The organism is Streptomyces aurantiaciflavus (assembly GCF_049808595.1).
Lineage (GTDB): Bacteria > Actinomycetota > Actinomycetes > Streptomycetales > Streptomycetaceae > Streptomyces.
This window is the reverse complement of sequence record NZ_JBNCAQ010000016.1, coordinates 1-194911: the sequence shown is the minus strand read 5'-3', so window position 1 is coordinate 194911 and position 194911 is coordinate 1. Positions and strand designations below refer to the sequence as shown.

The 194911-nt window shown below is 72.4% G+C and carries 159 protein-coding genes and 2 pseudogenes; 70 read left to right on the top strand and 91 right to left on the bottom strand.

The window, feature by feature from the left end; all coding sequences use genetic code 11:
* Positions 1 to 41: 41 nt before the first annotated feature.
* Entirely contained in the window at positions 42 to 2078 is a 2037-nt protein-coding gene (locus ACPT94_RS21150) for a VWA domain-containing protein (protein ID WP_425246538.1), read from the bottom strand.
* A 348-nt stretch (positions 2079 to 2426) separates the two neighbouring features.
* On the opposite strand from ACPT94_RS21150, the gene ACPT94_RS21145 reads away from it, so the two are divergent.
* A complete protein-coding gene (locus tag ACPT94_RS21145) occupies positions 2427 to 4511 on the top strand; it encodes a PhoX family protein (RefSeq protein WP_425246537.1) in 2085 nt (694 codons plus the stop codon).
* A gap of 124 nt (positions 4512 to 4635) precedes the next feature.
* Here the strand turns inward: ACPT94_RS21145 and ACPT94_RS21140 are convergent, their stop codons facing one another.
* From ACPT94_RS21140 to ACPT94_RS21120, 5 genes are all read right to left on the bottom strand, one after another.
* The gene (locus tag ACPT94_RS21140) at positions 4636 to 5667 is read right to left on the bottom strand and encodes an endonuclease/exonuclease/phosphatase family protein (protein ID WP_425246536.1); all 1032 of its coding nucleotides are present in this window, start codon (positions 5665 to 5667) and stop codon (positions 4636 to 4638) included.
* Entirely contained in the window at positions 5612 to 5956 is a 345-nt protein-coding gene (locus tag ACPT94_RS21135) for a hypothetical protein (RefSeq protein WP_360351462.1), read from the bottom strand. Before ACPT94_RS21135 ends, ACPT94_RS21140 begins: the two co-directional genes overlap by 56 nt.
* Before the next feature lie 164 nt (positions 5957 to 6120).
* Positions 6121 to 6933 carry an ABC transporter permease gene (locus tag ACPT94_RS21130; protein WP_360351464.1) on the bottom strand — a complete coding sequence of 271 codons (813 nt, stop codon included), beginning with the start codon at positions 6931 to 6933 and terminating at the stop codon, positions 6121 to 6123.
* Positions 6930 to 7886, bottom strand: a complete 957-nt coding sequence (locus ACPT94_RS21125; RefSeq protein WP_425246535.1) for an ATP-binding cassette domain-containing protein — start codon at positions 7884 to 7886, stop codon at positions 6930 to 6932. Before ACPT94_RS21125 ends, ACPT94_RS21130 begins: the two co-directional genes overlap by 4 nt.
* A gap of 30 nt (positions 7887 to 7916) precedes the next feature.
* Positions 7917 to 8582, bottom strand: coding sequence for a DUF4097 family beta strand repeat-containing protein (locus tag ACPT94_RS21120; RefSeq protein WP_360351470.1), 666 nt, complete (start codon positions 8580 to 8582; stop codon positions 7917 to 7919).
* Positions 8583 to 8807: 225 nt separating this feature from the next.
* Here ACPT94_RS21120 and ACPT94_RS21115 point away from each other — a divergent pair, with 225 nt between their 5' ends.
* The gene (locus ACPT94_RS21115) at positions 8808 to 9533 is read left to right on the top strand and encodes a helix-turn-helix domain-containing protein (protein WP_360351473.1); all 726 of its coding nucleotides are present in this window, start codon (positions 8808 to 8810) and stop codon (positions 9531 to 9533) included.
* A 61-nt stretch (positions 9534 to 9594) separates the two neighbouring features.
* Here ACPT94_RS21115 and ACPT94_RS21110 read toward each other — a convergent pair whose 3' ends face one another.
* Positions 9595 to 10401 (bottom strand): alpha/beta fold hydrolase, encoded by an 807-nt coding sequence (locus ACPT94_RS21110; protein WP_425246534.1) that lies wholly within the window; start codon positions 10399 to 10401, stop codon positions 9595 to 9597.
* A gap of 78 nt (positions 10402 to 10479) precedes the next feature.
* Between ACPT94_RS21110 and ACPT94_RS21105 the strand changes: the two genes are divergently transcribed.
* Positions 10480 to 11811, top strand: a complete 1332-nt coding sequence (locus tag ACPT94_RS21105; protein WP_360351479.1) for an aminotransferase-like domain-containing protein — start codon at positions 10480 to 10482, stop codon at positions 11809 to 11811.
* A gap of 378 nt (positions 11812 to 12189) precedes the next feature.
* On the opposite strand, the gene ACPT94_RS21100 is transcribed toward ACPT94_RS21105, so the two are convergent.
* Positions 12190 to 13194, bottom strand: a complete 1005-nt coding sequence (locus tag ACPT94_RS21100; RefSeq protein WP_425246533.1) for a hypothetical protein — start codon at positions 13192 to 13194, stop codon at positions 12190 to 12192.
* A 155-nt stretch (positions 13195 to 13349) separates the two neighbouring features.
* Between ACPT94_RS21100 and ACPT94_RS21095 the strand changes: the two genes are divergently transcribed.
* Complete coding sequence (locus ACPT94_RS21095; RefSeq protein WP_360351484.1) at positions 13350 to 13697, top strand: hypothetical protein; 348 nt, start codon at positions 13350 to 13352, stop codon at positions 13695 to 13697.
* A 98-nt stretch (positions 13698 to 13795) separates the two neighbouring features.
* On the opposite strand, the gene ACPT94_RS21090 is transcribed toward ACPT94_RS21095, so the two are convergent.
* Positions 13796 to 14236, bottom strand: a complete 441-nt coding sequence (locus ACPT94_RS21090; RefSeq protein WP_360351487.1) for a hypothetical protein — start codon at positions 14234 to 14236, stop codon at positions 13796 to 13798.
* Between the two features lie 115 nt (positions 14237 to 14351).
* On the opposite strand from ACPT94_RS21090, the gene ACPT94_RS21085 reads away from it, so the two are divergent.
* A complete protein-coding gene (locus ACPT94_RS21085; protein ID WP_360351490.1) occupies positions 14352 to 15566 on the top strand; it encodes a PP2C family protein-serine/threonine phosphatase in 1215 nt (404 codons plus the stop codon).
* A 63-nt stretch (positions 15567 to 15629) separates the two neighbouring features.
* The gene (locus tag ACPT94_RS21080) at positions 15630 to 16892 is read left to right on the top strand and encodes a hypothetical protein (RefSeq protein ID WP_425246532.1); all 1263 of its coding nucleotides are present in this window, start codon (positions 15630 to 15632) and stop codon (positions 16890 to 16892) included.
* Positions 16893 to 17251: 359 nt separating this feature from the next.
* Here the strand turns inward: ACPT94_RS21080 and ACPT94_RS21075 are convergent, their stop codons facing one another.
* The gene (locus tag ACPT94_RS21075; RefSeq protein ID WP_360351496.1) at positions 17252 to 18088 is read right to left on the bottom strand and encodes an NPP1 family protein; all 837 of its coding nucleotides are present in this window, start codon (positions 18086 to 18088) and stop codon (positions 17252 to 17254) included.
* 233 nt (positions 18089 to 18321) lie between these two features.
* Here ACPT94_RS21075 and ACPT94_RS21070 point away from each other — a divergent pair, with 233 nt between their 5' ends.
* From ACPT94_RS21070 to ACPT94_RS21055, 4 genes are all read left to right on the top strand, one after another.
* The gene (locus tag ACPT94_RS21070; protein ID WP_425246531.1) at positions 18322 to 22056 is read left to right on the top strand and encodes an nSTAND1 domain-containing NTPase; all 3735 of its coding nucleotides are present in this window, start codon (positions 18322 to 18324) and stop codon (positions 22054 to 22056) included.
* A 113-nt stretch (positions 22057 to 22169) separates the two neighbouring features.
* Positions 22170 to 22826 (top strand): Uma2 family endonuclease, encoded by a 657-nt coding sequence (locus ACPT94_RS21065; protein WP_360351501.1) that lies wholly within the window; start codon positions 22170 to 22172, stop codon positions 22824 to 22826.
* A gap of 338 nt (positions 22827 to 23164) precedes the next feature.
* Positions 23165 to 24508 carry a helix-turn-helix domain-containing protein gene (locus tag ACPT94_RS21060; protein ID WP_425246530.1) on the top strand — a complete coding sequence of 448 codons (1344 nt, stop codon included), beginning with the start codon at positions 23165 to 23167 and terminating at the stop codon, positions 24506 to 24508.
* 581 nt (positions 24509 to 25089) lie between these two features.
* On the top strand, positions 25090 to 25806 hold the full coding sequence (locus ACPT94_RS21055; RefSeq protein ID WP_360350948.1) for a GAF and ANTAR domain-containing protein: 717 nt from the start codon (positions 25090 to 25092) through the stop codon (positions 25804 to 25806).
* 117 nt (positions 25807 to 25923) lie between these two features.
* Here ACPT94_RS21055 and ACPT94_RS21050 read toward each other — a convergent pair whose 3' ends face one another.
* Positions 25924 to 26691: a hypothetical protein gene (locus ACPT94_RS21050; RefSeq protein WP_360350945.1), complete on the bottom strand. Its 768-nt coding sequence runs from the start codon at positions 26689 to 26691 to the stop codon at positions 25924 to 25926.
* A 453-nt stretch (positions 26692 to 27144) separates the two neighbouring features.
* Here ACPT94_RS21050 and thrS point away from each other — a divergent pair, with 453 nt between their 5' ends.
* Together thrS and ACPT94_RS21040 are read left to right on the top strand one after the other, a co-directional pair.
* Positions 27145 to 28377, top strand: coding sequence for a threonine--tRNA ligase (gene thrS / locus ACPT94_RS21045; RefSeq protein WP_425246529.1), 1233 nt, complete (start codon positions 27145 to 27147; stop codon positions 28375 to 28377).
* Positions 28378 to 28482: 105 nt separating this feature from the next.
* Positions 28483 to 29445, top strand: a complete 963-nt coding sequence (locus ACPT94_RS21040; protein ID WP_425246528.1) for a nucleoside hydrolase — start codon at positions 28483 to 28485, stop codon at positions 29443 to 29445.
* 108 nt (positions 29446 to 29553) lie between these two features.
* On the opposite strand, the gene ACPT94_RS21035 is transcribed toward ACPT94_RS21040, so the two are convergent.
* A complete protein-coding gene (locus ACPT94_RS21035) occupies positions 29554 to 30501 on the bottom strand; it encodes an LAETG motif-containing sortase-dependent surface protein (protein WP_360350936.1) in 948 nt (315 codons plus the stop codon).
* Positions 30502 to 30868: 367 nt separating this feature from the next.
* On the opposite strand from ACPT94_RS21035, the gene ACPT94_RS21030 reads away from it, so the two are divergent.
* Positions 30869 to 32551 carry a glycoside hydrolase family 13 protein gene (locus ACPT94_RS21030; protein WP_425246542.1) on the top strand — a complete coding sequence of 561 codons (1683 nt, stop codon included), beginning with the start codon at positions 30869 to 30871 and terminating at the stop codon, positions 32549 to 32551.
* A gap of 69 nt (positions 32552 to 32620) precedes the next feature.
* Here ACPT94_RS21030 and ACPT94_RS21025 read toward each other — a convergent pair whose 3' ends face one another.
* Complete coding sequence (locus ACPT94_RS21025) at positions 32621 to 33373, bottom strand: DUF4142 domain-containing protein (RefSeq protein ID WP_360350953.1); 753 nt, start codon at positions 33371 to 33373, stop codon at positions 32621 to 32623.
* Between the two features lie 230 nt (positions 33374 to 33603).
* On the opposite strand from ACPT94_RS21025, the gene ACPT94_RS21020 reads away from it, so the two are divergent.
* The gene (locus ACPT94_RS21020) at positions 33604 to 34275 is read left to right on the top strand and encodes an O-methyltransferase (protein WP_360350933.1); all 672 of its coding nucleotides are present in this window, start codon (positions 33604 to 33606) and stop codon (positions 34273 to 34275) included.
* Positions 34276 to 34286: 11 nt separating this feature from the next.
* Entirely contained in the window at positions 34287 to 35090 is an 804-nt protein-coding gene (locus ACPT94_RS21015) for an MOSC domain-containing protein (RefSeq protein ID WP_360350930.1), read from the top strand.
* A gap of 24 nt (positions 35091 to 35114) precedes the next feature.
* Here ACPT94_RS21015 and ACPT94_RS21010 read toward each other — a convergent pair whose 3' ends face one another.
* From ACPT94_RS21010 to ACPT94_RS20995, 4 genes and pseudogenes are all read right to left on the bottom strand, one after another.
* Positions 35115 to 35432, bottom strand: a complete 318-nt coding sequence (locus tag ACPT94_RS21010; protein WP_425246527.1) for a hypothetical protein — start codon at positions 35430 to 35432, stop codon at positions 35115 to 35117.
* A gap of 8 nt (positions 35433 to 35440) precedes the next feature.
* Positions 35441 to 35878, bottom strand: coding sequence for a hypothetical protein (locus tag ACPT94_RS21005; protein WP_425246526.1), 438 nt, complete (start codon positions 35876 to 35878; stop codon positions 35441 to 35443).
* Positions 35875 to 35982 (bottom strand): annotated as a pseudogene (locus ACPT94_RS21000) (transcriptional regulator); the annotation flags it as partial. The pseudogene ACPT94_RS21000 and the gene ACPT94_RS21005, both read right to left, overlap by 4 nt.
* 100 nt (positions 35983 to 36082) lie before the next feature.
* A complete protein-coding gene (locus ACPT94_RS20995) occupies positions 36083 to 36934 on the bottom strand; it encodes a hypothetical protein (protein ID WP_360350922.1) in 852 nt (283 codons plus the stop codon).
* A 266-nt stretch (positions 36935 to 37200) separates the two neighbouring features.
* Here ACPT94_RS20995 and ACPT94_RS20990 point away from each other — a divergent pair, with 266 nt between their 5' ends.
* The 3 genes from ACPT94_RS20990 to ACPT94_RS20980 all read left to right on the top strand — a co-directional run bounded on the left by ACPT94_RS20990 (position 37201) and on the right by ACPT94_RS20980 (position 39638).
* Positions 37201 to 38187, top strand: a complete 987-nt coding sequence (locus tag ACPT94_RS20990; protein ID WP_360350919.1) for a glycoside hydrolase family 26 protein — start codon at positions 37201 to 37203, stop codon at positions 38185 to 38187.
* Between the two features lie 100 nt (positions 38188 to 38287).
* Positions 38288 to 39379 (top strand): M23 family metallopeptidase, encoded by a 1092-nt coding sequence (locus ACPT94_RS20985; protein WP_425246525.1) that lies wholly within the window; start codon positions 38288 to 38290, stop codon positions 39377 to 39379.
* 70 nt (positions 39380 to 39449) lie between these two features.
* Complete coding sequence (locus ACPT94_RS20980; protein WP_360350913.1) at positions 39450 to 39638, top strand: hypothetical protein; 189 nt, start codon at positions 39450 to 39452, stop codon at positions 39636 to 39638.
* Between the two features lie 16 nt (positions 39639 to 39654).
* On the opposite strand, the gene ACPT94_RS20975 is transcribed toward ACPT94_RS20980, so the two are convergent.
* Complete coding sequence (locus ACPT94_RS20975; RefSeq protein ID WP_360350910.1) at positions 39655 to 40167, bottom strand: DUF7144 family membrane protein; 513 nt, start codon at positions 40165 to 40167, stop codon at positions 39655 to 39657.
* 183 nt (positions 40168 to 40350) lie between these two features.
* On the opposite strand from ACPT94_RS20975, the gene ACPT94_RS20970 reads away from it, so the two are divergent.
* Both ACPT94_RS20970 and ACPT94_RS20965 read left to right on the top strand, forming a co-directional pair.
* Positions 40351 to 40836 carry an FxLYD domain-containing protein gene (locus tag ACPT94_RS20970; RefSeq protein ID WP_425246524.1) on the top strand — a complete coding sequence of 162 codons (486 nt, stop codon included), beginning with the start codon at positions 40351 to 40353 and terminating at the stop codon, positions 40834 to 40836.
* A gap of 81 nt (positions 40837 to 40917) precedes the next feature.
* Positions 40918 to 41472 (top strand): precorrin-3B C(17)-methyltransferase, encoded by a 555-nt coding sequence (locus tag ACPT94_RS20965; protein WP_360350904.1) that lies wholly within the window; start codon positions 40918 to 40920, stop codon positions 41470 to 41472.
* A gap of 159 nt (positions 41473 to 41631) precedes the next feature.
* On the opposite strand, the gene pip is transcribed toward ACPT94_RS20965, so the two are convergent.
* Complete coding sequence (gene pip, locus ACPT94_RS20960) at positions 41632 to 42591, bottom strand: prolyl aminopeptidase (protein WP_360350901.1); 960 nt, start codon at positions 42589 to 42591, stop codon at positions 41632 to 41634.
* A 230-nt stretch (positions 42592 to 42821) separates the two neighbouring features.
* On the opposite strand from pip, the gene ACPT94_RS20955 reads away from it, so the two are divergent.
* From ACPT94_RS20955 to ACPT94_RS20935, 5 genes are all read left to right on the top strand, one after another.
* Positions 42822 to 44525 (top strand): lysyl oxidase family protein, encoded by a 1704-nt coding sequence (locus ACPT94_RS20955; RefSeq protein WP_360350898.1) that lies wholly within the window; start codon positions 42822 to 42824, stop codon positions 44523 to 44525.
* An 81-nt stretch (positions 44526 to 44606) separates the two neighbouring features.
* A complete protein-coding gene (locus ACPT94_RS20950) occupies positions 44607 to 45701 on the top strand; it encodes a hypothetical protein (RefSeq protein WP_425246523.1) in 1095 nt (364 codons plus the stop codon).
* Positions 45702 to 45935: 234 nt separating this feature from the next.
* Complete coding sequence (locus tag ACPT94_RS20945; RefSeq protein ID WP_360350892.1) at positions 45936 to 46637, top strand: 2-phosphosulfolactate phosphatase; 702 nt, start codon at positions 45936 to 45938, stop codon at positions 46635 to 46637.
* Between the two features lie 219 nt (positions 46638 to 46856).
* The gene (locus ACPT94_RS20940) at positions 46857 to 48260 is read left to right on the top strand and encodes an LCP family protein (protein ID WP_489686587.1); all 1404 of its coding nucleotides are present in this window, start codon (positions 46857 to 46859) and stop codon (positions 48258 to 48260) included.
* 372 nt (positions 48261 to 48632) lie between these two features.
* Positions 48633 to 49526 carry a GNAT family N-acetyltransferase gene (locus ACPT94_RS20935; RefSeq protein ID WP_360350889.1) on the top strand — a complete coding sequence of 298 codons (894 nt, stop codon included), beginning with the start codon at positions 48633 to 48635 and terminating at the stop codon, positions 49524 to 49526.
* A 166-nt stretch (positions 49527 to 49692) separates the two neighbouring features.
* Here the strand turns inward: ACPT94_RS20935 and ACPT94_RS20930 are convergent, their stop codons facing one another.
* The gene (locus tag ACPT94_RS20930) at positions 49693 to 49833 is read right to left on the bottom strand and encodes a hypothetical protein (protein ID WP_360350886.1); all 141 of its coding nucleotides are present in this window, start codon (positions 49831 to 49833) and stop codon (positions 49693 to 49695) included.
* Between the two features lie 129 nt (positions 49834 to 49962).
* Here ACPT94_RS20930 and ACPT94_RS20925 point away from each other — a divergent pair, with 129 nt between their 5' ends.
* Together ACPT94_RS20925 and ACPT94_RS20920 are read left to right on the top strand one after the other, a co-directional pair.
* Positions 49963 to 50367 carry a hypothetical protein gene (locus ACPT94_RS20925; protein ID WP_360350883.1) on the top strand — a complete coding sequence of 135 codons (405 nt, stop codon included), beginning with the start codon at positions 49963 to 49965 and terminating at the stop codon, positions 50365 to 50367.
* 59 nt (positions 50368 to 50426) lie between these two features.
* Positions 50427 to 50795 (top strand): DUF952 domain-containing protein, encoded by a 369-nt coding sequence (locus ACPT94_RS20920; protein ID WP_360350881.1) that lies wholly within the window; start codon positions 50427 to 50429, stop codon positions 50793 to 50795.
* Positions 50796 to 50938: 143 nt separating this feature from the next.
* Here ACPT94_RS20920 and ACPT94_RS20915 read toward each other — a convergent pair whose 3' ends face one another.
* From ACPT94_RS20915 to ACPT94_RS20905, 3 genes are all read right to left on the bottom strand, one after another.
* The gene (locus ACPT94_RS20915) at positions 50939 to 51334 is read right to left on the bottom strand and encodes a luciferase domain-containing protein (RefSeq protein WP_360350878.1); all 396 of its coding nucleotides are present in this window, start codon (positions 51332 to 51334) and stop codon (positions 50939 to 50941) included.
* Between the two features lie 135 nt (positions 51335 to 51469).
* Positions 51470 to 51799: an antibiotic biosynthesis monooxygenase family protein gene (locus ACPT94_RS20910; protein ID WP_360350876.1), complete on the bottom strand. Its 330-nt coding sequence runs from the start codon at positions 51797 to 51799 to the stop codon at positions 51470 to 51472.
* A 60-nt stretch (positions 51800 to 51859) separates the two neighbouring features.
* Positions 51860 to 53140 (bottom strand): hypothetical protein, encoded by a 1281-nt coding sequence (locus tag ACPT94_RS20905; protein ID WP_360350873.1) that lies wholly within the window; start codon positions 53138 to 53140, stop codon positions 51860 to 51862.
* 234 nt (positions 53141 to 53374) lie between these two features.
* Between ACPT94_RS20905 and ACPT94_RS20900 the strand changes: the two genes are divergently transcribed.
* From ACPT94_RS20900 to ACPT94_RS20890, 3 genes are all read left to right on the top strand, one after another.
* The gene (locus ACPT94_RS20900) at positions 53375 to 54511 is read left to right on the top strand and encodes a sugar ABC transporter substrate-binding protein (RefSeq protein WP_360350871.1); all 1137 of its coding nucleotides are present in this window, start codon (positions 53375 to 53377) and stop codon (positions 54509 to 54511) included.
* Positions 54512 to 54768: 257 nt separating this feature from the next.
* The gene (locus tag ACPT94_RS20895) at positions 54769 to 54981 is read left to right on the top strand and encodes a DUF4287 domain-containing protein (RefSeq protein WP_360350868.1); all 213 of its coding nucleotides are present in this window, start codon (positions 54769 to 54771) and stop codon (positions 54979 to 54981) included.
* Between the two features lie 68 nt (positions 54982 to 55049).
* The gene (locus ACPT94_RS20890; RefSeq protein WP_360350865.1) at positions 55050 to 56144 is read left to right on the top strand and encodes a YihY/virulence factor BrkB family protein; all 1095 of its coding nucleotides are present in this window, start codon (positions 55050 to 55052) and stop codon (positions 56142 to 56144) included.
* Here the strand turns inward: ACPT94_RS20890 and ACPT94_RS20885 are convergent.
* Both ACPT94_RS20885 and ACPT94_RS20880 read right to left on the bottom strand, forming a co-directional pair.
* Positions 56135 to 56551: a hypothetical protein gene (locus ACPT94_RS20885; protein WP_425246522.1), complete on the bottom strand. Its 417-nt coding sequence runs from the start codon at positions 56549 to 56551 to the stop codon at positions 56135 to 56137. The two genes, ACPT94_RS20890 and ACPT94_RS20885, sit on opposite strands and share 10 nt — an antisense overlap.
* Before the next feature lie 160 nt (positions 56552 to 56711).
* Positions 56712 to 58715 carry a glycoside hydrolase family 97 protein gene (locus ACPT94_RS20880; RefSeq protein ID WP_425246521.1) on the bottom strand — a complete coding sequence of 668 codons (2004 nt, stop codon included), beginning with the start codon at positions 58713 to 58715 and terminating at the stop codon, positions 56712 to 56714.
* Between the two features lie 260 nt (positions 58716 to 58975).
* Between ACPT94_RS20880 and ACPT94_RS20875 the strand changes: the two genes are divergently transcribed.
* The 3 genes from ACPT94_RS20875 (at position 58976) to ACPT94_RS20865 (ending at position 61019) form a co-directional block, all read left to right on the top strand.
* On the top strand, positions 58976 to 59821 hold the full coding sequence (locus ACPT94_RS20875) for an Fpg/Nei family DNA glycosylase (protein WP_360345909.1): 846 nt from the start codon (positions 58976 to 58978) through the stop codon (positions 59819 to 59821).
* 232 nt (positions 59822 to 60053) lie between these two features.
* The gene (locus ACPT94_RS20870) at positions 60054 to 60200 is read left to right on the top strand and encodes a hypothetical protein (RefSeq protein ID WP_360345911.1); all 147 of its coding nucleotides are present in this window, start codon (positions 60054 to 60056) and stop codon (positions 60198 to 60200) included.
* A gap of 15 nt (positions 60201 to 60215) precedes the next feature.
* Positions 60216 to 61019: a DUF2637 domain-containing protein gene (locus tag ACPT94_RS20865; protein ID WP_360345913.1), complete on the top strand. Its 804-nt coding sequence runs from the start codon at positions 60216 to 60218 to the stop codon at positions 61017 to 61019.
* Positions 61020 to 61170: 151 nt separating this feature from the next.
* On the opposite strand, the gene ACPT94_RS20860 is transcribed toward ACPT94_RS20865, so the two are convergent.
* Complete coding sequence (locus tag ACPT94_RS20860; protein ID WP_425246520.1) at positions 61171 to 62604, bottom strand: PepSY-associated TM helix domain-containing protein; 1434 nt, start codon at positions 62602 to 62604, stop codon at positions 61171 to 61173.
* A gap of 149 nt (positions 62605 to 62753) precedes the next feature.
* Here ACPT94_RS20860 and ACPT94_RS20855 point away from each other — a divergent pair, with 149 nt between their 5' ends.
* Complete coding sequence (locus ACPT94_RS20855) at positions 62754 to 63398, top strand: peptide deformylase (protein ID WP_360337135.1); 645 nt, start codon at positions 62754 to 62756, stop codon at positions 63396 to 63398.
* Positions 63399 to 63451: 53 nt separating this feature from the next.
* Here ACPT94_RS20855 and ACPT94_RS20850 read toward each other — a convergent pair whose 3' ends face one another.
* On the bottom strand, positions 63452 to 64870 hold the full coding sequence (locus ACPT94_RS20850; protein WP_425246519.1) for a dihydrolipoyl dehydrogenase family protein: 1419 nt from the start codon (positions 64868 to 64870) through the stop codon (positions 63452 to 63454).
* A 143-nt stretch (positions 64871 to 65013) separates the two neighbouring features.
* Between ACPT94_RS20850 and trxA the strand changes: the two genes are divergently transcribed.
* Positions 65014 to 65400, top strand: a complete 387-nt coding sequence (gene trxA / locus ACPT94_RS20845; RefSeq protein ID WP_360337139.1) for a thioredoxin — start codon at positions 65014 to 65016, stop codon at positions 65398 to 65400.
* A 3-nt stretch (positions 65401 to 65403) separates the two neighbouring features.
* Here trxA and ACPT94_RS20840 read toward each other — a convergent pair whose 3' ends face one another.
* From ACPT94_RS20840 to ACPT94_RS20825, 4 genes are all read right to left on the bottom strand, one after another.
* Positions 65404 to 66840, bottom strand: a complete 1437-nt coding sequence (locus ACPT94_RS20840; protein ID WP_425246518.1) for an aldehyde dehydrogenase family protein — start codon at positions 66838 to 66840, stop codon at positions 65404 to 65406.
* Positions 66841 to 67010: 170 nt separating this feature from the next.
* Positions 67011 to 67223 (bottom strand): FAD-dependent monooxygenase, encoded by a 213-nt coding sequence (locus ACPT94_RS20835; RefSeq protein ID WP_425246541.1) that lies wholly within the window; start codon positions 67221 to 67223, stop codon positions 67011 to 67013.
* A gap of 316 nt (positions 67224 to 67539) precedes the next feature.
* Entirely contained in the window at positions 67540 to 68589 is a 1050-nt protein-coding gene (locus tag ACPT94_RS20830; RefSeq protein ID WP_425246517.1) for a LacI family DNA-binding transcriptional regulator, read from the bottom strand.
* Between the two features lie 88 nt (positions 68590 to 68677).
* Positions 68678 to 69328: a TetR/AcrR family transcriptional regulator gene (locus tag ACPT94_RS20825; protein WP_360337146.1), complete on the bottom strand. Its 651-nt coding sequence runs from the start codon at positions 69326 to 69328 to the stop codon at positions 68678 to 68680.
* A gap of 117 nt (positions 69329 to 69445) precedes the next feature.
* Between ACPT94_RS20825 and ACPT94_RS20820 the strand changes: the two genes are divergently transcribed.
* A complete protein-coding gene (locus tag ACPT94_RS20820; protein ID WP_425246516.1) occupies positions 69446 to 70009 on the top strand; it encodes an NADPH-dependent FMN reductase in 564 nt (187 codons plus the stop codon).
* 57 nt (positions 70010 to 70066) lie between these two features.
* Here ACPT94_RS20820 and ACPT94_RS20815 read toward each other — a convergent pair whose 3' ends face one another.
* Entirely contained in the window at positions 70067 to 70948 is an 882-nt protein-coding gene (locus tag ACPT94_RS20815; protein ID WP_425246514.1) for an LLM class F420-dependent oxidoreductase, read from the bottom strand.
* Positions 70949 to 71156: 208 nt separating this feature from the next.
* Here ACPT94_RS20815 and ACPT94_RS20810 point away from each other — a divergent pair, with 208 nt between their 5' ends.
* Positions 71157 to 72107: an FkbM family methyltransferase gene (locus ACPT94_RS20810; protein WP_425246513.1), complete on the top strand. Its 951-nt coding sequence runs from the start codon at positions 71157 to 71159 to the stop codon at positions 72105 to 72107.
* Positions 72108 to 72117: 10 nt separating this feature from the next.
* On the opposite strand, the gene ACPT94_RS20805 is transcribed toward ACPT94_RS20810, so the two are convergent.
* Positions 72118 to 73107 (bottom strand): TerC family protein, encoded by a 990-nt coding sequence (locus ACPT94_RS20805; RefSeq protein ID WP_425246512.1) that lies wholly within the window; start codon positions 73105 to 73107, stop codon positions 72118 to 72120.
* A gap of 244 nt (positions 73108 to 73351) precedes the next feature.
* Here ACPT94_RS20805 and ACPT94_RS20800 point away from each other — a divergent pair, with 244 nt between their 5' ends.
* Together ACPT94_RS20800 and ACPT94_RS20795 are read left to right on the top strand one after the other, a co-directional pair.
* The gene (locus ACPT94_RS20800; protein WP_425246511.1) at positions 73352 to 74326 is read left to right on the top strand and encodes an alpha/beta hydrolase; all 975 of its coding nucleotides are present in this window, start codon (positions 73352 to 73354) and stop codon (positions 74324 to 74326) included.
* Positions 74327 to 74792: 466 nt separating this feature from the next.
* Positions 74793 to 75782 (top strand): helix-turn-helix domain-containing protein, encoded by a 990-nt coding sequence (locus ACPT94_RS20795; protein WP_425246510.1) that lies wholly within the window; start codon positions 74793 to 74795, stop codon positions 75780 to 75782.
* A 38-nt stretch (positions 75783 to 75820) separates the two neighbouring features.
* On the opposite strand, the gene ACPT94_RS20790 is transcribed toward ACPT94_RS20795, so the two are convergent.
* The 7 genes from ACPT94_RS20790 to ACPT94_RS20760 form a co-directional block, all read right to left on the bottom strand.
* On the bottom strand, positions 75821 to 76495 hold the full coding sequence (locus ACPT94_RS20790; protein WP_425246509.1) for a formylglycine-generating enzyme family protein: 675 nt from the start codon (positions 76493 to 76495) through the stop codon (positions 75821 to 75823).
* Between the two features lie 25 nt (positions 76496 to 76520).
* Positions 76521 to 77375, bottom strand: coding sequence for an SAM-dependent methyltransferase (locus ACPT94_RS20785; RefSeq protein WP_425246508.1), 855 nt, complete (start codon positions 77373 to 77375; stop codon positions 76521 to 76523).
* A gap of 170 nt (positions 77376 to 77545) precedes the next feature.
* Complete coding sequence (locus ACPT94_RS20780; RefSeq protein ID WP_360337164.1) at positions 77546 to 80026, bottom strand: CBM35 domain-containing protein; 2481 nt, start codon at positions 80024 to 80026, stop codon at positions 77546 to 77548.
* 130 nt (positions 80027 to 80156) lie between these two features.
* Positions 80157 to 80990 (bottom strand): carbohydrate ABC transporter permease, encoded by an 834-nt coding sequence (locus ACPT94_RS20775; protein ID WP_425246507.1) that lies wholly within the window; start codon positions 80988 to 80990, stop codon positions 80157 to 80159.
* Entirely contained in the window at positions 80987 to 81925 is a 939-nt protein-coding gene (locus ACPT94_RS20770) for a carbohydrate ABC transporter permease (protein WP_360337168.1), read from the bottom strand. Before ACPT94_RS20770 ends, ACPT94_RS20775 begins: the two co-directional genes overlap by 4 nt.
* Positions 81926 to 81960: 35 nt before the next feature.
* Positions 81961 to 83283, bottom strand: a complete 1323-nt coding sequence (locus ACPT94_RS20765; protein WP_425246506.1) for an ABC transporter substrate-binding protein — start codon at positions 83281 to 83283, stop codon at positions 81961 to 81963.
* A 71-nt stretch (positions 83284 to 83354) separates the two neighbouring features.
* On the bottom strand, positions 83355 to 84392 hold the full coding sequence (locus ACPT94_RS20760) for a LacI family DNA-binding transcriptional regulator (protein WP_360337172.1): 1038 nt from the start codon (positions 84390 to 84392) through the stop codon (positions 83355 to 83357).
* Between the two features lie 107 nt (positions 84393 to 84499).
* Here ACPT94_RS20760 and ACPT94_RS20755 point away from each other — a divergent pair, with 107 nt between their 5' ends.
* Positions 84500 to 86632: a glycoside hydrolase family 36 protein gene (locus ACPT94_RS20755; RefSeq protein WP_360337174.1), complete on the top strand. Its 2133-nt coding sequence runs from the start codon at positions 84500 to 84502 to the stop codon at positions 86630 to 86632.
* 558 nt (positions 86633 to 87190) lie between these two features.
* Here the strand turns inward: ACPT94_RS20755 and ACPT94_RS20750 are convergent.
* From ACPT94_RS20750 to ACPT94_RS20720, 7 genes are all read right to left on the bottom strand, one after another.
* Positions 87191 to 88381 carry a cytochrome P450 gene (locus ACPT94_RS20750; protein ID WP_360337176.1) on the bottom strand — a complete coding sequence of 397 codons (1191 nt, stop codon included), beginning with the start codon at positions 88379 to 88381 and terminating at the stop codon, positions 87191 to 87193.
* A gap of 19 nt (positions 88382 to 88400) precedes the next feature.
* Positions 88401 to 89780: an alkaline phosphatase family protein gene (locus tag ACPT94_RS20745; RefSeq protein ID WP_360337178.1), complete on the bottom strand. Its 1380-nt coding sequence runs from the start codon at positions 89778 to 89780 to the stop codon at positions 88401 to 88403.
* The gene (eboE, locus tag ACPT94_RS20740) at positions 89777 to 91045 is read right to left on the bottom strand and encodes a metabolite traffic protein EboE (protein ID WP_360337180.1); all 1269 of its coding nucleotides are present in this window, start codon (positions 91043 to 91045) and stop codon (positions 89777 to 89779) included. The genes ACPT94_RS20745 and eboE overlap by 4 nt, the downstream gene beginning before the upstream one ends.
* Before the next feature lie 6 nt (positions 91046 to 91051).
* Entirely contained in the window at positions 91052 to 91906 is an 855-nt protein-coding gene (locus ACPT94_RS20735) for a TatD family hydrolase (RefSeq protein ID WP_360337332.1), read from the bottom strand.
* Positions 91906 to 92640, bottom strand: a complete 735-nt coding sequence (locus ACPT94_RS20730) for an EboA domain-containing protein (protein ID WP_425246505.1) — start codon at positions 92638 to 92640, stop codon at positions 91906 to 91908. Before ACPT94_RS20730 ends, ACPT94_RS20735 begins: the two co-directional genes overlap by 1 nt.
* Positions 92641 to 92736: 96 nt before the next feature.
* Positions 92737 to 93597 (bottom strand): sugar phosphate isomerase/epimerase family protein, encoded by an 861-nt coding sequence (locus ACPT94_RS20725; protein WP_425246504.1) that lies wholly within the window; start codon positions 93595 to 93597, stop codon positions 92737 to 92739.
* Positions 93594 to 94493 carry an SCO3242 family prenyltransferase gene (locus tag ACPT94_RS20720; RefSeq protein ID WP_360337186.1) on the bottom strand — a complete coding sequence of 300 codons (900 nt, stop codon included), beginning with the start codon at positions 94491 to 94493 and terminating at the stop codon, positions 93594 to 93596. The genes ACPT94_RS20725 and ACPT94_RS20720 overlap by 4 nt, the downstream gene beginning before the upstream one ends.
* A 497-nt stretch (positions 94494 to 94990) precedes the next feature.
* Here ACPT94_RS20720 and ACPT94_RS20715 point away from each other — a divergent pair, with 497 nt between their 5' ends.
* A complete protein-coding gene (locus ACPT94_RS20715; RefSeq protein WP_425246503.1) occupies positions 94991 to 95884 on the top strand; it encodes a hypothetical protein in 894 nt (297 codons plus the stop codon).
* 222 nt (positions 95885 to 96106) lie between these two features.
* Positions 96107 to 97351, top strand: a complete 1245-nt coding sequence (locus tag ACPT94_RS20710; RefSeq protein WP_425246502.1) for a bifunctional class I SAM-dependent methyltransferase/NUDIX hydrolase — start codon at positions 96107 to 96109, stop codon at positions 97349 to 97351.
* A gap of 42 nt (positions 97352 to 97393) precedes the next feature.
* Here the strand turns inward: ACPT94_RS20710 and ACPT94_RS20705 are convergent, their stop codons facing one another.
* From ACPT94_RS20705 to ACPT94_RS20610, 20 genes are all read right to left on the bottom strand, one after another.
* Complete coding sequence (locus ACPT94_RS20705; RefSeq protein ID WP_360337192.1) at positions 97394 to 97852, bottom strand: HIT family protein; 459 nt, start codon at positions 97850 to 97852, stop codon at positions 97394 to 97396.
* A gap of 67 nt (positions 97853 to 97919) precedes the next feature.
* Positions 97920 to 98357 carry a hypothetical protein gene (locus ACPT94_RS20700; RefSeq protein ID WP_360337194.1) on the bottom strand — a complete coding sequence of 146 codons (438 nt, stop codon included), beginning with the start codon at positions 98355 to 98357 and terminating at the stop codon, positions 97920 to 97922.
* Positions 98358 to 98375: 18 nt separating this feature from the next.
* A complete protein-coding gene (locus ACPT94_RS20695; RefSeq protein ID WP_425246501.1) occupies positions 98376 to 101819 on the bottom strand; it encodes a hypothetical protein in 3444 nt (1147 codons plus the stop codon).
* On the bottom strand, positions 101816 to 103177 hold the full coding sequence (locus ACPT94_RS20690) for a hypothetical protein (protein ID WP_425246500.1): 1362 nt from the start codon (positions 103175 to 103177) through the stop codon (positions 101816 to 101818). The genes ACPT94_RS20695 and ACPT94_RS20690 overlap by 4 nt, the downstream gene beginning before the upstream one ends.
* The gene (locus tag ACPT94_RS20685; protein ID WP_425246499.1) at positions 103174 to 104169 is read right to left on the bottom strand and encodes an AAA family ATPase; all 996 of its coding nucleotides are present in this window, start codon (positions 104167 to 104169) and stop codon (positions 103174 to 103176) included. Before ACPT94_RS20685 ends, ACPT94_RS20690 begins: the two co-directional genes overlap by 4 nt.
* Positions 104160 to 105476 (bottom strand): toll/interleukin-1 receptor domain-containing protein, encoded by a 1317-nt coding sequence (locus ACPT94_RS20680; protein WP_360337202.1) that lies wholly within the window; start codon positions 105474 to 105476, stop codon positions 104160 to 104162. The genes ACPT94_RS20685 and ACPT94_RS20680 overlap by 10 nt, the downstream gene beginning before the upstream one ends.
* Positions 105477 to 105585: 109 nt before the next feature.
* A complete protein-coding gene (locus ACPT94_RS20675) occupies positions 105586 to 107808 on the bottom strand; it encodes a hypothetical protein (RefSeq protein WP_425246498.1) in 2223 nt (740 codons plus the stop codon).
* 6 nt (positions 107809 to 107814) lie between these two features.
* Entirely contained in the window at positions 107815 to 108909 is a 1095-nt protein-coding gene (locus tag ACPT94_RS20670) for an AAA family ATPase (RefSeq protein ID WP_425246497.1), read from the bottom strand.
* On the bottom strand, positions 108906 to 110057 hold the full coding sequence (locus ACPT94_RS20665; protein WP_425246496.1) for a protein kinase family protein: 1152 nt from the start codon (positions 110055 to 110057) through the stop codon (positions 108906 to 108908). Before ACPT94_RS20665 ends, ACPT94_RS20670 begins: the two co-directional genes overlap by 4 nt.
* Positions 110054 to 112738, bottom strand: a complete 2685-nt coding sequence (locus tag ACPT94_RS20660; RefSeq protein ID WP_425246495.1) for a hypothetical protein — start codon at positions 112736 to 112738, stop codon at positions 110054 to 110056. Before ACPT94_RS20660 ends, ACPT94_RS20665 begins: the two co-directional genes overlap by 4 nt.
* Entirely contained in the window at positions 112735 to 116613 is a 3879-nt protein-coding gene (locus ACPT94_RS20655; protein WP_425246494.1) for a tubulin-like doman-containing protein, read from the bottom strand. The genes ACPT94_RS20660 and ACPT94_RS20655 overlap by 4 nt, the downstream gene beginning before the upstream one ends.
* A gap of 135 nt (positions 116614 to 116748) precedes the next feature.
* Positions 116749 to 119124 carry a VWA domain-containing protein gene (locus tag ACPT94_RS20650; RefSeq protein ID WP_425246493.1) on the bottom strand — a complete coding sequence of 792 codons (2376 nt, stop codon included), beginning with the start codon at positions 119122 to 119124 and terminating at the stop codon, positions 116749 to 116751.
* A 334-nt stretch (positions 119125 to 119458) separates the two neighbouring features.
* Entirely contained in the window at positions 119459 to 120679 is a 1221-nt protein-coding gene (locus ACPT94_RS20645; RefSeq protein WP_425246492.1) for a hypothetical protein, read from the bottom strand.
* The gene (locus ACPT94_RS20640; RefSeq protein WP_425246491.1) at positions 120676 to 123663 is read right to left on the bottom strand and encodes a DEAD/DEAH box helicase; all 2988 of its coding nucleotides are present in this window, start codon (positions 123661 to 123663) and stop codon (positions 120676 to 120678) included. The genes ACPT94_RS20645 and ACPT94_RS20640 overlap by 4 nt, the downstream gene beginning before the upstream one ends.
* On the bottom strand, positions 123664 to 125409 hold the full coding sequence (locus ACPT94_RS20635; protein ID WP_360337220.1) for a phosphorylase family protein: 1746 nt from the start codon (positions 125407 to 125409) through the stop codon (positions 123664 to 123666).
* 328 nt (positions 125410 to 125737) lie between these two features.
* Complete coding sequence (locus ACPT94_RS20630; RefSeq protein WP_425246490.1) at positions 125738 to 127849, bottom strand: MMPL family transporter; 2112 nt, start codon at positions 127847 to 127849, stop codon at positions 125738 to 125740.
* 16 nt (positions 127850 to 127865) lie between these two features.
* Positions 127866 to 128849, bottom strand: coding sequence for an RNA polymerase sigma factor SigJ (gene sigJ / locus ACPT94_RS20625; protein ID WP_425246489.1), 984 nt, complete (start codon positions 128847 to 128849; stop codon positions 127866 to 127868).
* A gap of 208 nt (positions 128850 to 129057) precedes the next feature.
* The gene (locus ACPT94_RS20620) at positions 129058 to 129522 is read right to left on the bottom strand and encodes a helix-turn-helix transcriptional regulator (protein ID WP_360337226.1); all 465 of its coding nucleotides are present in this window, start codon (positions 129520 to 129522) and stop codon (positions 129058 to 129060) included.
* 225 nt (positions 129523 to 129747) lie between these two features.
* On the bottom strand, positions 129748 to 130158 hold the full coding sequence (locus tag ACPT94_RS20615) for a VOC family protein (protein ID WP_360337228.1): 411 nt from the start codon (positions 130156 to 130158) through the stop codon (positions 129748 to 129750).
* Between the two features lie 93 nt (positions 130159 to 130251).
* Positions 130252 to 131031: a YqjF family protein gene (locus ACPT94_RS20610; RefSeq protein ID WP_360337230.1), complete on the bottom strand. Its 780-nt coding sequence runs from the start codon at positions 131029 to 131031 to the stop codon at positions 130252 to 130254.
* A 335-nt stretch (positions 131032 to 131366) separates the two neighbouring features.
* Between ACPT94_RS20610 and ACPT94_RS20605 the strand changes: the two genes are divergently transcribed.
* Positions 131367 to 132200, top strand: coding sequence for an LLM class flavin-dependent oxidoreductase (locus tag ACPT94_RS20605; protein WP_425246488.1), 834 nt, complete (start codon positions 131367 to 131369; stop codon positions 132198 to 132200).
* Between the two features lie 71 nt (positions 132201 to 132271).
* Here the strand turns inward: ACPT94_RS20605 and ACPT94_RS20600 are convergent, their stop codons facing one another.
* From ACPT94_RS20600 to ACPT94_RS20580, 5 genes are all read right to left on the bottom strand, one after another.
* Complete coding sequence (locus ACPT94_RS20600; RefSeq protein WP_360337234.1) at positions 132272 to 134557, bottom strand: peptidoglycan recognition protein family protein; 2286 nt, start codon at positions 134555 to 134557, stop codon at positions 132272 to 132274.
* 522 nt (positions 134558 to 135079) lie between these two features.
* Positions 135080 to 135991 carry a YceI family protein gene (locus tag ACPT94_RS20595; protein ID WP_360337236.1) on the bottom strand — a complete coding sequence of 304 codons (912 nt, stop codon included), beginning with the start codon at positions 135989 to 135991 and terminating at the stop codon, positions 135080 to 135082.
* Between the two features lie 67 nt (positions 135992 to 136058).
* The gene (locus ACPT94_RS20590) at positions 136059 to 137129 is read right to left on the bottom strand and encodes a maleylacetate reductase (RefSeq protein WP_425246487.1); all 1071 of its coding nucleotides are present in this window, start codon (positions 137127 to 137129) and stop codon (positions 136059 to 136061) included.
* Positions 137126 to 137995: an intradiol ring-cleavage dioxygenase gene (locus ACPT94_RS20585; RefSeq protein ID WP_360337240.1), complete on the bottom strand. Its 870-nt coding sequence runs from the start codon at positions 137993 to 137995 to the stop codon at positions 137126 to 137128. Before ACPT94_RS20585 ends, ACPT94_RS20590 begins: the two co-directional genes overlap by 4 nt.
* An 18-nt stretch (positions 137996 to 138013) precedes the next feature.
* Complete coding sequence (locus ACPT94_RS20580; protein ID WP_425246486.1) at positions 138014 to 139780, bottom strand: FAD-dependent oxidoreductase; 1767 nt, start codon at positions 139778 to 139780, stop codon at positions 138014 to 138016.
* 178 nt (positions 139781 to 139958) lie between these two features.
* Between ACPT94_RS20580 and ACPT94_RS20575 the strand changes: the two genes are divergently transcribed.
* Complete coding sequence (locus tag ACPT94_RS20575; RefSeq protein WP_425246485.1) at positions 139959 to 141722, top strand: helix-turn-helix domain-containing protein; 1764 nt, start codon at positions 139959 to 139961, stop codon at positions 141720 to 141722.
* A gap of 66 nt (positions 141723 to 141788) precedes the next feature.
* On the opposite strand, the gene ACPT94_RS20570 is transcribed toward ACPT94_RS20575, so the two are convergent.
* Complete coding sequence (locus tag ACPT94_RS20570) at positions 141789 to 142577, bottom strand: sugar isomerase domain-containing protein (RefSeq protein WP_360337246.1); 789 nt, start codon at positions 142575 to 142577, stop codon at positions 141789 to 141791.
* A 171-nt stretch (positions 142578 to 142748) separates the two neighbouring features.
* Between ACPT94_RS20570 and ACPT94_RS20565 the strand changes: the two genes are divergently transcribed.
* From ACPT94_RS20565 to ACPT94_RS20540, 6 genes are all read left to right on the top strand, one after another.
* Complete coding sequence (locus tag ACPT94_RS20565) at positions 142749 to 143633, top strand: MurR/RpiR family transcriptional regulator (RefSeq protein WP_360337248.1); 885 nt, start codon at positions 142749 to 142751, stop codon at positions 143631 to 143633.
* 106 nt (positions 143634 to 143739) lie between these two features.
* Complete coding sequence (locus tag ACPT94_RS20560) at positions 143740 to 148011, top strand: glycoside hydrolase family 38 N-terminal domain-containing protein (protein ID WP_425246484.1); 4272 nt, start codon at positions 143740 to 143742, stop codon at positions 148009 to 148011.
* A gap of 176 nt (positions 148012 to 148187) precedes the next feature.
* Positions 148188 to 148850, top strand: a complete 663-nt coding sequence (locus tag ACPT94_RS20555) for a peptidyl-prolyl cis-trans isomerase (RefSeq protein WP_425246540.1) — start codon at positions 148188 to 148190, stop codon at positions 148848 to 148850.
* A 136-nt stretch (positions 148851 to 148986) separates the two neighbouring features.
* Entirely contained in the window at positions 148987 to 150357 is a 1371-nt protein-coding gene (locus ACPT94_RS20550; RefSeq protein WP_425246483.1) for an extracellular solute-binding protein, read from the top strand.
* Positions 150357 to 151379 (top strand): carbohydrate ABC transporter permease, encoded by a 1023-nt coding sequence (locus tag ACPT94_RS20545; RefSeq protein WP_360337256.1) that lies wholly within the window; start codon positions 150357 to 150359, stop codon positions 151377 to 151379. Before ACPT94_RS20550 ends, ACPT94_RS20545 begins: the two co-directional genes overlap by 1 nt.
* Positions 151376 to 152254, top strand: a complete 879-nt coding sequence (locus ACPT94_RS20540) for a carbohydrate ABC transporter permease (protein WP_360337258.1) — start codon at positions 151376 to 151378, stop codon at positions 152252 to 152254. Before ACPT94_RS20545 ends, ACPT94_RS20540 begins: the two co-directional genes overlap by 4 nt.
* Here the strand turns inward: ACPT94_RS20540 and ACPT94_RS20535 are convergent.
* Entirely contained in the window at positions 152218 to 154428 is a 2211-nt protein-coding gene (locus ACPT94_RS20535; RefSeq protein ID WP_360337334.1) for a glycoside hydrolase family 3 N-terminal domain-containing protein, read from the bottom strand. The two genes, ACPT94_RS20540 and ACPT94_RS20535, sit on opposite strands and share 37 nt — an antisense overlap.
* Before the next feature lie 153 nt (positions 154429 to 154581).
* Positions 154582 to 155613, bottom strand: coding sequence for a BadF/BadG/BcrA/BcrD ATPase family protein (locus ACPT94_RS20530; protein ID WP_360337260.1), 1032 nt, complete (start codon positions 155611 to 155613; stop codon positions 154582 to 154584).
* Positions 155614 to 155621: 8 nt separating this feature from the next.
* Between ACPT94_RS20530 and ACPT94_RS20525 the strand changes: the two genes are divergently transcribed.
* Positions 155622 to 156935, top strand: a complete 1314-nt coding sequence (locus tag ACPT94_RS20525; RefSeq protein ID WP_425246482.1) for a glycoside hydrolase 5 family protein — start codon at positions 155622 to 155624, stop codon at positions 156933 to 156935.
* A gap of 19 nt (positions 156936 to 156954) precedes the next feature.
* On the opposite strand, the gene ACPT94_RS20520 is transcribed toward ACPT94_RS20525, so the two are convergent.
* A complete protein-coding gene (locus tag ACPT94_RS20520; RefSeq protein ID WP_425246481.1) occupies positions 156955 to 158448 on the bottom strand; it encodes a glycoside hydrolase family 3 N-terminal domain-containing protein in 1494 nt (497 codons plus the stop codon).
* Between the two features lie 214 nt (positions 158449 to 158662).
* Between ACPT94_RS20520 and ACPT94_RS20515 the strand changes: the two genes are divergently transcribed.
* From ACPT94_RS20515 to ACPT94_RS20500, 4 genes are all read left to right on the top strand, one after another.
* Positions 158663 to 159286 (top strand): hypothetical protein, encoded by a 624-nt coding sequence (locus ACPT94_RS20515; protein ID WP_360337266.1) that lies wholly within the window; start codon positions 158663 to 158665, stop codon positions 159284 to 159286.
* A gap of 111 nt (positions 159287 to 159397) precedes the next feature.
* A complete protein-coding gene (locus tag ACPT94_RS20510) occupies positions 159398 to 159622 on the top strand; it encodes a ferredoxin (RefSeq protein ID WP_360337336.1) in 225 nt (74 codons plus the stop codon).
* Complete coding sequence (locus tag ACPT94_RS20505) at positions 159612 to 161003, top strand: NAD(P)/FAD-dependent oxidoreductase (protein ID WP_360337268.1); 1392 nt, start codon at positions 159612 to 159614, stop codon at positions 161001 to 161003. Before ACPT94_RS20510 ends, ACPT94_RS20505 begins: the two co-directional genes overlap by 11 nt.
* Positions 161004 to 161027: 24 nt before the next feature.
* Positions 161028 to 162266, top strand: coding sequence for a cytochrome P450 (locus ACPT94_RS20500; protein WP_360337270.1), 1239 nt, complete (start codon positions 161028 to 161030; stop codon positions 162264 to 162266).
* 62 nt (positions 162267 to 162328) lie between these two features.
* On the opposite strand, the gene ACPT94_RS20495 is transcribed toward ACPT94_RS20500, so the two are convergent.
* The 10 genes from ACPT94_RS20495 to ACPT94_RS20450 form a co-directional block, all read right to left on the bottom strand.
* Positions 162329 to 163051, bottom strand: coding sequence for a gamma-glutamyl-gamma-aminobutyrate hydrolase family protein (locus ACPT94_RS20495; RefSeq protein WP_425246480.1), 723 nt, complete (start codon positions 163049 to 163051; stop codon positions 162329 to 162331).
* Complete coding sequence (locus tag ACPT94_RS20490) at positions 163048 to 164538, bottom strand: aldehyde dehydrogenase (protein ID WP_425246479.1); 1491 nt, start codon at positions 164536 to 164538, stop codon at positions 163048 to 163050. Before ACPT94_RS20490 ends, ACPT94_RS20495 begins: the two co-directional genes overlap by 4 nt.
* Positions 164539 to 164643: 105 nt before the next feature.
* The gene (locus tag ACPT94_RS20485) at positions 164644 to 166101 is read right to left on the bottom strand and encodes an APC family permease (protein ID WP_425246478.1); all 1458 of its coding nucleotides are present in this window, start codon (positions 166099 to 166101) and stop codon (positions 164644 to 164646) included.
* 169 nt (positions 166102 to 166270) lie between these two features.
* Positions 166271 to 166891, bottom strand: coding sequence for a TetR/AcrR family transcriptional regulator (locus ACPT94_RS20480; protein WP_360337278.1), 621 nt, complete (start codon positions 166889 to 166891; stop codon positions 166271 to 166273).
* A gap of 24 nt (positions 166892 to 166915) precedes the next feature.
* On the bottom strand, positions 166916 to 167761 hold the full coding sequence (locus tag ACPT94_RS20475) for a fumarylacetoacetate hydrolase family protein (protein ID WP_360337280.1): 846 nt from the start codon (positions 167759 to 167761) through the stop codon (positions 166916 to 166918).
* 14 nt (positions 167762 to 167775) lie between these two features.
* Entirely contained in the window at positions 167776 to 168720 is a 945-nt protein-coding gene (locus ACPT94_RS20470; protein WP_360337282.1) for a 3,4-dihydroxyphenylacetate 2,3-dioxygenase, read from the bottom strand.
* A complete protein-coding gene (locus tag ACPT94_RS20465; protein ID WP_360337284.1) occupies positions 168713 to 170176 on the bottom strand; it encodes an aldehyde dehydrogenase in 1464 nt (487 codons plus the stop codon). The genes ACPT94_RS20470 and ACPT94_RS20465 overlap by 8 nt, the downstream gene beginning before the upstream one ends.
* A 34-nt stretch (positions 170177 to 170210) precedes the next feature.
* Positions 170211 to 171017 carry an acetoacetate decarboxylase family protein gene (locus ACPT94_RS20460; protein WP_425246477.1) on the bottom strand — a complete coding sequence of 269 codons (807 nt, stop codon included), beginning with the start codon at positions 171015 to 171017 and terminating at the stop codon, positions 170211 to 170213.
* A 30-nt stretch (positions 171018 to 171047) separates the two neighbouring features.
* A complete protein-coding gene (locus tag ACPT94_RS20455) occupies positions 171048 to 172256 on the bottom strand; it encodes an NAD(P)/FAD-dependent oxidoreductase (RefSeq protein ID WP_360337288.1) in 1209 nt (402 codons plus the stop codon).
* 5 nt (positions 172257 to 172261) lie between these two features.
* Complete coding sequence (locus ACPT94_RS20450) at positions 172262 to 172450, bottom strand: ferredoxin (RefSeq protein WP_360337290.1); 189 nt, start codon at positions 172448 to 172450, stop codon at positions 172262 to 172264.
* Between the two features lie 345 nt (positions 172451 to 172795).
* Between ACPT94_RS20450 and ACPT94_RS20445 the strand changes: the two genes are divergently transcribed.
* Positions 172796 to 174151, top strand: a complete 1356-nt coding sequence (locus tag ACPT94_RS20445) for a glutamine synthetase family protein (RefSeq protein WP_360337292.1) — start codon at positions 172796 to 172798, stop codon at positions 174149 to 174151.
* A 35-nt stretch (positions 174152 to 174186) separates the two neighbouring features.
* Positions 174187 to 175506, top strand: coding sequence for a cytochrome P450 (locus ACPT94_RS20440; RefSeq protein ID WP_360337294.1), 1320 nt, complete (start codon positions 174187 to 174189; stop codon positions 175504 to 175506).
* 72 nt (positions 175507 to 175578) lie between these two features.
* Here the strand turns inward: ACPT94_RS20440 and ACPT94_RS20435 are convergent, their stop codons facing one another.
* Positions 175579 to 176175 (bottom strand): rhodanese-like domain-containing protein, encoded by a 597-nt coding sequence (locus ACPT94_RS20435; RefSeq protein WP_360337296.1) that lies wholly within the window; start codon positions 176173 to 176175, stop codon positions 175579 to 175581.
* Between the two features lie 83 nt (positions 176176 to 176258).
* Here ACPT94_RS20435 and ACPT94_RS20430 point away from each other — a divergent pair, with 83 nt between their 5' ends.
* Positions 176259 to 176546: a metal-sensitive transcriptional regulator gene (locus tag ACPT94_RS20430; protein WP_360337298.1), complete on the top strand. Its 288-nt coding sequence runs from the start codon at positions 176259 to 176261 to the stop codon at positions 176544 to 176546.
* 41 nt (positions 176547 to 176587) lie between these two features.
* Here the strand turns inward: ACPT94_RS20430 and ACPT94_RS20425 are convergent, their stop codons facing one another.
* The 4 genes and pseudogenes from ACPT94_RS20425 to ACPT94_RS20410 all read right to left on the bottom strand — a co-directional run bounded on the left by ACPT94_RS20425 (position 176588) and on the right by ACPT94_RS20410 (position 180730).
* Positions 176588 to 177334, bottom strand: coding sequence for a sulfite exporter TauE/SafE family protein (locus ACPT94_RS20425; protein WP_360337300.1), 747 nt, complete (start codon positions 177332 to 177334; stop codon positions 176588 to 176590).
* A pseudogene (locus tag ACPT94_RS20420) lies at positions 177331 to 177627 on the bottom strand (rhodanese-like domain-containing protein); the annotation flags it as partial. The pseudogene ACPT94_RS20420 and the gene ACPT94_RS20425, both read right to left, overlap by 4 nt.
* A gap of 320 nt (positions 177628 to 177947) precedes the next feature.
* Positions 177948 to 179315 carry an MBL fold metallo-hydrolase gene (locus ACPT94_RS20415; protein WP_425246475.1) on the bottom strand — a complete coding sequence of 456 codons (1368 nt, stop codon included), beginning with the start codon at positions 179313 to 179315 and terminating at the stop codon, positions 177948 to 177950.
* Between the two features lie 386 nt (positions 179316 to 179701).
* Complete coding sequence (locus ACPT94_RS20410; protein WP_425246539.1) at positions 179702 to 180730, bottom strand: LacI family DNA-binding transcriptional regulator; 1029 nt, start codon at positions 180728 to 180730, stop codon at positions 179702 to 179704.
* A gap of 214 nt (positions 180731 to 180944) precedes the next feature.
* Between ACPT94_RS20410 and iolC the strand changes: the two genes are divergently transcribed.
* The 12 genes from iolC to ACPT94_RS20350 all read left to right on the top strand — a co-directional run.
* Positions 180945 to 181913 carry a 5-dehydro-2-deoxygluconokinase gene (gene iolC, locus ACPT94_RS20405; protein WP_425246474.1) on the top strand — a complete coding sequence of 323 codons (969 nt, stop codon included), beginning with the start codon at positions 180945 to 180947 and terminating at the stop codon, positions 181911 to 181913.
* Complete coding sequence (locus ACPT94_RS20400; protein WP_425246473.1) at positions 181900 to 182790, top strand: Cgl0159 family (beta/alpha)8-fold protein; 891 nt, start codon at positions 181900 to 181902, stop codon at positions 182788 to 182790. The genes iolC and ACPT94_RS20400 overlap by 14 nt, the downstream gene beginning before the upstream one ends.
* Entirely contained in the window at positions 182787 to 183674 is an 888-nt protein-coding gene (iolB, locus tag ACPT94_RS20395; RefSeq protein WP_425246472.1) for a 5-deoxy-glucuronate isomerase, read from the top strand. The genes ACPT94_RS20400 and iolB overlap by 4 nt, the downstream gene beginning before the upstream one ends.
* Positions 183674 to 185557, top strand: coding sequence for a 3D-(3,5/4)-trihydroxycyclohexane-1,2-dione acylhydrolase (decyclizing) (gene iolD, locus ACPT94_RS20390; protein ID WP_425246471.1), 1884 nt, complete (start codon positions 183674 to 183676; stop codon positions 185555 to 185557). The genes iolB and iolD overlap by 1 nt, the downstream gene beginning before the upstream one ends.
* 28 nt (positions 185558 to 185585) lie before the next feature.
* Complete coding sequence (locus ACPT94_RS20385; RefSeq protein ID WP_360337312.1) at positions 185586 to 187088, top strand: CoA-acylating methylmalonate-semialdehyde dehydrogenase; 1503 nt, start codon at positions 185586 to 185588, stop codon at positions 187086 to 187088.
* A 71-nt stretch (positions 187089 to 187159) separates the two neighbouring features.
* The gene (locus ACPT94_RS20380) at positions 187160 to 188110 is read left to right on the top strand and encodes a TIM barrel protein (RefSeq protein ID WP_360337314.1); all 951 of its coding nucleotides are present in this window, start codon (positions 187160 to 187162) and stop codon (positions 188108 to 188110) included.
* An 8-nt stretch (positions 188111 to 188118) separates the two neighbouring features.
* A complete protein-coding gene (locus ACPT94_RS20375) occupies positions 188119 to 189540 on the top strand; it encodes a sugar porter family MFS transporter (RefSeq protein ID WP_360337316.1) in 1422 nt (473 codons plus the stop codon).
* Between the two features lie 23 nt (positions 189541 to 189563).
* Positions 189564 to 190583: a Gfo/Idh/MocA family protein gene (locus tag ACPT94_RS20370; protein ID WP_360337318.1), complete on the top strand. Its 1020-nt coding sequence runs from the start codon at positions 189564 to 189566 to the stop codon at positions 190581 to 190583.
* On the top strand, positions 190580 to 191446 hold the full coding sequence (locus ACPT94_RS20365; protein WP_360337320.1) for a sugar phosphate isomerase/epimerase family protein: 867 nt from the start codon (positions 190580 to 190582) through the stop codon (positions 191444 to 191446). Before ACPT94_RS20370 ends, ACPT94_RS20365 begins: the two co-directional genes overlap by 4 nt.
* 581 nt (positions 191447 to 192027) lie before the next feature.
* Positions 192028 to 193032, top strand: a complete 1005-nt coding sequence (locus ACPT94_RS20360; protein WP_360337322.1) for a sugar ABC transporter substrate-binding protein — start codon at positions 192028 to 192030, stop codon at positions 193030 to 193032.
* Positions 193032 to 194108, top strand: coding sequence for an ABC transporter permease (locus tag ACPT94_RS20355; RefSeq protein ID WP_425246470.1), 1077 nt, complete (start codon positions 193032 to 193034; stop codon positions 194106 to 194108). Before ACPT94_RS20360 ends, ACPT94_RS20355 begins: the two co-directional genes overlap by 1 nt.
* Positions 194109 to 194116: 8 nt before the next feature.
* On the top strand, positions 194117 to 194911 hold a 795-nt coding region (locus ACPT94_RS20350; RefSeq protein WP_425246469.1), incomplete at its 3' end, for an ATP-binding cassette domain-containing protein.

Sequence of the window (194911 nt, the reverse complement as noted above, 5' to 3'; positions counted from 1 at the left end):
GCCGGTCCCGTCCACCCCCCGTCGGGGTGCCCTGCGGGTGGTTACGGGCGCCAGGCCGCCAGTACGCCCTCGTAGAGCTCCTGGTCGGTGAGTTCGCGGGGGGTGGGGCCCGCGTGGAAGAAGGCCGTGTTGTCGGTCTTCAGTTTGCGGAGGTAGTCGAAGGCCTTGTTGTCGTGCTCACCGAAGGCGACGAAGGAGAAGAACAGGGTGGGGTGGTTCTTCGCGGCGTCGGTGAGGGACTGGGTGGCGGGGGTCTTGGCGTCCGGGGCGCCGTCCGTCTGGAAGATCACGAGCGCGGGGGACCGGTCCGAGTCCCGGTGCTTCTCGTGGTGGCTCACGACGGCCTCGACGGCGGCGTGGTAGCTGGTACGGCCCATGCGGCCGAGCCCCGCGTGCAGGTCGTCGATCTTGTCCTCGGGGTCGGCGAGGGTGAGGTCGGCGGTGCCGTCGACCTCCGTGGAGAAGAAGACGACGTGGACCTTGGGCTCCGGGGCCAGGTGAGCGGCGAGGGCCAGGGTCTGGTCGGCGAGGGCCTGGACGGAGCCGTCCTTGTAGTACGGGCGCATGGACGCGGAGCGGTCGAGCACGAGGTACACGCTCGCGCCGGCGTCCGTGAGGTTCAGCTTGGTGAGGGTGGAGGCGGCTGCCTTGTAGGCGGTGGCCAGGTGGGCCGGGGTCGCGGGGCTCTGCGAGGGCTGGGCGTCGCCGCCGCCCCCGCTGCCGGCCTCGGCTTCGCCTTCGGCCGGATCGTCCCCACCCGCACCGCCCGTGCGGGTTTCGTTGTCGGGTGCGGGTGGCCCCTGCGGGGCGTCCTCGCCATCGGCGACCGCGGGCTCGCTCGGCTCCGCCGTGACCGTCGGCTCCGCCGTGGCGGCCGGTTCTGCCGGGGCGGCGGGGGCGGCAGCGTCCGCCGGCTCCTCGGCGTCCGCCGTGTCGGTGGGCTGCGCGGACTCCTCGGCGTCCGCCGGCTCCTCGGGCTGCGCCGGCTCCTCGGGCTGCGTCGGCTCCTCCGGCTGCGGCTCCTCCGCGGGCTCCTGTGCCGCTGCGGTGGGCTCGGGCTCCGCGTCCGGCACGGAGTCGGCCTCCGGTGCCGACTCCTCCGCGACGGGCTCAGCCTCGGGCTGGGGCTCGGAGGCCGGTGCCTCGGCGACCGGCTCGGCCTCGGCGGCCGTTTCTTCGGCGGTCGGCTCCACCTCGGGCTCGGCGTCCGCCGTGGTCTCTTCGGTGGACGGCTCGACGTCGGACTCCGGGGCCGCCTCTTCGGCCGACTTGGTCTCGGACTCGGCTTCCGGCGCGGGCACTTCAGCGACCGGCTGCTCCGCCTCGGGGGCTGCCTCTTCGGCGGCCGGCTTCGTCTCGGCCTCGGTCTCCGCAGTGGCCTCCTCGGTCACCGCCTCCGCCTTGGCCTCCGGCTCCTCGGCGGCCACCTCGGTCTCGGGCTCGGACTCCGTGGCGGGCGTGGTCTCCTCAGCCACCGTCTCCGCCTCGGGCTCGGCGTCGGCCGAGGTTTCCCCGGTCACCGTCTCCGCCTCGGCCTCAGGCTCGGAGGCCGGCTCCTCGGCGGTCACCTCGGGCTCGGCGGCGGGCGCGGCTTCCTCGGTCACCGCCTCCGCCTCGGGCTCCGTGGCGGGCGTCTCCTCAGCCTTCGCCTCGGGCTCCGTGGCGGGCGTGGTCTCCTCGGCCACCGTCTCCGCCACAGGCTCGGACTCCGGCGCCGCTTCCGCAGTCACCGACTCCACCTTGGCCTCGGCTTCCGGCGCGGCTTCCTCGGCCATCGACTCCACCTGAGGCTCGGCCTCCGCCTCCGGCGTGGCCGACTCCGTCGGCTTCGTCGGCTTCGGGACTGTCACGTTGTTGAAGGCTGCTGCGACCAGTTCGTGTTCGCTGGGGGAGGTGCGGGGCTCGGGGACCTGGGCCGTGGGCTCGGGCTTGGGCTCCGGGGTCGTCGGCGTGGGCGTCGGTGCGGGTGCCTCGGTCGTGCCCTCTGCCTGCGAAGGAACCCGTTCCGCACCCTCTGCCTCGGTGCGCCCCTTGCGTGAGCGGCCGAACGCGTTCCGCAGGAGAGTGAGAATGCCCATGTGCGCAACCCTTCACGTGAGGTGATGCCCGTCAATCCCTGGCCAGGACGGACACGTAAGGTTAGCGGCCCCAAGTGGTGATCTTGGGGAGGGGTGAGTGGGGGGAAGGCCGGTGTGTCAACACCGCCTCGTTCCCGTCGCCGGCCCCGTCTCGGCCGATCGCCGGCCCCGTCGTCGGTCCCGTCACCGGCCCGATCATGGATCCCGTCGGCAGTCCGGGCAACAGTTTCCTCAACAGCCTTGTGGCTTCCGGGGATTCACCTGCCGTTCATCCACCGTCAGCGCACCCGCACTCACGTCCCCCTACCGTCACGCTCATACCAAGGGCACGCAAGGGGAGAACAAAAGGTGCGTAAGCTGCTGCCGCTGATCGGGACGCCGTCCCCGTCGCATCCCGGCGGACGATCCGCCATGACCTGCCGCTTCCGGTGTGGTGACGCCTGCTTCCACGAGGTGCCCAACACCAGCGACAACGAGTACGTGGGTGACGTCATCGCGGGGGCCCTGAGCCGCCGCTCGATGATGCGCGCCGCCGCCGTCGTCACCGTCGCGGGCGCCGCCGGTGCGGCGAACGTCGCCGGGGCGCGTCCGGCCGCCGCGGCGACCCCGGAGGCGTCCGCGGCGTCGTACGGGAAACCGTCGGCCCCGAGCCGGGGCGCGCGGGGACTGCGCTACAGCTCCGTCGCTCCGAACACCACCGACGCCGTGACCGTCCCGGACGGCTACGGGCAGAACGTCGTCATCCGCTGGGGTGAGCCCATCCTGCGCGGTGCGCCGGCCTTCGACCCGGAGAACCAGACCCCGGCCGCCCAGGCGGGCCAGTTCGGGTACAACAACGACTTCCTCGCGCTGCTGCCCCTCCCGGGGGAGCGCGACCGGCAGCTGCTCGTCGCCAACCACGAGTACACCGACGAGATCCTCATGTTCCGCGGCTACGACGCCGCCAACCCCACCCGGCAGCAGGTCGAGGTCGCCTGGGCCGCGCACGGGCTGTCCGCCGTCGTCGTGGAGGGGGACCGCAGGACGGGCAAGCTCGTCGCCGTGCCGCGGCACCCGCTGAACCGGCGTGTCACCGCCACCACCGAGTTCCGGCTCACCGGCCCCGCCGCCGGCTCCGCGCTCCTGAAGACCTCTGCCGACCCGACGGGGACCAGGGTCCTGGGCACGCTGAACAACTGCTCGGGCGGTACGACCCCGTGGGGCACCACCCTCCACGGCGAGGAGAACTTCAACCAGTACTTCGCCAACAGCAGCCGCGCCACCGACAAGCGGTACGGCATCGGCACCGGCGCCACCGAGCGCAAGTGGGAACGCTTCGACAAGCGGTTCGACGTCGCCCAGGAGCCGAACGAGGTGCACCGCTTCGGGTACGTCGTCGAGTTCGACCCGTACGACCCGACCTCCACGCCCCGCAAGCACACCGCGCTCGGCCGGTTCAAGCACGAGGCCGCGACCGTCCGGCTCACGTGCGACGGGCGTCCCGTCGTCTACTCCGGCGACGACGAGCGCTTCGACTACTTCTACAAGTTCGTCGGCAGCAAGCGGATGAAGCACGGCGCCGGCCGCGCGGTCCGCGAGCACAACCTCTCCCTGCTCGACGAGGGCACCCTGTACGTCGCCAAGTTGACCGGCGACTCCCCGGCCATCGAGATCGACGGCACCGGCAAGCTGCCGAACGACGGCGAGTTCGACGGCAGCGGCGAGTGGATCCCGCTGGCCACCGCCACCGCCAAGGGCGCCGTCTCGCACGTCGAGGGCATGACCGCGGAGGAGGTGTTCGTCTTCACGCGTCTGGCCGGTGACAAGGTCGGCGCGACGAAGATGGACCGCCCCGAGGACATCGAGCCCAGCCCGGTCACCGGCAAGGTCTACGTCGCCCTCACCAACAACTCCAACCGCGGTGTCGGCACGAACGCCAAGGCGGACGAGGCCAACCCGCGCAACGCCAACAAGCACGGCCACGTCCTGGAGCTGACCGAGCGCTGGAACCGGCCGGAGAGCACGGAGTTCGCCTGGTCGCTGTTCCTGGTCGCCGGCGACCCCGACGACCCGGCCACTTACTTCGCGGGCTTCCCGAAGGACAAGGTCAGCCCCATCTCCTGCCCGGACAACGTGGCCTTCGACCCGTACGGCAACCTGTGGATCTCCACCGACGGCGCCCAGCTCGGCTCGCACGACGGCCTCTTCGGGGTCGCCACGCGCGGTGAGCGGCGCGGTGAGCTGAAGCAGTTCCTGACCGTCCCGAAGGGTGCCGAGACCTGCGGTCCGCTCATCCAGGAGCGGCGGGTGCTCGTCGCCGTGCAGCACCCGGGTGAGATCGACGGCGCGACGGTGGAGAAGCCGGCGAGCACCTGGCCCGACGGACCGGGCCGGATCGTCCGCCCGGCGGTCGTGGCCGTGTGGCGCCAGAACGGCGACGACATCGGCGTCTGACCGTCGACCACTGTCGATCACCGTCGACACCTGTCGATCACTGCCGACACCGGCCGACGGGCGGCGGCGAGGACGATGACCGTCCTCGCCGCCGCCCGTCCGTCATCCGCCGCGTGACGTCCTGTCACCTTCCCTTGTCGTCCCGCTGGTGCAGCGTGACGTCCACGACCAGGGAGCGGTGGTCGGTGTCCGGCAGGTCGAGGAAGCGGGCCCGGCTCGCCGAGAACTCCTCCGAGACCAGGACATGGTCGATCTGGGCGCCCAGCGTCGGCGCCGTCCGCGCCGGCCAGCTCGGCCGGCGGTGTTCGCCGGCGAGGCGGGCGGCGTCGTGCAGCCCGGTGTCGAGGATGCGGCGGAAGGCCGCGTGGTCCTGGGAGGCGTTGAAGTCGCCGGCGAGGATCAGCGGTCCGTCGTCGCGGTGAGCGGCGGCGAAGTCGCGCAGCCGGCCCAGTTCCCGCTTCCACAGGGCCACCTGGCGCGGCAACGGCGGCATGGGGTGCGCGAGCTGGAGCCGTACGGCATGACCGTCGACGTCGGCGACGGCCCCGGGCATGCCCATGTGGCCGGGGACGGCGGGGGCGGGCGTGAGCGGAAAGCGGCTGAGGACGACGGACCCGACGGAGGTGCCTCCCGCCACGGCCCGCCGATGCGGATAGGTCTGCCCGAGCTCCCGGGTGACCGCCGCCTGACAGCCGTACTCGCACTCCTCCACGAACACGAGGTCCGGCTTCTCGCGGCGGACGGCGGCGATGAGCGCGTCGGTGGCCTGCCCGAACTCGACGTTCGAGGTCAGCACCCGCAGCCGTGCGACCGCCGCCCCCTCGGGGCGACTGCTCTTCCCGTACGGCTCGATGAACCAGGCGAGCAGCCCGAGCAGCACGACCCCCCACACCAGCCCGGGCAACCAGCGGCCCAGCAGGGACGACAGCAGCCCGATCCCCGTCGGCACGAGCAGCCACGGCAGAAAGGCGAGGAGCTGCGGTACGGGCGTGAAGGCGTCGGTGTCACCGGCCCGGCACCCCACGACCACGCTCACCCCGGTGAACAGCAGCCCGGCGCACCAGGCGGCCGGCCGTCGTCCGCGGCGCCTCACGGGTGCCTCAGCGGAACTCCCGGACGACCTCGATGCGCCCGACGATGTGCGCGTTGAACTCATCCAACTCCTCCGCCGGCACCCACAGCTCCAGGATGGTCTCTCCGCCGGCCCGGCGCACCGGATACCGCTCGAGGAACTCGCTCTCGACCTCGAACCGCGTGACGTATCCGACCCCGGACGCGGGCACGTTCCAGTCCCGCGCGATCCGGATCGCGTAGTCCTCGTTCAGGACGGGGTAGAAGATCGGCTGCTCGGGCAGCCGCGGCGGCCAGGCGGTCCACCCGGACGCCTCGACGAGGGCCAGCTCCTCGGGGCCGGTGGGGCGCCAGAGGGTCGTTGTGCGGGTCATGGGGTGCGACGGTAGTCGCGGGGACGCCGACCCCGCCAAGGGATTGAAGCGGCAAGGGGATCAGCCTCCTCGCACACGAACGGGCGGCGTACGCCGACGCGCTGTCGGTGTACGCCGCCCTGGGGTGAGACGGGGTGCGGGGGCGGCCCGCGGTGTCATGGCGGTTATTTCGGGTCGTTGTCGAACTTCGAGGTCGACCAGCGGTAGCCGAGCACCGCGAGGCCCAGGCACCAGGCGACGGCGAGCCATCCGTTGTGGCCGATCTCGGTGCCGAGCAGCAGGCCGCGCAGGGTCTCGATGGCGGGCGTGAACGGCTGGTACTCGGCGATCGGCTGGAACCAGCCGGGCATGGAGTCGACCGGGACGAAGGCGCTGGAGATGAGCGGGAGGAAGATCAGCGGCATCGCGTTGTTGCTGGCGGCCTCGGCGTTGGGGCTGACCAGGCCCATGCCGACGGCGATCCAGGTGAGTGCCAGGGCGAAGAGCGCGAGCAGTCCGAACGCCGCCAGCCACTCCAGGGCGGTGGCGTCGGTGGACCGGAAGCCGATGGCGACGCCGACGGCGCCCACGAGGAGCACGCTGGCGATCGACTGCAGCACGCTGCCGACGACGTGCCCGACGAGCACGGACCCACGGTGGATGGCCATGGTGCGGAAGCGGGCGATGATCCCCTCGGACATGTCGTTGGAGATGGACACGGCGGTGCCGATGGTGGTGGAGCCGATGGTCATCAGCAGCAGGCCCGGGACGATGTAGGCGATGTAGTCGGAGCGGTCCCCGCCGCCGATGCCCCCGCTCATCGCGTTCCCGAAGACGTAGACGAAGAGCAGCAGCAGCATGATCGGGGTGAGCAGCAGGTTCAGGGTGAGGGAGGGGTAGCGCCGGGCGTGCAGGAGGTTGCGGCGCAGCATCGTGGAGCAGTCGCGCACGGCGAGGGAGATCCGGGCCGGGCGGGCGGGAGCCAGGGGGGTGCTCATCGGGCGGTCTCCTTGGGCTGGTCGGGGATGCCGGCGCCGCCGGTCAGGGCGAAGAACACGTCGTCGAGGTCGGGGGTGTGCACGGTCAGCTCGTCCGCCTCGATGCCGGCCGAGTCCAGCCGGTCGAGGACGGAGCGCAGCTCGCGCTGGCTGCCGCCGCTGGGGATCTGCAGCGCGAGGGACTCGTCGTCCCGGGCGGCCTCGCCCAGTGCGGAGGCGGCGCTCCGGTACGCGGCCGGGTCGGTGAAGCGGACCCGGACGTGTCCGCCCGGGACGATCCGCTTCAGCTCCTCGGCGGTGCCCTGGGCGGCGATCCTGCCGTCGTTGAGCACGGCGATACGGTCGGCGAGCTCGTCGGCCTCCTCCAGGTACTGGGTGGTGAGGAAGACGGTGACGCCGTCGGAGACGAGCTCGCGGATGATCTGCCACATGTTGTGCCGGGAGCGCGGGTCGAGGCCGGTCGTCGGCTCGTCGAGGAAGATGATCCGCGGGTCGCCGACCAGGGTCATGGCGATGTCGAGGCGGCGCTTCATGCCGCCGGAGTAGGTGGAGGCGGGCTTCTTCGCGGCCTCGGTGAGGTCGAAGCGCTCCAGCAGTTCGGCGGTGACCTGCCGTCCCTCGCGCTTGGAGAGGTGGTGCAGGTCCGCCATGAGGAGCATGTTCTCCTCGCCGGTGATCAGGCCGTCGACGGCGGAGAACTGCCCGGTGACGCCGATCGCGGCGCGGACCGCCTGCGGGTCGGTGGCGAGGTCGTGGCCGCCGACGTGCACCGTGCCGGCGTCGGCGCCGATGAGGGTGGAGAGGATCTTGACGGCGGTGGTCTTGCCGGCGCCGTTCGGGCCGAGCAGGGAGAAGATCGTCCCTTCCGGGACGGCCAGGTCGACGCCGTCGAGGACGGTCTTGTCGCCGTAGGACTTGCGCAGCCCGTTCGCCGCGATGGCCAGGTCGGTCATGAGAGGTGCCCCCTGTTGCTGACTGCGGGTTTACAGGCTGCGGGCGGTGATGTCGCCCTGGGAGGTGGTGGCGCGGATGTCGAGTTCGGCGGTGCCGTCGTTCTTGAGGGCGTTGTCGATCCGGCCGTAGCCGGTGCCGGCGTCCAGGGAGGCGGAGACTCCGCGGGCGGCGACGACCGAGATGTCGCCGGACTCGGTGCGCAGGACGACCGTGCCGCGCCCGGCCTCGGCGATGCGGATGTCGCCCCGTGCGGTGCTGATCTGCGAGGAGCCGCCCAGCCGGCCGATCTCGACGTCGCCGTCGACCGCGTTGAGGCGGACGCTCGCCGCTTCGTCGATCTTGATCTGGCGGTAGGCGCCGTCGAAGGTGACGTCGCCGAGGCGGCCGACGCCGCGGAGTTCGGCGCTGCCCGCCTTCGCCTCGACGCGGGAGCCGGCGGGCAGTTGGACGGTCACCTCGACGGACCCGGAGGGGCCGAAGAGCTGGTTCTTCGCCTCGGGGGCCGTGACCCGCAGGACACCGTCGCCGTACGCGACCTCGATCTGCTCCGCCGCCTTCACGTCGCGGCTCTTGGCGGCGTTGGCGGGCCGGACGTCGACCGTGGTGTCGGCGCGGTCGGCGGCGATGAACTGGATGCGTCCCGCGGGGATGTCGAGGACGGCGGAGACCGGGGCGGGGGTGTCGAACTTCTGCATGGTGTGCTCCTGAGCTCGTCGCTGTTTCTGACACCGGAAACGCTACGTTGCGTTCATGGTTCCGGCAATAAGCTCGTTGCACGAGAAAGGCATAACTGCAGGTGAAGGACGAGATATTGTTGCAATGATCCTGCCGTCTAACGCAACAACCCTGCCCGGTCGCGTAGCAATGGACTGAAGGTGAACGCTATATTGGGCGCACTACGCACCACGAAGGAGGCCGCGATGCCGGGAGGCAGGCTCACTCAGCAGGAACGCCAGCAGATCGCGCTGGGACTGGCCGACGGCCTCGCCTACGCGGAGATCGCCAGACGTCTCGACCGCCCGACCTCGACCATCACCCGCGAGGTCATGCGCAACGGCGGTCCCACCGCCTACCGCGCCGACCTCGCCCACCGCGCCACCGAACGCCGCGCCCACCGCCGCAGGCAGGCCGCACCTCGGGGGGCGGAGGCGCCGCCCCAGGCCCACGGACGCGACGCCGAGGCTGTGCGCGAGTTCGAGGAGACGTTGACCACCGTCTTCATGCAGTCGGGCATGACCAAGATGACGGCCCGGGTGATGGCCTGCCTCACCATCAGTGACGCGGGCAGTCTCACCGCGTCCGAACTCGTCCAGCGCCTCCAGGTCAGCCCGGCGTCCGTCTCCAAGGCGGTCGCGTTCCTCGAAAGCCAGGAGTTCGTCCGCCGGGAACGCGACGAACGCCGCCGCGAGCGCTACTTCCTCGACGACGACATCATGTACGACTCGATGATGGCCAGCGTCCGGTCCACCGCCCAGGTCGCCGAGACCGCACGGCAGGGCGTCGGCGTCCTCGGCTCCGACACCCCGGCCGGCGTACGCCTCGAGAACACCGCCCGCTTCCTCGACTTCGTCTCCGAGAGCATGGCCCGCGCCGCGAACCAGGCCCGCGAGATCCTCCACACGAAGCCCGCGGCGACCTCGGACTGAGCGGCCGGTGCCGGACAGGCCGCCGTGCCGCGGTGATCAGCTGCTGTGATCACCGCGGCGATCAGCCGTGCCGGCGACCGTGTCCACGACTGTCGACACGGTTCAGGAACTCCTCCAGCGCCCCGTTGAACTCTCCCGCCCGCTCCAGGTTCGGCATGTGCGCGGACCCCTCGATCACCTTCAGCACCGAGTCCGGGAGGAGGGCGTGCATGTCCTCGGCGTCGGACACCGGGGTGAACTCGTCGTCCTCGCCGACGACGATCAGGGTGGGGACGGTGACGCGGGTGAGGAGCGGGCGGTAGTCGGGGCGTTCGGCGCGGCCGCGGAGGGCCGCGGCGGCGCCCTCGGGCGGGGTGGCGGTCATCATGCGGTGGACGTGCGCCTTGATCTCGGCGTCGGCGTAGGGGGCGACCATCTTCTCCAGGACCTCGTCGGCGTAGCCGCGCATGCCCTCGCGCAGCAGACGGTCGGCCATCCCGTTGCGGGCCGTCCTGCCGGCGGGTGTCTCCGGGGTCGCGAAGGTGTCGGCGAGGACGAGGCCGCTGATGCGGTCGCCGAAGCGGTCGTAGCACTCCATCGCGATCTGGCCGCCCATCGACAGACCGGCCAGGACGCAGGTGTCCACCTTCAGGTCGTCCAGGAGCTCCTCGATGTCCTGGGCGAAGCGGGAGAGGGGGGTGATGCCGGGGGTGACGGGGGAGGCGCCGTAACCGCGCAGGTCGGGGGCGATGACGCGGCGGCCGGGAGCGAAGGCCGCCACCTGGGGAGCCCACATGGTGAGGTCGAAGGGATGGCCGTGGATGAGGACGAGGGGAGCCAGGGAGGAGATATCCATCCCTTTGTCCTCGTATGCGAGGAAGGGTGCCATGGCGTCGACCCTAGGGTCGGACAACTCCTCGGTGCAATAAGATCTTTGCCCTCGGTGCAATGCCATGAGGGGGACCCTGTGGACGACTACCGGCGCATCGCCGACCGCATAGCCGACGACATCGCCGCCGGGCGGCTCGTCCCCGGTCAACAGCTCCCGCCACAGCGGCGGTTCGCACGACGACACCGCATCGCCGCCTCGACGGCCGGGCGGGTGTACGGCGAACTCGTGCGGCGCGGGCTGGTGGTGGGCGAGGTCGGCCGCGGAACCTTCGTGCGCGCCACGCCGGTGGCCGAGCAGGGGCGGGCGCTGATCGAGACGGCCACGGCCGCTCCGGTGAACCTGGAGCTCAACTACCCTTCCGCGCCGGGCCAGTCCGAGCTGCTGACGTCCGCCCTCGCCTCTCTGCTCAGGCCGGACGTGCTGAGTGAGGCGATGCGTCCGGCCGCCGCAGACGGCACCGCCCCGGCCCGCACGGCCGCGGCCGACCTGCTCGGCCTCCCCGGCTGGCGCCCCGACCCCGGCCGGTTCCTCTTCACGGGCAACGCCCGCCAGGCCATCGCCGCAGCCCTCGCCTCCCTGGTCCGGCCGGGCGGCCGGGTCGGGGTCGAGGAACTGACGTATCCGCTGGTCAAGAAGGTCGCGGCCCGGTTGGGGATCGTGCTGGTGCCGATCGCCGGTGACGGGGAGGGCCTACGGCCGGACGCCCTGGCCGCCGCCCACCGCACCGCTCCCCTCTCCGCCCTCTACCTCCAGCCCGCCCTGCACAACCCGACGTCGCTGAGGACGAGCGAAGAGCGGCTGCGGCAACTCGCGGGCGCGCTACGGGACATGGGCATCCCGGCTGTCGAGGACCGCATCTGGTCCTTCCTCCAGCCGGACGCGGTCCCGCTCGCCGCTCACGCGCCCGAGCTGACGCATGTCGTCGACGGGCTGTCCAAGCGGGTCGCGCCGGGACTGACCGTCGGCTTCCTCGTCGTGCCTGAGCACCGGGTCGAGGCCGTGGCCGGCGCGGTGCGGTCCGGGGGGTGGAGTGCGGGGCGGTTCGCCTTGGAGGCGGCGGTGCGGTGGGTCGGCGACGGGACCGTGGCGCGTCTGGTGGCGGCGAAGCGGGCGGATGCGGCGCGCCGTCAGCGGCTGCTGGCGGCCCACCTGGACGGCTTCGGCGTCCGCACCGCCCCGCACGCCTACTTCGCCTGGTGGGAACTCCCCGCCCCCTGGCGAGCGGACACCTTCACCGCGGCAGCCGCCACCCACGGCATCGCCATCACCCCCGGCACCGCCTTCACCGTCGACCCCCACCGCACCCCGAACGCGGTGAGGCTGGGCCTCGCGTCAGCGGAGGAGGGGGAGTTGGAGCGGGCGTTGGGGGTGCTTGCGGGGGTGGCGCGGGGGGTGGGGCTTGGGTGAGCTGGTGTGGGGAGGAGGGGGCGGAGGGGCGGAGGTCGGGGGCAGGGGCAAAGCTGTTACGGGGAGGGGTAGGTGTGGGGTGCGGGGCGGTGTCGGTGGGGGTGCCGGAGGCGAAGTCCCTGCGAGGAGGCGGAGTTTGGGGTGTGAGGGGCCGGCGCCGGTAGGGGATCGGCAGGCAAAGCCCTTGCCGGAAGGCGGAGTTGTGGGGTGTAAGGGGCGGTGTCGGTGGGGGTGCGGGGAGGGCGGAGCCCCGCCGGGGTCTGGGGTGGAGCCCCGGGGAAGGTTGACTTGTGCCCGACCGAGTCGGGTGGGTGGGCGAGCCCTCTCGGGGTGTGGGGTGGAGCCCCGCCGGGGTCTGGGGCGGAGCCCCGGGAAGGTTCACTTGTGCCCGACCGAGTCGGGTGGGTGGGTGGGCGAGTGCCTGGGGGGCCGGGGCGGAGCCCCGGGTGGGGGCGGGCCTCTTCGACCGACCGAGTCGGGCGGGTGGGTGGGCAGAGGCCGGCGGCATCGGCGGAGCTCGGCAGGCGGAGCCCGCCGTACATGGACGTACCGGATGCCCCACACCCCGCCCGCCACCGCCAGCCCCAGCACCAACAGCAGCCAGGACGCCGTACGCAATGTCGCCGTGAGGGCGTCGTAGACGGCCGCCGCGGCCGGGCGGTACCGGCGGTCGGGGAGGTCCGCGAGCGTCAGGCGGCGCCCGACGGCCACCGCCAGGCCGAGGAACGCGCCGCCCAGCGCCGTACCGAGGGCTGTCGCGGTGAGCGCGCGGCGGCGGCAGGCCGCGACGGCGATGCCGGTGACGGCGAGGGCGACGGCCGTGAGGGGGAGCCAGAAACCGGCGACGTCGAGCACGCGGTAGCCCTTCCGGAGCGCGGCCAGGTCCCGCGCGGGGAGGACGGTGACGCGGGCGTGCGTGGCCGGGACGTGTTCCGCGAACGGCAGCCGGTCGGCGGCGAGTCGGTGTTGGACGCGGGCGGCCACCGGCGTCAGGTCCACGGTGACGTCGTCGGCGCGGTCGTCGCGCAGAGCGGCCATGACCGACTGGTGCGTGGCCTCGTTGGCCGCGTCCCATCCGGCGTGGAAGGCCGGGGTGCGGGTGAAGGAGAGCACCGCGTCGTGCACGAAGGGGGCGACCTCGGCGGGTGGCTGGAGCCCGTCGCGGGCCGCCTCGCGCAGGATGCCCTCACCCACCGTGTCCGCGACGGCGTCCCGTACGGCGGGGTCGGAGGCGAGCGGCGCCATCGTGGTGACGTAGCGTCCGGTGTCCGTCAGCCCGTACGCCGCCCAGGCCGCCAGTGTGCCGAAGGGCAGCAGGAGGCAGGCGAGGGCGATGAGGACGGCCGAGACGGCGGTCCGTGGGCTTCGCGGGCGTCGGGACACGCCTCCAGGCAACGCGGTGCGGGGGAGGCCGCGCGAGCGGGACTCCGCCAGTGGAGTGGCGCCCGACGCCCCCTCGCGGAACTGGGGACTCCGCTCTCCGGTGGAGGGTTCACCCGAACGGGTGTCTCATGGATCTGGGGAGAAGGAGGCCGATCATGCGCACCACTCCAGCCCTGCGGACTCTGGCCGCGGTCCTGCTCACCGGTGGCACCCTCGCCGTCGCGGCGGCGGGCACCACGGCGGCGGCAGCTCCGCCGACCTCTGCCGAAGGACGAGGGAGCGGCATGCAGGACCTGCGCCTGCGACCGTCAGCCGATCCGCTGCCACAGCGGGCTTCGTCGCCGCAGTGGAGCGACGCGGCCTGGACCGACCGGGCGGACCCGGTCGGGAACGACTCCTGGAGCGTCTCGGTATCCGCCGCGTTCAGCTTCTCGGTCTCCTTGAGCGTCGGTACTTCCGGAACCTCGTCGAGCGGGTGGGAGTGGATCCCGCTCGCGCGGTGAGTGGAGGGATGAGGGAAGCGTGGGCCCCGGCGAGAAACCGCCGGGGCCCACGCACACGTACGCCTGGCGCACGCATGCCTGGCGCACGTACCGTCAGGTCAGCCGATGCGGTGTCCCTCCGCGTCCTCGTGCGTGTAGTACCGATAGAAGAGCACCACGAAGAACCCCGCCGCGATCGCCACCGCGACGCCCGCGGAGTACAGGACACTCGACCCGGCCTGGTTGATCAGGAACCCGAACGCGCAGCCGGCGAACGCCGACCACAGCAGGGCGTGCTGCTCCCGCTTCATCCGCGGTGCCACGGCGCGTACGCCGACGTACAGCACGGTGAACACGAGCGCCGTGACGAAGCCGAACAGGACGTTCCAGCCGGTGACGGGCCCGCCGCCGCGCTGGTTGGCCGCGGCCCAGTAGCCGTAGACGAGCCCCATCACCACGGGCAGCGTCCATTTCGCGATGAGATGGGTCCGTTCGTCGAAGACATCGGGTGTCGTCGTGGGACGGGTCCCCACTCCCAGCGCGGGTGCCGGATGAGCCATGAGAGCACTCCTCTCTCCTCGCCCCGGCTTCCAGGGCACACCCGCGCGGGGGCCGGTGGCAAGTCGGCGTCGCGGCCGGGGTGCGACCTGGGGCGCCGCGTGCTTCGCTGACCTCATGAAGCGGGGCCGGCGGTTGCTCGACCGCTACCCGCGGGCCCGGCGCCGGGACGTGCTGCAACGCCACCAGCTGCTGCAGATCCGCGGCCGTAGCGTGACCTGGCTGGTGCCGCTGCTGACGCTCGTCGCCATCGCGGTCGTCGACTACAACACCAGCGGCGACTTCCGGATCGTCGCCTGGTGTGTGTTCGCCGCCGCCCTCGCGGCCGCGCTGTGCGGGGTGTGGACGACGGCGCTCTTCGCGGTGCTCGCCCTCATCACGTACGTCGGGGCGGACTCCGCCTGGCCCGAGGAGTACCGTGCGGGCCCCGCCGACTTCGTCCTCGTCCTGGTCGGTGGGGTGCTCTCCGTCTTCGCCGCCGACATGCGGGTGCGGGTGGAGCGGCGGATGCTGCACATGCGGCACATCGCCGAGACCACCCGCCGTACCGTGCTGCGCCCGCTGCCGGCCGGCTGGGGCGGCCTGGACCACGCGGCGGTGTACCTCGCCGCGGACGCCGAAGCCCGGATGGGCGGCGACTTCTACGACATCCAGCCCGGCCCGCACGGCACCCGCGTCCTCCTCGGTGACGTGCAGGGAAAGGGGCTGGGGGCGGTGGAGGCGGCGGCCGCGCTCCTCGGCACGTTCCGCGAGGCCGCCTACCACGAGGCGGACCTCGCGACCGTCGCCGAACGCCTGGAGACCCGGATGCGCCGCCACCGCGTGCACACCGTCGCCCTCGGCCGCGAGGACGGCGACCGCTTCGCCACCGCCGCACTCCTCGACTTCCCCGTGGGCGAGACCGGGGTGGTCGGGTTCGTCGGCTTCGGCCACGAGCCGCCGCTCGCGCTCGGTCCGGCGGGGGTACGGGAGCTGCCGTGCGGCGACGGGCTCCCGCTCGGCCTCGGTGACCTCACCTCCGGCGGTTTCCCGCCCGTCCTGCGGGTCCCCTTCGCCACCGAGGAGACGTTGCTGCTGGTCACCGACGGTGTCACCGAGGCCCGTGACGGCAGCGGCGCGTTCTACCCGCTCGCCGCCGACCTCGCCGAGGCCCTCAGCCGCGACCCCCGCACCGCCGACCCCGACCGCCTCGTCGCCCACGTCCGCGACCGCACGCTGCGCCACTGCCGCGGGCGTCTCGACGACGACACGACGATCTTCGCGGTGCGCAGGAAGGGGGCCGGGAGCGCGGAGGGCGACGAAGGCCCCGTACGGGGACGTTTGCAGTCCTGAGGTCCACCTTTGCAGCAGCAGCGGTTACGGTGCTGACGTACGTGATCGACAGGGGGAGGGACGATGCCCGGAACCGTGCTGCTGCTCGCGGCCTCACCCGTGGGCAAGGGGTGCCTGGTGGACGCGGCGTCCGTGCTTCCCGTGCTCGCGGCCGTACCGCCCGCCGTGCTGGCCGGGACCGACACCGCGAACGTCGTCGAGCTCGCCGACCCGCTGGAGCCGCAGGCGGTGCTGACCCGGCTGCGGGCCGCGGCGGCGGCGACCGGGCCGCTGACGGTCTTCGTCACCGGGCAGCTCCAGCTCGACCGGCGTCAGCGGCTGCCCCATCTGGCGCTGGCCCGTACGACGCCGGCGACCGTCCGGTACACCGCCTTTCCCTGGCACTGGTTCCGGGAGGAGCTGCGATTGCGGCCGGCGGGGTCGACGACGTTGCTGCTCGACCTGCACGCGGACGCGGAGACGTGGTCGTGGTTGCGGCAGCACGCCCTGGACTGTGGGCCCGGCGTCGCCGTGCACGGCCGTATCGCGCCGCCGGCCGGGCGGCGCAGGGTGGCCACGCCGACGTACATGAAGGCGGTCGCGACGATACTGCGGAGCGGGGGGCGACCGGCGGCGGAGCAGCTGCATCAGATGGCGCTGGCCCGGGTGGCCGGGGAGGGCGAGGTGGGGGACCTCGTGCTGTCCGGGGTCGGGGTCGGCGTCGGTGGCACCGGGTGGGTTTTCGCCCCCGCCGCCTCTGTCCTTCCCGTTCCCGGGGGCCACCGACCCCAGCCCCCCGCATCGCCCCTCGACGGACCGCGTCCTCAGACTCCCCCACTCCCGGCCTCGCCCGACCGGACGGCCCCCCACGACGGCCCGGCACTCCCCGTCCCGCCGACGAGACAGCCCACCTTCCGACCCGCCCCCGACCCCCACGCCGCCATCACCACCGCCGTCCAGTCCGGGAACCACGCGGACGCCGACGCCCTCGCCGCCCGCTGCGAGCAGGCCGCGGTGGCCGCGCACGGGCCGGGGTCGGAGGAGGCGTTGCACTGGGCCGAGGTACGGGCCGACCTGGCGATGTTCGCGGGGGACGCCGAGCGCAGTTGCCGTACGTGGATGGCGGTGGCCGCCGCCCGCCTGTCCGCGGGCCAGCCGGCCGACGCGCCGCCGGTGGAGGCGGCCGTGGACCGCGCCCACCACCAGTGGGGCCGTATCACCGACGCCCCCCGCGCCCGCGAACTCGGCCCCGCCCTGGCCGACCTCCGCAGCCGGGTCCCGGGCCGCCGCGAGGGCGCACTGGCTCACGTCCGCAGACAACTTCACCACCTGCAGACCCAGAGCTGACCGCCCCGAGCCCTCGGCTCCCGCGACGCCCACACAGGTGAACGCCCCAACGGCCCACCCACCCGCGGACGTCCCCCCGTCCCCACTTGACCGCCCGGAGCCTTCGGCTCCGTCGACGCCCGCACACGTGAACGGCCCAACGGCCCACCCACCTGCGGACGTCCCCCGTCCCCACCGTCCCGGCCTCGGGCCCACCGGCCACCCCCGCCCTCGCCTTTGCTCACGCGAGCCGGGCCTCCTGGCTCACCGGGGCAGAGCCGTCCGGGTGGCCGGGTGTGACCCCGCGCGGCTCCGCGCAGCGGTGTGCGGCCACCGGCGGGGGCGGGGGAGGGGGCGCCGGTGGCCGCGGTCGGGGAGGCTCAGCTCCAGGCGTTGAACTGGATGTCGGACGGCTTGGCCTCGTTCAGGGTGTTGCGGAAGCGGTCGCCCTTGTCCTGGAGCGGGAAGTTGGCCTGGCCCCACTCGGAGTTCGCCAGCGCGTTGAAGGCGGTGCGGTTTTCGCTCCACAGGGTGTCGTAGGGCACCAGGGCAGGACGGTCCCAGCCTCCGTCGCCCCACGCCTCCGCCCGCTCGCCGACCTTGGCGAAGCGGAAGGCGTGGGTGCCGAACTCGCCGTCCTTGTGGTAGACGACCTTGAAGCGCTTGCCCTCCCGCTCCACGTCGTTGAACCGCTTGGTGGTGTAGTCGCCGTGGGCCGAGGTGGACACGTAGCTGGGCCACTGGTCACCGTTGCGGTACCAGACCACGGCGGCCTCCCAGTCGTGCCGGTGCCCGATGTCGAGGACCACGTTGCCCTGGTCCTTCTCGAAGTACAGGGTGTAGACGACGCCGCACCAGCCGGTCCCCTTGTCGCACTTGGCCCGCGAGTAGGTGTTGGCCTTGCCGAGGTGGTCGCGTCCGCAGCTGCCGTTGAGCGCTCCGGAGGGGTTGAGGCCGCCGTTGAGCCGGCCGCTGGAGTCGACGGCGGCCGCCGGGTAGCAGCCGTCCGAGTCGTAGTCGAAGAAGGGCTGGAACATCTCCTGCACCGGGGCGCCCTGGCCCATGTACGGGAAGGGGTTCAGCAGGGCGGCGTTGGCGCTGCCCGTCAGACCGATGGTCAGCGCAGCGGCGCTGCCCACGACGACGGCGGCCCTGCCGAGGCGGGACGTGCGCTTGCTCTTGGCCGCCTCGGATCTGCTCTTGACTGCCTGGGACATGCGGGTTTCTCCACGTGCTCTTTGTGCGGGTCGCCCGGCTGGTAGGGCCGGGAGTACCGGGCCTGACATCGGCCGGCGCAACTGACGCTCACAGCCGCGGAGTTGATTGGCACTCCCTCTCACAGGGCAATCAATGCAGAAAGCGCTCTCTTAATTGTTCGGACATGCTTCACTCACCTGTCATCAACACCTCGTACGAAAGCGGTCGGTGCAGCGCGGAAGCAGGTGAACGCATGGGGCGTCCCGAGAGACCCGTCGACCCCGAGGCCGGTCCCGTCCAGCGACTCGCGCACGAGCTGCGGGAGCTGCGCCGGGCGGCCGGCGGCCCGGCGTACCGGACGATGGCCCGCGCGGCCGGCTTCTCGGCGACCACGCTGTCGCAGGCGGCGGCCGGCGAGCGGCTGCCGTCGCTCGCCGTCCTCCAGGGATACGTACGGGCCTGCGGCGGCGACCCGCAGGAGTGGGAGCCGCGGTGGAAGGAGGCGGAGGCGGCCGCCGCGGGTGAGGAGGGGGACGGCGCGGCACCCTATCGGGGGCTGGCCCGCTTCGAGACCGACGACCGGCACCTCTTCTTCGGCCGGGACCGCATGGTCGAGGAGCTGAACCGGCTGGTGTCCGACCACCGGCTGGCGGTGCTGTTCGGGCCCTCCGGCAGCGGCAAGTCCTCGCTGCTGCGGGCGGGACTCCTGCCCCGCCTCCGCGAGGAGATCGCCCGGCGCGGCGGTACGGCCGTACTACGGGTGCTCACGCCGGGGGCGCGGCCCGCGCAGACGTACGGACATCTGCTGCGGCCCGCCGCGGACGCGCCGGTGAGCTGGGTGGTGGTCGACCAGTTCGAGGAGGTCTTCACCCTCTGCCGGGACCGCGCCGAACGCACCCGCTTCATCGACCTACTGCTCGCCGCCCGCGCCCCCGCGAGCCGGCTGCGTGTCCTGCTCACCGTCCGCGCCGACTTCTACGCCCGCTGCGCCGAGCACCGCGGTCTCGCCGACGCCCTCTCCGGCGCCGGGCTGCTGCTCGGCCCGATGACCGCGGACGAGCTGCGGGAGGCGGTGGTGCGCCCGGCGCAGGCGGCCGGGCTGCTCGTAGAACGCGAGCTGACCGCGCGCATCGTCGACGAGGTCCTCGACCAGCCCGGCGGACTGCCGATGCTCTCGCACGCCCTGCTGGAGACCTGGCGCCGCCGCAGGGGCCGCATGCTCACCCTCGCCGCGTACGAGGCGGCGGGCGGGGTGCGCGGAGCGATCGCCGCGACCGCCGAGAAGGTGTACGGCGAGCTGTCGCCGCCGCAGGCGACGACGGCCCGGCACCTGCTGCTGCGGCTCGTCGCGCCCGGCCAGGAGGGCACCCCGGACACCCGCCGCCCCCTCACCCGCGCCGAACTCGACGCCTGGGCGGACCCGTCGGTGCCCCTGGTGGTGGAGCGGCTGGCCAGTGCCCGGCTGCTCACCGCCGCCGAGGACGGCGTCCAGCTCGCCCACGAGGCCCTGCTCACCTGCTGGCCCCGGCTGCACGGCTGGCTGCAGGAGGACCGCGAACGGCTGCGCCACCACCGGCGCCTGACCGACGCGGCCCGTGTCTGGCTGGAGCACGACCGCGACCCGGGCACCCTGTACCGGGGCAGCCGGCTCGCGCGCCTGGAGGAGTTGTTCCCCGACCACGCCCGCGACAGCGCGCTCACCGCGCCCGAGCGCGCCTTCGTGCGGGCCTCGCTCACCGCCCGCGCGGTGGAGCGGCGCACGGCGGCCCGTTCCGCGCGCCGGTCCCGGACGCTGGTGGCCGCGCTGTCCGCCGTGCTCGCGGTGGCGCTGCTCGCCGGCGTGACCGCGTGCAACCAGGCCCGCGAGAACGCGCGCCAGCGCACCGACACGGCCGCCCGTCGTATCGCGGCCGTCGCCGACGGTCTGCGCACCACCGACCCGCGCGCGGCGATGCTGCTCGGCGTGGCCGCCTGGCGGGTCTCGCCGCTGCCGGAGTCCCGGCGGGCGCTGCTCGGCGCGCTCGCCCAGCCGGAACAGGACACCTTCACCGACCCGGCCCCCGGCGACGGCCCCGGCCGCTTCCTCGCCGACTCCGGCCGCACCCTGCTCAGCGTGGCCGACGGCCGCTGGACGGCCTGGGACGTGACCACTCACCGCCGTACCCGCTCCGGCCGGCTCCCGGACGGCACGGACACGGTCCAGGCGGTGTCCCCGGACGCCCGCCTCCTCGCCGTGTCCACGGCCGACGGCCCGCGCCTGTGGGACACCCGGACCGCCCGCTGGGCGGCCGGCCCGCGCCGCCCGCCCTCCGGCTGGTACGACCTCGGCTTCAACCCCGGCGGCGACACCTACCTCCTCAGCGGCATCGACGACGACTGGGTGCAGCTCCGCTCCACCGCCGACGGCCGCCTGCTGTCCGCCACACGGGGAACGGCGGGCAGCGCGAACGTGGCGGTCGCCCCGGACGGCGACGCCGTGATGACCTGCCCGGTCGGCGCGGCGCCCACGGTCCGCAGGGCGGGCCGCACCGTCCCCGGCGCCTGGCAGCGGGCGAGCGGAGTCTGCACGGACACCTCCGCCCTCGTCCCCGCCCCGCCCGGCACCGCCCGCTTCGCCGCCCTCACCGACACCGGTGTCGAGGTCTGGGACACGAGGACCGGCCGTGCGCTCGCCACCCTCCCCTCCCCCGCCGCCTACGCGACCTTCAGTCCCGACGGCTCCTTCCTCGCGACCGCCGACCGCAGCGAGGTCCGCGTCTGGCGCCTGAGCTCCCCCGCGACCCCCGTCTTCCGCCGCGCCCTGAACAACCAGCACCTCTACGGCGGCCTGGCCTGGGACCCGGCCCACCCGGTCCTGCGCTACCTGGAGGGCGGCACGGTCCACTCCCTGGACGTGACGGCCCCGACGACCAAGTCCTGGCGCGCCCGCCCCCTGGCCGACACCCTCCTGAGCCCCGACGGCCGCACCCTCGCCACGGCGGAACGCACCGGCACCCACTACACCTTCCGCCTCCTGCCCACGAACGGCACCGGCACCCCGCGCACCCTCCCCGCCCCACCCCTGCCCGTCTCCCGCGACCGCGCCCTGCCGGTTGTCCTGGCGGACACCCTCCCCCTGATGACCTTCAGCCCGGACGGCTCGACCCTCGCGTACGGCGTCGCGGCCCCCGGCAGGGAGGCGGCCCCGCAGCGGATCACGGTATGGGACGTGCGCGGGGACCACGCCACCACCAGCCTGGACCTGGCGCCGTCGGCGACGGACCCGGCGGGCGCGGTGCTGTCGCTGGCCCTCTCCCCGGACGCCCGCACCCTCTACGCGGCCCGCACGGAACGGGTGGGCACGGTGGTCGACGAGGCGTGGAACGTCCCCGACGGCCGCAGAACGCCCCTGCCGCGCGGCCTGACCGGCATCCACCTCGCCGTCCGCCCCGACGGCGGCCTCCTCCTCTCCGACACCAGCACGGTCCCCCTCCCCTCGGGCCGTTCGCTGCGGCGCGACCTGGTCCAGGGCGAGCAGATCGGCGCCCTCGCCTTCGACGCGGACGGCTCCCTGCTGGCGGCCGGCGACATGACGGGCCGGGTGGCCCTCTGGGACGGCGCACTCCGCCGCCGCTCGGGAGTCCTGCGCAACGTCTTCCCGGCCCCCCTCGGCGACACCCCCGAGGCCGTCGCCGCCCTGGCGCTCAGCCCCGACGGCCGCACCCTCGCGGTCGGCGGCGAAGCGGGCGCCCTGCACCTCTGGGACATCGCCACCCAGCAACCGCTCGGCGACCCGGTCCCCACGGCGGGCGAGGCCATCGAGTCCCTCTCCTTCAGCCCCGACAGCACCACCCTGTACGCCTCCGGCACCCATGTCCCCCTCCAGCGGTACGTGATCGACCCGGCCCGGGTGGTGGCACAGGTGTGCGCGAGAGCGGGGGCGGGCCTGACGAAGGAGCAGTGGAGGACGTACGTGCCGGACGCGGGGTACCGGAGGACGTGCGACTAGGGCAGGCCGTGCCGAAACGTACCAGCACACTCGTTCGAGTGAACGGCTCCGGATTCCCTCTTCGGGCTCCCCGTCTACCCTGGGAGGGTCGCGCTGAGCGAAGGAGGTCTGTCATGGCGACGGCGGAGCCGATCATCATGCCGGGGTACCAGGGCGAGGCCATCCACGGCCCCTATGACGACCCTGACGACGACAGCGACGCGGACAGCGGCGTGCCCAGCCACGAGGGCGCGAGCGTCGAGCAGGTCTTCCAGCTCATCAGTGCGACGGCTCCCAAGGGCTGGCGCGTGGAGCTGATCGAAGGGGAGATCTGCGTGACGCCTCCGGCAAACGGGGAGCACGAGGAGATCGTGTCGGAGCTGACGGAGCAGGTCATCGACCGCCGACGAGACCGGTCCCTGCGCAATTACACAGGCATCGGCCTGAACCTCCCCGGCGCCTCCGTGACCGGTCACGTCGTCCCCGACCTCGCCGTCGCCCCCAAGGGCACCTTCGACGACAAGGAAGAATGGCACGACCCCTCCGCCGTCCTCCTCGTCGCCGAGGTCACCTCGACCAGCACCGCCGACCGGGACCGTGAGAAGAAGATCCTCGGCTATGCCCGCGCCGGCATCCCCGTCTACCTCCTGATCGACCGCGAGGCGGGTGAGGTGACGGTCCACTCCGAGCCGTCCGGCGACCAGTACGCCAAGGCGTCGAAGTGCAAGCTCGGCCTCACCGTGCCGCTGCCCGCCCCTCTCGGGTTCGACCTGGACACGGCGGAATTCTGACCTACCCGCGCTGCGCCTGGTCCTGCGCCGCGGACGAGGCCGGCCGGCTGTCCGTAGCGTGGGCCGGGACCGCCTTGGCCGCGATGACGAGGGCCGCCACGGCGAGGACGGCCGCCGCGACGGCTCTGGCGTACCGATGCGAAGAACGTCCGTAGGGTGCGGATGTGCGTCCGTGCACGGCAACCTCGCAGCGTCGGCGACTACGGCGGACAAAAAGCGACTTCTGGCACGGCTGTTGGCGTCAACCGTGTATTAAGCATGCTTAAGTCGCCGTTTAACCTAGGGGCTGTGCCGATCGAACGGCAAGAGGCCCAAGGGGAGTTGGGGGGAGTCGGGGCGTGGGGACGCGGGACGAACCGGAGGTCATCGGGCGCCGGGTGCAGCGACTTCGGATCGAACGCGGCCTGACACAACGGCAGTTGGCCGAGCCGACCTACACCCCTGCCTACGTCTCGACGCTGGAGGCGGGCCGGGTACGCCCCTCCGACGACGCGCTCAAACACATCGCCGCCCGGCTGGGCGTGGACTTCGAGGAACTCGCCACCGGCCGCTCCCCCCGCCTGGTCACCGACCTCCGCCTGCGCCTCACCGAGGCCCAGCGCGCCCTGGCCACCGGGGAGGCGGAGGAGGCGGCGGCCCAGTACACCACGCTGCTGGCGGAGTCCGAGGAGTACGGCCTCGTAGCGGAGCAGGCCACCGCCCTGCTGGGCCTCGGGGAGTGCGCCCTGGCCACCGGCGACCTGGAACGGGGCCGGGAGCACTTCGAACGGGCGGAGGCCTGCCTGGACCGGTCCCCGCTCCCCGTACGGGTACCGGCGCTCCGGGGCCGGGCGGTGGCCCACTATCTGGCAGGCGAACTCCGCTACGCGGTCTACCTGCTGGAATCCACCCTCGACGAACTCAACAGGTCCGGACTGCAGGACCCCGACGCCTTACTCCTCCTCTACGCCTCCATCATCGGCCCCTACATGGACATGGGCGCCCACGCCCGCGCCGCCCAGGCCGCCGAGTTCGCCCTCGCCCTCGCACCCCAGGTCGGCGACCCCGCCCTCGTCGCCCACATGCACCGCTCCGTCGCCCGCACCCTCCTCGCCGAGGGCCGCCTGGCCGAGGCCGACACCTCCCTCGCCAAGGCCGCCGAGCTCTACCGCCAGCTCCAGCTCCGTACCGAACTCGCCAACTGCCACTGGATGCGCGGCTACGTCTACGCCCAGAACAACCAACTGGAGCGAGCCGAGGACGAGTTGAAGCAGGCCCACACCATGCTCGCCGCCCAGCACGCGGCCCTCTACAGCAGCCAGGTCGCCGTGGAACTGGCCGACGTACTGCACCGCAGGGGCAAGTCCGAGGAGGCCGCCGAACTCCTGCACGGCGTCCTCGGCGACCTCTCCCCCGAACGCGGAGCCGTCCACTCCGCCGGCGCCCACCGCCTCCTCGGCATCATCGCCGAGGACGCCCGCGACACGGAGGCCGCCGAGGAGCACTACGTCCGAGCCCTGAGCCTCCTGGAACGCGCCGGCGCCGCCGGAGACCTGGCCGACCTCTGCCGCCTCCTGGGCGACCTGCTACGCCGCACGGGAAGAGTGGAAGCAGCCCTGGACGCCTACCGCACAGGCCTGGGCCACCGCACAGCCCCCGGAACAACAACCCTGGGCCCGGCCCCGGCCCAGCCCCCGCTGTAGCCCACACCCGCAAGACGGCGGGCCCGATTCCCGACGGCACGACCAGCCCCGCCGCTCCCGCACCCGCGAGACGGCGGGAGCGGTTCGTGGCGGCAAGGCGCAGCCCCGACGCTCCCGCAGCCGCCATCGCACGCGAGCGAGCCGTGTCCGCTGCGGCGCAGCCCCGCCGCTCCCGCACCCGCGAGACGGCGGGCCCGGTTCGTGGCGGCCCGGCGCAGCCGCATCGCTCCCGCGGCCGCCATGGCACGGGAGTGGGTCGTGGCGGTGCGGCAGGAGCCCGTCGCTCAGCTCGTCACAGCCAAGTCCAGCCATGGCAGCAGGCAGCCGTACGCCCAACACGCGACGGGCTCGCCGCACCGCCACGACCCCGACCCACCCACCGGCATCAGGCGCCCCCGGCAGCAACACCCCGCACCGCGACAAGGCCTGGTCGCCGGTCCTCGGCGTGGCCACGGTGACGCAGGTGAAACAGCCGGCGGACCCCTACGAGAAGCCGTGGCCGCATCGGTTTCCCCGGCGGGCGGGGGGTACCCGGCCGACGACGGAGCGGGGTGCGGCAGCCGTGGGCGGAGGTGGTCGCCATGCCCGACCGGAGCCGGGAACGGATTGCCGACGTGATCGCCCAGGAGGTGCGGGGCGCGGAGCCCGGCGAGGTGCCGGAGCGGTTGTGCGCCGCTGCGGTGCGGCTGCTGCCGGTGAGCGGCGCGAGCGTGTCGCTGCGAGGCGAGGGGATGCCCGTACCGCTGAGCGCGAGCAGTGAGCGGGCCGCGCATCTGATGGAGGTGCAGGCCACGCTGGGGGACGGCCCCTGCCTGCGGGCGGCGGAGACCGGTACGCCCGTCTTCGCCTCCGACCTCACGGCCGGCCGGGACGCCTCCCGCTGGCCGGTGTTCGCCCAGCAGGCGGCGGCGGCCGGGGTGCGCGCGGTGTACGCGCTGCCCCTGGGCGACCGGGCGGTGTGCGTGGGCACCCTCGACCTCTACCGGGACGTCCCCGGCGAGCTGGCCGACGACGAAATCCGCACGGCGCGGCTCGTGGCGGACGTCCTGACGGTGGCGCTGATGGCGCTGCCGCGCGGCGAGGAGGCCGGCCGGCAGGGCGACGGGCTCTGGCTGAGCCCGCTGGCCACCGACCACGACGAGGTCTACCAGGCCGTCGGCATGGTCATGGCCCAGCGCGGCGTCGCCTCCGACGAGGCCCTGTCCCTGCTGCGCGCCCACGCCTTCGCGGAGGGCCGCACGGTCCTGGACGTGGCGCACGAGGTGGTGGTGAGGGAGACACGCTTCGACACGGACTGAGCCCCGGACCACGTCCCGAGCCCCGGTCGACCACGTCCCGAGCCCCGGTCGGCCACGCCCCGGTGGCTTCTGCCACCCGCCGATCACGCCCCCCGCCCCCCGGATCACTCCCCTCGCCTACACGTCCACCCGCCCCTGCTTCCTCACCTCCGTCAGCCGCTGCACCCCCAACTGCACGGCCGCCTGCGTGGCCTCGTTCGGTACGTCGTTCACACCGCCGTTGACGAGCGCGAACGTGTCCTGGCCGGCGCGGACGGCGGCCACGTCGAGGGTGAGGGAGAGCGGGTCGCCGTCGGTGTCCCAGTCGGTCAGGGTCACCCGCAGGCCCTGGCGGACGTCACCCACCTCCGGCAGGGGCAGCTCGGCGACGGTGGCCTCCAGCACGGTGTCGTTCGGCGCGTTCGCCGTGAACTGCGCGCACGTCTCCGGCAGCGTCTGCAGCCAGGCCATCGCGCGGTCGGCGTCCGCCGGGCGGAGGTCGGTGAGCTGGTAGCGCAGCTGGGCGTCGGTGTCGAGGTCGTCGAGGGCGACGACCGCGCGGGCCGGGCCGCCGAGCAGCTCGTCGGCGTAGAGGCCGTCGAGGAGCTTCTGGCAGTCGGCGGTCGGGGTGGTGGCCTTGAGCATGCCGTCCCGCCAGGTGGCGGCGCCGCGTGTCGGGCTCCAGGGCGCGCCGAGGTCGGTGTCGCTGATGAGGGCGGCGTGCGCCTGGGCGTCCGTGAGGACGGAGGAGGCGACCGGCGCGGACGGCGCGGCCGACGACCGCTGGACGGTCGGCGCGGCCGGTTCGGCGGTCGGCGGATGCTTCAGCCCGAGGGTGGCGCAGGCGGTGACGGTGAGAAGTCCGGCGACGGAGAGGGCGGAGGCGAGGAGGGTACGGCGGGTCATCGGGGGGGTGCCTCCTGGTGGACGGTGACGGTGCCTCCTCTCACGGCAACATCACGCCCGCGGGCCGACCAGCGCGGCGGTCCGTCCGGGTTACGGGGGTTGGTACGGGCGGGTGGCGGCCCCCGCTCCCGCCCCGGCCCCACCACCCACACCTGCCCCCCACCCGCCCCACCCGCGCGACCGCACCGCACCGGCCCCCGGCACCACCCGCACCGCACCGGCACCACCACCGACACCTGCCCCCCACCCGCCCCACCCCCCACCCGCAAAAACAGCTCGCGCCCCTCCCCCACCCCCTCGCTACACTCCCCCCATGCAGCGCGCCCACGTCTCCCTCACGACGACGCCGGAGAGTGTCCCGGCGCGCTGACCACTGGATGTCCGAAGCCCCGGGGCGAGTGCCCCGGGGCTTCGTCGTGCGGGTGCTCGCCTCTCTCCCGAGAGGAACCCACCGTGGAACCCACCCGGAACGACCACCGCCGCCTCGGCCGCGAGCTCGACCTCTTCGACACCGACCCCCTGATGGGCGCCGGTCTGCCCTACTGGCTCCCCGACGGGGCAGTCGTCCGCCACACCCTGGAGGAGTACGTCCGCGAGGTCGAGCGTGCCGCCGGCTACCGGCACGTGTACTCGCCCGTCCTCGGCAAACGCGACCTGTACGAGATCTCGGGCCACTGGGACCACTACCGCGACGACATGTTCCCGCCCATGGACCTGGGCGCGGAGCAGGTCGTCCTGCGCCCGAGCCTCTGCCCCCACCACGCCCTGATCTACCGCTCCCGCTCCCACAGCTACCGCGAACTACCCCTGCGCATCGCCGAGTTGGGTGGCATGTACCGCTCGGAGCTGTCCGGCGTCCTCGGCGGCCTGACCCGCGTCCGGGCCATCCACCTCAACGACGCGCACGTCTTCTGCACCCTCGACCAGGCCGTGGAGGAGGCCCGCGCGGCCCTCGCCCTGATCGCCCGCGCCTACGCCGACCTCGGCATCCGCGCCTCCCGGTACCGTCTCTCCCTCCCGGGCGAGGGCGGCAAGTACGTGGCCGACCCGGAGCTGTGGCGCAGGGCCACCGCGCTGCTCAGGGAAGTCCTGGACGGCTCGGGCATCGCGTACGAGGCGGCCGAGGGCGAAGCCGCCTTCTACGGCCCGAAGATCGACGTACAGATCACCGATCCCGTGGGCCGGGAGGCCACCCTCTCCACCGTCCAGATCGACTTCCACCAGCCCGAACGCTTCGACCTGCACTACGTCGGCGCCGACGGCGCGAAGCACCGTCCCGTCATGGTCCACCGCAGCGTCATCGGCAGCGTGGAACGAGCCGTCGCCCACCTGATCGAGCAGCACGGCGGCGCTTTCCCGGCCTGGCTCGCACCCGTGCAGCTGGCGGTGCTGCCGGTGGCGGAGGGGCAGGAGGAGCGGGCGCACGAGGTCGTACGGCAGGCGGTGGCGCGCGGGCTGCGGGCGGAGGTGCGCGGCCCCGGCGAGGGCACCCTCGGCGCCCGGATCCGGGCGGCGCGGCTCGTGCCGTACCAGGCGGTGATCGGGGAGCGGGAGGCCGACGGCGGGCTTGCGGCCGTACGGCTGCGGGACGGGCGGCGGCCGGGGGCGGTGCCCGTGGCGGAGCTGCTGGACCGGATCGCCGCCCGGGTCGCGGAACGGGGCACCGAACTGTGGCGCGCTGCGTAAGGTCGCTCTCGTACACATGGCTCACGTACACGCGTCTCGGTCCACGGAGACCCGTCCAGGGAGACCCGTCCACGGAGACCCGTCCAAGGAGAGAGGAGCGCCGCCGTGACCAGTCGGCCCATCCCGGTGATCATCGACTGCGACACGGGCGTCGACGACGCCCTGGCCCTGCTGTTCGCCGTACGGCACCCCGGTCTCGACGTGCGCGCGGTGACCTGCGTGGCCGGGAACACCGACGTGGACGGGGTGGTCCGCAACACCCTGACCGTGCTGGAGCAGGCCGGCGCCGGTGACATTCCGGTGGCCCGGGGCGCCGAGCGGCCGCTGATCGAGCCGGTGCGCGTGGCCCGGCACGTGCACGGTGAGGACGGGATGGGCGACCTGGGGCTGCCCGCGCCGACCCGCGTCCCGGTCGACGTGGACGCGGTGACGCTGCTGCGGCGCGAGATCCTCGCCTCGCCGCGCCCGGTCACCCTCATCCCGACGGCGCCCCTGACCAACATCGCCCTGCTGCTGCGTACGCACCCGGAGGTGGTGCGGAACATCGAGCGGATCGTGTTCATGGGCGGCGCGGTGGCGACGGGGAACGCCACGCCGGTCGCGGAGTTCAACGTGTGGCACGACCCGGAGGCGGCCGCGATCCTGCTGACCGCGGGGGTGCCGATCACGATGTACGGCCTGGACGTGTTCAAGCGGGTCATCGTCCCGGCGGCGGACGTCCAGCGGCTGCGTACGAGCTCCGAGCCCCGCCTCCGCCTGGCCGGCGAACTCCTCGCCCACCGCGACCCGGCCACCTCCGGCGACCCCACCCCCACGGGCGGGCTCGGTGACGCGGGCGCGGTCTGCGCGGTCGCCGACCCGGCGGGCCTGACGACGGAGCTGCTCCCGGTCGAGGTCGCGTTGGCCCCCGGCCCCGCCCGCGGTCAGACGATCGTCGACCGCCGCCCGCGCCCCGGCGAGTCCGAGATCCACGAGGGCGTCCGCGAACAGCCGCTGGTGGACGTGGCGTTGGGCGTCGATGTCGAGCGGTACGTGAATCTGTGGCTGACCACGGTGGAGAAGCCGTAGCAGTCGTAGCAGCCGTGGCAGCCGCAGCGCGCCCGGGGCCGGCGAACGACGCCGGCCGGTTTCTCACGGCCCGGCCGGCGTCGAGTCACTGGTCCCGTTGGACGCGTCCTAGCGCGTCGCCCTGCGCCGACGGGTCGCCACGACGATCGCCGCGCCGCCCGCCAGCAGGGCCGCGGCACCGCCGGCGATCACACCGGTGTTGCTGTTGGCGCCGGTCTCGGCGAGGTCGCCGCCACCGCCGTTGGGGGTGGGCGCCGGCGGGGTGCTGGACTCCGAGGCGCTGGGCGTCGGGGTGGACGTCGACGGGGACTCGGACGGGGTCTGCGACGGGCTCTCCGAGGCGGGCTCGGACGGCGTCTCCGAGGCCGGGGCCGACGGCGACTCCGTGTCGGCAGGCGGGGAGGTCGGCGGCTGCTCGGTCGGCGGCTTCTCGATGGACGTGCAGTCCTTCGAGCCGCCGTTCCAGGCCGCGATCAGCTTGTCCTTGATGACCGGGCGGTCCGGGCCCTTGGGCAGGTCCCCGTGTTCGAAGCCGTCCTTGGCGTCGAGCTTGCCGTCGAACCTGACCGCGCCCCGGTAGAGGTCGATCTGCGCGTAGCAGCCGGCGTCCGGGACGGCGATGTCGAGGGTGTCGGTCTTGCCGGGCTTGACCGTCACGGTGTCGAAGTCGACGAAGACCTGCTCGCCGGAGGTGCGGAAGTTCGGGCCGTGGGCCAGGTAGGAGGCCAGGGAGGCCGTGCAGGTGGTGGCGTTGTCGGCGGCCCGGACGGTGATGTGGACCTTGCCGTCGTCGGTCGGCTTCAGGTTCTGGTCGTCGACCTTGACCGAGTCGAAGAAGTTCTTGCCGTCGAGCGAGAACTGGCAGCGGTCGGTCTCCGTCTCGGTGCCCGCGCCGGTCCCCGGCTGGTACTGGCCGCCGGACTTCCAGCCGTCGCCGCCGGGCGTCTCGGAGGCCCAGGCCCCGGAGGCGGCGGCGACGGACGCGGTGCACAGGGCGAGCGATGCGGCGCCCGTCCCCAGCAGGCGGCGCACGGAAACACGTCTCGCTATGGACATGCGAATCCCATCTTGGCGAGGGCCCGTCACGGGACGGCGGAGGCCGGATCGGCGACGGCCGGGGCGACGGGGCAGTTCAGAAGAAACACTGGACCCATTGGTCACACGAGCCACAGCGTGGCCTCATCGTGGGCCTCACGACAGACCGCTGTCAACCTGGAGCTATGGAGGGGCAGTTCAAGGGTTCGCCACGATTTCCCCACGTGAGGAATGATCCGATCCGCATGGTGCGGACGTTGCCTTACCCGGCAAAGTGGACAGTCTCCTCTGCGTGACCGACTTCGCGCCCGACCACGAGACCGACGCCGTGACCGACCGCCAGACCGCTCCCGTGACCGCCCCCGCGACCGACGACCAGACCGCTCCCGTGACCGACCACCAGGGCGACGCCACGACCGCTCCCGCGCCCGACCTCTCCACCCGCAACCCCGACTGGTGGCGCCAGGCCGTCGTCTACCAGGTGTATCCGCGCAGCTTCGCCGACGCCGACGGCGACGGCCTCGGCGATCTGAGGGGCGTCACCGAGCGCCTGCCCCACCTCGCCGCCCTCGGTGCCGACGCACTCTGGCTCAGCCCGTTCTACCCGTCCGAACTGGCCGACGGCGGCTACGACGTCATCGACTACCGGGACGTCGATCCGCGCCTGGGCACCCTGGACGACTTCGACGCCCTGGTCGCCGAGGCCCACCGCCTCGGCCTGAAGGTGATCGTCGACCTCGTCCCCAACCACACCTCCCACCGGCACGTCTGGTTCCAGGAGGCCCTCGCCGCCGGCCCCGGCTCGCCCGCCCGCGACCGCTACGTCTTCCGCGACGGGCGCGGCACGCACGGCGAACTGCCGCCCACCGACTGGCAGTCCGTCTTCGGCGGCAGCGCCTGGCGGCGGGTCCCGGACGGCCAGTGGTACCTGCACCTCTTCGCCCCCGAGCAGCCCGACCTGAACTGGGACCACGAGGAGGTCCGCGAGGACTTCCGCACCACCCTGCGCTTCTGGTCCGACCGAGGAGTCGACGGCTTCCGCGTCGACGTGGCCCACGCCCTCGCCAAGGACCTGAGCGAGCCGCTCCGGGACCTCGACGCCCCGGAGCTGAGCGCCGAGGAGTCCCTGGCGGCCCTCGCCCCGGGCACCCATCCCTTCTACGACCGCGACGAGGTCCACGCGATCTACCGCGACTGGCGGCGCGTCCTGGACAGCTACTCCCCGCCCCGCACGGCGGTCGCCGAGGCCTGGGTCCCGGGCGCCCGCCGCGCCCTGTACGCCCGCCCCGACGAACTGAACCAGGCCTTCAACTTCGAGTACCTGCAGGCCCCTTGGGAGGCGGAGGCGATCCGTGAGGTCATCACGGCGTCGCTCGCCACCGCCCGTGCCGTGGGCGCCTCCGCGACCTGGGTCCTGTCCAACCACGACGTGGTCCGCCACGCCTCCCGGCTGACGCTCCCGCCCGGCACCGACGAGAACGCCTGGCTGCTGTCCGGCGGTCACGCCCCGCCCGTCGACGAGGAGGCCGGCCTGCGCCGGGCCCGCGCGGCCACCCTGCTGATGCTGGCGCTGCCGGGATCGTCGTACGTCTACCAGGGCGAGGAGCTGGGGCTGCCCGAGGTCGCCGACCTGCCGGTGGAGGTCCTCCAGGATCCGCTCTGGGAACAGACGGGACGGGTCCGCAAGGGCCGCGACGGCTGCCGGGTGCCGCTGCCGTGGACGACGACGGGACCGTCGTACGGCTTCGGCGCCGGCGGCGCGTGGCTGCCGCAGCCGTCGTCCTTCGCGCGGTACGCCGTCGAGGCGCAGGACGGCGTGGACGGCTCCACCCTGGAGCTGTACCGCACGGCCCTGCGCCTGCGCCGCAAGCTGCTGGAGGGCGAGGAGCTGACCTGGGCGCGGGAGACCCCGCCCGGTGTGCTGGCCTTCGCGCGCTCCGACGGCTGGCGGTGCGTGGCGAACCTGTCGGACACGTCGGTCCCGCTGCCGCCCGGGGAGGTGCTGCTGACGAGCGTCCCCCTGGACGGCGACGGCCGGATCGGCCCGGACACGACGGTCTGGCTGGCGTGAGAAGGGGACCTGCCCCGCCGTGACCCATCCCGCCGTGCGGCCTGCCCCGTCGTGGTCCCGCCGTGCGGCCTATCCCGCAGTGGGTGCGGGCGCCGGGGTCGCGCCGCCCACCACGGCCGCGCCGTCGATGTCCACCGGGGTGGACGTGGCGGTCGGCGGCGGCGTGAGGACGACCATCGGCTGACCGGCGGCCGGGGGCGGCGGGGTCAGGTCCGACTTGGGCAGCTTCGGCGGGGTGGTCTGGGTGAAGAGCGTCTGGTCGAAGTCGACCATGCCGGTCTTCTCCATCACCGTGATGTGGTCGAGAACGGTGTCGTTGGCCTGGTCGGCCAGGGCCCGCACGAGCGTGTTCTTCGTGGTGGACCGGATCTTGGCCACGGTGTTGAAGATGGAACCGTGCGTCATGCGCAGAATGTTGGCGAACTCGATGTCGAACTGCTGGCCCGTCTTCGAGCTCAGGGTGTTGACGAACCCGATCTGCTGCGGACTGGCCACGTTGGGCAGCGTGATGTTCAGCATCGGTGCGATCTTGCGGCAGGTGGTGTCCAGGGCCGCGTGCCCGTCGATCAGGTGCTCGCTGGCGGTCTTGACCGCGGGGCTCTGCCCCTTCTGCAGGCCGATGAACCCCACCGGGTACTCCCAGAGCCCGGCCGCCCGGACGGCCACGACGAAGGCCCGGTCGGACTCCGTCAGCGGCCCCCACTGTGTGTTGGCGATGATCCTGTCGCCTGACGTCGAGACCGTGTCCAGTCCCAGCATCGACGGATAGGCGAGGGCTGCGAGGGTCAAGCTCAGAGCGCCGCCCACGAAGGCAGTTCCCATCGCGTTCCGCGAAAAGGCCACCGTTCCTCCTTGCCCGGTAGGGGATGCCGCCTGTGCTCGCTGTACGGGCCGTACTCGTTGTGCTCGGCGGGGTCGGACGCACAGGAGTACGGACGGAAGGCCACGAGCATTCACAGGTTTCCGTAAAAACTTGCGCCACGAAGTCGGGCGGCAGGGTAAGTTCCCATACGGAACTCACTCGTTGCCGTGTACGGGGGAAAGGGGACCCGGTGTCGGAACACCACACCTGGACGGCTGTCGACCACTACTTCAACGACCTGCTCGTCGAGGAGGACGAGGCCCTGAAGGCGGCCGGTGACGGAAGCGAGGCCGCAGGCCTGCCACCCCACCAAGTCGCCCCCAACCAAGGAAAGCTGCTCCACCTCATCGCCCGGATCCAGGGCGCCCGCACGATCCTGGAGATCGGCACCCTCGGCGCCTACAGCACACTCTGGCTGGCCCGAGCCCTGCCGGAGGGCGGCCGGCTCGTGACGCTGGAGGCGGACCCGGGGCACGCGGAGGTGGCGGCGGCGAACATCGCGAGGGCGGGGCTGGAGGAAGTGGTGGACCTGAGGGTCGGCAAGGCCCTGGACACCCTCCCCGAGCTGGCGGACGACTCGGCGGCACCTTTCGACCTGGTCTTCATCGACGCGGACAAACCCTCGAACCCCGAGTACCTGGAGTGGGCCCTGCGCCTGACCCGCCCCGGCAGCGTCATCGTCGGCGACAACGTCGTCCGCGACGGCGAGGTGACGGACGCGGACAGCGAGGACCCGCGCGTGAAGGGCGTCCGCCGCTTCACCGAACTGGTCGCGCGGCACCCGAGGCTGACGGCGACGACGGTGCAGACGGTGGGGGAGAAGGGGTACGACGGTTTCCTGCTGGCGCTGGTGACGGACTGAGGGGGCGTCGCGTGGCGGCGAAGGTCAGCGAGCTGACGTACTACCCGGTGAAGGGCTGCGCCGGGATCGGGCTCACCGAGGCACGGATCACACCCGACGGCATCGCCCACGACCGCGACTACGTGATCGTCGACGAGAAGGGGGAGCTGCGCTGGCAGTGGGGCGACCCGAAGCTGGCCCTGATCACCCCGGAGCCGGCCCCGAACGGCGGCCCGCTCACTCTCCGCGCACCGGGCTGCGGCGAGCTGCGCCTGGACGGCTCCGGCGAGTCGGAGAAGGAGGTGGAGCTCCCCGGCCGGTCGTACGGGACCGTGGACCAGGGAGAGACGGCGGCGGAGTGGCTGAGCCAGGTCCTGGGCAGCCCGAGCAGACTGCTGCGCGTACGCCCGAGGAACGGCGGGGCGACCGCCAACCACAGCCGCCTGCACGTCGTGTCGAGGGCGAGCCTGGACCTCCTGAACGGCAGGCTCGTGGAACGCGGCGCCCCGCCCCTCCCGATGAACCGCTTCCGCCCGAACATGGTGGTCGACGGCTGGGACACGCCCCACACGGAGGACCGAGCCGCTCGTCTCCTGATCGCCGGCACGGAACTGACCTTCACCGAGCCGACGGTCCGCTGCGCCATCACGATGGTCGACCAGGAAACGGGCCACCGCGACGGCCCGGAGCCACTCCGCACACTGGCCGACTACCGGCGAGCTTCGGACGGGGTGGTCTTCGGGGCGTACTTCGCGGTGGCGCGGGCGGGAAAGGTGTCGGTGGGGGATGCGGTGGGGATTGTGGGGAAGTCACCGGACCGTCCGAGTGAAGCGTGAGCTCGGCCGGGCGGCCCTTCAGCGTTACTCGCCCCGGGCAGCGTCGAGTTCGGCCGCCAGCAGTGCCATCTCGTGCAGGTGCGTGAAGTACTCGAGCCCGTACGCGTCATCGCCAAGAGACGGAAGGACCTTGCCGAGGCTCGCGGTCAGCCTCAGCAGGACCTCGCGGCGCCAGTCGTCCAAGGGACCGTCCAAGGCCACGGAGATGCAGCCGGCGAGGTACGTGTCCAACGACACCATGCATATGCCTTCGGGCTCCCGCAGGTGGAAGTCGCGAGGAAACGGCATGCCCCTGAACTCGTCCCACAGGCGGGAGAGGTGGGCCGTCTTCGGTTCGCTCATGCCACTGATCATGCGCCGGCCCACTGATCCCGCACCTCGGGCGGGAGGAGGAAGAACCAGCCCGGTGTCACGTGATAGCCGGTCTCGCAACCGGTGAGGTCCGTGCCCGCGTCGCTCACCGCCGTGCGGTAGGCGATGCGGCTGCCCAGGGAGTCCAGCCCATCCGCTCCCACGACGAGCACAAGCACCCCGGCCAGGTACAGCACCGGACGCAGGGGCCGGCGGGACGGTCTTCCGACCGCGCGAACCGCTCCGACGACGGCCACGGCAGCGGCGGCGACGATGCACAGCACGGCGGTTGCCGATGCCGCCCGCAAGGATCCCGGGGTGCGGCACAGGATGTAGAACTGCGGCGACGGGACCGCGGCGGGCGAACGCTCGGAGAGCGCGAGCCAGACGGCCACCAGCCCCGAGGCGGGGACCGCGAACCACAGGCGCTGCCTCACGTCGGTTCCTTCGCCACCCGGTGGATGAAGTCACGCGACCGCTCCGGGTCGAGTGATGCCGCCTCCACCATACGAAGCAGGGTTCGCAATGCATCGAGTTGGGCCCCCACGGGTGACCGCACGGGCCCTCGGTCCGACGCAGGCCCGCTCCGCCGGGTGCCGCAGTCCCGGCACCCCGCGGAGACCGTGCTCAGAGGCCGGGCATCAGAGCCCGTACCGCCCCTTCAGATGCCGCCAGAAGTCACGGAACATCCACTTGTCGAACTCGGTGATCTGCGCCGCGCTGCCGGCCTTCATCAGGAAGCAGCACTGGCCGGTCGGGGTCCAGTCGTAGAAGTCGTCGAGGCCGAAGGTGTGGCCGACCTCGTGCAGATAGATGTGGATGTTCTGCTGGTCGAGGGCGGAGGTGAAGTACTCCTGGCCGACCCGCTGGCCCCAGTCGCCGCCGGCGCCGCCCTGGAAGCCCTTGGTCAGCCACAGGGACTGGTCGTAGTGGCGGGCGGTGCCGCCGGGGCACTTGGAGTAGTTGCCGTCCTGGTGGAAGAAGCGGCCGCAGTCGGGGGCGCACTGCGGGGCGCCGCCGCCGTCCAGGACGTTGGTGTAGATGTCGACGGAGTTGTCCGTCCACTGGAGGGTGGAGCGGTTCTTCACCGCCCAGCCGACGATGTTGACCGGGACGGTGGTGTACGGCCAGTTGTTGTAGCCCCGGCCGTTCTCCGTCTGGGCGGCCATCCACAGGGCGAACTGCCGCTTCAGCGCCGTGTGGATCCGGTCGCGCAGGGCGGCGCTGACCGGGGCGTCGGACTCCCAGCGGACGCAGTAGTTGATGCTGCCCTTGTTCGCCATGACCTGGTCCCAGCCGTAGTTGCGGAACCCGTAGAGGTCGGGGTAGGTCGTCGAGACGTGGTTCCAGACCTCGTTGAGCGGCTGCACGAGGTTCGACGGCGGGTTCCACTCGTTGGCGGCCTCGGCGCGGGGAGCCGCCGTTCCGGTCGCGTGGAGCAGGGCGGCCAGGGCCGCGAGCACGGTGAACAACCGTGCGAGATGCCTGCGCATGGGTGAACTCCTCGTGTGGGGAACGGGATTCACGGACATCTACCAGTCGCCGCCCGCGCCCTCGGGGTTGCCCCCCTCCCTCCCCGCCCTCGGGATCGCCCCTCCTCCCCGGGTTCCGGCCGGTTCCGACCGGTTCCGATCTCCTCGAACTGTCGTACGCCCACTGCTGCGACTGCGGTGGGAGCGGCCGGGGCGCTGTCCCCGGTCCGAGTGGTCTCCTGGCGAGTCCGGCGTGTGCAGGGGTGGGCGGTGGTCATCATGAGCCGGTGCGACAGCCTCCTCGTGTACTCGTCATCGCCCTCGCCGCGCTGGCCCTGCTGACCGGGCCGGCCTGTATCCGGCTCGGAGGAGGGTGGCCGGGAACCGCTCCGCCGCCCCGCCCCCAGCCCGCCTTCGGCGCCTACCTCGGGTACGACTCCGACGCCGTGCGGCGGCTCGCGGGGCTCGACGGATGGGTGGGGGCGGCCACGCCGCGCGTCGGGCGGGCGTTTCTGCCGGGCGACCGGTGGAGCCGTATCGAGGGGGAGCCCGGGCATCTGCAGCACTGGGCGAAGTGGCGCAAGGCCCGGCCGGATCGGATGTTCGTGCTCAACGTGCCGATGCTGGACCGGAGCGAGGCGCATCTGCCCGACGCCGTGGTGCGGAACGAGCTGAGGAAGGGCGCGGACGGGGCGTACGACGGGCATTTCCGGACGCTCGGGCGGCGGCTCGTCGCGCTCGGCCTCGCCGACACCGTGCTCGTCATGGGCTGGGAGATGAACGGGATCACCTACCAGCACCGGTGCGGGCCGGACCCGGGCGCCTGGAAGGAGTACTGGAAGCGCATCGTGCGGGCCGTGCGGGCCGTGCCCGGACAGCGGTTCCGGTTCGAGTTCACGCCCAACCGGGGGCGGGACGCCATCCCCTGGACCAAGTGCTACCCCGGTGACGCCTACGTCGACGTCATCGGCATGGACGCCTACGACCATCCCGAGGGCATGCCCTTCAAGGAGCAGGTCGCCGAGCCGTACGGACTGACGGCGCACGTACGGTTCGCCAAGCAGCACCGCAAGCCCATCTCGTATCCCGAGTGGGGGCTGTACCGGAACGGGGACAACCCGGCGTACGTACGCGGCATGCTCGACTGGTTCGTCCGGCACCCGCCGCTCTACCAGACCATCAGCGACTACTGCCCGCACGGGGTGTGGCTGTGCCGCAGCAACCCACGCTCCTCCGACGTGTACCGGAAGCTGGTGTCGCGGCCGATCGGCTGAACGCGCGGTGCGGCATCCGGTTCGCAAGCCGCACCGGTCCGATGATCCCAAGATGCGACGAGAACACCCCACGGGCTTTCCCCCCACGCGTCTCGGTGCCATGACCGGGACCACCCCCCTGGCGGTACTTCTGGCGGTACTCCTGGCCGTTGTCCTGGTCGCGCTCGCCCCGGTGCCCGCCGATGCCGGGAGCGGCGCCAGGAGCGGCGGTGTCCGCGAGGAGGCCGCCCGGGTCGTGCGGGCGCACGAGCAGGCCCGCGAAGAGGCCGACCGGCTCCGCGAGGCGGGCGCCGACGACAGGACGGTCGAGGCGGCCGAACAGCGCCGCAAGGCCATTCGCTCCCAACTGTGGGACATGCTGTGGGCGGTGGCCCAGAACACCGGCGATCCGGCCGCCGTGGACCCGTCGGGACGGGACGGACAGTGCTTCGCCCCCGAGGGCGGCCGGCCCCCCAACCCCGGCAAGCAACAGCCGAACGAGGACCGCAAGCAGCGACCCGAGGACCGCAAGCAACAGCCCAACGAGGACCGTAAGCAGCCGTCCGAGAACCGCGGCGACAGGCCTGAGGACCGCCGCGAGTCGTCCGGGGCCCGCGGCTACCAGCCCGTGCACCACGGCGACCGGTCCGTGCACCACGGCGACCGGTCCGTGCACCACGGCGACCGGTCCGTGCACCACGGCGACCGGCCCGAACACCACAACGAGCCGCCCAAGGACCGTACGCCGGCCTGGACCGCCCCCACCCGCGGCTACTGGCTCTCCGCCGGATACGCGGACAGCGGCCCCCGCTGGGCCCACCGCCACACCGGCCAGGACTTCGCCGTGCCCACCGGCACCCCGGTGTACGCCGTCGGCCCCGGCACCGTCCGCGTGACCACCTGCGGCGACGGCTTCGGCCACCAGGTCCTGATCCGGCACCCCTACGGCTACTTCACGCAGTACGCCCACCTCTCCCGCATCGACGTCCGCAAGGGCGAGCGGGTCACGGCGGGCCGGCGCCTCGGCCTCTCCGGCGCGACCGGCAACGTCACCGGCCCCCACCTCCACTTCGAGGTGCGCATCACGCCGTACATGGGGTCCGCGGTGCCGCCGTTGCCGTGGCTGCGGAGGAAGGGGGTCGAGGTGGTGCCGGACACCCCGGTGCGGCCGAGTCCGACCAGGCCCGACAGGGAAATGCCGCGCGAGGGGTGACGGCGGCCGGGCACACTGGGCGTTCGACGGCGCGGAGGGGGCCCTGGAGTGTGCGAGCGGTGAGCCGGCGGTGAGCAAGCGGCGTTACGTGGCCCGGGGGGTACCCGGCGGCTACCGCGTCTGGGACAACCGGGGGCGCCGTTACTGGGGAGACTTCTACGAGCTGTGCCCGGACGAGCTGTTGACCGAGCTGAACGGGCCGGCGGATCAGGCGCGGATCGTCGAACTGATGCGGAAGTACAAGAAGTTGAAGCGCTGAGGGACGGCCGTCCCACTCAGGTGATCGGCGGCCGGTACGTCGCCAGCGACCAGATCACGAAGACGTCGATGGCGATCAGGGTGATCGACCAGACGGGCGCGTACGGCAGGAACAGGAACTGCAGGACCAGGCTCAGCGAGGCCAGCAGGATGCCGGCGGTCCGGGCCCAGTCGGCCCCCTTGAGGATGCCCCACCCGGTGGCGGCGGCCACGACGCCCAGGATCAGCAGGATCCAGCCCCAGCCGGTGAGGCTGATCTCGTAGACGTAGTCGCCGAGGCGGGCGTACACGTCGTCCTCGGCGATCGCGGCGATGCCCTGGAGGGCGGTGAGGACGCCGTGCACCAGCATCAGCACCCCCGCGAAGACGACACCGCCGGCAGCCCAGCCGCTCTCCTCCACCGGACGGGAGCCCCACTCGGACGGGGCGCGGTCGGTGCCCTGGTGGGAGGGATCCCAGATGGGCGACTCCCGAGGGGTGACGGGGGGCTGCTGGGGCGGCTGGGAATGCGACGGCTGCTCGCTGCTCATGGCCGTACCCCGTTTCCGTGTGCTCCTGTGCCTGTGTCGGCCGTGCTCTGTCGACGATCTGTCCCGGCAGGGCCCGGCACCACGAGGAGTGGCCCGTCCGGGTGAGCCGGCATGCGGGCGCGGGCGGGCCGACCTTCACTGGAGGGGATGCGCAGAACGGCCGTACCGGACGCTGGAGGCGCCATGGCAGCTCACCGCACCCACTGGGCGACAACGGCCGCGCTGACGGCGACGGCGTGCGCGCTCCTGCTGTCCGGCTGCTCGGACGACACCGCCCCGTCGTCCGTGGCCAGCCGTGCCGCGTCCGCCGCGGAGTCGGTCGGCGAACGGGCCGCGGACGCGTTCGCCTCGGCGACCGCGGAGGTCGGCCGTCAACTGGACAGCATCAAGGGCGGCGTCGAAGCCAAGGACGACGTGAAACTCGGCAGCCCCTCCACGGACGCGGACGGCCGCGGCACCGTCGAGGTGACCGCCACGAACTCCGCCGACTCGACGAAGTCCTTCGCCGTCCAGGTCAACTTCCGTGATGCCAACGGCAATTGGCAGGACACGGTCCTCGTCACCGTCCCCGACGTCCCGGCCGGCAAGTCCAAGCCGGCCACGGCACGCAGCACCCGCAAGGTGTCGGGCGAGATACGGGCCGAGGTGGGGAGGGCGGTCCGGTACTGACCCGTTCCGGCCGATCACCCCGAGGTTCGCCTCCGGGAGCACCGGAGTCGCCCTGCGTGCTCTGTCTGCGAGGATGCAGCCATGGCAGGTACGCGCGTTCGGCTGATTGCCGTGCCCTCTCTGGTGCTGCTCGTCGCGCTGGCCGCCGGCTGTGCCCGGCCGGCGGACGACCCCCGTGCGGGTGGTCCGGGATCGGCGGCCTCCTCGGCCGCGGCGAAGGGGTACTGCCCGCTGCCGGAAGAGCGGCGGGCGACGCCGTCGCCGTGTATCACGTTCGACTGGAACCAGCGGGTGGCGGAGAACCACGCGTACCGCGAGCCGATGCCGATCACCGCCGAGCAGCGGGCCGAGGCCGAGCCGAGGGCGCGGGCGCTGGCCGCGGCCCTGCGGAAGCTCGTGGACTCCGGCACCACGGAAGCCGGTCTGCGTGCCGCGGCCGCCAGTGCCCTCGGGCTGCCGCCGGAGCAGATCGAGACGCGTGGAGACCGCTTCGCCCCCCTCCGCGATGCGCTGGTCGGTGGGGGCGAGGGCCGGGTGTGCGTCAACGGCACGGTCGACAGCACGGGCGAGGCCAGTGCGGAGGTCGTGGGCCGCACAGCCGACGGCGCCTGTCTGCCCGGGCTGGGCGGCCACTGACCCGGGCCGGTTCGCAGCGGGTGGGACCCGCGGTTCCGGCGCTGGACAGCGGGGGTGAGGGACCCGCGGCTCCGGAGCTGGACAGCGGGGGTGAGGGACCCGCGGCTGCGGCTGGTGGCCCGCGGCCGCCAGGACCTCGGCGCCGTCGCAGTGGGTGACTCAGATCGGCCGGAACCGGTCCGTGGCCGCCAGCAGGGCCTCCGTCGTGGCGTCACCCGACAGGCCGTGGCCCTCGTCGCCGATGAGGACGAGTTCCGCGTCCGGCCAGACCTGAGCCAGTCGCCACGCGACGTCCGGGGGGCTGCTGATGTCCACCCGGCCGTGGACCATCACGCCGGGGATGCCGGCGAGCTTCCCGGCGTCCCGCAGCAGTGCCCCGTCCTCCAGGAAGCCGGCGTGCCGCCAGTAGTGCGTGACGAGGCGGGCGAAGCGCAGCCGGAAGCGCGGGTCCTCGAAACGCGGGTCGGGCTTGTGCCCCCGGTGGGTGGACACGTGCACGTCCTCCCACCGGCACCACTCCCGCGCCGCCCGCTCCCGGACGGCCGGGTCGGGGTCGGCGAGCATGCGGGCGTAGGCATCCACCAGGCTGCCGTCACGCTCCCGCTCCGGTACGGCGTCGCGGAACCGCTCCCATTCCTCCGGGAAGATCCGCCCCATGTCCCGGGTGACCCACTCCACCTCGCGGCGGGTGGTGTTGGTGACGCTGAAGAGCACCAGCTCGGACACGCTTCCGGGGTGCCGCTCGGCGTAGGCCAGCGCGAGGGTCACGCCCCAGGAGCCGCCGAGGACCAGCCATTCCCCGATGCCGAGGTGCTGCCGCAGCAACTCGATGTCGGCGATCAGGTGCGGGGTGGTGTTGGTGGCGAGCGAGGTGTGCGGATCGGCGGCGTCGGGTGTGCTCCGGCCGCACCCGCGCTGGTCGAGGAGCACGATGCGGTACGCCGCGGGGTCGAACAGCCGGCGCCAGAACGGCCCCGCCCCGGATCCCGGCCCGCCGTGCAGGACGAGGGCGGGCTTGCCCGCGGGATTCCCGCAGGTCTCCCAGTACACGCGGTTTCCGTCGCCGACGTCGAGCATGCCGTGCTCGTACGGCTCGACGGGGGGATGGAGCTCGGCCATGGAGACGCACTCTCCTCGAGGCAGCTGCGGACGTGGGGGCGGTCGCCGCGAGACCGCGACGGCAGGTGAATTTCTTCCCCAACAGGCAACCAGGGCAACGGTTTTGTCTGTCTCACAGTTTGTTCACAGATGTGTGGCCGGGGCGCGTGGGGTGCGTCCGTACGAGAGGCCGCCTCCGTGGGCTGTCCAGTCCGATGCCACTGACCATGGCACTCGCAGACGAGGAACCGATGACCAGTCAGCCACATCGCAAGGGGTTCAAGCGCGCCGCGTTCGCCGCGGGCGCCGCGCTCACCGTCGTAGCCGTCGCCGGGGCCGCACCCGGCGCCGGAGCGGCCCCCAAGAGCAAGCCCGGGGTGCCGGAGCTCAAGCTGATCGCCGCGTCGAAGTCCGTGACGCTCGACCGGTGGCAGTGGGAGGGGGAGCCGCCCGGCGTCTTCCTCGACCTCGGCACCTACGTCTCGGTCGACAACGCGCCGCTGGAGTTCAAGGTGACGCGCAAGTCGTACAAGGACCCCGTCGTCGCGGAGCAGATCCTGCGCGACGGGACGAAGACGAAGACCAAGAAGCTGCCCGCCGGTCTGGTGAACGACTTCGCCGGGCTGCCCGACTTCCTGGAGGTGTCGGTCAAGGACGCGTCCGGCGCCGAGGTCGCCACCGCCAAGCAGACCTTCTGCCCCAACAACGCCTCCGGCCGGATCCGTCCGGACGCGCCGGCGACCTCGCACTATCCGCAGAGCTGCCCCACCAACCCGTTCACGCTGGGCTCGGTGTGGGGCGTCGAGAAGGGCTGGGCGGCCAACACCAACGCCCAGGACTACGACCAGCGCGTCGACCTGCCGGCGGGCGAGTACACGGCCACGGTGTCGGTGGCGAAGAAGTACCGGGACTTCTTCGGGATCCCCGACGAGCGGCCGACCGTCAAGGTGACGGTGCGTGAGCAGACCGACGAGGGCGGTGGCGTCGGCCTCCGGTCCTCCGCCGCCCACGGCGGCCACGGCGCGCACGGCGCCCACTCCGCGCAGGCCGCCGGCGAGCCGGCCGGCCATGGCAACCACCACTACGGCCCGCGCGGCGCCGACGCCCCCACCCCGCCCGCCCTCTCCCACGCCCTGGAGGACCGTGGCCTCGCCCACCACCTGGGCGACGGCAAGGGGCACACCGACGGCTCCCGCATCGCGCCCGCGCTGAAGGCCAACCCCAAGCGGCCCGCCGGCCGGGCGACCGTCCCGGCCGACGTGCCCAAGCCGGACCTGCGGTCCCTGCCGGCCTGGGGCTTCCAGATCACCGACGGCGAGGACGGCGACGTACCGGGCAAGGACTACCTCGCCTTCAGCGCCAACGTCTGGAACGCGGGCCCGGCCCCGCTCGTCGTCGACGGCTTCCGCAGCCCCGGCCAGGACCTGATGGACGCCTACCAGTACTTCTACGACGCGAACGGCAAGCAGGTCGGCTACACCCCCACCGGCACCATGGAGTGGGACCCGCGCGTCGGCCACGAGCACTGGCACTTCACCGACTTCGCCAGCTACCGCCTGCTGAGCGAGGACAAGACCAAGTCGGTGCGCAGCGGCAAGGAGGCGTTCTGCCTGGCCAACACCGACGCCGTCGACTACACGGTGAAGAACGCCAACTGGCACCCGTACAACACCGACCTGTCCACCGCCTGCGGTGAGCAGAACTCGATCTCCGTGCGCGAGGTCCTGGACGTCGGCTCCGGCGACACCTACACCCAGTACCGCCCGGGCCAGTCCTTCGACATCACGGACCTGCCCAACGGCACGTACTACGTCGAGGTCCTCGCCAACCCGGCCAAGCGCCTGAAGGAGACCAACCTCAACAACAACACCTCCCTGCGCAAGGTCGTCCTCGGCGGCACGCCGGGCGCCCGTACGGTGTCGGTTCCGCCGTACGACCTGATCAACGCGCCGTAACCGGTTGGGCGTTGGCGGCGGACATGCCAGGATGAGCGTGTTCTGGCCATGATCCGTCGACTCGGGGGAGCAAGCGACGTCATGAGCGCCGCCGCCGACGCCTACGACCGGCCGCCCTACCGCACGCCCGACGCCCCGGCCCGCGCGAGCGGGCCGGGTGCGTGGGCGCTCGACGTGCTGCTGCCGTGGCGGCTTGCCCGGCGCGTCTACGGCCCGTTCCACATCCTCCGCTTCAGCGCGTCCGACGCCGTCGGCCCCGTCGGGGAGGCGGCCGACCCGCTCATCGAACGGCTGCTGCTGCCCCGGGCGTTGCTGGGGCTGGGCGTCCTCTTCCTGCTCATCCGTCTGTTCACGGGCGCAGGCGTCGTCGAGCCCCTCGGCGAGGCCTTCAGCGACAGCGTCCTGATGCTGGCCACGGGCCCGGTGGCCCTCCTCCTGGCCTGTGCCCCGCTCATCGCCCTGGCCCGCCCCGGCACCCGCGGCACGGTGGCCCGCCTGTGCCTGCGCCCCCTGCTGACCGCCCTGCTCACGGCGGCCTTCTGCGGTCTGTTCGTGGCCTGGGCGCTCCACGGGTACGACTACGCACCCGACCAGACCGTCTGGCTGGTCCTGGCGGTGCTGTTCGGCCCCTGGCTCACGGTCTTCTTCGGCTCCGTCCTCTACCTGATCCACCGCAACGCCTTCAGCACGGGCGGACACCCCCTCGTCCGCCCCCTGGCGAGCGTCCCCCTGGTCTGGCTGACGGCGATCGCCCACTCGGTCCTCATCGACGCGGTCGAGGCCTACCCCGGCTCCCACCCCACACCGTCCTACTACGTGGCCCTCTTCGCCGGCCCGGTCGCCGTGACCGGCACCGCCGCGGCCGAGATCGTCCTCCTCCGCCGCCGCCACGGGGTCGGCTTCCGCGGCCCCTTGCCGGACTGGCGCCCCCCACAGCCCCGCCTGTCCCCCATCCCCGCCCCCCTCGTCGAACGCCTCCGCACCGACGTGGCCCACGGCCTGTCCCACCACTGGCCCCGCTACGTCGACCGCGACGGCGTGATCTGGGCCGTGACCCCCGCTGTACACGCCGGCCAACGGGTCGTGTGGCCGTACGTCCCCACCTTCACGGAGCGGACCCGGCCCGCGGTGTGGGCGGAGGTGGAGGCGGCGGCGGGGCCGTTGCGGCCGAGGTGAGGGGGGAACCGGGGGCGCAACGTTCCGCCGCAGTGGCCGGACTGGATTCCCGCCTGATCCGGCGGACGGCGGCAGCGAGATCGTGCGCGGGCCGGCCCGGCCCGGCACAGCCTGGGAGGCCCAGCTGTCCTCGGCTGTCCGCACAGTCCCGGCGGCGCCGACTCGCGAGACCGTCGATGTGATGCGGGTCACTCTCTGGGTGCTGCGGATCGGGCATGGGGAATCATGATCGGGATGGACGCTCGTTTCCTCGGCATCGCCGAGCTGGTCGAAGCCCCGTCCGTGGCGGTCGTGGTCGATGTCATGCGTGCTTTCACCGTGGCTGCCTGGGCCTTCGCTCAGGGGGCGGAAAAGATCGTTCTTGCCGAGTCGCTGGACGAAGCCCTGGTGCTCAGGGCTCGCCACCCGGATTGGGTGGCGCTCAAGGACGGTCCGCCCGCTCCCGGGTTCGACACCGTCAACTCGCCGGGCCTGCTGCGGTCCTTCGACCTTCGCGGCCGGACCGTGGTGCAGAAGACCACGGCGGGAACGGTCGGTGCCCTGGCGGCCAAGGAGGCGTCGCTGGTGCTGTGTGCCAGTTTCGTGGTGGCGGAGGCGACAGCCCGGCTCCTGCGGACGCGCGGGAGCGACAGTGTCACCTTCGTGATCACCGGCGAGGACGGGCAGGCCGACGAAGACCTGGCGTGTGCGCAGTACATCGCCCGAAGGGTCACGGAGGCCGGCGCGGACGCTGCTGAGTTCCTCCGCCGCGCTGCCGCGTCGCGCGCCGCCGCCGAGCTGGCGAACGGTGTGCGTCAAGGAGTCCATCCCGATGACGTCGCACTCTGTCTTGAGCTCGACCGGTTCCCCTTCGCCATGGTGGCGGTCTGGGAGAGTTCGCTCATGGTCCTGCGTCCGTGCGCCGTGCCTTCGCCGGCCGACGGCGCCGGGAGCTGATCGCCGGTGGCGAGGTCTGGTCTCCCCTCTCCCCGGCCCCCGCGACGCGGCGCGACGGAAGTGCCGGACGGGTGGAACGTCCGGGGCGGATGAGTCGTCTGTGTTTTCGGGACGTATTTCTACCTGCGTGTAGGGTTCCGTCGTTCGGCGGTGACCAACGCCGCACGATCCGAGCACGGTTCAACGGGGTGGCAGGCCGAGGCGGAGGGGCGAGCGCCGGTGAGCGGAACAGGAAGGCGTCGGCGTACTCAGCCGGGCAAGGCCGGTAGGGCGGGGAAGACCAGGCTGACGCGGCGGGGGCGGTTCGTCGCCTGGGGCGGGGGAGTGACCGCGGTGGTCGTCCTCGCGGTCGGCGGGGTCGGCGCCTGGATCTATCAGGACCTCAACAACAACATCAACTCCGCCGACGTGAACGACAAGCTGGGCGGCGACCGGCCGGAGAACCTCAGTCCGGGTTCGAAGAACATCCTGGTCGTCGGCTCGGACAGCCGTGAGGGCGCGAACGCCAAGTACGGCAACAAAAAAGAGCTGACCACCATGCAGTCGGACACGCTGATGGTGCTGCACATCCCCGCGGACCGGAAGTGGGCCGCGGTCGTGTCGTTCCCCCGCGACTCGTACGTGGAGATACCCGCCTGCGACATGGGCAACGGCAAGACGTCCTCCCCGCACAAGGGCAAGATCAACGAGGCGTTCGCGATCGGCGGCACCAGCGGCGAGGTCGCCGGGGCCGCCGCGTGCAGCATCAAGACCGTCGAGGCCCATACCGGCCTGCGCATCGACAACTTCATGTCCATCGACTTCTCCGGCTTCAAGGGCATGGTCGACGCCCTGGACGGCATAGAGGTCTGCCCCGAGCAGGCCATCAAGTCGGACAAGGCCCGCCTCGACATGAAGGCCGGCTGCCAGACCGTCGACGGCGAGACGGCCCTCGGCTACGTCCGGGTCCGCTACGGCGTCGGCGACAACTCCGACATCGGGCGCATCGGCCGCCAGCAGGAGTTCATGAACTCCCTGGTGAAGAAGGCCAAATCCAAGCTGACGAGCCCCGACGCCATGTACGGCTTCCTGCAGGCCGGCACCAAGTCCCTGACGACGGACCCGGATCTGGCGGGCATCCAGCCGATCTACGGCCTCGCCAACGAGCTCAAGGGCATCCCCAGCGACCGGCTGGCCTTCCTCACCGTGCCCAACTACCCACGCCAGGCCGACGTTCCGGCGGACCTGGCGAACGTCGTCTGGCAGTACCCGCAGGCCGCCAACCTGTTCACCTCCCTGGCCAACGACAAGGAGACGACCAAGGCGCAGTTGCAGGCGGCGGTGAAGGACCTCGTGTACGCCTCCTCCGTACAGGTCCGCGTCCTCAACGGCACCGGAGTCGCCGGACGCGCCGCGACCGTCGCCGAGAAGCTGAGGAAGGCCGGCTTCACCATCGCCGGTACGGGCAACGCGCCCCAGACGGTGAGCAGGACGGCCATCAGCTTCCCGGCGGGCCTGGAGAAGAAGGCGGCGGTCCTCTCCTCACGGCTGCCCAAGGCCCAGTCCTCCGCGTCCGCGGACGCCACCGCGGGGGTCGTCACCCTCGTCGTCGGCCCCGACCTGGATGTGAACGCGCTCGGCTGACGGTTGGTCGGGAGCACTCCCGGGATGCTGTAAGCTTGATCATGAGCTGGTCGCCACAACAGCGGTGAATCGGTTCTGCGTTGGTGGTCCAAGGAAAGACGCCCCGCTTCCTGCGGGGAGATGCAGGTGCAAGGCCTGCCCGGCGCTCTCACTGCGAGGCCCACCCCGTTCAGGCGGGGTGGGCCTCGTGCGTTGTGCGGTCGCCACTCGCTGCACCGCCGACCTCCTGACCCGTGCCGCGCGGCTCGGTCATCCACAGCTGTGGACAGACGAGGAGGCGCCGCTGCCGAACAGCGACGAGGGCTTCGTCGTCCCGCCCCGTCGCTGGAAAGCCGTGGATTCCCCGAGTCGAGTGCATGAGAATCACCAAGCATGCGCCCGGACGACTGGCACCTCACCGAAGACGTCGACGAATTCCTCGCCCGAGCCGGAGACTTCCTGCGCTCCCGGCCCGGACTGCACGTCATGCCGCTGACCTGGGCCGCGAGAGTGCGCGCGCGTGGGGTGGACGCGTTCGGCGCCGGAGCCCCCGTCTTCGGCGTGCTGGAGCACGCGGGCGAGGTCCGCGCCGCCTTCTTCCGCATCCCGCCCCGCGCCCTGGTCCTCACCCCGCTCACGCCCGAACAGGCCGACACCCTCGCCGCCCGCCTGGCCGCCCTCGGGCACTCCCTTCCCTCCGTCAGCGCGCCCCACAGCAGCGCCACCGCTTTCGCCGAGGCCTGGCAGCGGCACACCGGCGCGACGCCGAAGATCCGCGACACCCGGCTCCGTCTGTACGGCCTCGGCACGCTCACCCCGCCGGAGCCGCCGCCGGCGGGCCGGGGCCGCGTCCTGGGCGAGCAGGACCTCGACCAAGTCATGTACTGGTGCGGCGAGTTCGCCAAGGCCGTCGGGGAGGCCGTCACCATCGACGCCGACTCCTGGGCCGGCACGCGCTTCGCCGACAAGCGCTACACGCTCTGGGAGACCCCGGACGGCACTGCCGTCTCCGTCGCGGGCATGAACCCGCTGATCGGCGGCCAGATCCAGGTGGACATCGTCTACACCCCGGCCCATCTGCGCGGTCGCGGCTACGCGGGCGCGGTGACGGCCGAGGTGAGCCGGGCCGCGCTGGCCGCGGGCGCGAGGGACGTCGTCCTGTTCGCGGACCTGAACAACCCCACCAGCAACGCCCTCTACCAGCGCCTCGGCTACCGCACGCTCACCGACTGGGCGGCGTACGACTTCTCGTATGCCGCACCGGGCATCAGCAACCCAGGTAGGTGATCTGGACGACCGCAGCAGTGAGGGCGACTCCCGCGTCGAGACGGCCACCACCCCCGCCGCCCTCCACATCCGCGACTCCGAGCTCGACGCCGGTCCCCTCCTCACCCTCGCCCCCGGTCCCGGGCGGACTTCGACGCTTTCGCTGCCGCCCAGGACCAGGGACCGCTCACTTCCGGTCGCCCGCCTTGTCCACGACGGTCGCCGAGATGCGGGTGGACATGCCGACCTGCGTGCCCTTCTTCACGAACGGGCCGCCGGAGGCCTTGCCGCCGACGTCGTCGGCAGGTCTGCCGGGCGGGCCGTTCACTCGGTCTCCCGTGTCTGCCGGCGGGCGGTTACGGCCCTTGTTACCCGCAGCCGTGGATCGGGTTCACGGCCGGACACGACGACTGCGGCCAGGTCCCCGCGTTGCGTGAGGCGCGCTTAGGGTGGCGCAATGCCCACCGTCGAACCCGAACGCGAATCCGAACCCGACCCCTCCCCCGCGCCGCCTTCCACCCTCCGGCGGTACCTGGTGCCGCTGCTGGTGAACCTGCTGATCGGCATACCGACGATCGTCCTCGTCGCGTGCGCCCGCTGGTACGCCGCCCACGGCCACTGCCAGGGGATCGACGACATGGAGCGTCTGGAACTGGGCGGCTGCACCTACGACCAGATCGAGGACAGCTCCTTCGTCCTCATCGGCCTGATCACGACCGGCCTCGTCGTCCTGCCCCTGCTCCTGCTCTTCAACGTGCTGAGGCCGCTGGCACAGGACCGCCCCCTCAAGCCCCGTCTCCTGACCCTCCCCGCCGTCCTCCTGCCGTACGTCCTCCTCCTCGCCGCCGCGAAGAACGGGTGACCGCACCTCGCGGAGTGCGGGCAAGGAGAGGCAGGCGGACGGTGCTGTATAACCGGACGATGATCTACCACGTCGTACCGAAGGCCGAGTGGGACGCCCGACCCGACGAGCCCTACGCTCCCGCCTCCCTCGCCGAGGACGGCTTCGTCCACTGCTCCCCCGACGAGGCGACGACGCTGACCGTCGTCAACAACTTCTACCGCGACGCCCCGAGGCCGCTGCTCGCGCTGCTCCTCGACGAGGACCGCCTCACCGCCCGCTGCGAGTGGGAGGCGGCGGCCCCCGCCCCGCCGCCGGGAGTCCCCGACAGCACCCTGTTCCCGCACGTCTTCGGCCCCCTCGACCGGGGCGCGGTCACCCGTGTCCTGGAGGTCCGATGGGACGAGGAGGGACGGGCGACGGGCCTGACCGAGCCGGCGACCGGCTGATCGTCACCCCCGCTGCGGCGTCCCCGGGGGCCCACCCGCACCCACCCTTCGCCCCCGGTTCGCCACCCGTACGAACGGGCTTGCTCCATGGGCGGATGGACTCTGTGGGAGGCGGGCGAGGACGACACGACGCCCGTGGGTGATCAGAGCTCGTAGGGTTCGTCGCGCGGCACCAGCGTCACACGGTGGAAGTTGCACGAGGCGGGGGACGGTCCGGTGCCCGGCGCCTCCGCCAGGTGCGCCTTGAGGGCCATGCTGACGAGGCTCATCAGCAGGTCCACGTCCGCGTCGCAGTCGAGGTGGACGGTGACCCAGCGGGAGCCCGGCACCACCCGTACCGCCGTCGACTCCCGCAGGTCGCCGTGGATGCGTTCGATGGCCGGGACGGTGAGGTGCAGGTCCACGTCCCGGTCGGTGTGGAAGTGGAGTATCTCGCTGTGGACGGAGCGCAGCGCCCGCCCTGTGCCACAACTGGCCTGGCCTGTAAGGAGATCGGGCCAGCCTTCCAGTCGCGCCATGGCGCGCTCGGCCAGAGTCATGTGCCCATGGTCGCTGCCGCACCGCGCGGTTACCAGAGGTTGAGCGAAATGTAACCGGGGCGTGAGGTGACGCACGTGCCGTCCACGTCGGCCGTGATGCCTCCCCCGCGCCCCGGTGACAACCCGCTTCAGGCGTCAGCCCTGCTTCGGCGCCGCCTGCTGGACCACCTCGAAGGACCACAGCGTCGCGTCCGTCGCGGCGGGCTTGGGGCGCTCGCCGCCCTCCGCGGAGCCGCCGCCGTGCGCCGCCTGACCCCGGCCGGACATCCAGTTCTGGAAGTCCTCCTCGGTGCGCCAGCGCGTGTAGACGAGGTAGGTGTCGGTGCCCTCCACCGGTCGCAGCAGCTCGAACCACTCGAAGCCGTCCGAGCTCTCCACCGCGCCCGCCCGGGCCGCGAACCGCTTCTCCAGCGTCTCGCGCTGCTCTTCGGGGACCGTGAGTACGTTGATCTTGACGATGCTCATGTGCCCATTGTCCGGCAGACCACGGTCACGCGCCGTGGCGGGCAGACCGGCGGAACCCGGTCACGAGCCGTCCGCGCGGACCGCGTAGACGTACCGCTTGCCGGCGTACTCGCTGACGTTCCAGATCACCGACTCGCCGTACGCCCAGCCCGACGCCCCGCTGCTGTGGTAGCTGAGGTCCTCGCAGCCGACGGCCAGGTCGCAGACGGTGCTCGCGGTCGTGGCGCCGGAGGTGAAGGTGCGCAGGGCGCCGGTGCCGGAGGGGCCGTTGCTCACGGAGAGGTAGTGCCTGCCGCCCCGGGAGACGACGCCCTGGATCTTCTGCTGGGCGACCGTCACGGCCTCCGTCGCGGTGAGCGAGGCGGGGTGCCGGGTGGTGTAGTCGAGGTTCCAGCGGACCACCTTGGGCGTGGCGGTGCTGGGCTCGCCGGTGCCGTTGAAGGCGCCGTCGGTGTAGCTGACGGTGCCGGACGTCGAGTACTCGCTGACCACCAGGGAGTCGGGGGTGCTGGCGCGGTCGAGGCCGATCGTCGTGTAGCGCAGGTAGGCCCCGGCGTTGTCGTAGGCGTGGCTCTGCGGCAGGACGTACTGGTAGCCGTAGCCGTAGTACTGGCCGTCGGTGTGCAGACCGCACACGTTGCCTTCCGCGGTGGCCACCTTGAAGAGGGTGCGCAGGTCGAAGACGCGCAGCCCCTTGTAGGTGTCGACGACGTACAGCAGGTCGCCGTACCACATGACGCCGCCGGCGTGCTTGCGGACGGGGTTGAAGGAGTACGCGCCGGTGGTGGTCCTGACGGGTTCGACCAGCAGGACGTGCTGGTAGCGGGGCGCCGCCGGGTTGCCGTAGTCGACGAAGGTCAGCCGCATGCCCTTGTCGAGCGGGTACTCGTCGACGCCGTCGGCGTCCGGGTCGGTCTCGAAGAACCAGGAGACGAGCACGATCCTGTTGCTGCCGCCCGCCGGATAGAGCCCGTTGCCGAAGGCGTCGGCGCTGGTGGTGACGCCCTGCGGGATCCAGTAGGCGACGGCCTGGTCGGCGTCGTCCCAGGTGAACCCGGTCTGGAAGGCCTCCACCGTGCCGGGGGCGCCGGTGAGGGCCTTGGCAGCGCGGTTGGTGCCGGCGATGACCGTGGTCGCGTCGGCCTTCGTCAGCACGTTCCCCAGTCCGGCCGCCAGGTCGGCGAACTCCCCGTGCGTGTTGGAGGACCGGCTGGTGAGCCGGAACTGACCGGCGTCGATGGTGGCCGCGTGCGCGGTGGTGGGGGAGAGGAGGGTGCCGCCCACTCCGACGACGGGGGCGGCGGCCACGCCCTTGAGGATCGCTCTGCGCGTCATGGTCATGACGGGCAAACCTAGGCGGAGACGATCATGCGCCACAACTGCGTCGGCGATGCCCGGCGTCGGTGACGTCGCGCCCGCGCCGCGGGTTTCGTGAGCCAGCCGCGAAGCCTGGAACGAAGCCGTGAGAGGTGGGGAGATTCGGCGCACGCCGTGCCCGGGAGCGGTGTGTGCGCGAGACGCTCGGGTGCGATGGGGGCGCTGTTGCCCCGTCCGCACCTGGAAGGCACACCTGTAGTGAACGCTCGTACCCACCGTCGGACCGCCGCGCGCCGCTGCGCCGTGGCCCTGGCCGCCGCCACGTCGGCCCTCCTGCTCGCCGCCTGCGGAGTCGTCGAAGGCGTCGGCGGGAGTGAGGAGTCCGCGGTCCCGAAGAAGGGCAACGACATCACGGTGGGGCTGCTGCTGCCCGACAGGGCGACCTCGCGCTTCGAGAGGTTCGACCACCCGCTCATCGCGCAGCGGGTCGCCGCCCTCACCGAGGGCAAGGGCAAGGTCAGTTACGCCAACGCCGAGGCGAGCGCGAAGAAGCAGAGCGAGCAGCTCGAGAAGATGATCGCCGAGAAGGTGGACGTGCTGCTGGTGGACGCGGTGGACGCCAAGGCGATCGCGCCGGCCGTCGAGAAGGCCAAGAAGGCGGACATCCCCGTCATCGCGTACGACAGGCTCGCCCAGGGCCCGATCGACGCGTACGTCTCGCACGACAACGAGCTCGTCGGTGAGGTGCAGGGCCGCGCCATCATGGCAGAGCTCGGCGCCGCGGCCGCCACCAGCAAGATCGTCATGATGAACGGCTCACCCGCCGACCCGAACACGGCACGGCTCAAACAGGGCGCGCTCAGCGAGCTGAAGGACAGGGTGATCATCGCCAAGTCGTACGACACCCGGGAGTGGCTGCCCGAGGTCGCCGAGGCGAACATGCGCAAGGCGATCCAGTCCGTCGGCCTCGGCCACATCGCCGCCGTCTACTCGGCGAACGACGGCATGGCGGGCGCCGTCATCGACGCGCTGAAGAAGGCGGGCGCCACCGAGATCCCGCCGGTGACCGGGCAGGACGCGGACCTGGCGGCGATACGGCGGATCGTGGCCGGTGAGCAGTACATGACGGTGTACAAGTCGTTCCTGGAGGAGACCGACAAGGCCGCGGAGATGGCGGTGGCCAGGGCCCAGGGCCGCTCGCTGACGTTCGACTCGCTGACCCGTGACCGCGTCGACAGCCCGACGCAGAAGGACATCCCGTCGATGCTGGTGCCGGTGGTCGCCGTCACCAAGGACAACATCAAGGAGACGGTGGTCCGGGACGGCGTCTACACCGTCAAGGACATCTGCACCAAGGCCTACGCGGCGGACTGCGCGGCGATCGGCCTGAACTGAGGCGACCCGCCCCTCCCGCTCCGGCGCGGCCGGGGTCGAGAAGCGCGGGCGAGCCTGCGCCGGGGCACGCGGCCCGCGGCCGCGGGGAAGACGATCCGGGCGGAACCGGACGTGCGGTCGGGGGCGCCGGGGCGACAGCCGCCGGAAGAGTGACTCAGGTCACACTGATGGGCCGATTGCTTCTTCTCCCCCCGCCGGTCGTACACACCGACAGCAGCGAGCAGGCCTGACCGGCCGAGGGAAAGGACGCGACCGACATGACCGCACCTGAGAAGGGTCCCGCCAGCTACTTCCCTTCGATCGAGAAGAAGTACGGCCGTCCGATAGCGGAGTGGAAGGACCTGATCCGCGCCTCGCCGCTGACCAAGCACATGGAGCTCGTCTCCTGGCTCAAGGCCGAGCACGGCCTGGGCCACGGCCATGCCAACGCCCTCGTCACCCACACCCTGGCCGAGAACACCGACAGGTGAACGAGCGGATTGCCCCGGTCTGTCCCCTATGTAGGTATGGGTGACCCTCGGCCGGATACTCGTCCGCCATGACGCGGACCAGGAGAAGACCCGAAACGCACGGCAGGCACCGTCGGCACACCGAGCCCGTCGGGGCCGGGCCGGAGGCCGGGGCCGGGCGGGTGCCGGAGGCCGGGCCGGACGAACAGGTGGAGCGGCGGGCGCCGGACACCCCGACGGAGCTGCCGAGGCGCTCCTGGGCAGCGGCGCTGAAAGGCACCCTGAAGGAGTTCAGGAAGGACGAGCTGACCGACCGGGCCGCCGCTCTGACGTACTACGGGATCCTGGCGCTGTTCCCGGCGCTGCTGGCGCTGGTCTCCGTGCTGGGGATCGCCGGCCGGTCGGCGACGCAGGAGGCGCTGGACACCATCCAGAGGCTCGCGCCGGGCGCGGTGCAGGACCTGCTGGGCGACGCCGTGCGGCAGTTGCAGGGCCGCTCCGGGCTCGGCTCGCTCATGGCGGTCGTGGGTCTGCTCCTCGCGGTGTGGTCGGCGTCCGGCTATGTCGCGGCGTTCATCAGGAGCGCGAACGCGGTCTACGACCTTCCCGAGGGACGTCCGGTGTGGAAGGTGCTGTCGGTCCGGGTCGCGGTGACCATGGTGCTGCTGGTCATGGCCGTGGCCGGCGCGCTGATCGTCGTGTTCACCGGCGGTCTCGCACGGGAGGCCGGTGAGGCGCTCGGGGTCGGTGACACCGGGCTGACGGTGTGGTCGATCGCGAAGTGGCCGGTGCTGGTGCTCCTGGTCACGACCATGATCGCGACCCTGTACTGGGGGACCCCGAACGCGCGGGTCCGCGGCTTCCGCTGGATCACACCGGGCAGCTTCCTGGCGCTGCTGATCTGGATGATCGCCTCGGCCGGGTTCGCGTTCTACGCGGCGAACTTCGGCTCCTACAACAAGACCTACGGCACGCTCGCCGGCGTGATCGTCTTCCTGGTCTGGCTGTGGATCACGAACCTGGCGATCCTGTTCGGCCTGGAGTTCGATGCGGAGCTGGCCCGCCAGCGCGCCGTCGCGGGCGGTCACCCGGCCGACGAGGAGCCGTACGTCCAGCCGCGCGACACCCGGGCGTGGGACGAGGAGGACCGCCGGCGCCTCGAAGGGCCCTCGGATCAGCCGTAGGTGACGGCGGAGGCGCTGCAGCGGCAGTTCGTGCCGTCCGGGCCGCTGCCCAGGGCGATCGGCTCCGCGCCGCTGTTCGCCGGCGCCGGAGCCTGGCGGGCGCCGCCGCGCCGGCCGCCGCCCGCGCCGCGCTGGCCGGAGCCGGACTGCCGCTGCTGCGGCGGACGCCCGCCACCGCGCTGCGGCCGGCCCGCCCCTGCCCTGGAGCAGGGCGAGGGCGGCGCGGGTGCGTTCGCCCGGTGACACGGTCGCCGCCGCTGCTGTTGCCCCGGAAGCGCTCGCACACGGTGATGCCCCTGCCGCCGTCGCCCGAGATCGCCACCCGGGACGACGGCGGTGTCGCCGTAGTCGGCGTTGACGCCGACCAGGGTGCCGGACACCAGGGCGTCGGCGACGACCACGCCCACCACGCCACCACGGCCGGCACGGCGGCCGCTGCTGCGGGCAGGACCCGTCGGCGCCGGCCGGCCGTTGTGCCCCGCCGACGGCGCGGGGGCGCTGCTGTCTTGCTCACATCGTCACCTCGCGGGGAGAACCGGTCGCGGAACCGGTTTCCGTGCCCCGTGCTCAGGAGCCGTCCGGCTCCAGGACGATCGCCTGGCCGCCCGCGGTGGCCATGGCCACGCTCAGCGTGGTGGCCGAGGTGACGGTCTGGGTGCTGACCACGACCGGGGTCCGGAACGGGCTGGTGCCCGGCGTTCCGTCGGCGTAGACGGTCGCGGTGTAGGTGGTTTCCTCGTCCAGGAACGACAGCGGGAGCGCCAGCGTCCGGGCCGTCTCGTTCGTCATCGCCCCGAGGTACCAGGTGGAGCCGCTCCGGCGGGCGACGGCCACGTACTCGCCGATCGACCCGGCCAGGGTCCTGCTCTCGTCCCAGGTCGTGGGGATGGCGTTGAACCAGGGCAGCCCGGGCCAGTTCGCCGTGTTGGCGTACTTGGAGGGCTTGTCGTACCAGAACAGGAAGTTGAGCGGCTGGTAGTACACGGCGGCCATCGCCATCTGGTGGGCGTTGGTCGTCTTGTTGCGCGACTGGCCGTAGCAGATGGTGTAGTCCAGCGGGCCGCCGATGTTGCGGGCGAAGGGCAGCGTCACGTTGTGGGTGGCGGTCGGGAACTGCTCGTTGCCCCGGACGCCCTCCAGGCTGACGTAGTTCGGGTACGTCCGCTCGTAGCCGAACGGGCGGACGTCGTCGTGCATGTCGATCAGCAGCCGGTACTTGGCGGCCGTCCTGGCCCAGTCGGTGATCTGGTTGGTCATCGACTGGGTGCCGTCGTTGATGAAGCCGAGCTTGATGCCCGCGACGCCCCAGCTCTTGTAGAGGCCGAAGAGCGAGTCCGCGTCGGTCAGCGCGAGCCGGTTGACGTAGAGGAAGACGCCGACGCCCTTGCCGGTGGCGTACGAGATGACGGACGGCAGGTCGATGGCGGCGATGGGCTTCGTGGCGTCCACGGTGCTGAACTCGGGGCCGTACCAGCCGGCGTCGTACTCGATGTAGTCGATGCCGCGGGCCACGGCGAAGTCGACGCCCGCCAGGCCGGCGGCGGTGGTGAGCTCGCAGCGGAAGACCTTGCCCGGCTTGATCCACGAGGTGTCGGTGAGGGCGTTCTCCGGGGCCAGGTTGAGCACCAGCTCGGCGTTGTCGACCAGTTCGGCGTGCGTGGACCCGATGACGACCGCGCGCCAGGGTGTCGCGAACGGGGTGGTGACCGTGGTCGCGGTCTCGACCGGGCCGGTGCCGCGGGCGGTGTGCTCCATGAGGAAGGCGGCGAGGGTGCTGGGCTGCCCCGGGACCGAACCGAGCATCAGTCGGGGGAAGTCCAGCCGGGAGGACTCGCAGACGCAGGCGATGAGCCCGCCCGAGAGGTCGGCGGTCAGCGGCAGGTCGGTCAGCGGGCCCTGGTCGGTGCTCGACGTTCCGGTGACCGGGATCGAGCCGGGGGCGACCGGGTTGTAGGCGTCCTCGTCGCGGGCGCTGTAGACGGTGGTGTCGTCGGGGAAGACGAACGTCGTCAGTTCGTCGGTGACCGTGGCGGTGGTGGCGGTGCCCGTGCCGAGCAGGAGGTAGCGGAGGGCGACGCCGGTCCTGTAGGCACGGATCTGGACGCCGAAACGGGTACCGGAGGCGGTGTCCCGCAGCTCCCAGCACTGCTCCTGGTAGTGGTCGGTGACCTTCGCGTTGCGCCCGTACACCGGGGACCAGGTGTCGTGAACGGTGCGGTGCCGGCTCCGGGTCACCGTCACGTCGCCGCCGAGGACGGTTCCGTCGCTCAGCCGCAGGCCCAGGGCGGAAGTTCCGATCACCGTCCTGCCGTGGCGCCTGGCGGCCCACTGCAGCGCCCCGTTCACCACCGACATGGTGATGGACGTACCGCCCATCCGCGCGGTCGCGCTGACGGCGCCGCCCGTGCCGGCCGGGGCGTCGGCCGCGAGGGCCGGACGGGTGGCGCCGAGCCCCATCGCCGCCATTCCGGCGGTGACGGCCGCGCCCCTGAGCATGCCCCGGCGGGACAGCGTCCCCGCCCGGCCGCCGGTGTCCGTGGTGGGTTCTTCCTGGTCTCCTGCGGTTCTCATCGTGAAGGGACCTCTCCTCCGGGCGCGCAGAATTCTGGTAGTAACCGGTTACTGCGTGGGGAACGTACGCCCGGAGCAGGCGGGGGTCAAGATCTCGCCACCGCTGAAATCACCGGGACGCGCGCAGACGGCGGCCCGGAGCGAAGGGGCCGCGGGCCGTGATGCGCCGCGGCCCGCCCGGGAGCCACGATGGTGTGGGGGGGAGGCTGCGGCCCGCTCGCCGAGCGCGCGGTTCTTCGGGTGGAGAGAGGACGTGTCCCATGCCGGAGCTGCCGGACGTCGAGGGATTCCGGAAGGTGCTCGAGTCCTGTGCGAAGGGCCGGGTCATCCAGCGCGTCGACGTGCGCGACACGGGTGTCCTGCACGGCGTGAGCGCGCCGCGGCTGCGCTCCGCGCTGGAAGGCCGGCGTTTCACCGAGCCGGAGCGACGCGGAAAGTGGCTGCTCGCCCGCACCGGCGGCCCCACCCTCCTGCTGCACTTCGGCATGACCGGGCAACTGGTCTGCGGCGCTCCCGACGATGCGCTCGCACCCCATGACCGGGTCCTGTTCACCGTGGGCCGCGAGCGTCAGCTCCGCTACCGCGACCAGCGCAAACTCCAGGGCCTCTGGCTGGCCGACGACGACACCGAGGTCGCACGGCTGCTCGGCCGCCAGGGCCCCGACGCCCTGGCGGTGGACCGCGAGGAGTTCGAGGCCGCGCTCTCTTCCCGGCGGGGCAGTCTCAAGGCCGCCCTCACCGACCAGTCCGTCCTGGCCGGACTCGGCAATCTGCTGGCCGACGAGATCCTGTGGCGCGCGAGGCTGCGCCCCGGCGGCCGGACGAGCGAACTCACCGACGCCGACCGCCGACGCCTGTACACGCAGATGCGCCGCACCCTGCGCTCCGCGGTCACCGCCGGCTGCGTCCCCCCGCGCGACTCCTGGCTCACCGGCCACCGCGACGACCCCGACCCGGCCTGCCCGCGCTGCGGCAGCCCGCTGCGCCGGTCCCGCACGGCGGGTCGCGGCACGGTGTGGTGCCCGCGGTGCCAGGAGAACGGATCGCCCTCCCCCGCACCTCCCGGTCGGCCCACTGCCCGGCCCCGCACTGCGCGACCCGGGTGAAATTAATTAAAACGCTCTCATCAGCGTTATCGGGCGCCAGGGTCACTCATTTGCCGCGCATCCGGAGGAGAGCGAGCGGCGTTAGCGAGATATGACGAATGCAAGGCCTACTGGTTTGCCTCACCGCAGCAGTGCGAGGACGGATAATCTGCCTGCGGCCGGTGATGTGACAGTGGGGAAATGGCCTTACACGCCTGGTGCGGCATACTCGACCCTGGATCCCCGCGTCACCTTGTACGGGGACGGTGCGCGGGTCGAACCCCGGGTCACCGAACCTCTGCTCCGCGAGTTCCTCACCCTGCTGGAAGGCGTCCAGGAGGAACTCAACCAGCGGTGGAACGGCCAGGGGAAAGCCGGTTTCCACGCGGACCGCGCGTGACGGGGGTGGATTTCCATGAATCACGACTATGCGGAACCGTCCTTCGCGCGGCGTGAATGGTATTCCGACGCATATCCCTATGGGATGGGCAGCGGCCGGCCCGGCAGCCCGGTCGATTCCCTGCACGATTCCCTGCACTCGAAGGCCCCCCTGGTACCCCCCGACTCGAACTGGGACCCGGTCGAGGAACTCGCCTATCTCCTGCAGGAGGCCGTGCCGGGGGAGCAGGCGTCCAACGTGCCGCCGCCTCGTGGTGAGCCGGCATCCGGTGTCGACTTCACCGACCCGATGGAGAACCTGGCGCAGATCACCGCCCAGTTGCCGCCCATCCGGCGTTCCGCTGCCGGGCACCGGAAGATGCCGGTCCGAAAACTCCGGCTCAATTGGCTGCAGACCGGCAGTTTCGTCATCATCGCATTCGTCGCCGTCATCGTCGCGATGGTCAGTGTGTTCGGTGGAATGGTGGCCTACGCGCCGCTGCAGAACATCACGTCCGGCACGAAGGGCGGGGGGATTCCCTGGTGGCCTCTTCTCGTGTACGGACCCTGGATGGTGGCCTCTCTCTCCATCCTGCGCACCGCCCTGCACCAGCGCCGGGCTTTCCACTCGTGGTTCATCGTCCTGGTGTTCTCCTCCGTCGCGATGATGCTGTGCGTGGCGCAGGCCGAAAGGACGTTCACCGGTATCGCGGGAGCGGCCCTGCCGGCGCTCGCGTCCCTGGCGTGCTTCCAGCAACTCGTCCGGCAGATCACCCTGACCCTGCCGCCGCGACAGGGCACGCCCCGCCACCGGCAGCTGCGTCAGCATCCGCACGCCTGAGGACTCCTGCGCGGGGCGGGGGGGGGGGGCCCGGCCCCCCCCCCCCGCCCCCCCGGGGCCGGGGGGGGGGGGCCGCGCCGGGGGGCCCCGGGGGGGGGGGGGGGCGGGGGGGGGGGGGCCCCCCCCCCCGGCCCCGCCCCCGTCCGAGCACTCAGGCGGCCGCCCGCCGCCCCCGCCGGTGCGTGATCTCACCGAGGACGACGTCCACGACGAGGAACGCGGCGAGCGGGATGCCGAGCAGCGGGACGAAGTAGCCGAGGACGGCGATCACCGCCATCAGCGGGACCAGGACGTAGGGCGGGACCTGCGCCCACGCTCCGCGCGGGATCGGCCGGCCGAAGGCGTTGCCGCGGCCGCGCTGCCACCACATGCGGTAGCCCCACACGATCAGCAGGATCAGCGCGAGCGCGAGGAGCATCAGCAGGATCTGGTTGGCGAGCCCGAACAGGACGCCGGTGTGCAGGTCGATGCCCCAGCGGGTCAGCTTGGCGAGCACCGGGTAGTCCTCGAACCGCAGGACGTCGGTGACCTCGCCGGTGGACGGGTCGATCGCCACGGAGTCCTGCTTCTCGGGCCAGCTGCGCTGCACCTGCTTGACGACGTACGCCGACTCGGCGTCCGCGGGCGGCACGATCTCCACGGGGTCGCCCAGGCCCTCGGCGCGGGCGGCGGCCAGGACCTTGTCGAGGCCGACGCCGTGCTCGCCGTCGCCGCCGGAGCCGGAGGCCGCGTCATGACCGCCGTGTTCGCCGCCGGTCACCGCCGCCGAGATCGACGGGGTGGACCCGCCGAGCGAGGTGCGCAGTTCGTCGATGCTCGCGCCCGCGTACTGCGACCAGGTCAGACCGGTCGCGGACAGGAAGAGGAAACCGGCCGCGGCCCACACGCCGACCGTGCCGTGCAGACCGAGCGTGCGGCGCCGGCCGCTGGTGCCGCGGACCTTGCGCAGAGCGCGGCGGCGGGAGAACCACAGCGCCACCCCGCCGCCCGCGATCACCCACAGCCAGCTGGCGGCGAACTCGCTGTAGAGGCGGCCGTTCTCGCCGAGATGCAGGTCGCGGTGGAACTCGTCGATCCAGGTCCGCAGCGGCAGGGCGCCGGTCGCGCCGTACTGTTCCAGGGCGCCGCGCACCTCGGCGGTGTACGGGTCGACGAACACGGCGAGGGTGTGGGTCTCGTCGACGCCCTTCACGCCGGACAGCATCACCCGGGTCGTGGCGTCGTCGGCCGGGGAGGGCCGTACGGCCGCGACCGTGCCCTCGGGGTGCGCCTTGCGGGCGGCGGCCACCTGCTCGGAGATCGGCAGCTTGGTCTCGCCGACCGGCACGGTCATCTCGTGCGAGTAGACGAGCTTCTCGGCCTGGAACGCGCCCGCGTACAGGAAGCCGGTGACGGCGGCGACGAGCAGGAACGGGGCGACGAGCACGCCGGCGTAGAAGTGCAGGCGCAGCACCAGGGGCCGCAGCGGGGCCCACGGACCGCGGGCCGTCGGTGCGGGTGCCGCGGGTTGCGGGGCCTCGTCCGATGGGGGTCCCCCCGCTGGAGCGGAGCCGGAAGTGGGGGAGGGCGAGGGAACGGTGGACATCGGCGGGCTTCTCCGAGGGTCGTGGGGACGTGCTTCAGCCGTGACGGTCCAGTAGTCGGAGCGGAACCCCGCCGAGTTCCCGGCAATCCAAGTGACCTGCGCCACACAGTAGTCCGAGGGGTGTGCGGCCGTCGTGGCATCCTGGCCCGATGGCATCTCCCAGTCCCCGCGCGCCCCTTGCCGAGCGGATCGAGGAACTCCTCGCCCCCGGCGGCCCGTTGCCCGTCGTCGCGGCCGGCGATCCCGTCCTGCGCACCGGCACCGAGCGCTACGACGGTCAGCTCGGCCCGGCGCTTCTGGCCCGCTTCGTCGAGGCGCTGCGCGTCACCATGCACGCGGCGCCGGGTGTGGGGCTGGCCGCCCCTCAGGTCGGCGTGGAGCTGCGGATCGCGGTGATCGAGGATCCGGCGCCGGTGCCGGAGGCGGTGCGGGTGGCCCGGGGCCGGGTGCCGCAGCCGTTCCGGGTCCTGGTCAACCCGTCGTACGAGCCCGTCGGCGCCGCCCGAGCCGCGTTCTTCGAGGGCTGTCTGAGCGTGCCGGGGTGGCAGGCGGTGGTGGCCCGGCACGCCGAGGTGCGGCTGACGGGTGAGGACGAGCACGGCCGCCCGCTGGACGAGGTGTTCAGCGGGTGGCCGGCCCGGATCGTGCAGCACGAGACGGACCACCTGGACGGCCTGCTCTACCTGGACCGGGCCGAACTGCGCTCCCTCTCCTCCCACCAGGCGGTGGTGGAGCGCTGGGCACAGCCGACGCCGGAGACGGCCGCGCGGGCGCTGGGCTTCGAGCTGCCGTAGGGCCTGTCGCGCGATCCGCGGCGGACGCGGGACGGGACAGGCCCCGGGGGAGGTCAGTGGTCGCGGAACGCCTCCAGCAGTCGCAGCCAGACCTCGCTGATCGTCGGGTAGGACGGGACGGCGTGCCACAGGCGGGCGATCGGGACCTGGCCGGCGACCGCGACGGTCGCCGAGTGGATCAGCTCGCCCACGCCGGGGCCGACGAAGGTGACGCCGCGCAGGATCTCGTCCTCCAGGTCGACGACCATGCGGGCGCGGCCCTTGTATCCGTCGGCGTACAGGCCCGCCCCGGCCACCGAGGACAGGTCGACGTCGACGGCGCGGACGCGGTGACCGGCCTGTTCCGCCTCGGCGAGGGAGAGGCCGACCGCGGCGGCCTCGGGGTCGGTGAAGACGACCTGCGGGACGGCGTGGTGGTCGGCCGTGGCGGCGTGCGCGCCCCACGCGCCGGACTCCAGGTCCGCCACCCCCGAGGCGCGGGCGGCGATGGCGGCGCCCGCGATGCGGGCCTGGTACTTGCCCTGGTGGGTGAGGAGGGCGCGGTGGTTGACGTCGCCGACCGCGTAGAGCCACTCGTTGCCGGTGACGCGCAGGCTGTCGTCGACCGTGAGCCAGGAGCCCGGTTCCAGGCCGACGGTGTCGAGGCCGATGTCGTCGGTGCGCGGGGCGCGGCCGGTGGCGAAGAGGATCTCGTCGGCCTCGATGCGGTCGCCGGTGTCGGTGACGACCACGACCGTGCCGTTCTGTCGTGCGACCGACTCCACCGACGTGCCCGTGCGCACGTCCGCGCCGGCCTCGGTGAGCGCCTCGGCGACCATCTCGCCCGCGAAGGGCTCCATGCGGTTGAGCAGGCCCTTGCCGCGGACGAGAACGGTGACCTGAGCGCCGAGGGCCTGCCAGGCCGTGGCCATCTCGGTGGCGACGACTCCCCCGCCGACCACGACGAGCCGGCCGGGGACGGACTGGGCGCTCGTCGCCTCCCGGCTCGTCCACGGCTTGACCTCGTCGAGGCCGGGCAGGTCGGGCAGAACGGCCCGGCTGCCGGTGCAGACGGCGACGGCGTGCCGGGCGGTGAGGACCTTGTCGCCCACGGTCACGGTGCGCGGGCCCGCCAGACGGCCCGTGCCGCGGTAGAGGTCCGCGCCGATGCCGTCGAGCCAGCCGACCTGGCCGTCGTCCTTCCAGTCCGAGGTGTAGTAGTTGCGGTGGGCCAGGACCGCGGACGCGTCCAGGGGGCCCTGCACCGACTGGCGCAGGCCGGGCAGGCGGCGGGCGTCGGCCTGGGCGATGACCGGCCGCAGCAGGGCCTTGCTGGGCATGCAGGCCCAGTACGAGCATTCGCCGCCGACCAGCTCGTTCTCCACGACCGCGGTGGTGAGGCCGGCCGCGCGGGTGCGGTCGGCGACGTTCTCCCCCACGGGTCCGGCCCCGAGCACCACGACGTCGTACGCGATGTTTTCCGTTTCCGTCATGGGGTCAGTCTGGTGGGTGGTGTGCGGGGTGGCCACACGGGTAGGGGCGCGGAATACGCGGCCGGCCGCCCGCGTTGTGCGGACGGCTTCACCCCATGTCAGGAAGCACCTGGCAGGAAGCACCGGGAAGAAGGAATCACGCCATGAGCAGCACCGTGGAGCTCACCAAGGAGAACTTCGACCAGACGGTCACCGACAACGACTTCGTCCTGATCGACTTCTGGGCGTCCTGGTGCGGCCCGTGCCGTCAGTTCGCCCCGGTGTACGACAAGGCCGCCGAGGAGAACCCGGATCTGGTGTTCGGCAAGGTGGACACCGAGGCGCAGCCGGAGCTGGCCGCGGCCTTCGGCATCCAGTCCATCCCGACGCTGATGATCGTCCGTGACCGCGTCGCCGTGTTCGCGCAGCCGGGCGCCCTGCCCGAGGCCGCCCTGGCGGACGTCATCGGGCAGGCCCGCAAGCTCGACATGGACGAGGTCCGCAGGTCGATCGAGGAACAGCAGGCCACCGAGGGCTCCCAGGCCGAGTAACTCCTAGAAGGGGTACGGCGCCACGTCCCCGCGCACCGTCGTCCAGCGCACGTCCGTGAAGGCCTCCAGGTTGGCCTCGCCGCCGAAGCGGGCGCCGGTGCCGGAGGCGGCGATCCCGCCGAACGGCGCCACGGCCTCGTCGTTGACCGTCTGGTCGTTGATGTGGACGATGCCGGTCGGGATGCGTTCGGCGAGGTCGAGGCCGCGGGCGGCGTCACGGGTGACGATGCCCAGGGAGAGGCCGTAGGAGCTCTCGGCGGCCAGGGCGGCGGCCTCGTCCGGGGTGGAGAAGGCGCGCACCGGGGCCACGGGGCCGAAGACCTCCTCCGCGTACGCGGGCGTGTGGTCGTCGACGCCCGCGAGGACGGTGGGCCGGTAGAAGAGGTCCTCGTGCGTGCCGCCCGCCGCGAGTTTCGCGCCGGCGGCCGTGCTGGCCTCCACCAGGCCGTGCACCTTGGTGAGTTGGCCGGCGTCGATGAGCGGGCCGAGGTGGACCTGTGCCCGGTGGGGGTCGCCGACGGCGAGGGAGTCGGCCTTCGCCGCGAGCCGCTCGACGTACTCCTCGTAGAGGGAGGCGTGCACGAGGTGGCGGCCGGTGGTCATGCAGATCTGGCCCTGGTGGAAGAACGAGCCCCAGGCGGCCGTGGAGATCACCGCGTCGAGGTCGGCGTCCTCCAGTACGACGAGGGCGGAGTTGCCGCCGAGTTCCAGGTGGGCGCGCTTGAGGTGGCGTCCGGCGGCCTCGCCGACGGCCCGGCCGGCCGCGGTGGAACCGGTGAAGGAGATCACCGGCACGCGCGGGTCGGCGACCAGGGCCGCGCCGGTCTCGGGGCCGCCCGGCAGGACGTGCAGCAGGCCCTCGGGGAGACCGGCCTCGGCGAACACAGCGGCCAGGGAGAGCCCGCCGCACACCGCCGTACGCGGGTCCGGCTTCAGGACGACCGCGTTGCCGAGCGCGAGGGCGGGCGCGACGGAGCGGATGGACAGGATCAGCGGCGCGTTGAACGGGGCGATCACACCCACGACGCCGACGGGGACGCGCCGGGTGTATGACAGGCGGGGCGCCTCGCTGGGCAGGACCTGACCGGCCGGGCGGGAGGCGAGGGCGGCGGCCTCGTAGCACTCCTGGGCGGCGACGTGCAGTTCGAAGTCGGCCTTGCCGGGGATGGAGCCCGACTCACGCACCAGCCATTCCCGCAGCTCTTCGGCGTGCGCGGCGAACAGGTCGCCGGCCTTGCGCAGCACCCCCGCGCGGACGAAGTGCGGGACGCGGGCCCACTCGGCCTGGGCGGCGCGGGCCGCCTCGGCGGCCGGGGCGACGTCCTCGGCGGCGGCCAGGACGACCGTGCCGAGCGAGTCGCCGGTGGCGGGCTCGGTGACGGGGTGCTGGGGGCCCGACAGGGGGCGGGACTGCCAGGTCGTGGGGTCGAGCAACGGCATGACGGCTCTCCGATCAGTCACCCGCGGGACTCACGTGGGAAGCGCAGGTCCCGTGTAGTTCGCCGCCGGTTCGGCGGCCGCGTGGCGGGATGCGGTGATCCGGCGCAGCCGGGCGAGCTGCATCCGATGGTCGAACGCATCCCCATCTGGTTGAGCGTGCAACATCCTAGTCATGTCGTGGGAGAAACGGGCGGCCTGCCGCACCCGCTCCGGACACAGGCCCGAGTACCCGTCCAGGAGTCGGGTGGAGCCCGTGGCGTGCGGTTCCATGAACGCGTGGGCGAGCACGCGGACGTCCGAGACGCCGGGTCGAGCCCCTCGGCGCCGGTCGGCGGGACGATGTGGGCGGCGTTCCCGGCGAGCGGGAACCGGCCGTGGCGCATCGGCTCGTGGACCTGACTGCGCATCGGGTGACCCCCTTGGCGGTGATCGGGCCGCGGTTCAGGGTCTGGTCGCCGTCGATGCGGAAGCGGACGGCGAGTTCGTCCCGGATCCGGTCGTCGGGCCGTTCGTCGAGCGTGGTGCCGTCGGGGACTTGAAGGAAGAGGCGGGAGACCTGGGACGGGGGTGTCGTTCTGCGGCCCCTCGACCGCGAAGGCCTCCGTCTCGAACAACAGGGGCGGCCCGGCGGCGAGTTGAAGGGCGACGAGGTCCAAGTACGGCGAAGGGTCCGCCCGGAGTCGCCGTGTCACCCGTGCGTCAGGTGGAGTCTCGGTGCACCACCGTGGCCTCGAACATCTCGTGCGACTCGGGCTGGGCGCCGGGGTTGCGGACCGCCCGGTCGACGAGCCCGGCGAGGTCGCGGCCGGAGGGCAGCGCGATACGGACGGTGCTGAGCCGTGGGCGCAGCAGCCGGCCGAGCATCAGGTCGTCGGCGCCGATGACGGCCGCGTCCTCGGGGATGCGCACGCCCTCGTCCTGCAGGGCGCGCATCAGCAGCATGGCGTACTCGTCGTTGTAGGCGAAGACCGCGTCGAGGCCGAGGCCGGGCCAGCGGGCGGCGAGGGCGGCCGCGGACTCCTCGGTGTAGGCGAGGGGCAGCTCGGTGACGGTGGCGTCGGTGCCCTGCACGGCTCGGCGGGCGCCGGCGAGGCGGGGCGCGGAGAACATCTTCAGGCCGGGTTCCACGGGGACGACGACACCGATACGGCGGCGGCCACGGGCCATCAGGTGCGCGGCGGCGCTGCGGCCGACGCCGGCGTGGTCCAGGAGCAGGGCGTGGGCGCCCTCGACGGGCTCGGAGGCCAGGGTCACCACGGCGCGGGCGCCGGAGCGCTTGAGGACGGCGACGCCCTCGGGGCCGAGGCCGGGGCCCGGCACCAGGACGGCGACCGGCCGCAGTTCGGCCCAGGCGCGGGCGGCGTCGTCCCCGTGCAGTCCGCTGGCGCCGTACTGGACGACGATGTAGTCGAGGCGGCTGAGGGCGCCCTGGAAGTCGTGCACGAACTGGCTGTAGAGGGGCCCCGCGGGAACGGGCGGGGCGGGCATCAGGACCATCCGGCTGTGTCCGGCGCGCAGACTGCGGGCGGCCGCGTGCGGGACGTACCCGAGTTCCTTCGCGGCCTGGTGGACGCGGCGGCGCGTGGGCTCGCTGATCCGTACGGCGCTGGTGTTGTTCAGGACATAGGAGACGGTCGCGCGCGAGACGCCGGCCAGGCGGGCCACGTCGGCGCTCGTGGGCACGGAGCGCGGCGCCGACGACGGTGTCGGCGCGGGCGTGTTCGGTATCTGCACCATGACGTACGGCATCTTGGCAGACGCGGACGCGGCGGTTTCGGGCGGGGGAACACGAAGTGGCGCTCCACGGTCCGGAGTTGCCGTGGAACGCCGCGTTCCGTCACCCGCGGGTCACGCGGTCCACCAGGTCGTTCCAGGCGGTCTCCAGCCGCTCCAGCGGCATGCCGCACTGGCGGGTCAGGTGGTGGACGAGGACGGGGTTCAGGTAGCCCATCAGCGTGTGGGCGAGCAGGTCGCCGTCCGCGTCGGGCGCCGCCTGGCGCAGCAGCAGCGCGAGGTGTCCCTGGTGGAGACGGCGCACCGGGACGAGGAACCGGCGGTCCGCGCCGGGCTCGGCGGCCAGCTGCAGATCCAGTTCGTCGGCCGTGCGCCGCAGCGCCGCGAGGCCGAACGCCCGCAGCCGCTCCACGGGCGGCGCGCCGGGGCCGAGCGGCGGGGGGCCGCTGAGGAAGGCCGCCTGGAACTTCTTCTCGGAGTGGTCCAGCAGGGCCGTCAGCAGACCGGTGCGGTCACCGAACCGGCGGAAGACCGTGCCCTTGCCGACGTTGGCCGCGGCGGCCACCGCCTCCATCGTGACCGCCGCCGCGCCGTGCTCGGCGATCAGACGGGCGGCGGCGTCCAGCAGCCGGGCCCGGTTGCGGGCCGCGTCGGCGCGCAGGCAGGGCTCGTCCTCGGGCGGCCCGAGCTGCAGCAACTCGGGTTGGCCGACGGTCTCCTCGGGCTTCGGCAGGGGTGGCAGGGCGGCGGACATGAACACAGCGTAAAGCACCGGGAATGAAACTGGACCGTGGTCCGGTTAGAGTGGTACAACCTTAAGCGGACCCCGGTCCGGATTCTTACGGCACTGTTTCAGCCTCTGGGAGTACTCATGTCTGTTCGCATCCTCGCGCTCGTCGGCAGCCTCCGCGCCGGTTCGACCAACCGGCAGCTCGCCGAGGCGGCCGTCAAGCTCGCTCCCGAGGGCGCCGAGGTCAACCTCTTCGAGGGCCTGGCCGACATCCCCTTCTACAACGAGGACATCGACGTCGAGGGCAGCGTCCCGGCCGCGGCCGCCAAGCTGCGCGAGGCCGCCCAGGCCGCCGACGCCTTCCTGCTCTTCTCCCCCGAGTACAACGGCACCATCCCGGCCGTCCTGAAGAACGCCATCGACTGGCTGTCCCGCCCGTACGGCGCCGGCGCCTTCGGCGGCAAGCCCGTCGCCGTCGTCGGCACCGCCTTCGGCCAGTTCGGCGGCGTGTGGGCGCAGGACGAGGCCCGCAAGGCCGTGGGCATCGCCGGCGGCAAGGTGATCGAGGACCTCAAGCTCTCCATCCCCGGCTCCCTGACCCGCTTCGCCGAGACCCACCCGGTCGACGACGCCGAGGTCGCCGCGCAGCTGACCGAGGTCGTCGCGCGTCTGCACGGCCACGCGGGCGAGGTCGCGGCCGCCTGAGTGCCGTAGTCACGACGAAGGGGCCCGGAGGACGAACTCCGGGCCCTTCGTCGTGGCTCAGTCCAGCTCCGCGAGGCGCTCGACGGCGGGGGCCACGAACCGCTCGATCCACCCGGCCGTCTCCCCCAGTCGGGGCGCGAGGATCACGGTGTCGACGCCGAGTTTGGTGTAGCCGGTGACGTCACGCAGGAAGGCGTCGAGGTTCCCGTCGGTGGCCGGCTCGGCGCCATAGGTGAGGGTCTTCAGGATCGTGTCGTAGTCGCGGCCCTCGGTGTCGCAGTGGCCGCGCAGGACGTCGAGCTTGTGGCGGACCTCCTCCGGCGAGGAGGCGAACAGGTTGCAGGCGTCGCCGTAGCGGGCGACCAGCCGCAGCGTCTTGCGCTCGCCCCCGCCGCCGATCAGGATCTCGGGGTGCGGAGCGCTGACCGGCGCCGGGACGCACAGGGTTTCGGCCAGCCGGTAGTGGCGGCCCTCGAAGGGCCCGTTGTCGTCCGGGTCCCACATCCGCAGACAGATCCGCAGGGTCTCCTCCAGCCGCTCGAACCGCTCGGCGACCGGCGGGAACGGCACGCCCAGCCCCGCGTGCTCACGGTCGTACCAGGCCGCCCCGATGCCCAGCCAGGCCCGCCCGCCGGACACCACGTCGAGCGTGGTGGCGATCTTGGCGAGCAGCCCGGGGTGCCGGTAGGTCACGCCCGTGACCAGTGCGCCGAGCCGGACGGTGGAGGTGTGGGCCGCGAGGTAGGCCAGCGTGGTGTACGCCTCCAGCATGGGCTGCTCGGCGCCGCCGTTGAACTCCATCTGGAAGTAGTGGTCCATCACCGACAGCCGGCTCACGCCCGCCGCCTCCGCCGCCTCGCCGGCCGCGGCGAGTTCGGCGCCGAGCGCGGGCGCACCCCCGGAGTGACCGAACTGGTTGATGTGCACACCCACGCGCATGGCCGTCTCCGTTCACCGGGATCTCAGCGACCCTGGTGACGCTAGACCTTGGAGCACACTCGAAGTCAAGGCTCCCCCCCCCGCGGCCGGATCTTGAGCGAGAAGCCGGTCGCCGCAGGCCCGAAGATGAGAAACCGGCTGCCGCGTGGCCGAAAAATGTCGTCCAACCCGGCGACCGCGGCCCGTCCTGTCTGATAGGGGTGGCGGGATGCAGACCCTTTATCGACGACTTCTCCGGCTGATGCCCCGCCTCGGTGTGCGGGTGACCGACCTCGCCCCGGGGACGGCACTGGTCTCCCGCTCCGCCGCCCGTTACTCGGTCACCGGCGCGGACAACAGCACCTGGATCGTCCGGCGGACCAAGGACGGCACGGCGGACGACACCGGCGGCAGCGGCAGCGCGGTGCGGCTCGGCGAGAGCGGAGCGGTGCTCCTGATGAACGCGGCGGCCGGGCGGGACGAGCGCAAGCTGCAGCTGGCGGCCGCCGAGTACCTGTGCACCCAGCACGTGGCCGCCATGCTGGACCTGTACGGCGTGAACTGCGTCTTCGACGTCGGCGCCAACACCGGCCAGTACGCCCGGCGACTGCGCCGGCTCGGCTACCGCGGCCGGATCGTCTCCTTCGAACCCGCCCCCGACACGTTCGCCCGGCTGGAGCAGGCCGCCGCGAGCGACCCCGAATGGCGGGTCTATCCCTGCGCCCTGGGCCGCGAGGACACAGCCGCCGCCCTGCACACCGGCTGGAAGACGATGAACTCCCTGCTGGCCCCCAGCGACTACGGCAAGGGCCGGTACGCGCGCTTCGCCACGTCCGACACCGCCCAGATCCCGGTCCGCCGGCTGGACGGGATCCTGGACGAGGCCCTGGAGGGGCTGACCGGTCCGCGCCCGTTCCTGAAGATGGACACCCAGGGCTACGACCTGGAGGTGTTCGCCGGGGCCGGGGAGCGGATCGCGCAGTTCGTGGGCCTGCAGTCCGAGGTCGCCGTGCTGCGGCTGTACGAGGGCAGCCCGCCGATGGCCGAGGCGATCGCCGCGTACGAGGCGGGCGGGTTCGGCGTCACCGGGATGTACCCGGTGACGCGGGAGGCGACCACGGGGCGGGTGATCGAGTTCGACTGCGTGATGATGCGCGCGGACGCGGCGCCCACACCGTAGAGGCGCCCGGCTACACCGTAGAGGTCCCCTGCGCGGCGGACGCGTCCCGTGCGGCCTCCTCCTGCCGCTTCGCGGCACGCAGGCTGGTGACGGTCGTGACGGTGAGGACGAGCACGATGAAGCCGAGTGAGAAGGGGATGCCGATCTCCGGGACGTGGACCCCGGACTCGTGCAGCGCGTGCAGCAGCAGCTTCACGCCGATGAAACCCAGGATGATCGACAGGCCGTAGCTCAGGTGGACCAGCTTCTTCAGCAGGCCGCCGATGAGGAAGTACAGCTGCCTGAGGCCCATCAGGGCGAACGCGTTGGCCGTGAAGACGATGTACGGGTCCTCGGTCAGCCCGTAGATCGCGGGGATGGAATCGAGGGCGAACAGTACGTCCGTGGAGCCGATGGCGAGCATCACGACCAGCATCGGGGTCATGACCCGCTTGCCGTTCTGCTCGATCCACAGCTTGGTGCCGTGGTAGCGGTCGGCCACGCCGAAGCGCCGCTCCACCGCCTTGAGCAGCTTGTTCTCCTCGTACTCCTCGTCGTGGCCCTGCTGACGGGCGTCCTGGATCAGCTTCCAGGCGGTCCAGATCAGGAAGGCGCCGAAGAGGTAGAACACCCAGGAGAACGCGGAGATGATCGCCGCGCCCGCCGCGATGAACGCCGCGCGCAGCACCAGGGCCATCAGGACGCCCACCATCAGCACCCGCTGCTGGTACTGCGTGGGCACCGCGAACTTGCCCATGATGAGCACGAAGACGAAGAGGTTGTCGACGCTCAGCGACTTCTCGGTGATGTACCCGGCGAAGAACTCGCCGGTGGGCCCGCCTCCCCCGAAGACGAACAGGCCGAGGCCGAACAGACAGGCCAGGACGATCCATACGACGGTCCAGGTCCCGGCCTCCTTGACCGACACGTCGTGGGGCTGTCGTCCGATGACGAAGTCGACGGCGACGAGCGCGCACAGGGCCGCGACGGTGAGCAGCCAGACGGAGAGGGAGACGTTCACTGCCGGTACTCCTGGTGCCTGTGGGGGGGAGAGGACGGACATCGTTGTCCGCTCGGGGCCGCCCTGCCACCTTGTCCAGGTGAACAAAAGGTCATGTCCTGGCAAGGCGGGGGGCGGACACGTGGTCACCCGCCGGATGGCGGGCAGGTTCCGCCGGACGGCGGCCCTCTGCCGGGCGGCCCGTGCCCCGATGATGACCGCACGCGCCGCACGAGCCGTCGCGTTCCCGCGTGAGGAGAAGCCCATGAGCTCCGTTCCCCCGCCGTTCGACCCCGAGCTGGCCGCCGCCCTGGAACTGATCAAGGACATGATCCAGCCCGGCATGGCCCCGGAGGACATCGACGTCGTCCGCCAGGGTCCGGGCATCGCGCTGCTGGCCGACCTGGACCTGACGCAGGGCGGGGCCTTCGAGGTCGAGGACCGGGCGGTGCCGGGCCCGCAGGGCGCCCCCGAGATCTCGCTGCTGATCTGCCGGCCCACCTCGCCCGCACCCGACCGGCCGCGTCCCGTCGTCTACCACGTGCACGGCGGCGGCATGGTCATCGGCAACAACCGGGTCGGCGTGGAGGGGGCCCTGGACTGGGCGCGTGAGCTGGACATGATCGTGGTGTCCGTGGAGTACCGGCTGGCGCCCGAGCATCCGCATCCGGCGCCGGTCGAGGACGTGTACGCCGGTCTGCTGTGGACGGCGGAGCACGCCAAGGAACTGGGCGGGGACCCTGAGCGGATCGTGATCGCCGGGGCCAGCGCGGGGGGCGGCCTCAGCGCCGCGCTGGCGCTGCTGCTGCGCGACCGCGGCGGCCCGCGGCCGATCGGCCAGCTGCTGCTGTGCCCCATGCTGGACGACCGCAACGACACCCCCTCCTCCCACCAGATGGCGGGCCTCGGTGTCTGGGACCGCACCGCCAACGAGACGGGGTGGACGGCCCTGCTCGGCGAGCGGCGCGGTGGTCCCGACGTCTCTCCCTACGCGGCGCCCGCCCGCGCCGAGGACCTGTCCGGCCTGCCGCCGGCCTTCCTCGACGTCGGCTCCGCGGAGACGTTCCGGGACGAGGTCGTCGCCTACGCCTCCCGTATCTGGCAGGCCGGTGGGGTGGCCGAACTCCATGTATGGCCGGGCGGCTTCCACGGCTTCGACGGGTTCGCGCCCCAGGCCGCGCTCTCCAGGTCGGCCCGGGCGGCCCACCTGGACTGGCTGCGGAGGTTGCTGGCGGAGTAGGGGCTGATCGGGGGCGAAGCGGACCACTCCCCCGGTCAGCCGGGCAGGGCGCGGCCGACGCCGTACGGCGCTGAGGGTTGGCCCCGGCGGGCCCGACGCCGTACGACGCCCCGAGGCCGTACGACGCCGAGGGCCGGCCCCGGCGGGCCCGAGGGTTCCTCGCCCCCGCCGCCCCTGCCCTTCCCGCCCCCGGGGGCTGCCGCCCCCGGCCCCCGCTTCGGCCCTGCACGGGCCTCGTCCTCAGTCGCCGGACGGGCTGATGTGCCCTGACCGGCGCTCGAAAGCCGACGCCGGACGGGCTGGACCGGGTGACCCCTCCCCCAACCGAGTCGGGCGGTGGGTGGGCATGGGCCGGGGTCCAGGGGGCGGAGCCCCCTGGCGGGGTGGAAGGGGCGGAGCCCCTGGAGGACGGGAAGGGCAGGGGCGGCGGGGGCGAAACACGCTCCTGCTGACGCATCATGGCCGTATGAAAGAGCTGGCCGGGCGCCTCACCGCGCTGGATCCGGATGCCGGTGCCGCCGTGCAGGTCATCGCCTACTTCGACCGGCTGGCCGAGGCACGGGCCGGCGTGGAGGCGCTGGTGCGCGGAGCCGCCGTGCTCGCCGGAGTGCCCGCGCGGCTGGCCGACGCCGAGCGGCGGGTGCGGGTCCGGGTGGACTCCGACGGCGTCCGCCGGGACTCCGACCTGCCACCGGATCCGGCTTGGCCGTCGGCCGCGCTGACCCCGGGCGGAGCACCGGCGCTGTGGCTGGAGCGCAGCGACCCGGCGCCGAGCGTCGTCGACGCGGTGATCCTCGAACGGGCGGCGGGCGTCGTCCGGCGCGTCCTGGACCGGACGCGGGGCCGCGCTCCGCTCGACGACCCGGCACTCCTGGAGACCCTCTTGGACGCCACGGCCCCCGAGACCGCCCGGCTGCACGCGGCCCGCCGGCTCGGCCTCGACCCCGCCGTCCCGGCCCGTGCCCTGGCCACCCCGGACGGACGGCCCCGGGTCCGGTCCGCGAGCCGGGAGCCGGAGGCGTTCACGGACCGGACGGGTGTCGGCCCCGCCGTGCCCGTGCTCGACCTCCCCCGCTCCTGGACCGCCGCCCGCACCGCACTGCGGTTCACCGCCGACGGCACCGCCCACGACCCCGGCCCCGGTGTCGTGTACGCCGACGAGCTCGGCGGGCTCGCCCTGCTGGCCGACCTCGTCCTGCCCGGCGCCGAGCCCCCGCCCGACGTGCAGGCCGTGGAGGCGGCCGCCGCGGACGCACCCTGGCTGCTCGCCACCCTGCACGCCGTCACCGCCACGACGAGCCTGCGGGCGGCCGCCGCCGAGGTCACCGTGCACCACTCCACGCTCCAGGACCGCCTGGTGCACGCGGAGCACCTCCTCGGCTGGCCGGTGCGCACCCCCCAGGGCCGGCTGCGGCTGCACCTCGCGCTCACGATGCGGCGGCTGGCACGGCCGTAGCACCGGTGGGCGGGCGCGGTCGGGCAGTCGGGCGCGCTTCAGTGGCCCGCCGACCGCGCGACACGGAAGCCGACGTCGTCGACCCGGAACGTGGGGTGGCTGCGGCGTCGTACGGAGGCCCGGCAGCTCCAGTGGTCGTCGAACCAGCCGCCGCCGCGCAGGACCCGGTAGGTGCCGTAGACCTCGGGGTCGTAGAGGTCCCAGCACCACTCCCAGACGTTGCCGAGCATGTCGTGCAGGCCCCACGCGTTGGGCTGTCTGCCGCCGACCTCGTGGATCCGTTCGTCCGAGTTGCCGCGGTACCAGGCGATGGCGTCGAGGGCGCCGTAGCGCGGGCCGGTGGTGCCGGCCCGGCAGGCGTGTTCCCACTCCGCCTCGGTGGGCAGGCGGTAACCGCCGGCCGAGGGGTCCAGGACGGCGGTCTCGTCGTCCGGGTCGACGGCGTAGACGGGGGTGAGGCCGTCCCGCAGGGACAGGGCGTTGCAGAAACGGACCGCGTCCCACCAGGAGACGCTCTCGGCCGGCAGCCGCTCCCCGCCTTCGGTGGACGGCTGCCGGCCGGTGATCCGGGTGTACAGCTCCCGCGTGACCGGGTACGCCCCGATCCGGTAGGGGGCCAGCTCCACCGTCCAGGTCCGCCGCGTGCGCCGGTCGGACAGGGTGACCCGCCCGGCCCCGACGTCGATCATCCGGTGCTCCGCCCCCGTCGCCATGGACGGATGATCTCACCCCTGAGGACTACGGCTTGCGCCCCACCCCGCCGTAGGCGTCGACGGAGACGGCGGGATTGGCCGAATCATCGGGCTCCGGACGCCACTTGGTCACCTGGACGATGCCGGGGTCCACGAGTTCCAGCCCGTCGAAGAATCCGGTGATCTCCTCGACGCTGCGCACGTAGTACGGCACCGCGCCGCTCGCGTTGTACGCCTCCGACGCGGCGATCATGCCCTCGCTGGTGGCCGTGCTGTCGCTGATCACCAGGTGGCTTCCCGAGGGGAGGCCCGCCATGAGCCGGCGCACCAGGTCACGCGCCAGGGAGTGGTCGGCGACATGGCCCAGCGTGTTGAGGATCATCAGGGCGACCGGACGGGAGAGGTCGAGGGTGCCGGCGGCGGCTTCCAGGACGGCCTCGGGGTCGTACAGGTCGGCGTCCAGGTAGGCGGTCCTGCCCTCGGGTGTGCTGGTGAGCAGGGCGTTCGCGTGGGCCAGCACGATGGGGTCGTTGTCGACGTACACGACCCGGGAGTCCGGGGCCACGCGCTGGGCCACTTCGTGGGTGTTGTCGGCGGTCGGCAGGCCGGTGCCGACGTCCAGGAACTGCCGGATGCCCCGCTCACCGGCCAGGTGGCGGACGGCGCGCCCCAGGAACGCGCGGCTGGTGACCGCGACGTCGACCAGGCCGGGGAAGATCTCCTTGATGTGGTCCCCGATCTCCCGGTCGACCTCGTAGTTGTCCTTGCCGCCGACGAAGTAGTTCCAGAAGCGGGCCGAGTGCGGCTTGGACGTGTCGATCCGGCCGGGCGTCGCCCCGCTGTCGGTGGTGCGGGGGGTTAAGTCCGACACAGCAAAAGCCTCCTGCGCGTGCATGGTCATGATCAGATCCCCAACCTAGGCGAACTCGTGTCCGCCGCACGCGGGTTGGCGGCTCTCGCCGCTGGTCACCACGGGGTTTCGGCCATTCTCGGGCGGACCGGCGACCACGTCCGCGGCGTTCTGCGCCCGGGACCCGGCGACGACGTCGCGGGCCCCGGGCGCGGCCGGCCCTACCGGGCGGGTCCGCCGACGACGCGGCCGAGCTCGATGCGGTCGATGTTCGGGGCCCACGCGCCGGCGTTCGAGAACGTCACCTTGTTGGAGCCCTTCTCCAGGTCGACGGGGACGCCCACCGTCCAGTAGTCGTCCCAGCTCCAGGTGTTCTTGAAGGTGACCGTCCGCGGGGCGGCGGTGCCGACCGTGATGTCCGCCGTGCGGGACATGATGTCGGTGTTGTAGGCGTGGCCGTTGTCGCGCCGGTCGTTGTGCGCGTAGTGGACGACCAGCACGTAGCGGCCGGACCTGGGCGCGTCCACGGTGAACTCGGCGGTGCTGTCGGGACCGTTGCCGAGCCGGCCGATGTACGAACCGGCGGAGGCGTGGGGGGAGTCGACGAGCTTGGCGCCGCCGGCCAGGGTCGCCGAGGCACCCTCGTAGGAGAGCGTGCCCGAGGCAGATCCGTCACCCGAGACGTCCAGGGAGCGGACGGCCGCGTGCTGAGCGGTCATGGCGACGCGGTTGTTGCCCGCGACGAGGTACAGCCTGAGCGGCCGGCCGGGCGCCGCCGTCACGGTCTCCCCGTGCAGGGCCAGCTTCACCGTTGCCGTGGCCCGGGGCGCCACCGTGTAGTAGCCGTCGCGCGGGGCGTAGACGTCGAAGACCGCCTTGTCGCCGGAGCGCAGGACGAGCGCGCCCGTGCCGGTCCCGGCCGACGACGAGTAGTCGTACGACGGCTTGCCGCTGATGTCCGCGAGCGTGGCCTCGTAGGACGCGGACGGTACGCCGGTGCGGGCGGTCAGGTCGACGCGGTCGAGGGTGACCTCGGCGTCGCCCTTGGCGAGGGTCAGCACGTGCTGACCGGCCTTGAGCTGGACGGATACGTCCTTCTTGGCGCGGTAGGTCCAGTTCTCGGTGGACGGGTAGCCGACCGTGACCGGGTCGCCGCCGTCGACGGACAGCTTCTGGGTGGCGGGGGCGCCGGACTGGTTGCCGTAGAGGATGGCGAGGTCGTACGTCCCGTCCTTCGGGACGTTCACCGTGAAGTCGACCTTGCTGGTGGCGGTGTTGAGCGAGCCGACGTCCTTCGTCCCGGAGGCCGCGTAGCCGTTGGCGTTGCTGACCGTGCCCTGGGTGTAGACCTTGCCGTCGGTGATGGCCGCGTCCTCGGCCTCGTACGACGCCGACCAGGGGACGGAAGGCGCGGACGGGGTGCCGGAGCCGCCGGGGGTGAGGACGATCCGGTAGGCGGACATCTTGTGGGTGCCGCGCAGCGGGACGGTCACCGTGCCGTCCTCCGCGACCTTCACCTTCGTGCGGGCGAGGACGCGGGGCGTGGCGTGCTGTCCCTCGTAGCCGGACCAGGCGGCCTCGGCGACGGTCGCGGTGACCGTGCGGCCGAAGACGGACCGGGAGACGTTCTCGACGACGACGTCCGTGTCACCGGCCGAGCCGCCGAGCAGCACCTGGGCCTGGCGGCGCGAGGTGTCGAGGGAGGCGAGGCCCTGGAGGGTGTCGATGGTGTTGGCCTGTGGCGGGGTCACCTTGACGGTGTCGCCGGTGAGGCCCGCGTACCAGCGGAAGAACCACCAGCCGCCGTTGGGGATGTTGGAGCGGACGACGTTGCCGTCCATGTTGCCGGCGGCGTCCCAGTAGGCCTGGTTGGCGTACACCTTGTTCCGCTCGAACATCGAGACCCACTGCACGAGTTGCCCGGGCACGGACAGATCGCGGCGGTTGGCGTACTCGTCGATGTTGATCTTCAGCGGGGCGATGCCCGCCTCCCGCTCCAGGGAACGGTAGTTGTCGTAGTGCGCCTGGAAGTCCCTGAGGGAGCCGGAGCCCAGCTCGTGCCAGGTCATCACCTGGGGCAGGACGTTCTCGCGCTTGGCGAAGGCGAGGAAGTCCTTCAACAGCCGTGTGTGGTAACCGGCTTCGTTGGGGCCGGCGATCCTCGCGTCGGGGTCGATCGCGCGGATGCGCTGGTACACCGTCTTCCAGTCCTCGAAGAACCGGTCGCGGTTGGCCTCGTACTGGGCCTGGTCCTCGACGCCGAGCTTGTACCAGATCTGGTCGGGCTCGTTGAACGGGATGTAGACGAAGCGGTCGCTGTCGGGGTCGGCCGCGATCTCCTTGACGATCTTGTCGACCTTGGGGAGGTAGTCGTCGATGCCGAGGTCCTCGTACGGCCACTTGGCGTAGATGTCCTGCATCATCACGTTGATCTCGCCGCCGCCGTTGCGGAAGAACGACTTGGAGACGGTCAGCGCGTCACCGTTGGGGTGCTGGGCGCCGCCCTCCGGCTTCTGCGAGATGCTGGTGATCTTCAGGGGTTCCAGGGCGGCGTCACTGGGCACCCCGTCGTCGCTGAGCCCGTACAGCGCCCCGTTGGCGCCGAGCATCACCGGGCCCTCGGAGGCGGCGAGGTCGACGGTGAGGCGCTGGGGGCCGTCGGCTGCGGCCGCGGGACCGGCTGCGGGGAGGGTGCCTGACATTGCGGTGACTCCAAGTACGGCTGTGACCAAGGTGGTTCTGATACGGGTTCTCGTACGGGCTCGGTTGTGGGCTCGCGTGCGGGTGGGGGCGATCACGCTGCTGGACCTCCAGTCACTCCGGTCACTCCGGTCATTTGACGGCTCCACTGGTGATTCCGGACACGATCTTTCGCTGGCCGACGAGGAACACGGCGACCATGGGCAGGCTCATCACCACGACGTACGCGAAGACGAGGTGCCAGTTGTTGAGGTAGAGCTGGGCGCTGGCGACCTGGTAGAGGTTCAGCGGGAGGGTGGCCCGCTCGCCGCCGCCGAGCACGAAGAAGGCGTAGAAGATGTCGCTCCAGGCGTAGAGCATCACCATGATCGTGGCGGTGGCGATGACCGGCCTGAGCAGCGGCAGGACGATCCGTACGAAGATCCGTGACGGTTTCGCGCCGTCGATCCGCGCCGCTTCCTCCAGTTCCATCGGAATGGCGCGGATGAAGCCGGTCATGAAGAAGATCGACGTCGACAGATACATGCCGGTGTAGACGGCGATCATGCCGGGGCGCGTGTTCGCCAGCCCGAGCTGCCGCAGCTCCATCACGATGGTGATGACGGCGGGCGGCAGCAGCAGCCCGCTGATGCACAGCGCGTACGCGGCCGAGACCAGCTTCGACTTCCTGCGCGCGAAGACCCAGGCGGCGCCCGCGCCCAGGATCAGCACGAGGACCACCGAAGGCACCACGACGAGGAGCGAGTTGAGGAAGCCGCGCAGCATCTCGCCCTGGCTGACGGCGTCCTCGTAGTTGGAGCCGGGCTGCCACCGCCCCGGCAGGTCCAGGTTGGGCTTGACGGCCTCCGCCTGCGGCTTGGCCGAGGTGACGACGACCAGCCACAGGGGCACGCCGACGGCGAGACCGGCGAGCAGGAGGACGAGGGCGGGGCGGCCGTAGCGCCACACCGGGAAGGCCCGGTTCACAGCATCTGCTCCCTTCGCCGGAGCCCGACGACCAGCGGGATCGCCACGGCGACCACGACCAGGAAGAGGACGAGGCTCATCGCGGAGGCCTGGGCGTACAGGCCCTGTCCGAAGATCCGGAACATGTAGATGTTGAAGACCTCCGTGGAGGCCGCGGGGCCGCCGCCCGTGGTGGCCTGCACGATGTCGAAGGTGTTCATCGAGCCGATCAGAGCCGTGGTGACGTTGAAGGTGACGGCGGGCGCGAGCATGGGCCAGCGCACCGACCAGAAGGTCCGCCAGGGCCCGGCGCCGTCCATCCGCGCGGCTTCGAGCATGTCGCCGGGGATGCCCTTGAGCCCGGCGAGATAGATCAGCATGGACAGGCCCATCCACTTCCACCCGTGGATGAGGGTGACCACGACCAGAGTCCAGGTCGTCGAGCCCAGCCACGGAACGTCCGTGCCGAGGACGGAGTTGACGGCGCCGTCCTGGTCGAGCAGGGCCTGGAAGACGTAGCCGGTCGCGAGCGCCGAGATGAGCACGGGGAGGAAGAAGACGGTCCGGAAGAACCGGTTGAACCGGGTGTCGTCCTCCAGCAGCAGCGCCAGCACCAGCCCGAAGCCGTTCTGGAACAGTGCCGCCAGCAGGGCGTACAGCAGGGTCGTGCGGATCGCGCGCAGCAGCGAGCCGTCGCCGGCGATGGTCTTGAAGTTGTCGAGGCCCGTGAAGGCGATGTCCGGGTGGTACGAGGACCAGTTGGTGAACGGGTAGTAGAAGTTGAGCAGGTTGGGCACCAGGAAGAAGCCCGCGAAGACGACGATCGCGGGGAGCGCGAACCACCAGGGGTGGTGCACGGCGGCGCGCGGCAGCCGTCCCACGGCCTTCGGCGCGCCCTTCGCGGGTGCCGGTTTCTGCTTGCGCGTACGTCGCGTACGCATGGCTGTGTCCGCCATCGGATGTCCCGCCCTGGGTGTCCGGAAGTGGTCGTCTAGAAGCCCGGCGCGCCCTGGGCCTTGGCCACCTGCGCGAACTGGTCCTGGATCGCCTGCGCGACCTGCTGCGGGTTCTTCTTGCCGAAGATCATGTCGGCGAGGTACAGGTGGGTGTCGGGGGCGACGATCGCCTTGGCCTGGAAGACGCCGATGGCCTTGGGCAGGGCCGCGACCTGGTCCTCTGCCGTCTGCGGGAGGCCGTCGGGGGTGGGCACGGACGGCTGCACGGACGGGATCTTCATCGCCTTGATGTAGTCGGCGTAGTCGGGGCCGAGCCAGAAGGCGAGGAACTGCCGGGCCGCGTTCTGCCGCTTCTCGTCACCGGTCTTGAAGGCGACCACACCGTTGGTCTGGTCGGGCGAGTACAGGCCGGTGGCGGAGGAGTTGGCGACCGGGAACCAGCCGATCCTCTTGTCGATCTCGGCGGTGGAGTACTTGGCCTGCAACTGGCTCTGGAAGGAGGTGACGTTGAGGACCATGCCCACGTCGCCCTTCCACAGGGCGTCGGCCTGCCCGGTGAAGGTGCCCGTCCGGTAGTTCTTCTGGGCGAGCCCGGCGTCGAGGAGCTTGTCCTTGTACTTCTTGATCGCGGCGACGACGACCGGGTCGGTCCACTTCTCCTTGTTCTCGTTGAGGCCGGCCCACCACTGCTGGTCGAGGTCGGTGAGCTGGATCTGCATCTGCCACTGCAGGGGCCACTTGTCGCCGCCGGCCTCGTAGAAGGCGGCCGCGTCGGTCTTGTCGACGACCTTGTGGCCGAGGGCCAGCAGCTCGTCGTAGGACTTCGGGAAGTCCTTCTCAGTGAGCCCGGCGGCCTTGAAGACGTCCTTGTTGTAGTAGACGCCGAGCATGGCGGGGCTGGTGACGATGGCCGCGTACCGCTTGCCGTCGATGACGCCGAGGGACCTCTCGGTGTCGCCGAGCTTGGACACCCACGGCTCTCCGTCGAGGGTGAGGAGGTTCTGCTTCGGCTGGATGAAGGGCAGGGTGGAGATCGACGGCTGCCAGAACATCAGGTCGGGGCGGTCGCCGGAGGCCAGCTTGGTCGGCACGTTCTGTTCGTAGAGGTCCGGGACGGCCTGGGTCTCCACCTTCGCGCCGGTGGCCTTCTCGAAGGCGTCGATGACCTGTTTGGGGGCGTTGACCGTGTTCTGCGCGGTCCACATGGTCAGCTTCACACCGTCGAGGCGCGCGGTGGGGTTCACGGCCGACTGCTTGGTGTCCGAGGCGGAGTCGCCCGCGGTGGGGTCGCTGCACGCGGTGGCGGCCAGGCCGACGGCGCATATCAGGGCCAGGGTGGGAAGGGCTCTTGTCTTCATCGCGCGCCTTTCAAGAACAGGTGGTTCAGGGCAGGGCAGGATGCGGAACGGCTGTGCTCGTGCGGGGATGTTCAGGACCTGACCGGCGGCGGCCCCGAGCTCTCCCGCACCACCAGCTCCGGTACGGAGACGGGGTGCGGGGCGATCTGCGCGGACTTCTCCAGGACCCCGTGCAGCAGGGCGAAGGCGGCTCGCCCGAGGCCGGTGAAGTCCAGGCGTACGGTCGTCAGCGACGGGGTCAGATAGGCGGAGTGCGGGGCGTCGTCGAATCCGGCCACGCTGACCTCGCCGGGGACGGAGCGGCCGCACTCGTGCAGGGCGCGCAGCACGCCGAGCGCGAGGTCGTCGTTGCCGCACAGGATCGCGGTGACGGCCGGGTCCCGGGCGAGCCTCAGGCCGGCCGCGTGGCCACCGGCCGGACCCCAGCTCCCCTGCACCGGCCCGGGTTCCGGCGCGCCGGCCTCACGGAGCGCCTGCCGCCAGCCGGTGGTGCGGGCGCTGGTGCGCCGGGTGCTGGACGGGATGGCCACGTAGTGGACGGTCGGGTGGCCGAGGGCGAGCAGATGGCGGGTGGCCTGGTAGGCGGCCTCGCGGTCGTCGGTCCACACCCAGGGACGGTCGTCGGCCGGGGGGCGCGCGGGGGTCTCGACCACGCCGACGACCGGCAGTTCGGCGGGCACGGCGGCGAGCGCCCGGACACCGGCCGGATCGTAGGCGATCACGACGAGTCCGCCGCCCGTGTCCGCCGCCCGCTGCACCTCGGCGGCGACGGCGGTTTCCTCCGCCGACTCCAGGACGCCGATCCCCACCGCGTAGGACGCGGCGCGGGCGGCCTCCTCGATGCCCCGGAGGATGGAGGCGTAGCCGTAGTGGGTGGTGTTGGCGGTGAGCACGGTCACGGTCCTGGTGCGTCCGCTGGCCAGAGCGAGGGCGGTGGCGTTGCGGCGGAAGCCGAGCTCGTCGATGGCGGCGAGCACCCGTTCCCGGGTGGACGGCTTGACGCTGGGATGGCCGTTGATCACCCGGGAGACGGTCTGGTACGACACGCCCGCGGCGGTGGCGACGTCCCGGATGCTCGCCGGGCGTCTTGTGTGACCGGTCACATGCATGCCAGGATTGTGACCGGTCACACAGGGGCCGTCAAGAGAGCGTCACGAGGGATTCACGTGACTGAACGCGGACGGCCGCACGGCGCGGCCGGGAGGGGGGAAGTGCCTTGACCGGTACGGCGGAACCGGCGGAGACGGTCCGGAATCACCAGGGGGACGGCTTCAGTTGGGGGCATTCGGCGCTGTCGGTCGAGTTCGCCACCGCCGATGACGGGACCCTGCGGCTCGTCCGGCTGGCAGGTCCCGGTGAGGGGCGCACCGCCGACACCGCGTCCGCCCTCCCCCTCGTCGAGTTGACCGCTCTCGGTCACGGCAGCGGCTGGTCAGGGCCGCGCTTCACGGGCACGGCCTTCGGCACCCGCCTGCGGTACCGGGGCCACCGCGGCGGCAGCCGCGCCGGGTGGGAGTGGCTGACGGTCGAACTCCACGACGCCGTGACCGGTTTGACGGTGTTCGTCGAACTGTCCTCCCCGGACGGGATCGCCGTCCTGCGCTCCCGTGTGCGGCTGCGCAACGACGGTGGCGAGCCGCTCGTCGTCCAGTCGGTCAGCAGCCTGCTGCTCGGCGGACTCCCCTCGCCGGAGGCCCTCGACGTCCACCGGGCCCGCAACGACTGGCTCGCCGAGTGCCGTTGGTACACCGAACCGCTGCGTGCCGCCGTCGCCGACGTCAACATGGACGTCCACCAGCACGACAGCCGGGCCGCCCTGGTGGTGACCGGACGGGGCAGCTGGCCGACCGACGGCCGGCTGGCGATGGGCGCGCTGACCGAACGCGACGGCGGGCGGGCCTGGGTGTGGCAGGTCGAGTCGCCGGCCGGCTGGCGCTGGGACCTGGGCCGGCGGGCGGGCGGGACGTATCTGGCGCTGAACGGGCCCACGGACGCGGAGCACCAGTGGCGGGTACGGCTCGCGCCGGGCGAGGAGTTCACCACCGTGCCCGGGGCGCTGGCCCTCGGCCCGGGGTTCGACGAGGCGCTGGCCGCGCTGACGACGTACCGCCGCGCCCTGCGCCGCCCCCACCCGGACCACTCGACGCTCCCCGTGGTCTTCAACGACTACATGAACACGCTGATGGGCGACCCCACGACGGAGAAACTGCTGCCCCTGATCGACGCGGCCGCAGAGGCCGGAGCGGAGTACTTCTGCATCGACTCCGGCTGGTACGACGACGACACCGAGGGCTGGTGGGACAGCGTGGGCGAGTGGCTGCCCTCGGCGCGCCGCTTCCCCGACGGCGGTATCCAGGCGGTCCTGGACCGGATCCGGGAGCGCGGCATGGTGCCGGGGCTGTGGCTGGAGCCCGAGGTCGTCGGGGTGCGCAGCCCGGTCGCGTCCACGCTGCCGCCGGACGCCTTCTTCCAGCGGGACGGCGTGCGCCTCGCCGAGCAGGGCCGCCACCAGCTCGATCTGCGGCACCCGGCCGCCCGCGCCCACCTCGACCGGACCGTGGACCGGATCGTCGGCGACTGGGGCGTGGGCTACCTCAAGCTCGACTACAACATCGTGGTCGACCCGGGCACCTGCGCCCCCGGCGACCTCGCACCGGGCGCCGGGCTGCTCGGTCACGCCCGCGCCTACCTGGACTGGCTGTCCGGCGTCCTGGACCGCCACCCGGGGCTGGTCGTCGAGAACTGCGCCTCGGGCGGGATGCGGATGGACGGGGCCACGCTGTCCGTCACCCAGCTCCAGTCCACCAGCGACCAGCAGGACCCGCTGCGCTACCCGCCCATCGCCGCCTCCGCACCGACGGCGGTGCCGCCCGAGCAGGGCGCCGTGTGGGCCTACCCCCAGCCCGGCTTCGACGACGACCTGATCGCCTTCACCCTGGGCGGGGCACTGCTCGGGCGGATCCATCTGTCGGGCCATCTCGACCGGATGTCACCCGGTCAACTCGGGCTCGTCCGGGACGCCGTGGGCACGTACAAGTCGATCCGCGGCGACCTCGCGAGGGCGGTGCCCTTCTGGCCGCTCGGGTTGCCGGGGTGGACGGACGAGTGGCTGGCCCTGGGGATGCGCGTGCCGGGCGAGGGCACGTCGTACCTCTCGGTGTGGCGCCGCGGCGGGGAAGGCGAACTCCGCCTGCCCGTAGGGCACCTGGCGGGCCGGGAGGTCCGCGCGGAGATCCTGCACCCGTCCGCCGCGACCGTCGGCTCGGCCGCCTGGGACAAAGACGCGCTACGGGTGTCCCTGCCGCGCACGCCCACCGTCCTGCTGATCCGTCTCACGACGGGGGCGTAGAGCCGACCGTACGAGAGCCGACGGCTCCTCTGCCGCGGGTCGGCGCGCAGGGCAGGGCCTTCAATCGGCCTTGCCGCCGCCGGACTTGCTCCGGGACACCGAACGTGCCGGTGGGTGCGCGCCCCGGCGTGCGCCGGGGCCGTGCCCCGGTGGCCCACCGGGCACGGTACGCAGGCCGGCGGTACCCGGGGCCGCTCGCGGCTCGGCCGGTGACGACAGCGGGCCGCGAACGCGGGCGCCGTGCGGGCCCCTGCCGTACGACCGGACGGCCGTGCCCCGGGGTGAACCGCACGCCGACGTGCGGCCGGGGGACGGCACGGTCCGGTGCCGGCGGGCGCGGTGCGGGTCCGCCGCAGCAAAGGCACGGCACCGCGGCCCCGCCCGGGCCGCCGCCCCGGCGACCCGCCATGACCCCCGCAGCCTGCCGCTCGGCGCACACGAGCGCGCCGCGCTGCTGTCCCTCGGCGCACACGAGCGCGGTACGCGGGCCGGTCGCGGTGTTGCCGGGGAGGGCGGGGCACGGGCCGCCGGCGGTCGTGGCGGTCGGCCGCGGCTGGGTCACCAGGTCACGGGCAGCTCCCGTACTCCGTGCACGGCGCGGCCCTCGAACGCCAGGGTCTCGGCGGCGGGGCCGGTCAGGCGGAGCCCCGGGAATCTGTGGAACAGGGCGGGGAGCGCGATCTGGAGCTCGGCGCGGGCGAGGGACTGGCCGAGGCAGTGGTGGAGGCCGTGGCCGAAGGCGAGGTGCCGGCCGGCGTCCCGGGTGAGGTCCAGTTCGTCCGGGTGGTCGAAGACCTCCGGGTCGCGGTTGGCGGCCTGCAGGGCGATCACCACGCCCTCCCCGGCCCGGACGGTGACGCCGCCGACCTCGACGTCCTCGGTGGCGATACGGCGCAGGCCGATGTGGACGACGCTCAGATGGCGCAGCAGTTCCTCGACGGCGCCCGGCACCAGGGCGTCGTCGGCGCGCAGGGCGGCCAGTTGGTCCGGGTGCCGCAGCAGGGCGACGGTGCCCAGGGACAGCATGCTCGCCGTCGTCTCGTGCCCGGCGATCAGCAGTTGCACGAGCACTCCGGCCGCCTCCGCCGGATCGGCCTCCCCGGTGGCGACCCGTTCGGTCGCGAGCTTGCTCATCAGGTCGTCGCCGGGCTCGCGCGCCTTGGCGTCGAGCAGTTCCCGCAGGTAGCCGAAGAGCGCCGCCCAGCCGGCCCGCATCGCCTCCGGCCCCTTGGAGACAGTGGCGAAGGCCGCGGCCTGCTCGTGGATGAACTCCCGGTCCTCGTAGGGGACGCCGAGCAGTTCGCAGATGACCAGCAGGGGCAGCGGCAGGGTGAAGTGCTCGACCAGGTCGGCCGGCTGGGGCTGCACGGCGAGGTCGTCGAGCAGTTGCTCGGTGATCTTCCGGATGGCGGGCCGCAGTTGCTCGACCCGGCGGAAGGTGAACTCCGGGATGAGCATGCGGCGCAGCCGGGTGTGGTCGGGCGGGTCCATGGCGAACAGCTGGCCGGGGGTGCGCGGCGGGGTCGTCGGCTGGAGCCCGGGGAAGCCGGGCCGGAAGTTCTCCGAGCTGAAGCGGGGATCGCCGAGGACGAAGCGGGCGTCCTCGTGCCGGGTGACGAGCCAGGGCTGGTTGTCGCCCCACAGCGTGATCCGGGCGAGCGGCCCCTCCTCGCGCCAACGCGCGTACTCGGGGGGCAGGTTGAGCAGATCGGGGCGTCGCTGCGGGAGGGGTGGCGGCGTGGTGTGCATCGTCTTGGCTCCGGTCGGGTCAGGGGGTGGTGAGGCCGGCCAGGCCGAGGAGGAGGTCCTTGACCTCGGTGGCGTGGATCTCGTCGCGGGGCGCGGGAAGGGGCCGCGAGCACAGGAGTACGGGGCTGTCCTGCGGGTCGGCGGGCAGCCGGCCGTGGCTGCCGCGCACGCCGGAGGGGTCCAGCGGCACGGTCCGGATGCGGTACCGCATGCCGAGCTTCTTGCGGGCCACCTGGGCCGCGGCGCGTGCCTTGATGCGGGGCACGGCGGGGTCGTAGAGGAGTTCGGCGGGGTCGTAGCCGGGCTTGCGGTGGATCTCGACCTGGCGGGCGAAGTCCGGGGCGCGGTCGTCGTCCAGCCAGTAGTAGTACGTGAACCAGGCGTCGGGTGCGGCGACGGCGACCAGCTCTCCGGAGCGCTCGTGCGCGAGCCCGTGCTCGGCCTTGCCCAGGTCGTCGAGGACCTGGTCCACGCCGTCCAGGCCGGCGATCGCCTCGCGGGTCCTGTCGATGTCCGCCGGGTCGCGGACGTAGACGTGGGCGATCTGGTGGTCGGCGACCGCGAAGGCGCGGGAGGTCCAGGGGTCGAGGTACTCCATGCCGTCCTGGGTGTGGACCTCCAGGAGTCCGGCCCGGCGCAGGGCGCGGTTGATGTCGACCGGGCGGGAGGCGGGGGCGATGCCGTACTCGCTGAGGACGACGACCGTGGCGCCCTCGCGTTCGAAGTGGTCCAGCAGCGGGCGCAGCGCCTGGTCCAGCCGGCGTGCCTCGCGGGCCGTCTGCGGGGATGCGGGGCCGGAGCGCTGGGGTTCGTAGTCCAGGTGCGGGACGTAGACGAGGGTGAGGTCGGGGCGGTGTTCGTCGAAGACCTGGCGGGCGGCGCCCAGGATCCACTGGGTGGAGGGCAGGCCGGCGTTCGGTCCCCAGTAGGTGAAGAGGGGGAACGGGCCCAGTCTGCCGGTGAGTTCGTCGTGCAGGGCGGGCGGCCAGGTGTAGCAGTCGGGTTCCTTGCGGCCGTCGGAGTAGTAGACCGGGCGCGGGGTGACCGTCCAGTCGACGTCGGCGCCCATGGCGTACCACCAGCAGATGTTGGCGACCTTGTAGTCGGGCTGGGCGCGGCGGGCGGTGTGCCACAGTTTCTCGCCGCCGACGAGGGCGTTGTGCTGCCGCCAGAGGAGCACCTCGCCCAGGTCGCGGAAGTACCAGCCGTTGCCGACGACGCCGTGCTCGGAGGGCAGGGCGCCGGTGAGGAGGGTGGACTGCACGGAGCAGGTGACGGCGGGCAGGACGGTGCCGAGCCGGGCCTGGGAGCCGCGTTCGGCGAGCGCCGACACGGCGGGCATGTGGCGGAGCATGCGCGGGGTGAGACCGACAATGTCGAGGACGACCAGTCTGGTCATGCGACGCCCTCCTTTCGGGGGTGGTCCTGCGGTCGGGGATGGTCCTCGTGCCGGGGGTGGTCCTGCGGTGGAGGACCGTCCTGCTGCCGGTGCCGGGTCCTCGTCTCCGGTGTGAGGCCCAGTGCCTCGAACCGGTCGCGGGTCCAGGCCAGTTCGGCGGCGAGGCCCGCGACGAGACCCTCGCGGCCGCGCGGGCGGAGGTGTTCCGGCAGGACCGACCAGGTGTAGGTCTCGACCTCGACGTGATCGGTGAGGGCCTGCGGGCCGCCGAGCAGCGCGTCGAGGGCGGCGGCCAGTTCCGGGGCGGTGGTGCGCAGGGGCGGTTCGGCGGCCGCGTGCAGGGGGGCGTGGAAGTGCACACGCCAGGCGGAGTCGGGGGCGAGCCCGCCGGTCAGGGCGTCCGGGAGGTCGTCCACGCCGGTGACGGCGCCGCCGGGGGCCGTGCGGGTCTGGTGCAGGAAACGCGGCTCGGCGAACCGGGCGAGCGCCGCGCGGGCCTCCGGGTCGGCGGGGTCGTCCGCCTGGAGCGCGCAGGACGCCTGGACCTTGACGACGGGGACACCGGCGTCGGCGAGGCGGCGCAGGGCCTTGTCCGGCTCCTCGAACTGCACGGCGAGGTGGCAGGTGTCCAGGCAGACGCCCAGCCGTTCGGGGTGCAGTCCGCCGAGTTCCCTCGCCGCCTGCGCGGTGTTCTCGACGACGCACCCGGGCTCGGGCTCGAAGCCGACGCGGATCGTACGGCCCGTCTCGCGCTCGACGTCGGCCAGGCCCGCCGCGAGCTCGTCGAGGGCCCGGCGGGCGGTGTCGCGCGCGGCCGTCGGCCAGGGGGTGCGCCAGGCCAGGGGCAGGGTCGAGACGCTGCCGCGGCGTGCGTCGTCGGGGAGGAGCCCGGCGAGGACGCGGGCGCAGTCGAGGGTGTAGCGCAGCCGGGCGGGGTCGGTCCAGTCGGGCAGGTAGACGTCCTTCTTGACCACTTCGCGGTGGAAGCCGCCGTAGGGGAAGGCGTTCAGGGTGACGGTCTCCAGGCCGCGCGCCATGAGTTCGGCGCGCAGTCGGCGGATGCCGTCGGGCCGGGCGGAGAGTGCGGTGACGACGTCACGGGCCAGCCACAGGCCGATGCCGAGGAGGTCGGCGCCGAGGGCCGCGCGGACCGGCTCGGCGTAGGCCGTGAGCTGGTCGACCACACCGTCGACGTCCTCGGCCTGGTGGACGTTGCTGCAGTAGGCGAGGTGGACGGTCGTACCGTCCGCGTGCCGGAAGCGCATCCCGGGTCACTCTCCGCCGCGCTTGACGGAGTTGCCCTGGAACAGGGCGGTGTCGTCGGGCTTGATCTCGTCGAGGTCGAGGCGGCCGCTCTGCCCGTAGAAGGCCACCGGGTTGCGCCACATGACCTGGTCCACGGTGTCGTCGTCGAAGCCGGCGGCGAGCATCGCGTCGGCGGTTCTGCGGGTCTTCAGCGGGTCGCTGCGGCCCCAGTCGGCCGCGGAGTTGACGAGCATCCGCCCGGTGCCGTGCTCCTGGAGGATGCGCACCATGCGCTCCTCGCTCATCTTGGTGTCCGGGTAGACGGAGAAGCCCATCCAGCAGCCGCTGTCGGCGACCATGGCCACCGTGAGCTCGTTGAGGTGGTCGACGAGGACGTGCTCGGGCGGTATGCCGGACTCCCGCACCACGTCGAGGGTGCGGCGGGTGCCGACGGCCTTGTCCCGGTGCGGGGTGTGGACGAGGACCGGCAGGTCGTGCTCGACGGCGAGGGCGAGCTGACGGGCGAGGGCCTCGTCCTCCTCGGGGGTCATGGAGTCGTATCCGATCTCCCCGACGGCGACGACACCGTCCTTCGCGAGGTAGCGCGGCAGCACGTCCAGGACCTCGACGCAGCGCGGGTCGTTGGCCTCCTTCGGATTGAGGGCGATGGTGCAGCGGTGCTGGATGCCGAACTGCGCGGCGCGGAACGGCTCCCAGCCGAGCAGGGCGTCGAAGTAGTCGGTGAAGCTGCCCACGGAGGTGCGCGGCTGGCCGAGCCAGAAGGAGGGCTCCACCACCGCGCGGACGCCGGCCGCGTACATCGCCTCGTAGTCGTCGGTGGTGCGGGAGGTCATGTGGATGTGGGGGTCGAAGATGCGCATCATGCTGCTCCTGCGGCGGTGGGGGTGGCGTCGTACGCGGCGAGGGCGCGGAGGGCGGCGGCCCGGCGGTCGGGCACGGCCGAGCGGGCTTCCGCGGGCAGTCCGGAGGTCTCCAGGGTGCCGGGGTGGGAGCGGACGACCGGCCAGACGTCGTCCGGTACGTCGCGGCCGGCGGCGACCCGCTCATGGGCGAAGTCGACCAGCATGCGGGCGAGTTCAGGGTCCGCGCGGTCCTCGAGTCCCGCGACGCGGTCGAGCGGGATGCCGCAGAAGACGGACTTGAGGACGGCGTGCCGGTAGGCGTCGGCGGCGAGGTGGCGGGCGGCGTACGGGCCGAGGGCCGCCTCGATCAGATCCGTGTCGTTGCCGCGCAGCGCCTCCCGCACGAGCGGCAGTCCCAGGGCCCCGAACGACGGGTCGCCGTCCTCCAGCGCGGCCAGTGCCCGCAGCACCGCCCGCTGCTCGCCCGCGTCCCCGTAGCGGTGCAGTGCGGTGACCTCCTCGGCGAGCGCGGCGCCCCGCAGCGGCAGGGCGGTGAGCAGGCGGGCTCGTGCGGCGTCGGCGACGGTCCAGCCGGCGGTCAGCGGCCCGCGTCCGCAGCGCCGGCCCACGGCCGGGAAGGCGGTGCGCACGGTCACCGGGTCCTGGGCCGCGCGGGCGACGGCGTCGGTGAGCCACCGGTGGCCGTCGGGGGTCAGGGCCTGGTCCAGCAGGGACGACAGGGGTGAGTCCAAGACGCGTACCTCCTGTTTCGGACACGCACGCCCGAGGGCGTGCGGTGATGGGGGGGGTTGAGGTGTCGGACACGCGGCGGCCGGACCGCCGCGGTCTCAGGAGGGCTCCGCGCCTCTGAGGAACTCCAGGGACCGGCGGGCGACTTCGGGGGCGTCCAGCGAGGCGCCCTGGATCTCCACCGACACCGGCCCGCGGTAGCCGGCCGTCTTCAGCGCGGCCAGGACCGGCGGAAAGTCGATCTCGCCCGTCCCGAACTCCAGGTGCCGGTGCACGCCGCGCCGCATGTCCTCGATCTGCACGTTGAGCAGATGCGGCGCGGCCAGCCGGACGCAGTCCAGCAGCGGCCGGCTCTCGACGCAGTGGGCGTGGCCGATGTCGAGGGTGATGCCGAACGACTCGGGGCCACCGAGGCGGTGCCGCAGCTCCAGGAACCGGTCCACCGTGTCGACGAACATGTACGGCTCCGGCTCGAAGGCCAGGGCGACGCCGTGTTCGCCGGCGAGGTCCAGCACCTCCGCGCACCCGGCGGCGAGCCGCTTCCAGGCCTCCTCCTCGGGCACCCCCTCCGGCGCCGGGCCGCTGCACAGGTGGACGGCCGGCGCGCCCAGGTCCGCCGCGACCCGCACGGCACGCGCCAGCAGGTCGACGCGCCGCTCGGCGCCGGGCTCGGACATGAGGGTGGGGAGGTGTTTGTGCCAGGGATCCAGCAGGTACGGCGCGCCGGTCTCCACCATGACGGCGAGGCCCAACCGGTCGAGTTTCCCCGCCAGTCGGGCGGTCTCCCGGGGCAGGTCGGCGGCGTACGGGTCTAGGTGGCCGGGTTCGAGGGTGAGGCCCACCGAGTCGTAGCCCAGGTCGGCGAGGACGGTGAGGACGTCGTCGAGCCGGTGGTGGGCGAAGCCGTTGGTTCCGAAGCCGTACCGGAGCCGCGGTGCGGGCGCGGGCCGCGCGGTCACGTCGGCGACACCTTCCGGGCGAGCCGGCGGGCCAGGGGGTGCGCGGCGGCCAGCAGGCCGGCCAGGGCCGGCGCCCCGCCGCCCGCCGTCAGCGCCGCCTGCAGGGGCATCAGCGACATGATCCCGGTGCCGACGGCGCGGCGGACGTTCCCCGCGGACGGTTCCCGGGCGGCGCGCAGCTGCGCCGTGCCGTACGAGGCCAGGTACCCCAACGCCCCGGCGGCGGCGCCCAGTCGGGCCACCCGGCTCCCGGGTCTCGGCCGGGGCAGGGCTGCCGCGGCCAGGGCGGTGGCCGCGCTGCCGGCCAGGGTGGCGGCGGGCACCGTGCGCGGAGCGCCGGCCACCTCGTGGCGGCTCAGCGCGGTCACGGTGTAGGTGTGCGCGCCGACCAGCAGCGCGGTGGGCAGCGCGGCGGTCCGGTGCCCCGGCCGCGTGCCGGCCAGGACGTTGAGCGTCCGCGCCCCGGCCATGGCGGCGGGCCCGGCGGGGGTGTTCTTGAGGCGCAGGTCGTACGCCCACACCAGCCCGGTCAGCGGAAGCGCCACGCCGAGCGCCCGGCGGCCGCCGGACAGCGCGGCGAGACCGAGACCGGCCGCCGTCAGCGCGCAGGCCGTGGCCAGCGCGGTCCGGCGCGGCACCCGGCCGGAGGGTATGGGGCGCTCCGGGCGCTCGACCGCGTCGACGGCGGCGTCCGCGTAGTCGTTGAGGGCCATGCCCGCCCAGTAGAGGGCGACGGACGACGCGATCGTGCCGGCCGTCCGGAGCCGGGGCCGTCCGTCACCGGCGACGGCGCCGGCGAGGACGTCGCCGGGGACACTGAGCGCCGCGGGGAGGCGGACCAGCTCCGCGACGTCGGCGAGGCGTGGGCTGTGGCCGGGGCCTTGGGTGCCGTACATGATCAGAAGGTAAGAGTGCTGCTTCAAATTTCATACACTTCGCCGCTGCCACATACGTGAAGATCTTGTGCACGGTGTCGGTGGGCGGGCCGCCGCCTGGGGCGTCCGGGGCCTCCCGGTCGTCCGGGGCGTCCGGGCCGTCCGGGGCGTCCGGGCCGTCCGGGGTGTCCGGGCCGTCCGGGGTGTCCGGGCCGTCCGGGGTGTCCGGGCCGTCCGGGGTGTCCGGGCCCCCCGGATCATCCGGTCCCCTGGGTCGCCGGGTCGTCGAAGTAGCCCGCCCCCCGGACCATTGGGGCGTCCGGGGCGCCCGGCCCCCGGGGCCTCCGAGGCCCCCGGAGTGTCGGGGCCTCGGGGCGTCCGGGGCATCCGGGGCGTCCGGGGCATCCGGGGCATCCGGGGCGTCCGCCAGGGGATCGCGCGGGTGGCCGACCCCACGATCGCTCCCCCGCCGCGCGCCGCTGCGCCGCCCGCGGCACTCGCTGGACGACAGTGAGGGAGTGCATGTCGAACAGGTCGTCGATGAGATGTACTCGGTCCCACCGGCCGAGTTCGTCGCGGCGAGAGACGCCCGGGTCAGCGAGGCACGCCGGGCGAAGGACACGGCCGCCGCGAGGACGCTCGCCGGACTGCGCAGACCGACGCTCGCCGCCTGGGTGTCGAACCTGTTCGTCCGCGAGCGGCCGGAGGAGGTCGAGCGGCTGCTGGCCCTCGGTGAGACGCTTCGTGAGGCGCACCGGACGCTGGACGCGGCCACGCTGCGGGAGGCCGGCAGCCGGCAGCACAAAGTGATCGGCGCGCTGGCGCGGGAGGCCGCCGGGCTCGCGGAGCGGGCCGGTCACCCGGTGAGCGAGTCGGTCCGGCACGAGGTCGAGCAGATCTTCCACGCGGCCCTGGGCAGCCCGGACATGGCGGCGCAGTGGTCGGCGGGACGGCTGGACAAGGCTCCCCGGGCCACGGTCGGCTTCGGCACGATCGGCCCCGACGTCCTGCCCGACCGCCGGACCGCACCGGCCGGGGAGGCACCCCCGGACCTCGCCGAGAAGCGGCCGGGCGGAGCGGACAGGGAACGGCGTCAACGGCTGAGGCGCGCCCGGACCACGGCCGACGAGACCGCCGCGGAGGCCCGCCGCAGGGACGAGGAGCTCCGCAGCGCCGAGGAGGCGCACCACGCCGCCGTGGCCCGTGCCGGCGACGCCGACGAGCGCGTCGCCCAGGCGGAGGAGCGCCTGCACCAGGCCAGGCGGGAACAGCGGGACGCCCGGGCTGCGGCAGGGGAGGCCGAGACCGCGGTGAGGGCAGCCGACCGGGCGGCGCGAGACGCCCGCCGTGCCGCCGGCCGGGCCGCCCGCGCACTCTCGCGCCTGGCCGACCCGTCGGACGGCTCGACGTGACCGCTCACCCCCGCCGAGGCCCGCCGCGAACGCGGGTTCCCCAACCCTCGGGGGGAGAAGTCGTGGCTCCGTGCCTCGTCCCGGTGGCACGCCGCGTACGGCGGGAAGAACCGTGTCTCGTACCGTGACGAGTCCCCGATCGGCCCGGTTGACCGGTCGCACGTCCGCGACACCTCCCCCTGACCGACCCTCACCCCTACGACCACGCAAGGAGCCTTCACGGTGGGACACACCACGCCCGACGAGTGGGACGCGCACTACGCGAGCGGGCTGAGCTTCCGCCACCTCGGCGACGCCGAGCGCGAGCTGCTCGCCGTCCACGCCCCGGCGCCCGACGGCGGACTCGCCCTGGATGTCGGCTGCGGGCTGGGCGAACTCGCCCGCCATCTCGCCGACGCCGGTTACGAGGTCGACGCCGTCGACCACGCTCCGACCGCCCTCGCCCGGGCCGAGGCCGAGGAAACCGGCGCGAGGGCCGTGACCTACCGCCGGTTCGACATCGAGCGGGACAGCCTCGACGACCTGCCGCACTCCGCCTACGACCTCATCGCCTTCCGGCTCAGCTGGGCCTTCGTCCGCGACCGCACCCGTGTGCTGAACCGGCTGCGCGAGCGGCTGCGCCCGGGCGGCGCCCTCTGTGTCATCACTCCCGTCGCCACGGCCGTACCGGACGGCAAGCGGGGCATCGCGCTCGACGAGGACGAGATCGGCCTGCTGTGCGCGGGCTGGGCGGTCGCCGAACGCCATGACGCGGACGGCCTCGCCTTCGTGGTCCTGCGGGAACCCGCACCCGCCCGGGTCGAGTGCGCCGACAGGGGGCGCCCCTCGCCGCACGCCCTCACCGGCGCCGGCGTCGTCGTCACCGATGCCGTGGGGAGGGTTCTGCTGGGCTGGTCCGCGCGTGGGGTCTGGGAATTGCCCGGCGGCAAGAACGACGCCGACGAGGATTTCCTCGACGCGGCCGTGCGGGAGCTGGAGGAGGAGACCGGGCTGAAGGCCGACGCCGGCGACGCGCGGCTGCTGGCCCTGCTGATGGACTCCGTGCACGGCATCCCCCGTATGACGGCCGCCGTCCGCGTCACCGCCCACACCGGCGACCCGGTCGTCACCGAGCCGCATCTGATCCACCGCTGGGAGTGGCACGAGCCCGCCGATCTGCCCGCGCTCACCCAACCGCTGTTCACGCCGAGCGCGCAGGTCATCGACACCGTCTGGCCCGGCCTGCTGACCGGCCTGCCTCCCGTCCACCGCTACCCGGTCGCCCAGGCCGAGGCACCCGTGCCGGCCCAACAGGGCGCGGAAGCGGCCCGGTTGCGGAACGCGACGACCGACCGGCCGGCCGAGGACGGCCGGACGGGTTCGTCCCCGTCGCCGTCGCCCCCGGCCTCGACACCCGCGTCCTCACCCGTCCCGGCGGCCGGGGCGCCGCGCCCCTCGTCCGCGCCGGCTCCCTCGCCCGGCTCCTGACCCGCGAACTCCCCGCCGACGCGGCCTTCCGATGTCGGTGAGTCATCCGACGCGGCTGCGCGCCCGTGCGATGCCCTCCGTCAGCGATGCCGCCAGTTCGTCCAGTTCCTCGTCGTCCGACGCGCCACGTGGGGGCCACAGGGATCCCATGCTGTCGCTCGTCCACCTGGGGACGACGTGCATGTGCAGATGGAAGACCGTCTGGGAGGCAGCCGTACCGGCCGAGTTGATCAGGTTCAGCCCCTCCGGGGACAGCGCCGCCCTGATGCCCTGCGCGACCAGCAGCACGGAGTCCATCACGGTGTGCGCCGTCTCGGGCGTGAGGTGCCACAGGTCCTTGACGTGCTGCTTGGGCACCACGAGGGTGTGCCCGGGCGTGGCCGGGCTGAGCGGAAGGAAGGCCAGCGTGTGCGGTGTCTCGTGGACGATCCGTGCGGGAGCCCGGCCCGCGACGATCTCGCAGAAGGGACAGTCCTCGGCTTCTCCTCCGCCTGATGACATGAGGCGAACCGTATAGCACGCCGATCACGCGGTGGAAGATGCTCCGTGACGCGCCGGACGCCGAGGCTCACGGCACCGCGAGGACCGTTCCGGCGATGAAGGCCAGATCGATGGACGCGATGATCCCGTAGAAATTGACCATGGTGCGGGACAGGGCGACTCTGCGCCAGGAGACGCCCGCCAGATAGGGCTGGACGTTCATGGAGAACGGCGGAACTCCGGCCGTGCGTCCGCGCACTTCGTCGTACAGCTTCCGGAACAGGCGCTCCTGCCTGAGGTAGTAGGAGTCGAGCAACCAGAATCCGAGGACGGGGATCAGGCCCGCCGCCGCCAGTTTCCAGCTCAAGTGGTTCACCAGGACGCCGAAGAAGACTCCGCTGACCGTCACGGTCCACCCTTTGATCAGGAACGAACCGTTGCCCAGTCGGGCCACCACGGCCTGGACGAATTCCAAATGCTTGATCTCGTCGGGCGTGTACGAGATGACGACTTCGTCGGATGTCACGGGGAGCCTCCGGTCGGTCTATGTGGCGATGTGCACGAGGTGGTACGGCGGGCGGGAGTCCAGGCCCTGCTCATGGACGCCCGTGCTCGCCCGGTGCAGGGCGAAGGGGACCAGGTCGGGTCGAGGGCGCCTCCCGCCGTCCAGGAGCAGGTCGTAGAAACGGGTGACGATCGCGTCGATGCCGCGGGTGGGCGTGCCGGGCGGCGACAGGGAGGTGACGACGTGTCGGCACCCCGCTCCCAGGAGGCTGCCGGCCAGGGTGTCCCGGTCGGGTTCAGTGCCTCCGCCGGTGGATTCGCCGTAGCCGGAGAGGACCGTGAGGTGGGTGCGGGACAGGTCGGCGGCGGCGATGTCGGCGCCGGTGAGCAGTCCGTCCGCCAGAGCGATCGCCCAACCGCCGCCGTTGTGCGGCACCAGGCGGCTGACCAGGTGCACGACCTCGACGCTGGAGGCCGCTTCGAGAACCGCCAGCCGGGTCGCCTGGTCGTCGACGAGGAGGTCGAAGTCCATCCCCGTGCTTCTGATGGCCCGCACTTCGGCCGCGGCCCGCGCGGCCCAACCGGTGTCGCCCGCATCGGGCGAGACGACCACCACGGGTCGTGCGCCCGACGCGGAGACCGGACCGGTTCCGGCGTGACGGGATCCGAAGAACTCCGGCAGGGAGGAGACGTACGAGGGCGCGACGCGCGCGTCGTTCCCCTCCGAGGGCCAGGCCTCGTGGACGGGGAGACGGGACAGCGGCCCCGTCGGGCACCAGAACACCCGTGAGGGCCTGGACGCGTCCCCGCTCCGCGAGCCGCGTTCCAGCTCCCGTACCGCCGGCTGGAGCGCCTCGCGAAGGGCGGGGTCCCCCGGTGACCATCGCCGTGCGGCCGCGGCGGTGAGGGCGGGCAGGGGGACGGCGGTGACCGTCCCGCCGTCGAGAATCAGCGCGGCACCGCCCACGTCCGCCGCGACGAGCACGACCACGGGGCCCTCGCCGCTCACCAGGTGCGGCGCTTCCCAGGTCAGGTGGGCGGACAGCCGGGAGAGCGCACGCTGCAGCCGGGAACGCCGCCGCCACCTCGGCTGACAGGAACCGGCGTCGTGACCGTACAGCGACCGCCCCGCCAGGACGACTCGGTGGACGGCGAGGCCGCGCGCGAGGAGGCGCACGGCCTCGACGGGCGGCTCACCCGCCGCGAGCGCGCACGCGGCGGCGTTCTCCGCCGCCCCCGCGATCCCCTCCGTAATGGCGGCGAACGAAGCGCCTCCGACCCCGGTCCAGTCGGTCGTCTCCAGCAGTTCGAACCACCGGTGGTGCGCCCGCACCGCCAGCGGCATGCTGTCCGCCCGGATCGCGAGCCGGGCCGCGGTACGGGCAGCGGTGATCCGTTCCGTCGAGGATCCGGTGTCCGGTGCGCCTGCGGCTTCGAGGCTGAGCCGTGCCGTCGCCTCCGTCTCCTCGGGATGACGGCGCAGCCACGCCTCGCTCGCCATGACGGAGGCCAGACAAGCCGTCAGTTCACGGCGAGCGGAGTGCTGCCGCTCCATGTCGAGGACCTCACGGCCGACCAGCACCGCCTCATCGAGTCCGGCCGCCGCCCCGTCCGGCAGCACGGCGCCGGAGGTCAGCTCCAGGCAGACCGACCAGGCGCGCAGCAGTTCGTTCACGGCTCGCCCCAGCAGCCGTGTGCCCTTCTCCCCCGTCGTCTCGGCGGCCACCGGGGCCCGGGCCACGACGTGCCGCAGCAGCCGGACCGCCTCGTAGGCCTCGTCGGCGCTGTCGGTGAGCCGGGCGTGCTCACGCCGGGCCTGGGCCAGCAGGACGAACGCCGACACCGCCGACTCGTCGGCGGGCGCGGGGGCCTTCAGGTCGGGTGAGAAGAGCGCCACCGCCTGTTCGAGGAAGGCACGCTCGCCGCCGACGGAGTACCGGTGAAGGTGCTTGTCGAGAACCCGGGCGAGGAGCTGGTACCTCGTCGGGAAGGGGCGCGTGTCGTCCGGGTCGGCGGCCGTGCGGTTGCCGGCCGCACGGACGTGGCCCGCCACCTCCGCGGCGATCTCGCCGGCGTGACCGGCACTCCACGGGCGGTCCTTCCCCCACGTACGGACACTGATGTCCGTCACCCATCGGCACGCCTTGGCTCCCACCCGCAGCGTCAGCGTCTCCCTGGCCGCGGAGGGCAGGTCCCGCAGGGGCACCAGGAGCGGCTCGGGCGCCCCGCTCCTCGCCGACCAGGAGCAGAGGATCTCGACCTGATCGCGCACGACGGGTGAGGTGATCGACTCCGGGTCGAGCAGGAACACCACCGCGTCCATGCGCACGGGCCAGGTGGCCGTGGCGTCATCGGTCCGGTGGCGCGACGGCCACAGCGCCCCCAGATCGCGGACCTCGTATCCGGAGTCACCCAGCCGCATCCGCAATCCGTCGTGGACCTCCCGGGAGAAGGGGTCCAGAGGCACCGGGCCCAGGAACACGGTCGGGGGCGCGGCCGTCGGCGCGGTGTCCCCGCTCGACTGCGCGCGGAGCGCCTCCGCCAGGTCGTAGACACGGCCGTCGGCGGCCACCAGCCGGGCGGCGGGAGTGATCCCGGGCACCGCGAGGCCCGCACCCGCGCGGACGTGGAGCGCTCGCGGGTCGCCGCCCGCGCCGGGATCCAATTCCAGGACCACGGGATCGGTCGCGGGCACGCTGATGAGCAGGGTGTTCGGTTCGTCCTTCCCGCTCCCGCCCAGGTGGAGCACGTCACCGGCGGAGCGGACGGTGACGTGTGTGTCGGGGACCTCCCCCTCCCCCGACGCGGCCACCGCCTTCAGGACCAGCGCGACGTCCCGGCAGGTGACGTCGGCGGGCATGCCGACGTCGACGGCGGTCTCCGGCTCCAGGAACGACGCGATGGACCGGAACTGCCAGCCGGTGACCGTGTGCCGCAGCGGCTCGGGCAGACGCCGGCCCACGCTGACGATCCAGTCGCCGATCGCCGCACGCCCCGTGTCCTCGACAAGGGCCCGCAGCACCGAACGCAGTGCCGCCTCGGCCTGCCGCAGTCCGGCACCGGCGCCCTGCCGGCGCGACAGGAGCCACAGGACCTCCTCCTCGACCCGCATGAGGGGGGAGAGATGCCGATGACAGCTGGTGATCAGCTCGCGCAGGTGGTCCGCCGGAGCGATGCCGGGCGGTGAGGCGCACCGCGCGAGGACTTCGGGCAACCGTGGCCTCAGTTCACGCTGGACATCGGCCCGGAGCACCATGGCGCGGGGGTTGCGGGTCGCGACCCACTCGCTGAACCAGAGATCGGACTCCGCCGCGACGTCGGCCTGCGGCAGCAGCGCGACCCGCACGGCCCGTAACAGCTCCGGTTCGACCCGGACCGTGGTGCTGAGCAGCGTGGCCACGTCGACCGCGTCGGCCGGCGGGCCGGACGGGAGGATCCGCCGCTCCTCGTTCAGCTCGTTCAGCTCGTCGGACACGGAGCTCATGGCCGGCCCCCCTGACTCGTCGGCGGGATTCCGTGGGGGCCGCATCGCTCACGCCACGCGCTCACCCGGGCGGCCACCCGGCCGACGGTGATGCCACGGTCCCAGCACAGCACGGGCATGATCGTCGCGAGCCACCCCGGCACGCGCCGTTCCGGCACCGGGAGGAGGGCCAGCGGACGGGCACCGCCGTGCCTCACCGACTCGGCGAAGCGCCGCCACTCGGCCGGGGTGCTTCGGGCGTGGTCGCCGGGCGGGCCGATCGTTCCGCAGTCGCTGAGCAGGAGGACCGCGCTGCCCCTCGGGGGCGGGCGATAGGCATCCCAGGTCCACAGCGGTCCGGCGCCCGCGCCGCGCAGCGGGGAACGGGAGAAGTGGAGCTGCTCCGTCTTGTCCTTGCCGACCAGGGCCCGCACCCGCGCGCACAGCTCGGCCTGGTCACGGGCGAACAGTTCCATGGCGGGGCCGCGATCGACGAGGATCTGCACTCCGTGCCGCAGCGTCCGTCGCACGCGTCGGGGCAGGGCGGCCAGTGGCAGCCCTCGTGCGAGGAGTTCCACCGCGTCCTCGATCTCGACGTCGCCGTCCCGCACGGTTCCCGACAGCGCCGCCTCCAGCAGTGCCACCGTCGAACTGCGGGCCAACAGGGGCGTGTGAGGCGGCTCGAGGCGCATCAGTTCGGGGTCCGGCCGCGACAGTGCCTCCCGGGCCCACGTCTGCCGCCACTCGTGCGCGTGTTCCACAGGCGTCAGCGTGCGAGGCGGAGGGCGCTCGCCGCGGTGCGCGGTCACCGCCTCGTGGGCGCTGTCGGCGTCCCTCCGAGGCACGGGGTCCGGGATGTCCGCGCCCTGCGTGCCACGGTCGTCCGTCACCTCGGCGGAACCTCCGGAGCGGGGTGTGCCGTCCCCGTCCCGTGTGCCGGTCGGGGGATCGGGCCACGTGGGCACGGCGGGAGTCGCGCGCGGTGCCGGCTCACCGGGAGTCGTGCCCGGCGCCGGCGTACCGGAAGTCGCCACCGACGCCGACGTGCCGGAAGTCGCCACCGGTGCCGGCGTACCGGGAGTCGCGCCCGGTGCACTTGGCGCGGCGTCTGTCGACGAGGCGGTCGGCACCGGCTCGTCGGGAGGGGCCGGGTCGAGGCGGACCACCGTGTTGCGCGACGGCGGGGGCTGCGGGCCGAGTTCGTCCGCGCGCAGCTGTCGCCCCAGCCCCAGCAGCCGTGCGACGCGCCGGAAGCCCTCCTCGTCGACGGGGGCGATCTCCTCGACGGCCACGGCGAGATCCCCGAGCCATACGTCCGCGCGGCCGGGAACGCCTCGCCCACTCGGCTCCCGGCCCTGGCTCCAGTCCTTGTGTGTCACCCCGCCGGGCCGTCCCCGGGCTGCTGGTACTTGAGGAGAACGAGGTCGCGCAACCGCTGCCAGCGCCGGTCGTCGGGGCCGCGGATGCCGAGCGAGAGACAGGCGTACAGCGCATCGAGGTACTCGGCGGTGCTCGGTGCCCGTACGCCGTCCTTGCGCGCCTGCCGGCGAGCCTTGTCGACCTCGTCCGCGACGGTCTCGGCCAGGTCCGTCCAGTTCCCGGGTGGTTCCCTGTCCCTGAGGTGTTCGTGGGCGATCTCGACCAGCTGACGCCTGTCGGGGGCCGGAAGCGACGCGACGACGCACCGCCGCAGGAACGCCTGCGGAAGCTCACGCTCGTCATTGGTCGTGATCACCACGAGGTGGCGGGTGGGCGCGGGACCCGTTCCGGTCGCGCGCTGCAGCCGCACGACGTCGCCGGTCTCCGCCACCGTGAACTCGGCGGCGCCCAGCGGCACGAGCAGTCCGTTCGGCACGTCGGGGTCCGCCTTGTCGATCTCGTCGATGAGTACGACGGCGCCCTCCTCCTTCCGGCCGGCGTTCGTCTCGGACAGCGGCTCGGGACACACGTCCTCGTCCGGGAGGTCCGGGCCCTGGGGCAGCCCCCGGCGCAGCGCGGAGTCCCTCGCGTACGCCCACCACAGCGGTCCCGGCCGCACGTACTTGCGGTCGTTGAGCGTGCCGTCGCCGTCGCGTGCCTGCGCGTCCGCGAGGCGCCGCACCGTGTCGAAGGTCCACAGCAGGTCGGTGGCCTGGGTACGGTAGGTGACCACGTGCTCGTAGTACCGCCACTCGAGTTCCTGGGCGACGTACGCGGCGAGCGAGGACTTGCCGCAGCCCGGGCTGCCTCTGAGCAGGAGGGGGCGACCGGTGGCGAGCGCCACCTTCACGGCCAGCCGGCCCTCCTCGGGCATCAGGTAACGGGAGCCGTCCCCGCGGTCCGTGATGCCCCAGGTGCGGACGAGTCGGTACTCGCTCTGATTCACCGGCATGCCGTCCTCCAGGACTCGGGAAGCCTGTGCGTCACCTTGATGGCCTGGTACATCCGCTGGACCCGGACGTGCCCGTTGCGCTCCTCGTCGTGGTCCAGCGCGGGTCGCGCCACGACGGCGTCCTCGAGGCCCCAGCGTTTCGGCACGGTGTCGTCCTCCGGTGCGTCCTCCAGGAGGACGACGACATGGAGCCAGGGGGCCTTGTCCCGGATCTCCTTGACCACTTCCGCGAGCCTGCGCCTGGCAGCGCGCGACTCGACGGGGAGGATGACGTACACGTCCATGTCCGGGGGGTCGGGCCACTCGCCTTCACCGGATACCTCCACCCCCCACCCCTCCAGGGCGGCCGCCAGTTCGCCCATGACCACGGCCGTGGCCTCCCCCTCGTCCGGCTGCAGCAGGTTGAGCCCGGTGTCGAGGTACCGGGACGAATCCTGCCGCATCGCACGTCCGATGTGGTGCTCCGCGGTTCGCTGGATAGAGGCGTTCAGGAGGATGGTCCTGCCCTCCTCCGCCCCCTCGTCCGGGACGAAGGCACGCGCCGCTTCCTCCTTGACCCATGTCGGTTCCAGCTCCTCCGCGAGCTTGCGCGCCTGCCCTGCCAGCGCCGCGTCGAGGTAGGTCATGGCGCCGGGAACGGTGCGCCCGAGCTCGGCGTTCAGCAGCGTCCGGGCGAGGAAACGGGCGCCGTTGAAAACGCGCGCCCTGCGCGCCTCCCGCGGCTCGAGCCCGAGCTTCACCGCAGCCGCCTCGCGAACCCGTCCGTCCGTGTGCTCGAGCCTCAGGGAGATGCGCTCCACCCAGTCGCACAGGTGCGTGCCCTCGCAGGGGAGCGTGGGCAACGCGGCGAACTGCTTGACGACATCGTCGGCGATCGGCTTCGCCTCGGCCGCTGCGCCGTACTTCAGCGCCTGCTTGATGTTCAGCACGCCGAGGTCGGCTTCTTCCAGGTCCTCCGGCTCCACGTCGTCGAGCAGGACCACGAGGATGAAGATGCGTTCGATGTCGTGACGCTGGAGCAGTATCTCCGCCTCGCGCCGCACCCAGGGCCGGCTGAGAGCCCGACGGGCGAGGACGAACACGGCCGCGTCACAACCAGCCAGTGCCTTGCGTATCTGGCTGTTCCAGCCGTCATCCTGGTGCAGCGACGAGCGGTCCAAGAACACCTCGTACCCGGCGTGCGTCACCACCCGCTCGATCGCCTCACAGACCTCCCAGCTGAACGAACTCTCCTTCGACCCATGGCTGATGAAGACCCGCTGCTGTGCGCCGTCGCAGCCGTCCCCCGGGCCTTTCCTGCATCTCACGCGCGCCTTCCCTCCGCACGGAGCGCCGGGGCGTCGCCTCGCCGCGGTCCGTGTCCGTTCCTCTGGGTTCCGTTCGGTCGGTCACTGCCTGTCGTCGTCTCCGTCGGTGTCACCACCACGCGACGAGGATGAGCAGGAGCAACAGCAGCGCCGCGACGCAGGTCATCGCCAGGAAGAAGAACCGCCACCGGTCGTCCGACGGCACCGCCCGCTCCGCGTCTGCGCCCACCGGGTGGCGGTCGGCGCCGCGGCCGTGGAATGCGCGGAGTGTCTCCGGCAACGGCCCCGCGGACCCTCTCCTGACGTAGTGCACCAGTTCCCACCACGCCTCGGACGGCAGGTTCGGCACACCGTAGACGCGCACGAAGGCGACCAGGTTCAGGAAATGGCGCTCCACCGGTCTGTCCTGCGCGCAGGCGTCATGGAACAGACGCACCAGGATGCGCGAAAGCTGCGGGTGCCCGACATACGGCAGCACCGCCCAGTGCAGCAGCCAGAAAGCCGTCTCGGCGGCGCGACGCACATCGTGCCCGTCCCTGTCCCCCCTGCCCGTCCTTCGGCCGTGCCACAGATAGAGCCGTTGTTTCAGCACGCCACGACAGAGGTGGTGGGCCTGCCGAAGGGTGCGGTAGCGCGTGCCGTCGGCCAGTGCGTCGAGGAGCCGGTCGACCTCCCGCCGCGGCAGGTCCTTGTTGCGCAGTCGTGCGAGCAGTACCTCGTCGGGCATCTCGGCGTCGTCGCCCTCCCGTGCTCCGCGATCGTGTCCGCGCCGCGCGAAGGTGACCGCACGCGCCAAGCCGCGGGTGCGGGGCTGGGGCAGCGGCCGTAAGGGCGCGAGGGGCAGCCGCGGCGACGGGTCCTCGAACCGCCCGTCGCCGTCCGGGGGCGGCTCTCCCGGAAGGAGGCCGTGGACGTGCTGTGGGGGTGACGGGGGGCGTTGTGGCTCCGGGGGCCAAGTGGACCGCGGTTGCCGGAGGTGGGGGTCGGCCGATGTCCCGGCTTCCGCCGCCGGCGTCGCGTGGGCGGACACCTCCGGGTCGGGCGCGGCCTTCCCGGAGGACCCGGTCGCGGTCACCTCCCAGGAGAGCGTCGACTCGCGTGCCGGGTGCTGGTCCAGGTGCTGGTCCAGGTGCTGTTGGTGCGCACCACCTCGTACGGCGCTCTCGCTGTCGGTTCTCGCCTGCGCCGTCGGCGCGGGCGCGGACGGGGGCGGGTGCGCCCCCGGGAGGACGGACGGGTCCGGCAACAGAAGGTCCGGCTGTTCGTGGAACCGGTGTGCGGCCGGATCGCCTCCCCAGGTTCCCGCCGCGTCGGTCGCTTCCGGTTGCCCCGCGGCCGGAAGGGGCCGTGCTTCGTCGCCGGCCGGATGCGCCGTGTTCACCGGACGAACATCCGCCGCGCCCGTCCACGCCGCCGCCGCAGGACGATGCCTCTCCAGCAGCCTCGCCAGTGTGCGCACGCGGTCGTGCATCGGGAGTTTGGCCCCGGTGGGACACTGGTCCAGCACCAGACGGACCCCGGCCGCGTTGTTCGGCTCGGACAGGAAGCGCCGTACCAGTTCGCCCGCGATCTGCTGAGCCTCGTCGTTCGGCGCGCTGCCCAACGCGATCCGCTCCAGGCGTACGTCCTCGATGGCCGAGGTCCGCCAGCTCGGCACGCCCACGACGCGCAGTCCGTGGCTGTCGGAGGTGTCGTACGTCGCGTAGGTCCAGAAGTCCCGCCCGAGCCAGTTGCCGAAGATGCCGCACAACCCCCAGATCAGCAGCGGCGTGTCGTTGGTCCCCTCGCTCGAGAACTCCGGGATGCGTACCGACATCAGATGGTCCGGGGTGCGCAGCAGCTGGGCGGCCACGGCGGTGAGGGGTTCCCGCACCGTCGGCACCTGGGTCGTGAACTGCTGCCATCCCCGGTCGGCGGCGTTCTTCAGATCGTCGAGCCGTGCGGGCCGCAGACCGCCGGAGTCGGCCTCGGACGAACCCCCCGAAGGCAGAGGGGGAGGAAGGTGACCGAGCGTCAGACACATTCTGGCCTTCAGCACGTCCCGGTCTCCGACCAGGGCGTGCGACTCCGTACTGGGCCTGCCGTGGGCGTCCGGGCCCCGCCTGCGGTTGATGACGACGACTTCCCCGTTGTGCGGACGGACGTAGCGGACCTGGCTCGGTTGCTCGGTGCCCTGCGCCTGCAGCAGCGGCGCCAACTCCGCCCTCAGCTCCTCCGCGTACTCCTCCTCGCAGGAGTACGCCACAGCGGTGATGCCCGTGCCGGACCGGCCGCGGTTGCCCTCCCAGCGGAAGACGACCTGGTGCAGGCCCTGCTCAGGATGCTGGTTCACGACAGCTCACCTCCCCACGCCGGACGGCCGCTGCGGTGCGCTGTCGCCCAGGACGCCGCACATCGCGAGGATGGAGAGCAGCGGGCCCAGCACACGCCGGGAGCGCACCCCGTGCGGGAAGTAGCCGTTCGTCGGCTGGCCACCGGTCGCCGAGGCGAAGTGCAGGCTGCAGCGCAGAGCGCTGTCGAACGGGCGCAGCCAGGCCGGCGCGGCGTGGTGGCGCAGGAACGCGTACACGTCACGACTCTCCTCACGCATCCGGCGCGGGTCGAACGGGGCCGTCGTGGGCCGGCTGAGCCACCGGTCGACCGGAGGCTCGAAGCGCAGTAGATCCGCCTTGCCCACCACAAGCGCCGTGGCCACGTCGAGGTACGCCCCTGAGCGCGGCAACCTGTCCAGCACCGTCTCGAAGGCGGGGTCGCTCCTGCTGACGACGAGCCGGTACTGGTCGCGGGCTTCGTCGAGCTGCGGCAGGCCGCAGGCCAGAAGCGGATCCACGACGAACACCAGGGCGTCGACACCGAGCAGGAAACGCAGCAGCGCGTCCGTCCGGACCAGGTCCTCGCCACCGAGGTCGAAGAACGCCACGGGCCTGACGTGGCCGTCCGTCCCCGTCAGGAGCAGGGCCTCGACGAAGTCGGCGAAGGGGGTCTGCTCGGTGGACTCCAGCTGTTTACCCTCCCGCAGCACCGCCACCCGGTCCCTGATGAACTCCGAGTGATCGGCGGGGTTGACCGACTGCCAGCGCACTCCGTACGGCTCCAGGCCGCCGTCGGTGATCTCGGCGACCATCTGGGTCAGCAGATGGCTCTTGCCTGTGCCCGACGTGCCGACCATGGCGACGGTCAGCGGGCGGCCGTGGGTCAGATAGGGCACGGGGATGTAGTGCGCCGTGACCCCGTCGGTGTTGCCGCACAGCTGGAAGGCTCCGCGCAGGACGTCGGCGCGCCGCAGCGGGTTGGTGTGCTTGGCGAGGTGGAGCCGCTCGTACTGCATCTTCTCGTTGCGCACGTACAGGGCCCGTTCGTCGTAGACGACGATCTCGAGGCAGTACGGGCACATCACCTGCCCGGGTTCGAGCTGTGCCGAGGTGCCGCTCATCGCCGTCCCCTTCCGTTTCTGCCGCGGTCACGTTCGGCGGTCCCGCCCAGCCAGCCGCGTCTCCCGGCGCGTTCCTCGCCCGCCGCGCCCCGGCTCCGGCGTGATCGGCCGGCCGGGGACGCCCCGTCCGGGTCGGCCGCCTTCGCGTCCGCGTCGTCGAGGTGGCCCGGGACGCCGAATCCGTCGCCTCCGGCGGCGGCGCGCTTGCGTGCGAGGGCGGCGTCGAACTCCCTGCGGTGCGGTTCGAGGGGATCGGGGCGGGCGGTGACCATGGCCGCCGGGTCCGAGTCCGGCATGATCAGACCGAGGAGGTGGGCCGGTGTCGGACGGTTCTCGGCCCGGGGCGCGAAGGCTCCGCCGAGTGTCTGCACCAGCGAGCGGTACGCGTTCAGGTCCTCGGGAGGACCGTCGGGCCTGCCCTGGCGGCCGGCCACGAGCTGATACATCAGCTGGGCGGTGCTCCACAGCGCGTCCCGCGGGTCGACCTCGCCGACGCCGGCCCGCTGTTCGGGTGGCGCGTAGGGAGGGGTTCCCCACGGGGTTCGCGGGGTGCCGATCCGTGCGACGGCCCCCAGGTCCCAGAGCTGGGCCCGTTCTCCGTCCCACCGGACGGCCGCCGGCACGATGCCCCGGTGCACCAGTCCCAGGCTCTCCATCAGCCGTACCGCGAGCACGAGGTCGCGCTCGATGATCCGCTGGTCGCTGGTGGAGATGCCGTGTGCGAGGCCGGTGGCGGGTTCGCCGCGGGGTTCGGAGTAGATCAGGAAGGGTTCGGCGGCGTCCATGTCGTATCCGACCGGAACCGGGAACAGTCCCTGGTACGGGCCGCCGCCGAAGGCACGGTGGATCTCCAGGGCCGCGCCCACCTCGGTCTCCAGTGCCAGGTACTCCTGTTGGTCGGACGCGCCGACGGCGGAGAGCCGCACCTGCACGCCCTTCCAGGCGTCGCCGAGCACCACCTCACGGGCCAGCAGGGGCGGGCGGACGACGCGTTTCAGGTCGGGTCCGAAGCGGGTGGGAACACGGTGGCGTCTGCCACCAGGGGTGGTGAAGGCAAGGTCGGGAGGCATCTCGGCACTGCCCGTCGGCGGACGGAAGTCCTGGGCGGCGGTGCCGCGCCCCGCGGCCCCTGCGGTCCGCTCGCTCACACGCCCCCCTCGTACCAGGAGTGCTCCCCGGACGCCGGCCGCTCCTCGGCCCACTCCCGCAGCCGGACCGACGTCACGACTCCGAGCCGCAGGGGGACCAGTTTGAGCAGTCCGGCATAGCGGCCGGTGGGCGTCCACACGGACCGGCTGTGGACTCCCTCGGGCACGGTGACCGGGGCCTGCCGGGCCTCTCCGGTCTCGGCGCCCCCTCCACCGTGCGCGTCGGTGCCTTTCCACACGGCCTGCGGTGCGAACCTGATCCACTCCACCGTGGTGGGGTCCCGGCTGAGCAGGGGCACCTGGTCCTCCGAGGTCAGGTCCACCATCCTCCGTCCCTGGGGATCCGGCTCGATCGCGTCGGCCACCCGCTGGTGCCCGATGCCGAGCAGGCCCTCGGCGCTGCCGCGCCGGTCCGCGGAGCGTGCGTACGGCGGGGGCGAGACCACGCCCTGGGTGAACAGATGACGACGCGTCACCTCGAGCATCCGGGCGATCCGCTGCTCGACGTCGGTGAGCGCGCCGACCCCGGCCTGACCTCGGGCGACGACTCCCCAGTAGAGGCCGAGGGCATGGACGAGCGTGTCGGTGAGATCGTCCACGAGGGTGTCCACGAGCCGGGGACCGCCTTCTCCGGCCTCCCGGTCCAGCCACCGTGGGCCCGCGCCGCGCAGCGGATCGGCTCCCGGGTCCGCTCCGGCGCCCACGCCGACGGCGGTGTCCGTGCCTGCCGGGGCGGGCCCTCGGTCCGGCTGGCCGGCCGGGGCCGTCCGGCTGTAGGGGTCCGGCGCCGGCATCCAGTCGGGGCGCTCCTGAGAACCGGGGAAGTCCGCGGCGGGGCCGGGAACCGTGTCCTCCCGGTCGCGCTCCTCCCAGCCTCCGCCCGCTCCGGTGGTGGCGCGATCGGGATCCTCCTGCCGGCCGTCCAGTTCGTCGGCGCTCGTCGCGGCGCCACGCAGCACCCCGGCCACCATGCGGGCGGCGTCGGCGCAGTACAGGCGCTCTTCGGCGGCCCAGCGCTGGCGGAACACCGCCTCCGCGAGCAGCGCGTCCAGCGCGTCCAGGGCCCGCCGGGCGTCATCCGCGCCGGTCAGCTCCCACCAGGCGTCCACCGCGCGCCGCCAGCGGACCGCCACGAGGACGAGGGCGAGTCCCACCCCGCACAGGGCGCCGAGCAGACCCGCCCAGGACGGCACCATGACCACGCGGGTCAGGAAGTGGCCTCCTGCCGCGCCCGCCGCCGCTGCCACCACCTGCGCGGCGACTCCGGCCGACGCCGAGCCCGATGAGGCGTGTCCGGGTCGGTGGGACCGCGCGAGAAGGCTGCCGCCGACGAGGACCGTCAGGACGGCGAGGACGGTGAGCGTGCCGGGCCAGGCGCACAGCGTGGCGAGTCCGCAAGCGATCACCGCGCCCGCGAGCTGCCCGGGGGTGATCGCGGCGACGCCGAAGTGCTGCTCGGCCGAGACGCGTTGGGGCAGCTCCGGCGGGCAGCGACGGTCGGCCTCGGTGAGCAGCCCGGCGCTCGGTGCGGGCGCCACCTGCTCGGAGAGGGCGGCGAAGCGTTCGGCGACGCTGCGCAGTGCCAGCCGCTCCCCCAGCATGCGTTCGGCGAGACGTTGCAGTCCGTCCGCCACCGCTTCCCTGCTGCCCGAGTAGGAAGGAATCCGGACCCCGAGCTCGGTCAGCAGCAGCGTGGACTCCGGCGTCGAGGCCGAGGGTCCTGCCGCACCGTCCTGGAGGGCCTTGAGGACCAGGGTCCGGTAGCCGCTGAGCCCGTGGGAGGCGGCGTCGAGGGCGGCTTCGACACCGCGCCTGCCGGTCCCGAGGAGCAGCCCGCCGAATCCGCTGAGCTGTGCCCAGCCGGCGTAGGCCTCGTCGAGGGCGCTGGAGCAGCCCGTGTACGCACGGTCGGCGGCGCCGCCGGGGGTGCGGTGTCCCGGCACCGGGCCCGCCGGGCGCCCGGCGACGAGTTCGTCCACGGGCTTGGGGAGCTCGATGCGGGAGGCGTCGTCGTCCCCGGCGCGCTGAGCGCCCGTGTACCGCTCGCCGGCGAACCGGGTCAGCGCCTCTCGCCAGGCACGCGCCCGGGCCGCACCGGACAGATCGTGTTCCAGTACGTGGACCCCGGGCACGGCCACGGCCTCGGGGAATCGGGCGAGGGTCTCCAGGGTCTCGTCGAACAGCCCGCGCAGCAGGTCGACGAGAACGGCCAGCGCCTCCGGGTCGTCGGGGCGGACGGGATCGCCGGCGGTGCGGGCCGCGCGCAGGTCGCCCGCCCACAGCAGCCCGGAGTCCGGTCCGTGCAACGCGGCCGGCCGTACGAGGCGGCGCCGGTACGCGCCCGCGTCGTCGGGGTCGGTCGCCGGGCGGCCGCCGTTGCGGCCACCGCTCGGGGTACGGGCGTCCTCCGCGTCCGGCAGATCACCGATGACCAGGCCGAGCATCCATGCCTTGGTGCCGTAGCCGAGGATCTTCTCGTACAGGCTGTGGTGGTCCATCAGCCCGCGTGGGGTGTCGAGCAGCAGGAACCGGTAGTGCCCGTTGCCCGGTTCGGGCAGGCCCTCGTTGCGCAGCTGCTCCTGGACCGCCGCGCGCAGGGCTCCGGGTGTGGCCAGCCTGTGCGCGCCGGACCGCAGGTCCAGCACGATGACCGCGCGTCCCGCGTCGTTCAGCCGGCTCACTCGGGGTCACTCTCCCAGGGGTCACGGGTGGGGCGCCGCTCGGCCGCGGTGCCGATCGTCGTGTCCGGCGTGGACCGGTCCGGGTCGGGGGCATCGCTCGCGGTGGTCCAGGGGAAGTCGCTCTCCGGCCGGTCGGGCCAGCCGTCGCCGGCGTCGGTGGGGAAGGGCGGGTACTGCGCGAGGGGTGGTCCTGCGTCGGGTTCTCCGCCGGGTGCCGGCCGGCGTTCGCTGTCGCCGCGTCCCTCGTCGTGGTCCCAGGCGGACCGTGACGAGGTGCTGTGCGGGCCCGCCACGGAGGGGGCGGGCGCGTCGTCGGGGCCGGTGGTCTCCCAGGGGAAGTCGTCGCCGGTGCGGCTCGACTCGGCCGTGCGGTCCGGCGGTTGCGGGCTGATGCTCCGGCCCGTGGCACCGTCCGTGCCCCCGGCCGGCGTGCCGGTGGCAGGGGCGGAGAACGCACTCTCGTCGTCCGTCGCCGGATCCCCCGTCAACCGCTGCGGCCAGCGGGGCTTCTCGGGCCAGGCGTACAGATCGTCGCCGTCTTCGGCGGCGGGTCGCGCGGGCGGGGTGGACGGTGTCCGCACGGCTCCCGGCCCGCCGGCCGCGCCGGGAGCCACGGGGCGGTGACCGTCGGCGTCGTCGCGGTGGTCACGGTGCAGGGGAACGGTCCCCCAGTCGTCCTCGTGCGGCCGGCGTGTCCTGGGCGGCGCAGGCGGCGGACCCGGGTCCGCGGGGGACGGTGGTGTTCCGCGCAGGGTGGCTTCGAGGCTCCGCAGGGTCGGCTGGAGGGCCCGCTTCTCGGTGAAGCGGATGTCCAGGGCGCCCGGCAGGGTCTCGGCCCAGAACTGGCGCAGGGGCCGCACCCATTCGACCGACCACTGCCCGGTCTGCAGCTCCAGCTTCTCCAGGAGCTCCAGTTGGCGGCGCGCGATGTCGTTGACGAACCGCACATACAGCGGGTCCGGGTGGCTGCCGGCCAGGGAGAGTCCCTTCGGCTGGACCCTCATCAGCACGCTGCAGTAGTCCTCCACGATGCGTCCCTCGTCCAGCAGCGCCCATCTCTCGTAGGAGCGCAGCAGTCCGGCCCAGCCGGAGATCTCGCCCTGGTAGTCGTCGAGGCGCAGCGTCATGCCGGGAACGTCGGGTCCGTCCTCCTCGTACAGCCGGACGCGGACCCGGCGGGGCGAGTCGATGTCGCCCTCCACCACGGTGACCTGGCCGTTCCACATCGCGCACAGCAGGCGGTGCAGGATGTGCTGCCGGTCCTCCTCCGTGCTGGCCAGCCAGTCGTCGCGGTAACCGAGCCGCTGCCGCCAGCTCAGCACGTCCTCGCTCTGCTCGACGTCGCGGGCCCTCGCCCACCGGCGCAGCACGTTGCGCGCCTCGGGCACCTCGGTGAGGCTCATCTCGCTGCGGAAGAGCACCACCGTGATGGAGTCGGTCTCGACACCGCGGAACTCGATGGACCGTTTGCCGTCCCGCGGCAGCAGCAGGGACTTGCGCAGGTACTCCTCGACCGCGTCCTTGTTCTGGATCCTGGGGTAGACGATGAGGATCTTCAGCGGTCCCCCGCCCTCGGGCACGAACCCGTGCGGCAGCAGTCCCGCGATCTTGAACCGGAACTGTTCCAGCGCGCCCTTGCCGATGTCCTCGGCCGCGTCCCCGACGCCCGCCGCCGCGCTCAGCAGCATCGCCATCGACGGCAGCAGCGGGCGTTCGTCGGCCTGCATGCCGCTCTCCGCGAAGAGCGTCTTGATGCGCTGTTCGATCGCCGCCTTGACCGTGGCGACCGCCGCGGCGGGGTTGCGTCTGCCGGCCGCGTGCGCGCTCTGCCAGCAGTCGCCGTCGACGAGTTTCAGCAACAGGGCCGACTCGTCGTCGTTGTCGCGCAGGTTGACCCGCTTGACGAGCCGCTCCCTCAGGTCGTCGTAGAAGTCACGCAGGTTGCTCTGCGGGGGCAGCAGGTAGGAGACGCCGGTGCGGTCGTCGTACAGCTCCTGGACGTGCTCGTCGAACGCCCGGGGCTCTTCCTCCGTGTGTTTGCGGAAGGCCTCGACGAGCTGCGTCACCTCGCCGTTCAGTGCTGCGGCGGCCGGGCGCCAGCGCTGTTCCTGGCGCCGCCAGCCCTCGTGCCACACGGCGCGGCAGCGCCACTGGTACCAGCGGTCCTGTTGCTCCACGGCCGCCGCCACGTCCTCGTCGCCCCAGCGCGCCTTCGACAGACCGCCGATCCGGCCCCTGATCCGGGGAACCGCGGGGGGTTGCGCCTCCACGCCCGCGGGACGCGCGGGCTGCCTGCTGCGGTTCTCGAGCATCCCGAGGAACCCGAGTGCGGTCACCGGGTCCGGGTCGCCGGGAACTCCTTTGATGATCCGGTCCGCCTGGAAGAGGTCGACGGAGCGCAGCAGCCGCTCCAGAGCGGGGCGCGGCGCGAACTGTTCGGCCAGTGCGGGCGCGCGGCGGTCCACCTTGCGCCGCAGATCGTCGATCAGTCCCTGCATGTCGCTGATCCGGTCGCGGAGCGCCTGTTCGATGGCGGGTCCGCCACGGGGCAGCGGATCGGGCTCGGGCACCGGCAGCGCTTCACGGACCCACAGCTCCTCCAGCCCGGCGTCGGCGAACATCTTGCGGACGGTGCCCGCGTACTCATGGCTCGGTTTGGCCGCGGGCTCGGTGAGCCGGCGTACCGACATGGCCAGCATGCGGGAGGAGACCAGCTCGGCCAGTTCGTCGAGCGGCGCCGTCATCGAGGCCACCAGGCTGGTGGAGACGCCCCGGTGGCCGATGCCGGACGCGGCCCGCGCGGCTCGGTGCAGACCGCGGTTGATGAAGCTGGCGGCGAACGTCTGGTAGTCGTCGTCGGCACGGGGACGCGGCCCGCTGCCGTCGCCCAGCTCGGTGCCGACGAGCGACATGACCAGGGAGACGACCGAGCGCCGCAGGTCGTCGGGGCGGATCCCGGCGGTTCGGCTGAACAGGAAGGCGGTCGGCACCATGCCGGTGCGCAGCCGGATCGGGTGGACGCCCGGGTACCGGATGTGCATCGCCGATTCCAGGTCCGTGTCGCCGAGGTCGGACTCGGCGGTGGGGACGTTCTGTTCGTCCACCAGCCGGAAGAGGTCCACGATGGCGCGTGCGGCGTTGAGTTCCGCTTCCCGGCCGCCGCCGGCGGAGGTGGGGAAGGCGGAGGGCATGACGACGAGCGGGTAGATCCGGGCGCCGGTGAAGTTCTTGGCCCTGAACGCCTCGCCGATCAGGTGGAGGTAGTCGAGGAAGATCCCGGCACCGGTGCCACCGGCCACGGAGTGGGCCACGAACACGTCACAGCCGGACATGGGCCCGCCGCCGAGCTGGCTGAGTTCGCCTCCGGACCGGCTGATGGCGTCGATCGCCTGCATCAACGGCCCCATGACGGGATCCAGACCGTTGCGGAGCGTGCCGAACAGGGCCGCGCGACCGACCGTGGGCAGTTGGCCGGCCCCGTTGCGCAGGGGGGTGACCTTGGGCTCGCCCGCCCGTGGGGGAAGCCAGCCGCTCACCTCGTCCCGCATCACCGCGCGCAGTTCGCGGGTGACCTCGGGGGAGCTGTCGTGGTCGGGGAGCAGGTCGTGGGTGGCGCGGGCGGTCCGGCTGTACGCGGCGCGCAGGGAGGGGTCGGCGCTGAGATGCGGCAGCCTGGCGAGTTCGGACTCGCTGAAGTCCGCGTAGACGAACTGGAGGCATTCGGGGAGCTGGTAGCGCAGCGGGATGCCGAGTCTGTTCAGCGCCGTGCCGTCGGGGCCGCACAGTTCGGCGCGCAGCCGTCGCTCCAGCTCGGTTCCGACGAGTCCGCCTGTGCCACCCAGACCGACGAAGAGCATCGGCTGGAAGATCTTCATGATGTGGTCCTCCGCCGGAACGGCTGGCGTCCCGGTCGCTGGTGTGGAAGTGCGTACGAAAGGGGGCGGGGCCGCGGGCGCACGGGGCGGTCGACGGCCGGGGCCGCGATCGCGGTGTGACGTCCGGGCGGCGCCTCAGAGGTCGGGGTGATCCGTCGGGTCCGGGACACCCACGGGGTAGGCGCCGTTGTCGTAGGACTCCGTCGACGGGTCGGCCGTGGACCGGCGGGCGGTCCGGCGTTTCTCGGGTGACCTCGTCCGCGTGGCCCGGTTCTCGGAGGGTCGGCGCCCGTTGCTCTCGGCGACGTGCAGGGAGAGGGCGCCGGCCAGGGGCACCGCCTCCCCGAAGCGCAGTGTCCGTTCGCCCTGGCCGCTGATCCGCAGCACCACTCCCCCGTTGAGGCTGCGCCGCACCGCGTACGTCCCGCGGGGGCGCCGTTCGATGCGGGGGTTGTCGCCGGCGGTGTCGACGACGTCGAACTCGTACCAGTTGCCGCGTCCCGTCTTGGCCTTGCGGCTTCCGACCAGGGTGGCGTCGGCGTCCCGCAGTTCGAGGAGGAGCCCCGCCGGGGCGATCCGCAGCCGGTTGATGCGGCGGCGGGAGAGCAGCAGGGCGACGACGGCGGCGAGGGCGAACGCGGAAGGGATGATGACCTTCCACCAGCTGTCCCAGAACCGCTCGAGGTCGCTGGGCACGGTGCTGACGGTGATGGCGAGCGGCGCGTCGGCGAGTACGCGCCTGCCCTCGACCGCGATGACCTTTCCCCCGAGCTCGGTGCCGTCGTCGTCGACGGGTGCGCCGAGTCCGTCCTCCGCGGCGACCTCGACCGTGATGGGGACGGTGCGGGCGACGCCGGGCTCCACGACCACCCGGGCGGGGCCGACGCTGAGGCCGGTGCCTTCGGCGTCGGCGACGGAGAGCTGCACCGTGTGCGGTGTGTCGCCGCGGTTGCTGACCTTCAGCGTGCCCGGCACACGGCCGCCCGGGTGCACTCCGGCGGCGGGGATGTCGAGTACGGCGTCGAACGTGGTGTTCTCGGGGGAGACCAGGGTCGGGTAGGACCTGGTGTCGGGGCTGAGGCCCACCGATGCGACCGTGGTCGAGAAGAGCAGGGAGCCTGTGGCCCGGTCGGGCACGGTGACGGCCCCGGAGAAGACGCCGTCGGCGCTCCGTTCGTCCTGCCCCTTGCCGTCGTCGGCCAGGGAGATGGGGACCTTCTGGGAGAACCCGTCGCCGGTCAGCTGTCCTATGACGGAGATGCCGCGCAGATCGCGTTCGTCGAGCTTGACCTTGTCCCGGGTCAGCACCTCGACCTCCACGCGGGTGCGCTGCCCGGCCCTCGGTGAGGGCTTCTCCAGGCGGATGTCGGAGCGCACCGCGCCCCGCCAGAGGGCGCTGATGCTGGCGACGCGGTCGCGGTGGCCTTCGGGCGCGTCGAGGTGCACCCGCCAGTGGCCGGCGAGGGGCCGGGTGATGCGGAGGGATTCGACCGCCTTGCCGCGGCCGGTGAACTCGAAGGACGATCCCCCGTCGCCACCACCGGACTCGGTGATCTCGTGTCCGTCGGGATCGTAGTAGGTGGCTCGCACCGCCGGGTCGCCCTTGGCCACGACGATGGTGCCTTCGGTGGCCAGGGGGGAGACCCGTACCTGGAGGTCGCCGGGCGGCCGGCCCTGTGTGCCGCGCTCCCGGTAGAGGCACCGGGCGGCGGCGAACGCGGACTGCAGTGCCTGGCCGAGCTGTTCGGCTCCGGGGACCGTCTCGGCCTTGGGGCGGGTCTGCGGGAGGTTGCGGCATCCGGCGCCGTAGCCGGCCGCCGCCATGTCGGCGAGCCGTTCCTCGTCCACGTCGTCGCCGAAGCCCAGTGGCCAGATCTGCACGCGGGCGTCCTTCGCCTCCCGCAACGCCTGCGCGAGGTCCTCGGCCGCCTGGACGTCCCTGGTCTTCTCGTCGAGTTCCCGGTAGCGGTAGCTGTCCCTGACGTCGAGGTGTCCGTCGGTGAGCAGGAACAGCACCCTGGGCCGGCCGGGGTCCGAGGCCTCCTTCAGCCGTGTGACGCCCTGGCGTACGGCGGAGATGAAGTCGGTGCCCGACCCTTCCGCCTCGGTGCGCTCTCGCAGTGCGGCGGCGCACTGGCCGATCTGCTCACGGCCGACGGTGTCCAGTTGCCGCATCGGGCAGACCTCGTCGACGGGCGACTGGTCGGGCTTCGTGGCGTCGGCGAAGCCGAAGACCACCATCCGCGACCGTTCGGAGGGTTCGCCGAGGGCGATCGCCGAGACGGCCTCCTTCTCCCGGTCGAGGTCACCGGCCCCCAGACTCGCCGACTCGTCCACGGCGACTGCGTAGTCGACCGGGTCGTCGGCCCCTTTCGTGCCCCTCACGACGGCGTCGAGAGGACGGGCCGCTGCGAGCGGTCCCGCGTCCGGTGCGGCCGGCGCCCCTGCGGGCAGGGTCACCGCGGTGAGCGCCATCACGGCCAGGCCGTACGCCCCTTGCCGTGCCCGCATCCGTGCCCGCGGATCAATGAATCTGGAAAACGCATTCGCCTGCACGCTCGAGCACCCCCCTTGAATAGCTCACGCTGAACCCCCACGCATCCGAAGGCTCTGGAAGGCCTCCGAAGAAATCCCCGATTCTCGGCCGCTGCCGGAATGAAACCCCCTCCGGCGTCGCCTGCGCCGACAAGCTTAGACTCACCCGGCCCCGCCTTTGGCCGAAATCCTCTCTCTTTCTCCACCAAAGCGCGATCACCATAGGGAAGCGATCAGCCGAATATCGCGGCTGAGTATTCCTGCACGGGCAGTGAATTTGTTTGTTCGTTCCCTGTTCTTTTCTGACCGCCTATTCCCGCCGTGTCGCCTGTGCGTCGCGCAGTCGCCGGGCGAGGCCGTGCTTGCCCACCTGCTCCGCGGCCCGGACCAGGACGTCCAGGGAGACCGGTCCGAGTTCCAGTTGCCGGCTCAGGCAGTCGACCCGGGCCCGGACGCCGTCGGGTGCGTGACGCAGGCGAGCGGCCAGACAGGCGTCGAGGCGCTCGACGAGTGCCCAGGCGCGGGTGTCGCGATCGGCACACCACAGCTGGAAGAACGGGCCGCCCAGCAGCACGTACGAGCCGATGTCGGCCAGTGCGACCGTGTCGGCGCCCCGGAAGACGCCGGGCGGCAGCGTCACGCGCCAGGCACCGTGCCGGTGATCTCTCTCCGGCTCGTACTGGGCGAGCTCCCGTTTGCTGAGCCACTGACCGATCCGCTCCGCGACCCTGGCGGCCGCCTCGGTCTCCGCGCTCCACAGGGCGGTCACGAATTCAGGGGTCCGCTCGCAGGCTGCGGAGAGGTCGGGATCGTGCTCACCGTCGTGCGCCTGCGTGTAGACCAGGTGACGGACCCGGCCGTCGTCCTCCACGGCGCGCACGGCGTAGGCCGGCAGGTGCAGGCTTTCCGGTGCGCCGACGCATTCGGGATCCTCGACTCCCAGCGGAAGATTGAACCGCTCCCGGTCAGGATGCCGCGCGAGTTCCGCCACCGCCTCGGGACGGAACACGCGCGGCATCAGCCGGGGCACGGGCGCCCCGCGGTGCCTGCGCTCCGTCCCGTCCGAGGGAACGAACGTGACGGTGGCGCTGGTGTAGTGGGCCGCTGTCAGCGGACGCGACTGGAAACCGTCGAAATACAGTCGGCGGCGGTCGTCGCGGGTCACCGTGTAGCGCGTGCCGTCACGTGTCGATCGGTGGCCCAGTTCGGTGAGTTCGACGCGGCCTCCGACCTCGGTGACATGACCGATCGCGGTCAGGAAGGCCAGCGCCTGCCGCACCAGAACGGGATCGAGGGCCAGGAAGGAGGCCAGCTCCTCGGCCGAACCGAGCCCGCCCTCGGCGATGCCGCGCTCGACGAAACGGTCGATGAGCTCGTACGGCTGCCCCTCGGTGACCGTGGCCCGCACCTCCGCGCACCACACGGGCAGCAACACGGCCCGGACACTGGTCGGCACCAGACCCAGCACGAATGCGGCGTCCTCCAGCACGCGTTGCTCGGGGTAGGGCATCAGCCGGTCCCGCCTGCTCACGAACGGTCGCCTCCCGCGCCGATCCGTTCCACCAGGGCGCGCACGTCGTCGTACGCACGGATCTCCCCGCGTGCCGCGACGTGTTCCCGCAGCGAGCGCATCAGCTCGCGGAATCCGGAGTCCGTGGCCCGTGTCAGCGTGGCCAGGTCGCCCACGAGCACCAGTTGGCGTCGGGCCCTTGTGAACGCGACGTTCGTACGGCGCAGTTCGGCCAGAAAACCCACGCGTCCTGCCGGGTTGCTGCGCGTGAACCCGTAGAGGATCACGTCCCGCTCACCGCCCTGGAAGGAGTCGACCGTGCCGACGTTGAGCCGGACGTGACGCGGTCTGCCGGTGCGCAGCGTCAGGGCCTCCGTGATCAGCTCGGCCTGGGCGGCGTAGGGGACGATGACCGCCCACTGTTCGCCCCGCTCGTCGTAGTGGGCGGCCAGCAGGGTGAGCAGTTCGGCCTCGGCCGGGTTGACGTAGCCTGCGCGCTCCTGGCCGGCCGCGCTGACGGCCTCCTGCTCCGATCGTCCGCCGAGCGGTAGCCGCGAGGTGTCGACGAACGCCATCGGGGCGCCGAAGAGCCGGGAGTCGTGGGGACCGTCCGGGACGGGCGTGCGGAGCTGTCCCCCGTAGAACGCGGCGGAGACGAAGTCGGCTACGACGGACGGCATGCGCCGCTGGTTGGTCAGGGCCACCGTCCCCGCTTCGGGCAGTCGCGCACACAGCAGTTCCAGCACGCTGGTGGTCACCAGGTCGAGGAGGACCGGATCGCCGGTGTCCGCCGCCCACTCCCGGACCTCGGGGTCGAGATGGGGCGGCAGTTGTCTGTGGTCGCCGACGAGCACGGCGCGCCGGGCGCGCACGAGGGGGACGAGCGCGTCCGGGACGGCGATCTGCCCGGCCTCGTCGACGACGGCCAGGTCGAAGTCGAGGCCGGACAGCTCGGGACGTGAGGCCACGCCGATGCAGGTCGCCGCGACCACGTGCGCATAGCGGATCAGCTCGGTGTGCAGCTGCCCGGTGGCCGACGACACTTCGTCGTGCCACTCGGTGAGCAGGGCCCGTCGGGACGCGAGCAAGGGCAGCCGCTCCGTCAACCAGCCGTGGAGCGCGGCCAGTTCCCGGTCGACGGTGTCCGGTTCGGTCGTCTCCGGATCGCTGACGACCGGCGTCTCCTCGACGCCCGCCACCGCGGCCCGGCACCGTCCGGCGGCCGTGAACGCCGCGGTACGGCAGGCCGCGCCGCGGGCCCGGACGGCTTCCAACGCTGCACGGGCCTCCCGCACGGGCGGGATGTCACGGGTGGCGGCGTCGAGGGCGCGCTCGGCCTCCTGCAGCTGTGCCCGGTTGCGGGCGTAGTCGTGGTCGAGGGCGGTGGCGGCCGCGGCCGCCGCGGCGAGACGGCGCTCACCGCGCCGGGCGGAAGGCCGGAACACGATGCCGATGAATCGCCATCCGGCCCGCCGCAGGGCGGTCCGGCGGGCCCTGGTCAGCCGTTCGATCCTGTGCGCGGCACGGCTCTGCTCCCCCGCCAGACGCGAGCCTTCCGCGAGGAGCTCGGCCACCCGGTGCTGAGCCGCTCCCCCCACCGCGCGCCGGGCCTCGTCGAGGGACCGGCGTCCGGCCGACTCCTCGGCCTGCAGGGTCCGCAACCGGCCGAGGTGGAGGCCGAGTTCGTGGCACCACTTCTCGGCGGCCTCCCCCTCGAAGGGACGCGCCAGCGTGGTCTCCAGCCGGTCGAGGACGCCCCGCCGCAGTCCCGCGGCCTGCTCGTCCAGCAGATACGGCCTGCCCTCCGCGGTCACGGCGTTCTCGTTCCCGACCCGGACGACCACCAGGTCCTCGGGGAGCCGGCTGAGCACGTTGTCGACGGCGCGGTTGGTGTGCGAGGCGACCAGGACGCGGGCACCGGTGCGTGAGGCGGCGATCGTCCGGGCGATCTGGCTGATCGTCCTGGTCTTGCCGGTGCCGGGTGGGCCCAGGACGACCAGGAGGTCGTCGGTCGTCAGGGCTTTGCGGAAGGCCTCGGTCTGCTCGGGGTCGAGTTCCTCGTCGGGTTCCGCGGAGGCAGGCGTCAGGGGGCGCGTGCTGTGGTCCACGAGCACGTCGAGCAGGTGGGGGTTGTTCGATCTGCGGTCGCGCAGCGTCCGTACCGCTTCTCGCTGCCGGTCGTGGACGGCCCGACCGGCCGTGACCAGCAGAGCTCCCTGCTTGGGCACGCTGTCCCAGGAGACGGCCCGGTCGAAGGACACGGTGACCGACGTGCCGTGGGCAGGCGCTCGCACGACCCGGCCGCGCAGTCCCGGCTCCCCGCGGACGTCCACGAACGCGCCCTCGTCGGGCCTGCTGTCGCCGACGAGATGGAACACATGGACCGCTCGGGTGCCGTGGCGCCGCTCGCCGGTGGCCGAGACGTCCCGGTAGGGGAAGTCCTCGGCGGCACTGGCCCTGGCGACGGCGATGCGTTCGCCGGCGTCGATCACCTGCTCGACGCCGGTCAGGAAGTCGTCGTGCCGGGCCGCGAGTGCCGACGCACGGTTGCGGGCCGCCCTCTCGTCGACGAACCGCCGCCATTCGGCCTCCAGCAGGCCCCAGTGCGCCTCGCTGTTCGGGGGTGTCTCGCCGCGGAGATGGCAGGGCTGCCAGCGTACGGGCCGGACGAGGAGACAGCCCTGGGCGACGCCGTGATGACGCTCCAGGCCGAGCGGCTGGATGGAGCCCACCTCGTAGGCGTCCCGTTTCCGCCGGTTCAGGTACAGCCGTGCGACGTAGGTCCGGCCGTGGACGAGCAGGCACGGGTCCTTGGCGGCGTCGTCCCGGGGCTCCTCGATCGTCGCGGGTACCCCGCCCTCCCGGCTGTCGAGGTCCGTCGCCAGAGCGTGCACGTCGTCCGGCAGGTACGGATGGTCGGCCCGCAGCCCGCGCAGCTTGCTGTCCAGCGACGGACTGGGAAACAGGACCAGGGATCCCGGCACGTCGACCGTACGAAGATGCATTCAGGCGTCTCCGAGCAGGTCCTCGCGCGCCCGGCGCAGTGCGCCCGCCGCGTCCCGGGCACCGGGGCGCTCGGCCGCGTCCTGGGCCAGTGCGGTGCCCAGCGCACGCTCCAGACTGTCCGGCACGGCGCCGAGGTACGAGCGCAGCGGCAGCGGTCCTCGCGGGTCCGGGGGGTGGCCGGTGGCCAGGTGGTAGGCCAGGGCGGCCAGCTGGTACACGTCGGTGGGCGGCCCGATGTGGCCCGGCCGGTGCCCGAGCCACTGTTCGGGGGACCGGTAGGGAGCGGGCCCTTCGCCCGGGCGGGGATCGCGCCCTGCCAGCCCGAGGTCGCGCAGCACCAGGCGGCCGTCGTCGAGTTCGATGACACCGGAGGGGGTGAGGCACCGGTGAGCGGCACCCGACCGGTGCAGAACGTCGAGGCTGTCGTACAGCCCGGCCAGCCGGTGGAGCAGACCGACGAGGTGGGTCCCGGCGAGTGGCGGTACACGGCCTGTGCCCCAGGTGGTGTGCAGCGTCGGGCAGGGACCACCGGTGCGTGACATCGGCCAGGGCAGGGCCAGGACCGCCCTGCGATTGCCGATCCGTTCGTGCCGTCCGTGTGCGGGAAGCCCACGGGAGCGCCGGTGGAGCCGGCCGAGGAGGTCGTTCTCGCGGCGAAGCGCGGTGAGCGCTCCGAGGGCGTCCGGGGTGGGATGGCGTACCTCGGTCTGACGCAGCCAGACGAAGGGGGACGCGGACGCCTCGGGCTCCAGGCGACGGGCCAGTGTCGCGCGTTCGACCAGGGAGTGGTCCCCGGCGCCGCGTTCGTCGGTCTGCTCACCGTGCAGCAGATAGCGGCACTCGGGCGTGACGAACTCCTGTCCGCTCCCCCACGGCGCGAGGGGCTGCGGCGCTGCGGGAAGCGACCGGGCCGACGGGGTCTCGCTGCGGTGTCTCACGATCACCTGGGCGGGCAGCGCGGGTGCGGGCGGTTCGGTCGGCGTCTCGTCGTCGTGCAGCTCGCGGATGACGGAGAAGGCCATGGCTGCCGCGTTGCGGGCGGCGACGGCCTGCCAGTCGTCCTCGTCGCTGCGCCGCTTGCTGCCGTCCGCCCTGTCGCTGATACCGCGGACGACCAGTGTGGGCAGTCGGTTGTTGAGGTGGCCCGCGTGTGCCACACCCGCGCCTTCCATCTCGATGGCGGCGGCGTCCTGATAGTGCCGCCCCAGCAGTCGCCGCAACGCGGAGTTCTCGGCGTCGAGCAGTACCTCTCCGGCGGCGATGGGTTTGAAGTGCACGGCCGCCTGCCGGCCCTCGTCGCTCCGGGGCAGGTCCCGCGCCCACGCCCCGGAACGGCTGACGTACCTGGCCAGTTGCTCCAGCTCGTGCGCGGCCGGCCAGGAGACGGGCCGCGCGGCGAATCCCTCGTCGGTCTCCCGGCCCCCGTGGTAGGCGTACACCTTCGTCCCCACGACGACGTCACCCAGTTCGAGGTCCGGCTTGAGGCCGCCGGCGACACCCACCAGGAACAGCGCGTAGGGGTCGAACGCCTCGACGATCCGTTCGGCGAGCGCGGACGCGGCGTGGGTGCCCTCGCCGAGTTCGGCCAGCACGATCCTCCACGGCGTCCCGTTGAGCCAGCCGAGTTCGGTCACTGTGCCGCGCAGGCTCGGGCCCCTGCGCACCGAGACGAGCCCCGCTCGCACGGCCTCGTACTCCACGGACAGGGCGGTGAGAACCGCGATCGTCCGTGGCTCCGCCTCCATGCCGTTCACCCATTCCCCCGCTGCCGCGTTTCACCGCCGTAGTGGCCCACCGGCGCCCGGCGCCGACGTCCGGGCAGGCGACCTTACTCCTTGCGGCGTCTCTTTCAGCGACGTGCCGGGAATTGCTCAACCAAGGAAAAGGAACGGCAATTTCATAAAGGAAACGCACATCGTGACGATCACAAAAGCACTCCGGATCGACGCCGTGAGTCGGTGATCGAGCGCCCGTCGCGCAGCACACCGGCCGCGCGGCCCCACCGGGCCTCCCGCCGACGCCGGAAGGCCCCCGGCGGAAGGCCCGTGCGGAAGGCCCGTGGCGGGAAGGTCGTCACGTGCCCCTGAGAGCGGGTTCGAGGTCGGGTGTGCCGGCCGGCTCCTGCGGCGCGTCGTGCCGCCTGAACAGCCTGCTGGGCCACCACATCCATCGGCCCACGTCCAGGGTCAGCGCGGTGACCAGCACCGAGCGCACGATCAGGGTGTCCAGCAGCACGCCGAACGCCACCGCGAACCCGAGCTCGGCCGCGAACACCAGCGGCAGCGAGGCCATCGCCGCGAAGGTTCCGGCCAGCACCACACCCGCCGAGGTGATCACACCCCCGGTGGCGGACAGACCCGTCAGCGCGCCGCGCCGGGTGCCGTGCGGCAGTGCCTCTTCGCGCACCCGGGTGACCAGGAAGATGTTGTAGTCGATGCCCAGGGCGACCAGGAACACGAACGTCAGCAGCGGGAAGGAGGCTTCCGCCCCGGCGAAGCCGAACACGTGGTTGAACACCAGGCTGCTCACGCCGAGGGCCGCGCCGAACGACAGCACCACCGTCGCCATGAGCAGCAGTGGTGCGACGATCGCCCGCAGCAGCAGCGCGAGGATGAGCAGCACCACGACCAGCACGATGGGGATGATCACCTCGGAGTCCCGGGCGGCCGCTTCCTGCGTGTCGAGGGTGACCGCGGTGTTGCCGCCGACCTGGGCCTGAGCACCTTCGATCGCGTGGACCGCGGTGCGGGCCCGCTCGACGGTGCGCATCGCGGCCGTGCTGCTGGGATCGTCCTCGAGCTCCCCCAGCACCATGGCCTCACCGTCCTTGATCACCGGCGTCGAGACGTCGGCGATTCCCGGGACGCCGGACAGCACGGTCCTCACCCGCTCCGCCGAGGCGGCCTCGGCCACGACGTGGACGGGGTCGCCCGACCCGGCCGGGAAGTGCCTGGACTGGATCTCCTCGCCGACGGCCATCTGCGGCCTGTCGGTGAACTGGTCCTTGTTGGCGAGTCCGTCGGCCCTGAGCCCGAACATCCCGGTCGCCATGACGCCGAGGACGAGCGCGGTGCCGATCCACACGATCCGCGGCCGGCCCGCGACGGCGGCGCCGACCCGGGTCCAGATGCCCTCCTCAACCGCTTCGGCCGATCCGTACGACGGCTTCACCGGCCAGAAGATCCAGCGGCCGCAGACGACCAGCAGCGCCGGCATCAGGGTGACCATGGCGAGCAGACCGACGAGGACGCCGACGGCACAGGCCGGCCCGAGTCCCTGCGTGGAGTTGAGGGTGGCGAGCATCAGCAGCAGGAGGCTGACCGCGACGGTCGCGGCGCTGGCGATGATCGCGGGGCCGGCGCGGTGCAGGGCCTCCGCCATCGCCTCGTGCCGGTCCTCGTGCCGCTGCAACTCCTCCCGGTACCGGGAGATGAGCAGCAGCGCGTAGTCGGTGGCGGCGCCGAACACCAGCACGGTCAGGATGAAGCTGGTCTGTTTGTTGACGACGAGTCCGGCGTTCTTGGCCAGCAGGTAGATCACCGCTTCGGAAGTGACCAGGGCGCCGCCGACGGTCAGCAGGGGCAGCAGGGGCAGCAACGGGCTGCGGTAGGTGAGCAGCAGGATGACGACCACCACCAGCGCGGTGATCGTGGTGAGGCCGCCTCCTCCGCTGAAGGCCTTGATCGAGTCGGACGCGTAGCCGGCCGGCCCGGTGACGTGGAACCCGAGACCGTCCGCGTCCTTCTCGCCCACGGCGCTCATCGCGTCGACGACCTTGCCGATGCCTTCCCAGCCCGTCCTGTCCTTGCGCACCTGGACCACGGTCTGGACGGCCTTGCCGTCCTGGGCCTTCACCGGTCCCTGCGGCTGCCCGACGACGTTCTCGATGCCCTTGAAGGCCTCGGCGTCGGCTCGGGCCTTGGCCATGTCGGCGGAGGTGATGCCCGCGGGCCGGTCGTAGATCACGATCGCGGGCAGGGTGTCGGCGGGCTGGAACTTCTCGGCGCGTTCGACGACCTTGGTCGACTCCGCGTTGCCGGGCAGCCAGGCGGAGTTGTCGTTCTCCTCGACGTCGCCGAGCCGGCCGGCCAGCATGAGGGCCGGGACCAGCAGGGCCGTCCAGAGAGCGAGGACGACCCATTTCGCCACCCTGCCACTGGGCAGGGCCGCCATCTTTCGCAGCATGTGGATTCCTCGGTGTTCAGACGACGTGCGAGAGCTTGTCGGGATTGGCGACGGCGTAGATCCCGCACACCTGGTCGCCGTCCGCGGTGAGGTCGAGGACGAGGACGGCGTAGGGGGTGTCCCCGGCCAGCAGCAGCGCTGACGGGTCGCCGTTGACGCTGCGGTAGGCGACGTCGAGGCCCTTGCCGGAGCCGGGGGCGAGCGCGGCGAACAGGCGGGCGACCTTGTCCCGGCCGTGGAGCGGCCGCAGTGCCGCGGTCCGGGCCTTGCCTCCGCCGTCGCTCCAGAGGGTCACCTCCGGCGCCAGGATCCGCAGGAGGGCGTCCAGGTCACCGCCGAGCGCGGCGGCCAGGAACCGTTCGGTGACCTGCTGCCGGACGTGCGGCTCGGGTTCGTAGCGGGGGCGTCGGGCGTGGACGTGCTCGCGGGCGCGATGGGCGAGCTGGCGGATCGCCGCGGGGCTGCGGCCGAGGATGTCCGCGATCTCGGTGTGGGCGTAGCCGAACACCTCGTGCAGGACGAACACCCCGCGTTCCAGCGGGGTGAGGGTTTCCAGGACCACCAGCAGCGCCATCGACACCGACTCGGTGCGCACCGCCGCGTCAGCGGCGTCGTCGGGGGCGGGAGTGTCGGTCAGCGAGCTGACGAGCGGTTCCGGCAGCCATGGCCCGACGTAGGTCTCACGACGGCGGCTGAGGGTGGCCTGCTGGGCGAGGGCCCCGTTCACCGCGATCCGCACCAGGTAGGCGCGCGGGTTGTCGATCCGCTCTGCGCTCGCCGCCTGGTTCCTGGCCGTCCACGACAGCCAGGTCTCCTGCAGCACGTCCTCGGTGTCGGCGACGCTGCCGAGCATGTTGTAGACGATGGAGAACAGCAGCTCACGGTGGTCGTTGAACACCTGTGTCGCGGTGTTCGCCACCGGGTCCACCGGATCCGACGCCGCGTCCCGCGGGCTGCCTTCGGATGAGGTTGCCGGTGAGTCTGGCGGGGGGTGGTGCATCGTAGGGCCTCCCGTCGCGGATGCATTCCGAACTGAGAGGGAGCCGGGCGACCGGAGTGTGACATCCACCCCCGAAATGTGATCTACATCTCACCCATGGGCGTGGCTGTGGGCGTCGGCGACGTCGCCTCCCAGGCGGTGCGGAAGCGGTGGGCGGCCGTGGGGTCGGCCGCGTCGAGGGTGACGGATTCGATGGATGCCATGGCCGTCACGCTGTCTGGGGCTCGGCGACGGGCGCTTCCCGGTTCCTGACCGGCCGGGTCACCTGCTTCGCCACACACGGCGGCATCCCCGCCGTCGCGCGCGCCGCCTCGTGCCGGTAGACGCTGGGCGGCATGCCGACCAGTTCGGTGAAGCGGGTGCTGAAGGTGCCGAGCGAGGAGCAGCCGACCGCCAGGCAGACCTCGGTGACGCTGAGGTCGCCGCGGCGCAGCAGCGCCGTCGCGCGCTCGATGCGTCGTGTCATCAGGTACGCGTACGGCGACTCGCCGTAGGCCAGCCGGAACTGGCGGCTGAGGTGCCCGGCCGACATGTGCACGCCGCGGGCGAGTGCCTCGACGTCCAGCGGCTGCGCGTACTCCCGGTCGATCCGGTCGCGGACACGGCGCAGCCGCGCCAGGTCGCTCAGGCGCTGCGCCGCGGCGCGTGCGCGCCCCCATGAGGGGTGACACATGAGAGAACTCCTTTTCGTCGATGGACGCGAGTACCTGGGTTGCCCGCTCGGCGGGGATGTGGAGACCGCCTCGTGGGCGGCCGGCGTGCGCGCCTCGCTCTCGACGACGGCCGCCCCGGCCTCGGCGGCCGGCGTCGCGCGCACCGCTGCGAGGGTGCGGCCGCCGAGGGGCCGGCGAGGACGGCGGCCCGGAAGCGCCGGCCGCCGGATCGATGAGGGAACGGATCAGCGAAGTTCCTGGATGCGGACCAGGTTGCCCGCGGGATCGCGGAAGGCGCAGTCGCGGATGCCGTACGGCTGCTCGGTCGGCTCCTGGACGACCTCCGCGTCGCCGGCCTGCAGCTTCTCGAAGGTGTCGTCGAGGTCCCGGGTGGCCAGCAGGATCCAGCCGTAGGTGCCCTTGGCCATCATCTCGACGATGGTGCGGCGCTCGTCCTCGGTGACCCCGGGGTCGGCGGCCGGCGGCGCCAGGAGGATGGAGGTGTCGGGCTGGCCGGCGGGGCCGACCGTGATCCAGCGCATCTTGCCCTGTCCGACGTCGCTGCGGACCTCGAAGCCGAGGGCGTCACGGTAGAAGGCCAGCGAGGCGTCCGGGTCGTCGTGCGGGAGGAAGCTCGTGTGAATCGTGATGTCCATGACGATCAGGCTAGGTCGGCTCCCTGACCCGCGCTTCTCGATTCCTGATCGATCCGGCCGCCTGTTCCCACCGCCTTGACGCGCTTGTCGCGGTCAGGGAGTCGGAATGCCGGCCGGGCGGGCGGGACGGCCGAAGCGGGCCGGGACGCCCGGCGAGTACAGGACGCTCACCGGCTCACCCACCAGCTCCGGCAGTCCCGCCGCCACCACCAGATCCTCCGCGCACTCGACCAGTTCGGCTCGGTGCAGGGGCCAGCGCGGGTGGGCGTTGGGCAGGTACATCGGCCGGCCGAAGAAGACGCCGTGCATGCCCCAGCGTGCGGTCAGGAAGTGCTCCAGCCCGGTGGGCTCCTCGATCCGCTCGCCCACCCGCACGGTGATGCGGCTGCGGGCTCCGCGCGGGCCGGGCCAGCGGCGGGAGCTGATGTAGGTGACGGTGTCGCCGTCGGCGCGGATGGCCATGCGGGACCAGAGATAGGGCATCCGGAAGCCGATCCGGCCGACCACGACAGGCACCAGGCGGGAAGCGTCCAGTGACAGGAAGACCACGCCGCGGCGGCCGTGCGCGTCCACCGAGTAGAGGCGGACGTTGGTCTCCGGAAAGTTGCCGAAGTAGGGGACGCCCGGGAGGCGCAGCCAGCCGACGCGGTGCATCCGGAAGGCGACCAGGCCGACGTACGTGACACCGTCCAGGGTGTCCGGCACGGTTCCCGACGGCAGCAGACCAACCACGTCGGCCGGGTCCGCGGCCCAGTGCAGGAAGGTGAGGTCGAGCCAGGACTGGGTGAGCAGCGGGCGCGCTATCGCCTCCGGCGCGTCAGCCGTCACGGGGTGCGGAGGCATCGCGGGCTGTGGCTCCGGTGTCGGCGGCATCGCGTCAGTATCACAGGCGGGAGGACGGCCCGAGGGGGGCGGGGCGGGCGCTGCGGCAAGCGGCTGCCGCCGATGCGGGTCCGGTGGCGGCGCCCGGTTGTGGGGAGTCCAGGAGACCGCGCGAACCGCGAAGGCCCGGATCCGCCCACAGCTTCACGACGAGCGAGGTGCTGCGACGACCCCATCGGTACCCGGCTGCAGGCCCCGCGCACGGTGCGGCCCGTACTGTCCGGGGACCCAATTCACCGGCCCCGCGGTCGGCTCGCCAGACTGGCCGGGGTGGATCACTTCCCGTTCCTCCCCTGTCTCCGCAGCCGACCCGAGAGAAGGTCCCCGTGAACGACAGCCCCCGCTTCGGTGTCTACCTTCCGCCGTTCGGTCCGTTCGGCGATCCCCGTGTCCTCGTCGAGTTGGCGGTACGAGCGGAGGCCGCCGGGTGGGACGGTGTGTTCCTGTGGGATCACGTGGTCACCGACGCCATGCCGATCGCCGATTCCTGGACCGCCCTGGCCGCGATCGCGCAGGCCACCGAGAGGCTGCGGCTCGGCCCGACGGTCACCCCGCTGGCCCGGCGCCGGCCCTGGACGGTCGCCCGGCAGGCGTCCACGGTCAGCAGGCTCTCGGACGGACGCCTGATCGTCGGCACCGGAGTGGGCGTCGACGAGTCCGGTGACTTCAGCAGCTTCGGGGAAGCCGCGGACCTGGCCACCCGCTCGGCGATGCTCACCGAGGGACTCGGGTTGATGCGGTCCATGTGGGCCGGCAAGGCCATCCGGCACGACGGTCCGCACTATCGGGTGAGCCTCGCGGCGACCGAACCGGAACCGCACCCCATCCCGGTCTGGATGGCCAGCTCCACCCATCACCCGCGGGTGATCCGACGTGCCGCGGGCTGCGACGGGATCTTCCCCAACCCGGACGACCACGAACCGACGCCGGAGGAGATCGCCGACATCCGCCGGGAACTGCACCGCGCCGGTCTGCCGGCCGACCGGCCGTTCGACATCGCCGTGCGCGGCAACGCGAGTCCCGCGTGGCAGGAGGACAAGGACGTGGACCTCACGGGACTCGCCGAGGCCGGTATGACGTGGTGGCTGGAATCACTGATCCACTTCGACCCGCTGGACTTGTCGATGGCGGTCGTCGACGCCGGTCCGCCTCGGGGTTGAGGCACACCCCCGACACCCCAGGGGCCCGGTCGCGGGCGATCCGGGCCCCTGGGTGGTGTCGCGCGGTCGGGTCACTTCAGGTAGACGAGGCCGTCCGTGGTGATGGTCGGTCGGCCGGTGGTGCCGACCACCACGATCTTGACGGTGTGCTTGGCGCTGGTGGACCAGGACTTGGTCCAGATGGCGTCGCGGTACGCCGTCGTGGCGGAGCGCAGGTCGACGGTGGCGACCTTGGCGCCGTCGACGTAGACGTACGCCTGGCCGGAGGTGGTGGCACGGGAGACCACCCAGGCGGCGGAGCGGCCGGTGAACGTCCAGGTCAGGCTCGCTCCCTTGGAGCCGCTGGAGTAGGACTTGCCGCCGAGGTAGCTGGTGGAGGAGCGGGTGGTCCAGCTGCCGGCCCGGACGGCGGCGGTCTCCTGGAGGATGACCGGGGTGTAGACGGGCGAGGAGGCGCGGTAGTTGCCCGCGTAGTCGTAGGCGCGCATCGACCAGGTGGAGGCGGTCCCCGGCTTGGCGGTGAGGTTGGCGGTGGTGGTCGTGGGGCCGTATGTCGCCGTGGTCGGGGAGAGCAGCTTCACGTACTGGAGGGCCGCGTTGTCGGTGGCCTTCCAGGCGAGGCGGACCGGGGCGGCGGTGGTGTTGACGGTGCCGGTGCGCAGGGTCAGTTGCGGCGCGGTGGTGAAGGTCGGGGCGGTCGTCTCGGCGACGACGGTCGCGGCGGTGCTGGTCGCCGTCCTGCCGGACTGGTGGACGGCGCGTACGGCGACCTGGTGGGTGCCCACGGCGAGGGTGGCCGAGGCGGAGGTGGCGGTGCCGGGGGCGGTCGCGGCCACCTTGCCGTCGACGAGCAGTTCGAACTTCGAGATCAGCGAGGCCGGGGTCGTGGCGGACCAGTGCGCGGTGATGCCGGCCTTGGTGTAGTACGTCGAGCCGGAGAGGCCCGCGCCGGTGATCGAGGTGAGCTTCAGTCCGGCGACGGGGCCGGCGGCCCAGCTGCGGATGGTGGGCAGTTGGGCGTAGAGCGCGCTGCCCGGGCACTGGGTGTTGTAGCCGTCGCGGTGGCCGGAGATCCGGTTGAAGGTGTACTTGCCGCCCACGGTGTAGTTCGTGCCGAAGTAGTTCTTCTGGGTCGCCCCGGAGGTGAGTTGGGTGGTGCCGCTCGGGTCGGCGCCGTACTGGCCGAGCTTCCACGCGGCGAGGCGGGCGATCGAGGTCAGCGCGGCCTGGGAGGCGCCGGCGGACGTGTACTCACCGAGCACGGCGATGCCGGCGGACTCCCGGTTCCAGCCGTAGGTGTGGGCGCCGAGCACCGGCCTGTCGACACCGCCGGCCCGGCCTTCGAAGATGGTGCCGCACTTGTCGACGAGGAAGTTGTAGCCGATGTCGTTCCAGCCGTTGCTCTTGACGTGGTAGATGTAAATGCCACGTACGATCGAGGCGGAGTCGGCGCAGCTGTAGTCGTTGGTCCCGTCCGAGTGGTGGACGAAGACGGCCTTGACGTCCTGGTCGTACGTCGGGGGATCCTCCGGGGTGATGCCCGTGCTGTCGGCGCCCCACCCGGCGCGCGAGACGATCGGCGGTTGCGGCACGGTCGACGGCGGCCCGCTGGGGACGGAGGCGCTCGGCGCGGGCGACGTCGAGGCCGGGCCGCTCGGCGAGGCGGAGGGGGACGCGCCGGCGGACGACTCGCTCGGGGACGCGCTCGGCGACGCCGAGCCGGTGGCCGTGGTCGCCGTGTCGGTGGGCGTGGCGCCGGACGTCGCGGTCCCGGTGGACGTGTCGGTGGGCGTGTCGGTCACCGCCGGGCTGTCCGAGGGGGAAGGGCTGGCGCTGTCGACGGTGTACGCGGCCGGGGCGGGGTCGGCCGTGGCGGCCTTGCCGGGGTCCACGAGGTCGAGCCGCAGGCCCTTGGGCAGCGTGGCCGACGTCTTGTCGCCTGTCGTGACCCGCAGCTGCACACCGTTGGAGGGACCGACCCAGTAGGGCTCGGTGGCGCCGCGCTCGCTCTGGGCCGGGGCGTCGCCGAGGGCGTCGTTGTCCCCGATGGTGAACCACTGCGACCAGCTGCCGGACCTGGCTTCACGGGTGCGCGCCTCGACCTTGCCCGGGGCCGCGGCCGTCGGGTCGGTCCAGCTCACTCCCAACAGGCTGAACGGCTTGGTGGAGCGCTGACCGACCGTCACGTTCCCGTCCGCGCCGGGCTTCAGGGCGATGTCCTGAACGGAGGCCTTGACCGGCCCGGACTGCCGGCCGCCGCCACCTGCCGGGTCGTCGTCCAGTCCCTGGAAGGCCAGCACGCCTGTCACGCAGGCGGCCACCGCGGCGGCGGTCCCCCATATGCGTCGCGATCTCAACGTCTCTCCTCAACGCCCGGTTCCGGGCGGTCCGATGGTGTGCCCGGTGGGCGTGGCAGGTGTGTCCGATCACGTACGAAGCGGGAACGGCGGCGCCGGGCCCCCGAGCGGTGGCGGTGCGCCGTCAGCGGGGGCGGTGCGCCGTCAGCGGGGAGGCGCGGGTGGCTTTCCTGGCCGTGGACGCAGCGATGCTAGGCGTCAAGTGCGGACGCTGGAAAGGCGCGGTCGGCTCGCCCTCGACCGAGTCAGAATCAGCGGGGCGGGACAAATCTCGCAAATGCGCATGGTTGCTCTGATGGCGCGAGAATTTCACATGAGCAAGGTCACATTGCGGGCCGGATTCTGTGCGCGGAAGACGCACGCCCGGGCTTTACTCACTTGCGCGTACATTACACGGCCATGATGCGCCGATGACGGAATGTTTCTTGAACCCATACGAAGAAGAACCGCTCCGGGCCCGACGGGAGTTCTGTCGGACCCGGAGCGGTTCGTCACCGGGAGAACACCGGCGGAGGGCCGCCGCTACTCCGGCGGTGTCGGGGTGTCGTGCGTGCGGTACATCGCCTGGACGTCCAGTTCCAGCTGGACCGTCGGGCCGACCACCGCGATGCCGCGCGCCAGCATCGAGCGCCAGTTGAGGGTGTAGTCCTCGCGGTGCAGCTCCGCCTTGGCCAGGGCGGCGCAGCGCAGTTCCTCGCCGTAGCCGCCGTTGACCATGCCCAGGTAGGTCGTGTCCAGCGACACCGAGCGGCTCACCCCGTGCATGGTGAGGGTGCCCAGCAGTGCCCACTTGCTGCCGCCCCGGTAGGCGAAGCGGGTGCTCCTGAAATCGATGTACGGATAGGTGTCGACATCGAGGAAGTCGGCGGAACGCAGATGCGTGTCCCGGGTGTTGTTGCCCGTGTTGATGCTCGACGCGTCGATACGCACATGGACCCGGGACTCGGTGACCTCCCGCATGACCTGGATGCCGCCCTCGAAACGTTCGAAGCGGCCGTGCACATGGGCCATGCCGACGTGCTTGGCGATGAAACGGATCGCCGTGTGCGGGGGGTCGAAGAGCCAGGTGCCGGGGACCGGGAGTTCGGCCTGCCGGCCCGGCTGCAGCCAGACGCGCTGCGGTGACAGACCGGAGTCGGCGACCACTTCGACGGTCTCACGGTGCGGTTCCAGCCCCTGGGCGACGATCATCAGGCTGTAGCTGCCCGGCGGCAGGACCGCCAGGAACAAGCCGTACGGATCCGTGGTGCCGCGGGCCGCGACCTGGTGGCTGCGGAGTTCGGTGACGGTCACCTCGGCGGCGCCCATGGGCTGGTTGACCGGGTCCAGGACCTCACGGACGACGACACCCGCGCCGGCCGGGACGGGGAACGTGGGGCCCGCGGCGCCTCCGGAGGCACCCTTGAGTCGCCGCCGGAGCAGTCCGAGGGGCATGGTGTTCACCTTTCGGTTCTTCATCGGTTTTCGACGTCTCACATCGGTGCACGTCGGTCTGCGTCGATCAGGGCTTCGTGCGCGGCCGGTCGCCCGCGTACGCCGCTCTCAGGACGTCGAGGACGCCCGGCACGGTGACCGGCCGCGGGTTGGGGTACGTCTGGCCGGCCGCCGCCCGGGCCGCCACCGTCAAGTCGCCTTCCGTCAGGCCGAGTTCGGCGAGCGAGCGGGGTGCGCCGAGGCGGCCGGAGAGTTCCCGGAGGGCCTGCGGGGCGTCGTCGGTGTCCAGGGCCCGGGCGAGCGCCGTCATGGCCTCGGGCGCGGCGGGCGCGTTGTGGGCGAGGACGTACGGCAGGACCACGGTGTGGGTCTCGGCGTGCGGCAGGCCGAAGGTGCCGCCGAGGACGTGGCACAGCTTGTGGTGCAGGCCCATGGTGGTCGCGCCGAGGGCGGCACCGCAGAGCCAGGCTCCGTAGAGGGCACGGCCGCGGGCGTCCGAGTCCGCGGGGTCGGCCGCCACCCGGGGCAGGGCGCCCGTCATGGCCCGTACGCCCTCCTCGGCCATCAGCGACACCAGCGGCGAGCCGTCCGGCGCGTACAGGGCCTCGGCCGCGTGCGCCACGGCGTTGACGCCGCTGGTCACGGAGAGGGCCACCGGCAGCGTCAGGGTGAGTTCGGGGTCGTAGACGACGCTGCGGGGCAGTACCGACGGGTCGCGGCCGGTGCGCTTGGCGCCGTGCTCCGTCAGGCCCCAGACGGGGGTCATCTCGGAGCCGGAGTACGTCGACGGCACGGCGACCAGCGGCAGGCCGGTGCGCAGCGCGATCACCTTGCCGAGACCGATCGCGGAGCCGCCGCCGACGGCCACGCAGCCGTCGGCGCCGGCGGCGCGCGCCACCTCCACGGCACGGTCGGCGACCTCCGCGGGCACGTGCATGCGGGCCTCGGTGTGCAGCCCGGCGCACGCGTCGCCGAGCGCTTCCGCGACGGCCCGGGCCGTCCCCGCGCCCCGCGGCCCGCTGACCACCAACAGCCGTCGCAGTCCCAGTCGTTGGGCCTCGTCCGGGGTCGCGGTCACGGCGGCGCCGGGCCGCAGGACGACCCGCATGGGCTGAGCCTCGTAGGCGAACCCCTTCATGACCGGGCCGGCTCGAGTACGAGGTCGAAGCGCGCGTGCCGGAAGGGGTTCGGGATGCCGAACTCCCGCGCCAGGGCTGGATCGTCGGTCTCGGTGAAGTCCTGGACGAGGCTCTCCTTGACGGCGAACACGGCGTCCGAGTCGAGGTGGTCGCCGCCGGCCACGAAGATGTGCGTGGTGACCGGGGCATGGCCTTCGGCCGAGGCGATGAAGTGGATGTGGGCCGGGCGGTAGGGGTGCCGGCCCGTCGCCCGCAGGAGGTCCCCGACGGGTCCGTCCGTGGGGATCGGGTACGGGCTCGGCACGCAGGTGCGGAACCAGAAACGGCCCTCGGCGTCCGCCGTGAACAGCCCTCGTCCGTTGCCCGGCGGCTGGACCTGCGGCTGCTGGACGTCGTAGTAGCCCTCGGCGTTCGCCTGCCAGACGTCGAGGACCGCGCCAGGCAGCGGGATTCCGTCCCGGGAGAGCACGCGCCCGCTGACCACGCACGGCTCGCCGCCGCCGACCAGGTCGATGTCCGCGCCGAGTGCGCGGACCGGGGACTCGGTCATGTGGAAGGGGCCGAGCACGGTCGACTCCGTCACGTCCCCGCGGCCGTCGCTGTTGATCGTCTCGACGAGCATCGAGACACCGAGCACGTCCGACAGGAGGACGAACTCCTGCCGGGTGTCGGTGCAGGTCTGCCCGGTCGCCGTCAGGAAGTCGATCGCCTGCTCCCACTCCGCCATGGTCGGCCCGGTCTCGCGGACGAAGGCGTGCAGATGGCGGGTGAGGGAGGCGAGCAGTTCACGCAGCCGGGGGTCGGAGGCACCCTTGAGGCTGTCGACGACGGCGTCGGTGAGGTGAGTGGTGAATTCGCTGGTCATGTCCGGGTGTCCTTCCGGTCAGGCATGCCCGAGGATCCGCCGCACCGCCTCGGTCAGCAACCGCTCGGCCTCCTCGCCGGAAACGGCCGCCGTCGCGTGCCGGAAGGCGACGTATCCGTCCGGCCGTACGAGGAGCGCTCCCCCGTCGGCCACCTCGCTGAGCCTCGCCCAGTCCCCGTACGGGTCCTCGTACTGCTGACCGGGTCCGATGACGACGCCGGCGATCTCCAGGTCCTGGGCCTCGGCCGCCCGCAGCCAGTGCGCGCCGCCGATGCCGGTGATCAGGGTGAAGCGGCCCTGTCCGACGGTGTCGAGCGTGGACAGGGTGCGGGTGCCGGAGGTGATCCAGGCGTGCGGGAGCTTGGCGCCGGGGCGGGAGGTGGGCTGGTGGTACAGCTCGGGGTCGCGGTCGAAGCCGGGGTCGGGGGTGCCGTCGGGGACGACCGCAGTGGAGCTTTCGGCGGAGTAGCGCTGGTTGAGGTCGACGCCATGCGCGTTGAACTCGTACACCTTGAACGCGATCGCCTCGCGCAGCCTCGCCCGCTGCTTCTCGGCCGCCTCGGTGTCGTCCTTGCGGGCGGCGATGTTGGCCCACAGCTGCTCGGGCGTCTGCGGGGAGAGCCCGTCGAGCGCCTCGAAGATCGGGGCGGTCTCGCCGATGGACTTGTTGGCGCGGGTGACGATCTGCCTGCCGACCGGGGCGCGCTCGGCGGTGTAGGAGTCCAGCAGCTTCGGGGAGGCCGTGCCGTCGAGGACGAGCTTGAGCTTCCAGGCCAGGTTGTAGGAGTCCTGGATGGAGGTGTTGGAGCCGAGGCCGTTGGACGGCGGGTGGCGGTGCGTGGCGTCGCCGGCGCAGAAGACGCGGCCGTTGGAGTAGGTCTCCGCGTACATCTCGTTGACGGTCCAGGCCGAGGACGACCTGACGGTCACCGGGATCTCGTCGTCGCCGATCAGCTTGCGGACGACGGACTCGGCGTACTCGGTGGTCAGGTCGGGTGCGCCCGCGGTGACGTCGTACCCCCAGACGATCAGCCACTCGTCCCAGGGCCGCACGCAGCGCACCAGGCCCGCGCCGATGCCGCCGACGGTGGCGCCCGGGGCGAGCACCCAGTACAGGGTGGACGGCCGGTGGGCGGTGTACTTCGACAGGTCCGCGTCGAAGACGATGTTGATGCTGCCGGCCACCCCCATCTGGCCGCCCATCGGCAGCCCGGCGTCCTCGGCGACCTGTGAGCGGCCGCCGTCGGCGCCGACGAGGTACTTGGCGCGGATGGTGTACTCGTCGCCGCGCAGCCGGTCCTCGACGGTGACCGTCACCCCGTCCGCGTCCTGGACGAAGGACTTGTAGACGGTGCTGAAGCGCAGCTGTGTGCCGCGTGCGACCGCCGCGTCGACGAGCACGGGTTCCATGAGGTGCTGGGGCATGTCGCACATGCGGGTGGGGCTGGCGAGTTCGTGCGCGGCCTGGACGAGCGGGTCGTTGCCCCAGGAGCGGACCCTGCCGAGCTCCTCGCCGGCGAGGCTGGTGCAGAAGGTCGTGTCGCCCATCAGGTGCTGGGGTGTGGCCTTCGCGACGACCTCCTGCTCCACGCCGAGGTCGCGCAGCACCTCCATGGTGCGCTGGTTGGTGATGTGGGCCCGGGGGGTGTCGGCGAGGCTCGCGTAGCGGGTGACGACGATGTTCGGTACGCCGTAGGTGCTGAGGGCGAGCGCGGCGGAGGCGCCCGCGGGGCCACTGCCCACGATCAGTACGTCGGTCACGACATCGGGCTCGACGGTGTGCACGGGGGAACGCTCCAGGGATGAGAACGGGCGCCGACTGTTCAAGATCATGTAGGCGGTTCCGGGAGCGCGGGTGTCTCAATAAGAGACAGTGCGCGAAGAGGGGACCGTGCGTCGGGCGCGCCGCACGGGGAGGCGGGTGGTTGCGTGTTCAACGGCCCCCGGTAGGGTGACCGGTGCCGTGACCACCGCAGAGCGCCCCTCCGTCCGCCCTCCGCTCGCCGCACTGCGCAGGGCTCGCGAGCTGTTCCTGCAGGGGCGGCCGCTGCCGGACGGGATACCGGAAGACGTCGTCGCCGGCTGGAAGCGTGCCCGGTTCTTCGGTGTCCGGCACGACGTGCGGGACCCGGCGCCCGACGCCCGCCCGCCTTCCGCACCGCCGGACGGCTCCCCCCTGTCGGCCGCGGCCCGGCCCGTGCTCGAACGCATCGCCGCGGCCCTGGACACCGGGCAGACGGCGCTCCTGCTCACCGACGAGCGGCTGCGGGTCCTGTGGTTCACCGGATGCGTGCCGGATCACCCCCGCTCCGACCTCTCCGAGCACCTGGTCGGCCACAACAGCGCCGCCCTCGCCCGGCACACCGGCCGCCGCGCCGAGGTGCACGGCCCCGAGCACTTCCTCGACTCGTGGCAGGACCTCTCGGCGGTCAGCGTGCCGATACGGGCGCCGGAGACCGGACAGACGCTGGGCACGGTGACCGTGACCTCCCGGCTGTGCGCCGAGTGCGCACCGCATCCGGGTGCCCCGCTCGCCGAGGCCGCGGCGATGGCCGTCGAGGCGGAACTCCTCGCACGGTCACGAGCGGCGGAACGGGTCCTGCTGGACGCGTATCTACGGGCCGCGGGAGAGCGGGGACGCGCGGTGGTCGCCCTCGACGGACGCAACCGGCTCGTCAGCGAGGCGGCGGGACAGCTGCTGTCGCCGGAGGGGCTGGAGGCACTGGAGCGGAGCGCCCTTGCCCTGCTGCGGGGCCCGGCAGCCGGCCCCGCCGACGGGCCCGAAGCGGCGGCCGGTCCGGCGCCCGCGGCCTCGCACCGCGTCCGGCTCCCGGACGGCACGGGGTGTACCGCGACCGTCACCCCTGTCTCCCGTCGGGGCTCGGTGGTCGGCGCGGTCGCCGTGCTGGAGCAGGCGGGGCAGGCGGCCGTGACGCCGGCCGCGCGGGCCGACGTCGCACTGGCCGGTCGATCGGTGCCCTGGCGTCACGCGGTCGCCCGTGCGAGGGAGTTGGCCCGGTCGTGCGAGCCCCTGCTGCTGGTCGGCGAGCGCGGCACCGGGAAGACCTCACTCGCGCGCGAACTGGTGGCCGGTTCCCTCATTCTGGACGCGGCGGAAGGTCAACCTCCCGTCGACTTCGGCGCGTTGACCGACGGTCACCCGCTCCTCATCCGCCATGTCGAGCGTCTCGCGCAGCCCGGCACCGCGGCCCTCAACTCGCTGCTCACCTCGCATCCAGGCGTCCCCCTGCTGGTCACCTACACTCCCGGGGCGCCGCCGGGCCCCTGTCTCCAGCGGCTCCTGGACACCCTGGCAGCGCGCTCGGTCACCCTTCCCGCGCTGCGCGACCGGCCGGAGGACATCAGGGAGCTGCTCACGGCCCTCGCTCCCCGGCCCTCCGCAGGACAGCCCCCGCTCACCTGGACACTGGACGCGCTGCGCGCTCTGGAGCGGTACCCGTGGCCGGGCAACGTCACCGAACTCGCCCATCTGGTACGCGCGTTGGCCGAGCGCCGTCGCACGACAGGGCCCGTACGGCGCACCGAGCTCCCGGACCCCGTGCGTGAGGGACCCGCGCCCCGGCCGCTCAGCCCGATGGAGCACGCCGAGCGCGCCGCCATCCTGGAGGCCCTGCGTCGCCACGGCGGCAACAAGGCCCGCACGGCGGCGGCCCTGGGGATCGCCCGCGCCACGCTGTACCGGAAGCTGCGGGGCTACCGGGGCTGAGGACATCTCCCCGACGCCCGTCCGCCGGCGACTCCGCTCCTCCGTACCCGCGTGGCCCGCGGGCGTTCAGCCCGCGGTGCGCCGGATGCGTCCGGCGTACCGCTTCTCCAGTTCGAGGTTGCTCTCGAAGCCGCCGGGCACGTTGGCGGAGACGTAGACCGGAGGGCGGTCGCCGGAGGCGAGGAGCTGGGCGGCCGTCTCGGCGACCGTCATCTGCACCAGCAGGACGCCGGTCAGCGTGGACAGGGCGCAGACCGCGCCGCCGCCGGGGAGTTCGAGCAGGGCGTCGCCGCGCGGGGCCGCGTTGTCGAGGACGACGTCGGCGAGGTCGGCGAGCTTCTTGCCGCTGGGGTGGGCGGCCGGCACGGACCTGGTGTGGGTGAGGGAGGTGATGGCGAGGAGCCGATGGCCGCGGTCCTTGGCGTGCAGGGCCATCTCGACGACGACGTTGTTGACGCCGGAGTTGGAGATGACGACGAAGAGGTCCTGGGGGCGGGGGGCGGCGAGCTCGTAGAGGCGGCCGGCGATGCCGGGCTCGCGTTCGAGCAGCGGGTCGTCGAGGGCGCTGGGGTGGTCGCCGCCGTAGAGGACGAGGTCGGCCATCTGGAGGCGGTTGGTGGGCACCAGTCCGCCCGCGCGGCCGGCGAGTTCGAGGACGAGGGCCTGGGAGTGGCCGGTGCCGAAGGCCTGCACGACGCCGTCCTGGCGCAGGCAGTCGGCGATCAGTGCGGCGGCGGCGCCGACGTCGGCGCGGGCGGACTCGGTGAGGCGGTGCAGGACGTCCAGGCTCTCGCGGACGAAGCGGTCGGCGGTCACCGGTTCGGTCTGGGACTCGTTGGCGGATTCGACGGACACCTGGGACTCCCCACTGGTGGATTGAACCACCCCATACACGGCCATCGGTGAATCACTGAATCACACGGTCGGCGTCATGGGCAATGGGCCCAGTTCACCCGGCGATCGGGGAGAGGATTCCGGTCCTGGTATTCAGCGTCCCCGTCAGCGGGTGGCTGTTACCTTCTTTGCATGCCCTCGACCGATGTCACCACACTGATCCGCACCGAGCTGCCCCGGCTGGCCGGCTCCCTGCGCAAGGTCGGCGAGCTGATCCTGGAGGATCCGGCCGCCGTCACCCACTGCTCGGCCGCGGAACTGGGCCGCCGCACCGGTACCTCGCAGGCCACCGTCACCCGGTTCTGCCGGGCCATCGGTCTCGACTCCTACCAGCACCTGCTGATCGAGCTGGCCCACGAGCGCGGCCGGGGCGAGTCCTCGGAGTGGGGCAGCGCCGAGATCGGCCCGGACATCTCCCCCGACGACAGCCTGGAGCGGGTCGTCCAGGTCGTCGGCACGGCCGATCTGCGGGCCGTGCAGCAGACCATCGACCGGATCGACCTGGACGCGATCGAGCGCTCGGCCCAGGCGGTGGCCCGCGCCCGGCGCATCGACGTCTACGGCGTCGGCGGCAGCGGCGCGGTCGCCCAGGAGACGGAGACCCGGCTGTTCCGCATCGGCTGCGCGGTGCGCGGCTGGACCGAGGTGCACGCGGCCACCACCTCCGCCGCCCTGCTCACCCCGGCGGACGTCGCCATCGGCATCTCGCACTCCGGGGCCACCCGGGAGACCATCGAGCCCTTCGAACTGGCCAAGGAGCGGGGCGCGACCACCGTGGCGCTCACCTCCGACCCGCGCTCGCCGCTCGCCAAGGCCGCCGACATCCGGCTCATCTCGTCGTCCTCGGAGACCAGCTTCCGCACCGGCAGCATCGGCGGCCGGCACTCCGTGCTCGTCCTCATCGACTGCCTGTACGTCCGGGTCGCCCAGCTCTCCTACCAGCGCGCGAGCGCCTCCCTCGCGCTGACCGACCACATCACCCCGCAGCACGCCGTGAAGTCCCGGCGGAGCCGCTGAGCCAACCAGGGATGCATGGATGAATCAACCAAGATGACTGAAGATGGTTGATTGAATCATCCCGCGCTGCCAGGATGGGGCCCCGCCGAGCCCTCGTAGGAGCCCCATGCGCGTCATCTCTGTCGAGTCGACCGAGCTCTTCACCGGCACGGAGGACCAGCCGCGCCAGGTGGTCGCCGTCGACGTCGAGCACGCCCCCGGCCGGCCGGTCCACCTGAGCGTGACGGGCCCGGGTGTCCGCAGCGTCGGGACGACCGTCGTCACCGCCGGCGAGGACGGCACCGCGCACGCCGAGATCCCCGTGGCCGCCGACGGCCTCGCCCCCGGCGACCGCCGGCCGGTCACCGTCACCGCCGAGGACGCGGGCGCGGGCCGACTGGTCCGCCACGCCGCCGAGTTCACCGCCGCCGAACCCGGCTGGACCATGTTCATGGTCAGCCACTTCCACTACGACCCCGTCTGGTGGAACACCCAGGCCGCCTACACCGAGACCTGGGACGTCGCCGACGCCCCGGACGTCACCGGGCTGCCCGCCCGCACCTTCGACTCACGCGGCCAGAGCGGGATGAGCCTGGTCCGGGCCCACTGCGACCTGGCCCGGCGCGACCCGGCGTACACCTTCGTCCTCGCCGAGGTCGACTACCTCAAGCCCTACTGGGACGCCTTCCCCGAGGAGCGGGCGTTCCTGCGCCAGCTGATCCGCACCGGCCGGGTCGAGATCATGGGCGGCACCTACAACGAGCCCAACACCAACCTCACCGGCGCCGAGGCGACCGTACGCAACGCGCTGTACGGCGACGGCTTCCAGCGCGGGATCGTCGGGGCCGCGCCGCAGACCGCCTGGCAACTGGACGCGTTCGGGCACGACCCGCAGTTCCCGGGGCTGATGGCGGACGCGGGGATCTCCTCCAGCTCATGGGCGCGCGGGCCGTTCCACCAGTGGGGCCCCACCCTCTCGGTCTTCGGTGAGGAACCCCGCGACCCGCGACGCATGCAGTTCCCGGCCGAGTTCGAGTGGATCGCCCCCTCCGGACGCGGGCTGCTGACCGCCTACATGGTCAACCACTACGGCGCCGGCTGGGCCATCGACAACGCACCCACGCTCCCCGAGGCGGAGGCGGCGGCGCTCAGGCTCTTCCGGGGGCTGAAGAAGGTCGCGCTCACCCGCAACGTCCTGCTGCCCGTCGGCGGCGACTACGCCCCGCCGTGCCGCTGGGTGATGGCCATCCACCGCGACTGGAACGCCCGTTACGTCTGGCCCCGGTTCGTCAGCGGCATCCCCCGGGACTTCTTCGCCGCCGTACGGGCGGAGCTGGCCGCCGAGGGCCGCCGGGCCAGTCCGCAGACCCGGGACATGAACCCCGTCTACACCGGCAAGGACGTCTCCTACATCGACACCAAGCAGGCCCAGCGGTACGGCGAGACACTGCTCGCCGACGCCGAGGCCTGGGCGACGCTCGCCTCCCTCGTCGCCGGGCACCCCTACCCGGAGGCGGCCCTCGACAAGGCCTGGCGGCAGCTGATCTACGGCGCCCACCACGACGCGATCACCGGCTCGGAGTCGGACCAGGTCTACATCGACCTGCTCACCGGCTGGCGGGAGTTGTACGACCTCGCCGGGACCGTGCACGCCGACGCGACCGACGCGCTGGCCCGCAGGGTGGTCCCGCTGCCCGGCGACGCGCCCGACCTGGTCGTCTTCAACTCCGCGACCTGGCAGCGCCGGGACGTGCTGACCGTCGCCGACCCGGGACTGGTCCCGCTGGACCTCACCGGCCTGCCGCTGCCCGCGGTGCGCGAGGACGGCGAACTGCGGGTCGTCGTACCGGACGTGCCCGGCATGGGCCTCAAGGCGCTGCCGCTCGCGGACGGCCGCGTGCCCGGCTGGACACCGGGTGAGGGCGCGACGATCCGCAACGAGTTCTACGAGGTGACGGTCGACCCCGCGCGCGGCGGCGGGGTCAGCAGCCTGCGCTCACTCGCCGAGGGCGGCCGGGAGCTGCTGCGCCCCGGGAACGTCGGCAACGAGCTGGTCGTGCAGGAGGAGTACCCGAGACATCCGCGCTTCGGTGAGGGCCCCTGGCACCTCACCCCGACCGGCACCACGGCCGCCCGGAGCCGCGACGTGGCGGCTGACATCGATGTCGAGCACTCCCCGGCCGGCTCGCGCATCACCGTCCGCGCCGACCTGGGTCTGTTCCGGTACACCCAGCGCCTCACCCTGTGGGCGGGCGTCGACCGGCTGGACGTGACGACGACCGTCGACGGCTACGACGGCGCCGACCGGCTGATCCGGGTGCGCTGGCCCTCCGACGTGCGCGGCGGACTGCCGGTGCACGAGGTCGCGGACGCGGTGATCGGGCGCGGCTTCGGATTCGTGGAGGTGGACAGCGAACGGTTCCCGTGGACGCTGGACAACCCGGCCAACACCTGGTTCGGGCTCGGCTCCACGGCCCGCGTCGCCGTCCACGACGGCACCGGCGCGCTGCTCGGACACCGGTCCATCGGCGTCGCCGAGCTGGTGTTCACCGACTGGGACACCGCCGGCGAGCTGGGCGCCCCGCTCGCGGCGGCCCTGGTGCGGGCAGGTGTCACGGCCACCTCGACGATCGCGGGCGGGCCGCGCTACGGCGACCTGGAGGTCGATTCCAACCTGCCCGACGTCCGGATCGCCGTCGGCGGCCCGGACCGCAACCCCGTGGTCGCCGAGGCCCTCGGCTGGGACCCGGCGGCCGCCCGCGAGCTGCGCCGCCAGCTGGCCGAGGCCGGCCTGGCCGCGGTGTGGGTGGCGCCGCGCGCCTCGCTGCGCGAGGAGTGGGTGCCCGGCGCCGACCTGCGCGACCTGGAGCGGCTGCCGCTGCTCGTGGTGGCGGGCGCCCGCCCCGAGGACGACGCGAAGGCCGTCGACGCGCTGGTCGCCGACCTGGAGGACGCGACCGTACGGGCCACGGCGGCCGGCGGCGGCGAGGCGCTGCCGCCGGGCGACGCCTGGGACGGCCGGGGCTTCGCGCTGCTCAACCGGGGCACGCCGGGCTGTGTGGTCACCTCGTCCGGCGACCTCTGCATGTCCCTCATGCGCTCCTGCACCGGCTGGCCCTCCGGCATCTGGGTCGATCCGCCCCGGCGCACCGCTCCGGACGGCTCCGGCTTCCAGCTGCAACGCTGGTCGCACACCTTCGAGTACGCGGTCGTCGCGGGCGAGGGTGACTGGCGCGAGCTGGGCTGGCCACGCGCCGGACACGCCTTCAACCATCCGCTCACCGCCCGGCTGCGGGAGCCCACCGGGACACCGGCCGACCTGCCGAGAACCGCGGCGCTGCTGAAGCTGGAGCCCGAGGGCCGGGTGCTGCTGGACGCGCTGAAGCCGGCCGGCTCCCCGCTGGCCCGGGGCGGAACCACACCGTCGGATCCCGTGCGCGGGGTCGTCGTACGGGCGCACGAGGTGGACGGACGGCCGGTGCGGGCACGGCTGACGGGCCCCTCGCCCTGGGCGGAGGGCACCCGGGCGGACGTGCTGGAACGGCCCGGCGAGCCCCTGGATCCCGGCACGGACGGCGCGTTGGAGCTGGACCTGACGGGCTTCGAGGTCTCCACGGTGCTGGCCCTGCCGAGGGACGGCCGGCGTGCCCAGGGGCCCGGTGTCGCCGCGTTCGAGCCGGCGCAGCCCGTGCACACCCGCTACTGGCTGCACAACTGCGGTCCGGCGCCCCGGGGGAACATGCCCGTGGCCGTCCACCTCTCGCCGAGCCCGCTCACCGTGGACGGCCCGGTCACCGCGACGGTCCGCATCTCCTCCGAGCTGACCGACGCGCCGGTGTCGGGTGCGGTGGCGCTGGAGGTGCCGCCGGGCTGGACCGCCGAGCCCGCCGAACTGCCGTACGCGCTCGGGCCGGGAGGCTTCACGCTCGCCGAGGTCACCGTCGCTCCCCCGCCGGATCCCGTGCCCGGCCGATACCGGCTCGCCGCGCAGCTGGTGTACGGCGGGCAGACGTTCGAGGACGTCGTCGCCCTGGACGTGCGCGGCGGGGCCGCGGAGGGCGGGCCGGACGGGCGGACCGGGCCCGGTCTGGTGCTGGAGCTGGACGTGGACCGGGTCGAGGTGCGCCGGGCTGAGCGGGTGCGGGTGCCGGTGGGCGTGCGCAACACGACACGGGGGCCGGTGAACGGCACGCTGTGGGCGGTGTCGTCCTGGGGCACCTGGGCCGGAGTCGGGCCGGGCTGCCAGGGGTTCACCGTGGACGCCGGGGAGAGCGCGCGGTGCCTGCTCGAAGTGGACGGCTCAGCGGTGCCGCCGGGGTCGTACTGGCTGATGGCGAAGGCCGGCTGGCACGGCTGTGTGGCCTACACGGAGGCGGTGGTGCTGGAGGTGACGGCATGAGCGGGCGCCCGGCGGGGGTGGGAGACGACGCCGTGGCACGGCACACGGCGGTGACGGGAGACGACGCCGTGGCACGGCACACGGCGGTGACGGAAGGCGGCGCCGTGGCACGGCACACGGCAGTGACGGAAGGCGGCGCCGTGGCACGGCACACGGCAGTGACAGAAGGCGGCGCCGTGGCACGGCACACGGCAGTGACAGAAGACGGCCCCGCGAGGGCGCCCGCCGCCGTGGTGGGAGGCGAGGGCGTCGCCGTGGATCGGGTGGACGCGCTGCTGGCGGCCGTTCCGGCGCGCGACCGGGAGACCCGCCCGGAGGCCCTGGCGCGCGCCGAGCGGCAGCGCAGACGGTGGGCCACGCAGGTCGTGGTCACCGACGAACTCGCCCGAAGGGCCTGCGCGGAGCGCGGTCTGGCGCCGCCGGGCGAGGCGTCTCCGGCGCGGGGGCTCGCGGTGTCCGCGACCGATGTCGCCGACCTGGGCAGCATCGTCGCCGTGGCGCTCGCCCACTCCCCGGCCGCGCGCGCCCTGCTGGCCGCGCTGGAGGCCGAACAGACGGTCCCGGAGCAGGCCGTGCGTGACTACTACGACCGCAACCGCGACCGGTTCCTCACCCGGGAGGCACTGCGGCTCGGTGCCGACCCCTACGGCGACCTGGGGCCCGCCGACGTCCTGCCGTACGCGGAGGTCCGTGACGAGATCGCGCGGGAGGTGCGGCGGGCGGTGGCCCGGCAGGCCTTCTTCGACTGGCTGGACCGCGCCCGGGTCGGCGTGGAGTACGCGCCGGGGCACGAGCACCCGGGCGACCCGTCCCACCCCGATCACGAGCACCGGCACTGAACACCCCGGCGACGACCTCGAACCGAAAAGCAACACGGCAAGCCATTGACCTCCGATGAATTCTGGTCCACCTTTTCATCAATCGGAGTCCAAGTTGGTGATTTGAACCAGCAGCTGACGGATCGCAGGAGGCACCATGCGCGCGCGAAGACTGACCGGAACCGTGGCAGGCGTCATCGCCCTCGCCCTGACCGCCGCCGGCTGCGGCCTGTCGGGGGGCTCCGACGGCGGGGACGCCACGGCCGGCGGCTGCAAGGTCGACCAGGGCAACGTCGGCTCCGGGAAGCTCACCGGGGAGGTCAAGGGAAAGATCACCTTCCAGACGACCAACCTGAAGAAAGACTTCGGCGAGTTCTTCAACGGAGTGATCAAGTCCTTCGAGAAGGCCCACCCCGGCACCTCGGTCAAGTGGATCGACGACCCCGGTGACTCGACGTTCGGCCAGCGCACCGTCGCCGACGCCCAGGCCTGCACCCTGCCCGACGTGATCAACGTGGACTCCCCCACCGCGACCGCCCTCACCAAGGCCGGCTACCTGCTCGATCTGGGGGGCAAGGACCCCGACGCCGCCAAGCCCTTCGTCCCGGCCTTCTGGAAGTCCAGCACCATGAAGGACGCCTCCGGCGCGTCGGTGCACACGGTGCTGCCCTGGTACACCGGCGGCATCCTCCTCACCTACAACACCGACCTGCTGAAGAAGGCCGGGATCGACCCGGCGAAGCCGCCGACGACCGTCTTCGGGCTGTTCGCCGACTACGAGAAGGTCGCCAAGGCGGCCAAGGGCAAGTACTACGCCACGATGGCCAACCCGGTGTGGCGGATCCCGGCCGACTGGGACCAGATGAACATCAAAACGCTGTCCGCCGACGGCAGGTCCGCCGTCTTCGCCGACGACCCGCGCACCGTCCAGTGGGTCCAGTGGATGGTGAAGCTGTACCAGGAGGGCGCCATGCCGAAGGACTCGCTGTCCTCCAACAACGACCCCTCCACGCTCTACAGCCAGGGCAAGGTCGCCTACGGTTCGACCAACCCCAGCTTCGTGCGCTTCGTCAAGCAGAACAGCCCGTCGGTCTACGCCAGGACCGGCGTCGGTCAGCAGCCGTTCGACGCGCTCGGCCACACCACGGGCGCCCCGCAGTACATCACGGTCGCCGCGACGAGCAAGAACGCCCCCACGGCGCTGGCGTTCGCCGAGTTCCTCACCAACGCCGAGAACCAGACGGCCTGGTGCAAGGACCCCAACGTGGTGATCTTCCCGACGACCACGACCTCGCTGGACGACCCGTTCTTCCAGAAGGTCAGCGGTGACGACCCGTTCTCCGAGGCCCGCAAGCTGGTCGCCGAGCAGCTCAAGACGGCCACCGCCTACCAGACCAACCTCTCCACGGCCGTGCAGAACGCCGTCGTGGGCCAGGTGCAGCTGGCCATGCAGGGCAAGAAGAGCGCCGAACAGGCGGTGAAGGACGCCCAGGCCAAGGCGAACGAGCTGCTGAAGCAGAGCAGCTGATGGCGGCGACGCACACCACGAAACCGGTGTCCGTGCCCGGCACGGAGGCTGTGCGCTCCGTGCCGGGCACGGTCCCGTCCCGCCCTCGCCGACTCGCCCGGGCCGTGCTGCCCGGCCCCGTTCCCGGCGCCAACGGGGCGGCGATGTACCGCCGTTGGTGGCTGCCCTGGCTGTGGACCGCGCCCGCGATCGGGTGCGCGGTGGTCTTCGGGGTCTTCCCGTTCCTCAACACCGTCCTGCTGTCGTTCACCGACGCCAAGCCGCTGGGCGGCGCCGCGAGCTTCGTCGGCCTCGACAACTACACGCGGATGCTGGAAGACCCGGACTTCTGGCTGGCGACCCGCAACAGCATCCTGTACGCGCTGATCGTCGTACCGCTGATGGTGCTGCTGCCGCTGCTGCTGGCCGTCCTGGTGGAGAAGAACCTGCCGGGCATCGGGTTCTTCCGGTCGGCCTTCTACACGCCGGTGCTGGCCTCCAGCGTGGTCGTGGGGCTGAGCTGGCAGTGGCTGCTGGCCGACGACGGGCTGGTCAACACCTGGCTGGAGAAGGCCCACCTGATCAGGTCGGCCATCCCCTTCCTGTCCGACTCCTGGCTGATCCTGCTGTCCGCGATGGGCCTGACCCTGTGGAAGGGACTCGGCTGGTACATGGTGTTCTACCTGGCCGCGCTCGGGAACGTGCCCAGAGAGCTGCACGAGGCGGCGGCCATGGACGGCGCCGGCGCCGCCCGCCGCTTCTGGCACATCACCGTCCCCGGCGTACGGCAGGCCATGATGCTCGTCGGCACGCTCACCGGCATCGGCTCGCTGCGGGTGTTCACCGAGATCTACATGCTCGGCAGCTCCACCGGCGGCCCCGGCGGCGCCGACCGCACCCTGCCCTTCTACATCCGGGACGTCGGCCTGGACCCCATCACCGGCAACGCCGGTTACGGCTCGGCCGTCAGCGTGGCCCTGTTCCTGCTGACGCTGGGGCTGACCCTGCTGGCGCAGCGTCTGACGAGGGAGGACGAGACATGACGACCGCCGTCGAGAAGCGCCGGCGCCTGATGCCGCGCTGGCGGGACTACGGCCGCCCCCGCGAACTGGTCGTCCGCTATCTGCTGCTGTTCCTCGTGCTCGGTCTCACCGTCGGGCCGCTGCTCTGGCAGCTTCTGGCCTCCCTGAAGAGCACCGGTGAGGACGTCTTCGGCGCGAACGCCTCCCTGCTGCCCCACCACCCGACCCTGCGGGCCTACCGGACGGTCTTCGAACAGGTGCCGGTGGCCACGTACGTCAGGAACAGCCTGATCGTGGTCGTCCTGTCGATCACCAGCCAGCTGGTGTTCTCCACCACGGCGGGCTACATGCTCTCCAAGCCCGGCTGGAAGGGCCGCAAGGCGGTCTGGGTCGTGCTGGTCGCCTCCATGATGTTCCCCTTCGAGTCGATCATGGTGTCGCTGTTCCTGAGCATCCGTGACCTGGGCCTGGTCGACAGCCTGGTCGGCGTGTGGCTGCCCGGGTTCGTCGGCGCGATCAACGTCCTCCTCATGCGCGGCGCGTTCCTCGCGGTGCCGCGCGAGATCGAGGACTCGGCCATGCTCGACGGCGCGAACGAGTGGCAGCGCTTCCGGCACCTGTATCTGCCGTCGGCGTGGGGCGCGATCATGGTGGTCGTCATCAACACCTTCATCAGCGCCTGGGACGACTTCCTCTGGCCGCTGATCGTGCTGCGCTCAGAGGACCACATGACGCTGACGCTGGGTCTGTCACGGCTGCAGAGCTCGTCGTTCGGGTACGACCAGAGAATGGTCATGGCCGGGTCGGTGATCTCCGTGATCCCGGTACTGGTGCTGTTCGTGATCACGCAGCGGTGGTTCTACAAGGGCGTGTCGGCCGGGGCCGTCAAGCTCTGATCGAACACGAGCGGTACGGCGGTGAGCGCCTCGCGGGCGGACGCCGCGACCCGGATCTCCACCGCCTGCGACGGTACGACCGTCTCCAGGTCGGCGCCGACCAGCTCGAGTTGGTCGGCGCCGAGACGTATCGCGACCGTACGGCGCTCCCCCGGGGCGAGCCACACCGCCTCGAACGCCCGCAGTTCCAGCGCGCGCGGCCAGACGGGCGTGCGCAGCCGGCGGACGTAGAGCTGGACGACGCTGCGGCCGGGCCGGGTGCCGGTGTTGGTGACGTCGACCTCGACGGTGCGCCCGGTCAGCCGGGGCGGCCCGTGGTGGAACGTCGTGTACGACAGCCCGTGCCCGAAGGAGTGGAGCGGCCCGGCGTCGCCGTCGACGTAGGAGCCGTACTCGGTGTCCTTGTGGTTGTAGTGGACGGGGAGGCGGTCCGCCGAGCGCGGGACGGAGACGGGGAGGCGGCCGGCGGGTTCGGTGAGTCCGAGGAGCACCTCGGCGATCGCCTCGCCGCCCCACGGGCCCGGATACCAGGCGGTGAGCAGCGCGGCGGCCCGGTCCGCCGCCTCCGGGACGGCGTGCGGCCGGCCCTGGACGAGGACGACCACCGTGGGCGTGCCGGAGGCCGTGACCGCGTCCAGGAGCGCGTGCTGGGCCTCCCCCAGCCGCAGCCCGGCGAGGTCGACGCCCTCACCGCAGGTCATCTCGGACACGACCGTCCGCGCGGCCCCGTTGGCGTCGAACTCCGTGTCGGGCGTACGGGCGCTGCTGCCGCCGAGGACCAGGACGGCCAGGTCGGAGGCGGCGGCTGTCGCGACCGCCTCGGGGATGCCGCTGCGATCGTCACCGGTGAGGGCCGCACCCGGGGCATGCCGGATCTCCGTGCCGGGCGGGGCGAGGCGGCGCAGGGCGTCCAGGACGTTCGTGCCCGTGCCGGGGCGCTGCGGGGCGGTGTAGTCGCCGAGTTGGTGGGCGGTGGTGGCGGCGTGCGGGCCGAGGACCGCGATCCGGCGTACGGACGGGTGGGCGGGGAGGACTCCGGCGTTGTTGTGCAGGAGGGTGACGCAGGCGCGGGCGAGCGCGGTGCTCAGCTCGCGCCCGCCCTCGGGCATCGGCGCGCGCCGCGTGTACGGGTCCTCGAAGAGGCCGAGGCGGAACTTCAGGCGCAGGACGCGGGCGACGGCGGCGTCCAGGGCCGCCTCGCTCACCAGGCCCCGCTCGACGGCCTCCTCCAGGCGGGTGAAGCCCTCGTCCCAGAGGCTGAGGTCGACCCCGGCGTCGAGGGCGAGGGCGCCGGCGGACATCGTGTCGCCGGTGATGCGGGCCAGCCGGTCCACGGCGAGCCCGTCGGCCACGACCAGGCCCTCGAAACCCCAGCGGTCGCGGAGCAGCCCAGTCAGCAAGGCCCGGTTGCCGCAGCAGGGCAGGCCGTCGACCTCGTTGTACGCGGCCATCACGGCGGCGGCCCCGGCACGGACGCCCGCGTGGGCGGCCGGGAGGTGGATCTCGTGCAGTTCGCGCGGACCGAGTTCGGACTCGGCGGAGTTGCGGCCGCCGACCGTGGCGCCCTGGCCGGCGAAGTGCTTGAGGACGACGGGGGCCTTGTCGGGGGCGAAGAGTTCGCCCGTGCCCTGCATTCCGCGGACCAGTGCCTCGGTCAGCCGGGCCGCGAGGTAGGGGTCCTCGCCGAAGCACTCCTCGGTACGGCCCCAGCGCGGGTCCCTGGCGATGTCCAGCGCGGAGACCAGGGCCACATGGCCGCCCCGGGCGCGCAGTTCGGCGGCGGCGTGGGCGGCGGCCCGCTCGTACAGGGCGGGATCCCAGGTGGCGCCGACGGCCAGGTTGACGGGGAGGACCGTGCCGTCGAGGGCCATGTGGCCGTGCGGCACCTCCTCGACGAACAGGGCGGGGATGCGCAGGCGGCTGCGTTCCAGGACATGGCGCTGGACCAGGTCGGCGAGGTCGGCGCTGTCCTCGATGCCGGGTCCGTGGGTGTGGTCGACGCCGGACCAGGCGTCGGCGCGCATCAGCCCGTAGAGGGCGCCGAGCCCCGCGAAGCGGTCGGTCTCGGCGTCCAGGGCTTCGGTGAGCTCGAAGCCCCCGTCCGGCGTGCGGCGCCAGGCGTCCCAGCCGTACATCCGCTGGTTGAGCTGGCCGGCCTTCTCGCGCGGGGTCATGCGGGAGAGGAGGTCGGCCACGCGGGTGTCGAGCGGGGCTGCCGGGTCGAGGTGGGGCGGCCGCGCGGGGACGGCGGCGGGCGCGACCGCCCGGTCCTGAGGGAGCGTCTGGTCCTGAGGGGGCACGGGTCGTCCTTGTGGGTGGGGGCGGTGTCAGCGTCCGGTGCCGTGGGCGAGGCGGGCCAGGGCCACGGCGCCCGGCGAACCGTCCGACACCGCGGTGATGGTGAGCGCGAGGTGTGCCAGGCGTTCGGTCAGGGGGGTCAGCAGGGGGCCGTCCGGGGCGAGCAGGCCTCCCGTGAGGACCAGGGGTTCACCCGGGTGCGGCGCCAGTGCCGTGACGGTCTCGGCGAGATGGCGGGCGGCCTGCCGCAGGATCTCCCCGGCGACGGCGTCCTTCTCCTCGGCGGCCCGGACGACCAGCGGCGCGTGGTCGGCCAGCCGGACCGGCGGCCGCTCCATGACGGCGGGCAGCACGTGCGCGCGGTAGGCGGTGCGCTGGTCGTCGCTCCAGGGAACGGCGTCCGTGACGCCGTAGCCCTCGGGGGGCAGGATCCTCGGCGGCAGTCCGAGTTCCCGGCCGACGGCGTGGGCGAGGATGGTGGGCGCCCCGCGGCCGTCGGTCGCCCTCAGGGCCGCCCGTACGGCCGCGCGGCCGATCCAGAAGCCGCCGCCGTCGTCGCCGAGGAGCCAGCCGTCGCCGCCGGAGGTCGCGGTCGGCACCCGTGCGGCGATCCGGGCCGCGACCGCGCCGGTGCCCGCCACCAGGACCAGGCCGTCGGTGGGGTGGCCGGGGGCCGCGGCGAACGTGGTCTCGATGTCGCTGTGGACGCCGACCGTGGCCGCGGTGATGCCCAGCCGGTCGAGCGCGGCGGACAGGGCCGTGCGGGCCCGGACCCGGCCGGGTTCGTCGGCGCCCTGGCCCTGGTGGCCGGCGCCGGCGAACCCGCCCGCCACCGCGACCACCCGCCCGCGCAGCGGTGCGGGCACGGCTTCCGCGAGGGCCTCGGTGAGGTGGTCGGCGAGCTCCGGCCCGGGCACGGTGAGCGCGTTGCCCGGCCCGGCGCCGCCCTCGCCCCGGGCGGGACCGTCGTGGAGCTCCGCCAGGACGGCACGGGTCCGGGTGCCGCCGGCGTCGAGCCCGACCACGAAAGCCGCAACGTCTTGGTTCAAATCACTATTCATTGTCTCCCATGGTGGTTGATACATTCGCCGCGGACAAGGTCCGTCTGCGGACGAGGTCCGGCCGCAGACAACGTCCGTCTCTTGAGGAGGCCGCCATCGACACGCCCGCGCTCCGCTTCGGTGTCAACTACACCCCACGCCGGGGCTGGTTCCACGCGTGGCACGACTTCGATCCCGGACTCGCCCGCGAGGACCTGGCGCAGATCGCCGGGCTGGGACTGGACCACGTCCGGGTCTTCCACCTGTGGCCCCTGCTCCAGCCCAACCGCACCCTGGTGCGCACCTCGGCCGTGGACCAGCTCGTCCGTCTGGTGGACCTGGCGGCCGAGTGCGGCCTGGACGTCCTCGTGGACGGCGTCCAGGGCCATCTGTCGAGCTTCGACTTCTACCCGGAGTGGACGCGCGGCTGGCACCACCGCAACGTGTTCACCGACCCGGAGGCGGTCGAGGCCCAGGCGGTGCTGCTGCGCACGCTGGGCCGCGCGCTGTCCGGGCACCCCGCTCTCCTCGGCCTCCAGCTCGGCAACGAGCTCAACAACCTGGTCGAGCACAACCCGGTGTCGGTGGCCGAGGTGGACCACTACCTGGACACGCTGCTGGCCGCGGCGCGGGACGGGCTGGGCGAGGGCGGCGGCCTGGTCACGCACTCGGCGTACGACGCCGCCTGGTACGGCGACGACCACCCCTTCACCCCGCAGGCCTCGGCCCGCAAGGGCGACCTGACCACCGTCCACCCCTGGGTGTTCTCCGCCGACTGCGCCCGCCGCCACGGCCCGCGCTCACCGCAGGTGCACCACCTCGCGGAGTACGGCACGGAGCTGGCGGCGGCCTACGCCACCGACCCGGACCGCCCGGTCTGGGTCCAGGAGACCGGGGCGCCCGAGCCGCACATCCCGGCGGCCGACGCGCCCGGCTTCGCCCGCGCGACGCTGCGCAACGCGGCCGGCTGCGCACGGCTGTGGGGCGTCACCTGGTGGTGCTCCCACGACGTCGACCGCTCCCTGGCCGACTTCCCGGAACTGGAGTACACCCTGGGCCTGTTCGACTCCACGGGCCGCCCCAAGCCGATCGCGGACGCCCTGTCCGCCACGGTGGCCGAACTCCGCGCCGTTCCCGCCCCGCCACCGCCCCGCACCACGGCCCTGGTCCTGGACTGCACACCGTCCACCCGCTCGGTCTCCGGCCCGGGCGGCAGGTTCTTCGACGCCTGGATGCGCCTGCGCCAGGAGGGGGTCCGCCCGGCGGTGGTCCTGGCGGAGCGGGCGCAGGACACGGCGTACCTGGCCGCGCGGGGGATCACGGAACTGATCGACGAAGGGTGATCGCGGGGGCGGAGACCCGTCAGGCCGTCCGCCCCGCCAGCACTTCCGCCACCGCGCGCAGATTGGCCCGTCCTCGCCCGTATGCGCTCAGCGCGCTGCCCGGCTCCGGCAACCCGGTGGACACCGGCAGCGCGTCCGGCCGTGCGGTCAGCAGCGCGTCCCGCAGCCGCCCCTGCCAGGGATGCAGCCCGGCGTCGCACACGGCGACGACCAGCGGCCGCCCGTCCGCGGCCCGCAGCGCCTCCCCCACGACGGCCGCGGCGTCGCCCGGCTCCCCGGCGACCGCCGTCCCCGTGGCCGTCGGGTCGACGGCACGCAACTCGGTCAGGAGGTCCTCACCGCCCCAGTTGAGGGCGGGATGCGGGCGCGGGAAGAGGTCGACGACGTGGGCGCCCGGCACAGGTTCCGGCAACGGTCCCCCGCTGCGCACGGCCCGCCGCGCCGCCGTCGGCCCGGCCTCCTCGTCCCACGCGGCCACGTCGCCCGGCCGGTACGGCACCGCGTACCGCAGCGCGAGCCGCCGTACCCGCTCCGCGGCCTCGGTCACGCGCTCCTCAGGCAGCACGCCGGCCCGCAGGGCGTCGAGCACGGCGTCGCGGCAGGCGAGGGCGACCTCCAGATCCGGTACGGCGACGATGACCTGGTCCGCCCCGGCGGCGAGCGCGAGACGCGCGCCGGCCGCCTCGCCGTAGCGGTCGGCGATGGCCTTCATCTCCAGCGCGTCGCTCACCAGGACGCCGTCGAAGCCGAGTTCGCCGCGCAGCAGCTCGGAGAGGACGCGCGGGCTGAGGGTGGCCGGCCGGTCCGGGTCGAGGGCGGGGAAGACGACATGGGCGCTCATCAGCATGGGCACGCCCGCGTCGACGGCGGCCCGGAAGGGCGCGAGGTCGAGCCGGTCGTACGGCCGCGGGTCGACGGCGAGTTCGTGGTGGCTGTCGGTGACGGTTCCGCCGTGGCCGGGGAAGTGCTTGGCGCAGGAGGCCACGCCGCGCGCCCCGGTCGCCGCGATCCAGGCGCGCAGATGCCGGGAGACCAGCTCGGGGTCGGCGCCGAAGGCGCGGGTGCGCACGATCGGGTTCTCGGACCGGCTCTGGACGTCGGCGACGGGGGCGTAGGAGGCGGTGATGCCGAGGGAGAGCAGGTGTCCGGCCAGTGCGTCCGCGCACGCGGCGGTGAGCCCGGGGTCGTCGGCGACGCCGAGCGCCCAGGAGCCGGGCGCCTCGGGGGCGCCCGCGGCCACCAGGTGGCCGATGCCGCCGCCCTCGTTGTCGATGGCGATCAGGAGGTCCGGGCGCAACGCCCGCAGGGTGCCGGTGAGTTCGCGCACCTGGTCGGCGTCGCGGACGTTGCGGGTGAACAGGATGACCCCGCCCAGTCCGCGATCGACGAGCCGCTTGAGGGGGTCGGGGACGGTCGTCGTACCGGCGAAGCCCGCGACGAGGCAGCGGTGGGCCGCCTCGTCGAGGGCTCCGGGGAGGGCCGGACCGGCGGGGCCGGGGGCGGAGTGTGTCACCTCCGGAATGCTCCGGCTCGTCGAGCCGAAAGTCAACCATTTGGTGGATGAACGATTCACATGGCCGTGGACTCGTCCGGGTCGACGGCCTCCTGCGAGAAGTCCGGCTGACGCCGACGGCGCACCGGGTCGTCCGTCGCGTGGTCCCCGGTGGCGCGAGGTCCCGGATTGCTGCTGTCTGGAGGAAAGAGGTGCGGACAGAAAGCGAGGGGCCATGGCGCGCAAGCACGAGCGCCTCGGGACACCCCGGGCCGCCGGGATCGCCGGGGTCGTCTTCGCGATCCTGCTGGCCGCGGCGATCGTCCTGGTGCGCATCGCCCTGCCCGGCGGGGCGGGCGGGGACGACGTCGCCGTCGATGCCGGGCAGCGGAGCGCCGTGCAGGCGGCGCTGGCGCTGGTCCCGTTCGCCGGGATCGCCTTCCTGTGGTTCATGGGAGCCCTGCGCGAGCAGGCCGGTGAGGGCGAGGACCGGTTCGTGTCCACCGTGTTCCTGGGCAGCGGGCTGGTCTTCGTCGCCACGCTGTTCGGCAGTGCCGCGGCGGCGGGGACCGTGCTGGACGAGAGTCAGCAGCCCTCGCCGTTCGGCCGCCACTTCGCCTACGCGCTGCTGACCACGTACGCGATGCGCATGGCGGCGGTGTTCATCTTCACCACCTCGGCCATCGGCCGCCGCCTCGGCGCCCTCCCCCGCCCGCTCGTGGTCCTCGGCTACCTCGCGGGCCTGACGCTGCTGGTGGTGGGAGCGGACCTGCCCTGGTCCGAGCTGGTCCTCCCGGCCTGGGCGCTGATCGTCAGCCTGCACATGCTGCGGGACCGGCGTCCCGCCGCCCCGGTCTGATCCGGCGGCAGCGCTCACTCCAACGGTCTCCTCCTCGTCGCCGTATCCGCTCCGGCCCCGGACGATGGTCGCGGGGGGGAGCACGGGCCACAGGAGAGGACCGATCCCTTGGTGAGGCTTGTCGTCGACCTGAACCGCTGTCAGGGATACGCGCAGTGCGCGTTCCTCGCCCCCGACGTCTTCGCCATGCACGGTGAGGAGGGGCTGCTGTACAACCCGGAGGCCGACGAGGCGCAGCGCGAGAAACTGGCCCAGGCCGCCGCGGCCTGCCCCGTCCAGGCCATCCTCGTCGACGCGGTGGACACACCGGCCGAGGCGGTGTCCGGTGAACGGTGACGGATCCCTGGAGAGGCTGAGACGCGAGGGCCGTGTCGTCGTCGTCGGCGCCTCGCTGGCGGGCCTGCGGGCCGCGGAGACCCTGCGCGACAAGGGCTTCGCCGGGTCCCTGACCATGATCGGCGACGAGCCCCACGAGCCGTACGACCGCCCTCCGCTGTCCAAACAGGTGCTGCTGGGCGTGGCCGCCGCCGACCGCACCGCACTGCCCAGGCGCCGAGCCCTCGACGCGACGTGGCGGCTCGGCGTCCCGGCCACCGGCCTGGACATGGCGGCCAGGCGGGTGCGGCTGGCCGACGGCGACGAGGTGCCGTACGACCGGCTGCTGATCGCCACCGGTGTACGGGCCCGCCCGTGGCCGCACGCGGCCGAGGCGGAACTCGACGGCGTCTTCGTGCTGCGGACCCGGGACGACGCCTCCGCTCTCGAGCGGCGGCTCGCCGAGCGCCCCAAGCGGGTCCTCGTCATCGGCGCCGGGTTCACCGGCTCGGAGATCGCCTCCGCCTGCCGCGAACGCGGCCTCGCCGTCACCGTCGCCGAGCGCGGCGCGGCCCCCCTGGTCGGCGCACTCGGCGGAGTGGTCGGCGCGGTCGCCGCCGACATCCAGCGCGAGGCCGGCGTGGACCTGCGGTGCGGGGTCATGGTGACCGCTCTGGAGGGCGACGCCTCGGGACGGGTGCGCGCCGCGCATCTGTCCGACGGCTCCGGTGTCGAGACCGACGTGGTGATCGTCTCGCTCGGCGCCACCCGCAACACCGAATGGCTCGCCGGGTCCGGACTGGGCGCCGGCCCCCGCGGCATCGCCTGCGACGCCGGCTGCCGCGCCTTCGACATCCGCGGCATCGTCACCGACGACATCTATGTCGCCGGCGATGTCGCCCGGTCCCCGCACGCCTTGTTCGGCTACCAGTTCCTGTCCCTGGAGCACTGGGGGAACGCCGTCTCCCAGGCCGAGACCGCGGCGCACAACATGCTCAGCGCGAGCTCCGACCGCCTCCCCCACATGTGGATGCCGGCCTTCTGGTCCTCGCAGTTCGGCGTGAACATCAAGTCGGTCGGTGTGCCGACGCTGGGGACGGAGATCGTCATCTCGCAGGGCTCGACGGCGGAGCGCCGGTTCGTCGGCGTCTACGGGTACCAGGGGCGGGTCATCGGCGCGGTCGCCTTCGACCATGCCCGGTGGCTGCCCTTCTACCAGGAGCTGATCGAGACCACGGCGCCGTTCCCGCCGCCGTTCCCCACGGTCGACCGGCGTCCTGAGGGCCGGCGGCCGGTGGACGCGGACTTCCCCGACCCGTCGGTCCCCACGCACGGTCCGACCGTGACCCTCAGCGGATATTCGCCGGCCGACCGCCGGATGACGTTCAAGCCCGCGCACTGACCCGGACGGCCTCGAGGACCCGCCATGACGCAATCGCTGCTGCACCAGATCCTGGACTACGCCAACCGCGCCGATCCGTACCCGATCTACGAGGAGCTGCGGAAGACGCCGGTCCACCACGAGGAGGACGGGCCGTACGTCGTCAGCACCTACTACGAGATCCGCAGCCTCCTGCACGACCCCCGCATCAGCTCCGACGCCCGCAATCTGGCCTCGACCGCCCGCGACCCGCTGGCCGAGTCCGGTCAGGAGGAGCAGACCGCCCTGCCGCCGAGCTTCCTGCGGCTCGACCCGCCGGAGCACGACCGGTTGCGACGCATGACGAACCGGCCCTTCGGCCCGCCGCACTCCCCGCACCGGGTCGACGGGATGCGCGGAGAGCTCCGCGACATCGTCGCCGGCCTCATCGACGGCATCGGCGACCCGGGCCGGATCGACCTGGTGGAGCAGTTCTCGTACCCGTTTCCGGTGACGGTGATCTGCCGGCTGCTCGGTGTGCCGCGCGGGGACGAGGCGCGCTTCCACAGCTGGGCGGACACCATCGCCGCGAGCCTGGACCCCGATCCGGACGCGGACCCCGCCGAGCGGGGCAAGGAGTCGCACGAGGCCCGTATGCAGCTGGGCATGTACCTGGCCGGCCTGATCGAGGAGCGCCGCAGGAAGCCGGGCGACGACATGCTCTCCCAGCTGGCGACGGCCAAGGGCCCGGACGGCGCGATGACCACCATGGAACTGCTCAGCACCGCGGCGCTGCTGCTGATCGCGGGGCACGAGACCACGGTCAACCTCGTCACCAACGGCATGCTGACGCTGTTGCGCAACCCCGAGGTCCTGCAGCGGCTGCGCGCCGATCCACGGCTCGCCGTGCCCATCGTCGAGGAACTGCTGCGTTTCGAGCCGCCGGTGCAACTGGTGCCGCAGCGCACCCCTCTCGCCGACATCGACATCCACGGCGTCACCATCCCGAAGGGCGCCTCCCTGTGGCTCGTTCTGGCTTCCGGCAACCGCGACCCCCAGCGTTTCGAGCATCCGGACCGCTTCGACCCGGACCGCCGGGACATCCAGCACCTGGGGCTGGGCAGCGGCATCCACAGCTGCTTCGGCGCGCCGCTCGCCCGGCTCGAAGCGCAGCTCGCCCTGTCGGAACTGGCCCGCAGGCTGGAGAACCCGCGCCTGCTGGAGGACCCGCCCCCGTACCGGCAGAACGCCGTACTGCGCGGACCGCGGCACCTGGCCATCGCCTGCGACGGGATCCGTCCCTGAGACCGGCGCCCGGCGGGAGCGGGTGGGCGGACGTGACGTTCGTTCGGTCCCGCGAGGCGGGGTCAGAAACGGTCGCGGGCCGCTCTTACCAGGGCGTCGAAGAGGCCCTGCTGGGCGGGGTCCTCGTGGGCGGTGTCCTCGGGGTGCCACTGCACGGCGGTGAACCACCCGTGGGTGTCGGGGAGTTCGAGCCCTTCCACGGTGCCGTCGGCGGCGCGCGCGGTGACCACGAGTCCCGTCCCGGGACGGTCCACGCGCTGGTGGTGATAGCAGGAGGCCTCCGCCTTCTCCGCGCCCGTCGCCTGTTCCAGCAGGGTGCCGCGCTGGACGGCCACCGGGTGGAGGACGTGCCGGTGTTCGCGCCGCGGGCCGCCCATGTCCTGTTCCAGCGTGCCGCCGAGGGCGACGTTGACGACCTGGAGGCCGCGGCAGATCGCCAGCAGCGGCAGGCCCGAGTGCAGTGCGCGGCGGGCCAGTTCGAGGTCGAAGGCGTCCTGGAGGTCGTCGACGTCGTAGACGCTCGCGTGGGTGCCGGCGGCGCCGTAGCGGTGGGGGGCGAGATCGCCGCCCCCGGGGAGCAGGACACCGTCGAAGCGGGCGAGCCGGGCGGTGACGTCCTGCTCGTCCGGGTCGGCGGGGTGGATGCTCGCCGGTTCGCCGCCGGCCCGCCAGACCGCCTCGACCAGTGCGCGGGCGTTGACCTCCGCGGCGTAGCGCAGTGCGGAGGCCGTGGCGGAGAAGCGGGCGGGGATCGCGATCAGGGGCCGCGCGGGGGTACGGCTCACAGCTGGATCCAGGTGGTCTTCAGTTCGGTGTACTTCTCCAGGGCGTGGACGGACTTGTCGCGGCCGTTGCCCGACTGCTTCACCCCGCCGAAGGGGACGGTCAGGTCGCCCTCCTCGTAGCAGTTGACCCACACCGTGCCGGCCTTCAGCGCGCGGGAGACCTGGTGGGCGGTGGACAGGTCGCTCGTCCACAGCGCGGCGGCGAGGCCGTACTCGGTGGCGTTGGCCAGGTGCACCGCCTCCTGAAGGTCGTCGAAGGCGAGGACGGACAACACCGGGCCGAAGATCTCCTCACGGGCCAGCCGCATGCCGGGGTCCACCCGGTCGAAGACGGTCGGTTCCAGGAAGCTGCCGCCGGTGTCGGCGCGGGTGCGGGAGCCGCCGGTGCGCAGCCGGGCGCCCTCCGCGAGCCCCGTGCGGATGTGGTCCTGCACCCGGCTCAGATGGTCCTCGCCGACCAGGGCGCCCATCTCGGTGGCGGGGTCGAGGGGGTCGCCCACCCGTAGCTCCCGGGCCCTGGCGACGACGGCCTCGGTGACGCGTTCGGCGACGGAGGAGTGCACCAGCAGCCGGGAGGGCGCGGTGCACATCTCGCCCTGGTTGAAGAAGATGCCCCAGGCGGCGGTGGCGGCGGCCTTCTCCAAGTCAGGGGCGTCGGGAAGGACGATGTTCGGCGACTTGCCGCCGAGCTCGAGCCAGACGCGCTTCAGGTTGGAGTCGGCCGCGTAGCGCAGGAAGTGGCGGCCCACGGCGGTGGAGCCGGTGAAGGCCAGCACGTCGACGCCGGGGTGGAGGCCGAGGGCGCGCCCGGCCACCGGCCCGTTGCCGTTGACCACGTTGAGCACGCCCGGCGGCAGTCCGGCCTCGGTCGCGATCCGGCCCAGCAGCAGCGCGGACAGGGGCGAGTTCTCCGACGGCTTCAGTACGACGGTGCAGCCGGCCGCGAGCGCCGGGGCCACCTTCCAACTCGCCAGCGTCAGCGGGAAGTTCCACGGCACGACCGCGCCCACCACTCCCGCGGGTTCCCGGGTGACCAGGGCGAGCGCGTCCGGCGCGGTGTGCGGCGACTCGTCGGTCAGCTTGTCCGCCAACTGTCCGTACCAACGGAAGGTGTTGACGGCGGCGCGCAGCTCGATGTCGTGGGCGTCGGTGATCGGCTTGCCCATCTCCAGGCTCACTGTCAGGGCGAGCGACTGGCGTCGCTCTTCCAGGAGTTCGGCGATCCGCACCAGCGTCCGGCCCCGCTCGGCGGGGGTGAGGCGGGGCCAGGGGCCGGTGTCGAAGGCCCGGCGGGCGGCGGCGACGGCCGCGTCCACCTCGGCGGCGCCCCCGTCCGCGACCTCGGCGAGGACTCCGCCGTCGCGGGGCGAGACGACCGAGTAGCTCGCTCCCCCGCCGGGTTCGTCGGCGCCGTCGATGTGATGGGCGCCGGGCACCTCCAGGGTCTTGGCGCGGCGCAGCCACTCGTCGTAGGTGATGTCCAGCATGCGCGGCCTCCAGCTCGCCAAGAAATTTGAGCCCAAACGGTATGTCTGCGGTGAGTCCCTCGCAAGGCGCCGAGGGGCGGGGGTGGGTGGATGTCGAGCGGTGAGTCAGCCCTCGGCCGCCGGCCTGCCGGCGGCCGGCCGGGACGCGACGACGCCGAGGGCCAGAACCGCCGGGACGGCGAGTTCGAGCCAGACGGCGGTGGTCAGGTCGCCGCCGATGAGCGTGGTGAAGTTCTCGACGATCAGCCAGATGGCGCCGGCGATGCCGACAGCTCCGAGGGCGGGGGCGAACAACGTGTTCCAGGGGCGCGCGTCCAGGCGGTGGCGCCGGAAGAAGGCGACCACGGAGATCGAGGTCAGCAGGTACAGAAGCATGATCCCGAGGACGGCGACGCCGCTGCCCCAGGAGAAGAGGGTCAGCACCGGGTCCTTGCCGGCCAGCGCGAAGGGGACGACCAGGAGCACGGCGATCGCGGTCTGCACGGCACCCGCGGCACCCGGCGAGTGGCGGCGGTTGATCGACGACAGCCTGCGGGGCAGCAGTCCGTCGCGACTGAGGGAGAACAGGTAGCGGTTGGCGGAGTTGTGGAAGGCGAGGATGCCGGCAAAGAGGGAGGTGGCCAGCAGGATCGGCAGGACGTCGTTGACCCAGGCGCCGAACTGCGCGGCGATCGGGGCGAAGACGAACACCGTCGAGTCGCCGCTCTCCAGTGCCTTCCCGGCGGCCGCGGTCGCCTGCGACGCGCCGTAGGAGGAGACCAGCATCCAGGAGGTGAAGGCGAAGAAGCCGGTGACGAGGGCGACGGCCAGATACGTGGCCCGGGGGACGGTCCTGCGGGGTTCGCGGGCCTCCTCGCCATAGATCGCGGTGGCCTCGAAGCCGATCATCGACGCCACGGCGAACATGAGCGCCACACCCGGGGCCCCTTCCAGGGCGGCGCCCGGCGAGAAGGACCGAGTGAGGCCGAGCCCCTCGGGCCCGCCGCCCTTGGCGAAGGTGACGAGCGCGAAGGCGGTCAGGATGCTGAACTCCGCCAGCACGAAGACCGCCAGCACCTTGGCGCCCATCTCGATGCCCGCCGCGCCCAGCACCTGGACGATCGCCATGGTGACCAGGGAACACACCCACCAGGGCGCGTCCAGATCGGCGTGGTGCGCGAGCAGCGCGCTCACGGTCGCGCCGTACAGGCCGTACATGGCGGCCTGGATCGCACAGTAGGCGAACAGCGCGACGCCGGCGCTGCCGGCGCCGAGCGAGCGGCCGAGGCCCTTGCCGATGTACGTGTAGAAGGCGCCGGCGTTCACCACATGCCGTCCCATGGCCACGAAGCCGACGGAGAACAGCAGGGTGATCACGCCGGCCGCCGCGTAGGCGGCGGGCGTGCCGGGGCCGTTGCCCAGGGCGACGGAGATGGGGACGGAGCCCGCGATGCCGGTCAGCGGCGCCTGCGCGGACAGGACGAAGAAGAGGATGCCCAGCACGCCGAGGGAGTTGGGCTTGAGCTTGCCTGCGCTGGAGCCGTCGGGCGCGGTGCGGTCGCCGACCGCCGTCTGAGTGTCCATTCGGATCACCTGCCGGGAGGGAGGGGCGGGAGGAAGGGGGGAAGAGAGACGGAGAGAAGTCGTTTCGAGCCAAACGAATTGCCTCATGGTGAGACGCGGTCATCCGTTTGACAAGGGGGTGTCCGGGTTTTCTCGCCTGCCCGGGCGGCGGTGCCCGCCAGGAGGGGCGTCAGCGGTCGGCGTCGGTGTCCCTGTCGCTGTGGAGCAGCCGCAGCAGCGAGCGCAGCTCCTCCAGGGCGGCGTCGGTGACCTCGGGCTCGCCGAAGACCAGCTGGTGCAGGACGAGACCGTCCAGGGCGGCGAAGACGAGCCGGGTCAGGGGACGCTTCGCGCCGTCGGGGAGTATGCGGGACAGCTCCCGCTCGGTGGCGTCGAAGTACTCGTCGTAGAGCCGTCGGATATGGGCCAGCAGCTCCGGGCGGCGGCGTGCTTCGAGCAGCAGCTCGTACTGGAACGCCTGCGTGTCCGGATCCGCCGTGATCATGTCGGAGAGCCCGGCGGAGAAGTCGGCGACCTCGCCGGTGCCGGGTTCGAGCGCGCTGCCGCTCAGGGACAGGCGGATGGCGTGGGTGAGGGCCTCCTCGATCAGCGCGTCGCGCGAGCCGAAGTGGTGGACGACCAGCCCGTGGGTGACCCCGGCCTCCTCGGCGACCGCCCGGTAGGTGAGCCTGCGCAGCCCGCCCCGGGCCACCACGCGCACGGCGGCGTTCAGCAGGGCCTCGCGGCCCGTGCCGTAGTTGACGCGCTTGCGCGGGCGGCGCGGGGCGGTCGGCTCGTCGGGCTCGGTCATGACCGTGACCCTATCCACAGCGTGTCAGCGCCGGGGCGGGCGGATGCCGCGGAACTCCCAGTCGCCGCCGAGAGCGGTGGACAGGACTTCCTCGGACTCGGTGGGCTGGGCGCCCACGTCCGTGCGGACGGGCGTCGGGCCGGTGACGATGTGGTTGGTGAGCCGGCCCAGGCCCTCGACCTCCACCTCGACGACGTCACCGGGGCGCACGGGCCGGGAGTTGGCCGGGGTGCCGGACAGCAGCACGTCCCCCGGGTACAGGGTGATGGTGCGCGCGATGTCGGCGACGAGGTAGTGCATGTCCCACTTCATCTCGTCGGTCGAGCCGTCCTGGACGACCTCTCCGTTGACGTGGGTGCGCAGCCGCTTGCCGTGGAAGTCCCAGTCGGTGACCAGGCCGGGGCCGAGCGGGCAGAGGGTGTCGGAACCCTTGACGCGGAGCATCGACCCGGCGTCGGTGTCGCGGAAGTCGTGCAGGCCGTAGTCGTTGGCGATCGTGTACCCCGCGATGTACTCCCCCGCCTCGTCCGGCGAGACGTTGCGGGCGGTCCGGCCGATGACGATGGCGACCTCTCCCTCGTAGTTGAGCCACTTGCAGCCCTCGGGGCGGACGATCGCGCCCTTGTGGGAGTTGAGGGCGGAGGTCGGCTTGTGGAAGTAGGTGGGCGTGTCGGGCAGGTCGATCCGGAACTCGTCGACGCGGCTGCGATGGTTGAGGTGGACGGCGATCACCTTGGAGGGCACGACCGGGGGCAGGTGCTGGGCGTCCTCGGTCTTGACGCGGCGGCCGTCCCCGGCGACGAGTTCGTCGCCGTCCCGGACGGTTTCGACGGCGGCGCCGTCGAGGAGGATGCGACGGTGTTCGGGCATGGCGTGGGGCCTTTCTAGGAGCGGCGGTGCGGGGTGTGCGGGGCAGTGGGCGCCGGGGTTCCCGTGCCGGTCCAGCCGTCGGCCGGGCGGTCGAACCACAGGTGCACCTGGCCGGTGCCGACGGAGTTCTCGTACTCGCCGTACTGGCGGGCCCTGGCCGTGCACGCATGTTCACCGAGGGCGCCGGCCATCATCAGGTAGTGGAAGAACTTCGCCTCGGGCCTGTACTTCCAGAACTCGTCCATCGTGTCGAGGACCTTGTCGTGGCGGCCCTCCTTGAACCAGGCGATGCGCTCGTAGTCGGCCTCGCGTGCCTCCGGCGTGAAGATGTGCGCCGGGTCGCTGGCCTCGTGGTCGCGGATCTCGCGCAGTGGCCAGAAGGTGTGCGACATCGCGCCGGAGGCGATGAGCAGGACCCGGCGGCCGGGGGTGGCGGCGATGCCGTCGGCCAGGGCGCGGCCGAGGCGGAGGTGGTCCTCCATGTCGCCGGTCTGGCACACGCCGATGGTCACCCAGCGTTTGCCGGGCAGGCCTTCGCCGAGGAACTTCCAGAGGTTGATGGTGGCGTAGAAGATCGGCAGGTGGTCGTCGTCGATCGGGGTGATCCAGGTGCCGTGCTTGTCGGCGAACCGGGCGACGTTGTGGGCGAGTTCGGGGTCGCCCGGGAAGTCGTACGGCATCCGGCACATACCGCGCGGCAGTTCCTCGGAGGTGAACAGACCCGCGCGGCGGGCTTGCGCGGTGACGACGAACTCGACGGTGGTGGCCCAGTGCGAGTCCAGGACGACGACGGTGTCGTAGTCGTCGGCGGCGTCGCCCTCGAAGACGTCCCGGCGGAGTTGCCGCAGGCCGGTGACGAGGGTGATCTCCTTGCCCTCGTTGAGCTCCAGCCGGTCGGCCTCCGGCAGCACGATGGTGGGGACGTGGGCGAGCAGGCCCGCCCCGACGATCTCACCCATGGTTCTTCCATCCGTTCGGGGCGGTCACGGTGTTCTTCAGGTCGCAGTAGAAGTCGAAGCTCCAGGTGCCGCCCTCGCGCCCGACACCGGACTCGCGGGAGCCGCCGAAGGGCGCCCGCAGATCACGCACGAAGAAGCAGTTGACCCACACCGTGCCCGCGACGAGCCGTGCGGTGACCCGGTCGGCGCGCTCGTGGTCGCCGGTGGCGAGGGTCGCGGCCAGGCCGAAGCGGGTGTCGTTGGCGAGGCGGACGGCCTCCTCCTCGGTGGCGAAGGTCTGCAGGGTCAGGACGGGGCCGAAGACCTCCTCCTGCACGATCTCCGAGTCCTGGGCGACGCCGGTGAGGAGGGTCGGCGTGTAGTACCGCGCGCCCTTGCGCTGCCCGCCCATGACCGCGCGCGCCCCGGCCGCGAGCGCCCGCTGCACGAAGCCGTCGATCTTCTCCAGCTGGCGGGGATGGATGGTGGGCCCGATGTCGGTGGCCTCGTCCCGCGGGTCACCCTGCCGGAGCCGCGCGGCCTTCGCGACGAAGCGGCGGGTGAACTCCTCGGCGACGGTCTCCTCGACCAGGAGGCGCGTGGCGGCCAGGCACACCTGTCCCGCGTTGTCGTACTGCTCCACGGCCAGGTCGACGGCCAGGTCCAGGTCCGCGTCGGCGAACACCAGCAGGGGCGACTTGCCGCCGAGTTCGAGGCTGAGCGGGGTGAGGTTCGCGGCGGCCGAGGCCGCGATGCGCCGGGCGGTCGGCACCGAACCGGTGAAGCTGATCCGGCGCACGTCCGGGTGCGAGGTGAGGGCGTCGCCGATCTCCGAGCCGTAGCCCTGGACGACGTTCAGCACCCCGGCGGGAAGGCCTGCCTCGGCCGCGATGTCGGCCAGGAGGGAGGCGGTCAGCGGGGACCACTCGGCGGGCTTGAGGACCACGGTGTTCCCGGCGGCCAGCGCGGGGGCGACCTTCCATGTCGCCAGCATCAGCGGGGCGTTCCACGGCGTGATCAGCACGCAGGGGCCGGCCGGGTCCCACGAGACGTGGTTCGTGTGGCCGCGGGTGGCGAAGTCCTCGTGGGCCGGCGTCAGCAGCCGGTCGGCGAAGAAGCGGAAGTTGTGGGCGACGCGGGGCATCACGCCCCGGCGGTGCGAGCGCAGGAGGGCGCCGTTGTCGGTGGTCTCGACGATCGCCAGCTCTTCGAGCCGTTTCTCCACGCCGTCGGCGACGGCGTGGAGGATGCGGGCGCGTTCGGCACGGGACGTGGCGGCCCAGGAGGGGAAGGCGGCTTTGGCCGCGGCCACCGCCGCGGCCGCCTCCGCCGGAGTGCCCCGGGCGATCTCTCCGAGGGTGCTGCCGTCGATCGGCGAGACATCGGTGAACGTTTCGCCGGCAGCGACGCGCTCGCCGCCGATCCAGTGCCGGGTGTCGACGGCGACCCCGGCCACCGTGAGGGTGTGCTCGGTCATGTCCGGTCTCCAAGTCCTGTGCTGTGTACGGTGGTCACTCGGCGCCGGACGTACCGGACTCCAGCAGGCGCCCGCCGTCCCAGACGACGCCGACCTGCCGGTAGTACGCGGCGATCGGCTCGCGGATCTCCAGCCGGGCCAGCTCCTCGGTGGGCGCCTCGAACAGTTCGAGGTCGGCGTCCCCGACCCACGGCTGTCCGCCCTCGAAGGAGGCGGCCCCGGACTCGATCAGCTCGTCCAGCGCCAGGCCCTTGCCCTTCTCGATGGACGGCAGCCAGCGGTGGTGGGCCATGGGGTGGCCGTTGACGAAGCCGTTCGTCTCGGACGGCTCGCGCAGGGTGACCACGGCCTGGGCGAGGCGCCGGTCGGCGGCGGCGAGGGTGGCGCCGAAGCGGGCGCCGGCCTCGATGCGCGGAGCGGGCCCGTACGGGTGCGGGCGCGTCTGGTGGATCGAGCCGAGTTTCTTCGGATAGCCCTGGTGCAGGCCACGCGCGACGGCGAAGTCCTTGTCGACCCAGATGTGGACGCAGCGGGTGTAGGTCTGGCCCCGGTACTTGCAGCGCACGACCGCGAAGGCCTCCTTGTACTGGGAGAGCACGGGGTCGAGCAGTTCCTCGCCCGACGCGGAGCAGGACTGCCAGTCGGCCCAGATCAGCGCGACCGCGCCGGGGTCCTCGTCGGCCGGCTCCAGTGGCTCGGGCAGCAGTTCGCGGACGCGTGCGGGGTCGGTGCGGTACTCGACGGTGAGCAGGTCGCCGGAGTAGCGCCACGGCGGGGACGGGATCAGCGACGAGGCGCCGGTCGCCGTCTTGGGGTGGAAGTAACCACGGACAGCAGGCATGGCGGGGTTCCTTGTGCGGTGCGGGCGGGCTCAGGGAGTGAGGGCGGGCTGCTTCAGCAACCGGGCGCGGTAGCGGGCGGCGCCCAGGGCGGTGGCGTGGCCGCCGAGGGCGACGACGCCGACCAGGTGGCCGCCGGTGTGGTAGCCGGCCAGGACGTCACCCTCCGGGTCGCCGTCCAGGATCCGTACGTCGTCCTTGCCGAGGGCCGGCGCGCCGAAGGACTGCAACCGGAACTCGTGCTGATCGCTCCAGAAGGTGGGCAGGGGCGCGAAGGGCGCCAACTCGAGGTCGGTGCCGGTGAGACGGGTGACGAGGGCCTTGGCGGCGTGCTTGGCGGTGTCGGTGGGGATGGACCAGTGCTCGACGCGGCGGGGTACGCCGTCGTAGCGGGCGTTGGGGAAGCGGGCGACGTCACCGACCGCGACCACCTCCGGCCGTCCGCCGACGCGCAGGTGCTCGTCGGTGGGGACGCCGTCGGACAGGTCGAGCCCGTTGCCCTCCAGCCACTCGGTGTTGGCGACCGAGCCGACCGACTCCACGACCACGTCCGCGGGCAGTACGGTCCCGTCGCTCAGCACGACGCCCGTGACCCGGTCCTCGCCCTGGAATCCGGCGACGCCCGCGCCGAGCGCGAAGCGCACTCCGCGTTCCTCGTGCCGTTTCAGCAGCGCACCGCCGAGCAGCTCGCCGAGCGGCCCCACCATGGGCAGCGGCAGGGGATCGACGACGGTCACCTCGCGGACGCCGAGCCCTACGGCGGTGGCGGCCACCTCGCAGCCGATGAACCCGGCGCCGACCACGACGACCCGCGCGCCGGGCCGGGTCAGTTCGCCGCGCAGGCCCTGGGCGTCGTCGATGGTGCGGACCGTGTGGCGGCCGGCGAGCGGGCCGGGGCAGCACAGCCGCCGGGGCCGCGTACCGGTGGCGACGACCAGGCCGTCGTAGGGGATCTCCGAGCCGTCGTCGAGTGCGACGGTCCGCTCGGCGAGCCGGGCGGCGACGATCCTCGTGCCGAGCCGCCACTCCACGTCGGCGGCGGACGCCTTCGGGATGAAGGCCAGCGATGCGAACGGCGCCTGGCCGGCCAGGACCTCCTTGGACAGCGGAGGCCGGTTGTACGGCATGTGGGGCTCGTCGCCGACGACGGTGATCGGCCCGGTCCAGCCCGCCGCGCGCAGCTGTTCGGCGGCGCGCAGGCCGCCCATCGAGGCGCCGGCGACGACAACGCGTCCGGTCACGGGGCTCAGTCCTCGATCCGGATGGCCTGCAGCGGGCACACGTCGGCGGCTTCCTCGACCTCGTCGCGCAGCGCGTCGTCCGGATCGCCGACGTGGGTGAGGTGTCCGTCGTCGTCGAGCTGGAAGACGTCGGGAGCCGCGAAGACGCACTGGCCGTGGTCCTGGCACTTGTTCATGTCAACGACGACCTTCATGGCCGGTCCTCCTGAATGTGAGGGCGTCGAAGCGGGGTGAGAAGGCGGACGGTGCGACCGGCCGTCGCGCGGCCCGGTCCCGGTCCGTCGGTGCTGTGACCGCACGAGCATCTCGTTTGGCTTCAAACAAGATAGGGACCGTTTCGGACGATGGTCAATGCCTATCCGACTGGATAAATTCTTGTCGCCACCCTCTTGTGGCCGATGGGAGCGATCCCTATCGTTTGGCTTCAAACATTGATCTGGGACTGCCCCGTCGGGCCCCGGCTGCGCCCCTCCCCCGCCACCCGACCTGTGGACCTCGCAGCCCGTAGGTGTCCCGCCATCCGCCCCGAGGAGACATCGGTGAGCGCTCACGACATCGCAGAAGTCCGCCGCCACATGGAGCGGCTCACCGCCGACGGCATCGACGTGGTCCGGGTGACCTATCCCGACCTGATCGGCACCGAACGGGCCCGGGACGTGCTGGTCGAGGAACTCCCGCGGGCGTGCGAGCACGGGCTCGCCTTCTGTCGCGCCGTCTACCACACCAGCCCCCAGGGCGATGTCGTCCCGGTCAGCGGCGGCCTGGACGCGGGGCTGCCCGACGTCTGCGTACGACCGGACCTCGACAGCCTGGTGGCGCTGCCCTGGGAGCCCGGGGTCGCCGCCTGCCTGGCGGAGGTCGTCGACCCGGCGACCGGATCACCCGCTCCCGAGTCGCCCCGGGACCTGCTCCGGGCGGTTCTCGCCCGGTGCGCCGAGCACGGGCTGCGGCCGGTGGTCGGCCCCGAGCTGGAGTACTACCTCTGCGACCCGGTCCCGGGCGGGGCGGGCGGCTGGCGCCGGTACGCCTGCGACGCCGGCGACGTCTACACGGCCGGGCTGCGCGCCGACCCCGACAACCACCTGCTGCGCACACTGCGCCAGGTGCGCGATCTGGGCATCGGCGTGCTCAGCGGCAACCACGAGTTCGACGGCGGCCAGTTCGAGATCAATCTCGCGCACTCCGAGGCGATGTCGGCAAGCGACCGCGCCTTCCGCTTCAAGTCGGCGATCAAGGAACTGGCCCGCAAGGAGGGCCGGATCGCCACGTTCATGGCGAAACCCTTCAACGACGCGGGCGGCTCCGGCTTCCACCTCCACCTCTCCTGCGAGGACGCCGAGGGCCGCAACACCTTCGACGACCCCGCCGGCGCCCACGGTCTGTCCGCCACCGCCCGCCACGCGATCGCCGGCGTCCTCGCCCACGCCCCGGCGCTCGCCGCCCTGGCCAACCCGACCGTCAACTCCTACAAGCGGTTCGGCCCCGACACCCTCGCCCCCTGGCTGATCGACTGGGGCCTGGACAACCGCAGCGCCATGGTCCGCGTCCCGCCCGAGCGCGGGTCCGGCGCCCGCCTCGAACTGCGCCTGGGCGACGCCGGCGCCAACCCCTACCTGCTGATCGCCGGCACGATCGCCGCCGCACTGCTCGGCGTCCTGGCCGGCGAGGAACCCCCGGCCCCCCTGGAGGGTTACGGCTACGACACCACCAGGTCCGCCGTCCTGCCGATGAGCCTGCCCGCCGCGCTGGACGCGCTGGAGGCGGACACGGCCCTGACCGAGGTCCTGGGCAAGGGCTTCACCACGTCCTTCCTCACCTACAAGCGCAACGAGGTCGAGCGCTTCCACCGGTACGTCACCGACTGGGAGTTCACCGAGTACGCCCACCACCTCTGAGCCGCCGAAGCCCCCGCCCCAGGAGATCCACGCCCATGAGCAGCACCGCCGTGCCCGTCACCCCCACCACCGGCGCCGAACTGCGCGCCCGCCTCGCCGAGCCGCTTCCGCTCGCGGAGGTGGACCTCGCCGGCCTCGACAACTTCGCCGACGGCATCACGCCCTGGCGCATGTTCCACACCCTGCGCCACGAGGACCCGGTGCACTGGCAGCCGGAGGAGGCGCCCAACTCCGGCTTCTGGGCGGTGACCCGGCACGCGGACATCGCCCGCGTCGACCGTGACACCGAGACCTTCACCTCGACGAGGTTCGTCAACCTGGAAGAGGTCGACGACGACCAGATCAAGAAGCGCGCCTCCATCCTCGAACTGGACGGCGTCCGCCACCGCGCCCTGCGCAGCCTGCTCCAGCGGCAGTTCGGCGCGAACGTCATCAACAGCTACACCGACTTCCTGCGCGGCCTGACCGCGACCACCCTGGACACGGCCCTGGCCAAGGGCACCTTCGACTTCGTCAGGGAGGTCTCCGCCGACTTCCCCATCAATGTGCTCGCCCGCCTCCTCGACGTGCCGCCGCAGGACAACCAGCGGCTCATCGACTGGGGCAACCGCATCATCGGCAACACCGATCCCGACTACGCGGACGTGCTGCTGCACAGCGAGGAGAGCGAGAAGTACCGCGACCTGCCCTTCCGCTCCCCCGCCTCCCTGGAGGTGTTCGAGTACGGCCGGGAGCTGGCCCGACAGCGGCGCGGTGGAACCGGCACCGACCTGGTCTCCCGCCTCGTCAACGCGACCCCGCGCGACGGCGTCCCGCTCTCCGCGCAGGACTTCGACAACTACTTCCTGCTCCTGGTCGTCGCCGGCAACGAGACCACCCGGCACACCATCACCCACTCGATGCTGGCCCTCCTCCAGCACCCCGAGCAACTGGCCCGCCTCCAGGAGGACCCGTCCCTGATCCCGACGGCGGTCGAGGAGTTCCTGCGCTGGGCCTCCCCCGTCTACCACTTCCGCCGCACCGCCACACGGGACACCGAACTCGGCGGCAAGCGGATCAGGGAGGGCGACAAGGTCGTCATGTGGTTCGCCTCCGGCAACCGCGACGAGGAGGTCTTCGCCAACCCCTACGACTTCGACGTCACCCGCGCCGACAACGACCATGTCACCTTCGGCAAGGGCAGCCCCCATCTGTGCCTGGGCAACCTGCTGGCCCGCACCGAGATCCGCGTCATGTTCGAGGAACTGATCCCGCGCCTCGCGGACATCCGCCTGGCGGGCGAGGTACCGCGCGTGCGCTCCAACTTCGTCAACGGCATCAAGAAGCTGCCGGTCGAGGTCACCCTGCGGCGCTGACGGGCCAGGACGGCGCCGACAGGCCCGGACGGACCGCCCGCACCACTGTGCGGGCGGTGGCACAAGGGCTGGTCAGCGGCTGCGCAGGGCGACCAGCGCGGTGTCCAGGTCTGCCTCGCGGGGGCGGTTGTACGGCAGTCTGCCGAGCAGGGCGGCCATGCCGCAGGTGTCGGTGAGCGCGGAGAAGACGAGACCGCCCGCGACGCCCGCCGAGAGGATCTGAAAGGCCGGGTGAACGACCAGGCCGAGCGCCAGGCCGACCAGCACCAGCGCACCGGCGGTGAAGCGCACCTGGCGCTCCATGCTCCAGGTCGCCCGGGTGGCGCGGGTGTCATGGGCCGGGGGCCGGTGCAGGTCGTGGCCCCGCTCGGCCCAGGCGCCGGTGCCGCCCGCGAGTGTGGCCGCGGGAATGCCCTGCCCGGCCAGGAACTCGCAGGCCTTCCCGGAACGGGCGCCGGAGGCGCAGACGACGAGGAGGTCACGGCGTTCGGCGGCGTCGCGCAGCTCCGGCAGTGCGCGCCGGACCTGGTCGAGGGGGATGTTCAGGGCGCCGGGCAGATGACCCGAGGCGTACTCGCCGGGTGTGCGCACGTCGATGACGGTGAGCTCGTGCAGCCGGGTGCGGGCCTGCTCGGTGGCGAGGGTGACGGGGGTGAGGGGAGCAGTCATGAGTGATGTGATCCTTGATGGTCGACGACGTCCCCGACCGGGACGTACAGTACCCCTAGGGGTATGGGACTGGAGGATTGGTCTTGGAACTGGAGCTCGGGGGCGCGGATCTGAAGGCGGTACTGAACCGGTTGCGCCGCGCGCAGGGGCAGATCTCCGGGGTCATCCGGATGATCGAGGAGGGCCGCGACTGCGAGGAGGTCGTGACACAGCTCGCCGCCGCCTCACGCGCGCTCGACCGGGCAGGCTTCGCGATCATCGCCACCGGTATGCAGCAGTGTCTGACCGACATCGAGGCCGGCCGGAAGAACGGCGAGGACGCCCAGCAGATGCGCGCCCGTCTGGAGAAGCTCTTCCTGTCGCTGGCCTGAGGCACGGGGCCCGCACGCGCGGCCCCGGGGATCGACGCGCGTCACACCAGCGCGTCGATCAGCATGCACGCGGCCACCGCCAGCAGCACCAGCGCGAAGACGCGCTGCAGCACCTGCCCGGACACCTTCGCGGCCAGGCGTCTGCCGTCCCACGCACCGAGGACCGCCGCACCGGCGAAGGGAGCGATGACCGCCCAGTCCAGGCCCTCGACCGTGCCGGCGCGCAGCGCGAGCGCGGCCAGTGAGTTGACGGTGATGACCAGCAGACTGGTACCCACCGCCGCCCGCATCCGCAGGTCCAGCACGCCCACCAGCGTCGGCACGGCGAGGAAACCGCCGCCGACACCGAGGACACCGGTGACCGCGCCGAGCCCGGCCCCGGCCGCCGCCGCCCCGCCGGTCCGCACGCGCCCGGTGGCATCCGACGTCCGGCGCGGACGCAGCATGCGCACGGCCGCCACCGCCGCCACCACCGCGAAGGCCCCGGTCAGCACGGCCTCCGGCAGCCGCCCGGCGACCGCGCCGCCCAGCATGGCCGGACCGATGCCCGCCGCCGCGAACAGCAGTCCGGTACGCCAGCGGACCTGTCCCGCGCGGGCGTGTCCGGACAGCGCGGTGGCCGACGTGACCACCACGATGACCAGGCTCGCGGTGGTGGCGGCGACCGGGGTGAAGCCGAGCAGATAGATCAGGGCGGGCACCGCCAGGACGCTGCCGCCGCCCCCGAGCGCCCCGAGGGCCAGACCGATGACCGCTCCGCAGGCCAGGGCGAGTATCAGAGCGCTCACGCGACCGTGCCGTCCCGGCCCTGCTGGTCCACCACCGGCAGCCCGGCCCGCAGCCATTGCCGCATGCCGCCGATGACGTCCACGGCGGCGGCGCCCCGGCCGGCCGGCGACTCGGCGGCCCGCCGGGAGCGGTTGCCGGAGCGGCAGACGACGATCAGCGGACGGCCCCGCGCCTCGGCCGGCAGCGGCGCTCCCACCTCCAGGGCGGACAACGGGACGTGGATCGCCCGCGGGGCATGACCCGCGAGCCACTCGTACGGTTCACGGACATCCAGCAGCATCGCCCCGGCAGCGGCGCGACGTCCGTCGGCTTGCGTCCTTCCGGTCTGCGTCTTTCCGGTCTGCGTCTTTCCGGTCTGCGTCTCGTCGGTCTGCGTCTCGTCGGTCTGCGTCTTTCCGGCGTGCGTCTCGTCGGTCTGTGTCTCGGCGGCCTCGTCGTGGCCGGTCCGGTCGTGGGCGGTGTGGTTGTGGGCGGTTCGGTCGTGGCCGGTCCGGTCGTGGCCGGTCCGCTCGGCTGCCTCCCGTACGGTGACCCGGCCGGGGCCACGGTGGAACAGGTCCATCGGCACTCCTCTTTTCCTTCGGACGCCCGACCCGGCGTACCGATGCGCGGTCACACGGTCCGGACGGTGAGTCCGGCCTTCTCGGCGGCGTCGAACGCGTCGTCCACCGCGACGACGTCACGACCCGCCGCGTCCAGCAGGGAGGCCGCGACGGCGGCGCGCATGCCGCCCGCGCAGTGCACCCACACCTCGCCCTCGGGGATCTCACCGAGCCGCCGGTGCAGGGCGTGAACCGGGATGTGGACCGAGCCGTCGACGAAGCCACCGACTCGCTCGGAATCCCGGCGGACATCCAGTACGACGACTCCCTCGCCGGGGTGCCGCGCCGCGAGGTCGGCGAACGTCGCCCGCGGGAAAGCGGCCGGCGTCTCGCCCTCGCGCACCCAGGCCGATGGATCTCCGGTGGCCGCGGCGGCCGGGCGGTCGATGCCGACCCGGACCAGCTCCCGCTGGGCGGCGGCCAGCTGACCGGCGGACTCGGCGAGCAGTGTCACGGGTTTGCCCCACGGGACCAACCAGGCCAGATATGTGGCGAGTTGCCCCTCGGCCTCGAAGTTGAGCGAGCCGGAGACATGCCCGGCGGCGAAGGCCACGCGGTTGCGCAGATCGACCACCCACTCCCCCGCGGCCAGCCTGGCGGCGATCTCCTCCGCGTCCGCCACGGCGGGCGGAGTGAGGTCGACCGGCGCGGGCCCGGCGGCGTTGACCGGTCCCATGTGCGCGTAGTAGGCGGGGATGTCGTCCAGACCGGCCAGCAGGTCGACGACGAAGGTGTTCACATCCCGGGTGAGCGCCTCGTTCGCCGCCCTCTCCCTGCCGATGGTGGTGACGCCTCCGTCGGTCTGGCCGACGGAGCAGAAGCTGCCGAAGCCATGGGTGGGCAGCACCGCCGTGTCGTCGGGGAGTTCGGCGGCCAACCGGTGCGCGGAGGCGTGCTGCGCGCGGGCGAGCTCCTCGGTCAGGCGGGGCTCGACGAGGTCGGGGCGGCCCACTGTGCCGATGAGCAGCGAGCCACCGGTGAACACCGCGACCGATGCCCCGTTCTGCTCCAGCACGTACGCGGTGTGGTGCGGGGTGTGGCCCGGCGTCGCCAGGGCACGCAGGACGAGGCCGGCCGCCGCGTCGACAGCCGTCCTGTCCCCGTCACGCACCGGTATCCGCTCGAAGGACACGTGGGCCCCGGCAGGCACGAGGTAGGCGGCGCCGGTGAGGCGGGCCAGCTCCAGGCCGCCGCTGACGTAGTCGTTGTGGACATGCGTCTCGACGACGTGCGAGATCCGCACGCCCCTTCGGGCCGCCGCCGCGATCACCCGGTCCACGTCACGCGGCGGGTCGACCGCCACGGCCGTCCGCTCACCGCCCGCCAGATAGCTCCGGTTGCCGAGGCCTGGCACCTCGATGGTGTCGACGAAGAACACGTGGGCACTCCATTCCAGCGAAGAATTACCCCCCGGGGTATGCGACTGACCTTAACATGAGTACCCCCAGGGGTATCCCGGAAGGCCGGGAGCACCCCCAGGGGGACATTCAGGCGATACGGCAAAAGGGGCGCGAGCGAGCACAGACGCGGCAGCCGCAGTCGCAGCCGTGAGCAAGTGCACGCGCGAGGTGGCTGCAGACGTGAGTGAGTGCAGGCGTGAGACGGCTACAGACGCGAGCGAGTGCACGCGTGAGACGGCTGCGGACGTGAGTAAGCGCAGGCGGGAGGCGGCTGCAGACGTGAGGTGGCCGAGGCGACCGCAGGCATCAGGCGGCCGCAGGCTTCGCCGGGCCGCTCAGCCCTCGTCAGAGAACAGAACAGGTGTCAGGTCGAGCCCACGCGGCTCGCGGCTCGGATCTGGGGCTCCGGAGCCGGCCCGCTGGTCCCCCTGACGACCAGTTTCGGATCCAGCACGGCCTCGCGCGGTTCCACACCCTCGCCCTCCAGCCGCTCCACGGCGAAGCGCACCGCATGCTCCGCCATGAGGACCGCGTCCTGGCGCACGGTGGTCAGACCGATCGGCATCAGGTGCGACAGATGACTGTCGTCGTACCCGACGACCGACACGTCACGGGGGATGTCGATCCCCGCCCGCGTCAGTGACATCAACAGCCCCCACGCGCACCGGTCGTTGCCCGCGAGGACCGCGGTCGGCAGGGGCGCTCCCCGGTCGCGCTCCGCGAGAAGCAACTCCCCCGTCTCGATACCCGACAGCTCAGTGTGGTCACCCGGAACGACCCGCAGCTCGGACTCCAGACCGTGGCGGCGCATCGCGGCCCGGTAGGCACGCCGCCGCTCGGCCGACCCGGGGCCACGGCCGCCGTCGATGTGCACGATCCGACGGTGCCCCAGCTCGACGAGGTGGTCCATGGCCTGCCGCACGCCCTTGGCCTCGGCCGAGTGCACGAAGTCGACGTGGGCGTGGGGCACTCGGCGACTCACCGACACGGTGACCGTGCGGCGCCCGAGCTCGTCGAGGTAAGCGGCCTCCGCGTCGGACCCGAGCAGGATCACCGCCTCACAACGGTGACCGAGGAGCGCCTCGATCGCCTTGGCCTCCTCGCGGCTGTGCGTCGCCGCGGAGAGCAGGACGTCGTAGCCGAGTCGTTCGGCCTCGGGGTAGATGCCCGCGATGAGGTCCGAGTGGAAGGTCTGGTGCACGGTGAACATCACGCCGAGCGTGCGACTGCGCCCCCGCGCGAGCAGCCGGGCCGCGTTGTCGGGGTGGTAGCCGATCTCGTCGGCGACGCGCAGGACACGTTCGCGGGTCTCCGGACTGGCACCCGGCTTGCCGCGGAAAATGATCGATACGAGCGCCCTGGACACGCCCGCCTTCGCGGCGACGTCCGCCATCGTGGGCCGCTGCTTGGCCGACGCATCCACCTGTGAACCCACCTTTCGACGCGCCCCACCTTATGGCCAGTCGCGAAATCTCCGGGCGACCACGTATTGACATGACATTTGGACAGGGCTCATCGTACTTGCCTAGAGCGCGCTAGTAGAGCGCGACAGAAGAAAACATCCCCCGAGAACTCCCCGGTGTCTCCGGAGCGAAGGGAAACCAGCGATGCCGTTCGAAGTGCTGACCATGGGCCGGGTGGGAGTGGATGTGTATCCGCTCCAGGCGGGCGTGGGGCTGGCTGAGGTCACGTCGTTCGGCAAGTACCTGGGTGGCAGTCCGACGAACGTGGCGGTGGCCGCGGCGCGGTATGGGCGGTCGGCGGCGGTGATCACGAAGACGGGGCGGGATCCGTTCGGCGATTTCGTGCGGTCGGCCCTCGACGGGTACGGGGTCGATGCTCGCTTCGTCGGCACGTCTGACATCGCGCCGACGCCGGTGACGTTCTGTGAGATCTTCCCGCCGGATGACTTCCCGTTGTACTTCTACCGGCTGCCCAAGGCTCCTGACCTGGACATCCGGGCCGGTGAGCTGGATATGGGGGCGGTGGGGGGTGCGCGGGTGTTCTGGGTGACGGGGACGGGTCTGAGTGAGGAGCCGAGCCGTTCGGCGACGCTGGCGGCCCTCGCCCATCGGGCGAAGGCGGGGGTGACGGTGTTCGACCTGGACTGGCGGCCGATGTTCTGGGCCGACCCCGACCAGGCCCGCTCCTGCTACGCCGAGGCGCTGCGTCATACGACGGTGGCGGTCGGCAATGTCGACGAGTGCGAGGTCGCCACCGGGGAGCGTGAGCCGTACGCGGCGGCGAAGGCGCTGCTGGCGGCGGGTGTGGAGTTGGCGGTGGTCAAGCAGGGGCCCAGGGGTGTGCTGGCGATGGGCCGGGACGGTTCGGTGGCCGAGGTCGCCCCGGTGGCGGTGGAGGTGGTCAACGGTCTAGGTGCCGGTGACGCCTTCGGCGGGGCGTTGTGTCACGGGTTGCTGTCGGGGTGGCCAACCTCTCGCGCGGTGGCTTTCGCCAACGCCGCCGGCGCGATCGTCGCGGGCCGGCTGGCCTGCTCGGAGGCGATGCCCACCGAGGCCGAGGTCGAGAACAAACTGCGCGAGGCCGCTGCCACCCGAGTCGATGGAAAGGCGTGATGAGGTGCTGTCGGAGAATGTGAGCCGGATCGTGTCCGTCCGGGTCGGTGATCCCGGCGCGATCGCGGCGGCTGCCGCCCGCCGGGTCAGGGCGGGCTCGCTGCTGGGGGAGCACGGCAAGGCGATGATCATCGCCGCGGATCATCCGGCGCGCGGCGCCAACGGCGTAGGCGGCGACCCCAACGCCATGGCCGACCGTTTCGAGCTGCTGGACCGGCTGTGCATCGCCCTGGAGCGGCCGGGGGTGACGGGGGTGCTGGCGACCGCCGACATCCTGGAGGACCTGCTGCTGCTCGGGGTCCTGGACGGCAAGAGCGTCTTCGGCTCGATGAACCGGGCCGGGCTGGCGGGTTCGGTGTTCGAGATCGACGACCGCTTCACCGGCTACGACGCCGCCACGATCGCCGCGATGGGCTTCGACGGCGGCAAGATGCTCACCCGCATCGCCCTCGACGACCCGGCGACCCCGTCGGTGCTGGAGAACACCGCCCGTGCCGTCGACGAGCTCAACGAGCGTCAGCTCATCGCGATGGTCGAGCCGTTCATCTCCGCCTGGCAGGACGGCAGGATCCGTAACGACCTGTCCACCGATGCCGTGGTCAAGTCGGTCACCATCGCTTCGGGGCTGGGCCGCCGCACGGCCTATACCTGGCTGAAGCTGCCGGTCGTCGAGGGCATGGAGCGGGTTCTGGCCTCCTCCACGCTGCCGGCGCTGCTGCTGGGCGGCGAGGTCACCGACCCGCAGGCGGCGTTCGCGTCCTGGGGCAAGGCGCTCAAGCAGCCCACCGCGCAGGGCCTGGTCGTCGGCCGCTCCCTGCTCTACCCCTCCAACGGTGATGTCGCCGGTGCGGTGGACAAGGCGGTGAGCCTGCTGTGAACAGCAAGTACCACCTGCCGAAGGGAAGTTCGGCCGACGGCTCCTACGACATTGTGGTCACGCCCGAGTCGGCGGGCTGGGGTTATTGCGGGCTCAGGATCCTGACCCTGCAGCCGGGCGGGGCGCACTCCCTGTCCACCGGGGACTCGGAGTTCCTGGTCCTGCCGCTGACCGGCGGCTGCACGGTGGCGGTCGACGGCAAGACCTTCGAACTTGCGGGCCGTGCAGGGGTGTTCGCCTCGGTCACCGACTTCGCCTACCTCCCTCGCGGGGTGGAGGCCGTGATCAGCAGCGCATCCGGTGGGAGGTTCGCGCTGCCCTCCGCCCGTACCGAGCAGGGAGGTCACTCGGCTCGGTACGGGCGCAAGGAGGACGTGCCCGTCGACCTGCGGGGTGCGGGTGCGTGTTCGCGGCAGGTCAACAACTACTGCCTGCCGGGCACTTTCGACGCCGAGCAGCTTTTGGTGTGCGAGGTCCTCACCCCCGGCGGCAACTGGTCCTCCTACCCGCCCCACAAGCACGACGAGGCCCGCACGGATGACGCGGGCAACCCGATCGAGAGCGAACTCGAAGAGATCTACTACTTCGAGGTCTCCGGCGAGACCGGGTTCGGCTACCAGCGGGTGTACGGCACTGAGGACCGGCCGATCGATGTGCTCGCCGAGGTTCGATCCGGGGACACCGTGCTGATCCCGCACGGCTGGCACGGGCCGTCCATCGCCGCACCCGGCTACGACCTGTACTACCTCAACGTCATGGCGGGCCCCGGCCAGGACCGCGCCTGGCTGATCTGCGACGACCCCGCCCACGGCTGGGTCCGCTCGACCTGGGACTCCCAGGACATCGACGACCGGCTGCCGTTCGGCGCCGAGGAGAACGAGTAATGGAAACGATCAGGCTCACCACCGCCCAGGCCCTCGTGCGCTTCCTGGCCGGCCAGTACAGCGAACGCGACGGCCAGGAGCAGCGGCTGATCCCCGGGGTGTGGGGGATCTTCGGGCACGGCAACGTGGCCGGCATCGGGCAGGCACTGCTGCAGGCCGCGATCACGCGTGAGGCCGATCTGCCGTACTACCTGGCCCGCAACGAGCAGGGCATGGTCCACGCCTCGGTCGCCTACGCGAAGATGCGCGACCGGCTGGCCACCTTCGCCTGCACCGCCTCCACCGGCCCCGGCTCCACGAACATGATCACGGGTGCGGCTCTGGCCACCACCAACCGGCTCCCGGTGCTGCTGCTGCCGTCCGACATGTTCGCCATCCGGGTCGCGGACCCGGTGCTGCAGCAGCTGGAGGACACCAGAGGCGGGGACGTCACGGTCAACGACGCCTTCCGCGCCGTGTCGAAGTACTTCGACCGCGTCTCCCGCCCCGAGCAGCTCATCCCGGCCGCGCTGGCCGCGATGCGGGTGCTGACCGACCCCGTCGAGACCGGCGCGGTGACGCTGGCTCTGCCGCAGGATGTGCAGGCCGAGGCCTACGACTGGCCCGTCTCCTTCTTCCGCCGCCGGGTATGGCACGTCGGCCGACCGGTACCGGAACCGGCCGCGATCGAGCGGGCCGCCCGCCTTCTGCGCCAGGCGAAGAAGCCGCTCATCGTCGCGGGCGGCGGTGCGGTGTACTCGGGCGCCGAGACCGCCCTGCGCGCCTTCGCCGAGGGCACGGGGATCCCGGTCGCGGACACCCACGCCGGCAAGGGCACGGTGCCCTGGGACCATCCCTGCTCGGTCGGCGGCATCGGCTCCACCGGCTCCTACGCAGCCAACGAACTGGCGCGCGAGGCGGACGTCGTCCTCGGGATCGGCACGCGCTACTCGGACTTCACCACCGCCAGCCACACCGTCTTCGCCAACCCCGACGTCACCTTCGTCAACCTCAACGTCGCCCGTCTGGACGCCGTCAAACACTCCGCGGAGCCGCTGGTCGCCGACGCCCGCCTCGGCATCCAGGCCCTCGCCGGCGCGCTGGCCGACTGGGAGGTGGAGGAGTCCTACCGTCACCGCACCCGCGAACTCATCGCCCGTACCCGGGAGATCGAGGAGGAGTGCTTCGCCCCCGACCGCAACACCGGCGCCCTGCCCGCCCAGACCCAGATCCTCGGCGCCCTCAACGACGTCCTCGACGAGCGGGCCGTGGTCATCAACGCCGCCGGGTCCATGCCCGGCGACCTGCAACAACTCTGGCGCGCCCGCGACCCGAAGGCCTACCACGTCGAATACGCCTACTCCTGCATGGGTTACGAGGTCGCCGCCGGCGTCGGCACGAAAATGGCCGACCCGACGCGTGAGGTCGTCGTCCTGGTCGGTGACGGCTCCTACCTGATGATGGCCCAGGAGATCGTCACCATGGTCTCCGAAGGCCTCAAGGTCATCATCGTCCTCGTCCAGAACCACGGCTTCGCCTCCATCGGCGCCCTCTCCGAGTCCCTCGGCTCGCAGCGGTTCGGCACCAAGTACCGCTACCGGGACGGCGGTTCAGGCCTCCTCGACGGCGATGTCCTGCCGGTCGACCTGGCGGCCAACGCCTCCTCCCTCGGCGCGGACGTCCTGCACGCGACCTCGGTGGAGGAGTTCCGCACGGCGATGGAGAAGGCCAAGGCCGCCACCCGCACCACCGTCGTCCACGTCGAAACCGACCTCTACGGGCCCAACCCACCCGGCCACGGCTGGTGGGACGTCCCCGTCAGCGAAGTCTCCGCCCTCGACAGCACGCGCTCGGCGTACGAGACCTACGCCGCCCACAAGCAGACCCAGCGCCACTACCTGTAATCCCCGTCCCCGCAAAGGAAACCCGCACGTGACCACCATCCCGCACTGGATCAACGGCACCCCGACCCAGGGCTCCGCCACCGCCACCCAGCCGGTGTTCAACCCCGCCACCGGCGCCGAGCAGGCCCACGTGACCCTCGGCGGCGCCGCAGACGTGGACACCGCGGTCACCGCCGCCGCGAAAGCCTTCGAGACCTGGTCCGAGTCCTCCCTCAGCCGGCGCACCCAGGTCATGTTCGCCTTCCGCCAGCTGCTCGTGGAGCACGAGGAGGAACTCGCCCGGATCATCTCCGCCGAACACGGCAAGACCGTCGACGACGCCCGCGGCGAAATCACCCGCGGCCGCGAAGTCGTCGAGTTCGCCTGCGGTTTGGGCGACGTGCTCAAGGGCTCCTTCTCCGACCAGGTCTCCCGCGGCGTCGACGTGCACAACTTCCGCCAGCCCCTCGGCGTCGTCGCCGGCATCACCCCCTTCAACTTCCCCGCGATGGTGCCGCTGTGGATGCACCCCATCGCCATCGCCACCGGCAACACCTTCATCCTCAAGCCGTCCGAGCGCGACCCCTCCGCCGCGAATGTCGTCGCCGGTCTCTACCAGCAGGCAGGGCTCCCCGACGGCGTCTTCAACGTCATCCACGGCGGCAAGGACGCGGTCGACGCGATCCTCACCCACCCCGGCATCGAAGCCGTCTCCTTCGTCGGCTCCACCCCCATCGCCAAGTACGTCCACGAGACGGCCACCGCGCACGGCAAACGCGTCCAGGCCCTCGGCGGCGCCAAGAACCACGCCGTCGTCCTCCCCGACGCCGACCTCGAACACGCCGCCAACCACATCACCGCCGGCGCCTACGGCTCCGCAGGCGAACGCTGCATGGCCGTCTCCGTCGCCGTCGCGGTCGGCGACGCGGCGGACGGGCTCGTGACCGTCCTGGAGCGCAAGGCCCGCGAGGTCAAGGTCGGCCCCGGCACCGCCCCCGGCACCGACATGGGCCCCCTGATCACCAAGGCCGCCCAGGAGCGCGTGGAGAACGCCGTCGGCACAGCGGCCTCCCAGGGCGCCACCATCGTCGTCGACGGCCGCGGCCTCAAGCTCGACGACCCCGCCCACGCCGAAGGCTTCTTCACCGGCCCCTCCCTCCTCGACCACGTCACCCCCCACATGGACGCCTACAAGGAAGAACTCTTCGGCCCCGTCCTCGCCGTCGTCCGGGTCGACACCCTCGACGAAGCCATCGACGTGATCAACGCCAACCCCTACGGCAACGGCACCGCCCTGTTCACCGCCTCCGGCGAAGCCGCCCGCCGGTTCCAGCGCCACATCAACGTCGGCATGATCGGCATCAACGTCCCCGTCCCGGTCCCGATGTCCTACTACTCCTTCGGCGGCTGGAAGGACTCCCTCATCGGCGACTCCCCCATCCACGGCCCCGAAGGCATCCGCTTCTACACCCGCCCCAAGGTCGTCACCACCCGCTGGCCCCAACCCACCCACCAGCACACCGCCGGCTTCAACTTCCCCACCTCCAGCTGAAGACCCCGCCCCCTTCCTCTGCCCTCTCCCCCCTCCCCTCTCCCCTCTCCCCTCTCCCCGAAGGACACACCATGGCAACGGCGCCATCCTCCCTCCGCACCACCGTAGGCAACCTGTGCCTGGGCTCCGCCCCCGACTCCTGGGGTGTCTGGTTCCCCGAGGACGAGCACCAGGTGTCGTACACCCGCTTCCTCGACGAGCTGGCCGAGGCCGGTTACCAGTGGCTGGAGCTCGGGCCGTACGGCTACCTCCCCACCGACCCCCGGCGGCTGAAGGAGGAGCTCGACGCCCGCGGCCTGCGGGTGTCCGGCGGTACCGCGTTCGGCGCGCTGCACCGGCCGGAGGCCTGGGACGAGATGCTCGCGCACGTGCGGCAGGTCGCCGAGCTGACCGCCGCCGCGGGCGCCCACCACCTGGTGCTCATCCCGCCGATGTACCGGGACGAGAAGACGGGCGCGTTCACCGAGTCGCCGGAGCTGACCGCCGAGCAGTGGGCGGGCTTCGGCAAGGCCTCCGACCGGCTCGGGAAGCTGCTCCTCGACGAGTACGACGTGCGGCTCGTGATCCACCCGCACGCCGACAGCCACATCCAGACCCAGCCGGAGATCGAGCGGCTGCTGAACGAGTCGGACTCCCGCTACACGAACCTGTGCCTGGACACCGGGCACGTGGCCTACGGCGGCGGCGACAACCTCGACCTGATCCGCCGCTTCGGCGAGCGCGTGGGTTATGTCCACATCAAGCAGATGGACCCGGAGATCCTGGCCCAGGTCGCCGCCGAGGACCTCTCCTTCGGCGAGGCCGTCAAGCGCGGGGTGTGCGTGTCGCCGCCCGCGGGTGTCCCGAACCCGGCCGACGTGGTGGCCGAACTCGCCCTGCTGGACGCCGAGTTGTTCGTGATCGTCGAGCAGGACCTGTACCCGTGCGCTCCCGAGGTGCCGCTGCCGATCGCCGTACGCACCCGTGAGCACCTGGCCGGCTGCGGGCTGACGGGTACCCGACGCCCGACTCTCGGCCGTTAGGAGGCGCCATGGCAGTCAGGGACGACACGACACCCGCCCGCACGGTGAGCGACGACACGCCTGCGCCGGTCTCCCGGCGGCTGCGGCTCATCACCGTCATCGCCACCTTCGGCGGGCTCCTCTTCGGCTACGACACCGGCGTCATCAACGGCGCCCTGCCCTACATGACCGACGATCTCGGTCTGACCCCGTTCACCGAGGGCATGGTGACCAGCTCGCTGCTGCTGGGCGCGGCCCTGGGCGCGGTCACCGGTGGCAGGTTGTCGGACGCGCGGGGACGGCGTCGTACGATCCTCGTCCTCGCCGTGGTGTTCTTCGTCGGCGCGCTCGGCTGCACGCTCGCGCCGAACACCGCCGTCATGGTCGTCGCCCGTTTCGTGCTCGGCCTGGCGGTGGGCGGTGCGTCGGTGACGGTGCCGGTCTACCTCGCGGAGGTCTCCCCCGCCGAGCGGCGCGGCGCGCTCGTCACCCGCAACGAACTCATGATCGTCAGCGGCCAGTTGCTGGCCTTCACGTCCAACGCGATCATCGCCCGGGTCGGCGGCGAGTCCGGCGGCGTGTGGCGCTGGATGCTCGTGCTCGCCACCCTGCCCGCCGTGGTGCTCTGGTTCGGCATGCTGGTGATGCCGGAGAGTCCGCGGTGGCTGGCGTCGAAGACCCGCTTCGCTGAGGCCCTGGAGGTGCTGAGGCAGGTCCGCTCCCGGCAGCGGGCCGAGGCGGAGCTGGCGGAGGTGACCGCGCTCGCCGTCAAGGAGGAGCGGGAGAGGCTCGGCGGCTGGCAGGACATGAAGGCCACCCCGTGGGTCCGCAAGCTGATGCTGGTCGGCTTCGGTATCGCGATCGTGCAGCAGATCACCGGCGTCAACACGATCATGTACTACGGCACCCAGATCCTGACCGACGCGGGTTTCGCCGCAGACAGCGCCCTGACCGCGAACATCGCCAACGGCGTCATCTCGGTGCTCGCCACCTTCGTCGGCATCTGGCTGCTCGGCCGTGTCGACCGCCGTCCGATGCTGATGACAGGTCAGCTCGGCACGACGACGGCCCTGTTGCTCATCGGCGTGTTCTCCCTGGCCCTTCCCTCCGGTGACGGCCGCGCCTACGCCGTGCTCGCCATGACGGTCACCTTCCTCGCCTTCCAGCAGGGCGCGATCTCCCCGGTGACCTGGCTGATGCTCTCGGAGATCTTCCCGATGCGGATGCGCGGTTTCGGCATGGGGGTGGCGGCCGTGGTGCTGTGGCTGACCAACTTCCTGATCGGCCTGGTCTTCCCCTCCCTGGTCTCCGGGATCGGGATCTCCAGCACCTTCTTCCTCTTCGTGGTGGCGGGCGTCGTCTCGCTCGCCTTCGTCAAGCGCTACGTCCCCGAAACCAGGGGCCGCTCCCTCGAAACCCTCGAGGCCGAACTCCGCGCCCGTTTCTCCTGATCGCCCTTCCTCAAGGAACAGACATGACTGTACGTGTAGGTGTCATCGGCGCCGGAATGATCGGCCAGGACCACATACGACGACTCACCGACGTCGTCACGGGGGCCCGGGTCACCGCCGTGACCGACATCGACCGGGCCCGCGCCGTCGAGGTCGCGGCCCGTGTCGGCGCCACCGTCTTCCCGACCGGCGCCGACCTGATCGCCTCCGCCGACGTGGACGCCGTGCTCGTCACCTCCTGGGGCCCCACTCATGCCGAGCACGTCCTGGACGCCGTCGCGGCCGGCAAGCCGGTGTTCTGCGAGAAGCCCCTCGCCACCACCGCCGAGGACTGTCTGCGCGTCGTGGAGGCCGAACGCGCCCACGGCCGCCGTCTGGTCCAGGTCGGCTTCATGCGCCGCTTCGACGCCGGCTACCGCCAGATGAAGGACGTCATCGCCTCCGGCTCCCTCGGCGCTCCGCTGATCGTGCACTGCGCGCACCGCAACCCGACCGTCCCGGAGTCGTACACCTCCGCCATGGCCGCGCAGGACACGGCCGTGCACGAGATCGACGTCCTGCGCTGGCTGCTCGACGACGAGATCGTCTCCGCCCAGGTGATCACCCCGCGCGCCACCAGCAAGCGGTTCGACCATCTCAAGGACCCACAGCTGATGTACTTCGAGACCGCGAACGGGGTCCGTGTCGACCTCGAGGTCTTCGTCAACTGCCAGTACGGCTACGACATCCAGTGCGAGACCGTCGGCGAGGAGGGCCTGGTCCGGCTGCCCGACCCGGCCGCCGTCGCCGTCCGCACGGCCGGACAGCACGGCACCGCCGTCCTGCAGGACTGGAAGGGCCGCTTCGCCGACGCCTTCGACACCGAGTTCCGCGAGTGGATCGCCTCCGTCGAGGCCGGCACCGAGCCCACCGGTCCGTCCGCCTGGGACGGCTACGCCGCCACCGTCATCACCGACGCCGCCGTCCGCTCCCTGGACGCGGGCGGCACCGTCGTCACCGTCGACATGAAGCCCCGGCCCGCTCTCTACGGAGGCACCGCGTGAAAATCGCCCTCGACCCGTACATGTTCCGCGCCCTGCCGATCGACGACATGGTGCGCACGGTCGCCGAACTCGGCTACGAGTACATCGAGTTGTCACCCCGCGACGACTTCATGCCGTTCTTCCTGCACCCGCGCGCCGACGACGAGCGGATCGCGCGGCTGAAGCAGTCCCTGCGCGCCCACGGCGTCCAGCTGTCCTCCGTGCTGCCGTTGTACAAGTGGTCCTCGCCCGACGAGACCGAACGGCAGGCCGCGGTCCGCTACTGGAAGCGGATGATCGAGATCACCGCCGATCTCGAATGCCCGCTGATGAACTCGGAGTTCAACGGCCGGCCCGAGCGCGCCGCCGAGAGCGAGGCCGCCTTCTGGCGGTCCATGGAGGAGCTGCTGCCGCTGTTCGAGCGGGAGGGCATCGCCCTCAACCTGGAGGCGCACCCCGACGACTTCTGCGAGGAGAACACCCCGGCGGTCGATCTCGTCCGCGCGGTCAACAAGCCCTGGGTGAACTACCTCTACTGCGCGCCGCACTCCTTCCACCTCTCGGGAGCGGATCCGACGGCGGACATCGCGGCGATGATGCGCTACGCCGGCGACAAGCTCCAGCACGTGCACATCGCCGACTCCTTCAACCACAAGGGCTCCTCCGGGCTGCGCTACATCCTCAACCCGCCCGGGACCACCGCCCGTATCCACCAGCATCTCGACATCGGCCAGGGCGAGGTCGACTGGGACGCCTTCTTCGGCACGCTCCGCGAGCTGGGCTTCGACGGTGTCGCCACGGCCTGCGTCTTCGCCTGGGAGGAACGCGCCCGGGAGTCCTCCGCGTTCATGCTCGACCGCATCACCAAGGAACTGGTCGTCTGACCGAGACCTGCGGGTCTCCACAGCCGCTCTCAGCGCGACGCCCGCCGCCACGGTGCGGCCGGCGGGCGCGCGTTCCCGGCCTCCCCGGACAGGGCCGCACCGGCGTCCCTCGGCCTCCGAGGGCGTAGCGGTGCTCACCGCCGCAGAGGGCCCGTACGGCTCCGTGCGGGGGCGCTACGACACGCCGCTCGCGCGGCCCGGGCAACAACCTGGGAACTATGTCGGTACGTCCTGACAAGGTTATTGACATCACCGGTGGCCGGATCCATAGTACGAGCCACTAGAGCGCGCTAATGACGCGCTCTAGTGAGGTAACCAGGTGGTCCGCACCAAGACCGCCGAGCACGGCACTCCACCACCGCACAGGGCGCTCGCGCTTCCGCTCGCCGGCCCTGGACCAAGAGAACATCCTGGTCACGGTCACGGACCCTCCGGCTCAGGTTCCTTCGCGGGACCGTCCCGCACCATCAGCCCGCGTCCGCCACACGTCCGGCCGCACAGACCGGCCCACCCACCCCCCGAAGCCGTTCCACACCATCCGGCACAAGCCATCCTGACCAGCACAGTGAGGTGCGAGGGACATGCACAGACACCACCGAGCCGCCACCCTGGCCGCCGTCGTTCTCAGCGGCGCGCTGCTCGCCACCGGCTGCTCCAGCAGCTCCGGCGGGAAGAAGTCCGAGGAGGGCGGGGCTGCCGCCTCCGCGGGCAAGGCCACCACTCCCCGCATGACCGTGGCCATGGTGACCCACGCCTCCCCCGGCGACACCTTCTGGGACCTGATCCGCAAGGGCGCCGAGGCCGCCGCCGCGAAGGACAACATCAAGCTCGTCTACTCCAGTGACCCCAGCGCCGGAAACCAGGCCAACCTCGTGCAGAACGCCATCGACCAGAAGGTCGACGGCATCGCGCTCACCGCCGCCAAGCCGGACGCCATGAAGGACGTGGTCGCCAAGGCCACGGCGGCCGGTATCCCGGTCGTCGGCTTCAACTCCGGCGTCGACGACTGGAAGGAGCTCGGCATGCTCGAGTACTTCGGCCAGGACGAGAACATCGCGGGCCAGGCCTTCGGCGAGCGGCTCAACCAGCTCGGCGCCAAGCACGCCCTGTGTGTGATCCAGGAGCAGGGGCAGGTGGCCCTGGAAGCCCGCTGCGCCGGCCTCAAGAAGGGCTTCAGCGGCAAGACCGACATCCTCTACGTCAACGGCACCGACATGCCGTCGGTGAAGTCGACGATCACCGCCAAGCTCAAGCAGGACTCCTCCATCGACCAGGTGGTCACGCTCGGCGCCCCCATCGCGCTCACCGCCGTGCAGTCGCTGTCCGACGCGGGCTCCAAGGCCAAGGTCGCGACCTTCGACCTGAACAAGGACCTGGTCAAGGCCGTCCAGGACGGCACGGTCGAGTTCGCCGTGGACCAGCAGCCCTACCTCCAGGGCTACCTCGCCGTCGACTCCCTCTGGCTCTACAAGACCAACGGCAACTTCAGCGGCGGCGGCACCGCGCCCGTCCTGACCGGCCCGGCCTTCATCACCAAGGACAACGCCGACAGCGTCGCCGAGTTCGCCGCGAAGGGCACCCGGTGATGAGCATGACCCAGCACGCCGAGCCGGCGGTGACCACACCGCCGGCCTCCGGCCCGAAGGCAACCGACGGCCGGACCGCACAGCGTCCCCTGGCGCTCAGGCTCCTCGCCCGTCCCGAGGTGGGCGTCTTCCTCGGTGCCGTCGCGGTGTTCGTGTTCTTCCTCGTCGCGGCGCCTCCGGTGCGCGACGGCAGCTCGATGGCCAACGTCCTCTACCAGTCGTCGACGATCGGGATCATGGCGCTGCCCGTGGCCCTGCTGATGATCGGCGGCGAGTTCGACCTCTCCGCCGGTGTCGCGGTCGTCGCCTCGGCGCTCACCGCGAGCATGCTGACCTACCAGCTGACGCTGAACGTCTGGGCGGGCGTGTTCGTCGCACTCCTGGTGTCGCTGGCCGTCGGCTTCTTCAACGGCTGGATGCTGGTCAGGACCGGCCTGCCCAGCTTCCTCGTCACCCTCGGCACGTTCCTGATCCTGCAGGGTGTGAACCTGGCGGTGACCAAGCTGGTCACCGGCAACGTCGCCACCGACGACATCAGCGACATGGACGGCTTCGACCAGGCCAAGGCCGTCTTCGCCTCGACGTTCGAGATCGGCGGCGTCAACGTGAAGATCACCGTCGTGTGGTGGCTGGTCTTCGCGGCGCTGGCCACCTGGGTGCTGCTGCGCACCAAGTACGGCAACTGGATCTTCGCCGTCGGCGGCAACAAGGAGTCCGCGCGGGCCGTCGGCGTCCCGGTCACCTTCACCAAGATCTCCCTGTTCATGCTGGTCGGCTTCGGCGCCTGGTTCGTCGGCATGCACCAGCTGTTCTCCTTCAACACCGTGCAGTCCGGCGAGGGCGTCGGGCAGGAGCTGATCTACATCGCCGCGGCCGTCATCGGCGGCTGCCTGCTCACCGGCGGCTACGGCTCCGCCATCGGCCCGGTCTTCGGCGCCTTCATGTTCGGCATGGTCCAGCAGGGCATCGTCTACGCCGGCTGGAACCCCGACTGGTTCAAGGCCTTCCTCGGCGTGATGCTCCTCGGCGCCGTCCTCATCAATCTGTGGGTCCAGCGCACGGCGACCCGGAGGTGACCACCCCCATGACGACCGACAACACCGGCACCCACGGCGCCATCCTCGCGGACACGCCCCCCGCGGACGGCGACCGCCCGCTCGTCGAACTGCGCAACGCGGGCAAGTCCTACGGCAACATCCGCGCTCTGCACGGCGTGAGCCTCGAAGTCCACCCCGGCAAGGTCACCTGCGTCCTCGGCGACAACGGCGCCGGCAAGTCCACCCTCATCAAAATCATCTCGGGCCTGCACCAGCACACCGAGGGCGAGTTCCGCGTCGACGGCGAACCGGTGCGCTTCTCCACCCCGCGTGAAGCCCTGGACCGCGGTATCGCCACCGTCTACCAGGACCTGGCGACCGTCCCCCTGATGCCGGTGTGGCGCAACTTCTTCCTCGGCTCCGAGATCACCAAGGGACCCTGGCCCGTCCGCCGTCTCGACATCGACACGATGAAGAAGACCGCCGACGAGGAACTGCGCAACATGGGCATCGTCCTCGACGACCTCGAGCAGCCCATCGGCACCCTCTCCGGCGGCCAGCGCCAGTGCGTCGCCATCGCCCGCGCCGTCCACTTCGGCGCCCGCGTCCTCATCCTCGACGAGCCCACCGCCGCCCTCGGCGTCAAACAGTCCGGCGTGGTCCTGAAGTACATCGCCGCCGCCCGCGACCGCGGCCTCGGCGTCATCTTCATCACCCACAACCCCCACCACGCCTACATGGTCGGCGACCACTTCAGCGTCCTGCGCCTGGGCACCATGGAACTCTCCGCCGACCGCAGCCAGGTCAGCCTCGAAGAACTCACCAACCACATGGCCGGCGGC

Bases quoted from the DNA above. Each gene is read 5' to 3' on its own strand.
- ACPT94_RS21150 (WP_425246538.1), bottom strand. From the start codon at position 2,078: ATGGGCATTCTCACTCTCCTGCGGAACGCGTTCGGCCGCTCACGCAAG.
- ACPT94_RS21140 (WP_425246536.1), bottom strand. From the start codon at position 5,667: ATGAGTTCAACGCGCACATCGTCGGGCGCATCGAGGTCGTCCGGGAGT.
- ACPT94_RS21135 (WP_360351462.1), bottom strand. From the start codon at position 5,956: ATGACCCGCACAACGACCCTCTGGCGCCCCACCGGCCCCGAGGAGCTG.
- ACPT94_RS21130 (WP_360351464.1), bottom strand. From the start codon at position 6,933: ATGAGCACCCCCCTGGCTCCCGCCCGCCCGGCCCGGATCTCCCTCGCC.
- ACPT94_RS21125 (WP_425246535.1), bottom strand. From the start codon at position 7,886: ATGACCGACCTGGCCATCGCGGCGAACGGGCTGCGCAAGTCCTACGGC.
- ACPT94_RS21120 (WP_360351470.1), bottom strand. From the start codon at position 8,582: ATGCAGAAGTTCGACACCCCCGCCCCGGTCTCCGCCGTCCTCGACATC.
- ACPT94_RS21115 (WP_360351473.1), top strand. From the start codon at position 8,808: ATGCCGGGAGGCAGGCTCACTCAGCAGGAACGCCAGCAGATCGCGCTG.
- ACPT94_RS21110 (WP_425246534.1), bottom strand. From the start codon at position 10,401: ATGGCACCCTTCCTCGCATACGAGGACAAAGGGATGGATATCTCCTCC.
- ACPT94_RS21095 (WP_360351484.1), top strand. From the start codon at position 13,350: ATGCGCACCACTCCAGCCCTGCGGACTCTGGCCGCGGTCCTGCTCACC.
- ACPT94_RS21090 (WP_360351487.1), bottom strand. From the start codon at position 14,236: ATGGCTCATCCGGCACCCGCGCTGGGAGTGGGGACCCGTCCCACGACG.
- ACPT94_RS21085 (WP_360351490.1), top strand. From the start codon at position 14,352: ATGAAGCGGGGCCGGCGGTTGCTCGACCGCTACCCGCGGGCCCGGCGC.
- ACPT94_RS21080 (WP_425246532.1), top strand. From the start codon at position 15,630: ATGCCCGGAACCGTGCTGCTGCTCGCGGCCTCACCCGTGGGCAAGGGG.
- ACPT94_RS21075 (WP_360351496.1), bottom strand. From the start codon at position 18,088: ATGTCCCAGGCAGTCAAGAGCAGATCCGAGGCGGCCAAGAGCAAGCGC.
- ACPT94_RS21070 (WP_425246531.1), top strand. From the start codon at position 18,322: ATGGGGCGTCCCGAGAGACCCGTCGACCCCGAGGCCGGTCCCGTCCAG.
- ACPT94_RS21065 (WP_360351501.1), top strand. From the start codon at position 22,170: ATGGCGACGGCGGAGCCGATCATCATGCCGGGGTACCAGGGCGAGGCC.
- ACPT94_RS21055 (WP_360350948.1), top strand. From the start codon at position 25,090: ATGCCCGACCGGAGCCGGGAACGGATTGCCGACGTGATCGCCCAGGAG.
- ACPT94_RS21050 (WP_360350945.1), bottom strand. From the start codon at position 26,691: ATGACCCGCCGTACCCTCCTCGCCTCCGCCCTCTCCGTCGCCGGACTT.
- ACPT94_RS21035 (WP_360350936.1), bottom strand. From the start codon at position 30,501: ATGTCCATAGCGAGACGTGTTTCCGTGCGCCGCCTGCTGGGGACGGGC.
- ACPT94_RS21025 (WP_360350953.1), bottom strand. From the start codon at position 33,373: ATGGGAACTGCCTTCGTGGGCGGCGCTCTGAGCTTGACCCTCGCAGCC.
- ACPT94_RS21010 (WP_425246527.1), bottom strand. From the start codon at position 35,432: ATGAGCGAACCGAAGACGGCCCACCTCTCCCGCCTGTGGGACGAGTTC.
- ACPT94_RS20995 (WP_360350922.1), bottom strand. From the start codon at position 36,934: ATGCGCAGGCATCTCGCACGGTTGTTCACCGTGCTCGCGGCCCTGGCC.
- ACPT94_RS20985 (WP_425246525.1), top strand. From the start codon at position 38,288: ATGACCGGGACCACCCCCCTGGCGGTACTTCTGGCGGTACTCCTGGCC.
- ACPT94_RS20975 (WP_360350910.1), bottom strand. From the start codon at position 40,167: ATGAGCAGCGAGCAGCCGTCGCATTCCCAGCCGCCCCAGCAGCCCCCC.
- ACPT94_RS20970 (WP_425246524.1), top strand. From the start codon at position 40,351: ATGGCAGCTCACCGCACCCACTGGGCGACAACGGCCGCGCTGACGGCG.
- ACPT94_RS20965 (WP_360350904.1), top strand. From the start codon at position 40,918: ATGGCAGGTACGCGCGTTCGGCTGATTGCCGTGCCCTCTCTGGTGCTG.
- pip (WP_360350901.1), bottom strand. From the start codon at position 42,591: ATGGCCGAGCTCCATCCCCCCGTCGAGCCGTACGAGCACGGCATGCTC.
- ACPT94_RS20955 (WP_360350898.1), top strand. From the start codon at position 42,822: ATGACCAGTCAGCCACATCGCAAGGGGTTCAAGCGCGCCGCGTTCGCC.
- ACPT94_RS20950 (WP_425246523.1), top strand. From the start codon at position 44,607: ATGAGCGCCGCCGCCGACGCCTACGACCGGCCGCCCTACCGCACGCCC.
- ACPT94_RS20945 (WP_360350892.1), top strand. From the start codon at position 45,936: ATGGACGCTCGTTTCCTCGGCATCGCCGAGCTGGTCGAAGCCCCGTCC.
- ACPT94_RS20935 (WP_360350889.1), top strand. From the start codon at position 48,633: ATGCGCCCGGACGACTGGCACCTCACCGAAGACGTCGACGAATTCCTC.
- ACPT94_RS20925 (WP_360350883.1), top strand. From the start codon at position 49,963: ATGCCCACCGTCGAACCCGAACGCGAATCCGAACCCGACCCCTCCCCC.
- ACPT94_RS20920 (WP_360350881.1), top strand. From the start codon at position 50,427: ATGATCTACCACGTCGTACCGAAGGCCGAGTGGGACGCCCGACCCGAC.
- ACPT94_RS20915 (WP_360350878.1), bottom strand. From the start codon at position 51,334: ATGACTCTGGCCGAGCGCGCCATGGCGCGACTGGAAGGCTGGCCCGAT.
- ACPT94_RS20910 (WP_360350876.1), bottom strand. From the start codon at position 51,799: ATGAGCATCGTCAAGATCAACGTACTCACGGTCCCCGAAGAGCAGCGC.
- ACPT94_RS20905 (WP_360350873.1), bottom strand. From the start codon at position 53,140: ATGACCATGACGCGCAGAGCGATCCTCAAGGGCGTGGCCGCCGCCCCC.
- ACPT94_RS20895 (WP_360350868.1), top strand. From the start codon at position 54,769: ATGACCGCACCTGAGAAGGGTCCCGCCAGCTACTTCCCTTCGATCGAG.
- ACPT94_RS20890 (WP_360350865.1), top strand. From the start codon at position 55,050: ATGACGCGGACCAGGAGAAGACCCGAAACGCACGGCAGGCACCGTCGG.
- ACPT94_RS20880 (WP_425246521.1), bottom strand. From the start codon at position 58,715: ATGAGAACCGCAGGAGACCAGGAAGAACCCACCACGGACACCGGCGGC.
- ACPT94_RS20875 (WP_360345909.1), top strand. From the start codon at position 58,976: ATGCCGGAGCTGCCGGACGTCGAGGGATTCCGGAAGGTGCTCGAGTCC.
- ACPT94_RS20865 (WP_360345913.1), top strand. From the start codon at position 60,216: ATGAATCACGACTATGCGGAACCGTCCTTCGCGCGGCGTGAATGGTAT.
- ACPT94_RS20860 (WP_425246520.1), bottom strand. From the start codon at position 62,604: ATGTCCACCGTTCCCTCGCCCTCCCCCACTTCCGGCTCCGCTCCAGCG.
- ACPT94_RS20855 (WP_360337135.1), top strand. From the start codon at position 62,754: ATGGCATCTCCCAGTCCCCGCGCGCCCCTTGCCGAGCGGATCGAGGAA.
- ACPT94_RS20850 (WP_425246519.1), bottom strand. From the start codon at position 64,870: ATGACGGAAACGGAAAACATCGCGTACGACGTCGTGGTGCTCGGGGCC.
- trxA (WP_360337139.1), top strand. From the start codon at position 65,014: ATGAGCAGCACCGTGGAGCTCACCAAGGAGAACTTCGACCAGACGGTC.
- ACPT94_RS20840 (WP_425246518.1), bottom strand. From the start codon at position 66,840: ATGCCGTTGCTCGACCCCACGACCTGGCAGTCCCGCCCCCTGTCGGGC.
- ACPT94_RS20835 (WP_425246541.1), bottom strand. From the start codon at position 67,223: ATGCGCCACGGCCGGTTCCCGCTCGCCGGGAACGCCGCCCACATCGTC.
- ACPT94_RS20830 (WP_425246517.1), bottom strand. From the start codon at position 68,589: ATGCCGTACGTCATGGTGCAGATACCGAACACGCCCGCGCCGACACCG.
- ACPT94_RS20825 (WP_360337146.1), bottom strand. From the start codon at position 69,328: ATGTCCGCCGCCCTGCCACCCCTGCCGAAGCCCGAGGAGACCGTCGGC.
- ACPT94_RS20820 (WP_425246516.1), top strand. From the start codon at position 69,446: ATGTCTGTTCGCATCCTCGCGCTCGTCGGCAGCCTCCGCGCCGGTTCG.
- ACPT94_RS20815 (WP_425246514.1), bottom strand. From the start codon at position 70,948: ATGCGCGTGGGTGTGCACATCAACCAGTTCGGTCACTCCGGGGGTGCG.
- ACPT94_RS20810 (WP_425246513.1), top strand. From the start codon at position 71,157: ATGCAGACCCTTTATCGACGACTTCTCCGGCTGATGCCCCGCCTCGGT.
- ACPT94_RS20800 (WP_425246511.1), top strand. From the start codon at position 73,352: ATGAGCTCCGTTCCCCCGCCGTTCGACCCCGAGCTGGCCGCCGCCCTG.
- ACPT94_RS20795 (WP_425246510.1), top strand. From the start codon at position 74,793: ATGAAAGAGCTGGCCGGGCGCCTCACCGCGCTGGATCCGGATGCCGGT.
- ACPT94_RS20790 (WP_425246509.1), bottom strand. From the start codon at position 76,495: ATGGCGACGGGGGCGGAGCACCGGATGATCGACGTCGGGGCCGGGCGG.
- ACPT94_RS20785 (WP_425246508.1), bottom strand. From the start codon at position 77,375: ATGACCATGCACGCGCAGGAGGCTTTTGCTGTGTCGGACTTAACCCCC.
- ACPT94_RS20780 (WP_360337164.1), bottom strand. From the start codon at position 80,026: ATGTCAGGCACCCTCCCCGCAGCCGGTCCCGCGGCCGCAGCCGACGGC.
- ACPT94_RS20770 (WP_360337168.1), bottom strand. From the start codon at position 81,925: ATGGCGGACACAGCCATGCGTACGCGACGTACGCGCAAGCAGAAACCG.
- ACPT94_RS20765 (WP_425246506.1), bottom strand. From the start codon at position 83,283: ATGAAGACAAGAGCCCTTCCCACCCTGGCCCTGATATGCGCCGTCGGC.
- ACPT94_RS20760 (WP_360337172.1), bottom strand. From the start codon at position 84,392: ATGCATGTGACCGGTCACACAAGACGCCCGGCGAGCATCCGGGACGTC.
- ACPT94_RS20750 (WP_360337176.1), bottom strand. From the start codon at position 88,381: ATGCACACCACGCCGCCACCCCTCCCGCAGCGACGCCCCGATCTGCTC.
- ACPT94_RS20745 (WP_360337178.1), bottom strand. From the start codon at position 89,780: ATGACCAGACTGGTCGTCCTCGACATTGTCGGTCTCACCCCGCGCATG.
- eboE (WP_360337180.1), bottom strand. From the start codon at position 91,045: ATGCGCTTCCGGCACGCGGACGGTACGACCGTCCACCTCGCCTACTGC.
- ACPT94_RS20735 (WP_360337332.1), bottom strand. From the start codon at position 91,906: ATGCGCATCTTCGACCCCCACATCCACATGACCTCCCGCACCACCGAC.
- ACPT94_RS20720 (WP_360337186.1), bottom strand. From the start codon at position 94,493: ATGTACGGCACCCAAGGCCCCGGCCACAGCCCACGCCTCGCCGACGTC.
- ACPT94_RS20705 (WP_360337192.1), bottom strand. From the start codon at position 97,852: ATGTCATCAGGCGGAGGAGAAGCCGAGGACTGTCCCTTCTGCGAGATC.
- ACPT94_RS20695 (WP_425246501.1), bottom strand. From the start codon at position 101,819: ATGAGCTCCGTGTCCGACGAGCTGAACGAGCTGAACGAGGAGCGGCGG.
- ACPT94_RS20685 (WP_425246499.1), bottom strand. From the start codon at position 104,169: ATGCCGGTGAATCAGAGCGAGTACCGACTCGTCCGCACCTGGGGCATC.
- ACPT94_RS20670 (WP_425246497.1), bottom strand. From the start codon at position 108,909: ATGAGCGGCACCTCGGCACAGCTCGAACCCGGGCAGGTGATGTGCCCG.
- ACPT94_RS20655 (WP_425246494.1), bottom strand. From the start codon at position 116,613: ATGAAGATCTTCCAGCCGATGCTCTTCGTCGGTCTGGGTGGCACAGGC.
- ACPT94_RS20650 (WP_425246493.1), bottom strand. From the start codon at position 119,124: ATGCGGGCACGGCAAGGGGCGTACGGCCTGGCCGTGATGGCGCTCACC.
- ACPT94_RS20640 (WP_425246491.1), bottom strand. From the start codon at position 123,663: ATGCATCTTCGTACGGTCGACGTGCCGGGATCCCTGGTCCTGTTTCCC.
- ACPT94_RS20635 (WP_360337220.1), bottom strand. From the start codon at position 125,409: ATGGAGGCGGAGCCACGGACGATCGCGGTTCTCACCGCCCTGTCCGTG.
- ACPT94_RS20630 (WP_425246490.1), bottom strand. From the start codon at position 127,849: ATGCTGCGAAAGATGGCGGCCCTGCCCAGTGGCAGGGTGGCGAAATGG.
- sigJ (WP_425246489.1), bottom strand. From the start codon at position 128,849: ATGCACCACCCCCCGCCAGACTCACCGGCAACCTCATCCGAAGGCAGC.
- ACPT94_RS20620 (WP_360337226.1), bottom strand. From the start codon at position 129,522: ATGTGTCACCCCTCATGGGGGCGCGCACGCGCCGCGGCGCAGCGCCTG.
- ACPT94_RS20615 (WP_360337228.1), bottom strand. From the start codon at position 130,158: ATGGACATCACGATTCACACGAGCTTCCTCCCGCACGACGACCCGGAC.
- ACPT94_RS20610 (WP_360337230.1), bottom strand. From the start codon at position 131,031: ATGCCGCCGACACCGGAGCCACAGCCCGCGATGCCTCCGCACCCCGTG.
- ACPT94_RS20595 (WP_360337236.1), bottom strand. From the start codon at position 135,991: ATGCCCCTCGGACTGCTCCGGCGGCGACTCAAGGGTGCCTCCGGAGGC.
- ACPT94_RS20590 (WP_425246487.1), bottom strand. From the start codon at position 137,129: ATGAAGGGGTTCGCCTACGAGGCTCAGCCCATGCGGGTCGTCCTGCGG.
- ACPT94_RS20585 (WP_360337240.1), bottom strand. From the start codon at position 137,995: ATGACCAGCGAATTCACCACTCACCTCACCGACGCCGTCGTCGACAGC.
- ACPT94_RS20565 (WP_360337248.1), top strand. From the start codon at position 142,749: ATGCCCTCGACCGATGTCACCACACTGATCCGCACCGAGCTGCCCCGG.
- ACPT94_RS20560 (WP_425246484.1), top strand. From the start codon at position 143,740: ATGCGCGTCATCTCTGTCGAGTCGACCGAGCTCTTCACCGGCACGGAG.
- ACPT94_RS20550 (WP_425246483.1), top strand. From the start codon at position 148,987: ATGCGCGCGCGAAGACTGACCGGAACCGTGGCAGGCGTCATCGCCCTC.
- ACPT94_RS20545 (WP_360337256.1), top strand. From the start codon at position 150,357: ATGGCGGCGACGCACACCACGAAACCGGTGTCCGTGCCCGGCACGGAG.
- ACPT94_RS20540 (WP_360337258.1), top strand. From the start codon at position 151,376: ATGACGACCGCCGTCGAGAAGCGCCGGCGCCTGATGCCGCGCTGGCGG.
- ACPT94_RS20535 (WP_360337334.1), bottom strand. From the start codon at position 154,428: ATGACCCCGCGCGAGAAGGCCGGCCAGCTCAACCAGCGGATGTACGGC.
- ACPT94_RS20530 (WP_360337260.1), bottom strand. From the start codon at position 155,613: ATGAATAGTGATTTGAACCAAGACGTTGCGGCTTTCGTGGTCGGGCTC.
- ACPT94_RS20525 (WP_425246482.1), top strand. From the start codon at position 155,622: ATGGTGGTTGATACATTCGCCGCGGACAAGGTCCGTCTGCGGACGAGG.
- ACPT94_RS20515 (WP_360337266.1), top strand. From the start codon at position 158,663: ATGGCGCGCAAGCACGAGCGCCTCGGGACACCCCGGGCCGCCGGGATC.
- ACPT94_RS20500 (WP_360337270.1), top strand. From the start codon at position 161,028: ATGACGCAATCGCTGCTGCACCAGATCCTGGACTACGCCAACCGCGCC.
- ACPT94_RS20490 (WP_425246479.1), bottom strand. From the start codon at position 164,538: ATGCTGGACATCACCTACGACGAGTGGCTGCGCCGCGCCAAGACCCTG.
- ACPT94_RS20485 (WP_425246478.1), bottom strand. From the start codon at position 166,101: ATGGACACTCAGACGGCGGTCGGCGACCGCACCGCGCCCGACGGCTCC.
- ACPT94_RS20480 (WP_360337278.1), bottom strand. From the start codon at position 166,891: ATGACCGAGCCCGACGAGCCGACCGCCCCGCGCCGCCCGCGCAAGCGC.
- ACPT94_RS20475 (WP_360337280.1), bottom strand. From the start codon at position 167,761: ATGCCCGAACACCGTCGCATCCTCCTCGACGGCGCCGCCGTCGAAACC.
- ACPT94_RS20470 (WP_360337282.1), bottom strand. From the start codon at position 168,720: ATGGGTGAGATCGTCGGGGCGGGCCTGCTCGCCCACGTCCCCACCATC.
- ACPT94_RS20465 (WP_360337284.1), bottom strand. From the start codon at position 170,176: ATGACCGAGCACACCCTCACGGTGGCCGGGGTCGCCGTCGACACCCGG.
- ACPT94_RS20460 (WP_425246477.1), bottom strand. From the start codon at position 171,017: ATGCCTGCTGTCCGTGGTTACTTCCACCCCAAGACGGCGACCGGCGCC.
- ACPT94_RS20450 (WP_360337290.1), bottom strand. From the start codon at position 172,450: ATGAAGGTCGTCGTTGACATGAACAAGTGCCAGGACCACGGCCAGTGC.
- ACPT94_RS20440 (WP_360337294.1), top strand. From the start codon at position 174,187: ATGAGCAGCACCGCCGTGCCCGTCACCCCCACCACCGGCGCCGAACTG.
- ACPT94_RS20435 (WP_360337296.1), bottom strand. From the start codon at position 176,175: ATGACTGCTCCCCTCACCCCCGTCACCCTCGCCACCGAGCAGGCCCGC.
- ACPT94_RS20410 (WP_425246539.1), bottom strand. From the start codon at position 180,730: ATGGCGGACGTCGCCGCGAAGGCGGGCGTGTCCAGGGCGCTCGTATCG.
- iolC (WP_425246474.1), top strand. From the start codon at position 180,945: ATGCCGTTCGAAGTGCTGACCATGGGCCGGGTGGGAGTGGATGTGTAT.
- ACPT94_RS20400 (WP_425246473.1), top strand. From the start codon at position 181,900: ATGGAAAGGCGTGATGAGGTGCTGTCGGAGAATGTGAGCCGGATCGTG.
- iolD (WP_425246471.1), top strand. From the start codon at position 183,674: ATGGAAACGATCAGGCTCACCACCGCCCAGGCCCTCGTGCGCTTCCTG.
- ACPT94_RS20380 (WP_360337314.1), top strand. From the start codon at position 187,160: ATGGCAACGGCGCCATCCTCCCTCCGCACCACCGTAGGCAACCTGTGC.
- ACPT94_RS20375 (WP_360337316.1), top strand. From the start codon at position 188,119: ATGGCAGTCAGGGACGACACGACACCCGCCCGCACGGTGAGCGACGAC.
- ACPT94_RS20370 (WP_360337318.1), top strand. From the start codon at position 189,564: ATGACTGTACGTGTAGGTGTCATCGGCGCCGGAATGATCGGCCAGGAC.
- ACPT94_RS20360 (WP_360337322.1), top strand. From the start codon at position 192,028: ATGCACAGACACCACCGAGCCGCCACCCTGGCCGCCGTCGTTCTCAGC.
- ACPT94_RS20355 (WP_425246470.1), top strand. From the start codon at position 193,032: ATGAGCATGACCCAGCACGCCGAGCCGGCGGTGACCACACCGCCGGCC.